Genomic DNA, 227398 nt, shown 5'->3' with positions numbered 1-227398 from the left:
ACGAGCAGCCATTGATGCAGAACGTGCTGGCTGACCTGGCCCTGGAAAGCGAGGCGGCATTGGCTTTGAGCCTGCGCATGGGGCAGGCGCTGGAACAGCCGGACGACCCGCAGCAGGCGCATTTCGCCCGCCTGGTCACGGCGGTGGGCAAGTACTGGATCTGCAAACGTGCGCCGGCCATGATCAACGAGGCCGCCGAGTGCCTGGGCGGCGCGGGGTATGTGGAAGACAGCATCCTGCCACGGTTGTACCGCGAGGCGCCGGTCAACTCGACCTGGGAAGGCTCGGGCAATGTGCAGTGCCTGGATGTGCTGCGTGCGTTGTCCAAGGAACCGGGTGTGCTCGATGCGTTGTTCGCCGAATTGGGCGATGGGCACGGCGACCCGCGTCTGGCAGCGCATATCGGCAACCTCAAGGGCGCGTTTGCCGACACCGGCGACCTGCAGTACCGCGCGCGGCAACTGACCGAGGACATTGCCCTGGCCCTGCAGGCCAAGCTGTTGCTTGAGGCAGGCAATGCGCTGGTGAGTGATGCGTTCATCGACAGCCGGCTGACGGGTGGTGGCCGGGTTTACGGGGCCTTGCCGCGGGGGGTAGATGTGCAGGCTCTGGTGATGCGGGCCACGCCAGTCTGGAGCAACTGAGCTGGGGTGGCCCGCTGCAACAGGTCTTGCGCTGCCTCCAAACCATGCACAGAACGTGTAGGAGCGGCCTTGTGTCGCGATGGGCTGCAAGGCAGCCCCGGCATTTGGTGCACCGGCGCTGAACCCCGGGGCTGCTTTGCAGCCCATCGCGACACAAGGCCGCTCCTGCAAGGAACAGCGCTGGCCTGCTGATCAACACCGATCAATGGGGGTGTATTTACCCACGAAGGCAGGCAAGATGGTTCACATGCATGTCCAGACAGGAAGCACAGTGTGAGCCAAGCGTTTGTAGTCGTTGATACTCCCGAACAGGCCGTCGACCGTCTGGCGGCCTTGCATGACCAGGCCACCGGGGCCCTCAGCCAGGCCCTCAAGCGTTACCTGAAGGACCGTACCGAGCCGGACGCCGAAGCGCGCGACCTGTTTCGCTACCCCGCGCTGCGCCTGACCTACTACAGCCACGGTGAAGTCGCCGCCACCACGCGCGCCTATGCCAAGGTGCAGGTGGCCGGCACCTACAGTGTCACCATCACCCAGCCAGCCGCATTCCGTGCCTATCTGCTCGAGCAGCTGCGCCCGCTGATGCACGATTACACGGTGACGGTAGAGGTCGGCGTCAGCGAGCAGAACATCCCTTACCCCTACGTGGTCGACCAGGGCGACGAGCTGGCCGGCAGCGGCATTACCGCCGCCCAGCTGGCGCGGGTGTTCCCCAGCACCGACTTGTCCGCGGCCACCGACAATATTGCCGATGGCCTGTACGACTGGGGTGGCGCCGAAACCCTGCCGCTGGCGCTGTTCGATGCCGCGCGGGTCGACTTCTCGCTGCGCCGCCTGGTGCACTACACCGGTAGCGACTGGCGCCACGTGCAGCCGTGGATCCTGCTGACCAACTACCACCGCTATGTCGACCAGTTCATCAGCCACGGGCTCGACCAGCTGCGTGACGACCCGCGCTTCGTGCGCATGGTCCTGCCGGGCAACGTGGTGATCGAAAAGGGCATGGACCACGGTGAAACCCAGGCCCTGGTGGCCAGTGTGGTCTGGCACCGCTACCAGATGCCGGCCTACCACCTGATCGCCGCCGACGGCGACGGCGTTACCCTGGTCAACATTGGCGTCGGCCCGTCCAATGCCAAGAACATCACCGACCACCTGGCCGTGCTGCGCCCGCACTGCTGGTTGATGATCGGCCACTGCGGCGGCCTGCGGCAGTCGCAGACCATCGGCGACTACGTGCTGGCACACGCCTACATGCGCCGTGACGGCATCCTCGACCGGGTGGTGCCGCCGAACATCCCGATTCCGGCGTTGGCCGAAGTGCAACTGGCCTTGCAGGAAGCCGCCGCGCAGGTCACCGGCGAGCGTGGCGAACAGCTGAAGAAGCGCTTGCGCACCGGCACCGTGCTGACCTACGACGACCGCAACTGGGAGCTGCGCTGGGCTCAGGAGCGGCCGCTGATCAACCTGTCGCGTGCCGTGGCGGTAGACATGGAAAGCGGCACCATTGCCGCCCAGGGTTACCGCTTGCGCGTGCCATACGGCACCTTGCTGTGTGTTTCCGACAAGCCGTTGCACAGCGAAATCAAGCTGCCGGGTTCGGCCAACGCGTTCTACAACCGGGCGGTCAGCCAGCACCTGAAGATCGGCATTGCCGCGCTCGACCTGCTGCGTACCGAGCTCAACTCGCTGCACTCGCGTAAACTGCGCAGTTTCGATGAGCCGCCGTTCCGCTGAGGCCCCATGTCACTGCCCCCCCGTTCCAAGCCGCGCCGCCCCCAGGCGCGGCCTGCCACCGGCCCGCGTCGCCAGCCCAAGGCGCCCCCCGCCGAGCCACGCCTGATCCTGTTCAACAAGCCGTTCGACGTACTGACCCAGTTCAGCGACGGCGACGGGCGGGCGACGCTCAAGGACTATATCGACATCCCCGGCGTGTACCCGGCCGGGCGCCTGGACCGCGACAGCGAGGGCTTGTTGCTGCTGACCAACGACGGTGGCTTGCAGGCGCGCATCGCCGATCCGAAGCACAAGCTGGCGAAAACCTATTGGGTGCAGGTGGAAGGGCAGCCGAGCGAGGAGCAGTTGCAGTGCTTGCGCGATGGCGTGGCGCTGAACGATGGGCCGACCTTGCCGGCCGAGGCGCGGCGCCTGGAAGAGCCCGAGCTGTGGCCGCGCAACCCGCCGGTACGTTTTCGCAAGAGCGTGCCGACCAGCTGGCTGGAGCTGGTGATTCGCGAAGGACGTAACCGTCAGGTGCGGCGGATGACGGCGGCGGTGGGGTTGCCAACCTTGCGCCTGGTGCGGGTGCGGATCGGCGATTGGGCGCTGGATGGGCTGGAGCAGGGCTGCTGGCGTGAGGTACCGGCGAAGTTGCAGCGCTAGCAGGGGGTCGCTTTGCGGCCCATCGCGACACAAAGGCCGCTCCTACAGCTGAAGCGCAAGCTCAGGCATTGTGCGATCCCTGTAGGAGCGGCCTTGTGTCGCGAAAGGAGCGCACAGCGCTCCCGGCTTTCTCGAGCCCTACACCCCTTCGAGAAACCCCACCACCACGCTCTTGATGATAAAGGCCAACACCCCCAGCCCCAGCACGAAGAACAGGATCAACGTACCAAACTTGCCTGCCTTGGACTTTTTCGCCAGGTCCCAGACGATAAAGCCCATGAAACCGATCAGCACGGTGACCAGGATGATCATCATCCACTCTTCAAATACGGCGGGATCCATCAGTGTTCTCCAGGCAGGCTGAGCAGCCGATTATACGCCGGCTGGCGTGAGCGTTCAGCGCAGGTGGGTCAATGGCAGCTCGGTGCTGGCCAGCACCTGGTTGAGCACGAAGCTCGAGCGCACGCTGGTGACGCCTTCGATACGGGTCAGGCTGCCCAGCAGCAGCTTCTGATAGTGGTCCATGTCTGGCACCACCACCTTCAGCTGATAGTCGGCATCCATTCCGGTCACCAGGCTGCATTCGAGTACCTGGGGCAGGTTGCGGATGGCCGCCTCGAAGGTTTCGAAGCGCTCCGGGGTGTGGCGGTCCATGCCGATCAGCACGTAGGCGGTCAGGCTCAGGCCGAGCTTCTTGCGGTCGAGCAGGGCCACCTGGCGCGAGATGTAGCCATCATCCTCCAGTTGCTTGACCCGACGCGAGCATGGCGAAGGCGACAGGCCAATGCGTTCGGCCAGTTCCTGGTTGGAAATGCGCGCATCGCGCTGCAATTCGGCGAGGATGCTCAGGTCGTAGCGGTCAAGTTTGCTCATGGTTTATGCCTTTTCTGTTCCGATTGCGGCGAATTATCAATCCGGGGCGAAAAATTGCGCAAGTGCTATTTATCCGAGCAATCTTCGCAATCCGCTGCCGCACCCTGTCCGGTATCTTTATCCACAGAATCACTGCCCGGACATCAGTCCACGGCGACGTGCCCCAGGCGGGCGGTCGCGGCCAGCCATCCAACAGGATGCGCCAGGCCCCCGGGCTACACACCTTCCAGAAGACGGTGTGAGGTGAGCCGGCGCCACAAGTGCCGAGCACGGACGACAAATTTCTGAAGGGAGGCCCTGCGGCCTCCCTTTTTTCATGCCCGTGAAAATTCCTTGGCCCGTGTGATAGGCGCGGTAGACTGCTTGCCAGCGCCGTTTTTTCTACCGAGAGGAATACCATGAAGTCGCGCATCTGGCAGTTGGCAGGTGTTGGTGTGTTGGGGGCGGGCATCAGCTTCGCGGTGATGGCCGAAGGGCCTGGCGAGGCGCCCGCTCGCGCACTCAACTCGCGCGACGAAGTGCAACAGACGCAGCCGCCACGCCAAGGCTACTACCAGGACATTCCGCGTCGCCATGGCGAACACCGCTACTGGCAAGCCGGCGGCCCGGGGCAACGGCCCGGCGGCGACTGGCAGGGGCGCCCGGATGGGCATGGCGATGGCTGGGGCCCAGGGCCGCAGTATCGCCCTGGGCACACCCTCGATCAGTTCCCGGACCGTTACTGGAAACTGCCCTACCGTGGCGATGACTATTTCTACTCCGGTGGCTACTGGTTCCGCCCGCACGCGGGCAGGTATGTCGTGGTTACCCCGCCCTACGGTATGCGTGTCGAATACCTGCCGCCCTATGCGCGGGAAGTCTGGTTGGGTGGGGCGCTGTTCTTCGTGGTGGCCGATACCTATTACCAGTACCTGGCCGACAGCCGCGAGTACGTGGTGGTCAACCCGCCTGTTGCCGCGCCGCCCCCAGTAAACGGTGGTTACGATGTAGTGGCTTACCCGATGCATGGGCAGGGGCCGGAGCAGCAGGAACAGGACCGTTACCAGTGCCACCGCTGGGCGGTGAGCCAGTCTGGGTTCGACCCGGCGACTGCGGCGTATGCGCCGCCGGCCAATGTGGCCGATAACTATCGGCGGGCGCTGGGGGCCTGCTTCAGTGGCCGAGGCTACAGCATCAACTGACGCGTGGGAGCGGGCTTGCCAGCGACAGGGCCCTGGCAGGTTCACACCGGGTCGGCATGCACCATTACATCGGCCTGCGGATAGCGCTGACGGATGACTTCCGAGGCCTTGACGCACAGGCCATGCGCTTCATCCAGCGGCAACATCCCCGGCAGTTCCAGGTGCAACTGCACGAACCACTGGTTGCCTGACACCCGCGTGCGCAGGTCGTGCACGCCTTTCACGCCGGGTATGGCCAGTACCAGCGTGGCCATGTCCTCGCCGACATCGCCGGGCAGTTCCTTGTCCATCAGGATGGCCGTGCTCTCCCTGGCAATCTGCAGCGCGCTCCACAGGATGTAGGCAGCGATGCCCAGGCCGAACAGTGCGTCCAGCTGCGGCCAGCCAAAGCGTGCCAGCAGCAACGCCAGGAGGATGCTGCCATTGAGCAGCAGGTCCGAGCGGTAGTGCAGGGAGTCGGCGCGCACCGCCGTGGAGCCGGTCAGGCGGATGACCTTGTACTGCAAAGCCAGCAGGGCGAGCGTCAACACCAGCGACAGCACCATCACCGCGATGCCGATGTCGGTATCGCCCAACGGCTTCGGGCTATGCAGGCGCTCGGCCGCCTGCACGCCGATCAGCACTGCACTGACCCCGATGAACAACGCCTGCGCCATGCCGGCCAGGGCTTCGGCCTTGCCGTGGCCGTAACGGTGATCGTCGTCGGCCGGGCGCAGCGCATAGTGCACGGCGAGCAGGTTGAGGAACGAGGCAACGGCATCCAGTGCCGAATCGGTCAGCCCGGCCAGCAGGCTGACCGAGCCGCTCAGCCACCAGGCCACGGCCTTGCTCAGGACCAGGATGCCGGCTACTGCCAATGAAGCGCGCGTGGCCAGGCGCAGCAGGCGCTGGTGTTCAGCCGGGGTGGTGGTCATCCTTGGGCAGTGTCCTTACGGTTCAGGCCGACGGTACCAGGTCCAGGGTGGCAAGTTGTTCGATGCTGCCGCGATGCTGGATCAGCCGTGGGTCGTTCAACGGCAGGCGTTGGCCCAGTTCGCTCTCGAGGATGGCTTGTAGCTTCAGGTTGTCGACCTTGCCATCGGGGCTGACCGCCTCGCGCAGCTTGACCGGGTCGACCTGGGCGCTGCGCCCGCCTGAGTAGTAGATGGCGCCCGTGGCGAAGTCGATGCCGAAGGCGATCAGCCCCGGAATCACATAGAACAGGATGCCGATGGCATCCATTGCAGCAACCACAGGGTCGATCTTGCCGCCGATCTGGCCGCGACGTTCCGGGTAGAGAATGGTGCCGCAGGCGGTCAGTTGGGCCAGCAGGGTGACGATGAGGGCGCTACCGATGACGCGGGTTGGGATGCGCATGTGAATCTCCGAAAAGGTGTTCAGCAGGGCAAGCGAAGCGCCTGCACCTGAAGCTAAGACCATGATAGAGCAGGCTGGGTTCGCCGTTATACTCGCGGGATTGTTCGAGGACCACCATGATTTCATTACCGATCGATGTTGTCTTGCCCGCCTTGCGCGAAGCCCTGCAAAACCGTGACGAAGCGGTGCTCAAGGCGCCGCCCGGCGCCGGCAAGACCACCCGCGTACCGCTGGCGCTGCTCAGCGAGCCCTGGCTGGCCGGGCAGAGCATTCTGATGCTCGAGCCACGGCGCCTGGCGGCCCGGGCTGCAGCCGAGCGCCTGGCCAGCGAGCTGGGCGAAAAGGTTGGCGAAACGGTGGGCTACCGCATTCGGCTGGACAGCAAGGTTGGGCCGAACACCCGCATCGAAGTGGTGACCGAAGGCATCCTCACCCGCCGCCTGCAGGCCGACCCGGCGCTGGAGGGGGTTGGGTTGCTGATCTTCGACGAGTTTCACGAGCGCAGCCTTGACGCCGACCTGGCCCTGGCGCTGAGCCTGAATGGTCGCGAATTGCTGCGGGATGACCCGCCACTGAAGATCCTGCTGATGTCTGCGACTCTGGAAGGGGAGCGCCTGTCGCGCTTGCTGGACGAGGCCCCGGTGGTCAGCAGCCAAGGCCGCATGCACCCTGTGGATATCCGCTGGGGACGCCCCTTCCAGCCGGGCGAGTTCATCGAGCCACGGGTAGTGGACAGCGTGTTGCAGGCGTTGGCCGAGCAAGCCGGTAGTGTGCTGGTGTTCCTGCCTGGCCAGGCCGAGATCCGCCGGGTGCACCAGAGCCTGCAGGAAGCGCTGGGAGAACGGCGCGAAATCCTCCTGTGTCCGCTGCATGGCGAACTCGACCTCGATGCCCAGCGCGCGGCCATCGACCCGGCGCCCAAGGGCCTGCGCAAGGTGGTGCTGGCCACCAATATTGCCGAGACCAGCCTGACCATCGACGGTGTGCGGGTGGTGATCGATGCCGGCCTGGCACGGGTACCGCGCTTCGATCCTGGCAGTGGCATGACCCGCCTGGACACCCAGCGCATCTCGCGTGCCAGTGCTACCCAGCGCGCCGGCCGTGCCGGCCGCCTGGAGCCCGGCGTATGCTATCGGTTGTGGTCTGAGGCTCAGCATGAGCAACTGGCCGCCCATGGCAGTGCCGAAATCCTCCAGGCCGACCTGGCCGGCCTGGCCTTGCAACTGGCACGCTGGGGCGTGACGCCCGAGCAGTTGCGTTGGCTCGACCAGCCACCGGCTGCCGCGTTCGCCCAGGCCCAGGACCTGCTGGCACGGCTCAACGCCTACAAACCCGGCAGCCGCGACAGCCTCAGCGAACATGGCCAGGCCATGGCCGAGCTGCCGGCACACCCCCGTATCGCGCATTTGCTACTGCGCGGCCAGGACCTGGGCTTGGCACAGATGGCCTGTGACGTCGCTGCGCTACTGGGCGAGCGGGATATTCAGCGGGGCGGTGGTGCCGACCTGCATAGCCGGTTGGCGCTGGTCAGTGGCGAAAGCAAGGCCGCCCGTGGCAGCCACGGCGGCGTGCAGCGGGCCCGCCAGCTGGCGCGCCAGTACCGTGGTTTGCTGCGCGGCAAGCCGCGGGCGCCGGTGGCCGACCCGGATCACCCACGCTGGCTGGGCGCCCTGCTGGCGTTGGCCTACCCAGACCGCATCGCCCAGCAGCGCCGCGAGGGTGGTGCGGAGTACCGGCTGGCCAATGGCCGTGCGGCGCTGTTTGCCGAGGTCGATGGACTGATGAAGTGCCCCTGGTTGGTGATTGCCGATCTGGGCAGCCGCCAGGGCCAGCGTGAAGAACGCATCTACCTGGCGGCGGAATTCGACCCGGCACTGCTCGATGGCGTACTCGCCGAGCAGGTGGAGCGGGTTGATCTGCTCGACTGGGATGTGCGCGAGCAGGTGTTGCGTGCCGAGCGACAAGTCAAGGTTGGCGAGCTGATCCTCAGCCGCCAACCGTTGCCCGGCCTGGACGACGAGGCGCGGGCCCGGGCGCTGCTGGGGCTGGTCCGGCGCAAGGGGCTGAACCTCTTGAGCTGGACCCCAGAGCTGCGCCAATGGCAGGCACGTGTAGCGTTGTTGCGCCAGCTCGACCTGGCCAAGGAGGGCCACAGCGAATGGCCCGACCTCAGCGACGAGGCCCTGCTCGCCAGCCTGGAAGACTGGTTGCAGCCGTACCTGGGCAAAGTCTCGCGCCTCAGCCATTTCGCCGCGCTGGACCTGCCGTCGATGCTGCGCAACCTGTTGCCCTGGCCGTTGCCGCAGCGCCTGGAAGAACAGGCCCCCGCGCACCTGGCAGTACCGTCCGGCTCCAATATCCGCCTGGATTACAGCGAAAACCCGCCGATCCTGGCGGTGCGCCTGCAAGAACTGTTCGGTCTGGCCGACACACCACGCATTGCCAATGGTCGCCAGCAGGTCAAGCTGCACCTGTTGTCACCGGCACGCAGGCCGGTGCAGGTGACCCAGGACCTGGCCAACTTCTGGCGTACCACCTATGCCGAAGTGAAGAAGGACCTGAAAGGACGCTACCCGAAGCATTACTGGCCGGACGACCCATTGGTGGCCGAAGCTACCGCACGAGCGAAGCCGCGCGGTACCTGAAGCGAGCGGACAATTCAGTCTGGCAGGCTACGTTCGATTACAAACTCGTGTAGCCGCCCTTCGCCTACGGTGAGATAGGCCCGATCGTCGTAACCAGACGTTTCCGTGGCCTTGGCCTTGACCTGATGTCCCAAGTGGTCGCGCCAGCGGCACCGAATGAACCGTTCTGTGACTTCCAAGGGTTCGAGCTTGAAGTAGTCGCCTTGTGTAATTGGCAGGTAAAGGCCCAGGTAACCGTTATCGCTGGTCATCAGCTGTCGTTTCACGGCGTAATGGGTGCTGAAGATATGATGATGCAATCGGTCTTTGGTCCTGGAATGAAACCTGAAGCTGAATTTTGTCGCTTTATCGCCCCCAGACTCCAACCAATCGTTGGCGATCAGGCTTGCCACCGGGATATCGGTTGCTTTGCTGAGGTGGATCGGGATCTTGCGATCCTCATGAATCATGTATATACGGCCAAGGAAACTGCGTGCCGGCCAGGAAGTGTCACTGGAAGTATTTTCCATCGTAGGGCCCACCCGTGAGGTTCAGTTTGTCGGTTTCAGCAGGAAGGTCACGATTTGACCCTCGTCGACGTTCAGCAGGTACACCTTGTTGCCGCTATGGTGGGGGGCATCGGGTATGGCTCCCACCCTGTGTCCGCGGTGGTCGCGCAGATGGCAGAGCAGCCCTTCGGCGCTCAGGTGCAGCGGCTCGATCTTCCAGAAGTCGGTGACTTCGGCATACCAGTAGAAGCCCAGGTAGCCGTTGCGGCTGACACCGAGTTTCTTCGTTTCCGGATTGCCTGGAATGCTGATGTGGTAATGCAGGCGGTTCTCGCCGCGTGATTCGAAGTGAAAGTCCATCACCAGCGAGTCCTGCTGGCCACCTGCCTGCAACCAGTCATCTTCTGGGGTGAAGCCCCAGGAAAATTTGTCGTCGCTTCGGCTCAGGCGCAGCGGGATGTGCGAGCCCAAGGCATGCATGTACAACTTGCCGCGAAACGGCCTGGCGTAGCCCGCGAGAACGTGTTCGTCCATGGTGTGCTCCTGTGTAGGCATTCAAGGTTCATCACCTTAATGCCAGGGCTGGGCACCTACGCAGAACGAAGACTTTCCTTCATGCCCTCACCGCGAGCTTCGCCTTCCAGCAACATGAACAGGTGGTACAGCACCACGGTGCTGAACAGCTGCAAGAAGCCGCTGAGGCTGTCCATGGCCAGCTTCATGGCGGGCATTACCCGAAGCATTGTTGGCCGGATGGCCGAGGCGACGGCACGTGCCAAACCCCGAGCAACATGAGCAGAGCTGTGGCACTCAAGGCAGTGGGGCGCATCGCATAGCGCGGGTTATGTGGCGTTTGGAGGGATGTCCGGCATGGGAGGCTACCGAACGGGAAACCTTTCGTGCTGCTGTTGGGCCCAGCAATGAAAAGAATGGAGTGAGGCAGTGTCCGCTGCCTTTCTTCCCCTTCTTTGAGGCTCTACACGATGAATCTCAGCGATATCTCCAGCCATGATCCGATGTCCTTCGAGGCACTGAAACTTTTCGACTGCACCATTCATGCGCTTCACCAGGGAGTCGCCTATCCGATAGTGCTCAGCGTAGAGGAGGACTATGCCAAATCCCTCGTCCCTGGGCGTTGGGACTGGCTGATCAAAGGCGACCCTGGCCAAGCGTATGACGATGACCGTCGTATCTTCAAATTCCATTTCCGCTCAAAAACCAGTGATCGGTTGCACTACCTGATTGGTGGTACTTCAAGCCGCAACGGGCGCCGGCTGGCCTGTAGCCATAACGGCTATGTGGGTATGTATACAGCTGCTGATGCGATCGACATCTTCAAGCTCCAACCGCTTGCGTGGGATGGACAGCAGCTTCGTTGCCGGTGGCGAGACCACCTTGGGCACACTGTGGAAATAGGCGACAACCCGAGTGATGGTAGAAGTTACGATCGGCAAGGTGGTTATATCGATCATCTGAACGTCAATATCACCGGTACTACCGAGTTCCTGATAACACCAATCGGGTGAGCCTGCTGCAGGTCAACGGCCAGGCAGGGCTTCCAGCAGCATGAACAGCCGATACAGCACTACCGTGCTGAACAGCTGCAGGAACCCGCTCAGGCTATCCAAGGCCAATTCAACCCCTGGTGCTGGCTCGGGGAAGGCCATCAGCAGCAGCCCGTCGATCAGCCAGATCGGTGCCAGCACGCCGACCACGCAAATCATGATGCGCATGAAATGCCCGGTGGTCATGCTGGCGCTTTCGCGCATTGCCTGCACCACCGGCCGGCCGCGCAATACCAGCAGGTACTCGGCGAATACCAGGTTGATCATGATCCACACGCCCGGGAAGATGAATAGCGCAAGGCCCGCCATGATCAGCAGCGAACTGATCAGTATCAGCAGTGCGAGTTGCGGCCACAGTTGCACGGCACGCGCGAACAGGTCGCGCTTGGGTGTTTCCTGGCCATTGCTGCGGGTATCGAGGTACAGGATCAGCGCGGCGCTGTACAGCGGGTAGAACAGCAGGCTGACCAGCATGCCGTAGGCCGGCGATGCCTGGTCGCCCATCTGCCGGTACAGCAGCTGGGTGAGCAGGGCTTCCAGCACTACCAGCGGCAGGCACAGCTGGAGGATGTTCGGCAGGTGGCGGCGGAAGAAGTACAGGGAGTCGCGCAGGACGCTCAGCGGATTCATCGGTCAACATCGCATGGCAGTAAAAACAGGGAGTCAACTTTAGCCCAAAGCAGGCTTGTGGCTGTCATTTGCTGAAAAAAGTTTCACGCCGCCGTAATTGAATCCCCCGCTTGCAGACCTCATCTTTGACGCTATCCGTTGTCCTGCTACCCCACGAGGTCGCCCCATGAATACTGAAGAACAAACCCTGATCGACGGCCTGTTCAGCCGTATCAAGCAAGCCGAGGACCCGAGCCAGCCACGTGATGCTCAGGCTCAGGCCCGTATCGAGGAGCACCTGCGCCAGCAGCCGGCGGCACCTTACTACATGGCCCAGGCGATCCTGGTCCAGGAGGCTGCGCTCAAGCGTCTCGACGAGCAGAACAAGCAACTCGAAGCCGAGCTGAAGCAGGCGCGTGCCCAGGCTGAAGCCGCACGCGCCAGTAGCGCGCCAAGCAGTGGTGGCGGTGGTTTCCTTACCAGCATTTTTGGTTCGGGCGGCCGCAATACAGCTCCGGCGGTGCAACCGCAACCAGTCGCTGCCGCCCCGGCGCCATCGACTGGCGGCTGGCGCGAACCGGCGGCCCCCGGCTATTCCCAACCACAAATGCAGCAGCCCGGTTTTGCCGCCGCGCCGGCGCGCAGTGGTGCCAGCAGTTTCCTGGGTGGGGCGATGCAGACTGCAGCCGGCGTGGCCGGCGGTGTCTTGCTGGCGCAGGGCATCAGCAGCCTGTTCCATCATGATGCGCAGCCGCAGGAGGTGGTCGAAGTGATCAAGGAAGAGCCGGCACCTGCCAGTGACAGCGGTGGCTGGAACGACTCGGGCGCACAGCAGCACGTAGCCGACAACGGTGGTTGGGGCAGTGACCAGGGTGGTTATGCCGATACTGATTATGGCAGCGATGATGGCGGGTTCTTCGCGGACGACGATTCGTACGTCTGACAGGTCTGGCATACTGCTGGCATTTCCGGGGGCGCTTGGCGCCCCTTTCGCGACACAAGGCCGTTCCTACCGCAGGAGCGGCCTTGCGTCGTGAAAGGGCTGCAACGCAGCCCCCGGATCCCCAGACCGGAGATGAGGCACCAGGGTGAAAAAGATCGCGCTGTTCGCCGATGTGCAGAACCTCTACTACACCGTGCGCCAGGCCTACGGTTGCCATTTCAACTACACCGCGTTGTGGAACGCTGTCAGCCGCGAAGGCCAGATCGTCGAAGCCGTGGCCTATGCCATCGACCGTGGCGACAGCAAGCAGCAACAGTTCCAGCAGATCTTGCGCAACCTCGGTTTCGACGTGCGGCTCAAGCCCTTCATCCAGCGCAGCGACGGCTCGGCCAAAGGTGACTGGGATGTCGGCATTACCCTGGACGTGATGGATGCCGCCAGCCGCGTCGACCAGGTGGTGCTGGCCTCTGGCGACGGCGATTTCGACCTCCTGCTGGAGCGGGTGATCCAGCGGCATGGCACCGAGGCAGTGGTGTATGGTGTGCCCGGGCTAACGGCACTGTCGCTGATCCGTGCCGCCACCCATTATGTGCCCATCGAGGGTGCGCTGTTGCTCAAACACTGAGGCCCTTGCATGGAACGTATCGCTGTCATCGACTTTGAAACCACCGGCATCAGCCCCGGCGCCGGCTGCCGCGCCACCGAAGTGGCGGTGGTAATGCTGGAGCGCGGGCGCATCGTCGAGCGCTACCAGAGCCTGATGAACGCAGGTGTTCCAGTGCCAGCTTTCGTTGCCGGGCTGACCGGCATCACCACCGCCATGCTGCGCAGTGCGCCGCCGGTAGACCAGGTGATGAACGAAGTGGCTGAGTTCGTCGGCGGCACCCCGCTGCTGGCGCACAACGCTGCGTTCGACCAGAAGTTCTGGGACTATGAACTGAGCCGCATCGGCCGTAGCCGTAGCCAGGCCTTTGCCTGTTCGCTGTTGTTGTCCCGGCGCCTGCTGCCGGCGGCACCGAACCACAAGCTGGGTACCTTGACCCGCTGGGCCGGGCTGCCGCATACGGGGACCGCGCACCGGGCCATGGCCGATGCCGAAATGGCCGCCAACCTGTTGCAGCACCTGGCCGGCGTGCTGCGCCAGAGCCACGGTGTGCAGCAGCTGTCCCACGAACTGCTCTGCCGCCTGCAGAAAACCCCGGCGGCGAAGGTTCGCGAAACCCTGGCCAGGTACAACTAGGGCTTCTTCTCCAGCTGCGCCAGCGGCACTCGCCGTTCCACGGCGCTGGAAAGAATGATCGAGGTTTTGCTGAAGCCGAACTGCGCGACCCGGTTGATCAGCTCTTCCAGCTCGGGCATCGAGCCCACCGCCGCCTGCATGATCACGCAGGGGTCACCGGTGACCCGGTGGCATTCGGTCAGCTGGGGGATCTGGGTCAATGCTTCATAGGCCTGCTGGTTACCGTGGCTGGCCAGGCGTAGCTCGATCACGCACTGGATCGGCAGGCCGATCTTGCTCATGTCGACCTTGGCCTGGTAGCCGGTGATGACCCCGCTGGCCTCCAGCTTGGCCACCCGTTCGGCCACCGCTGGCGCCGACAGGTTCACCTGGCGCGCCAGTTGCGCGAAGGTGGCACGGCCATTGTCGAGCAGGGCGGCGAGCAGCATGCGGTCGTATTTGTCCATGGGTTGTTCCTGCCTGGTTTCGATTCGCTGGAAAAGTGCCCGAATTACCATGTAATAAAAAGTGTTCTGGCGATTTAAAGCGGTTTTGTAACTTAAGTTTACACCGCAGCCTTTCTAAACTAAGCCACCCGTAAACGGATTTCGAGTGTGCCCCATGCCTGCCTCCCGTCGCTTCCCGTTGTTGCTCATCGGCGCTTTCCTGGCCTTGTACCTGGTCTGGGGGTCTACCTACCTGTTCATCCGTATCGGCGTCGAAAGCTGGCCGCCGATGCTCATGGCCGGGGTACGCTTCCTGATTGCCGGCGGCTTGCTGTATGGCTTCCTGCGCTGGCGCGGTGTGCCGGCGCCGACCTGGCCGCAGTGGCGGGCGGCGGGGGCGATCGGTTTCCTGCTGCTCAGTTGCGGCAACGGCGGCGTGACCGTGGCCGAGCATGCCGGGGTGGCCTCGGGTGTGGCGGCGCTGGCAGTCGCGACGGTGCCGCTGTTTACCTTGCTGTTCGGCCTGCTGTTCGGGCACCGCAACTCCTGGCTGGAGTGGGCGGGCATCGCCCTTGGGCTGGTGGGGATTGGCCTGCTGAACCTGGGCTCCAACCTGCAGGCCAGCCCGATTGGCGCGGCGCTGATCATTTTTGCCGCAGCGTCCTGGGCATTCGGCTCGGTGTGGAGCAAGACCCTGCCGTTACCCCAGGGGCCGATGGCCAGTGCTGCGGAAATGCTGGTCGGTGGTGCCGTGCTGTTGCTGGGCAGCGTGCTGTCTGGCGAACGCATGACGCAGATGCCTAGCGCCGCCGGCTGGGGGGCGTTGGCCTACCTGGTGCTGTTCGGCTCGATCCTGGCCTTCAGTGCCTACATGTACCTGCTCAAGCATGTGCGCCCGGCGGCCGCCACCAGCTATGCCTACGTCAACCCGGCGGTGGCGGTGCTGCTGGGCATTGTCTTCGCCGGTGAGCAGATCGGTGCCGAAGAGTGCGTGGCGATGGCGGTGATCATTGGCGCGGTGGTGTTGATCGGCCTGCCGCAGTGGCGCAGGGCGCCCGAACCGGCGCAGCCGCTGAAAGGTGAAATCTGCAAGTAGACAGGGGCGATGCGGTAAACTTGCCGCCTTCGCTGAACCCCCTGACGGTATTGCCATGAATTTCGCCAAACTCGGCCTGATCGAACCGCTGCTGCGCACCTTGCAGCAGCTGGACTACACCACCCCGACCCCGGTGCAGGCCAAAGCCATCCCCGCCGTGCTGGCTGGCCGTGACCTGATGGCCGCAGCCCAGACCGGCACCGGCAAGACTGCCGGCTTTGCCTTGCCCGTGCTGCAGCGCCTGGCACTGGAAGGCGAGAAGGTGGCCAGCAACTCGATCCGCGCGCTGGTGCTGGTGCCTACCCGTGAACTGGCCGAGCAGGTGCACAACAACGTGCGCGAATACGCCGAGAACCTGCCGCTGAGCACCTACGCGGTGTACGGCGGGGTCAGCATCAACCCGCAGATGATGCGCCTGCGTCGCGGTGTCGACCTGCTGGTGGCTACCCCGGGGCGTCTGCTCGACCTGTTCCGCCAGAACGCGGTGAAGTTCAACCAGGTGCAGACCCTGGTACTCGACGAAGCCGACCGCATGCTCGACCTGGGCTTTGCCGAAGAGCTGCAGTCGGTGTACGCCGCACTGCCACGCAAGCGCCAGACGCTGCTGTTCTCGGCCACCTTCTCCGAGCAGATCCGCATGCTGGCGGGGTTGGCCCTGAATGACCCGCTGAGCATCGAAGTCAGCCCGCGCAATGCCACGGCCAGCAGCGTCAAGCAGTGGCTGGTGCCGGTGGACAAGAAACGCAAGGTCGACCTGTTCTGCCACCTGCTGCGCAAGCAGCGCTGGAAGCAGGTACTGGTGTTCGCCAAGACCCGCAACGGCGTCGACCAGCTGGTGGAGCGCTTGCTGGCCGAAGGGGTGAATGCCGACGGCATCCACGGTGACCGCCCGCAAGCCACCCGCCAGCGCGCGCTGGACAGCTTCAAGGCCCGCGAAATCCAGGTACTGGTGGCCACCGACGTGGCGGCCCGCGGCCTGGATATCGATGACTTGCCACTGGTGGTCAACCTCGACCTGCCGATCGTTGCCGAGGACTACGTGCACCGCATCGGGCGTACCGGGCGTGCCGGCAACAAGGGCGAGGCGATTTCGCTGGTGTGTGCCGATGAAGTGCAGTTGCTGGCGGCAATCGAAGTGCTGACCCGGCAGACCCTGCCGCGGCATGAGGAGCCGGATTTCATCCCCGACCACCGGGTACCGATGACCGATGCCAGCGGCCAGGTGATCAAGAAGCCGAAGAAGCCCAAGAAACCGAAGGAAAACAGCGCCAAGCGCGGCCTGGGGCGCTGGATGGACAGTGCCGAGGCGGGCAGTGCAGCGCCGGCGGTGAAGGCGGTGCGCAAGGTGCCAAGTTTCAATGGTGGGCCGCGCAAGCGTAAGCCTTGAGGTTTTGGGGCCGCTTTGCGGCCCATCGCGACACAAGGCCGCTCCTACAAGGACAGCGCAAACCCTCGGCAATGTGCCGTTTTTCGGGCCCGGCCGGGTGTCGCGAAAGGGCTGCGAAGCAGCCCGGCAATCTGTCAGGAAAGCCGCGTCACCCAATCCGCCGCCGCTCGCCCGGCGCGCAAGCCGCTGGCAAAGCACGCGGTCAGCAGATAGCCCCCGGTCGGTGCTTCCCAGTCCAGCATCTCGCCAGCGCAGAACACCCCCGGCATGCTCTGCAGCATCAGGCCTTCATCCAGGGCCTCGAAACGCACCCCACCCGCGCTGCTGATCGCTTCATCCAGCGGCCGGGTGCGTACCAGCGTGATCGGCAATGCCTTGATCGCCTTCGCCAGCGCTTCAGGGTCGGCAAAGGTCGCCTGATCGGTCAGTTCGCGCAACAGCGCCGCCTTGACCCCATCGATACCCAGCTGGCTGTGCAGGTGCTTGGCCATGGAGCGCGAGCCCCGTGGCCTGGCCAACGCCTGGGCGACTTTTTCCACCGGCTTGTCCGGCAACAGGTCAAGCAGCAACTGCCCTTGGCCGGTACGGTTGATGGCTTCGCGCACCGGCGCTGACCAGGCATACACCAGGCTGCCTTCCACACCCTGGGCCGTAAGAATGAACTCACCTTTGCGCGGCGCGCTACCAGGGACGCTCAAGGCAATGTTCTTTAGCGGCGCACCGGCGAACTTTTCCTTGAGCAGCGCGCTCCAGCCGGCCACTTCGAAACCACAGTTGCTCGGCTGCAGCGGTGAGATATCCACACCCCGTTCGGCCAGCAGCGCTTGCCAGCTGCCGTCGGAACCCAGTCGCGCCCAACTGCCGCCGCCCAGTGCCAATACCACTACGGCAGGGGTAAGCAACCGTTCACCCTGTGGATAAGCCATCCGCAACGCCCCTTCGGCATTCCAGCCCAACCAGCGGTGACGGGTGTGGATAACCACCCCGCTGTCGCGCAGGCGCTTGAGCCAGGCGCGCAGCAGTGGCGCGGCTTTCATGTCGGTGGGGAACACCCGGCCCGAGGTGCCGACAAAGGTCTCGATGCCCAGGTCATGAATCCACTGGCGCAAGGCCTCGGCGTCGAAGTCGCGCAGCAGGGCGTCGATGCTGTCCTGGCGCTCGGCATAACGGCCGACGAAGGCCGGGTAAGGCTCGGAATGGGTGATGTTCATGCCGCCGACACCCGCCAGCAGGAACTTGCGGCCGACCGAGGGCATGGCATCGAACACTTCCACCGTCAGGCCCGCCTGGGCCAGTGCTTCTGCAGCCATCAGGCCGGCGGGGCCAGCGCCGATGACGGCAGCAAGGGAAGGGGCGGCGGGTTTCAGATCGGGCATGGTGGGCAGCAGGCTGTGGAAAAGAGGCGCATTCTAGCGCAGCGTGGCCCATGGAAGCACTGGTCAAAAAATGATCAGGCGCTTGCAGGCCTCGGCCATCAAGGGCTGCAGCGCCTTTCCCGCAGGTTATCCACAAGCGGCTCCACAGTCATTGTGAACAACCGATGACACGCGCCGCACTGTGGTGGAGGATGCCATGACGCTTGGCCAGCGCTAGCCGGTCCTTGCTGTAACCGCCGCCGATCACCCCCACCACCGGGATGTCGCGGCCCAAGCAGTGGCGCAGCACCGCTTCGTCACGCGCGGCAACGCCTGCGTCGGTCAGTTGCAGGTAGCCCAGGGCGTCGTCCTTGTGCACATCGACACCGGCGTCATACAGCACCAGGTCGGGACGATACAGCGGCAGCAGGTAGTTCAGGGCATCGTCGACCACCTTCAGGTAGGCCGCGTCACCCATGCCGCGTGGCAAGGGGATGTCCCAGTCGCTCTGCGCCTTGCGGGCCGGGAAGTTCTGTTCGCAGTGCAGCGATACGGTGATGGCGTCTGGCGTGTCGTGCAGGATGCGCGCGGTGCCGTCGCCCTGGTGCACATCGCAGTCGAAGATCAGCACCCGATGAACCCGGCCGGCCTCCAGCAGGTAGCGGCTGATCACCGCCAGGTCGTTGAAGATGCAGAAGCCGGCAGGGTGATCGTAATGGGCATGGTGGGTGCCACCGGCAAGGTGGCAGGCAATGCCATGCTGCAGTGCCATCTCGGCGCTCAGCAACGAGCCACCTACGGCGCGGACGGTGCGTCGGGCCAGGGCTTCGCTCCAGGGCAGGCCGAGGCGCCGCTGGTCCTCACGGGACAGGTCGCCGTTCAGGTAGCGCTCGATGTAGCTGCGGTCGTGAGCCAGGGCGAGGATGTCGTTGGGGCAGATGTCCGGGCGCAGCAGGGCCTGGTCGGTGGTCAGCCCGCTGTCGACCAGGTGGTCGTGCAGCAGGCGGAACTTGTCCATCGGGAAGCGGTGTTCGGCAGGGAACTCCGGGCTGTAGTCTTCGTGGTAGATCAGCGGCAGCGGCATGGCGGTTTCGCAATCGGGGACAGCGCTGATCTTGCCAGTTCCGGGGTTGTGGTTGCTATCGCAATGCGAGCCGTGTAGGAGCGGCCTTGTGTCGCGAAAGGGCTGCACAGCAGCCCCGTCACGTTGTGCCTGTGCGCCAGCACCTTGGGGCTGCTGCGCAGCCCTTTCGCGACACAAGGCCGCTCCTGCAAGGGCGCAGTGTTAATTCGCGGTACCAGGCCGGGCACAACAAAGGGCGCAGTATTATTTCGCGATGCTGGCCAGTACCCGCTGCCAGTCGGGTTCGTTCAAGCGCCCGAGGATGCGTGCCTTGCCATTGCCATCCACCGAGACGAACAGCGCGCTGGCGTACCCACTTTCACGCTCGCCACCCACCACCTTTTGCTGGCGGGCAAAATGGTCGATGCAACCATTGTGGGTCACCAGTATCAGGTTATGCCCAGGCCGCTTGCGCGCCATCGCTTCCCGAGCGAACTGGCTGTCACACCCTTCCAGCCAGTCCTCACTGGCCACCGCCTGGCCAAGAATGAAGTGCGCAGTCTGCCGCGTGCGCAGTTTCGGGCTGCTGAGCATGTCGGCGTTGGCCAGGCCCAACTGCTGCAGCCCCTGGCCAACCCGGCTGGCGGCCTGACTGCCGGCCACGGTGATACCGGTGGGGTCGTCCAGGCATGGCCCGGGGGCGCTGTCGCAGCGCTCGGCGTGACGAATCATCACGATCACCGCACCGTCGGCCCAGTCCTGCAACAGGCCGCTATCGCTCAGTTGCTGCCCGTTGCCAAGGTCCACGATATGCGTCCTCGTCGCCAGCCAGGTGGTCAACGCCGCCACGACCATGCACAGGCCAAGTGCGGCGCCGAGGGTTTTGCGGGTCAGGCGTCGCTTGCGCCGGGCGTGGATGGCAGGGTGCCCCAGGGTGTTGCTCGATAGCATGCATGGCTCCGTTGGCATGGCCGCGCCTGGCGCGGCGGTGAATGGCGGCATCCTCTCAGGCCGCCTGTCGGGGGGCAGTGAAGGCCATGTGAAAATTGCATTCGGGTGCGCACTGGCTAGGTGAAAGCCACGCCCGCGCCTACGCTGTAAACTGCAAGACAGTAAAACCGGAGCACGCCTCATGACCCCCATCCTGCAACTGGAAAGCGCACGCCTGGTGCTGCGCCAATGGCGCGACGAAGACCTGCGCGAGTTCGCCGCGATGTGCGCCGACCCGCAGGTGATGCGCTACTTCCCGGCGCCGCTGACACGCCTGGAGGCGGCTGCGTTGATCGGCCGCGTGCGCGGGCATTTCAACGAATACGGCTTCGGCCTGTGGGCGCTGGAGCGCAAGGACAGCGGTGCGTTCATTGGCATGACCGGGCTGTTGCACGTGGGCTTCGATGCCCATTTCGCGCCTGCGGTGGAAATCGGCTGGCGCCTGGCACGCCGCCACTGGGGCCTGGGTTTCGCCAGCGAAGCGGCGTGGACCTGCCTGCGTTGTGCTTTCGCCCAATTGCGCCTGGAAGAGGTGGTGTCGTTCACTAGCGAGAGCAACCTGCCGTCACAGAAGGTCATGCAGGCCATCGGCATGCAGCAGGACCTGCACGGCAGTTTCCTGCACCCCCGCCTGCCTGTGGGCGACCCGCTGCGCCCGCATGTGCTGTACCGCATCGACCGTGCACACTGGGAGCGTACCCTGCGCGCCTGAATACAGGCCCATGCCCGGCGCGAATGACAAACCCTGTATCATTTGCCCTCATAACAGTGCTGTAGAGACGTGTTGCCTTGCTAGGAGAACCCCCGATGAGTCATGTGTTGGACGACCTGGTCGACCTGTTGAGCCTCGAGTCCATCGAGGAGAACCTGTTCCGTGGACGCAGCCAGGACCTGGGCTTCCGCCAGTTGTATGGCGGGCAAGTGCTGGGCCAGTCGTTGTCGGCCGCCAGCCAGACGGTCGAAGACGCACGCCATGTCCACTCGTTGCACGGGTACTTCCTGCGCCCTGGCGATGCCAGCCTGCCGGTGGTGTATTCGGTGGACCGCGTGCGCGATGGCGGCAGCTTCAGCACCCGACGGGTGACGGCGATCCAGAAGGGCCAGACCATCTTCACCTGCAGCGCCTCGTTCCAGTACGACGAGGACGGTTTCCAGCACCAGGCACCGATGCCCGAAGTGGTCGGCCCGGAGAACCTGCCCAGTGAAGTCGAACTGGCCCGGGCCATGGCCGAGCAACTGCCCGAGCGCATCCGCGACAAGGTGCTGTGTGCCAAACCGATCGAGATCCGCCCGGTCACCGAGCGCGACCCGTTCAACCCCAAGCCCGGCGACCCGGTGAAGTACGCCTGGTTCCGCGCCGACGGCAACCTGCCTGACATTCCGGCCCTGCACAAGTACCTGCTGGCCTATGCTTCGGACTTCGGCCTGTTGACCACTGCGTTGCTGCCGCATGGCAAGTCGGTGTGGCAACGCGACATGCAGATCGCCAGCCTCGACCATTCGCTGTGGTTCCACGGCAACCTGCGTGCCGATGAATGGCTGCTGTACGCCACCGACAGTCCCTGGGCGGGCAACGCCCGTGGCTTCTGCCGTGGCAACATCTTCAACCAGGCCGGGCAACTGGTGGCGTCGTCGTGCCAGGAAGGCCTGATCCGCCATCGCAAGGATTGGGCATGAGCCTGGGCGAGGTCCGCAACTGGGTGTTCGACATGGACGGCACCCTGACCGTGGCCGTGCACGACTTTGCCGCCATCCGCGTGGCGCTGGACATCCCGGCCGAGCACGACATCCTCACCCACCTGGCGGCCCTGCCAGCCGACGAGGCGGCGGCCAAGCATGCCTGGCTGCTGGAGCACGAGCGCGACCTGGCGGTTGCCTCCAGGGCGGCGACCGGGGCGGTGGAGCTGGTGCGCGAGCTGGCCGAGCGGGGTTGCCGATTGGGCATTCTGACCCGCAATGCCCGCGAGCTTGCGCATGTGACGCTGGAGGCCATCGGCCTGGCCGACTGCTTCCCGGTCGAGCACATTCTCGGGCGCGACGAAGCAGCGCCCAAGCCGAGCCCGGACGGGTTGCTGAAGATCGCCAGTGCCTGGGGTGTGGCACCCCATGAGCTGGTGATGGTGGGGGATTATCGGTTCGACCTGGACTGTGGGCGTGCAGCAGGGGCGCGCACGGTGCTGGTGAACTTGCCGGACAACCCATGGCCGGAACTGGTGGACTGGCATGCGGCCGATTGCCGGGCATTGAAGGTGATGCTGGGCTGAGTTTTTTTGTTGGCAGTGCTGGCCCTATCGCGGCCAAGCCCGCTGCCACTGGTAATGCACAACTCCCAGGTCCGATGGCGCCCTTGTGGGCGCTGGCTTGCCGGCGACAGGGCCGGACCTGTCTATGCTGAAGCTCATTCTTTTTCCTGCACGGAGACCCTACCCATGACCAGCAAGGCCATCTACGTACAACCCGGCGGCGGCTACGACAAGGTCGAAGTCGGCACCAGCGAGGCCCCCGCACCCCAGGCCGGCGAGATCACCGTTCGCCTGCACGCCAGCTCCCTCAACTACCACGACTTCGCCGTGGTCAGCGGCATGTGGGGGCCGAGCGAGCGGCGCATTCCCATGGCCGATGGCGCAGGCGAAGTGGTCGCGGTGGGGAGCGGTGTCAGTGAATTCCAGGTCGGCGACAATGTGGTCAGCACCTTCTTCCCCGACTGGCTGGATGGCCAGGCCAATGTCGAGGGTTTCGCCAAGGTGCCTGGCGATGGTATCGATGGTTATGCCCGCGAACAGGTCACCGCCCGTGCCAGCGCCTTCACCCTGGCGCCCAAGGGCTTCAGCCACGCCGAAGCCGCCACCCTGACCACCGCCGGCCTCACTGCCTGGCGCGCGCTGATGAGCGATGACCACCTCAAGCCCGGCGATACGGTGCTGGTGCAAGGTACCGGCGGCGTGTCGATCTTCGCCCTGCAGTTCGCCAAGCTCGCCGGCGCCACGGTGATCGCCACCTCGTCCAGCGACGCCAAGCTCGAACGTTTGAAGGCCCTGGGGGCCGATCACCTGATCAACTACAAGAGCACCCCGGCCTGGGGTGAGAAAGCGCGCGAGCTGACCGGCAACCGCGGCGTCGATCATGTGATCGAAGTGGGCGGCCCGGCGACGTTGGAGCAGTCGATGATTGCCGCGCGCATCGGTGGGCATGTGTCGTTGATCGGTATCCTCACCGGCGTGGCCGGGCAGTTGCCGCTGGTGCAGGCGCTGGTGCGGCAGATTCGCCTGCAGGGCGTGCTGGTGGGCAGCCGCGCCCAGCAGCAGGCCATGGTGCGGGCAATCGATGCCAATGGCTTGCGGCCGGTAGTGGACAAACATTTCGAGCTGGAGCAGATCGTCGAGGCGTTCCGCTACCAGGAGAGCAACCGGCATTTCGGCAAGATCTGCCTGACCTGGTAACTACGCCTGCAAGGGCTTCGTGTAGGAGCGGCCTTGCGTCGCGATGGGCTGCGTAGCAGCCCCTCCTCGGCTTGCGCACAGAAGCTGAAAACCGGTGGCCGCTTTGCGGCCCTGTCGCGACGCAAGGCCGCGTCTACCGGAGAGGGTGTCATGCCTGTTCAGGCAGCAGGCGATCGCGGCTATTGGACAGGTGCAGGCAGATAGCCGCCCGTGCCGCGTCCGGGTCTCGCCGGCGAATGGCATTGAGGATCGCCTCATGCTCGAGGTTGGCCAGGTACGCCTGCCGCGCCAGCTTCGCCCCGCTGCGCTCAGCCAGCGCCATGCGGTTGCGCGGGATCAGGCCATTGCCCAGTTGCAGCAGCATCTCGGTGAAATACAGGTTGCCGGTGGCCTCGGCAATCAACAGGTGAAAGCGCCGGTCGGCCTCGATGCAGCTGTCGCCCGCGGCGGCCAGGTCCTGGTAGTCATCCAGCGCCTGGCGCATGCGTGCCAGGTGCCCATCATCACGGCGCAGCGCGGCCAGGGCGGCCGCCTGGCCTTCCAGGCCAATGCGCAGCTCCAGCAGGTCGCGCACATTCGCCGCGCTTTCCGCAGCGATGCGCAGGCCAGCCTGGGCCTGGCGCTCCATCACGAAGGTACCGATGCCGTGGCGTGGTTCCACCAGCCCCGATGCCTGCAGTTTCGACAAGGCTTCGCGGACCACGGTGCGGCTTACCCCGTGCTCGCGTACCAGCGTGTTCTCCGAGGGCAGTTTGTCGCCGGGCTTGAAGGTGCCCAGCAAGATCTGCTGGGTCAGGCTGGAGACCAGGTCGTGAGCACGGCTGTGGCCATGTTTGCGCAGGCGTTCGGGTTCCATGATGTGATCCGTTGCTGTCAGTGCTTGTATGACAAGTTAATCGATAGAAATATTTTTTGCTGATTTTTGCCACGCTCCAGGCGTTCCATAGCGTGGCTATTCCTGCACGTTTTCGACAATCTTCTATTTTGACAGCTTGTATTTTGCAATTTTGACGACATTCTTGAGCTTGTCGTACAACTGCGCCGCGCATATGCTCCCTCCCACTGTCATGTCAGACAACTCCGCCCCGCACAAAAACAATTAGTGGGAGATCCGCAAGTGAACGATACCCTCGCTCCGTCGACCCGGAATGAAGGCGACGCCCTGGCTTGTGCCGTGGCCAAGGTCAAGCGCCACGTCCTGCCGCTGTTCGTCATCATGTTCATCGTCAACTACCTCGATCGCGTCAACATCGGCTTTGTCCGCCCGCATCTGGAAAGCGACCTGGGCATCAGTGCCGCGGCGTACGGCTTTGGCGCCGGGTTGTTCTTCATCGGTTATGCGTTGTTCGAGGTGCCTTCGAACATGCTGCTGCAAAAGGTTGGCGCGCGCCTGTGGCTGACCCGCATCATGTTCACCTGGGGGCTGGTGGCCACGGCCATGGCCTTCGTGCAGAACGAAACCCAGTTCTACGTGCTGCGCTTTCTGCTCGGCGTGGCCGAAGCGGGCTTCTTCCCAGGGGTGATCTACTACTTCACCCGCTGGCTGCCTGCCGCCGAGCGCGGCAAGGCAATTGCCATCTTCCTCAGCGGTTCGGCGCTGGCCTCGCTGATTTCCGGGCCGCTGGCCGGGGCGCTGATGCAGCTTCAGGGCCTGGGCATGCATGGCTGGCAATGGATGCTGTTCATCGAAGGCATGGCCTCGGTGGTGCTGTGCTTCTTCGTGTTCTTCTGGCTCGATTCCAGGCCGCAGGATGCCAAGTGGCTGAGCCAGGCCGAGCAGGACGCGCTGGTGACCACCATCGATCGCGAGCAGCGTGAGCGTGAAGCCGTCGCAGCGGACAAGCCATCGGCCTGGAGCCTGCTCAAGGACCGCCAGATCCTGCTGTTCTGCCTGATCTACTTCTGCATCCAGCTGACCATCTACGCCGCCACCTTCTGGCTGCCCAGCATCATCAAGCGCATGGGCGACCTCAGCGATCTGCAGGTCGGCTTGTTCAACTCGATCCCCTGGCTGATCTCGATCCTGGCCATGTATGCCTTCGCCGCCGGCTCCGCGCGCTGGAAGTTCCAGCAGGCCTGGGTAGCCGGGGCGCTGGTGGTCGCGGCCATCGGCATGTTCATGTCCACCACCGGCGGGCCGGTGTTCGCCTTTGTTGCAGTGTGCTTCGCGGCGATCGGTTTCAAGTCGGCGTCTTCGCTGTTCTGGCCGATCCCGCAGGGTTACCTGGATGCACGCATTGCCGCAGCGGTGATCGCCCTGATCAACTCGGTCGGCAACCTCGGTGGCTTCGTCGCACCCACCACCTTCGGCCTGCTGGAACAGCAGACCGGGTCGATCCAGGGCGGCTTGTACGGCCTGGCGGTGACCTCGGTGCTGGCCGCGATTGCCGTGTTCTTCGTACGCACGCGCCCGAAGGGCGCCCCTTCTGACGACCTCAAGGCCCCTTCGGCCCTGGGCCAGAGCCACTGATGACTGCGAGACAACAACCATGAACCTGCAGACAACCCCCGCTATCCACACCGGCACCCCGGTAGTCACCGACCTGCGCGTCGTCCCCGTCGCCGGCCATGACAGCATGCTGCTCAACCTCAGTGGTGCGCATGGCCCGTTCTTCACCCGTAATGTGGTGGTGTTGCGCGACAGCGCTGGCAATACCGGGCTGGGCGAAGTACCCGGTGGCGAAAAGATTCGCCAAACCCTGGAGGACGCTCGCAGCCTGGTGCTCGGCCAGCCGATCGGCCATTACCAGCGCGTGCTCAATGCCATGCGCCAGACCTTCGCTGGCCGTGATTCGGCAGGGCGTGGCCTGCAGACCTTCGACCTGCGCATTACCGTGCATGCGGTGACAGCCATGGAGTCGGCGCTGCTCGACCTGCTCGGCCAGCACCTGAACGTGCCGATGGCTGCACTGCTGGGCGAAGGGCAGCAACGCGATGCGGTGAAGATGCTTGGCTACCTGTTCTATATCGGCGACCGCAAGCAGACCGACCTGGCCTACCGCAACGAAGCCGACAGCGACGATGACTGGTTTCGCCTGCGCCACGAAACAGCGCTGAGCCCCGACGCGGTGGTGCGCCTGGCCGAGGCCGCCGAGGCGCGCTACGGCTTCAGCGACTTCAAGCTCAAGGGCGGGGTGCTGCGTGGCGAGGAGGAAATGGAAGCGGTGACGGCCCTGGCCGAACGCTTCCCGCAAGCGCGCATCACCCTCGACCCGAACGGCGCCTGGTCGTTGCAGCAGGCCATTGCCCTGTGCCGTGACAAGCACGCTGTGCTGGCTTACGCCGAGGACCCGTGTGGTGCCGAGGACGGTTATTCGGGCCGTGAGGTGATGGCCGAGTTTCGCCGCGCTACCGGCTTGCCCACGGCGACCAACATGATCGCCACCGACTGGCGGCAGATGGGCCATGCGATCCAGTCGCAGGCGGTCGACATTCCATTGGCCGACCCGCATTTCTGGACCTTGCAGGGCTCGGTGCGGGTGGCGCAGATGTGCAACGACTGGGGGCTGACCTGGGGGTCGCACTCCAACAACCACTTCGATATTTCGCTGGCGATGTTCACTCAGGTGGCGGCGGCGGCGCCGGGCGAGATCACCGCAATCGACACCCACTGGATCTGGCAGGACGGCCAGCGCCTGACCCGCGAGCCGCTGCGCATCGTCGAAGGCCATGTGCGCGTGCCGACCCGGCCAGGGCTGGGGGTGGAGCTGGATGAAGCGCAATTGGCCAAGGCCCATGAGTGCTACCGCAACATGGGCCTGGGCGCGCGCGATGACAGCGTGGCGATGCAGTTCCTGATTCCTGGCTGGCGCTTTGATAACAAGCGGCCGTGCCTGGTGCGCTAAAAGCAGGTGTGGGTGTTACGAATTCAGCCCTGGAACCAGGGCTGTTTTCGAAAGCCGCAGCAGGCCGTACGCATGCGGAACGGCCTATGCCGAGAAGATTACCCGACGTGTTCGGGCTTTAGCAGTTTCAAACCCTGTGCGCAGGTGTAACCGTGGATCTCCTGTACATCCAGGTTTCGCATGAAATCAATGATCGGGGCGGTGACCACTTGGCCTGGCACCATGATCGGGAAGCCGGGCGGGTACGGAATCACGAAATTTGCCGAAACCAGGGGCGGGCCGTTTTCCAGGCGCTGGTCAATCTTGCTGTCGGACAGTTTCAGATACTCGCAGGCTTCATGATCGTAGGCCTTGTAGAAGGCCTTGCGGATGTCGCCTTCGATCGTGCCCTCCAGTGCATCGCTGCGAAACTCCGGATGGAAGCAGCTGAAGTCTGGCAATGCAGGCAAGTCTTCGACAAGGCTGGTGACCCTGCTTCGTAATTGCTGGGCCTGGTTTTCATCGTCTGCGATGCTCTGGTCGATGTCCCGGCATATTTGCACCAGCACTTGTAACAGGTGTGCCACATCGCTGCGAGTATTGTTGATGTTGGTCTGTAACAGCACACTGTTGCGGGACGTCTTGTTCAGTTGGATATTGTATCGCCCGGCCAGCAATTGCTTGAACTGAGTGCCGTCGAAACCGGCGTGTCCGCACGATAATGTCAGGCGCGTTGGGTCAAGGAAGAATTCATCGTCGGTGATCGCCTGGCTGAGCGTACTCCAGTGGGCGCTGTCATTCACATAGCTGGCGATCTTCGATTGGCGCAGCGGTTCGGGAATAAGGTCCGCAACGTCCAGGATCTTGAAATAGCGAGAGATCACAGGGTGATTATTGACCTGTTTACGTATGACGAAGGCCAACTGCGTGGCACGCATCACCAGGTCATAGCCTTCGAGGTTCATCTGCCGCCGCGCGATGTCCAGCGAGGCGATGATCTGCTGGTTGGGGGAAGTAGAAGTGTGGGTGAATACCGCTTCGCGGAAGGCGCCTTCGGTCTGGGCAAAGGCATCGTCGCTAACCAGTATCATCGAGCCTTGCCGCAGGGCTGACATCGACTTGTGTACGGAAGAGGTCTGGTACACGCGCACCTGGGTGCTTTCAGGGTTCATCAGAAGACGGTTGTGCTGCATCTCGTCATCCGTGAATGCCTCTTGGGCAGTGCATTGCTCGACGTATTGCTGGCGATAGCCGGGGCTTCTCAGCCGTTTGCGTAACTCGGCTGCTGCATGCATGGCGGTGCGCTGGCGCAGCAGCGGTGAAAAGCGAGCGAAACCGAACCATGCCTCATCCCAAAGGAAAATCAGATCGGGTTTGATGGCCAGGCATTCTTCCATCACCCGCAGCGGATTGTAGACATGCCCATCGAACGTGCAGTTGGTCAGCACCATCATTTTTGCACGTTCGAGTTTTCCGTCCCGTTTCAGGTTCAATAGCGCCTGCTTCAATGAGGCGAGCGTTACCCCTCCGTACATCGAGTACTCACTCAAAGGATAGGCATCGATATACAGCGGGTAGGCGCCGGTCAGCACGGCGGCGTAGTGGTGCGATTTATGACAGTTGCGGTCGATCAGGACGATGTCACCCGGTGCCAGGAGAGCCTGTTCGACAATTTTGTTTGCCGTCGAGGTCCCGTTGGTTACGAAGAACGCCTGTTGCGCGCCAAAGGTGCTGGCGGCCATCAGCTGGGCCTGCCTTATGTTGCCTGTAGGTTCGAGCAGGCTATCCAGGCCGCCGGTGGTCGCGGAGCTTTCCGCCAGGAAAAGGTTGGCACCGTAGAACGCCCCCATGTCGCGAATCCAGTTGGACTTGAAAATGGACTTTCCGCGGGCGATCGGCAGTGCATGGAAAGTACCGATCGGGCGTTGCGCATAACGTTTGAGGTTGTCGAAGAATGGCGTGCGGTAGCGGTTGGCAACACCTTCGATCACACACAGGTGCACTTCCATGGGCTCTTCGAACTCATAGAAAACGCGGTTGATGAATGCCATCTGCGGGTTGCCGGCAGTCCGTTCGATATTGCGGTCTCTGAGCAGGATTATGTCCAGCTCCGGGCGTAACTGTTTAAGCGCCACCGCCAGTTCCAGCGTGGGGTCTTCATGCGCTTGCGAGCCGACCAGCGACTGATATTGGTCGAGCATTCCGCGCAGCCGGGCCGACAGGTTGGCATCACGCTGGAAACCGTCGTGGATCGCCACGACCTGCACGTCGGGGTTGAGCATCACGGCCAGCAAGGCGTCTTCATAGGTGCCGACGATGATCGGTTGGTAGACGAACGCATCGTCATGTCGCCGCAGGTTGCGGATGTCTTGCTGCATTTGCGCCCAGGTGCCCGAGGCGTCGGAGCTGACGATCAGCAGCTCGAAGTACGGTCGAAACTGGGCAGACGGTTGATTGATGCTGTAGCGCGCGGCGGAAGCGTCGGGCAAGTCGTCAGCCGGCTCCCAGTCGTTGGCATCATGGCGATAGCTCGAATCGAGCAAAGAGCTGCAGATGCGCCGTGCCAGACGCAGTGTACCGACATCGTCATGTTCACCGATCCGTTGCTCGAAAATGGTCATCAGCCGTTGGCCGGGGTAGGCATGGTAACGTTCGAGAGTTTGCAGGTGCTGGCCCATGTGCACCACCTCCCTACGTTTCTGCTCTTTTGCATCGCTGCAGTTTGCCGCAACCCAATCACGGCATCTTTGCAGCAGGTCGCACCACAGGTCCAAGCGTTCATGTCGGGTTGAAAACAGATACTCGGCAGATTGGTCGGGAATATTCGTCAACATGGTTTTGGCTCCTGGCCTGATGGCGTGGCCGGAGAAACTGGCCACTTCGGGAGGGCCGGAGTCTGCCCGGCGAGGCGACGCCGAACACAGCACGACACTTTTCCACCTGACGTGAAGGGGCTTCTGGCAGCACCCATTTTTGGCAGTCATTACCTCAACCGCCGTTCGGCGCGCTCAGAACGGAGCATGCGCGCTGTCGTGATCGAACAGTTCCGGGGCGTTCTCGTGTAATTTCCCACAGCCCTGCGCGGCTTAAATGAACCCCGACCTATGCGGACACCTGCTCTGTGACGCGTGCCAAATATCAACAACAGTGCGCGAGTAATGTGTCGACTTATTGATTTCAAAGGAGATATTTTCGCCTACGCCTGCCCGTCCTTCCTTGTGTCAGCAAAAAGAGAACAACATCAATGAACACCGTGGGATCTGATGGCAACCTTGCCCAAGGTTTCAAGCCTCGTCATGTAACGATGCTGTCCATTGCCGGCATCATCGGCGCCGGACTTTTCGTCGGCTCTGGCCATGCCATCGCGGCAGCCGGACCAGCTACCATACTTTCCTATTTCGTGGCCGGGGCCCTGGTGGTGCTGGTCATGCGCATGCTCGGCGAAATGGCCGTTGCACACCCCGACACCGGTTCGTTTTCAACCTATGCCGACCAGGCCATCGGCCGCTGGGCCGGCTACACCATCGGTTGGCTGTACTGGTGGTTCTGGGTGCTGGTGATTCCCATCGAAGCGCTGGCCGCCGGCCATGTACTGAACGCCTGGTTCCCGCAGGTGGACAGCTGGATCTTCGCCCTGGCCTCGGTGCTGCTGCTGGCCGGCACCAACCTGTTCAGCGTGGCCAAGTACGGCGAGTTCGAGTTCTGGTTCGCGATCCTCAAGGTCACTGCCATTCTCGGTTTCATCGGCCTGGGCTTCGCTGCCCTGATGGGCTGGTTGCCCAACCGCGAAGTCAGCGGCCTGAGCAGCCTGATGGCCGAGCATGGCGGCTTCGCACCGAAGGGTTGGTCGGCGGTGGTTGGCGCGTTCATTACCGTGATGTTCAGCTTCATCGGTACCGAGGCGGTGACCATCGCTGCCTCCGAGTCCAGCGACCCGTCGCGCAACATCGCCAAGGCCACCCGCTCGGTGATCTGGCGCATCAGCACCTTCTACATCCTGTCGATCTTCGTGATCATTTCGGTGGTGCCGTGGAACGACCCGCAACTGGCAGTGGTGGGCTCGTACCAGCGTGCGCTGGAGATCATGAACATCCCCAACGCGGCCTTCATGGTCGACATGGTGGTGCTGGTGGCGGTGACCAGCTGCATGAACTCGTCGATCTACATCGCCTCGCGGATGATGTATTCGCTGGCCAAGCGTGGTGACGCGCCGGCCATGCTCAACAAGACCTCCAAGGTCGGCGTGCCGCGTGCCGCAGTATTCGGCAGCACCCTGATCGGCGCGGCCATCGCTGTCCTCAACTACTTCGCGCCGAAGGGCGTGTTCGAGTTCCTGCTGGCCAGCTCCGGTGCCATCGCCTTGCTGGTGTACATGGTCATCGCCATCTCCCAGCTGCGCATGCGCCGCCGCCTGGAGCGCGAGAACACCGAACTGAAGTTCCGCATGTGGCTGTTCCCGTACCTGACCTGGGCGGTGATCCTGTTCATTGCCGGGGCACTGGCGGTGATGATGTACACGCCTGAACACCGGGCGGAGGTCAGCTCGACGTTGGGCCTGGCGATCATTATTTCCTTCCTGGGGATCGTGACTTCGCGGGGCCACGCGCAACCCGTAGGGGTGCGTTCGATGGGGTGATTGGGTTCACCTGGCGGTAAGGCAAAGGGCACCAGTGGAGGGTGCCCTTTGTTTTTTGCAGGTTTGTCGCCACCAAAAAAGTCTCACCGCAGGCGAGACAATCTTGAAAATAAATGAGGTGATTTCTCATTCTCGTTCGGCATGTAGGGAAGGCCGGAATACAGGCCAGTCTGCCGATCCCTCTACGGAGCGAGAAAATGAGTTCGACCCCGGTTCCACAGCGCCATCCCTTGAGCCGCGCTTTGCACGGTGTTTTCCTGGGCCTGGTTGTCAGCAATTGTGCGCTACCTGCGCTGGCGCAATCTGCAACGTCCGAGCCCGACAGCCAGCTACAGCAGTGGAATATCCCTGCTGGCCCGCTGGCGCCAGCGCTTGACCGCTTTGCCCGCCAGGCAGGTGTCAGCCTGTCCTTCGATGCACAAGCCGTGGCCAACCGCAGCACTGCTGGGGTGCAGGGGGCGCTGGGCACCTCGGCTGCACTCTCGTCACTGCTACAGGGCACCCAGCTTCAGGCGGAGCAACAAGGGCCGGATGCCTACTTCGTGGCGCCACAACCCGCGCCTGCCGGCCCGCTGGAGCTTGGCGCCAGCGAGGACTACCGCCTGGCACCGGTCATCATCAACGCCAAGGTAAAGGCCAGCGCCGATGATGACAGCAACTCGGTGGTCGCCAAGGAGCTGTGGGTGGGGGGCAAGGTGGCCACCAGCATCCTCAATACGCCCGCTTCCGTGTCTGTGGTGACCAGCAAGGAAATGCAACAGCGCAGCGTCAGCACCACGGAAGAAGCGCTGCAATATACGCCGGGGGTGGTCAGCGACTACTACGGTTCGGACGACCGCAACGACTACTTCCTGATCCGTGGCTTCCAGGCCACCACCTACCGTGACGGCCTGACCTTGAGTTCGATGCGGGGTGTGCGGGAAGACCCTTACGCTTACGAGCGCATCGAGGTATTGCGCGGCGCCAACTCCACCTTGTTTGGCCCGGCAGACCCGGGCGGCTCGGTCAACTTCGTGAGCAAGCAGCCGCGTTTCGAGCAGTTTGGCCAGGGCTACGTGACGTACGGTTCGTTCGACCATGCCGAAACCGGCATCGATGTCGGCGATGCGCTGAACGAGGAAAAGACCTTGGCCGGCCGCTTCACCGCCAAGATGCAGAACAGCGACCGTGAGTATGACCACTCCCAGGACGACAACCGCTTCGTCATGGGCGGCCTGACCTGGGCGCCTACCGACTACACCTCGGCCACGATGATCGCGGACTACCTGAAAACCAACAGTTCGCCGAACAGCGGTGGCTATCCGCTGGACAAGCAATACGACCGCAGCGATTTCTATGGTGAGCCAGGCTACAACTTCCATGACGTGGAGCGCACCAGCCTCAGCGGCAACATCACCCACGACTTCGACAATGGCTTTGTGCTGCGCAGCAACCTGCGCTACAGCGAGTTGACCGATGACTTCGGCTACGCCTACTTGAGCGACAACCCCACGCGGGTCGGCACCGTCATCCCGCGTTACGTGTTCGGCACCGACAGCGACGCCGACCAGCTCAACGGTAACCTGATGCTGCAATACGATGCGCAGTTCGAGCATGTCGACAGCAGCACGTTGGTCGGAGTGGAGTACCTCGATTCGACTACCAGACAAAGCTCGATCTACGGCCTGGCGCCCTCCATCGACATTGCCAACCCGGTATTCACCGGCGTACCGGGCGGCCTCACGCCCTATACCCGGCAGAAGAACGATGCCACTACCAAGGCGGTTTTCCTGCAGCAGAACCTGTCGTTCTACGACCGCGTGATCGCCACTGCCGGCGTGCGCAATGACTCGATGGAGCTGTCGAGCAAGGAATACGTCGGCGGTGTCCAGGAAGAGAAGGACAACTTCTCGGAAACCTCCTACCGGGCTGCGTTGACCTACATCGTCAACGACGAGGTTTCCACCTATGTGAGCATGGTGGAATCCGTATCGCCGCCCCAGGTTGGCGTTACACCGCAAACGGGCAAGCAGTACGAAGTGGGCGTGAAGTATTCGCCGATGGGGATGGACGCGTTGTTCTCGGCGGCGGTGTATGACCTCACCCAGGAGAACGTCACCATCGCCGTGGTACTACCCAGCGGCATCATCGAGCAACAGACGGTGGGCGAGTCGCGCGTGCGCGGCCTGGACCTGGAAGCCAAGGCGCAGATTACCCAGGACTTCAGCGTGATTGGCGCCTACTCGTACATGCAATCCGAGGTGCTGCGCGGGGCGTTGTACGACGGGTCTTCGCTCAAGGGCAATGAATTCGCCACGGCGCCGAAGCACTCGGGTTCCCTGTGGGGCTACTACAGCATTCCGGGCACCGACGTGAGCGTTGGCCTCGGAGCGCGCTATGTGGGGGCTTATTACATGGATGCGGCTAACACCAAGAAGAGCGATGGCACTACGTTGTTCGACGCTGCGCTGAATTACCAGATCGCCAAGGGGACTGACCTGGCGCTTAACGTCAGCAACCTGTTTGACGAGCAGCATGTGGTGGGCTCGGGGACAGCGAACTACTACAACCCGGGGCGGGAGGTGACGGCCAAGCTGAGTTATAGCTGGTAAGGCTGAGGGCGCCGCACCCCGGCCTGACGCCGGGATGCCGGGCGTGCGCAAGTGAAATTTCGGAATACCGCACCGATGGGGGAGCGGTGAGATAACTTTGCAACAGGGTTGCCAGCAGCGCCGGTACGCTGGAGACCACCGCTTCATAGTGGCGGACCGACTCGGTTGAGGCTGTCTCCGAGGATGGCCCTGCACCCCTAGCAGGGGCCGTGCGGTGTTCAGCGCATCATGCCCAGTTCGGCATCATCCAGCAGCGCCTTGCCCAAGGCGCACAGGTAATGCGCGGCCCAGATCAGCTTCGGTTTGTCTTCCATCAAACCCTCGATTGTCAGGTCCCGCGCATAGCCCATCAGTTCCGAGGCTTGCTCGCGGGCGTTCTGGCAGGGGATGCCGGGCTCGATGCGGAACAGTGGGTGGGTCTGGTTTTCACCTTGGTAGAAGATGGTTTTACCGACGGTGCATTTGTTGTCTTCGGTAGCCATTGAGCGATTTCCCTGGTGTGGTAGATGCCTGGGCTGGCGCTATCGCCGGCAAGCCGGGCCCCACGCGTTTGGCGCCAGCCAGCCTGTTGGCTGATCAGTGCACTTGCTGCGGGTGCGCTGGCTTTTGGATCTGCGCCAGCGCTGAATCGAGCAGTTTGCGCAAGGCTTCAAGCTCGTGCATCGATGCCGTGATCAATAGCGATACCGGCGATCGCGGCTGCATCAGTACCGCCTGCTGGGCTACCGCTTCTGCGCAGAGCGCGTAGTCCGAGGCCAGCATGAGGGTGTCTTCCAGGGAGTGGAGGAAATGGGGCGGATCGGGGACGATCTTCAGCATGGTGTGGCTCCTGTCGTAGTGAAGCGACCACCCGCAGCGGCTAAACAGTAGGGTGGCAGCTGTACGCGGGTTAGCCGACCGGGACGTCAGGCACCCGGCGCACCCGAAGGTGCCCCACGCACAGCCGCCATAAGGCGCCAATGCCGATTGCTCGGAATTGCACGGCTGTGGTGTCTGACGATGTCGGGCGGCTAAACCCGGTCGTTGAAGGGCAACGACACGCCGAGACTAGAACTCGCATCTAGCATGCGCAACGGAAAACAGGCGCTGGGAGTATCTTTGGGAAACGGCCTACAAGGAAGGGGATAAATCCGATTTTTCCGCGTGCATGGGCAGAGATCCGGGCAAAAAAAAGACGCCCTAGGGCGTCTTCTTCTCTGGAATTTGGTGGAGCCGGGGGGATTTGAACCCCCGTCCGCCAGTACTCCGCTGTCGGTACTACATGCTTAGCCGTGTCTACTGATTTAATCCGCAGCCGCCCGACGGGCAGGGTGCTTTGGATGAGTTGTGTAAGTTTTAGTCACTTCGCCCACAACGTGCTACGCGACGATCCTGTTCTGTATGACAATCAGTTCGGGTTTACAGGCATCCCCTAGTGATTGCTGGAGCCGAAGCTACCAGAAGCAACGGGTCAAGAGACCGCATTAAGCGGCCAGCTTGTACTCCGCGCCGTAGTTTTCGTCATTGGCAACTATAAAAGTTGCAACAGTGGATTTACGAGTTCTGTTACCAACTCGGCATGCACCTAGAGTTTCGCTACCGGCGTCGAATCCTAATCGGCCCCACACTAGCTCTAAGCTAACGCACCTTACGGTACGTGAGGCGGAGTATACGCCATTGTGCGGGCGACGTCGACAGCAGGTCCCGTCGCCCGCGCTCGGCGTCACGAGCCGCTGCCGCTGCTGCTGCCGCTGCCTTTCTCGGTTTTTTCCAGGCGCTCCAGCACCTTGCTGGTGATGGCGATGCATTCCTTGGTGTCACCTGAGGCCTGGGCAGCCTTGGCCTTGTCGACGTGCTCGGTGATGGCCTTGTCCAGGCCCTCGGAAGTGGCGCCGGCGGTGGCCATGCTGTCGTCGATCTTCTGCAGGTTGGTGGCGCAGAGGTCTTCGGCGGCAAACACCGGTGAAGCCAGCAGGGTGGCGGCCGCGAACAGGGCCGAAAGCGCGGTACCTTTCATGGGAGTCTCCTCTGGGGCCTCTGGAAGGTGGGCCTGTAAGGTGGACTGCGGGGGATTGGTGAGGGTTCCGTCGGGATGGTGGCGGGGTGAAATGAAGGGGATGGCACCGGCTTTGCCGGTGTTCGCGGGTGAACCCGCTCCCACAGGTACAGCGTGGGCCCAAAGCCGGAGCAATATCTGTGGGAGCGGGCGTGCCCGCGAAACAGACACCGCGGTGTATGGCACCGGCTACGCCGGTGTTCGCGGGCATGCCCGCTCCCACACAGATTGCAGCGGCCGCTGGATTGCGTAAACGCTCAGATACGGCGCGGGCGGGTGACGCGGTCTACCAGGTAGACCAGGCCGTGGTAGTCGATGCCGCTGTGGCTGGACAGCCCGATCTCGCAGGTGCGGCTGGTGGAGATGCCTTCGCTGCAATACTGCACCGCGTCCTTGAGGCTGCGCAGCGAGTGGGCGTTGAGCTCGGGGGTGGTGAAGCCTTTGTCACCGGCAAAGCCGCAGCAATGAATGCCTTCGGGGATCACTACCTGCTTGCTGCAACGCCGCGCCAGGTCGATCAGCGCCTGGCTTTCCCCCAGGTGCTGGGTACTGCAGGTCACGTGCACGGCCACGGGCTCGTCCTGAGGGGTGAACTCCAGGCGGTCGAGCAGGTGGGTGCGGATGAAACGCACCGGGTCGTACAGGTCCAGCCGGCTTTCACCCAGGTCCTGGACCAGGCGCAGGGTGCACGGGCTGGTGTCGCAGTAGATTGGGTCGAGGCCTCCGCGGCTGGCGTGCAACAGGGCATTGATCAGCTCCTGGCGCTTGTGTTCGGCCTGCTCGGGGTAGCCCTTGGAGGCGAACGGCTGGCCGCAGCACAGACTGTCGGCGTTGTCGGGAAACACCACCTGGTAGCCGGCCTTTTCCAGCAGCGCGCGGGTCTTGTCCAGCAGCGAACTTTGCTCGCGGTCGGCATAGGCCGGGCCCATCACCCGTGAAACGCACGCCGCCAGGTACACCACGCGCGGGCGGGCGTCGTGACTGGCCGGGCCGACGGGCAGCGGGCGCAGGGGTTGCGGCATGGCCGGGGTCCACTGTGGCAGGCGGCCCTTGCTGGCCTTGCTCAACGTGGCGCTCAGGCGACCCAGGCGCGGGGCCCCCAGCAGTTTGCGCGCGGTGTTGGTAGCGCTCAGGGTCAGGCGTGCGCCGCCAAGGGCGGTGTGGAAGTTGTCGGCCAGCCAGTCGGCGGTCTTGGTGTGGTCAGCGGCCTGGCTGCGCAGTTTCTTCACCAGTTCGCCGGTGTTGATGCCCACCGGGCAGCGCTGGGCGCACAGGCCGGTGGCGGCGCAGGTGTCGATGCCCTGGTACTGGTAGGCCTGGCGCAGCTCCCGGGTGTCGATGCCGGCGCGTTGCTTGGCCTGGATGTCACGCCACATGACGATGCGTTGGCGCGGGCTGAGCGTCAGGCCCTTGGAGGGGCACACCGGCTCGCAGAAACCGCACTCGATGCACTTGTCGACGATCTCGTCGGCGGCGGGCAGCGGCTTGAGGTTCTTCAGGTGGATGTCCGGGTCTTCGCTCAGCACCACGTCGGGGTTGAGGATGCCGTTGGGGTCGAGCAGGCGCTTGAGTTTCCACATCAGCTGGTAGGCGTCGCTGCCCCATTCCAGCTCGACGAACGGCGCCATGTTGCGCCCGGTGCCATGCTCGGCCTTGAGCGAGCCACCGAACTCCACCGCCACCAGCTGTGCCACGTCGTCCATGAACGCCTGGTAACGGGCGACTTCTGCGGCGCTGTTGAAGCCTTGGGTGAAAACGAAGTGCAGGTTGCCTTCCAGCGCGTGGCCGAAAATGATCGCTTCGTCATAGCGGTGCTTGTCGAACAGCTGGATCAGGCGGTTGACGCCTTCGGCCAGCTGCTCGACCGGGAAGGTGACGTCTTCGATGATCACCGTGGTGCCGGTCTGGCGCACGGCGCCGACGGCGGGGAAGGTGTCCTTGCGGATTTTCCACAGCTGGTTGTACACGGCCGGGTCTTCGCTGAAGTCGACCTGCTGTTCCAGTGGGAAGTCGGCGATCGCGGCCATTACCTGTTGAAGCTGTTCGTGCAGCAGGCTGTGGCTGGCGGCGCGGGATTCGATCAGCAGGGCGCAGGCGTTGTCCGACAGGCCTTTTACCCACAGCGGCATGCCGGGCATGTTCTGCACCGAGCGCAGGCTGCGGCGGTCGAGCAGCTCTACCGCCGAAACCGGTTGCTGCTTGAGCACGGTCACCGCGCGGCAGCAGCTTTCGGCGCTGGGGAACACCAGCAGGGCGCTGGCCTTGTGCGGGTGGTCGGGCACGGTGTTGTAGGTGACTGCGCTGATGAAGCCGAGGGTGCCTTCGGAGCCGACCAGCAGGTGTTGCAGGATGTCCAGCGGTTGGTCGTAGTCGACCAGTGCATTCAGCGACAGGCCGGTGGTGTTCTTCAGCCGGTACTTGTGCCGGATGCGCTCGGCCAGCGCGGTGTTGGCACGGGTCTCGCGGCCCAGGCGCGCCAGTGCTTCCAGCAGCTCGGCGTGGCTGGCTTCGAAGGCGGCGACACTGGCCGGGTCTTCGCTGTCCAGGCGCGTGCCATCGGCCAGCACCAGGCGCAGGCCGGCCAGGGTGTGGTAGCTGTTCTGCGCGGTGCCGCAGCACATGCCACTGGCATTGTTGGCGACGATACCGCCGATCTTGCAGGCGTTGATCGAGGCCGGGTCGGGGCCGATCTTGCGCCCGAACGGGGCCAGCCAGGCGTTGGCCTGGGCGCCGATGACCCCCGGCTGCAGGCGGATCTGCTCGCCCTGGCCGCGGATTTCACGGCCGTTCCAGTTGTCGCCTAGCACGATCAGCACAGAGTCGCTGATGGCTTGGCCGGACAGGCTGGTGCCGGCGGCGCGGAAGGTGACCGGCACCCGCTCGCGCTGAGCCAGTTTGATCAGGCCGACCACTTCGTCTTCGGACTCGACGCGTACCACCAGCTTGGGGATCAGCCGGTAGAAGCTGGCATCAGTGCCGAAGGCCAGGGTGGCGGTGGGGTCGTCGAAGCGGCGTTCGGCGGGGATCAGGCGCTCGGCATCACGCAGGAACGCGGCAGGCAGGCTCATGCAGTCTCCTCGCGGGGCTGTGGCATCTGTGCACCACATGCCCCGGGTCAATCAGGCGGTCGTTCTTGCAGGCGTCAGGCGCCCAGTTCGCGTACCAGCGAGTCGCGGGTGATCTCGCTGATCGACTTGGCACCAGTCAGCACCATGGCCACGCGCATTTCCTTCTCGAACAGCTCCAGCAGGTTCTTCACCCCGGCCTGGCCGTGTACGGCCAAGGCGTAGAGGAAGGCGCGGCCGATCAGCACGGTGTCGGCGCCCAGGGCGATCATGCGCACCACGTCGAGGCCGCTGCGGATGCCCGAGTCAGCCAGGATCTTCAGCTCACCCTTGACCGCGTCGGCAATCGCCGGCAAGGCACGGGCGCTGGACAGCACGCCGTCGAGCTGACGGCCGCCATGGTTGGACACGACAATACCGTCGGCACCGAACCTGACCGCATCGCGGGCATCATCGGCATCGAGGATGCCCTTGATGATCATCGGGCCGTCCCAGAAGTCGCGGATCCATTCCAGGTCTTTCCACGAAATCGACGGGTCGAAGTTGTTGGCCAGCCAGCCGATGTAGTCGGCCAGGCCGGTAGGGTTGCCACGGTAGGCGGAAATATTGCCCAGGTCGTGCGGGCGGCCCATCACGCCGACATCCCACGCCCACTCGGGGTGGGTCATGGCCTGCAGCACGCGGCGCAGTGGGCCGTGCTTGCCGCTCATGCCGGAATGCGCGTCGCGGTAGCGGGCGCCGGGGGTGGGCATGTCGACGGTGAACACCAGGGTCTTGACCCCGGCAGCCTTGGCCCGCTCCAGGGCGTTGCGCATGAAGCCGCGGTCCTTGAGCACGTACAGCTGGAACCACATCGGCCGGTCGATGGCCGGCGCTACTTCTTCGATCGGGCACACCGACACCGTGGACATGGTGAACGGAATGCCATGCGCCGCCGCCGCGCGCGCCGCCTGCACTTCGCCACGGCGGGCGTACATGCCGGTGAGGCCGACCGGGGCCAGGGCCACCGGCATGCTGAGGGTTTCGTCGAACAGGCGGGTCTCGAGGCTGAGCTCGGACATGTTCTTCAGCACGCGCTGGCGCAGGGCGATGCCGGCCAGGTCGGAGACATTGTGGCGCAGGGTGTGCTCGGCGTAGGCACCGCCGTCGGCATAGTGGAACAGGAAAGGAGGCAGCTTGCGTTGGGCCGCGGCGCGATAGTCGGTAGAGGCGGAAATGATCATGGATTCTCGCAGCGTTGCTTGTGGGGATTGCCGGGCGCACCAGGGCGCCCGGCCCCTTTCACTTTAGTGATGGACCAGCATGCCGGTCAGCCAGTAGGCCTGGATCAGGGTGATCAGGCCGACGATGGTGGCGAAGAACAGGCTGTGCTTGACGGTGAAGCGGAACAGGTCGGATTCCTTGCCGACCAGGCCAGTGGCGGCGCAGGCCACGGCGATCGATTGCGGCGAGATCATCTTGCCGGTTACCCCGCCGCTGGTGTTGGCTGCAACCAGCAAGGTGTCGTTGACCCCGATCTGGTGCGCGGTGGTGGCCTGCAGCGAGCTGAACAAGGCGTTGGACGAGGTGTCCGAGCCGGTCAGGAACACCCCCAGCCAGCCGAGGAACGGCGAGAAGAACGGGAACGCCGCGCCGGTACCGGCCAGCACCAGGGCCATGGTCGAGGACATGCCCGAGTAGTTGGTGACGAAGGCGAACGCCAGCACCATGCCGATCGACAGGATCGGCCAGCGCAGTTCCCAGAAGGTTTCCTTGAAAGTGGTCAGACCAGTTTTGAAGTTGATCTTCAGCACCGCCATGGAAATCAGCGCCGAGAGGAAGATCGCGGTGCCGGTGGCAGAGATCGGGTCAAGCTTGAACACCGCAGGCATGGCGGTTGGCGCAGCCACGATCGGTGCGGCCTTGATCACCAGCTGGTCGAGGTGCGGGATGGCGAAGTTGAACACGAAGTTGTACATCGAGCCGCCTGCCGCGAAGGCCGCCTTGAACGGCTTCAGGGTCCAGATGGTGACCAGTACGGTGAGGATCAGGAACGGCGACCAGGCCTTGAAGATCTGGCCAAGGCTGTAGGGGCTTGGCTGGCTGCCACTTGGCTGCACCACGGCGGCGCCCACGCTGCCTTTGGCTTCGGCGAACGAGCGCTTGGGCTGCCAGACTTTCAGGAACAGGGTCAGGGCGATCAGGCTGGCCAGGGCCGAGGTGATGTCGGGCAGCTCCGGGCCGATGAAGTTCGAGGTGAAGTACTGGGTAACGGCGAAGCTCAGGCCGGCAACCAGGGCGGCAGGCCAGGTTTCCTTCACGCCGCGCAGGCCGTCCATCATGAATACCAGCCAGAACGGCACGAACAGCGACAGCAGCGGCAGCTGGCGACCGGTCATGGCGCCGATGTGGAAGGCGTCGATGCCAGTGACCTGGCCGGCCACGATGATCGGGATGCCCAGCGCGCCGAAGGCCACTGGCGCGGTGTTGGCGATCAGGCACAGGCCGGCGGCATACAGCGGGTTGAAGCCCAGGCCCACCAGCAGCGCGGCAGTGATTGCCACCGGTGCGCCAAAGCCCGCCGCACCTTCCAGGAAGGCACCGAAGCAGAAGCCGATCAGCAGCACTTGCAGGCGCTGGTCGTCGGTAATCGACAGCACCGAGCTGCGGATCACTTCGAACTGGCCGCTCTTGACCGTGAGTTTGTACAGGAACACCGCGGCAACGATGATCCAGGCGATTGGCCAGAGGCCATAGAGGAAGCCGTACCCTGCGGCGGCGAACGCCATTTCGACAGGCATCTGGAAGGCAAAGATTGCCACCAGGATCGACAACGCCAGGGTAATGCTGCCGGCCACGTGGCCTTTGAGGCGGAACACGGCCAGGGCAAGGAAGAAGAACACGATGGGGATGACCGCCGCCAGTGCGGACAGGCCGAGACTACCAAGCGGGCTATAGAATTGTTGCCAGGTTTGCATATGGGGTGGCCCCTAATTGTTGTTGGTCAGGCACTGGCATTGGATAATTGGTAAGACCAATTTACAATGACTGGTCGCTAGGTTAAAAGCGCTGTCGTGGGTGTGTCAATTTGTCCCGTGCAAAACTTTGGTCGTGTGCCGATGAGTGGGCGCCTGATGGGCAGGGAAAAACGTCACCTGATGGTGTTTGCACGGCCCTGGATCGGCGAGAATAGGCACCCCCGGAAATCTGCCGGGGGTTTGTGGAGAGCATGTGATGGTTTTTGATCAGGTCCGCCAACGGCGCCTGTCCGATGACATCGTCGATCGGTTGGAAGGGATGATTCTGGAAGGCACGCTGACCTCCGGGCAGCGGCTGCCGGCCGAGCGCGTCCTGGCCGAGCAGTTCGGCGTGTCCCGCCCGTCACTGCGTGAGGCGATCCAGAAGCTGGTGGCCAAGGGGTTGTTGGTCAGCCGCCAGGGTGGGGGCAATTTCGTTGCCGAGTCGCTGGGCTCGACCTTCAGCGACCCATTGTTGCAGTTGCTCGAACACAGCGCCGAGGCGCAACGTGACCTGCTTGAGTTTCGCCATACCCTGGAAGCTTCCTGCGCCTATTACGCCGCCCAGCGTGCCACCGAGCCAGACCGGGCGCGGCTGAAGGCGGCCTTCGATGCGCTGCAGGACTGCTATGCCCGGGCCGATGAAGTGACCCGGGTGGAAGAGGGCGCAGCCGATGCGCGCTTCCACCTGGCGATTGCCGAGGCCAGCCATAACGCCGTGCTGCTGCACACCATTCGGGGGCTGTTCGACCTGCTCAAGCGCAACGTGGTGACCAACATCGGTGGCATGTACCAGCAACGGGCCGAGACCCGCGACATGCTGATCAGCCAGCACCGGGAGCTGTACCTGGCCATTGTCGAGGGCAGGGCGGACGATGCGCGGGAGGTGTCCAGCCGGCACATTCTGTATGTGCAGGAGGTGCTGGAGGAGGCGCAGGAAGAAGCGCAACGGGTGGCGCGGGCGGAGCGGCGTAGCGGGCGCTGAGATTGGTGTTGGATTCTTCGCGGGCTTGCCCGCTCCCACAGGATATGCGCCGAGCCTGAAGGTGGCGCGATACCTGTGGGAGCGGGCGAGCCCGCGAAGAGGCCGGAACAGGCTAAGGAGTTATTACTCTTCTTTGCCCTTGTTGCGCACGGCCCGCTGCAGCTCGCGGTTGGAATCGCGCTCGCGCATGGTGTCGCGCTTGTCGAATTCCTTCTTGCCCTTGCCCAGTGCGATCTCGCACTTGATCAGGTGCTTGCTCCAGTACAGCGCCAAGGCCACGCAGGTGTAGCCTTTTTGCGCCACGGCCGCTTCCAGGCGTTCGAGCTCACGCTTGTTCAGCAGCAGCTTGCGCGTACGGATGGGGTCGGCGATGACGTGGGTGCTGGCCGTGGTCAGCGGGGTGATGTGGCTGCCGAACAGCCAGGCTTCACCATCCTTCAGCAGCACGTAGCTGTCAGTCAGGTGGGCCTTGCCGGCTCGCAGGCTTTTTACTTCCCAGCCAGACAGGACCAGCCCGGCCTCGAACTTGTGTTCGATGAAGTAATCGTGTCGCGCCTTCTTGTTTTGCGCGATGGTCCCGGTCGGATGTTTTTTTTGCTTAGCCATAGGGGCGGCATTATAGGCAAGTCGGAGCGTCGTCCGCTATGGGATTTCGGTGTGCTTGAGCCACCGGAATGAATACCGGACAATACGGACGCTGTCATAGCTACACAAACTGTTTTCGGCACGCTGCGAAGCACCGCCACCCAGCCCTGGAAGTGACGCCTGGATGACTACCCATATTCAACGCTCCGCCCTGCTGCCATACCCCGCCAAGGCGCTCTACGACCTGGTCAACGATGTCGCCAGCTACCCGGAATTCTTGCCTTGGTGCTCTGACTCCACGGTGCTCGAAGCCAGCGACACGCAAATGCGCGCCAAGCTTGAAGTGGCCAAGGGTGGCATGAGCCAGCAGTTCGTTACGCGTAACGTGCTGGTGCCGGGGCAGTCCATCGAGATGAACCTTGAGGAAGGGCCATTTACCCAGCTGCATGGCCTGTGGGTGTTCAAGCCGCTGGGGGAAAAGGCCTGCAAGATCAGCCTCGACCTGTCCTTTGATTACGCCGGGCCGATCGTGCGTGCCACGCTGGGCCCGCTGTTCAACCAGGCGGCCAATACCCTGGTCGATGCGTTCTGCCAGCGTGCCAAGCAACTGAACAGCTGACTGCAAAAGCGGCAGTAAAAAAGCCCGGAACTAGTCCGGGCTTTTTTGTACCTGCTCGCCGCTTACTGAGGCGAGGTTTCCAGCGGTGCGGGGGTTGGCACCGGGGTGGTCTCGATGGTGTCGATCTCGCGCTGGATGGACTCTTCCATCGAACCTGGCTTGGCCGGTTTCTCTTCTGGCTGCGCGTTAGGCTGCCCTGGTTGAGTGGCCGGGCTGACCGTGGTGTCGCCGCTGCCACCGAGGATTTCCTGGTCGCGGCTGACGCCTGGCATGAAGTCGCCGGACAGGCTCACCAGCTGGTCGCTTTCGTTGAAGAACACGCTCATGCGTTCCTGCTGACGTTTGCCGCCGCCTGGCTGGATGCTGTACAGGTAATCCCAGCGATTGGTGTGGAAGGTGTCCTGGATCAGCGGGTTACCCATGATAAACCTTACTTGCCGACGGGTCATTCCGGGGCGCAATTGGTCTATCATGTCTTGTGTAACGACATTGCCCTGCTGGATGTCGATTTTGTAAACCCCGGGAAACGAGCAACCGGCGAGTGCGAGCAGTCCCACTAGGGTGAGGCTGGTTAGCAAGAGCTTGGTGTTTTGCATCGGTGGGCGACTTCCACTATCTTGGCTGGACAACGTAAACCCCGATCATACCCGTATTAAGAGAAGCTGCGAAGCAGCATCGGCGAGAAAGCTGACCATGGTTGAAAATAGCGAATTGCGCAAAGCCGGTCTCAAGGTGACCCTGCCTCGAGTCAAGATCCTACAGATGCTCGACTCGACCGAGCAGCGTCACATGAGCGCCGAGGATGTCTACAAGGCGCTGATGGAGGCTGGCGAAGACGTGGGCCTGGCCACCGTCTATCGCGTACTGACCCAGTTCGAAGCGGCGGGTCTGGTGGTTCGCCACAACTTCGACGGCGGTCACGCAGTATTCGAACTGGCTGACGGTGGCCACCACGACCATATGGTCAACGTGGATACCAGCGAAGTCATCGAGTTCATGGATGCCGAGATCGAGAAGCGTCAGCGCGAAATCGTGGCCGAGCATGGCTATGAGCTGGTGGACCACAACCTGGTCCTTTACGTGCGTAAGAAGAAGTAACGATTTAATCGTTATGGATAGCAAAGGCGACCTTCGGGTCGCCTTTGTGCTTTCTGCGTTCTTGAAGTGTTGCGGGCTTCTGTAGGAGCGGTCTTGTGTCGCGAAGGGCTGCAGAGCAGCCCCGGCAAATCGATGCATCGATACCGAAATCCTGGGGCCGCGTTGCGGCCCTATCGCGACGCAAGGCCGCTCCTACACGAAGCGCGCCATCAGGCCTTGCCGCTTACCACCATCTTGCGCGCATGCGCCAGCGATTCCTTGGTCAGGTCGATGCCACCGAGCATCCGTGCCACTTCCTCGACTCGCTCGCGCTTGCCCAGGCTGGTCACGGCAGTGTGGGTGGTGTCGCTGTTACGCACCTTGTGCACGAACAGGTGATGATGCCCTTGTGCGGCAACCTGCGGCAGGTGAGTCACGGTCAGCACCTGGCCGCGTTCGCCCAGGCGGCGCAACAGCTGGCCGACGATTTCCGCTGTCGGCCCACCGATACCGACGTCGACTTCATCGAACACCAGGGTGGGAATGCGCGAGGTCTGCGCGGTGATGACCTGGATCGCCAGGCTGATGCGCGACAGCTCGCCACCTGACGCGACCTTGGCCAGGCCCTTCAGCGGCTGCCCGGGGTTGGCGCTGACCAGCAGTTCGATCTGCTCCAGGCCATGCGGTGACAGGTCGCTGCCCTCGTTTGGCGTCAGGGCGATGCAGAAGCGCCCGCCGGGCATGCCCAGGCGCTGGATCTCCTGTTCTACAGCTACCGCCAGCTGTTGCGCGGCCTGCTGGCGCAGGGCGCTGAGCTCGCGGGCCTTCTCTTTATAGTGCTGGGCGAAGGCAGCCAGCTCCTCACCCAGCCGCTCGATCGATTCGTCACTGGCGTTCAGGCTTTCCAACTCTTCCATCAGCTGCTGCTGCAGGTGGGGCAGTTCGGTGGGGTGCACGCGGTGCTTGCGCGCCAGCGTATAGATGGTGTCGAGGCGTTCTTCCAGGGCCTGCAGGCGCATGGGGTCGGCGTCGAAGTTGTCGAGGAAGCGGTTGAGCTCGCCGACGGCTTCCTCGACCTGGATCTGTGCGCTGGCGATCAGGTTGGCCGCCTCGCTCAGTGCCTTGGGCGCGTGGGTGGCGGCACCCAGCCGGTTGAGGCTGGCGGTGAGGGCGCTGAGCACGTTGCCCGAATCGCTTTCGCTGCATTGGTCGATGACCTGGCGGCAGATGCCGAACAGGGCTTCGGCGCTGGTCAGTTGCTTGTGTTCCTGCTCCAGTTGCTCCAGTTCGTGCTCGCCGAGGCCGAGGTTGTCCAGCTCTTCCAGCTGATAGCTGAGCAACTGGTGGCGGGCGCGTTGCTCGTCGCCGGAATTGGACAGGCGCTCCAGCTCCAGGCGGGTCTGGTTCCAGCGCTTGGCGGCCAGCTGCACCTGGCGGGCCAGGTCGACGGCGCCGGCGTACTCGTCGAGCAGGCGACGGTGGGTGTCGGTCTTCAGCAGCGACTGGTGCTCATGCTGGCTGTGGATGTCGATCAGCAGCTCGCCCAGCGCCTTGAGGTCGCCGAGCGGGCAGGGCGTGCCGTTGATGTAGCCGCGGCTGCGGCCCTCGGCGGTGATCACCCGGCGCAGGATGCACAGGCCGTCGTTGTCCAGGTCTCGCTCGGCCAGCCAGGCATGGGCCTCGGGGATGTCCACCAGGTCGAAGGTGGCGAGGATGTCTGCCTTGTCCGTGCCGGGGCGCACCACGCCGCTGTCGGCCCGGTCGCCCAGGGCCAGGCCGAGGGCATCGAGCATGATCGATTTGCCGGCGCCGGTTTCGCCGGTGATGACGGACATGCCGCGGGCGATTTCGAGGTCGAGGTGTTCGACGATGGCGTAGTTGTGAATGGACAGGTGCACCAGCATGAGGGCAGCTCCCGAAAGTCAGGTCTGGTTATTTATACAGTACTTTTTTCAGGCCTGCCAATGCCCTTTGCCGGATTGTGTTGCCGGGCGGAAAACCACCTTGCCCCCTTGAAGCTGGTTTTTCCGGCCCCATATAGCCGTCATCCAAGGCGAGCGTGGCTCGCAGTCCACAAATTTGCGCAGGAGAGACCCCATGGCTGATGAGCAGCTGAACGAGAAAGACCTTAACGTGGAAGAAGCCGGTGCAGGCAATGCTGCTGACGCCCGTGTTCTGGAACTCGAGGAACAGCTGGCCGCAGCCAAGGATCAGGCGCTGCGCGCCGTTGCCGACGTGCAGAATGCGCGTCGCCGTGCCGAGCAGGATGTCGAGAAGGCCCACAAGTTCGCCCTGGAGAAGTTCTCCGGCGACCTGCTGCCGGTGATCGACAGCCTGGAACTGGCCCTGGCCCACTCCAGTGCCGATGACGAGAACGTCAAGCAGATCCGCGAAGGTGTGGAACTGACCCTGAAGATGTTCCAGGACACCCTCAAGCGCTACAACCTCGAAGCCATCGACCCGCACGGCCAGCCGTTCAACCCTGAGCATCACCAGGCCATGGCCATGCAGGAAAACGCCGAGGTCGAGCCGAACAGCGTGCTCAACGTGTTCCAGAAGGGTTACCTGCTCAATGGCCGTCTGCTGCGCCCCGCCATGGTGGTGGTCAGCAAGGCGCCGAGCGCGCCGCAACCCTCTATCGATGAAAAGGCTTGAAATCCTTCCGGGCATCCCCATCTAGGTGTCAAGCCTTCAAGTATTACCGCAGTTGGCCAAAGTAGTCGCTGCTACCAAATTCAAGTTTCGGGAGAGTTAACATGGGCAAAATCATCGGTATCGACCTGGGGACCACCAACTCGTGCGTCTCCGTTCTGGAAAACGGTAACGTCAAGGTCATCGAAAACGCCGAAGGCGCGCGTACCACCCCTTCGATCGTGGCCTACGCCAACGACGGCGAAATCCTGGTAGGTCAGTCGGCCAAGCGCCAGGCTGTGACCAACCCGCACAACACCCTGTTCGCAGTGAAGCGCCTGATCGGCCGCCGCTTCGAAGAAGACGTCGTGCAGAAAGATATCAAGCTGGTGCCGTACAAGATCGTCAAGGCCAGCAACGGCGACGCCTGGGTACAGGCCAGTGGCAAGGACATGGCACCGCCGCAGATCAGCGCCGAAGTGCTGAAGAAGATGAAGAAAACCGCCGAAGACTACCTCGGCGAGCCCGTCACCGAAGCGGTCATCACCGTTCCGGCCTACTTCAACGACAGCCAGCGCCAGGCCACCAAGGACGCCGGTCGCATCGCCGGCCTGGACGTGAAGCGCATCATCAACGAACCGACCGCCGCTGCGCTGGCCTATGGCATGGACAAGGCCAAGGGCGACCACACCGTCATCGTCTATGACCTGGGTGGTGGTACCTTCGACGTATCGGTCATCGAAATCGCCGAAGTCGACGGTGAGCACCAGTTCGAAGTACTGGCCACCAACGGTGACACCTTCCTCGGTGGTGAAGACTTCGACATGCGCCTGATCGACTACCTCGTCGACGAGTTCAAGAAAGAGTCCGGCATGGACCTGAAGAACGATCCGCTGGCTCTGCAGCGCCTGAAGGAAGCTGCCGAGAAGGCCAAGATCGAGCTGTCGTCCTCGCAGTCGACCGACGTCAACCTGCCGTACATCACCGCTGATGCTACCGGTCCGAAGCACCTGAACGTGAAGATCTCCCGCGCCAAGCTGGAGTCGCTGGTCGAAGACCTGGTTCAGCGCACCATCGAGCCGTGCCGCATCGCCCTGAAAGACGCTGGTATCGATGTCGCCAAGATCGACGACGTGATCCTGGTCGGCGGCCAGACCCGTATGCCGATGGTACAGAAGGCCGTTGCCGACTTCTTCGGCAAGGAAGCTCGCAAGGACGTCAACCCGGACGAAGCCGTGGCCATGGGTGCTGCCATCCAGGGCGCCGTACTGGCCGGTGACGTCAAGGACGTACTGCTGCTGGACGTCAGCCCGCTGACCCTGGGTATCGAAACCATGGGTGGCGTGATGACTTCGCTGATCGAGAAGAACACCACCATTCCGACCAAGAAGTCGCAGGTGTTCTCGACTGCCGACGACAACCAGGCTGCCGTGACCATTCACGTGCTGCAAGGTGAGCGCAAGCAGGCTGCGCAGAACAAGTCGCTGGGCAAGTTCGACCTGGCTGACATCCCGCCGGCTCCGCGTGGCGTACCGCAGATCGAAGTGACCTTCGACATCGACGCCAACGGCATCCTGCACGTCAGCGCGAAAGACAAGGCCACCGGCAAGTCGCAGTCGATCGTGATCAAGGCAAACTCCGGCCTGTCGGACGAAGAAATCGAGCGCATGGTGCGTGACGCCGAGGCCAACGCCGAGGAAGACCGCAAGTTCGAAGAGCTGGCCGCTGCCCGTAACCAGGGTGACGCGCTGGTTCACTCGACCCGCAAGATGGTCGCTGACGCTGGTGACAAGGTTACCGCCGAAGAAAAAACCGCCATCGAGGCTGCCGTGGTTGCCCTGGAAGCCGCTGTCAAAGGCGACGACAAGGCTGCCATCGACGCCAAGGTCGAAGAGCTGTCCAAGGTTTCGGCACCGGTTGCCCAGAAGATGTACGCCGAGCAGTCGGCCGAACAGCCTCAGGGTGGCGCGCAGCACGCCGAGCCGGAAGCCAAGCACGATGACGTGGTTGACGCCGAGTTCGAAGAAGTGAAAGACAACAACAAGCAGTAATCCCTGCATGTTGTCGGCCAGTTCACCGTCGTTTGCCGGTGAGCTGGTAGGATGTCGCCGCGCGGGGGCTTGCTCCCGCGTTGGCGTATCTGGAATTCGAGAATCTTTACAGCATCTGTCAGCGGCCCCGGTGGGCAAACGGCAGGTGCTGATGGCGTGGCGCAGATGCCAGACGCCCAACAAGGTGCAAATGACCTATGTCCAAGCGTGATTATTATGAGGTCCTGGGTGTCGAGCGCGGCGCCAGCGAAGCTGACCTCAAGAAGGCTTATCGCCGTCTGGCGATGAAGTACCACCCTGACCGCAACCCCGGCGACAAAGAGTCGGAAGACAAGTTCAAGGAGGCCAACGAGGCCTACGAAGTACTGTCTGACGCGAGCAAGCGCGCGGCGTTCGACCAGTATGGTCATGCTGGCGTGGACCCGAGCATGGGTGGCGGTGGTGCCGGTTTCGGCGGTGCCAACTTCTCCGACATCTTTGGCGATGTGTTCAGCGACTTCTTCGGTGGTGGCCGCGGTGGTGGACGTGGCGGTGCCCAGCGTGGCAGTGACCTGCGCTACACCCTGGAACTGAACCTGGAAGAAGCGGTGCGTGGCACCACGGTCAGTATCCGTGTGCCCACCCTGGTCAACTGCCAGCCCTGCGATGGCTCCGGTGCCAAGAAGGGCTCCACGCCGTCGACCTGCCCGACCTGTGGCGGTATCGGCCAGGTACGCATGCAGCAGGGCTTCTTCTCGGTGCAGCAGACCTGCCCGCGTTGCCATGGCCAGGGCAAGATCATCACCGACCCGTGCACCTCGTGCCACGGCGAAGGGCGTGTCGAGGAATACAAGACACTGTCGGTCAAGGTGCCGGCCGGTGTCGATACCGGCGACCGTATCCGCCTGTCGGGCGAGGGCGAGGCGGGTACCCATGGTGGCCCGACCGGCGACCTGTACGTGGTGATCAACGTGCGTGAGCACGAGATCTTCCAGCGTGATGGCAAGCACCTGTACTGCGAAGTGCCGATCAGCTTCACTGATGCCGCCCTGGGTGGCGAACTGGAAGTGCCCACCCTCGATGGCCGGGTAAAGCTGAAGATCCCCGAAGGCACCCAGACCGGCAAACAGTTCCGCCTGCGCGGCAAGGGCGTTGCCCCGGTGCGCGGTGGTGGTGCCGGTGACCTGCTGTGCCGGGTGGCGGTGGAAACCCCGGTCAACCTCAGCCGCCGCCAGCGCGAGCTGCTGGAAGAGCTGCGTGATTCACTGGAAGGCGACAGCTCCCACTCGCCCAAGGCCAGTGGCTGGTTCGATGGCGTGAAGCGCTTCTTCGGCGACCTCTGACAAGGAAATGGCTATGCGACGTATTGCAGTGATGGGCGCGGCAGGGCGAATGGGCAAGACCCTCGTCGAGGCCGTGCAGCAACAGGCGCCACAGGCTGGCCTGACCGCGGCGATCGATCGCCCGGACAGTACGCTGGTGGGGGCTGATGCCGGTGAGCTGGCGGCCCTGGGTCGTATCGGCGTGCCAATTTCCGACGACCTGGCCAAGGTGGTCGACGAGTTCGACGTGCTGATCGACTTCACCCACCCCTCGGTCACCCTGAAAAACCTGGCGTTCTGCCGCAAGGCGGGCAAGGCCATGGTCATCGGTACTACGGGCTTCACGCCGGAAGAGAAGCAGCAGCTGGTCGACGCCGGCAAGGAAATCCCGATCGTCTTCGCGGCCAACTTCAGCGTTGGCGTCAACCTGTGCCTGAAGCTGCTGGATACCGCAGCGCGCGTGCTGGGTGACGATGTGGATATCGAAATCCTCGAGGCGCATCACCGGCACAAGGTCGATGCACCGTCGGGTACTGCGCTGCGCATGGGCGAAGTGGTTGCCCAGGCGCTGGGCCGTAACCTCCAGGAAGTGGCCGTGTACGGTCGTGAAGGGCAGACCGGTGCGCGTGAGCGCCAGACCATCGGCTTCGCTACCGTGCGTGCCGGTGACGTGGTGGGTGACCACACCGTGCTGTTCGCCGCCGAAGGTGAGCGGGTGGAGATCACCCACAAGGCCTCCAGCCGCATGACTTTCGCCAAGGGTGCCGTGCGTGCGGCGCTGTGGCTGGACGGGCGCGAGCCTGGCCTGTACGACATGCAGGATGTGCTCGAGCTGCGTTAAGCAGTTCGAGCGGTGCTGGCTTCTTTGCGGGCTTGCCCGCTCCCACACGGATTGTGAAGCTCCTGTGGGAGCGGGCAAGCCCGCGAAGAAGCCAGCGCCGATGTCAGCCTGTCGCATTGATAGGTTTTAGAGACACATCTGCGGTAGACCGAAAACGCACTTTTCTGTAAGCTACAGCTTTAGTGTGTCCACTAAAAGCGCGCAGCGAATTGAATTCAGCACATGAAAGCGGGGTGACGTGTCCATACGTCACTCCGCTTTTTTGCAACCTGCGATCGCCCTTTCATGCTTGATTAACGGGAGGTCTTCTTGACAAAGCCAGCCATACTCGCCCTTGCCGACGGCAGTATTTTCCGCGGTGAAGCCATCGGTGCCGACGGTCAGACCGTTGGTGAGGTGGTCTTCAACACCGCTATGACCGGCTACCAGGAAATCCTTACAGACCCTTCCTATGCGCAGCAAATCGTTACCCTGACCTACCCGCACATCGGCAACACCGGCACTACCCCGGAAGACGCCGAGTCCAACCGTGTCTGGTCTGCTGGCCTGGTCATCCGTGACCTGCCGCTGCTGGCCAGCAACTGGCGTAACACCCAGTCGCTGCCGGAGTACCTCAAGGCCAACAATGTCGTCGCCATCGCCGGCATCGACACCCGTCGCCTGACCCGAATCCTGCGTGAAAAGGGCGCTCAGAACGGTTGCATCCTCGCCGGTGACAACATCAGCGAAGAAGCCGCCATCGCCGCTGCCCGTGCCTTCCCGGGCCTGAAGGGCATGGACCTGGCCAAGGTCGTTTCCACCAAGGAACGCTACGAGTGGCGCTCCAGCGTGTGGGAGCTGAAGACCGACAGTCACCCGACCATCGAAGCCGCCGACCTGCCGTACCACGTGGTCGCCTTCGACTACGGCGTCAAGCTGAACATCCTGCGCATGCTGGTCGCCCGTGGCTGCCGCGTGACCGTGGTGCCGGCCCAGACCCCGGCCAGCGAAGTGCTGGCACTCAACCCGGACGGCGTGTTCCTGTCCAACGGCCCTGGCGACCCCGAGCCGTGCGACTACGCCATCCAGGCGATCAAGGAAATCCTCGAGACCGAGATCCCGGTGTTCGGCATCTGCCTCGGCCACCAGCTGCTGGCCCTGGCCTCCGGCGCCAAGACCGTGAAGATGGGCCATGGCCACCACGGTGCCAACCACCCGGTGCAGGACCTGGATACCGGCGTGGTCATGATCACCAGCCAGAACCACGGCTTTGCCGTTGACGAGGCCACCCTGCCGGGCAACGTCCGCGCCATCCACAAGTCGCTGTTCGACGGCACCCTGCAGGGTATCGAGCGCACCGACAAGAGCGCGTTCAGCTTCCAGGGTCACCCTGAAGCGAGCCCTGGCCCGACCGATGTCGCGCCTCTGTTCGATCGTTTCATCGATGCCATGGCCAAGCGCCGCTGAGCATCCTGCTGCAAGGCCCCGGGCCGGCTCGCGCCGCGCCCGGAAGCGCCTGACCCAGATTGTTCAAGGCGGCTTGCCGACTGACCCCGGATTTGAGTGACAACCATGCCAAAACGTACAGACATCAAAAGCATCCTGATTCTCGGCGCCGGCCCGATCGTGATCGGCCAGGCCTGCGAGTTCGACTACTCCGGCGCCCAGGCCTGTAAAGCCCTGCGCGAGGAAGGTTTCCGCGTCATCCTGGTGAACTCCAACCCGGCCACCATCATGACCGACCCGGCCATGGCCGACGCCACCTACATCGAGCCGATCAAGTGGCAGTCGGTGGCCAAGATCATCGAGAAAGAGCGCCCTGACGCGCTGCTGCCGACCATGGGTGGCCAGACTGCCCTGAACTGCGCCCTGGACCTGGAGCGCCACGGCGTTCTGGAAAAGTTCGGCGTGGAAATGATCGGTGCCAACGCCGATACCATCGACAAGGCCGAAGACCGCTCGCGCTTCGACAAGGCGATGAAGGACATCGGCCTGGAGTGCCCGCGCTCCGGTATCGCCCACAGCATGGAAGAAGCCAACGCAGTGCTCGAGCGCCTGGGCTTCCCGTGCATCATCCGTCCGTCGTTCACCATGGGCGGCACCGGTGGCGGCATCGCCTACAACCGTGAAGAGTTCGAAGAAATCTGCGCCCGTGGTCTGGACCTGTCGCCGACCAAGGAACTGCTGATCGACGAATCGCTGATCGGCTGGAAGGAATACGAGATGGAGGTGGTCCGCGACAAGAAGGACAACTGCATCATCGTCTGCTCGATCGAGAACTTCGACCCGATGGGCGTGCACACCGGCGACTCGATCACCGTTGCCCCGGCACAGACCCTGACCGACAAGGAATACCAGATCATGCGCAACGCCTCGCTGGCGGTGCTGCGTGAGATCGGTGTGGAAACCGGCGGTTCCAACGTGCAGTTCGGTATCTGCCCGAACACCGGCCGCATGGTCGTGATCGAGATGAACCCGCGTGTGTCGCGTTCCTCGGCACTGGCCTCCAAGGCCACCGGCTTCCCGATCGCCAAGATCGCTGCCAAGCTGGCGGTCGGCTACACCCTCGACGAGCTGCAGAACGACATCACCGGCGGCCGCACTCCGGCATCCTTCGAGCCGTCGATCGACTACGTCGTCACCAAGCTGCCACGCTTCGCCTTCGAGAAGTTCCCGAAAGCCGACGCCCGCCTGACCACCCAGATGAAATCCGTGGGTGAAGTGATGGCCATCGGCCGTACCTTCCAGGAATCCCTGCAGAAAGCCCTGCGCGGCCTGGAAGTTGGCGCCTGCGGCCTCGACCCGAAAGTCGACCTGGCCAACCCGGAAGCCTCCAGCATCCTCAAGCGCGAGCTGACCGTACCGGGCGCCGAGCGTATCTGGTATGTGGCCGATGCCATGCGCGCCGGCATGACCTGCGAGCAGATCTTCGACCTGACCGGCATCGACATGTGGTTCCTGGTGCAGATGGAAGACCTGATCAAGGAAGAAGAGAAGGTCAAGACCCTGGCCCTGTCGTCGATCGACAAGGACTACATGCTGCGCCTCAAGCGCAAGGGCTTCTCTGACCAGCGCCTGGCCAAGCTGTTGGGTATCACCGACAAGAACCTGCGCCGTCACCGCCACAAGCTGGAAGTGTTCCCGGTGTACAAGCGCGTCGACACCTGCGCTGCCGAGTTCGCCACCGACACCGCCTACCTGTACTCCACCTACGAGGAAGAGTGCGAGGCCAACCCGTCGACCCGCGACAAGATCATGATCCTGGGTGGTGGCCCCAACCGTATCGGCCAGGGTATCGAGTTCGACTACTGCTGCGTACACGCCGCGCTGGCGCTGCGTGAAGATGGTTACGAGACCATCATGGTCAACTGCAACCCGGAAACCGTCTCCACCGACTACGACACCTCCGACCGCCTGTACTTCGAGCCGCTGACCCTCGAGGACGTGCTGGAAGTGTGCCGTGTCGAGAAGCCGAAAGGCGTGATCGTCCACTACGGCGGCCAGACTCCGCTGAAACTGGCCCGCGCCCTGGAAGAAGCCGGCGTACCGATCATCGGCACCAGCCCGGATGCCATCGACCGTGCCGAAGACCGTGAGCGCTTCCAGCAGATGGTGCAGCGCCTGAACCTGCTGCAGCCGCCAAACGCTACCGTGCGCAGCGAAGAAGAAGCCATCAGCGCTGCTGGCGGCATCGGCTACCCGCTGGTGGTGCGCCCGTCCTACGTGCTGGGTGGTCGCGCCATGGAAATCGTCTACGAACTGGACGAGCTCAAGCGCTACCTGCGTGAAGCCGTACAGGTGTCGAACGACAGCCCGGTACTGCTCGACCACTTCCTCAACTGCGCCATCGAGATGGACGTGGATGCGGTGTGCGACGGTACCGACGTGGTGATCGGCGCCATCATGCAGCACATCGAGCAGGCCGGCGTGCACTCCGGTGACTCGGCATGCTCGCTGCCACCTTACTCGCTGAGCAAGGAAGTGCAGGACGAAGTCCGCGTACAGGTCAAGAAAATGGCCCTGGAGCTGGGCGTGGTCGGCCTGATGAACGTGCAGCTGGCCCTGCAGGGCGACAAGATCTACGTGATCGAAGTCAACCCGCGCGCCTCGCGTACCGTGCCGTTCGTGTCCAAGTGCATCGGCACCTCCCTGGCGATGATCGCAGCTCGCGTCATGGCCGGCAAAACCCTGAAAGAGCTGGGCTTCACCCAGGAAATCATCCCCAACTTCTACAGCGTCAAGGAAGCCGTCTTCCCGTTCGCCAAGTTCCCAGGGGTTGACCCGATCCTCGGCCCTGAGATGAAATCGACCGGTGAAGTCATGGGTGTCGGTGACAGCTTCGGTGAAGCCTTCGCCAAGGCCCAGATGGGTGCCAGCGAAGTGCTGCCGACCGGCGGTACCGCATTCATCAGCGTGCGCGACGACGACAAGCCGCAAGTGGCTGGCGTTGCCCGCGACCTGATCGCCCTTGGCTTCGAAGTGGTCGCTACTGCCGGCACCGCCAAGGTTATCGAGGCGGCTGGCCTGAAAGTGCGCCGTGTGAACAAGGTGACCGAAGGCCGTCCGCACGTGGTCGACATGATCAAGAACGACGAGGTGTCGCTGATCATCAACACCACCGAAGGCCGCCAGTCGATCGCCGATTCCTACTCGATTCGTCGCAATGCGCTGCAGCACAAGATTTACTGCACCACCACCATTGCGGCCGGTGAAGCCATCTGCGAGGCGCTGAAATTCGGTCCGGAAAAGACCGTTCGTCGCCTGCAGGATCTGCACGCAGGATTGAAAGCATGAGCATTACCAAGTACCCGATGACCGTCCAGGGCGCTCGCGCCCTGGAAGAGGAACTGCTGTTCCTGAGCAAGACCGAGCGCCCGCGCCTGAGCCAGGCCATTGGCGAAGCGCGCGAGCTGGGTGACCTCAAGGAAAACGCCGAATACCACGCCGCTCGTGAAGAGCAGGGCATGGTCGAGGCGCGTATCCGCGATATCGAAGGTCGCCTGCAGAACTCGGTGGTGATCGACGTGACCACCATTGCTCACACCGGCAAGGTGATTTTCGGCACTACCGTGGTGCTGGCCAACACCGAAACCGATGATGAAGTGACCTACCAGATCGTTGGTGAAGATGAAGCCGACGTGAAGAAAGGCAAGCTGTCGAACAGCGCCCCGATCGCCCGTGCCATCATCGGCAAGGAAGAAGGGGATACCGTTGTCGTGAAGACGCCGAACGGTACGGTCGAGTACGAGATTGTCGAAGTCAAGCACATCTGATCGGCGCCTGCGGGCGCCATCCCTCGAGGGGATCCTCTGGCAACTGGCCCAGGTTTTCTGGGTCGGTGGCCTGTGGGTGTTCCACGTCGGGTTGGTGCCTGCGCTCAAGGTCAGTGGCCTGGCGCCGCTGCTGGTGCAGGACATCGCCGGGCAGATCGACCGCTGGTTGATCGGTGTGGCGATGCTTGGCCTGCTGATCCAGTTGGCCGTGCTGGCCAGAGTGGACGGCCTGGCGGCCTGGTGGCGGCAGTTCCGGGGCCAGATGCTGTTGCTCGGCCTTGGCGCCTGCGTGGGGTATTACACCTTGCGCTACGGTATTTCCGTGGGCGAGCGCTGGCAGATGTTCTGCTTCCTGGTGCTGGGCTTTTCCGGGATTGTGCTGGTGGCCCAGCCGGTTCCGGTCAAAGTGCGCCGCTAGCCCAGGCTGTCACGGGCGTTGTAGGAGCGGCCTTGTGTCGCGATGGGCTGCGAAGCAGCCCCCTGCGGTATCTGCGGCGAAGCTGGTATCCAGGGGGCTGCTTCGCAGCCCATCGCGACACAAGGCCGCTCCTACAGGTAGCCCGCCGATCCGGGCGCCAAGCCGTTACTTGTAACGGTGGATGTTGGACAGCTGCTTGTTCGGCTGCGGGTTCTTGCGGTAGATCAGGGCTTTCTTGCCGATGGTCTGCACCAGCTCGGCGCGGCCGGCCTTGCACAGCTCGGCAATGGTCTCGGCGCGTTCTTCGCGGTCTTCCGAACGAATCTCGACCTTGATCAGCTCGTGGTCGACCAGGGCGCGCTCCAGTTCGGCAATGACGCCTTCATTCAAACCGTTGCCAGCAACGATCAGGACCGGCTTCAGGTCGTGACCAATGGACTTGTATTGCTTCTTCTGCTCGTTATTGAGCGGCATAATCTGACCCTTTCCGTCTGATTCTGTAAAATTGACCGGCATTTTACCCGAGGGCCACCGGCTCCGCCCAGTCAATCACGACGCATATCATCGAGGTGCCCCGTGGTACAACGTTCCAAAAGCAGCGCCAACTGGCTGCGAGAACACTTCAACGATCCTTTTGTGAAACAGGCGCAAAAGGACGGCTACCGCTCGCGTGCGAGCTACAAACTGCTGGAGATCCAGGAAAAGGACCGGCTGATCCGCCCAGGCATGAGCGTGATCGACCTCGGCGCCGCCCCCGGCGGCTGGTCGCAGGTGACCAGTCGTCTGATTGGTGGCCAGGGACGACTGATCGCTTCCGACATCCTGGAGATGGACTCGATCCCCGACGTGACCTTCATCCAGGGCGATTTCACCCAGGACGAAGTGCTGCAGCGCATCCTCGAGGCGGTCGGCGATTCGCACGTAGACCTTGTGATTTCCGACATGGCCCCCAATATGAGTGGTACGCCCGCGGTGGACATGCCGCGTGCCATGTTCCTCTGCGAGCTGGCCCTCGATCTGGCAACCCGCGTGCTGAAGCCCGGCGGCGATTTCCTGATCAAGATCTTCCAGGGCGAAGGCTTTGACGTATACCTCAAGGACGTGCGCAGCAAGTTCGACAAGGTGCAGATGCGCAAGCCGTCGTCTTCGCGGGACCGTTCCCGCGAGCAGTACCTGCTGGGCCGGGGTTTCAAAGGGGCATGAAAGGTTTCAAGCGGGGTGGCCGATAGTTATTTCCAATCGGCCGCCGCGTCAGGATCGTCCGAACTTCGTGTAGTCTAGCTTTCACAAAGGGTTACAGACGGTGCCTGCGTCTGCGTAGGTAATGTAGTAAGTTAGGGCGATGAATTTCATGCGAGGAACGGCTGCGTCGTGCGCCGACCTCAGAGGGTAGCGAATTGAACGACATGGCAAAGAATCTGATCCTGTGGTTGATCATCGCAGCTGTCCTGGTGACGGTGATGAACAACTTCTCCAGCCCTAACGAGCCGCAGACCCTCAACTATTCCGACTTCATCCAGCAGGTCAAGGATGGCAAGGTCGAGCGCGTGACCGTCGACGGCTACATCATTACCGGCAAGCGCGCCGACGGCGACAACTTCAAGACTGTGCGCCCGGCCATTACCGACAACGGCCTGATCGGTGACCTGGTGGACAACCACGTCATCATCGAAGGCAAGCAGCCCGAGCAGCAGAGCATCTGGACCCAGCTGCTGGTGGCCAGCTTCCCGATCCTGGTGATCATCGCCGTGTTCATGTTCTTCATGCGCCAGATGCAAGGCGGTGCGGGCGGCAAGGGCGGGCCGATGAGCTTCGGCAAGAGCAAGGCGCGCCTGCTGTCCGAAGACCAGGTCAAGACCACCTTGGCAGACGTTGCAGGGTGTGACGAAGCCAAGGAAGAGGTGGGCGAGCTGGTCGAATTCCTGCGCGACCCGGGCAAGTTCCAGCGCCTGGGTGGCCGTATCCCCCGTGGTGTGCTGATGGTCGGCCCACCCGGTACCGGCAAGACCCTGCTGGCCAAGGCCATCGCCGGCGAGGCGAAGGTGCCGTTCTTCACCATTTCCGGTTCCGACTTCGTGGAAATGTTCGTGGGTGTCGGTGCCAGCCGTGTGCGCGACATGTTCGAGCAGGCCAAGAAGCACGCCCCCTGCATCATCTTCATCGACGAGATCGACGCCGTTGGTCGCCACCGTGGCGCCGGCATGGGCGGTGGTCACGACGAGCGTGAGCAAACCCTCAACCAGCTGCTGGTGGAGATGGACGGCTTCGAAATGAACGATGGCATCATCGTCATTGCCGCCACCAACCGTCCGGACGTGCTCGACCCGGCGCTGCTGCGCCCGGGCCGTTTCGACCGCCAGGTGGTGGTCGGCCTGCCGGACATCCGCGGCCGCGAACAGATCCTCAAGGTGCACATGCGCAAGGTGCCGGTCGGCGAGAACGTCAACCCGGCGGTCATTGCCCGTGGTACCCCTGGCTTCTCCGGCGCCGACCTGGCCAACCTGGTCAACGAGGCCTCGCTGTTTGCCGCGCGTGCCAACAAGCGCCTGGTCGAAATGAAAGAGTTCGAGCTGGCCAAGGACAAGATCATGATGGGCGCCGAGCGCAAGACCATGGTCATGTCCGAGAAAGAGAAGCAGAACACCGCCTACCACGAAGCTGGCCATGCCATCGTTGGCCGCCTGGTGCCTGAACACGATCCGGTCTACAAGGTGTCGATCATTCCGCGTGGCCGTGCCTTGGGCGTGACCATGTTCCTGCCGGAAGAAGACCGCTACAGCCTGTCCAAGCGCGCACTGATCAGCCAGATCTGCTCGTTGTACGGCGGCCGTATCGCCGAGGAAATGACCTTGGGCTTCGACGGGGTTACCACTGGTGCGTCCAACGACATCATGCGGGCCAGCCAGATTGCCCGAAACATGGTGACCAAGTGGGGCCTGTCCGAAAAACTCGGCCCGCTGATGTACGCCGAGGAAGAAGGCGAGGTGTTCCTGGGCCGCAGTGCTGCCAGCCAGCATGCCAGCGTTTCCGGCGAAACCGCCAAGCTGATCGACTCGGAAGTTCGCAGCATCATCGACCAGTGCTATGCCACGGCCAAGCAGTTGCTCACCGACAACCGCGACAAGCTCGACGCCATGGCCGAAGCGCTGATGAAGTACGAGACCATCGACGCCGAGCAGATTGACGATATCATGGCCGGCCGTACCCCTCGCGAACCGCGCGATTGGGATGATGACTCTGCTTCGGGCAAGCCTGCTACCCAGGGCGATCGCCCGGAATCGCCGATCGGCGGTCCGGCGGCTCAACACTAAGGGCGTCTATGAGCTCAGTGCAGTACCCGACCCGGTTGCCTTGCGGCAACCGGGTTCTTGATTTGTCGCGTACCCATGTCATGGGTATTCTCAACGTCACCCCCGATTCCTTCTCCGACGGTGGCCGCTTCAACCAGCGCGACGAAGCGTTGCGCCATGCCGAAGCGATGGTTGCCGCTGGCGCCACGCTGATCGACATCGGCGGAGAGTCCACGCGGCCAGGCGCGCGCGCGGTATCGGTGACCGAGGAACTGGAACGGGTGGCGCCCATGGTCGAGGCCATCAACAGCCGCCTCGACGTGGTCATCTCGGTCGATACCTCCACGCCAGCGGTCATGCGAGAAGCGGCGCGCCTCGGTGCCGGGCTGATCAACGACGTACGGGCCCTGGAGCGCGATGGCGCCCTGGACGCTGCTGCAGATACTGGCCTGCCGGTGTGCCTCATGCACATGCGTGGCGAGCCGGGGAACATGCAGGACAACCCCCAGTACCAGGATGTGACCGCCGACGTTGCGCGTTATCTTGAACAGCGGATGGCCGCCTGCGCTGCGGCGGGTATCGACGCTGACCGAATCATCCTTGACCCGGGCTTTGGTTTCGCCAAGACACTGGCGCACAACCTGAGCCTGTTCAAGCACATGGAAGCGCTCTATCGCCTTGGGCGCCCGCTGCTGGTGGGTGTTTCACGCAAGAGCATGATCGGCCTGACGCTGGAACGTCCGGTCGGCGAGCGGTTGTACGGCAGCCTGGCGCTGGCGGCATTGGCCATGACCAAGGGGGCGAGCATCCTGCGTGTCCACGACGTGGCCGAAACCGTTGATGTGGTGCGCATGATCGCTGCGGTGCAGAACGCCGAATAAGAACATTGGAGTCCCTATGAGCAGAAAATACTTTGGTACCGACGGCATCCGTGGCCGTGTCGGCGAATACCCGATCACGCCTGACTTCATGCTGAAGCTCGGCTGGGCCGCCGGCATGGCGTTCCGCAAGCAGGGCCATTGCCGGGTGCTGGTGGGCAAGGACACGCGTATCTCCGGCTACATGTTCGAGTCCGCACTCGAGGCCGGCTTGTCTGCGGCGGGTGCCGACGTGATGCTGCTCGGGCCGATGCCGACGCCGGCCATCGCCTACCTGACGCGTACCTTCCACGCCGAAGCCGGTATCGTCATCAGCGCCTCGCACAACCCGCACGATGACAACGGCATCAAGTTCTTCTCGGGCCAGGGGACCAAGCTGCCCGACGAAGTCGAGCTGATGATCGAAGAGTTGCTCGACCAGCCGATGACCGTGGTCGAGTCGGGCAAACTGGGCAAGGTGTCGCGCATCAACGATGCTGCAGGCCGCTACATCGAGTTCTGCAAGAGCAGCGTGCCCAGCAGCACCAGCTTCGATGGACTCAAGCTGGTGGTCGATTGTGCCCATGGCGCCACCTACAAGGTTGCGCCAAGCGTGTTCCGCGAGCTGGGTGCCGAGGTGACTGTGCTGCACGCGCAGCCGGACGGGCTGAACATCAATGAAAACTGCGGTTCGACCCATATCGAATCGCTGCAGGCCGCTGTGCTGGTAGGGCATGCCGACCTGGGTATCGCTTTCGATGGTGACGGCGACCGGGTACTGATGGTCGACCACACCGGTGCCATCGTCGACGGTGACGAGTTGCTGTTCATCATTGCCCGCGACTTGCAGGACCGTGGCAAGCTGCAGGGCGGTGTGGTAGGTACGCTGATGAGCAACCTGGGCCTGGAGCTTGCGCTGAAGGACCTGGAAATTCCGTTCGTGCGAGCCAAGGTCGGCGACCGTTACGTCATGGCCGAATTGCTGGAGCGTGAGTGGCTGGTCGGTGGTGAAAACTCTGGTCACGTCGTTTGCTGCAACCACACCACTACGGGTGATGCGATCATTGCCGCATTGCAGGTGCTGATGGCGCTCAAACGCCGTGGCGAAACCCTGGCCCAGGCCCGTCAGGCTTTGCGCAAGTGCCCACAGGTGCTGATCAACGTGCGGTATGGCGCCAGCAAGGTCGACCCGCTGCAGCACCCGTCGGTCAAGGAAGCCAGTGCCAAGGTGACCGAAGCGTTGGCTGGCCGTGGTCGCGTGCTGCTGCGCAAATCCGGTACCGAGCCTCTGGTGCGGGTCATGGTCGAGGGTGAGGACGAAAGCCAGGTGCGTGCCCATGCCGAAGCGCTGGCCAAACTGGTCGGCGAAGTTTGTGTCTGAAGGCGCTTGCCAGCGCAGATAGGGTTGGGTACTATCTGCGCCCACTTTGACCGACGAGGTAAAGCATGCGTCGCCCCATGGTAGCTGGTAACTGGAAGATGCACGGTACCCGCGCTAGCGTCGCTGAGCTGACCGAAGGCTTGAGAAATCTGGCCTTGCCGAGCGGAGTGGAAGTCGCGGTGTTCCCGCCGGCCTTGTTCATCAATCAAGTGATCGATGGTCTGGCAGACAAGGGAATCATCGTCGGCGCACAGAATTCTGCAATACAGCCCGAACAGGGCGCGCTGACCGGGGAAGTTGCTCCGGAACAGCTGGTTGAAGCAGGTTGCAAGTTGGTCTTGATTGGTCATTCGGAGCGTCGCCAGATTATTGGTGAGACCGACGAAGTGCTCAATCGCAAGTTTGCAGCTGCCCAGGCCAAAGGTTTGAAGCCAGTGCTTTGCATCGGGGAAACCCTGGAAGAGCGCGAGGCCGGCAAAACGCTCGAAGTTGTCGGGCGTCAACTAAGCAGTATCATCGAAACATTCGGTGTTAAGGCTTTTGCCAGTGCAGTAATTGCCTATGAGCCTGTATGGGCCATCGGCACCGGCCTTACGGCCACGCCACAGCAGGCTCAGGATGTGCACGCAGCCATCCGCAGCCAGCTGGCGGCAGAAGATGCTGAAGTGGCTGCGAAGGTGCAGCTGCTCTACGGCGGCAGCGTGAAGGCGGCCAATGCGGCCGAACTGTTCGGCATGCCGGATATCGATGGGGGGCTCATTGGTGGGGCTTCCCTGAACGCAGACGAATTCGGTGCAATTTGTCGCGCCGCAGGAAACTGAACAAATGCTGGAAACAGTCATCGTTGTTTTTCATCTGTTGGCAGCGCTGTCGCTTGTAGTGCTGGTTCTGTTGCAACAGGGTAAGGGTGCGGAAGCAGGTGCATCTTTCGGCGCGGGTGCTTCAAATACCGTGTTCGGGAGCCAGGGTTCTGCAACGTTCCTGAGTAAATTAACTGCTGTACTCGCTGCCACTTTCTTTTTGACAGCACTTGGGTTAGGATACTTCGCGAAGCAACAAGCTCACCAGCTTAGCCAAGCAGGTCTTCCAGATCCAGCAGTGCTAGAAGTGAAAGAGCCGCAGAAACCGGCAGTTAATGATGATGTACCGGTGCTCCAGCAGCAGAAGAGCGAAACCACCACTAACACTGGTGATGTACCTCCTCCGGCACAAGAGCAGAAGTAACGGGTTTCAAGTAGTAGTATTGCCGAGGTGGTGGAATTGGTAGACACGCAACCTTGAGGTGGTTGTGCCCATAGGGTGTAGGGGTTCGAGTCCCCTTCTCGGTACCAATTAAAGCTTGAGAGCCCGCTTTAGCGGGCTTTCTTGCAGGTGAAGGTTCGGATTTGACCCTCGAGAGGGTTCGGTCTTATACTTTTGCCCCAGCTTTGTCGCGGGGTGGAGCAGCTTGGTAGCTCGTCGGGCTCATAACCCGAAGGTCGTTGGTTCAAATCCAGCCCCCGCAACCAGCTTCAGCGGAGCCCCTTTTCAGGGGCTTTTTGCTAACCGAACAGTTTTCGGCGTCGTTGTCCAACGGCGCTTTCAGGGATGGGCGCTTCGCCCATTTTTTATTTGCACAGCATGCACGAGGGGGTTCAGGTGTCGAGCAAGCTAGAACAGTTGCAGGCCTTGTTGGCCCCGGTTGTCGAGGGTCTGGGCTATCAATGCTGGGGGATCGAATACGTTTCCCAGGGTAAGCATTCGGTACTGCGCATCTACATCGACAAGGAAGGCGGTATCCTGGTGGACGACTGCGAAGCGGTCAGCCGTCAGGCCAGCGCAATCCTCGATGTAGAAGATCCGATCAGCAGTGAGTACACCCTCGAGGTGTCTTCTCCAGGCATGGATCGCCCACTGTTCACTCTGGAACAGTTTGCCTCGCATGCCGGCGAACAAGTGAAGATCAAGCTGCGCTCACCCTTCGAGGGTCGTCGTAACTTCCAGGGCCTTCTCCGTGGTGTGGAGGAGCAGGATGTGGTGGTCCAGGTGGACAATCAGGAATTCCTGTTGCCGATCGACTCGATCGACAAGGCCAATATTATTCCCAGTTTTGACTGAGACGTGCCGGGCCCGGCGGATTATCCGGGCCCAATGGCTTGCGCAAGGCGAGGCGTACGATGAGCAAAGAAGTACTGCTGGTTGTTGAATCGGTATCCAACGAAAAAGGTGTACCGCCCGGCGTCATTTTCGAAGCGCTGGAAGTGGCCCTGGCCACTGCAACCAAAAAACGTTTTGAAGACGAAGTCGACCTGCGTGTGGAAATCAACCGCCACACCGGTAGCTACGAGACCTTCCGTCGCTGGACCGTGGTCGACGAAGCCGATCTTGATGATCCGGCGATCGAGACCTGGCTGGACAAGATCAAGGACACCCACCCTGAAGCCAAGGTCGGTGACGTGATCGAAGAGAAGATCGAGTCGATCGAGTTCGGTCGTATCGCCGCCCAGACCGCCAAGCAGGTCATCGTGCAGAAGGTCCGTGAGGCCGAGCGTGCCCAGGTGGTGGATGCCTACCGCGAGCGCGTTGGCGAGATCATCTCCGGCACCGTCAAGAAGGTTACCCGCGACAACGTCATCGTTGACCTGGGCAACAACGCCGAGGCCCTGCTGGCCCGCGAAGACATCATTCCGCGTGAAACCTTCCGTGTTGGCGTGCGCCTGCGTGCGCTGCTCAAGGAAATTCGCACCGAAAACCGTGGCCCACAGCTGATCCTGTCGCGCACCGCGCCGCAGATGCTGATCGAGCTTTTCCGCATTGAAGTGCCGGAAATTGCCGAGGGCCTGATCGAAGTCATGGCTGCTTCCCGTGATCCGGGTTCGCGAGCCAAGATCGCCGTCCGCTCCAAGGACAAGCGCATCGACCCGCAAGGTGCCTGTATCGGCATGCGTGGTTCGCGCGTCCAGGCCGTATCCGGGGAGCTGGGTGGTGAGCGTGTGGATATCGTCCTGTGGGACGATAACCCGGCGCAGTTCGTCATCAACGCCATGTCGCCGGCTGAAGTCGCGGCGATCATCGTTGATGAAGATGCCCATGCCATGGACATCGCCGTCGCCGAGGACAACCTGGCCCAGGCCATTGGCCGTGGCGGTCAGAACGTTCGCCTGGCCAGTCAGCTGACCGGCTGGACCCTGAACGTGATGACCGAGAAGGACATCCAGGCCAAGCAGCAGGCCGAAACCGGTGACATCCTGCGCAATTTCATCGATGAACTGGAAGTCGACGAGGAGCTGGCCCAAGTGCTGGTCGACGAAGGCTTCACCAGCCTCGAAGAAATTGCCTACGTACCGTTGGAAGAAATGCTCAACATCGATGGCTTTGACGAAGAGATCGTCAACGAGCTCCGCGCTCGAGCCAAGGACCGTTTGTTGACCAAGGCCATCGCTACCGAAGAAAAACTGGCAGATGCCCACCCAGCCGAAGACCTGCTCTCCCTCGAGGGCATGGACAAGGACCTGGCGGCGGAACTGGCGGTGCGCGGCGTGGTTAACCGCGAAGACCTGGCCGAGCAGTCGATTGACGATCTGCTCGACATCGACGGCATCGACGAAGAGCGTGCCGGCAAGTTGATCATGGCCGCCCGAGCCCACTGGTTCGAGTAATTAGGCGCGGCCTGAGGAGAGAAGTGCATGACGCAAGTCACGGTGAAAGAACTGGCCCAAGAGGTCGAGGCACCGGTAGAGCGCCTGCTGCAGCAGATGCGTGAGGCAGGTCTGCCGCACACCGACGCCGGTCAGGTAGTGACCGACAATGAGAAGCAGACCCTGCTGACTCATTTGAAGAGCAGCCACAAGAGCAAGGCGGAAGAGCCGCGCAAGATTACCTTGCAGCGCAAAACCACCAGCACCCTGCGTGTCGCCGGTAGCAAGAGCATCAGCGTAGAAGTACGCAAGAAGAAAGTATTCGTGCAGCGCAGCCCGGAAGAAATCCAGGCTGAGCAGAAGCGTGAGCTGGAAGAGCGTCGCGCGGCCGAAAACGCCGCTCGCGAGAAGGTCGAGGCCGAAGTTCGCCAGCGCAACGAAGAGCAGGCTCGCCGTCAGGCTGCCGAAACCGCTGCTGCCGCACCTGCACCTGCTGCCAAGCCAGAGCCGGCACCTGCCGCTGCCCCGGCCCCGGTAGTTGCCGACGCCCCGGCCTCCGAAGACGCCGCAGCCCGTGCTGCCGAGCGCAAGAAGGACGAAGCCCGTCGCAACGAAGGTCGCACCCGTGACGAAGACCGTCGTGGTGGCGAGCGTCGTGGCGAGGCCCCGCGCGTGTCGATCAAGGTCAAGGTCAAGGAGAAGGAAAAGGCTCCGACGCCTCGTGCCGCGCCGCGCACCACCGATGAAGAGAGCGATGGCGTACGCCGTGGCCGCGGTGGCAAGAGCAAGCTGAAGAAGCGCAACCAGCACGGCTTCCAGAACCCGACCGGTCCGGTCATTCGTGACGTGACCATCGGCGAGACCATCACCGTCTCGGAACTGGCCCAGCAGATGTCGGTCAAGGCCGCTGAAGTGGTCAAGTTCATGTTCAAGCTGGGTACCCCGGTCACCATCAACCAGGTGCTCGACCAGGAAACCGCTCAGCTGGTCGCCGAAGAACTGGGCCACAAGGTGACCCTGGTCAGCGATACCGCCCTGGAAGACTCCCTGGCCGAATCGCTGAAGTTCGAAGGCGAAGTCGAATCGCGTGCACCGGTCGTTACCGTCATGGGTCACGTTGACCACGGTAAGACCTCGCTGCTCGACTACATCCGTCGTGCCAAGGTTGCCGCAGGCGAAGCCGGTGGTATTACCCAGCACATCGGTGCCTACCACGTGGAAACCGACCGCGGCATGGTCACCTTCCTCGACACCCCGGGCCACGCTGCGTTCACCGCAATGCGTGCCCGTGGTGCCAAGGCCACCGACATCGTCATCCTGGTGGTGGCAGCGGACGACGGCGTGATGCCGCAAACGCGCGAAGCCGTTCAGCATGCCAAGGCAGCTGGCGTTCCGCTGGTGGTCGCGGTGAACAAGATCGACAAGCCGGGTGCCGATATCGACCGCATCCGTAACGAGCTGGCCGTCGAAGGCGTGACCTCCGAGGACTGGGGTGGTGACACGCCGTTCGTCAAGGTTTCGGCGAAGATGGGTACCGGTGTCGACGAGCTGCTCGAAGCCGTCCTGCTGCAGGCCGAGATCCTCGAGCTGACCGCAACCCCGACCGCTCCAGGTCGTGGCGTGGTCGTCGAATCGCGCCTGGACAAGGGCCGTGGTCCGGTGGCTACCATCCTGGTTCAGGACGGTACCCTGCGTCAGGGCGACATGGTCCTGTGCGGTTCCAACTATGGCCGCGTGCGTGCCATGCTCGACGAGAACGGCAAGCCTGTGAAGGAAGCCGGCCCGTCGATCCCGGTCGAGATTCTCGGCCTGGACGGTACCCCGGAAGCCGGTGACGAGCTGTCGGTGGTCGCCGACGAGAAGAAGGCCCGTGAAGTGGCCCTGTTCCGTCAAGGCAAGTACCGCGAGGTCAAGCTGGCCCGTGCTCACGCCGGCAAGCTGGAAAACATCTTCGAGACCATGGGTCAGGAAGAGAAGAAGACCCTCAACATCGTCCTCAAGACCGACGTGCGTGGTTCCCTGGAAGCACTGCAGGGTTCGCTGTCGGGCCTGGGCAACGACGAAGTTCAGGTGCGCGTGATCGGTGGCGGCGTCGGTGGTATCACCGAAAGCGATGCCAACCTGGCGCTGGCTTCGAATGCAGTACTGTTCGGCTTCAACGTGCGTGCCGATGCCGGCGCGCGCAAGATCGTCGAGCAGGAAGGTCTGGATATGCGTTACTACAACGTGATCTACGACATCATCGAAGACGTCAAGAAGGCCCTGACCGGCATGCTCGGCAGCGATGTTCGCGAGAACATCCTGGGTGTCGCCGAAGTGCGTGACGTGTTCCGTTCGCCGAAGTTCGGCGCCATCGCTGGCTGTATGGTCATCGAGGGTACCGTGTACCGCAACCGTCCGATCCGCGTACTGCGCGAAGACGTTGTGATCTTCGAAGGCGAGCTGGAATCGCTGCGTCGCTTCAAGGATGACGCCTCCGAAGTCCGTTCGGGCATGGAGTGCGGTATTGGCGTGAAGAGCTACAACGACGTCAAGGTCGGCGACAAGATCGAAGTCTTCGAGAAAGTCCAGGTGGCTCGTACCCTGTAAGGGGCGAGCGTGGTGCAGGCCCCGCCCCAGGGCGGCTGGCAGCACCTCTGAAGGTAGCGCCCGGTCAGGCTTCAGCCTGACCGGGCGTTTGCCGCTTTAAGTTACAGGTAGCAAGAATGGCAAAAGAATATAGCCGTACCCAACGCATCGGCGACCAGATGCAGCGCGAGCTGTCGGAGCTGATCCGCCGTGAAGTCAAAGACCCACGCGTCGGCCTGGTGACCATCACGGCCGTCGACGTCAGCCGCGACCTTGGCCACGCCAAGGTGTTCATCACCGTTATGGGCGCGGACGGCAGCGACGCCGTACCGCAGACCCTCAAGGCCCTGACCAGCGCCGCAAGCTTCCTGCGCCTGCACCTGGGCCGGGTAATGCAACTGCGCAGCGTGCCGCAACTGCATTTCCACTTCGACGAAAGCGTCAGCCGTGGTGCCCACCTGTCGGCACTGATCGAGCGCGCGGTCGCCGAAGACCGTCAGCACAAGGATGCCGACCAGCCGGACACCGAGGAGTAAGCGGTGGCCCAGGTCAAACGTATCCGCCGCAACGTCAGCGGCATCATCCTGCTCGACAAGCCGCTGGGCTTCACTTCCAACGCTGCGCTGCAAAAGGTGCGCTGGCTGCTCAATGCGGAGAAGGCCGGCCACACCGGCAGCCTCGACCCGTTGGCCACCGGCGTGCTGCCGCTGTGCTTTGGCGAGGCGACCAAGTTTTCGCAGTACCTGCTCGATTCGGACAAGGGCTACGAAACGGTCATGCAGATGGGGCAGACGACCAACACCGGCGATGCCGAAGGTGAAGTGCTGCAGACCCGCGAAGTGACCGTTGGTCGTGCCGACATCGAGGCACTGCTGCCGCGTTTTCGCGGCCAGATCAGCCAGATACCGCCGATGTACTCGGCGCTCAAGCGTGACGGCCAGCCACTGTACAAGCTGGCACGTGCAGGAGAGGTAGTGGAGCGCGAGGCGCGTTCTGTTACTATTGGCCGCTTGGAGTTGCTCGAGTGCGAAGGCACCCGTGCACGGCTGAGCGTAGGATGCAGCAAAGGCACCTATATCCGCACCCTGGTGGAGGATATCGGCGAAGCCCTTGGCTGCGGCGCCTATGTCGCCGAGCTGCGCAGGACCCAGGCCGGGCCCTTCGTGCTGGCACAGACGGTCACCCTCGAGGAACTCGAACAGGCCCACGCCGAAGGTGGTAACGAAGCGCTCGACCGCTTCCTGATGCCTTCGGACAGCGGCCTGCAGGACTGGCCACTGGTGTGCCTGTCCGAGCACAGTGCCTTCTACTGGCTGCATGGCCAGGCGGTACGCGCGCCGGACGCACCCCAATTTGGCATGGTCCGGGTACAGGATCACAATGCACGCTTCATCGGTATCGGTGAAGTGAGCGAAGACGGGCGCATTGCGCCGCGTCGGCTGATTCGGTCGGAATGACCGAAACCGTAGGGCCAGGCAACCGCCAAACCCCACGGCAACAAGGGTGGCTGTCAGTAGGCACGGTCACACCTTTTTTATTAATACAGGGATTTGTCCCTGGCCTATTGGACCCCGCGTGCGGGATCCGTTATCAGGAGAAGCCACATGGCCCTCAGCGTTGAAGAAAAAGCTCAGATCGTTGCCGAATACCAGCAAGCCGCCGGCGATACCGGTAGCCCGGAAGTGCAGGTTGCTCTGCTGACCGCCAACATCAACAAGCTGCAAGGCCACTTCAAGGCCAACGACAAAGACCACCACTCCCGTCGTGGTCTGATCCGTATGGTCAACCAGCGTCGTAAGCTGCTGGATTACCTGAAGGGCAAAGACACCACTCGTTACAGCGCCCTGATCGGTCGCCTGGGTCTGCGTCGCTAATAGCGGCCTGGCCAGTGGTGTGCATGGCGTGTCGCAGGCTTCGGCAGGGCTGTTTTGCAGTGCTGCCGTTGGACACGCCACGCGTATCTCCGAGGTTGGCAGCCTGGCAATGCTGAGCGGATCTTCCGTTTGGTGCCAGGCTCCCAGCCTCGTGTTGTATCTGGACGGTCAATGGGGCCGATTCCCCGTTCTGCCCAAGAATTCGCAAGAAACCAGTTCCCCCAGAGCCACTGAAAAAAGGTAGGAAACCGTGAACCCGGTAATCAAGAAATTCCAGTTCGGTCAATCGACCGTTACTCTCGAAACGGGCCGCATTGCCCGTCAGGCAACCGGCGCCGTGCTGGTTACCGTCGACAACGACGTCACCGTGCTGGTGACCGTGGTCGGTGCCAAACAGGCCGATCCAGGCAAGGGCTTCTTCCCGCTGTCGGTCCACTACCAGGAAAAGACCTACGCCGCCGGCAAGATCCCGGGTGGCTTCTTCAAGCGTGAAGGCCGTCCTTCCGAGAAAGAGACGCTGACCTCGCGCCTGATCGACCGTCCGATCCGCCCGCTGTTCCCAGAAGGCTTCATGAACGAAGTGCAGGTCGTCTGCACCGTGGTTTCCACCAGCAAGAAGACCGACCCGGACATCGCCGCGATGATCGGTACCTCGGCTGCCCTGGCCATTTCCGGCATTCCGTTCGAAGGCCCGATCGGCGCCGCCCGCGTTGCCTTCCACGAAAGCACCGGCTACCTGCTGAACCCGACCTACGAGCAACTGGCTGCCTCGAGCCTGGACATGGTCGTTGCCGGTACCGAGTCGGCAGTACTGATGGTTGAATCGGAAGCCAAGGAGCTGACCGAAGACCAGATGCTGGGCGCCGTGCTGTTCGCCCACGACGAATTCCAAGCCGTGATCCAGGCCGTCAAGGAACTGGCCGCCGAAGCCGGCAAGCCAACCTGGGACTGGCAGCCAGCCCCGGCCAACACCGAGCTGATGAACCTGGTGCGTGCCGAGTTCGGCGAAGCCGTTTCGCAGGCCTACACCATCACCCAGAAGGCCGACCGCTACAACCGCCTGGGCCAGCTGCGCGACGAGGCCGTTGCCCGTCTGAGCAACGAAGAGACCGGCCCGTCCGCCGGTGCCATCAAAGAGATCTTCGGCGAGCTGGAATACCGCACCGTCCGCGAGAACATCGTCAACGGCAAGCCGCGTATCGACGGCCGTGACACTCGCACCGTGCGCCCGCTGAACATCGAAGTCGGCGTTCTGCCGAAAACCCACGGTTCGGCACTGTTCACCCGTGGCGAGACCCAGGCCCTGGTCGTCGCGACCCTGGGTACTGCCCGTGACGCGCAGTTGCTGGACACCCTGGAAGGCGAGAAGAAAGACGCCTTCATGCTGCACTACAACTTCCCACCGTTCTCGGTAGGTGAGTGCGGCCGCATGGGCGGCGCTGGCCGTCGTGAAATCGGCCACGGCCGCCTGGCCCGTCGTGGCGTGCAGGCCATGCTGCCGAGCGACAGCGAGTTCCCGTACACCATCCGCGTGGTTTCGGAAATCACCGAATCCAACGGTTCCAGCTCCATGGCTTCGGTGTGTGGTGCTTCCCTGGCCCTGATGGACGCCGGCGTGCCGATGAAGGCGCCGGTTGCCGGTATCGCCATGGGCCTGGTCAAGGAAGGTGACAAGTTCGCCGTCCTGACCGACATCCTGGGTGACGAAGACCACCTGGGCGACATGGACTTCAAGGTAGCCGGTACCGCCAAAGGCGTCACCGCGCTGCAGATGGACATCAAGATCAACGGCATCACCGAAGAGATCATGGAAATCGCCCTGGGCCAGGCCCTGGAAGCGCGCCTGAACATCCTCGGCCAGATGAACCAGATCATCGCCCAGTCGCGCAGCGAGCTGTCGGCCAACGCCCCGACCATGATCGCGATGAAGATCGACACCGACAAGATTCGTGACGTCATCGGCAAGGGCGGCGCCACCATCCGCGCCATCTGCGAAGAGACCAAGGCTTCGATTGATATCGAAGACGACGGCTCGATCAAGATCTTCGGCGAAACCAAGGAAGCGGCAGATGCTGCCAAGCAGCGCATCCTGGGCATCACCGCCGAGGCCGAGATCGGCAAGATCTACGTCGGCAAGGTCGAGCGCATCGTCGACTTCGGCGCCTTCGTCAACATCCTGCCGGGCAAGGACGGCCTGGTGCACATCTCCATGCTGAGCGATGCTCGCGTCGAGAAAGTCACCGACGTGCTCAAGGAAGGCCAGGAAGTCGAAGTACTGGTACTGGACGTGGATAACCGCGGCCGTATCAAGCTGTCGATCAAGGACGTTGCCGCGGCCAAGGCCTCGGGCGTCTAAGCGACTGCCAAGCAATGGAAAAGGGCCCTTCGGGGCCCTTTTTTCATGGCCGCAAGGGGACCTTTTGCGGACTTGCATCTTGCATGCAGGTTTACCGTGCAGATTGCAAAATGCACGACCCCGAGCGCTTTCTGATGTTTGTAACTCATTGATTTGTAAAGGAACAAGCGAAACGGTAAAGCTGGCATAGCGCATGCAACTACTCTTGTACCTGTCGCCAGGACCTACGGCGCAGACCTTTCGAAAAACAGGAGTGACCCACATGAAGAAGTTCGCCATTGCTGCCGCTACTGCTACCGCTCTGACCCTGACCATGGCTAACGCGGCATTCGCCCAGCAATCCACCCAAGCCCCGATGACGCTGGCGGCCGGTGAGGTGACCAAAACCAAGGAAGCGGCCTCCGACACCTGGATCACCACCAAGGTGAAAGCTGACCTGATGACCGAGAAAGGTGTGCCTGGAAGCGATATCAAGGTCGAAACCAACAAAGGCGTCGTGTCGCTGTCCTCTGACACGCCGGTGACCTCTGCACAGAAAGAGATGGCGATTTCCATCGCCAAGAAGATCAAAGGCGTACAGGCTGTTTCGGCTGATGGTCTGAAAGCCGAATAAGGAATGTCCCGTCGGCCAAAGGGACTTGGCCACCTCTTTCGGAAGGGGCCGCTGTGCGGCCCCTTTTCAATTACAGCATCGGGTTGCGTGACAGCACATCGCTTTCGAAGCATTCCTGCTCGATGATCAATGGCTCCACCAACGGGCGGCTGTCGCGAAAATGCGCCGTGCGGGTATGCGCTTCATAGGCAGCGTCGTCACGGTAGATCTCGTACAGGTAGATCACCTCCGGGTCGACCCGGTCCTGTGCCACATCGAAGACCAGACAACCGGGCTCGGTAGCAACGGAAGCCTCGGCATTGGCTTTGATCGCGGCCAGGAAGGCCTCCACGCAACCGCGTTTCACGCGGGTCTTGATGAACAGGCTATACACAAGGCGTTCCTTTTGTTTTAAATTCGTTTTCGAATTGTATACAAAAAAGGAGCCCTGCCAATGTCCGAATTGCCTGCCCGTCCTGGTCGCTTGAACGGCCTGCGCCACATTGCCTTGCTGGTACCCAACCTGGAGGAGTGCGAGCGCTTCTACGTCGATGTGCTGGGCATGGAAGTGCTGAATCGCGCCAACGAGGACCTGGTGTACCTGACCTGTGGTAACGACAACCTGTCGCTGGGGCGTGGGGCAGGGGCGGCCAATGGCTTGCAGACCCTCGACCACTATGGGTTCATCGTCGACAGCGTGGAGGAGCTGGAGGCTTGGTACCAGTACTTCAAGGCGCGTGGCGTGACCTTGCTCGACAAGCCGTTCAACCACGGTGACGGCGCGCGCAGCTTCCACCTGTTGGACCCGGCCGGGAACAAGGTGCAGCCGCTGTATCACCCGGCGGTGTCGGGGCAGCGGTTGGTCCAATAGCTTATTACGCGGGCATTGTAGGAGCGGCCTTGTGTCGCGAAAGGGCCGCTAAGCGGCCCCCGGTCCCTAGCACTGACGCAATGGCTGAGGCCGCTTCGCAGCCCTTTCGCGACGCAAGGCCGCTCCTACAGATCCGCGGCCAGGCTGCTATCTACTCAGCATCCAGGTGCATCGGCGTTACCACCCGCCCATCACTCTCGGCCTGCCCCAGGTTGGTATCGATGAAATACACCCGGTCATCTTCCAGCTGGCCTTTGTCGACCAGGTAATCCTTGATGCTGCTGGCCCGTTCCTGGCCCAGCGTGCGTAGCAGCGCAGTGCTCTCGGCCCACGACTTGATCACGGCCTCGCGCAACTTGGCAGTGCGCTCTTCGCGGCCCAGTTGCTCCCATTCGGCAGGTGGTTGCTGCTTCAGGCGGTTGCGGTAGATACCTTCGAGCATCGCCGGTTTGTCACTCTCATCGACCACCAGCATGGACGCATTGGCCGGCACCTTGTCACCCCGGCGTTGCAGGATCTTGTACCAGGTAGCCTGGTATTCGCGTTCCAGCCGTTGCTGGGCGATCAGCGGGCCGTCGCTGGCCTGGGCGCTGGTGCCTTCGATTTCCAGGCGCAGCTCCGGGCGTTCCTTCAGCGCCGAAGCCAGCTTGTCCAGCGAGGCCTGGGCGTCCTGGCCTAGCTCGCTGGAGCCCGGGGCGAAGGCCACGCTGCCCAGGTCCTCAGAGCCACCGCCGCTCACCAGCCCGCCAATGAACTTGAATGGCGCCTGTGCTGCGCGCAGCACCAGGTTGCGCAGGGTCTGCCAGACGATCGGCATTATGCTGAACTGCGGGTTGTTGAGGTCGCCGGACACCGGCAGCTCGATCGAGATCTTGCCCTCGGTATCCTTCAGCAGCGCCACCGCCAGACGGATCGGCAGGTCCACTGCATCCGGGCTGTCGACCTTCTCGCCCAACTGCAGCTGTTCTACCACCACCTTGTTCTCGGCCTTGAGCTGGCCATTGGTGATCAGGTAGTGCAAGTCGAGGTTGAGCCGGCCCTTGCGGATGCGGAAACCGGCGAACTTGCCAGAATAAGGCGTCAGGGTGGTCAGCTCGACGCGCCTGAAACTGGTGGCGATGTCCAGGCTGGCCAGCGGGTTGAACGGGTTGAGTGCACCTTTGATGGTGACCGGTGCGTAGCGATCGACCTTACCCTTCACATCGACCTTGGCCGGTACCGGCTTGCGGTTGTCGATGGTGCCGATCCGGCCGTTGAGCTGCTGGATGGCGGTGGCGAAGTTGGGTGTGAGGGACAGGTCGGCGAAGTTGGCCGAACCGTCGTTGATGTCGATCTGGCCGATGTGGATGCCCAACGGCTTGTCGCCGCTGGCAGTGGCCGGCTTGGCCGAGGCCGGTGCCGAACTCGGGGCGCCGGCCGGCTGCGGGATCAGCAAGTCGTTGATGTTGGTGGTGCGGTCTTCGTTGATGATGAAGCGCGCATAGGGCTGCAGCAGGGTGACCTTGTCGATCGACAGCGCGTCGCCATGGACATAGGACAGACCGTCGACATTCACCTGCTGCCATTTGACGAAATCGCGGCTCTTGATGGTATCGAGGGTGTGCAGCTGGCTCACCTGTGCCTTGCCGGTGACGCTGAAGGCCAGCGGTGCGGTGGTCTTCAGGTCGACACTGAGGTCGCTGGAAAGCATGCCGCTGCGCAGTTCCAGCAGGATGAACGGGCTGATATAGGCCTGCGCCACGCGCAGGTCGATGTCGCGGGTGCTGACGTCCAGCTTGGCCCAGATCGGCGCCAGGTTGACCTGGCCGGTTGCCTGCAGCTTGCCTTGTCTTCCCACGCCGGTGTCGAGCTTGAGCCTGAAGGGGGACTGGTTGAGGCTGTCGAAGCCTTGCAGGTCAGCGTTGAGCGGGCCCACGTCGAGGGCCACCGGCTCTTTCTGCGTACGGTCTGCCAGGTGCACCAGGTAATTGCGCAGCTGTACGTCCTTGAGCAGTACCTGCCAGGGCTTGCTCGGCGCTTTCGCCGCTTGTTCCTTGGGGGTGGGCTCGGCGGCGGCCGGTTCGGCCTTTTCCTTCGGCGTGGCCTTGGCCGGCTGGCTGGCGAACAGCTTCTGCCAGTCGAGCTGGCCGTCCTTTTCCAGCGCCGCCCAGGTCTCCAGTTTTTCGCTGCGGATCTTGCCCACGGTGACCAGCTGCTTGACCAGGTCGACCGAGGTTTCGCTCACCTCCAGGCTGGCCAGGCGAGCCAGCGGGCGGCCATCCGGCGCCTTGATGGCGAACGGTGCGATACGTAGCGAGGCGTTGTCCAGCAGCAGTTCGGTCTGCTTGGCGAGGTTGAGTTTGTAATGGGTATCGAGGCTGACCACACCCTCTTCCAGCACCAGTGGCACGGCATCGCGTACATAGGGCCAGAACGCCTTCATCTTGCCTTCGGTGATTTTCAGCGTGCCCTCGGAGGCGATCGGCGCCAGGCTCAGTGTGCCTTTCCAGTCGATGCGCCCGCCATTGGGGCCATTCGCCACCAGGGTCATGTCGGCATTGTCGTTGGGCAAGGTGCTGAGGTTTTTCAGCTCCAGGTTCATGTTGTCGTAGAGGAATTCGATCGGCTCGCTCCGGCGCAGGTCTTCGAAGTGCAGGTAGCCTTCGCTGAGCTTGATGCTGGCGATGCGCAGCGGGAACGGGTCGCTGGGCGGCTCGTCGGGCTTGGCCTGGCTGGCGGGTAGCTTGAACAGGCGAGTCAGGTTGAGCGTACCGTCCTTGGCGAACAGCACTTCGTTGCGCGGCTTGACCAGTTCCACTGCCTCCAGATGCAGTGCGCCGCTCCACAGGCTGTCGAGCGAGAGGTTGGCATACAGCCGGTCGAAGCCGACCTGCTCCTTGCCAGGCTCGCCGATCTGCAGGCCCCAGACAGTCAGTTCGAGGCTGAAGGGGTTGAGCTCGATTCGTTCGAGGTGGGCAGGCACGGTCGCGTACTGAGCCAACTGCTGGTTGGCGATGCGCAGCGCGACACCGGGAAGGACGAGAAAGCCAAGAAGGCTGTAGAGGGCTACCAGGGCCAGCAGTGCGCCTGCGGCGCGAGTCAATCCTTTGTACATGTGTCGCTTCGTCTGTCTAAGCAGGAGAGCTTGGAGTATGGCACGTTAAATCAGTTCCGCTGAGGCGACCATTTGTCCTTATTCGATGCCCATGCGCCGTTTCGCCCGCTGCGCCGAGCCGTTACGCATTGCCCAGCGCAGCAGCGGCGCGGTGCGTCGCAGGCCCAGGCGGATCATGCGCCGCTGCAGCGGGCCGTGCTGCAGGCCGAGCATGGCCTGGGCCCAAGCAGGTAGCAGGTCGAGGCCAGCGTGCAGCATCAGCTTGCCCACCGGCTGTGCCAGGCGGCTGGGGGCGGGGGCGTCGAGCAGGATATCGAGCACCTGGAGGCTGCGGGCATCGCAAAGCAACTGCGGGCGCATACGCAGCAGGTAATCCTCGACCTGCTGGCGCGAGCGCGGCACGTTGCGCGCACCCAGGCGCTCGGCAATCAGCGCGATCTCTGCGTAATAGGCGTCCTGTTCGGCATCTGCAAGGTGCGGGTTGCAGTAACGCAGGTGGGCACTCAGGAAGCTGCTGACTTCGGCCACATGCACCCAGGTCAGCAAGTCCGGGTCGCTGGCCGCATAAGGGCGGCCGTCCGGCGCGGTACCGGTTACCTGCAGGTGGATGGTGCGGACCTTGTCGATCAGCCATTCGGCATCGCCGGTGGCGCCGAAGGTGGTGCCGGAAATGAACTGGCTGGTACGGCGCAGGCGCCCGAGCAGGTCTTCACGGAAATTGGAGTGGTCCCACACCCCGGCCAGGGCCAGCGGGTGCAGGAGCTGCAGCATGAGGGCGCTGATGCCACCGACCAGCATGCTCGGGAAGTCGCCATGTACCCGCCAGCTGATGCTGTGCGGGCCGAACAGGCCAGGGTCGCCCTTGGGGGATTCCAGGTCGAGCTGGCCGAGGGCCAGCCCGGTAAGGCTCATGACCTGGGTTTCGATGCGGCGGCGAAGGGCTTCCATGGCGACCTGCGAGGCAGGGCGGCCACGCACAGCGGCCGCCGGTTACTGGTTGAGGCGTTTGTCGATCAGGCCCTGCACCACGCTGGGGTCGGCCAGGGTCGAGGTATCGCCCAGGTTGTCCAGCTCGTTGCAGGCGATCTTGCGCAGTATACGCCGCATGATCTTGCCTGAGCGTGTCTTGGGCAGTGCCGGGGCCCACTGGATCAGCTCGGGTTTGGCGAAACTGCCGATTTCCTTGCTGACCAAAGCCAGTAGCTCGGCCTTGAGTGCCTCGTCCGGTGTTACCCCGTTCATCGTCGTGACGAAGGCGTACACCCCCTGGCCCTTGAGGTCGTGGGGGTAACCAACCACGGCCGCTTCGGCAACGCTGTCATGCAGCACCAATGCGCTTTCCACCTCGGCGGTACCGATGCGGTGCCCGGATACATTGATCACGTCGTCGATGCGCCCGGTGATCCAGTAGTCGCCATCGGCATCGCGGCGAGCGCCATCGCCGGTGAAGTAGTAGCCGGGCATGGGCTTGAAGTAGGTGTCGACCATGCGCTGGTGGTCGCCATAGACACTGCGGATCTGCCCTGGCCAGCTGGCCTTGATGACCAGCAAGCCGGCACCCGGGCCTTCGATCAGCTTGCCCTTGTCATCCAGCAGCACCGGTTGCACGCCGAACATGGGCTGGCTGGCGCAGCCGGGCTTGAGTACCTGCGAGCCGGGCAGCGGGGTAATCATGATGCCGCCGGTTTCGGTTTGCCACCAGGTATCGACGATGGGGCAGCGCTTCTGGCCAACGGCTTCGAAATACCATTCCCAGGCTTCCGGGTTGATCGGCTCGCCGACGCTGCCGAGCAGGCGCAGGCTCTGGCGTGAGGTGCCCTGCAGCGGCCCGTCGCCTTCGCGCATCAGGGCGCGCAAGGCGGTTGGGGCGGTGTAGAAGATGTTCACCTTGTGCTTGTCCACCACCTGCCAGAAGCGCGAGGTGTCGGGGTAGTTGGGCACCCCTTCGAACATCAGCGAGATCGCGCCATTGGCCAGCGGGCCATAGACGATGTAGCTGTGGCCGGTGACCCAGCCGACGTCGGCAGTGCACCAGAACACCTCGCCATCACGGTAGTCGAACACCACCTTGAAAGTAAGGGTGGCCTGCAGCAGGTAGCCGCCAGTGGTATGCAGCACGCCCTTGGGTTTGCCGGTGCTGCCGGAGGTATACAGGATGAACAGTGGGTCTTCGGCCTCCATCGGCTCGACAGGGCAATCGTCGCCGGCCTTTTCCGTCGCCTCGTGATACCAGAGATCGCGGCCTTCGGCCCAGGCGACATCAGCGCCAGTGCGGCGTACCACGAACACGCTGCCGACTGCAGGGCAACTGGCCAGGGCCTTGTCGACATTGTGTTTCAGCGGGATGCGCTTGCCGCCGCGCACGCCTTCATCAGCGGTAATCACGGTGCGGCAGTCGGCATCGAGAATGCGGTCGCGCAGCGCATCGGGCGAGAAGCCCCCGAACACCACCGAGTGGATGGCGCCGATGCGGGTGCAGGCGAGCATGGCGAAGGCGGCCTCGGGGATCATCGGCATGTAGATGCACACCCGGTCGCCTTTCTTCACCCCTCGCGCCTTGAGGGCATTGGCCAGGCGGCAGACCTGACGGTGCAGTTCGCGGTAGGTGATGGCCTTGGCATCCTTGGGGTCGTCACCTTCCCACAGCAACGCGGTCTGGTCGCCGCGCCGGGCCAGGTGGCGGTCGATGCAGTTGTAGCTGACATTCAGCTGGCCGCCGTCGAACCAGCGCGCCTGGCCGGTCTTCAGGTCGCATTGCTGCACACTCGACCAGGGCTTGATCCAGTCCAGGCGCCGGGCTTGTTCGGCCCAGAAGGCGTCGGGGTCGTCGACCGACTGGCGGTAGAGGCGGCGGTAGTCGTCGGGGGAAAGTGCGGCGGACCGGCTGACAGCCAGGGCCTGCGGGTAGTTGCGGATATCGAACATGGCGGGTGGTCCTGCTCTTGTAAGGGGCGATGGACTGCAACGGCTATTCGATAGGACAGTGTAGCTACAGGTGGTGTTCCTGAGGACGGGCCTGGTCCCTGTAAGAGCGGCCTTGTGTCGCGATGGGCCGCGAAGCGGCCCCGACAATTGGCGCACCAGGGCTGAAATCCCGGGGCCGCTTCGCGCCCCATCGCGACACAAGGCCGCTCCTGCACGGAGCGACCGAGTGGCGTTGGGATCAACCGCGGTGACGGCCGCGGAAGTAGTTGATCAGGCCCTGGGTGGAGCCGTCCTCGGCGCTGTCTTCCAGGCTGCCGACCAAGCGCTGGTAAACGCCCTTGCCCAGCTCCTTGCCCAGTTCCACGCCCCACTGGTCGAAGGCGTTGATCCCCCAGATCACGCTCTGTACGAACACCTTGTGTTCGTACATCGCCACCAGGGCGCCCAGACGGCGTGGGCTGATGCGCTCCACCACCAGGGTGTTGCTCGGGCGGTTGCCCGGGATCACCTTGTGCGGTGCCAGCTTCTCGATGTCCGCTTCATTCAGGCCCTTGGCGCGCAGCTCGGCCTCGGCTTCCTCGCGGGTCTTGCCCAGCATCAGCGCCTGGCTCTGCGACAGGCAGTTGGCGTACAGCCACTGATGATGGTCGGCGACCGGGTTGAAGCTCACCACCGGCACGATGAAGTCGGCCGGAATCAGCTGGGTGCCCTGGTGCAGCAGCTGGTGGTAGGCGTGCTGGCCGTTGCAGCCGACGCCGCCCCAGATCACCGGGCCGGTATCGGTCTTCACCGGGGTGCCATCCTGCAGCACGCTCTTGCCGTTGGACTCCATGTCCAGCTGTTGCAGGTGCTTGGTGATGTTGCGCAGGTAATGGTCGTACGGCAGGATCGCGTGGCTGTTCGCGCCCCAGAAGTTGCCATACCAGACGCCCAGCAGGGCCAGCAGCACTGGCATGTTCTTTTCGAACGGTGCGGTCTGGAAGTGCTGGTCCATGGTGTAGGCACCAGACAGCAGTTCCTTGAAGTTGGCCATGCCGATGGCCAGGGCAATCGGCAGGCCGATAGCCGACCACAGCGAGTAGCGCCCGCCTACCCAATCCCACATCGGGAAGATGTTCTCTTCGCGGATGCCGAAGGCCACGGCAGCGGCCTTGTTGCTGGAAACGGCAATGAAGTGGCGGTACAGCTCGGCCTCCGAGCCGCCCTGGGCCAGGTACCAGGTGCGTGCAGCCATGGCGTTCTTCAGGGTCTCGAGGGTGTTGAACGACTTCGACGAGACGATGAACAGGGTGGTTTCAGCACGCAGGTTGGCCGACAGCTCGTGGAATTCGCTGCCGTCGATGTTCGCCAGGTAGTGGCAGCGCACGCCGCGTTGGGCATAGGGCAGCAGCGCTTCGGAGACCAGTTCGGGGCCGAGGAACGAACCACCGATGCCGATGTTGACCACGTCGGTGATCGGCTTCTCGCTGTAGCCGCGCCATAGGCCGTCATGGATGCGGCCGACCAGTTCGGTGATCTGGTTGAGCACCTTGTGCACTTCCGGCATGACGTTCACGCCGTTGACGCTGAGCTTGTCGCCCACCGGGCGGCGCAGGGCAGTGTGCAGCACCGGGCGGCCTTCGGAGGCGTTGATGATTTCGCCGCTGAACATCGACTTGATGGCATCTTGCAGGCCGACCTGGTCGGCCAGGTTCACCAGCAGGTCACGGGTCTGTTCGGTGATCAGGTTCTTCGAGTAGTCGAGGAACAGGCCACAGGAACTCAGGGAGAACTGGTCGAAACGTTTGGCATCGGCGGCGAAGGCTTCGCGCATGCTGAAGCCTTGCATGGCGTCGCGGTGTTGCTGGAGCGCCTGCCAGGCGGGCAGGGCCGTCACATCGTGGGGTGTACGGTAATACGCCATTGCGCGGGGTTCCCTTGGTGCGTGGTGATGCCTTGGACACGGCAGTCATTGCCGGGTTCAGGCTGGCATCATTATAGGCAAAGGCCACTGGCGGGGAATGGGTATGGCAGAGGTAATTTGGGGCGTTTTGCGCCCCTGCAGGAGCTGGCTTGCCTGTGAACGGGCTGCAAGGCAGCCCATGCCGTTACGCGGTCTTCTCTTCCACATGCAAGTACAGGTTGTCGATCAACCGCGTGTTGCCCAGGTAAGCCGCCGCGATCACCACCAGGTCGCGGTCATCGATCATTGCCGGACGCAGGCTCACGGCATGGCGCACTTCCAGGTAGTCCGGGCGGAACCCCGCGGCAGTCAGTTGCGCCTGACCTTCGGCAACCAGCGCCGCGAAATCACGCTGGCCCCGGCCAATGGCCGCAGCGATATGCTGCAAGGTGCGGTACAACGCCGGTGCCGCAGCCCGCTGCTCAGGTGTCAGGTAACCGTTGCGCGACGACAGCGCCAGGCCATCTTCGGCACGCACGGTAGGCTCGCCGATGACCTGGATCGGCATGTTCAGGTCGCGCACCATGGCGCGTATCACCGCCAGCTGCTGGAAGTCCTTTTCGCCGAACACGGCAAGGTCGGGCTGGACCATGTTGAACAGCTTGGTGACCACGGTAGCCACGCCTTCGAAATGCCCGGGCCGGCTGGCGCCGCACAGGCCTTCGGAAAGCTGGGGAACGCTGACGCGGGTTTGCACGCTCATGCCGTCGGGGTACATTTCGTCGACGGTGGGCGCGAACAACAGGTTGCAGCCGGCCTGCAACAGGCGCTCCTGGTCGGCGGCCAGGGTGCGCGGGTATTTGTCGAGGTCTTCGTTGGCGCCGAACTGCAGCGGGTTGACGAAGATGCTGGCGACCACGAAATCGGCCCGCTGCGCGGCCTTGGTTACCAGGGCCGCGTGGCCGCTGTGCAGGTTGCCCATGGTCGGCACGAAGCCGATGCGCTTGCCTTCACTCCGGGCGCGGGCAACGGCGGCACGCAATTCGCGGACGGTCTTGACTGTATTCATGCACTGAACCCGTGTTCGCTGCCAGGGAAGCTGACCTGCTTGACTGCCTCGACGTAGGCGACGAGGGCGCTGTGGATATCCGGCTGGCCTTGCATGAAGTTCTTCACGAACTTCGGTACGCGACCGCTCAGCGACAGGCCGAGCATGTCGTGCAGGACCAGCACCTGGCCATCGGTGCCGCTGCCGGCACCAATACCGATTACCGGAATACCGACGGCACTGGTGATTTCCGCCGCCAGTTCGCTGGGCACGCATTCGAGCAGCAGCATGGCCGCACCAGCCTGCTCCAGGGCAATGGCGTCGGCACGCATCTGCCGGGCCTGGGCTTCCTGGCGGCCCTGGACCTTGTAGCCGCCCAGGACGTTGACGGTTTGCGGGGTCAAGCCCATGTGCGCGCATACCGGCACGCCACGCTCGGCCAGCAGGCGGATGGTCTCGGCCAGCCAGGCAGCCCCTTCGATCTTGACCATGTGGGCGCCGGCCTGCATCAGCGTGGCACTGTTGGCAAAGGCCTGTTCCGGGGTGGCATGCGCCATGAACGGCAGGTCGGTGAGGATCAGCGCGCCGTCATTGCCGCGTTTGACGCTGGCGGTGTGGTAGGCCATGTCCGCGGTCGTTACCGGTAGGGTGCTGTCGTGGCCTTGCAGGACCATCCCCAGCGAGTCACCCACCAGCAACACTTCGACACCGGCCTGGCTGGCGGCCTTGGCGAAGGTCGCGTCGTAGCAGGTCAGCATGGTGATTTTTTCACCCTTGGCCTTGAGGCCATTGAGGGTGGTCAGGGTTACTTCAGGCATGTAGGAAATTCCTCGTTCAGGCGCTGTAAAAAACGACTGCATTCAACGCGTAGTCATCTTCCGGAGCGGCACATCATCGCGCGTGATGTTCGGGCACAGGTCCGTCCGGGCCTAAATACGGGTAGCGGCACTTCGGTGCCACACGGGACGCCTATAGTCGTGAGCGAGGTGGGGGAAGTCAATCACCCTGTTACCGCATTGTTACGTTCAGGGTGTTACTGGCGTTACCGCGCCGCTGTACACGGCTGGAACGCCCGGTCTACAGGCGTTCGAGGCCGACGAACGGACACTCTTCGAGCAATTGCGCCAGGGCGCGGCCGTCGGCCAGACGGAAATCGCCCGGTACCAGTTCGGCCAGCGGATACAGTACGAAAGGCCGGGCATGCATGTGGTAATGCGGCACCTTCAGGCGCGGTTCATCCAGCACCTGGTCGCCGAACAGCAGAATGTCCAGGTCCAGTGTGCGCGGGCCCCAGCGCTCCAAGCGCACACGGCCCTGGTCATTTTCGATGGCTTGCAGCGCATCGAGCAGGGCCAAGGGCGGCAGGGCGGTGTCCAGAGCGGCGACGGCATTGGTGTAGCGCGGTTGCCCTGGCAGCAGCGAGTCACTGGTGTAGAGGGCCGAGGCCGCCACCAGGCGCGTGCCTTCTACCTGGTCCAGTGCCTGCAGGGCATTGCGCAGCTGCTCGGCAGGTGCGTCCAGGTTGCTGCCCAGGCCGATATAGGCGCGGGTGGTCACTCGAATGCCTCGTCGCCGCCGCGCTTGCGCTTGCCGCCGCTGCGCTTGCGTTTACGTGGGCCGGCGCCGGTGCCTTCGTCACGGCTGCCCAGCTCGCGGATCATCTCGCGGCGCTCGCTGTCGTTGGCATCCTGGTAGTCGGTCCACCACTGGCCGAGTTCGTCGGTTTCTTCCCCGGCGCTTTCGCGCAGCAGCAGGAAGTCGTAACCGGCGCGGAAGCGCGGGTTGTCCAGCAAGACATCGGCGCGCTTGCCGCTGCGCCGTGGCAGACGTTCCTGCATGTCCCAGATCTCGCGGATCGGCAGGGTGAAGCGCTTGGGGATGGCGATGCGTGCGCATTGCTCGGCGATCAGGTCGTGGGCTGCACCGTTCATGGCCGGGATGGGCGGTACGCCCTGCGCTTGCAGGTGCAGCACGCGGGCCGGCAGGGCTGGCCACAGCAGCGCGGCGAAGAGGAACGCCGGGGTTACCGGTTTGCCTTGCTTCACGCGCAGGTCGGTGTTGTGCAGCGCCTGGCTGATCAGGGTATGGGTGTAGGTCGGGCGCTCGTCCAGGGCATGTGCACTGGCCGGGAACAGCGGTTCGAACAGCTGCAGGTCGACCAGCATTTCGAAGGCGATGGCGCCCTGGCCGGAGAGGAACAGCTTGAGGCTCTCCTCGAACAGGCGCGCCGGCGGAATCTCGCGCAGCAGCGGTGCCAGTTCGCGCACCGGCTGGACAGTGTGCTTTTCGATACCGAAGTCGAGCTTGGCGGCAAAGCGCACCGCGCGCAGCATGCGCACCGGGTCTTCCTGGTAGCGATGGGTCGGGTCACCGATCAGGCGCAGCAGGCGGTTACGGATATCGTGCACGCCATTGGCATAGTCGAGGATGCGCTCGCTGACTGGGTCGTAGTACAGGGCATTGATGGTGAAGTCGCGGCGTTGCGCGTCCTCTTCCAGGGTGCCGTACACGTTGTCACGCAGGATACGGCCGCTGGCATTGTGCGACGAGCGGTGGCTGTCACCCTGGTCGTCTTCCGAATGGTGGGCGCGGAAGGTGGCGACTTCGATGATCTCACGGCCGAAATGCACGTGGACCAGCTTGAAGCGGCGACCGATGATGCGCGCGTTGCGGAATTCGGCACGGACCTGTTCGGGGGTAGCGCTGGTGGCGACATCGAAGTCCTTGGGGGTGATGCCAAGCATCAGGTCGCGGACACAGCCACCGACCAGGTAAGCCTGGTAGCCGGCGCTCTGCAGGCGTTCCACGATGTTCACCGCATGGCGGCTGAACTGGTGGCGCTGCAGCGAATGCTGGCTCTTGTTGATCACCTCAGGTGTGGTACGCCTGTGATGCGGGCCCGGTACGGGCGGGCGGAACGACTGGAACAGCTTCTTCAGCATGGGATGCACTGTTTGAAGGAATGTTCGGCCAAGAATGGGAGAATGGCCGCATGATGGGCGGGGATTCTAGCATTTACTCAAGGAATGGTGTAGGCGGGTAGCAGGATGCCTGCCGGAACGGTAGAAACGACAAGGGGAGCCTAAGCTCCCCAAGAAGTCGTTGCGTGCTCTTATTGTTTTTTTGCTGGGCTTCTTGTTTTTGTTGAGCGCCCTGTCCACAAATCTCGAAGCTTGTGGACGACCCCCAAAGCCAGGGGTTAAGAGCAAACGGATTGCTTTGGCCGCTGATGTCACGTTGATCGGTTGATCCAACCAGTTCAGGCGCTGCTTTGAGTGCAGTTTTTGTTGTTCTCTGCCTGGTTGTGGGGCAAGCCCCAAACACGCATCCTCTCCAAAAGAATCAGTTAGCTGCGCCTCCGCCGTCTTGTTTTTATTGTGCGTGAGCCGTTTCGTCTTGTTCTTATTCTGAGTTGCAGTGCTTGTTATTGTTCTTGTACCAGACATATAGCAGGTGCCGTGCCAACTTTTGAAAACACAGCAAAATCAAGGGCTTGAGGCGTTCGTGGGAAATTTCGCAGGCTGAAAATGTCGAAATTTCGTTACCGTATGCCTCGGCAACTGTTACGGCGGTCAAGGCCGGGTAACAGATTTCCGTGGGGGCTGATGTGTTACCTGGGCTGGGTGCGCTGGTTTTGCCGGCCCTTTCGCGGGCACGCCCGCTCCCACAGGAGTTGCCACCCTCTAGGGCAGTGAAATTCCTGTGGGAGCGGGCGTGCCCGCGAAGAGGCCGGAGAGGTTGTAGACAGGGGCAGGAGGAACCTCCCGCCCCGGTAGATCGGTTATTCGCTGGTAGCGTTGCTCTTGCGCCGCGGAATGCCCAGGCGCTGGCGGCGTTCCCACAGGCACTTGCGGCTGACCCCGAGCTTGCGGGCCAGCTCGGTTTCGGTCATGTGGTCCTGGTGCTCGAGCACGAAGTGCTGGAAGTAGTCTTCCAGCGACAGGTCCTCGGTCGGTTCGTGGCTGGCGTTGGCCGCACTCGACACAGCCAGGGCGTTGTCGAGGATCTCGTCCTCCTCCAGGTCGCTCAGCTCGATATCGATGCCCAGCAGGTCGGCGGAAATTTCTGCACTCTCGCTGAGGATTACCGCGCGCTCGACGGCGTTTTCCAGCTCCCGCACGTTACCCGGCCAGCTGTAGTGACGAATGGCCTGCTCGGCTTCGGCCGAGAAATGCAGGTCGTCACGGCCGATACGCGCACTCTGGCGGGCCAGGAAGGCACTGGCAATCTCGTTGACGTCACTGCCGCGCTCGCGCAGGGCCGGCAGTTTCAAGGCGATCACGTGCAGGCGGTAATACAGGTCTTCACGGAACTGGCCGGCCTTGGCCAGGTTCTTCAGGTCGCGGTGGGTTGCGGCGATCAGGCGCACATCGACCTTCTGCGACTGCACCGAACCGACCCGGCGAATTTCGCCTTCCTGCAATACACGCAACAGGCGGGCCTGGGCTTCCAGCGGCAGTTCGCCGATTTCGTCGAGGAACAGGGTACCGCCGTCGGCGGCTTCCACCAGGCCCGCCCGCCCGGCACTGGCGCCGGTGAACGCGCCTTTCTCGTGGCCGAACAGTTCGGACTCGATCAGCGTTTCCGGGATGGCTGCGCAGTTCACCGAGATCATCGGCGCCTTGGCCCGGCGCGACAGGTTGTGCAGGGCGCGGGCCACCAGCTCCTTGCCGGTACCCGACTCGCCCTGGATCAGCACGTTGGAGTCGGTCGGCGCGACCTTGCGGATCTTGCTGTACATATCCTGCATCGGTGGGCAGGAACCGATGATGCCGATTTCGCCATTGGCCGGGGCGCTGCCCTTGTCGGCCGGGGCCGCCTTGCCATTGCTGGCGCGCGGCTCGGCAACCGGTGCGCTGGCCGGGGCGTTCTGCCGGTCGCGCAGGATGCGCGCCACGGCCTGGAGCATCTCGTCATGGTCGAAGGGCTTGGCGATATAGTCCACCGCGCCCATTTTCATCGAGTCGACCGCCGAGCGCAGGCTGGCATAGCTGGTCATGATCAGTACCGGGGTACCTTGGCCGAGCTTGATCAGTTCGGTGCCGGGTGCGCCTGGCAGGCGCAGGTCGCTGACGATCAGGTCGAAGGTGGCAATGCTGAAGCGTTCCTGGGCTTCCTGCACCGAGCCGGCTTCGCTGACCTGGTACTGGTTCCGTTCGAGCAGGCGACGCAAGGCCGAGCGGATGATGGTTTCGTCTTCGACGATCAGAATGTGCGGCATTGATTCAATTCTCTCGACGGTCTCGAATTTCAGGGGACGTCGCTACGACATGCCGGGGCAGGGTCACGCGGATCCGGGTGCCACGTTGCCGTTCGATATCGGCAGGGCTGTCGATGGTGATTTGCCCATAATGCTCTTCCACGATGGAATAGACCAGCGCGAGCCCCAGTCCGGTTCCTTCACCCGGGTCCTTGGTGGTGAAGAAGGGTTCGAACAGGCGGTCCATGATGTTCTTCGGGATCCCGCTGCCTTCGTCCTCGACGATCAGGTCGACGGTATGCTCGTTGACCTCGCTGCGCACGCGCACGGCACTGCCGGGCGGCGAGGCGTCGCGGGCGTTGGACAGCAGGTTGATCAGCACCTGGGCCAGGCGCTGCGGGTCCCCCTCGACCCAGTGGTCCGGGTCGCAGAGGTTGAAGAACTGTACTTCGAAATTACGCCGGTTCAACGCCAGCAGACCAATGGCGTCCTGCGCCACTTCGGCCAGGCACACCGGCTCTTCGCTGTTCTGGTGGCTGCCGCCGGCATGAGCGAAGCTCATCAGCGACTGCACGATGCGCGAAACCCGCTTGGTCTGTTCCAGAATCTGACTGGACAGCTCGATGATTTCACCGTCGCCCTCGCGTTCCTCGCGCAGGTTCTGTGCCAGGCAGGCGATGCCGGTGATCGGGTTGCCAATCTCGTGGGCCACGCCAGCCGCCAGGCGGCCGATGCTGGCCAGGCGTTCGGAGTGTACCAGCTTGTCCTCCAGCGCCTGGGTTTCGGTGAGGTCCTCCACCAGCAGCACCAGGCCGCTGTTGCCGGGTGCCAGCGGCTCGTCGATCGCCGCCTTGTGCAGGTTCAGCCAGCGCGGCTGGCCATCCAGCGCCAGGCGCTGCTTGTGCAGGTGTTCGTCGGGCACGTTGATGAACCCTTGCAGCAGGCCGCGCCAGGGCTCGTCGATGGTGACCAGGCGCGAGCCGACCACGTGCTTGGCGGCGATGCCGGTGAGCTCCTCCATGGCCTTGTTCCACATCAGGATTTCCTGGTCCTTGGCCAGCGAGCAGACGCCCATTGGCAGCTCTTGCAGGGTCTGGCGGTGGTAGCGGCGCAGGGCGTCGAGTTCGGCGGCCAGGCCGGTCAGGCGCGAGTGGTAGTCTTCCAGGCGGCTTTCGATGAAGTGGATGTCCTCGGTCACGTAGTTTTCGTTACCAGACTTGTACGGCAGGAAGGTCTCGACCATGTCCTGCGCCACACTCGGCCCCATCAGGCCGGACAGGTTGGCCTCGATACGGTCGCGCAGGCGGCGCAAGGCATAGGGGCGGCGCTCATCGAACGGCAGATAGAGGTCGCGCAGGGCCTGTTCCACTTCCTTTTGTGCGGCCTTGGCGCCCAGTGGCTTGGCCAGCTGGGTGGCGAACTCCTGCGGCGAGGCGGCGTGCAGCTCGCGGCGCTGCGGGCGGCGCACGTTGTCCACTGCGCAGGCTTCGGCTGCGCTGACTTCTTCATTGCTGGCGTTGGTGAACAGCGAGATCAGGGTGAACAGCAGCACGTTGGCCGCCAGCGAGGCGATCGCCGCCATGTGCCAGCTGGTGTCGTCCAGCACGTAGATCATGTCCAGCAGCGGGATGTAGAAGCCCTGCAGGTTGCCCAGCAGTGGCAGCAGCATGGTCACCATCCACACCAGGGTACCGGCCAGCAGGCCGGCGATGAAGCCGCGGCGGTTGGCGGTGGGCCAGTACAGCACCGACAGCACGCCGGGCAGGAACTGCAAGGTGGCGACGAAGGCGACGATGCCCAGGTTGGCCAGGCTCTGGTGGTTGTTCTGGGTCAGGTAGAACATGAAGCCGGCGGTGATGATGGCGACGATCAGCGCGCGGCGGGTCCACTTCAGCCAGCGGTAGATATTGCCTTCGGCCGGCGGCTGGTACAGCGGCAGCACCAGGTGGTTGAGGGCCATGCCGGACAGCGCCAGGGTGGTGACGATGATCAGCCCGCTGGCAGCCGACAGGCCGCCGATATAGGCCAGCAGCGCCAGTGCCTGGTTGTTGGCGGCAATCCCCAGGCCCAGGGTGAAATACTCGGGGTTGGTGCTGGCGCCCAGGCGCAGGCCGGCCCACAGCACCAGCGGTACGGCCAGGCTCATCAGCAGCAGGAACAGCGGCAGGCCCCAGCTGGCACTGACCAGCGAGCGCGGGTTGAGGTTTTCGGTGAAGGCCATGTGGTACATGTGCGGCATGACGATGGCCGAGGCGAAGAACACCAGCAGCAAGGTGCGCCATGGCCCCTCCTGCAGCGGGGTATGCAAGGCCGCCAGGGCGGTCTGGTTCTGCAGCAGCCACACCTCCAGCTGGTGCGGGCCGCCGAACACGCCATACAGGGCATACAGGCCGATGCCGCCCAGCGCCAGCAGCTTGATCACCGACTCGAAGGCAATGGCGAATACCAGCCCTTCGTGTTTTTCGCGGGTGGCGATGTGCCGCGAACCGAAGAAGATGGTGAACAGGATGATCAAGGTACAGAAGGCGAAGGCCACCCGCGCCTTGACTGGTTCGCCGGTGAGGATGCTGATCGAATCGGCCACTGCCTGGATCTGCAGGGCCAGCAAGGGCAGCACGCCGATCAGCATGAAAATGGTAGTCAGCGCGCCGGCCCAGGTACTGCGGAAGCGGAACGCCAGCAGGTCGGCCAGCGATGACAGCTGGTAGGTGCGAGTGATCTTGAGGATCGGGTAGAGCAGCACCGGTGCCAGCAGGAACGCGCCGGACACCCCCAGGTAACAGGCGAGGAAGCCGTAGCCGTACTGGTAGGCCAGGCCGACCGAGCCATAGAAGGCCCAGGCACTGGCGTACACGCCCAGCGACAGGGTGTAGGTCAGCGGATGGCGAATGATCGAACGTGGGATCAGGCCCCGTTCGCTGATCCAGGCCACGCCGAACAGCACCATCAGGTACGCGGCGCTGATCAGGATCATCTGGGTCAGGCTAAAGCTCATCGGCATCTCGTTGGCTCTGCAGGATGAAGGTGACGACGATCAGGATCAGCCAGAGCAGGTAAGGGCGGTACCAGGCTCCGGTCGGTTCGATCCACCAGTCCATGATGGCCGGGGAGAACAGGTAGATCCCCACGACCAGAAGCAGGACCAAACGATAGATGTACATGCTGGCCTCGATGGTTGGGCGCTGCGGGCTTGGACTTATTATTGGCGCAAATGGCTGGGGGGATGCTAGCGGGAATCCATGGGGTTAGCCAAGGGGTTGAATTTATTGGGCTTTTGTTTTTGCGGGGTGGGTTGCCTGTGCCGCCCTCTTCGCGGGCGCGCCCGCTCCCACAGGTAAACCACAAATCTTGAAGGTGGTGTAGTTCCTGTGGGAGCGGGCGTGCCCGCGAAGAGGCCGGTAATACCTCAGCGCAAATCAGCCTCTGGCACCGTGGTGCGCTGTGCAATCGCCTCGGGCTTCCACTGTTTGCGGGCCACTGCCAGCACTTCGGCCGGTGTCGCCAGCAACAGCTCGGGGTCGGTCTCCTGGCCCAGCGCCCGCAATGCCCGCAGCAACAGCGGCGTGGCATGCTCCGCCTGCAGCGGCGGCGAACGGTACGATTTGCCCAGTTTGTGTCCATCCGGCTGGACGATCAGCGGTATATGCAGGTAGCGCGGTTGCGAAAAGCCCAGCAACTCTTGCAGGTACAGCTGGCGCGGGGTGTTGTCGAGCAGGTCGGCGCCGCGCACGATATCGGTAACACCTTGCCAGGCATCATCCAGTACCACCGCCAGCTGGTAGGCATACAGCCCGTCGCGGCGCTGGATGACGAAATCCCCTACCTCACGCCCCAGGTGTTGCTGGAACTCGCCCTGCACCCGGTCGGTAAAGCGATAGATCAGTTCCGGTACCCGCAAGCGGATCGCCGCGCCTTCACGCGCATGCCCGGCGTTGCGACAAAAACCGGGGTAGATGCCGTTGTAACCCTCCAGCTGCTTGCGCGAGCAGGTACAGGCATAAGCCAGGCCCATGTTGAACAGGTGATCGACCACTGCGGCGTAGGCGTCGTGCCGCTGGCTCTGGAACACCACTTCGCCATCCCATTCCAGGCCATAGCGCTCCAGCGTTTGCAGGATGGCATCGCGGGCACCGGGCATTTCCCGCGGCGGGTCGGTATCCTCCATGCGCAGCAGCCAGCGGCCGTTGACGGCGCGGGCATCGAGCCAGGAGGCAAGGGCGGCGACCAGCGAGCCGAAGTGCAGGAAGCCGCTGGGAGTGGGGGCGAAACGCCCGATGTAACGGGTATCGGTCATGGTCAGGCTGGGCATGAAATGAAACGGGGCGCATGATGCGCCCCGTCCGGATGGAAGAAGGATCAGCCTTTGCCGACCGTCTTTTCCTTTTTCTCGGCGATTTCCTTGCAGTCGAAGCACAGGTCCGCAGTAGGACGGGCTTCCAGGCGACGCAGGCCGATCTCGATGCCGCACGATTCGCACCAGCCGTACTCGTCGGCCTTGATCTTTTCGAGGGTCTTGTCGATCTTCTTGATCAGCTTGCGCTCGCGATCGCGGTTGCGCAGCTCCAGGGCGAATTCTTCTTCCTGGCTGGCGCGGTCGGCCGGGTCGGGGAAGTTGGCTGCCTCGTCCTTCATGTGGTCCACAGTGCGGTCGACACTTTCCATCAAGTCTCGCTTCCAGGCGCCGAGAAGCTTGGTGAAGTGCTGTTTCATGGGCTCGCCCATGTACTCTTCACCCTTGGTTTCTACGTAGGGCTCGACACCGTACATGGTCTGGGCTTTTTGCTTTTCTACGGTGGACATGAATAGACCGCCTCTCACTCATCTGATCCAATGCGCAGGCTGCTCCATCTCCGGCACCCGCCGGCCCTGCGACTGCGAGCCGCCGAACTTACCAGATAGATCGGGGGTGCGCTACCCCGCCCGATCTTGCTGATTGACACCGGCCTGAGCGGTACGTTCGATCGCTCGCAGAGGTAGAATCTCCAGTTTAGACCCTATTGAGAGAAGGTCATGGCCCACCCTTACAGCGCGCGCAGCCGCGCCATCGAACCCTTCCATGTCATGGCGCTGCTGGCCCGGGCCAACGAGCTGCAGGCGGCCGGGCACGACGTGATCCACCTGGAAATCGGCGAGCCGGACTTCACCACCGCTGCGCCGATCGTCGCCGCTGGCCAGGCGGCACTCGCCGCCGGGCACACCCGGTATACCGCCGCTCGCGGCCTGCCGGCGTTGCGCGAAGCGATTGCCGGTTTCTACGGCCAGCGCTATGGCCTGACTGTCGACCCTGAACGCATCCTGATTACCCCGGGTGGCTCCGGGGCACTGCTGCTGGCCAGCAGCTTGCTGGTCGACCCCGGCAAGCACTGGCTGCTGGCCGACCCGGGTTACCCGTGCAACCGCCACTTCCTGCGCCTGGTCGAAGGCGGCGCGCAACTGGTGCCGGTCGGCCCGGAGGTCAACTACCAGCTGACCGCTGACCTGGTGCAGCGCCATTGGGACAAGGACACCGTTGGTGCCCTGGTTGCCTCGCCAGCCAACCCCACCGGCACCGTGCTGGGCCGGGACGAGCTGGCCAGCCTGTCCACAGCCACCCGGGAGCGCCACGGCCACCTGGTGGTGGACGAGATCTACCATGGCCTGACCTACGGCATGGACGCGCCCAGTGTGCTGGAAGTGGATGACTCGGCGTTTGTGCTGAATAGTTTTTCCAAGTATTTCGGCATGACCGGTTGGCGCCTCGGCTGGCTGGTAGCGCCGCCCGGCGCCGTGGCAGACCTGGAAAAGCTGGCACAAAACCTGTACATCAGCGCGCCAAGCATGGCCCAGCATGCCGCGCTGGCGTGCTTCCAGCCCGAGACCCTGGCCATTTTCGAAGAGCGCCGCGCCGAGTTCGCCCGCCGTCGCGACTATCTGTTGCCCGCCCTGCGCGAGCTTGGCTTCCGCATTGCCGTCGAACCGCAGGGGGCCTTCTATCTGTATGCCGACATCAGTGCCTTTGGTGGTGATGCGTTCGCCTTTTGCCGGCATTTCCTGGAAACCGAGCACCTGGCCTTTACCCCGGGCCTGGATTTCGGCCGGCACCTGGCCGGCCATCATGTGCGTTTCGCCTATACCCAGAGCCTGCCGCGCCTGGAGCAGGCGGTGCAGCGGATTGCCCGCGGGCTGCGGAGCTGGCAGGGCTGATGCAGTTCTTTCCTCCACTCGAACAGGGTCGCCTGCTGCGCCGCTACAAGCGTTTTCTGGCAGACATCGAACTGGCCAGCGGCGAACAGCTGACCATCCACTGCCCGAATACTGGCTCCATGCTCAACTGCATGCGCGAAGGCGGGCAGGTGTGGTTCAGCCGCTCCAGCGACCCCAAGCGCAAGCTGCCGGGCACCTGGGAAATCAGTGAAACCCCACAGGGGCGGCTGGCCTGCGTGAATACCGGGCGGGCCAACGGGCTGGTCGAAGAAGCCCTGCGTGCCGGGGTCATCGCCGAACTGGCCGGTTTCACCGCGCTCAAGCGTGAAGTGGCCTATGGCGAGGAAGGCAGCCGCATCGACTTTCGCCTGGATTTCGACGGCGCCCCGGCCTATGTCGAAGTCAAGAGCGTGACCCTCGGCTACCCCGACAGCCTGGTTGCAGCGTTCCCTGATGCGGTAACCCAACGCGGTGCCAAGCACCTGCGCGAGCTGGCCAAGCTGGCCCGGCAGGGGGTACGCGCCGTGCAGTTGTATTGTGTGAACCTGACCGGCATCGACGCCGTGCGCCCAGCCGCGGAAATCGATGCAGCCTATAGCCAGGCCCTGCATAGCGCAGTGGCCGACGGCGTGGAAGTGCTGGCCTATGGCACGCGCCTGGACGCCGCAGGTATCGTCATCGATCGCCGTCTGCCGGTGCTGCTTGGCCCTTGAGCCAGATTCCCTGGCGGTCTTCATGGCAGCTCAGGGCCTGCAACTGCTTGCCCTCGCAGGGCCCGGCCACGCATTCGCCGCTTTCGATCAGGAACAGCGCGCCATGATGGGCGCAGTGGATCAGGCTGGCGCTGTCGTCGAGAAATTCATCCTCGGCCCAGTTCAGCGGTATGCCGCGGTGCGGGCACAGGTTGCGGTACAGATGCACCTGGCCCTGGCGACGCACGCCGAACAGTTCGATGCCGTCTACGCTGAAGGCGCGGCTCTGGCCTTCGGCCAGGCCTTGGGAGGTACACAGGAAATGCATGGCAGGGATGGCCCGTGAAAGCAATGGTAGCCTGACGCACCAAGGCGAGTGATTGTTCAATCGCCCGCATGGGTTGCGCCTGGTTGCCTATGGTGCGCAGTTCCGCCGCCCGCTACAAGGCGCGCGGCCAGCCAGGGGAAGGAAAGCTGAGCGGGTTTGCCCGCGACAGTTGTGCAGCCACAGCGCTGCAGGCAAGTGCATGTGCATGCCAATGAACAAGAGGTACACCCATGCGTCATCCGCTGCTCTCCGGTTTCTTGCTGTGCCTGGTGCTGGCCCTGGGTGGCTGCCAGGCCAGCCTGCCGCCGCTGCCCGCCTGGCAGAGCAGTGAAGGGCGCAGCCATGCCGAACTGGGGCATATCGTCGAGCTTGCCAGCGGCCAGTTGATCAGCCCTGAGCAATTGCTGCAGCGGTTGTCTGCCGCCCCACGGGTGCTGGTTGGTGAAAAGCACGACAACCCCGACCACCATGCGCTGCAACTGTGGCTGTTGCGCGCCCTGCAAGGCCAGCGGACGCAAGGCAGCCTGTTGCTGGAAGTGCTGCAGCCCGAGCAACAACCGTTGGTGGACAAGCTTGCCGGGCAACCGGTGCCGGCAGACCTGCCCCAGGCCCTGGCCTGGCAGGACGGTTGGGATTGGCAGTTGTATGGGCCGATCATCACCGAAGCCCTGCGACAACACGTGCCTTTGCTGGCAGCCAACCTTTCAACCGCCGAGATGCGCCAGGCTTATCGGCAGCCGGCTTCGTTGCTCGGTGAGCGTTCCAACGCGCCTGCGGTCCAGGCTGCCCTGCTGGAGCATGTGCGTGCCGGGCATTGCGGGATGCTGCCGGAAAGCCAGTTGCCGGCGATGCTGGCCGTGCAACAGCAGCGTGACCGGCGCATGGCCGAGCGCTTGCTGGCGGCGCCGCAGCCGGCGCTGCTGTTTGCCGGGGCCTATCACGTGCGCAAGGATTTGGGCGTGCCGTTGCACCTGGCTGACCTGGGCGCGCAAGGAGAAAGCACGGTGCTGGTGTTGGCGGAGGTGGGCGACCGGGTCGAGGCGACCGAGGCCGACTATGCGTGGTATACGGCGGCGACACCGGAGCAGGACTATTGCGCGCAGATGCGGCGCTAGCCCAGGTAAAAGACACTGGCAAAAAAAGACCCGGCAAACTGCCGGGTCAATAACCGTGATTAGCCTGATGAGGAGATAATCTGAGAGTCCGAACCAGGGGCTCTTAGTTTATCCAACCAGTCTCGCGACCAGTTGTGATAATCATAACGATTCTCATTTCGAGGTCAATCCCTTTACCACGATTATTTCGGATTTTTTTGCGGCGGGCATTTTGCGTCCAGCTGCTGGTTGAGCGCTTCTTTGCGTTCTAGCGGCAAATCGTTCCAGTGCATGTCCAGAAGCGCGCCTTCAATGGCATACAGCAGCACCTTCGATGCGCGGAACCCTCGCGTCTTCACGGCCTGGTACGCACCCACCGCGCCCAGTCGTCGCAGATCCGATGCACTGTGGATGCCCGCTGCATGCAGCCACTGCGCAGAGGTCTTGCCAAGGTTCTTCAGATGCTGCAATTCATCGTTCATCGAGCCTCCTTGCGATGGCTGAACGGGTCATGGGGAGATAAATCGCGAGCAGGTCAGAGAGGAGTGTAGCGGGGGTTGGGAAATGCGCGGCCTTTTGCCATTGGGTGCGACGAGATGACCCGGGGGGCCTCTTCGCGGGCTTGCCCGCTCCCACAGGTGCGGCACAGCTTTCAAGGCCTGTGCTGTACCTGTGGGAGCGGGCAAGCCCGCGAAGAGGCCCCCACGGGAAAGCGCTGAACTTACAGCCCAGGCAAGCGCTGACGAACCTGTTCGATCACCTGGTCCATGCTGGCGGCGTCCTGGGTATCGACGCGTTTGCTCTGGGCCAGTTCCTGGGCATCCAGTGGCTCCCGGTTGGCCTGCTGGGCCTTGATCACGTCCAGCGTGGCATCCGATGGATCGTTGCTTTCGGCCTGGCGCTGCTCCAGCCAGCTGGCAATGACCGCGTCCGGTGCATGGCAGTCGAGAATCAGGAACGGCACACCGGTCTGGCTGGCCACATCGGCTGCCGCCTGGCGCTGCTCACGCTTGAGGTAGGTGGCATCCAGCACTACCGGGAAGCCGGCACGCAGCACGGTTGCTGCGACTTCGTGCAGGCGCTGGTATGTCGCGGTACTGGCGTCCTGGGCATAGATGCCACTGCTCAGCTGGCCCGCGTCGGCCTGCTGCTGCTCGCCAAACAGGCGCTTGCGCTCGACGTCCGAACGCACGCGGACGGCGCCCAGGGCCTCGACCATCCGCATGGCCACGTGGCTTTTGCCCACCGCCGAAACGCCGTGGGTAATGGCCAGCAGGCGCGACGGGATGGCGCTGTAGCTTTCTGCCAGGTTGGCGTAGTTGCGGTAGGTGCGCAGGGTGGTTGCACGCTGCACGCCATCGGCGTTGGCCGGCATGCTGAACAATGCCACCTTGGCGCGTACCAGCGCGCGGTAGGCCTTGTAGAAGTTGAGCAACTCGAGGCCCTGGTAGTCACCGGTCAGTTCCAGGTACTGGCTGATGAAGCGCCGGGCCAGGCATTTCAGGCCGCGGTCTTCCAGGTCCATGGCCAGGAAAGCGGTGTCGGCGTAGACGTCGGTCAGGCGGAACGGTTCGTTGAACTCGATGCAGTCGAAGATCACCACCTGGCCATCGATCAGGGTGGCATTGCCGAGGTGGATGTCACCGTGGCATTCGCGGATGAAACCGTTGGCCTTGCGCTGTTCCAGCAGGCCATGCAGGCGCTCGAAGCTGCTGCGTGCCCAAGCCGCGAGGGCGTCGAGCTGTTGCAGGTCGGCCTTGTCGCTGAGGAACGGGCGAATCTGCTCGAAGTTCTGTTCCACCGGTGCCATCACGCTTTCCGGCGTGCCCAGGGGGTGCTCTACCGGCACGCGGGGCGCCTGCAGGTGGAACTCGGCGATCTGCCGGGCCATCTGGTCGATGTGCGCGGCGTTCAGTTCGCCATTGGCCTGCAAGGTGTTGAGCATCTGCCCCTGGGGGAACTGGCGCATCTTCAGCACGTACTCGATGGCTTCGCCTTCACCACCGATCTGCGGCGCCTCGACGCTGCCGGTAATTGGCAACACTTCCAGGTACAGGCCGTCGGTCAGGCGCTGGTTCAGGCGCAACTCTTCGTTACAGAAATGCCGGCGCTGGTCCAGGCTGGTGAAATCGAGGAAGCCGAAGTTCATCGGCTTCTTGATCTTGTAGGCATACTCGCCGGTGAGCAGAACCCAGGAGATATGCGTCTCGATCAGCTGGAACCCCTCCACGGGGTGAGGGTACAGGGCAGGGTTCTGCAGCGCGGTGATAAGGGCTTGGCTCACGGGAAATCCTTCCGGGGCAGGGAATTCGAATGCGCCATTATGGTCAATGGTGCCGCCCCTGCCTACCGCCGGGCCGTCTGCCCAGCCTTTATAAAGTGCGTATAATCCGCCGCCATGACTCGAACCCGAAATCCCCGTACCCCTCAGAAACGCCCGACCGGCCGCTCTCGCGCCTGGCTGGGCTGGGCCTTGAAGCTCAGCCTGGTCGGCCTGGTGATCGTTGCCGGCTTCGCGGTTTACCTCGATGCCGTTGTCCAGGAAAAGTTTTCTGGCAAGCGCTGGACCATCCCGGCCAAGGTGTATGCCCGGCCGCTGGAGCTGTTCACCGGGCAGAAGCTGAGCAAGGACGACTTCCTCACCGAGCTGGATGCGCTCGGCTATCGGCGTGAAAGCGCAGTCAACGGCCCCGGTGCGGCATCGGTCAATGGCAATACGGTCGACCTCAACACCCGTGGCTTCCAGTTCTACGAGGGCATGGAGCCGGCACAGTTCGTGCGGGTGCGCTTCTCGGGCGACTACGTGGCGGGCCTTTCCGGGGCCAACGGCAAGGCGCTCGATGTGGTGCGCCTGGAGCCGCTGATGATCGGCGGCATCTACCCGAAAAACCTCGAAGACCGCATCCTGATCAAGATCGACCAGGTGCCCAAGTACCTGCTCGAAACCCTGGTGGCTACCGAAGACCGTGATTTCTACAGCCACTTCGGCGTATCGCCCAAGTCCATCGCCCGCGCCGTGTGGGTCAACACCTCGGCCGGCTCGATGCGTCAGGGTGGCAGTACCCTGACCCAGCAGCTGGTGAAGAACTTCTACCTGACCAGCGAGCGCAGCCTCAGCCGCAAGCTGACCGAGGCCATGATGGCCGTGCTGCTGGAGCTGCACTACGACAAGCGCGAGATCCTCGAGGCCTACCTCAACGAAGTGTTCGTCGGCCAGGACGGCCAGCGTGCGGTGCACGGCTTCGGCCTGGCCAGCCAGTTCTTCTTCAGCCAGCCGCTGTCGGAGCTGAAACTGCACCAGATCGCCTTGCTGGTGGGCATGGTCAAAGGCCCGTCCTACTACAACCCGCGGCGCTACCCCGAGCGCGCCCTCGCGCGCCGCAACCTGGTGCTCGACCTGGTGGCCGAACAGGGTGTGGCCAGCCAGGCGGAAGTGGATGCAGCGAAGAAGATGCCGCTGGGCGTGACCAAGCGCGGCAGCCTGGCTGACAGCTCGTTCCCGGCATTCCTCGACCTGGTCAAGCGTCAGCTGCGCCAGGACTACCGCGATGAAGACTTGACCGAAGAAGGCCTGCGCATCTTCACCAGTTTCGACCCGATCCTGCAGATGAAGGCCGAAGCCTCGATGAGCGAGACCTTCAAGCGCCTGGCGGGCCGCAAGGGGGCTGACGATGTCGAGTCGGCGATGGTCGTGACCAACCCGGAAACCGGTGAAGTGCAGGCGCTGATCGGCAGCCGCCAGGCCGGTTTCGCTGGCTTCAACCGCGCCATCGATGCGGTGCGCCCGATCGGCTCGCTGGTCAAGCCGGCGGTTTACCTGACCGCGCTGGAGCAACCGACCAAGTACACCCTGACCAGCTGGGTGCAGGACGAGCCGTTCTCGGTCAAAGGCGCCGACGGCCAGGTCTGGCGGCCGCAGAACTACGACCGCCGCCCGCACGGCACCATCTACCTGTACCAGGGGCTGGCCAACTCCTACAACCTGTCGACCGCCAAGATCGGCCTGGAAGTGGGCGTGCCCAACGTGATCAAGACCATTGGCCGGTTGGGCGTGAACGTTGACTGGCCAGCCTTCCCGGCCATGCTGCTGGGTGCCGGCGGCATGTCGCCGATGCAGGTGGCGACCATGTACCAGACCATCGCCAACGGCGGCTTCAATACGCCAATGCGAGGTATCCGCAGCGTGCTCACCGCCGAAGGCGAGCCGCTCAAGCGCTACCCGTTCCAGATCCAGCAGACCTTCGACCCGGGGGCCATCTACCTGGTGCAGAACGCCATGCAGCGGGTAATGCGCGAAGGTACCGGCCGCTCGGTATACAACACCTTGCCGCGCACGCTGACCCTGGCGGGCAAGACCGGTACCAGCAACGACTCGCGTGACAGCTGGTTCTCCGGTTTCAGCCAGGACCTGCTGGCCGTGGTGTGGATGGGCCGAGACGACAACGGCAAGACGCCGTTTACCGGCGCGACCGGTGCCCTGCAGGTGTGGACCAGCTTCATGAAGAAGGCCGACCCGCTGCCGTTGGACATGCCGCAACCGGATAACGTGGTACAGGCGTGGATTGACCCCTACAGTGGCCATGGGTCTGATGGCAGCTGTCCGGGAGCGGTGCAGATGCCGTATATTCGCGGGAGTGAACCGCCCGCCGGTGCGACCTGTGGCGGCGAGCAGGATCCAGTTGAATCGGTCATGGACTGGGTCAAGGGCTGGATGAATTAAGCACAGGCTGCATTGATGAGGTGTGACGTGAACAAGTGGCTGTTTCCTGCCGTGACGGCGCTGGCTGTGCTCCAGGGGTGTGCCAGTGTGCCGCGCGGCAATATTCCGGTGGTCGACTCGAGCACCCGTGTGTCCAATAGCGAGCGCATGACGGCCAAGCGCACGGCGGCTGGCTACAACGCGGGCACCGCACAGGCGCAAACGCTGCCCGAGGACTCCGGCGTCACCGTGATGATCCCGCAGGGTGCGGGTGCCTCCGGCATCCAGACATTCCCGGCCAACGGCTCGGCACCGATCAGCACCTCGCCGATCACGCCGGGGCCGATCACAACCGGCCCGGTCAGTTCGGCACCGATGACCACCAATCCAAACCCGATCGCCGACGAACCGTTCGATATCGCCGCCATGAACAGCGCTTCGCAAAGCACCAGCGCCCCAACCGGTATCCCGCGTAGCGGTGCCGCTGCAGGCGGGCTGTCGGCAGATGAGCAGCTGGACGGTCCGGTACTGGCGTTGCTGACCACTGCGCAGTCGCAACAGGGCAGTGGTGACTTCAACGGCGCTGCTTCCAGCCTGGAGCGTGCCCAGCGCATTGCCCCGCGCGAGCCGCAGGTGCTGTACCGTCTGGCCCAGGTGCGCCTGTCGCAAGGTGATGCGCCGCAGGCCGAGCAGCTGGCGCGTCGCGCCCTTACCTATGCCAATGGCCGCCCGAGCCTGCAGGCGGAGCTGTGGAACACCATCGCCCAGGCCCGCGAAAAGCAGGGTGACAGCGCTGGTGCTGCGCTGGCCCGGCAAAAGGCTCGGGTCAACTTGTGATGATCGAGCAACGCATTCTGGATATTGCCGACCACCTGATGCTGATCGAGCGTGAGTTGCAGGTACAGGGCTGGTGGGATGCCGAGGCGCCAAGCGACGAGGCACTGGCCAGCACCGTGCCGTTCGCCGTCGATACCCTCAGCTTCGAGCAATGGCTGCAATGGATCTTCCTGCCGCGCATGAAGATCATCATCGAACTGGGCCACCCGCTGCCCAGTGCCTCGGGCATCCTGGTCATGGCCGAAACCGTATTTACCGACCGCCCGGAACAAAGCCGCGAGCTTCGCCGCCTGTTGGCAGCTTTCGATCAATTGATTGCTCCTTCCGCCTGATTTCTTCAGTTTTTCCTTCCAGGGCCGCAGATTGTGGCCCTTTTTTATGGAAATCTTATTAATTCTGCTGCTGAAGCGATTTTTAGTGGTGGCAGGAATTCATCTTGGCGAAAAATTGGCAATAATTTTTCTTGACTTGTTGGCGCCGAATCAGAAGAATCCAATCTCCGCTGTAGAGGGACTGCCAGAAGCAGACCCGCTAAGCAGATCATGAGGCGCACACCCGCGCCGACCTGTTACACCCCGCAACGCGTTACCTCGCGCTGGGTGGGAAAACCCCGCAACACTCTGGGGCGCTCCCAATACTTGCTCAGTCAGTGCTGACGTTCGCTCATGCTCTGCTTGGCAGTAAACCTATTAAGACCCGTCCAGTGAGGGCGGTATTCTGGCGTTTTAGAGGTGAACAACGTGGAGCTTTTATCTGGCGCTGAGATGGTCGTCCGCTTCTTGCGTGACGAAGGCGTTAAGCACATCTACGGGTACCCTGGTGGTGCTCTCCTGCATGTTTACGACGCGCTGTTCAAGGAACCGGAAGTCGAGCACATCCTGGTTCGTCATGAGCAGGCGGCTACCCATATGGCGGACGGCTACGCCCGTGCCACCGGCAAGGCCGGCGTGGTACTGGTAACTTCCGGGCCTGGTGCGACCAATGCCATTACCGGTATTGCCACTGCCTACATGGACTCGATCCCGATGGTCATCCTGTCTGGCCAGGTGCCTAGCACCATGGTCGGTACCGATGCCTTCCAGGAAACCGACATGATCGGTATTTCGCGGCCGATCGTGAAGCACAGCTTCATGATCAAACATGCCAGTGAAATCCCGGAAGTTCTGAAAAAAGCATTCTACCTGGCGCAATCCGGTCGCCCAGGTCCGGTCGTGGTCGACATTCCAAAAGACATGACCAACCCGGCCGAGAAGTTCGAATACGTCTACCCGAAAAAGGTCAAGCTGCGTTCCTACAGCCCGGCCGTTCGTGGCCATTCCGGGCAGATCCGCAAGGCTGCGGAGATGCTGCTGGCGGCCAAGCGCCCGGTGGTGTACTCCGGTGGCGGCGTGATTCTCGGCGGTGGCTCCGAGGCCCTGACCGAAATCGCCAAGTCGCTGAACCTGCCGGTCACCAATACCCTGATGGGCCTCGGTGGCTTCCCGGGTACTGATCGCCAGTTCCTCGGCATGCTCGGCATGCACGGCAGCTTCACTGCCAACATGGCCATGCACCATGCCGACGTCATCTTTGCCGTCGGCGCCCGCTTCGACGACCGTGTGGTGAACGGCCCGGCCAAGTTCTGCCCGAACGCCAAGATCATTCACATCGACATCGACCCGGCGTCGATCTCCAAGATGATCAAGGCCGACGTGCCGATCGTCGGCCCGGTCGACAGCGTCCTCAGCGAGATGCTCGGCATCCTCAAGGAAATCGGCGAGCAGCCTGACAAGGCGGCGCTGGATGCCTGGTGGAAGCAGATCGATGAATGGCGTGGCAATGGCGAGCTGTTCCCCTACGACAAGGGCGACGGCAACGTCATCAAGCCGCAGAAGGTCATCGAGACCCTGTGCGAAGTGACCCATGGCGACGCCTTCGTCACTTCCGACGTTGGCCAGCACCAGATGTTCGCGGCGCAGTACTACCGTTTCAACAAGCCGAACCGCTGGATCAACTCCGGTGGCCTGGGCACGATGGGCTTCGGCTTCCCGGCGGCGATGGGCGTCAAGCTCAACTTCCCCGACCAGGACGTGGCCTGCGTGACTGGCGAAGGCAGCATCCAGATGAACATCCAGGAGCTGTCCACCTGCATGCAGTACGGCCTGCCGGTGAAGATCGTCAACCTGAACAACGGTGTGCTGGGCATGGTCCGCCAGTGGCAGGACATGTCCTACAACGGTCGTCACTCGCATTCGTATGTCGAGTCGCTGCCTGACTTCATCAAGCTGGCCGAGGCCTATGGCCATGTGGGTATCCGCATCACCAGCCTGAAGGACCTCAAGCCGAAGCTGGAAGAAGCGTTTGCGATGAAAGACCGCCTGGTATTCATCGACATCGCGGTTGACCGCAGCGAGCACGTCTATCCGATGCAGATCAAGGATGGCTCGATGCGTGACATGTGGCTGAGCAAGACGGAGCGTACCTGATATGCGGCACATCATTTCCCTGCTGCTGGAAAACGAACCAGGTGCGTTGTCCCGTGTGGTCGGCCTGTTCTCCCAGCGTAACTACAACATTGAAAGCCTGACCGTGGCGCCGACCGAAGACCCGACCCTGTCGCGTCTGACGCTGACTACCGTTGGCCATGACGAAGTGATCGAGCAGATCACCAAGAACCTGAACAAGCTGGTCGAAGTGGTCAAGCTTGTCGACCTGTCGGAAAGCGCTCACATCGAGCGTGAACTGATGCTGGTCAAGGTCAAGGCTACCGGTGCCCAGCGCGCCGAGATCAAGCGCACCACGGATATCTTCCGTGGCCAGATCGTCGACGTCACCGCCAGCGTGTACACCGTGCAGCTGAGCGGCACCAGCGACAAACTGGACAGCTTCATCCAGGCGATCGGCACTGCATCGATTCTCGAAACCGTGCGCAGCGGCGTTACCGGCATTGCCCGTGGCGACAAAGTGCTCAGCATCTGAATTCCACAAATTAGCGATGGCTCCGCAGGGGCCGAGATATAACCAGGGGTATTTTCATGAAAGTTTTCTACGATAAAGACTGCGACCTTTCCATCATCCAGGGTAAGAAAGTCGCCATCATCGGTTACGGTTCCCAGGGCCACGCTCAGGCGTGCAACCTGAAGGACTCCGGTGTAGATGTCACCATCGGTCTGCGTAAAGGTTCGGCCACCGTTGCCAAGGCAGAAGCCCACGGCCTGAAAGTGACCGACGTTGCCTCCGCCGTCGCTGCTGCCGACCTGGTCATGATCCTGACCCCGGACGAATTCCAGGGCCAGCTGTACAAGCAGGAAATCGAGCCGAACATCAAGAAGGGCGCTACCCTGGCCTTCTCCCACGGCTTCTCGATCCACTACAACCAGGTGGTTCCGCGTGCCGACCTCGACGTGATCATGATCGCGCCGAAAGCCCCTGGGCACACCGTTCGCTCCGAGTTCGTCAAAGGCGGTGGCATCCCTGACCTGATCGCTATCTACCAGGACGCTTCGGGCAACGCCAAGAACGTCGCCCTGTCCTACGCCTCGGGCGTGGGTGGCGGCCGTACCGGCATCATCGAAACCACCTTCAAGGACGAGACCGAAACCGACCTGTTCGGCGAGCAGGCTGTTCTGTGCGGTGGTACCGTCGAACTGGTCAAAGCCGGTTTCGAAACCCTGGTCGAAGCTGGCTACGCGCCGGAAATGGCCTACTTCGAGTGCCTGCACGAGCTGAAGCTGATCGTTGACCTCATGTACGAAGGCGGCATCGCCAACATGAACTACTCGATCTCCAACAACGCCGAGTACGGTGAGTACGTTACCGGTCCGGAAGTCATCAACGAAGAATCCCGCAAGGCCATGCGCAACGCCCTGAAGCGCATCCAGGACGGCGAGTACGCGAAGATGTTCATCTCCGAAGGTGCTACCAACTACCCATCGATGACCGCCAAGCGCCGCAACAACGCCGCTCACGGCATCGAAATCATCGGCGAGCAGCTGCGTTCGATGATGCCGTGGATCTCGGCCAACAAAATCGTTGACAAGACCAAGAACTAACGCTGTCGAAAGATGAAAAACGCGGCTTCGGCCGCGTTTTTTCGTTCTGGCAGCCGGCTTCTGGTATAAAGCAGACCAGTGGCTTGCTGTTAGAACCTGTCTTGCGGGCCCGTGTCGAACATTTTCCATCCTGTTGCAAGGTACCCTCCATGAGCGAACGTCCCGAAGAGCCGAACAAGCCCTCCGACGCCGAAAGCCTGCTACCTGTCGATGAGCACGTTGAAGAAGGGCATGATGCCGAAGGGCGCAAGGTGCGCCACCGTGGCATCTATCTGCTGCCCAACCTGTTTACCACCGCCAACCTGTTTGCCGGTTTCTACTCCATCATCAGCTCGATGAGCGCGCAGAGCGCCCTGAGTGCCGGTGACCCGCGCGAGGCGAGCAAGTACTTCGCCTTCGCTGCCATCGCCATCTTCGTGGCCATGGTGCTCGATGGCCTTGATGGCCGTGTCGCGCGCATGACCAACACCCAGAGCGCCTTCGGTGCCGAGTACGATTCGCTGTCGGACATGGTCGCCTTTGGTGTGGCCCCGGCCTTGCTGGCCTTCGGCTGGGCGCTGGGCGACATGGGCAAGGTCGGCTGGATGGTCGCCTTCATCTATGTGGCCGGTGCGGCGTTGCGCCTGGCACGTTTCAATACCCAGGTCGGTACAGCCGACAAGCGCTATTTCATCGGCCTGGCCAGCCCGGCCGCTGCGGGCGTGGTGGCGGGTACCGTATGGGCGTTCAGCGACTACGGCATCCAGGGTTCCAAGCTGTCGTTCCTGGTGGCGCTGCTGGTGGCTGCTGCCGGCATGCTGATGGTCAGCAACATCAAGTACAACAGCTTCAAGGAGCTGGACCTCAAGGGCCGCGTGCCGTTTGTAGCGATCCTGGCCGTGGTGCTGGTATTTGCCGTGGTGTTCAGCGACCCGCCGCGCATCCTGCTGCTGATCTTCCTTGCCTATGCGGCTTCGGGGCCGATCCAGTTCCTGCTGAAGGGGCGTCGGCGTAAAGCCTGACAGCCCGTTAATGTTGGAATAACCCTCCGGCTCCATAGTCTTACTGGTACATCCGCTATCCAGTGCTATGGAGCCGCCCATGCTCATCAAGCTATCCAGGTCTTCCGAATGCAAGGCATCGGAGATCACCGCAGAAAGCCTCTATCTTTCCCGGCGCGCCCTGATGGGCGGTTCCCTGGCGGCCCTGGCCCTGGGGGCACTGCCGGGCCGGGTGGGCGCGGCTGAGGTTTCGCGTTATGCCGACGTACAGGCCGGGCGTGCGCCGGCCTGGTTTGCCGACAAGCTTGCGGCCACGCAGTGGCAGGCGGTAACGGTCAAGAACGAGGCGATCACGCCGTTCAAGGATGCGACCCATTACAACAACTTCTATGAGTTCGGGCCAGACAAGGGCGACCCGGCGGCCAATGGCGACAGCCTGAAAACCGAACCGTGGAGCGTTGTGGTCGATGGCGAAGTGGGTAAGCCCGGGCGCTATGCGCTGGAAGACTTCGTCAAACCGTACCAGCTTGAGGAGCGCATCTACCGGCTGCGTTGTGTAGAGGCATGGTCGATGGTCATTCCATGGCTGGGCTTTCCGTTGGCGCAGGTACTCAAGCAGGTCGAGCCGACTTCCAGGGCTCGCTATGTTCGCTTCGAGACCTTGAAGGATCCGGAGCACATGCCCGGGCAGCGTTCGGGTTTCGCCTTGATCGACTGGCCCTACAGGGAAGGCTTGCGCCTGGATGAGGCGATGCACCCCTTGGCGATCCTGGCGGTGGGCATGTATGGCCGCGAACTGCCCAACCAGAATGGTGCGCCGTTGCGCCTGGTAGTACCGTGGAAGTACGGTTTCAAGAGTATCAAGTCGATCGTGCGTATCAGCCTGGTGGCCGAGCAGCCTGGTACTACCTGGCAAGGCCTGGCGCCGGACGAGTACGGCTTTTATGCCAATGTGAACCCGACGGTCGACCATCCACGTTGGAGCCAGGCGCGTGAGCGGCGGCTGCCCAGCGGGCTGTTCAGCCCCAATGTGCGGGAAACCCAGATGTTCAATGGCTATGCCGATGAAGTGGCATCGCTGTATACCGGGCTCGACCTGCGGAAGAACTATTGATGCGTTACCCCTGGTTTCGTCTGGGCATCTTCATCGTGGGGTGCCTGTTCCCGGTGTGGTGGCTGTATGAGGCTGCGCTGAATCTGCTGGGGCCGGACCCTGGCAAGATCCTGATGGACCGCCTCGGGCTTGGGGCGCTGACCTTCCTCCTGGTCACCTTGGGCATGACGCCGCTGCAGAAGCTGACGGGTTGGCCGGGTTGGGTCGTGGTGCGCCGGCAGCTGGGGTTGTGGGTGTTTGCCTATATCGTGCTGCATATCCTGGCGTATCTGTTCTTTATCCTCGGGCTGGATTGGGGGCAGTTGGCGGTGGAGTTGCGCAAGCGGCCCTACATTATTGTGGGCGCGCTGGGTTTCCTTGGGTTGCTGGCCTTGGCGGTCACCTCGAACCGGTATAGTCAGCGGCGCTTGGGGGCTCGCTGGAAGAAGCTGCACAGGTTGGTGTATGGGGTGCTTGGGTTGGGGTTGCTGCATTTCCTGTGGATCGTTCGGTCGGATCTGCGGGAGTGGGTGATCTATGCGTTTATTGGTGTTGTGTTGATGGTGTTACGGGTGCCTGTGGTTTCGCGGGTGTTGCCCAGGATTGCCCGGAGGCAGGGGAGGGCGGTTTGAGGGTTGGGGGGCTGGGTTGGTTTTCAGAAGTGCCCGCCACAACCCTTGCAGCGCCTACAAAATCGAGCGCCGCCCGCGCGGCGCATCGCGGATGAAATCCGCTCCTACATTTGTTGCAACGTGGCCACGCCTGTGAGGCCATGGTTGTCAGCGGGTTTGCAAGGCTCAAGTCATGCGCCAGGGCTGGCAACCATGGCCTCACAGGTTCGGCACGTTGCAACAAATGTAGGAGCGGATTTCATCCGCGATGCGCCGCGCGGGCGGCGCTCGATCTCACAGGCGCTGAATGTGTCGCGGCGAGCACTTGGCAGCCGTGATACGGTCTTTTTCGCGTACATTTCAATTTCTTGAAATTAACCCTTGACCCCTCTCCGAATCCCCTTATAATGCGCCCCACTTCCAGCGACATCGGAACGAAAAACTCCTTGTTCATCAATGAGTTAAGTAGTGATGAAGAAGCTGAAAGGGCTACGATCGAATGATCGGCGGCGGTCGAGATGAAGGTTGACAGCGTTTCAAAACGCTGTATGATTCGCCTCCCGCTACGAGAGATCGCAGCGAGTCAAGTGTTTGAAGCTAAACGAGTTTCTCGCAAAAAACTTCAAAATAAACGCTTGACAGCAAATGAGGAAAGCGTAGAATGCGCGCCTCGGTTGAGACGAAACGCTCTTAACCAAACGCTCTTTAACAAATCGAATCAAGCAATTCGTGTGGGTGCTTGTGAGTACGGACTGATAGTCACAAAGATTATCAGCATCACAAGTGGCCATGCGAGAAATCACATAGTCATTTGAGATTGCTGAGCCAAGTTTAGGGTTTCTTAAAAACCCAAGCAGTATTGAACTGAAGAGTTTGATCATGGCTCAGATTGAACGCTGGCGGCAGGCCTAACACATGCAAGTCGAGCGGATGACGGGAGCTTGCTCCTTGATTCAGCGGCGGACGGGTGAGTAATGCCTAGGAATCTGCCTGGTAGTGGGGGACAACGTTTCGAAAGGAACGCTAATACCGCATACGTCCTACGGGAGAAAGTGGGGGATCTTCGGACCTCACGCTATCAGATGAGCCTAGGTCGGATTAGCTAGTTGGTGAGGTAATGGCTCACCAAGGCGACGATCCGTAACTGGTCTGAGAGGATGATCAGTCACACTGGAACTGAGACACGGTCCAGACTCCTACGGGAGGCAGCAGTGGGGAATATTGGACAATGGGCGAAAGCCTGATCCAGCCATGCCGCGTGTGTGAAGAAGGTCTTCGGATTGTAAAGCACTTTAAGTTGGGAGGAAGGGCAGTAAGTTAATACCTTGCTGTTTTGACGTTACCGACAGAATAAGCACCGGCTAACTCTGTGCCAGCAGCCGCGGTAATACAGAGGGTGCAAGCGTTAATCGGAATTACTGGGCGTAAAGCGCGCGTAGGTGGTTCGTTAAGTTGGATGTGAAAGCCCCGGGCTCAACCTGGGAACTGCATCCAAAACTGGCGAGCTAGAGTACGGTAGAGGGTGGTGGAATTTCCTGTGTAGCGGTGAAATGCGTAGATATAGGAAGGAACACCAGTGGCGAAGGCGACCACCTGGACTGATACTGACACTGAGGTGCGAAAGCGTGGGGAGCAAACAGGATTAGATACCCTGGTAGTCCACGCCGTAAACGATGTCAACTAGCCGTTGGAATCCTTGAGATTTTAGTGGCGCAGCTAACGCATTAAGTTGACCGCCTGGGGAGTACGGCCGCAAGGTTAAAACTCAAATGAATTGACGGGGGCCCGCACAAGCGGTGGAGCATGTGGTTTAATTCGAAGCAACGCGAAGAACCTTACCAGGCCTTGACATGCAGAGAACTTTCCAGAGATGGATTGGTGCCTTCGGGAACTCTGACACAGGTGCTGCATGGCTGTCGTCAGCTCGTGTCGTGAGATGTTGGGTTAAGTCCCGTAACGAGCGCAACCCTTGTCCTTAGTTACCAGCACGTTATGGTGGGCACTCTAAGGAGACTGCCGGTGACAAACCGGAGGAAGGTGGGGATGACGTCAAGTCATCATGGCCCTTACGGCCTGGGCTACACACGTGCTACAATGGTCGGTACAGAGGGTTGCCAAGCCGCGAGGTGGAGCTAATCTCACAAAACCGATCGTAGTCCGGATCGCAGTCTGCAACTCGACTGCGTGAAGTCGGAATCGCTAGTAATCGCGAATCAGAATGTCGCGGTGAATACGTTCCCGGGCCTTGTACACACCGCCCGTCACACCATGGGAGTGGGTTGCACCAGAAGTAGCTAGTCTAACCTTCGGGAGGACGGTTACCACGGTGTGATTCATGACTGGGGTGAAGTCGTAACAAGGTAGCCGTAGGGGAACCTGCGGCTGGATCACCTCCTTAATCGACGACATCAGCCTGCTGATGAGCTCCCACACGAATTGCTTGATTCATTGTAAAAGACGATGCTGTAACGCGACCCTGTTATAGGTCTGTAGCTCAGTTGGTTAGAGCGCACCCCTGATAAGGGTGAGGTCGGCAGTTCAAATCTGCCCAGACCTACCAATTACTTGGTGCGGCCTAGAATACACGGGGCCATAGCTCAGCTGGGAGAGCGCCTGCCTTGCACGCAGGAGGTCAGCGGTTCGATCCCGCTTGGCTCCACCACTCTTTCAGGTTTCGCAGCACTGCTCAGAAATTAGAAATGAGCATTCCAATGTGAATGTTGATTTCTGGCTTTTGTCAGATCGTTCTTTAAAAATTCGGATATGTGATAGATATAGACTGATGACCAGTTTCACTGCTGGTTAATCAGGCTAAGGTAAAATTTGTGAGTTCTGCTCGAAAGAGCAACATGCGAATTTTCGGCGAATGTCGTCTTCACAGTATAACCAGATTGCTTGGGGTTATATGGTCAAGTGAAGAAGCGCATACGGTGGATGCCTTGGCAGTCAGAGGCGATGAAAGACGTGGTAGCCTGCGATAAGCTTTGGGGAGTCGGCAAACAGACTGTGATCCAGAGATCTCTGAATGGGGGAACCCACTCAGCATAAGCTGAGTATCTTGTACTGAATACATAGGTGCAAGAGGCGAACCAGGGGAACTGAAACATCTAAGTACCCTGAGGAAAAGAAATCAACCGAGATTCCCTTAGTAGTGGCGAGCGAACGGGGACCAGCCCTTAAGTTGATTTGAGATTAGTGGAACGCTCTGGAAAGTGCGGCCATAGTGGGTGATAGCCCCGTACACGAAAATCTCTTGTCAATGAAATCGAGTAGGACGGAGCACGAGAAACTTTGTCTGAACATGGGGGGACCATCCTCCAAGGCTAAATACTACTGACTGACCGATAGTGAACCAGTACCGTGAGGGAAAGGCGAAAAGAACCCCGGAGAGGGGAGTGAAATAGAACCTGAAACCGTATGCGTACAAGCAGTGGGAGCCTACTTTGTTAGGTGACTGCGTACCTTTTGTATAATGGGTCAGCGACTTATATTCAGTGGCGAGCTTAACCGAATAGGGGAGGCGTAGCGAAAGCGAGTCTTAATAGGGCGTTTAGTCGCTGGGTATAGACCCGAAACCGGGCGATCTATCCATGGGCAGGTTGAAGGTTAGGTAACACTGACTGGAGGACCGAACCGACTACCGTTGAAAAGTTAGCGGATGACCTGTGGATCGGAGTGAAAGGCTAATCAAGCTCGGAGATAGCTGGTTCTCCTCGAAAGCTATTTAGGTAGCGCCTCATGTATCACTCCAGGGGGTAGAGCACTGTTTCGGCTAGGGGGTCATCCCGACTTACCAAACCGATGCAAACTCCGAATACCTGGAAGTGCCGAGCATGGGAGACACACGGCGGGTGCTAACGTCCGTCGTGAAAAGGGAAACAACCCAGACCGTCAGCTAAGGTCCCAAAGTCATGGTTAAGTGGGAAACGATGTGGGAAGGCTTAGACAGCTAGGAGGTTGGCTTAGAAGCAGCCACCCTTTAAAGAAAGCGTAATAGCTCACTAGTCGAGTCGGCCTGCGCGGAAGATGTAACGGGGCTCAAACCATGCACCGAAGCTACGGGTGTCATCTTTGATGACGCGGTAGAGGAGCGTTCTGTAAGCCTGTGAAGGTGAGTTGAGAAGCTTGCTGGAGGTATCAGAAGTGCGAATGCTGACATGAGTAACGACAATGCGAGTGAAAAACTCGCACGCCGAAAGACCAAGGTTTCCTGCGCAACGTTAATCGACGCAGGGTTAGTCGGTCCCTAAGGCGAGGCTGAAAAGCGTAGTCGATGGAAAACAGGTTAATATTCCTGTACTTCCAGTTATTGCGATGGAGGGACGGAGAAGGTTAGGCCAGCCTGGCGTTGGTTGTCCAGGTTTAAGGTGGTAGGCTGGAATCTTAGGCAAATCCGGGATTTCAAGGCCGAGAGCTGATGACGAGTTGCCTCTAGGCGACGAAGTGGTTGATACCATGCTTCCAAGAAAAGCTCCTAAGCTTCAGATAACTGGGAACCGTACCCCAAACCGACACAGGTGGTTAGGTAGAGAATACCAAGGCGCTTGAGAGAACTCGGGTGAAGGAACTAGGCAAAATGGCACCGTAACTTCGGGAGAAGGTGCGCCGGCGAGGGTGAAGGACTTGCTCCGTAAGCCCATGCCGGTCGAAGATACCAGGCCGCTGCGACTGTTTATTAAAAACACAGCACTCTGCAAACACGAAAGTGGACGTATAGGGTGTGACGCCTGCCCGGTGCCGGAAGGTTAATTGATGGGGTTAGCGCAAGCGAAGCTCTTGATCGAAGCCCCGGTAAACGGCGGCCGTAACTATAACGGTCCTAAGGTAGCGAAATTCCTTGTCGGGTAAGTTCCGACCTGCACGAATGGCGTAACGATGGCGGCGCTGTCTCCACCCGAGACTCAGTGAAATTGAAATCGCTGTGAAGATGCAGTGTATCCGCGGCTAGACGGAAAGACCCCGTGAACCTTTACTATAGCTTTGCACTGGACTTTGAATTTGCTTGTGTAGGATAGGTGGGAGGCTTTGAAGTGGGGACGCCAGTTCTCATGGAGCCATCCTTGAAATACCACCCTGGCAACTTTGAGGTTCTAACTCAGGTCCGTTATCCGGATCGAGGACAGTGTATGGTGGGTAGTTTGACTGGGGCGGTCTCCTCCCAAAGAGTAACGGAGGAGTACGAAGGTGCGCTCAGACCGGTCGGAAATCGGTCGTAGAGTATAAAGGCAAAAGCGCGCTTGACTGCGAGACAAACACGTCGAGCAGGTACGAAAGTAGGTCTTAGTGATCCGGTGGTTCTGTATGGAAGGGCCATCGCTCAACGGATAAAAGGTACTCCGGGGATAACAGGCTGATACCGCCCAAGAGTTCATATCGACGGCGGTGTTTGGCACCTCGATGTCGGCTCATCACATCCTGGGGCTGAAGCCGGTCCCAAGGGTATGGCTGTTCGCCATTTAAAGTGGTACGCGAGCTGGGTTTAGAACGTCGTGAGACAGTTCGGTCCCTATCTGCCGTGGACGTTTGAGATTTGAGAGGGGCTGCTCCTAGTACGAGAGGACCGGAGTGGACGAACCTCTGGTGTTCCGGTTGTCACGCCAGTGGCATTGCCGGGTAGCTATGTTCGGAAGAGATAACCGCTGAAAGCATCTAAGCGGGAAACTTGCCTCAAGATGAGATCTCACTGGAACCTTGAGTTCCCTGAAGGGCCGTCGAAGACTACGACGTTGATAGGTTGGGTGTGTAAGCGCTGTGAGGCGTTGAGCTAACCAATACTAATTGCCCGTGAGGCTTGACCATATAACACCCAAGCAATTTGCTGACGCAGATTGCGGTGGTGAAGATGATACGAACCGAAAGTTCGCAACGAACCACACATATCGCATATCCGAATTCGCTGGAGTGTCTACCAAGACCTTCTGGCAACAGAATTTCTTGACGACCATAGAGCATTGGAACCACCTGATCCCATCCCGAACTCAGTAGTGAAACGATGCATCGCCGATGGTAGTGTGGGGCTTCCCCATGTGAGAGTAGGTCATCGTCAAGATTCATTTCGCAAAACCCCTATCTGCGCATGCAGGTAGGGGTTTTGTCTTTGCGCCGGCAAAACCAGCGCGACCTTGTAGGAGCGGCCTTGCGTCGCGATCGGCCGCACAGCGGCCGCCACCCTGCACCCCCGATCTACCTGGCAAACCGCGTCGCCGGTTTCGCGGCTAAAGCCGCTCCTACACTGTTCGCGTGATATCGTTCCCCCTCAGCCACCAGCGCCTAGCAGAGACCTGTCGATGCCCAGCACCACCCACCTTCACCCCGGCTTCATGATCGTCCATGGCAACCGCCTCGACGACCTGCGCAGCCTGGTGGTGAGTTGGATGCGTCGTTATCCCCTGGCGCCGCTGGAAAACGAAATCGCCCTGGTACAAAGCAATGGCATCGCCCAATGGCTCAAACTGGCCCTGGCTGAAGACCCACTGGAAGATGACCTTGGCGGCTGCGGCATCGCTGCTGCCATCGACGTGCAACTACCAGGCAGCTTCATGTGGCAGCTGTACCGGAGCGTGCTGGGGCGCGACGAAATTCCCCAGGTTTCCCTGCTCGACAAGGCACCATTGACCTGGCGCCTGATGCGCCTGCTCCCGGCGTTGATCGAGCGCCCGCATTTCGAGCCGTTGCGGCGCTTCCTTACCGACGACAGTGACCTGCGCAAGCGCTATCAGCTCGCCGAGCGCCTGGCCGACCTGTTCGACCAATACCAGGTGTACCGCGCTGACTGGCTCAAGGACTGGGCTGGCGGTGAGCACATCCTCAACACCGCCCGTGGTGAGCGCAAACCACTGCCCCCGGGGAACCGCTGGCAAGCCGAGTTATGGCGGGCATTGCTGGAAGATGTCGGCGAGCAGGGCATGGCGCAGAGCCGTGCCGGCGTCCATCAGCGTTTCATCGAACGCATCAACAGCCTGGAACAGGCACCGCCTGGGCTACCGCCCCGGGTCATCGTGTTCGGCATTTCCTCGTTGCCAGCCCAGGCCCTGGAAGCACTCGCCGGCCTGGCACGCTTCAGCCAAGTGTTGCTGTGCGTGCACAACCCATGTCGCCACCACTGGGCCGATATCGTTGCCGACAAGGACCTGCTGCGGCATCAGTACAAGCGCCAGCAGCGCAAGCAAGGCATGCCCCTGCAACTGGACGACCAGTCGCTGCATCAACATGCCCACCCGCTGCTGGCTGCCTGGGGCAAACAAGGCCGCGACTACATCAACCTGCTCGACAGTTACGATGACCCTGCCAGTTACCAAGGCGTGTTCAGCGATGGCCGCATCGACCTGTTCAGCGACGGCTCGCCTGCCACGTTGCTCAACCAGTTGCAGGACGACATCCTCGAACTGCGTCCGCTCGCCGAAACCCGCGAGCTGTGGCCGGCAGTTGACCCGACGCAGGATCGCTCGATCCGCTTCCACATTGCCCACAGCCCGCAGCGTGAAGTGGAGATACTCCATGACCAGTTGCTGGCCCGCTTCAGTGCCGACCCCACCCTGCGCCCTCGTGACGTCATCGTCATGCTGCCGGCCATCGATACCTACGCACCGCATATCCGCGCCGTTTTCGGCCAGTTGCAGCGCAACGACCCGCGCTACATCCCGTTCACCCTGACCGACCAGGGCCAGCGCGGCCGCGAGCCCTTGCTGATTGCCCTCGAACACCTGCTCAAGCTGCCGGACAGCCGCTTCGCGGTCAGTGAAGTGCTCGACCTGCTGGACGTGCCGGCAGTCCGCGCCCGTTTCGGTATCCGCGAAAGCGACCTGCCCACGCTGCACCGCTGGATCGAGGGCGCCGGCATCCGCTGGGGCCTCGATGCCGAGCAGCGGGCCAGCCTGGGTTTGCCAGCAGGCCTGGAACAGAACAGCTGGCGGTTCGGCCTGCGGCGGATGTTGTTGGGTTATGCAGTGGGTGTGGGAGCAGCCTGCGACGACATCGAACCCTACGATGAAATCGGTGGGCTGGATGCAGCACTGATAGGCCCGCTGGCCGCCTTGCTCGAGGCCCTCGACGTGGCCTGCCAGGCCTTGTCCGAACCTGCCACGGTCAGTCAGTGGGGGGAGCGCCTGCATGCCTTGTTGCAGGTATTCTTCCTGGCCGAGGGCGAGCGTGACGAGTTTCTGCTGATGCAATTGCAGGATCTGCGCGACGGCTGGCTTGAGGTATGCGAGGCCGTTGGCCTGCAAGACCCGCTGCCGTTGACCGTCGTACGCGAAGCCTGGCTGTCGGGCCTTGACCAGGGCAAGTTGTCCCAGCGCTTTCTCGCCGGCTCGGTGAACTTCTGCACCCTGATGCCGATGCGCGCCATCCCGTTCCGGGTGGTCTGCCTGTTGGGCATGAACGATGGCGACTACCCCCGCGCCCAGCAACCGCTGGACTTCGACCTGATGGCCAGTGACTACCGCCCGGGTGACCGTTCGCGCCGCGAGGATGACCGCTACCTGCTCCTGGAGGCGTTACTGTCGGCACGCGACCAGCTTTATGTCAGCTGGGTCGGGCGTAGCATCCGCGACAACAGCGAACGCCCGGCCTCGGTACTGATCGGCCAGCTGCGTGACCACCTTGCGGCCGGCTGGCTACTGGCAAATGCACAGCCAGGGCAGCCTGCCGAACCCGGCGAACAGCTGCTGCATGCGCTTACCCAGGAGCACCCGTTGCAGCCGTTCAGCCCGCGTTACTTCCAGCAAGGCAGCCCGCTGTTCAGCTTTGCCCATGAGTGGCAGGTGCTGCACCAGCAGGGGCTGGATGACGAGCAAGGTGACTTTGGCCTGCCACCCTATCAGAATGACGAAGCCCTGAGCCTGACCCTGTTGGGTGACTTTCTGCGCCACCCGGTGCGGCACTTCTTCAGCCAGCGCCTGAAAGTGTACTTCGAAGCCTTGGAGGCACCGACCCCGGACGAAGAGCCCTTCGTTCTCGATGCCCTGCAACGCTACGGTGCCAGCGAAAGCCTGCTCGGTGCCGCGCTGGCCGAGCCGGACAATCCCGAACAGGCCCTGCAGGCGCAGGCCCGGCGCCTGCAGGCCTGTGGCCTGCTGCCACTGGCGGGGTTCGGCGAGTTGCTGCAGCGCGAGCTGATCGAGCCGCTGCCAGACCTGCTGCAACGCCACCGCCAGTTGTTGCAACGCTGGCCACACCTGGTCGAGGGCGCGTTACCGGTGCATTTCGAACATGGCCAGCATCGCCTCGAAGGCTGGCTGGGCCGGGTGTTCCAGGCCGATGACCAGAGCCTGCTGAGCATCTCGACCGTGCCCAACACCATCAGTGCGGGGCGCAATGCCCTCAAGTGGCACCGCCTGATCGTGCCCTGGGTCACCCACCTGGCAGCGTGCGCGGCGGGCTATCCCTATCACAGCGCACTGGTGGCCAGTGACCTGACCCTGCTGCTTGCGCCATTGCCGCAGGTGCAGGCGGCGCAACTGCTGGGTGACTTGCTGGTGGCCCGTCAGGCGGCGATGAACGCGCCGTTGCCGGTCGCGGCCAAGACCGCGTTCGCCTGGCTGGCCCAGGACGACAGCGACAAAGCCCTGGCCGCCGCAACCCGCGCCTATGAAGGCGACGGGCGCACCAGCTTCGGCGAGCGCAGTGAAAGCGTCGCCCTGGCCCGCCAGTTCCGTGACTTTGCCGCGCTCACCGCCGATGAAACCTTCGAAGGCTGGTGCGAAACGTTGTACCGCCCGCTGTTCGACGCCCCTTGGCAGACCCTGGGCAACCCGGAGAAAGGCGCATGACCCAGGACCGTCCCCTGGCACTGAGTTTCCCCCTGCATGGCAGCCAGCTGATCGAGGCCAGTGCCGGCACGGGCAAGACTTTTACCATTTCTGCGCTGTACCTGCGCCTGATCCTCGGCCATGGCGGCGAGCAGGGCTTCGATCGCGAGCTGCTGCCACCGCAAATCCTGGTGGTGACCTTCACTGACGCCGCGACCAAAGAGCTGCGCGAGCGCATCCGCGCCCGCCTGGCGGAAGCCGCGCGGTTCTTCCGCGGTGAACTGCAAGCCGCTGATCCGCTGTTGCATCAACTGCGTGGTGACTACCCGGAAGAGGCCTGGCCGCGCTGTGCCGGGCGCCTGGAAATCGCCGTGCAATGGATGGACGAGGCCGCCGTGTCGACCATCCACGGCTGGTGCCAACGCATGCTGCGCGAGCATGCCTTCGACAGCGGCAGCCTGTTCACCCAGACCCTGGAAACCGACCACAGCGACTTGTTGGCGCAAGTGGTGCGCGATTACTGGCGGCGCTTCTGCTATGGCATGCAGGGCGATGCGCTGGCTTGGGTGCGCAACCACTGGGGCAGCCCCGACGCCTTGCTGCCGCGCATCCGCCCGCTGTTCGGCCGGGTGCGCGCCCAGCAGGAAGGGCTGGAACCGGCGGCGCTGATCCAGGCGTCGCTGCAACAGCGTGGCGAGCAATTGGCCCGGCTCAAGGCGCCATGGGCGCAATGGGCGGAGGAGCTGCGGCAGATCTGCCATGCTGCGGTGGCCGCCAAGCAGGTCGATGGCCGCAAGATGCGCGCACAGTATTTTGATTCCTGGTGCGACAAGCTGTGCGCCTGGGCTGCTGACGAGCAGCTGGTCGAGCTGGAGCTGGGCAGCGGCTTCAGCCGCCTGACGCCGGCGGGCATGCTTGACGCGTGGAAGTCCGGTGCGCCACCCGTCCACCCGGCCCTCGATGCCATGCAGGCCCTGCAGCAACAGTTGCAAGCCCTGGACAGCCCGGAGGCGCCCTTGCTCGAGCACGCCGCCAGTTGGGTATCGGCACGTTTCGAAGTGGAAAAACGGCGGCGTGCGGAAATGGGCTTCGACGATATGCTCCTACGCCTGCAACACGCTCTGGCCAGCGAGGCCGGCGAACGCCTGGCCGGGCTGATCCGCGAACAGTTCCCGGTCGCCCTGATCGACGAATTCCAGGACACCGACCCGGTGCAGTACGGCATCTTCGAGCGTATCTACCGGATCAGCGAGAACCGCGCGCAGACCGGGCTGTTCATGATTGGCGACCCCAAGCAGGCGATCTACGCCTTCCGTGGCGCCGACATCTACACCTACCTTGCTGCGCGCCGCGCCACCAGCGGCCGCCTGCACAGCCTGGATACCAACTACCGCTCCAGCAAGGCCATGGTCGCAGCGGTGAACCAGCTGTTCCTGCAGGCCGAGGCGCGTGAAGCCGGGCGCGGGGCGTTCCTGTTCCGCGAGGCCGATGACAACCCGCTGCCGTTCATCGAGGTTCGTGCCAAAGGCCGGGACGAGCAATTGCTGATCGACGGTGAACCCTGTGCCGCCCTGCAATGCTGGCAGCTGGAAAGCGAGGAGCCGGTCTCCGGCAGCGTCTACCGCCAGCAACTGGCCGCCAGTTGCGCCAGCCATATCGTTGCCTTGCTCAATGGTGGCCAGCAAGGCAGTGCAGGTTTCCGCAATGCCGAGGGCGAATTGCGCCCGTGCCTGCCCTCCGATATCGCCATCCTGGTGCGTGATGGGCACGAGGCGCAAATGGTCCGTGCCGAGCTGGCCGCGCGCGAGGTGCGCAGCGTCTATTTGTCCGACAAGGACTCGGTATTCGCCGCCCAGGAAGCGCACGACCTGCTGGCCTGGCTGAAGGCCTGTGCCGAACCCGACTCGGAGCGCCTGCTCAAGGCCGCCCTGGCCAGCCTGACCCTCAATCTGTCGCTGGCGGCGCTGGACCGGCTGAACCAGGACGAGCGCGTCTGGGAAGACTGGGTCATGCGTTTTCGCCGTTACCGCGATATCTGGCAGCGCCAGGGCGTGCTGCCAATGCTGCGGCACCTGCTGCATGACTTCCAGCTGCCGCGCACGCTGATCCGCCGCAGTGATGGCGAGCGGGTGCTGACCAACCTGCTGCATCTGGCCGAGCTGCTGCAGCAGGCCGCTGGCGAACTGGACGGCGAACAGGCGCTGATTCGGCATCTGGCCGAGCACCTGGCCAGTTCCGGGCAGGCCGGCGAGGAGCAGATCCTGCGCCTGGAGAGCGACGAGCAACTGGTCAAGGTGGTGACCATTCACAAGTCCAAGGGCCTGGAATACCCGTTGGTCTACCTGCCGTTCATCTGCACCAGCAAACCGGTCGACGGCAGCCGTCTGCCGCTGGCCTGGCATGACAGCCTGGGTAACGCTCATCTCACCCTCACGCCGGACCCGGAACAGATCGCGCGCGCCGATGACGAGCGCCTGGCCGAGGACCTGCGCCTGCTCTACGTGGCCCTGACCCGGGCCCAGCATGCCTGCTGGCTGGGCGTTGCCGACCTCAAGCGCGGTAATCAGAGAAGCTCCCAGTTGCACCGTTCGGCGTTCGGCTACCTGCTTGGTGGCGGCCTCGCCTTGCCGGGCTCGGAGCAACTGGGGAGCTGGTTGCAGGCCCTGGCGGCAACCAGCCCGCACATCAGCTGCCCAGGCCTGCCGCAGGCGGATCAGCAGCTGTACCGCATGCCACATGCCGCGCGGGAGCTGCTGCCGGCCCGCAAGCCGCGCCGCGCGGCGGCCGAGCACTGGTGGATCGCCTCGTACAGCGCCCTGCGCATTGGCGAGCAAGCGCTCGGCGCCGACAGCTCGCAGGCACAGCAATTGTTCGACGACGAAAGGGCCGATGCGCAGATGTTGCGCGAGGTACCGGCCGACAGTGGCGATATCCACCGCTTCCCGCGTGGGCCCAACCCTGGCACGTTCCTCCACGGCTTGCTGGAGTGGGCGGGCCGTGAGGGCTTCAGCCAGGTGAGTGGCAACCCGCAGCTGATCCAGGAAACCGTCGGCCAGCGCTGCAACCGGCGTGACTGGACCGGCTGGATCACCACCCTAAGCCAATGGCTGCAACGCCTGCTAGGCGAGGCGTTGCCGTTGGCAGGCAAAGGCTTGAGCGTGACCCTTGGGCAGTTGCGCCACTATCAGGTCGAAATGGAGTTCTGGTTCGCCAGCCGTCAGGTCGATGCCGAACAGCTCGACCGCCTGGTGGCTCGCCATACCCACCCCGGGCTGGCGCGCCCGGCGGCGCAACCGACCTTGCTCAACGGCATGTTCAAAGGCTTCATCGACCTGGCGTTCGAGCTGGACGGGCGCTACTACGTGGCCGATTACAAGTCCAACTGGCTGGGCCCGGACATCCAGGCCTACGATGGCCTGGCCATGGAGAAGGCCATTCTCGAACACCGCTACGACCTGCAGTACGTGTTGTACGTGCTGGCCCTGCATCGCCAGCTGCGCGCGCGCCTGCCCGATTATGACTACGACCGCCATGTCGGCGGCGCCCTGTTCATCTTCCTGCGCGGTGCCAGCAGCAGCGGCCACGGCGTGTATCACACCAAGCCGTCGCGTGAGCTGATCGAAAGCCTCGATGCGCTGTTCCGCGGCGAGCACCCGCCCATGCAACAGGACCTGTTTGCCGGAGCCATGATATGAGCCGAAGCCTCGTCGACCTGTTGCCCACCCCGCTGCAGGCCGGGCACTTGCTTGCCCTGAAGCCACAGCACGACAGCGCTGACCTGCTGCAACTGCTCGACCGTTGGGTGGAGCGCGGCTGGTTGCGGGCCCTGGACCGCGCGTTCGTGTCGTTCCTGGAAGAACGCTCCCCCGGCAGCGATCCCTTGCTGTTGCTGGCTGCCGCCCTGGCCAGCCACCAGCTGGGCCATGGCCATGTCTGCCTCGACCTGCAGCAAACCCTGGCAGAGCCTGACTTTGCGCTGTCGTTGCCGCCCGAAGGCGATGCCTTGACCGGCCCCTTGCTGCTGCCCTCGCAATTGTTGGCCAACCTCGACCTGCACGCCTGGCGCCAACGGATTGCCGCCAGCGCGCTGGTGGCTGCCGGCGATACCCCAGGGCAGCAAGCGCGACCGCTGGTGCTCAGCGGCGAGCGCCTGTACCTGCGCCGCTACTGGAACTACGAGCGGCGCATCGACCATATCCTGCGCCAGCGCCTGACCCAGGCTGAAGCAGCACCGGCCGACCTGCCCGGCCGCCTGGCGCAACTGTTCGATGGGGGCGCGCCGGCAGGCCAGGTCGACTGGCAGAAACTCGCCTGCGCCCTGGCCACCCGCGCCGGCTTCAGCATCATCACCGGCGGCCCCGGTACCGGCAAGACGACCACGGTGGTACGCCTGTTGGCCTTGCTGCAGGCGCCAGCGGTGGAGCAGGGCAGGCCACTGCGCATTCGCCTGGCCGCCCCCACCGGCAAGGCGGCCGCGCGCCTGACCGAATCCATCGGCCAGCAAGTCGAGCGCCTGCAGGTCAGCGCCGAAGTGCGCGGGCAAATCCCTACCGAGGTCAGCACCGTGCACCGCCTGCTCGGCAGCCGACCAGGCTCGCGACACTTCCGTCACCATGCCGGCAACCCGTTGCCGTTGGACGTGCTGGTGGTCGACGAAGCCTCGATGATCGACCTGGAAATGATGGCCAACCTGCTCGATGCCCTGCCGCCACGGGCGCGCCTGGTGCTGCTGGGTGACAAGGACCAACTGGCCTCGGTCGAGGCCGGCGCGGTACTCGGCGACCTGTGCCGTGACGCCGAAGACGGCTGTTACTCGCCGGCGACCCAGGCATGGCTGGAGCAGGTCGGTGGCGAGTCGCTGGCCGGCAGCGGCCTCAAGAGCGGTGACGAGCAGCGCCATCCGCTGGCCCAGCAGGTGGTGATGTTGCGCTTCTCGCGGCGTTTCGGCGAGGGCAGCGGCATTGGTCAGCTGGCGCGGCTGGTAAACCGCCAGGAGGCGTACGCGGCGCGTAACCTGCTGGCCATGCCGCCACCCGACGTGCACAGCCTGGCCTTGAAACAAGAGCACGACCGCGCCTTCGATCGCCTGCTGCTCGACGGCCTCGACCGTGGCAGCGATGGCCCGCAAGGTTACCGCAGCTACCTGCGCACCCTCGGGCGCTACCGTCCGGCGCTGGATACCGCCTTCGATGACCCAGCATGGGAGCAATGGGCAGGCCGAGTGCTGCACAGCTTCGAGGACTTCCAGCTACTGTGCGCGGTACGCCGCGGGGCTTGGGGTGTCGAAGGCCTCAACGAGCGGGTGGCGCGGGTGCTGCACAATGCCGGGTTGATCGACAGCCAGCAGCCCTGGTACGAAGGGCGCCCGGTGCTGGTGACGCGCAACGATTACGGCCTGGGCCTGATGAACGGTGACATCGGTATTGCGCTGCGCCTGCCCGACGAGCGTGGCGAGCCCCTGCTGCGCGTGGCCTTCCCGCGTAACGACGGCAGTGGCGGGGTGCGCTTCGTCCTGCCCAGCCGGTTGAACGAAGTGGAAACGGTATTCGCCATGACCGTGCACAAGTCGCAGGGCTCGGAGTTCGGTCATACCGCCCTGGTGCTGCCGGATGCGCTGAACCCGGTGCTGACCAAGGAGCTGGTATACACCGGTATCACCCGTGCCAAGCACTGCTTCAGCCTGGTCGAACCCCGCCAGGGCATTTTCGAAGAAGCGGTGGCGCGCAAGGTACGGCGTATTTCCGGGTTGATGCTGGAACAGGTCTGAAACCGTACGCGTTCCCCTGTAGGAGCGGCCTCGTGTCGCGAAAGGGCCGCAAAGCGGCCCCCGCTTTCGGCAACGCCACAGCTATCGCGGGGGCGGCTTTGCCGCCCTTTCGCGACACAAGGCCGCTCCTACACAGGATGCGGCCATATGCTATCGTTGCGCCGTAATCCGATAGGATCTTGAGAGATTTCCCGCATGAAGCTGGCCGCAAGGCGAGTGACAAGCTGTGTGCTTTCGCTATTGCTGGCCGCCCTGTTCCTTGCAGCAGGTCCTGCCCGGGCGGACGCCGCCACAACCGTCGCCCAGGCGCAGCAACGCGCCAAAGCCGTCACCCAGGTAGTGCTCGGCATCTTCAGCTATGCCCGCTGGCCCGTGGAGCCGTCACCCTTGCGGCTATGCCTGGTCGGCCCGACCGAGTACGCCGATGACCTGATCAAAGGCCACGTCCAGGAGTCCGGCCAGCCGCTGCAGGTGCGGCGCCTGCTGGCGACGGACAGCCAGGTTGCCCAGGCCTGCGATGCCATCTATATCGGCAAGCTCGACCAGGGCCAGCGTGACCGGCTGTTCGAGCGCGTCAGTGGCCACCCGGTACTGAGCATCAGCGAAGCGGACGACCCGTGCACGGTCGGCAGCCTGTTCTGCCTGCGGGTCAGCGACCGACAAGTCGCCTTCGAGGTCAACCTCGACTCGGTGGCACGCTCCGGTGTGCGCATTCACCCCAGCGTGCTGCAGTTGTCGCAGCGCCGGGCGGTGCAGCCATGAAGCCGGCGCACAAGCGCGGCGCCCGCCCGACCCTGCGCTCGGTGCTCGGCCGTGGCCACCTGAGCGTCGCCTTGCTCGCCGTCGGCCTGGCTGGTGTTTCGCTGACCCTGCTGGGCGTGCTCGCCCTGCGTGTTTACGCCAACCATAACCTGCACCTGATCGCCCGTTCGATCAGCTACACCGTGGAAGCGGCCGTGGTGTTCGATGACAGCGCTGCGGCCAACGAAGCGCTGGCGCTGATCGCCAGCGCCGAGGAAGTGGCCGAAGCCAGGGTATTCGACAACGAAGGCCAGCAACTGGCGCATTGGCAGCGCAGTGACAGTGGCCTGCTTGCGCGGTTGGAAGGGCAGGTTGCCAGCGCCTTGCTGGATGAACCGGTCAACCTGCCGATCACCCACCAGCAGCGGCAGGTCGGGCGCATCGAGCTGGTCGGCCAGGGGCGTAGCCTGTTGTTGTTCCTGCTCAGTGGGTTGGCCGGCATCCTGTTCTGTACGCTGCTCAGCGCCTTGGTTGCGCAACACCTGTCGCGGCGTTTGCTCGGTGATATCGTCCGCCCGCTGCGCGGCCTGGCCAGTGTCGCCCATGCCGCCCGCCGGGAGCGCAGCTTCGATCGGCGTGTACCGGAGGCAGCGATTGCCGAGCTCAATGAACTGGGCAATGACTTCAACGCCCTGCTCGACGAACTGGAGGTGTGGCACAGCCACCTGCAGAACGAAAACCAGACGCTGGCCCACCAGGCCAGCCATGACAGCTTGACCGGCCTGCCCAACCGCGCCTTTTTCGAGGGGCGCCTGACCCGCAGCCTGCGCAATGCCGAGCGGCAGCAGGAGCACCTGGCGCTGCTGTTTCTCGACAGTGATCACTTCAAGCAGATCAACGATACCCTCGGCCATGCCGTGGGCGATGAAGTGCTGATCAGCGTGGCTGACCGTGTGCGCGCCCAGCTGCGTGAGCACGACCTGGTGGCACGCCTGGGCGGCGACGAGTTCGCCGTGCTGCTGACGCCTTTGCATTCGCGCCAGGATGCCGAGCGCCTTGCCGAGAAGATCGTTGCCAGCATGAAACTGCCGGTGCAACTGGACAGTGGCCGCAGTATCGCCACCTCGTTGAGTGTCGGTATCGCCTACTACCCGGATGACGGCAGCGATCCCGCCAGCCTTTTGAATGCCGCTGACGCGGCGATGTACCAGGCCAAGCGCAATCGCCGCGGGCACTGGCAAGTAGCACAGATGGAAATCAACAACAGGAGTTGAACCCGTGAAGCAGGTTTTGCGTTTCCCCCTATGGGCCTTGTTGCTGGCGCTGCTGGCCTTGGCTGGCTGCCAGAGCGCGCCGCCCAAAGGCCTGAGCGCCGAACAGATCGCCGTGCTCAAGCGCGAAGGCTTTACCCCGACCGATGAAGGGTGGGCCTATGATTTGTCGGGCAAGGTGCTGTTCGGCAGCGACCTGGACAGCCTCAACAGCCAGAGCCAGGCGATTGTCGAACGTATCGGCAAGGCATTGCTCGGCGTTGGCATCCAGGGCGTGCGGGTGGACGGGCATGCCGACGCGTCGGGCAAGGCGGCATACAACCAGCAGTTGTCCGAGCGGCGTGCGCAAAGCGTGGCCCAAGCGTTGGTCGCGGTAGGCATGCCGGCGCAGAATATCCACAGCCGTGGCCTGGGCAGCAGCCAGCCGGTGGCGGACAACCGCACCAGCGCCGGGCGTACCGAGAACCGGCGGGTGTCTATCGTCGTGGCTTCCTACTGATTCCCGCCCTGCGGTCACAGACCGACTTGCGAGAGCGGGCTACAGGGTGCCTGGCACCGGCTCCGCCGATGTTCGCGGGCAAGCCCGCTCCCACACTATCGATGATGCGCCCAAGCATGCTCACTCCTGAGCAAAGCGCATCTCGCGCGTCTCGCCCATCAACAACGGCGCATTCGCCTCGGTCACCCCGCGGATGTAATCCCACAGCAGGGTAATCCGCTTCAACTTGCGCAAATCTTCCCGGCAGTACATCCAGAATTGCCGTGTCACCTCGATTTCTTCCGGCAGTACCGTCACCAGTCGTGGATCCTGCGCGGCCAGGAAGCAGGGCAATATCGCCAGCCCTCGCCCTTGCAGCGCCGCCGTGTACTGGGCAATCACGCTGGTACTGCGTAAATGCGCGCTGGCGCTGGGGATCAGGTTGGCCAGGTACAGCAGCTCCGAACTGAACGCCAGGTCGTCCACGTAGCTGATGAACGGGTGCCTGGCCAGGTCCGCGATCTGGCGGATGGGGGCGTGGTTATCGAGGTATTCACGGGTGGCGTACAACCGCAAGCGGTAGTCGCACAGCTTGCAGCACACGTACGGCCCATGCTCCGGTCGCTCCAGGGCGATGACGATGTCCGCCTCGCGCTTGGACAGGCTGATGAAGTGCGGCAGCGGCAGTATGTCCACCGAGATTGCCGGGTAGGCATCGACGAAGTGGCTCAGCTGCGGGGTGACGAAGAAACTGCCGAAACCTTCGGTGCAGCCCATGCGCACATGCCCGGACAACGCCACGCCCGACCCGGATACCTGTTCGCAGGCCATGTGCAGCGTGCTCTCGATCGACTCGGCATAGCCCAGCAGGCGCTGGCCTTCGGCGGTAAGGACAAAGCCGTTGGTCCGCGACTTCTCGAACAGCAGGGTGCCGAGTGCCCCCTCCAGCGAGCTGATGCGCCGCGACACCGTGGTGTAGTCGACGCTCAGGCGCTTGGCGGCGCTACTGGCCTTGCGGGTACGGGCCACTTCGAGGAAGAACTTCAGGTCGTCCCAGTTGAGCGCGCTCAGGGATGTGAGGTCTTTTTGCATGATGATCCGGTTTTTTTGTGCGTTCTTGTTGGATGTTTGCACATCTATACTCGAAACAAGCCTCAGGACGCCACCTCGCGTTTGCTCGGCGCTGGCGATCTCGTCCCGACAATAATTCCAAGGAGAACGCAGATGAACGCACCGCAATCCCCTAACCAGACCAAAATCGACCAGGTCAAGCTGCTGATCGACGGCCAGTGGGTCGAGTCCAAGACCTCTGAATGGCGCGATATCGTCAACCCGGCCACCCAGGAAGTGCTGGCGCGCGTACCGTTCGCCACCGCCGAGGAAGTGGACGCCGCCGTGGCCGCTGCCCAGCGTGCCTTCAAGACCTGGCGCGATACCCCGATTGGCGCACGCATGCGCATCATGCTCAAGCTGCAGGCGCTGATCCGCGAACACACCAAGCGTATCGCCCAGGTGCTCAGTGCCGAACAAGGCAAGACCCTGGCCGATGCCGAAGGCGATATCTTCCGCGGCCTGGAAGTGGTCGAGCATGCCGCCTCGATCGGTACCCTGCAGATGGGCGAATTTGCCGAAAACGTCGCCGGTGGCGTCGATACCTATACCTTGCGCCAGCCCATCGGTGTATGCGCCGGTATCACCCCGTTCAACTTCCCGGCCATGATCCCGCTGTGGATGTTCCCGATGGCCATCGTCTGCGGCAACACCTTTGTGCTCAAGCCGTCCGAGCAGGACCCGCTGTCGACCATGCTGCTGGTCGAGCTGGCGCTGGAAGCCGGCGTACCGGCTGGCGTGCTCAACGTGGTGCACGGTGGCAAGCAAGTGGTGGATGCCATCTGCACCCACCCGGACATCAAGGCGATTTCCTTCGTCGGCTCCACCGAAGTGGGCACCCACGTGTACAACCTGGGCAGCCAGCACGGCAAGCGCGTGCAGTCGATGATGGGCGCCAAGAACCACGCGGTGGTGCTGCCCGATGCCAACCGCACCCAAACCATCAACGCCCTGGTCGGTGCCGCCTTCGGCGCGGCAGGCCAGCGCTGCATGGCCACCTCGGTGGCGGTCCTGGTAGGCAAGGCGCGCGAATGGCTGCCGGACATCAAGGAAGCGGCCAGCAAGCTCAAGGTCAATGCCGGTTGCGAGCCAGGCACCGATGTCGGCCCGGTGGTTTCCAAACGTGCCAAGGAGCGTGTGCTGGGCCTGATCGAAAGCGGCATCAAGGAAGGTGCCAAGCTGGAACTCGACGGCCGGGGCGTCAAGGTGCCGGGTTATGAGCAAGGCAACTTCGTCGGCCCGACCCTGTTCTCTGGGGTGAAGACCGACATGCAGATCTACACCCAGGAAATCTTCGGCCCGGTACTGGTGACCCTGGAGGTCGACACCCTCGACGAGGCCATCGCCCTGGTCAACGCCAACCCGTTCGGCAACGGCACCGGCCTGTTCACCCAGAGCGGCGCAGCCGCGCGCAAGTTCCAGAGCGAAATCGACATTGGCCAGGTAGGTATCAACATTCCAATCCCGGTACCGGTGCCGTTCTTCAGCTTCACCGGCTCCCGTGGCTCCAAGCTCGGCGACCTCGGCCCGTACGGCAAGCAAGTGGTGCAGTTCTACACTCAGACCAAGACCGTCACCGCCCGCTGGTTCGATGACGACAGCGTCAACGACGGTGTGAACACCACCATCAGCCTGCGCTAAGCCATCAGCCTGCGTTAAGGAGAGAGTCATGCGTATCGCATTCATCGGCCTCGGCAACATGGGCGCACCGATGGCCCGCAACCTGATCAAGGCTGGCCACCAACTGAACCTGTTCGACCTGAACAAGGCCGTGCTGGCCGAGCTCGCCGAACTGGGCGGGCAGGTCAGCCCTTCGCCCAAGGACGCGGCGGCCAATAGCGAGCTGGTGATCACCATGCTACCGGCCGCTGCCCATGTACGCAGCGTGTACCTGAACGAAGACGGCGTGCTGGCCGGTATTCGTCCTGGCACGCCAACCGTGGACTGCAGCACCATCGACCCGCAAACCGCGCGCGATGTCTCCAAGGCGGCTGTAGCCAAGGGCGTGGACATGGGCGATGCGCCGGTATCCGGCGGCACCGGTGGCGCGGCGGCAGGTACCCTGACCTTCATGGTCGGTGCCAGTGCCGAGCTGTTCGCCACCCTCAAGCCAGTACTGGAGCAGATGGGCCGCAACATCGTGCATTGCGGTGAAGTCGGCACCGGGCAGATCGCCAAGATCTGCAACAACCTGCTGCTGGGCATCTCGATGGTCGGTGTGTCCGAAGCCATGGCGCTGGGCAATGCGCTGGGCATCGACACCAAGGTACTGGCCGGCATCATCAACAGTTCGACCGGGCGTTGCTGGAGCTCGGACACTTACAACCCATGGCCCGGCATCATCGAAACCGCGCCGGCATCGCGGGGCTATACCGGTGGATTTGGCGCCGAGCTGATGCTCAAGGACCTGGGGCTGGCCACCGAAGCGGCGCGCCAGGCGCACCAGCCAGTGATCCTCGGGGCCGTGGCCCAGCAGCTGTATCAGGCCATGAGCCTGCGCGGTGAAGGGGGCAAGGATTTCTCGGCCATCGTCGAGAGTTACCGCAAGAAAGATTGACCAGCGAGGTGGACTTCATCGCGGGCCAGGTGGCCTTCCCTCTGTAACTGCGCACCAGAGGGAAGGGCGCCTGATCCGCGATTTTTTTTGCCTGTCCCGGCCCAATCGCCGGCTTGCGGCGGTTGGGCCGGGACAGTTTACGAATCAGGCGAAGACGAAATACTTGCGCACGGTTTCGACCACTTCCCAGGTGCCTTTCATCCCCGGTTCGATCACGAACACGTCACCTGCCTTGAGGTGCTTCGGCTCTTCGCCTTCCGGGGTGATGATGCAGTAGCCGTCGAGGAAGTGGCAGAACTCCCATTTCTCGTAATTGACCTCGAACTTGCCCGGGGTGCAGATCCAGGTGCCCATGATCTTGCTGCCGTCGGCCGACAGGTAGGCGTTGAGGTTGACGGTGTGCGGATCGCCGCCGATGCGCTTCCACTTGGTGGCGTCCACGACCGGTGTCGGGCAGGTTTCGCGCAGGACGGTGATGAAATCGGACATGGCACAACTCCTGGTGACTGGCTGAATGACTCGTCACCATAGGGCCATCGGCCGAGCCGCAGTTGCCTGGGCTCGACGTCCAGCTGTCTGGTCGCGCTATGCCAGGCGGTTGACCTCGACGGTGACATGCGCCAGTTCCTCGTGCACGCCCAAGGCTTGGCGCACGCTGTCGGCGCTGAGTTCGCAAGCTGCGGCGAGGCCGAGGATGCAGGCGTACTGTTCCTTGCCGACCCGCCACACGTGCAGGTCGGTAATGCTGGCCGGCACCGGCAGCTGTGCCACCACTTCGCGTATTTCCGCCACCACCGGTGCGTCCATCTCCGCGTCCAGCAGTACCCGGCTGGTGTCGCGCAGCAACCCCCGGGCCCACAGCGCCACCAGCAACGCACCCACCAGGCCCATGACCGGGTCGAGCCAGCCGGCGCCCCAGAACTTGCCGGCCAGCAGGGCGACGATGGCCAGCACCGAGGTGGCGGCATCGGCGATCACATGCAGGTAGGCCGAGCGCAGGTTCAGGTCGTGGTGATGATGACCGTGGTCGTGCTGATGATCATGGCCATGGTGATGATCATGATGATGATGGTGATCGTCCCGCAGCAGCCAGGCGCAGATCAGGTTGACCGCCAGGCCCACGGCGGCGATGAAGATCGCCTGGTCATAGTGGATCGGCCCCGGTGCCAGCAGGCGCTCGACCGACTGGAAGGCCATCAGCCCCGCCACCCCGAGCAGCAGCAGGGCACTGGAGTAGCCGCCGAGAATCTCGATTTTCCAGGTACCGAAGGCAAAGCGCCGATCGCCGGCATAGCGCCGGGCAGCGGCGTAGGCCAGCAGTGACAAGCCCAGGGCCAGCGCATGGGAACTCATGTGCCAACCGTCGGCCAGCAGCGCCATGGAGTTGAAGAACCAGCCGCCGGCAATTTCCGCCACCATCATCACGGCGGTCAGCCACACCGCCAGGCGGGTCTTGCGCTCGGCACCGAGGTTGCTGGTATGGAACTGGTGGCTGTGCTGCCAACGGTCTGATGTTTGTGTCGCCATGGTTTATCATGCTTCCGGAATGTCGAGAAATATACTATACCCCAGTATACCTAGCATGGTGTGAAACCCTGTGGCACATACCCTGAAGAGCAAGAAGCAACTGCTGACCCGGGTGCGCAAGATCAAAGGCCAGGCCGCCGCCCTGGAGACGGCGCTGGAGCAGGACAAGGACTGCCTGGCGATCCTGCAGCAGATCGCCGCCGTGCGCGGTGCGGTGAACGGGCTGATGGCCGAAGTGATGGAAGGGCATATCCGCGAACACCTGGTGGCGGACGGGCTGAGCACCGAGGCGCGGCAGGACGAGGCCGACAAGGTGGCGGCGTTGTTGCGTTCGTACCTGAAGTGACTACGCCGGCGTGGCACGACCCTTTGTAGGAGATCTATGGTTTTTCAACAAGCCGGGTTGACGCCGTGCTTGTAGGAGCGGCTTCAGCCGCGATCACCGGCAAGGCCGGTGCCATCCACCGCGTTGCCTGCATCGCGGATAAATCCGCTCCTACAAGATTGCATATACCCCTGGGGGGTATGGTCATGCCCACCAATAGCGCACAAAGTGGAAGAACACCGGCGCGGCAAAGCACACCGAGTCCATGCGGTCGAGCATGCCACCGTGGCCTTCGATCATGTGCCCCCAGTCTTTCACCCCGCGGTCGCGCTTGATCGCCGACATCACCAGCCCGCCGAAGAAGCCCATGGCGTTCACGGCCAGCGCCATCAGCGCGGCCTGCCAGAAAGTGAACGGTGTGATCCAGCACAGCAGGGCACCGGTCAGGGTAGCCAGCGCCACGCCACCGGCCAGGCCCTCGACAGTTTTCGACGGCGACAGGTTGGGCGCCACCTTGTGCTTGCCGAACAGCTTGCCGCACACGTACTGCAGCACGTCGCTGATCTGTACCACCAGGATCAGCCAGGCGATCAGCAGCAGGTTGCGGCCTTCGTAGCCGGGGATGTCGAGGGTCATCAGTGCCGGCACCGACGACACGCAGTAGACCGCGATCATCAGCCCCCACTGCACCTTCGAGGCACGCTCGAGAAAGCGTGTGGTGTCGCCACCGAAGCTGGCCAGGATCGGCAACAACAGGAACAGGTACACCGGGATGAAGATACTGAACAGCCCGTACCAGTCCATGGCGATCAGCACGTACTGCACCGGCAGCGCCACGTAGAATGCCGCCACCAGCGCCGGGTAGTCGCTGCGCCGGGTCGGGGTGAGGGTCATGAACTCACGCAGGGCATAGAACGACACGCCATAGAACAGCACGATCACCCCGTACTTGCCGAACAGGAAGGCGATGCCGATCACCAGCACCATGACCCACCAGGCATTGATGCGGGCGTTGAGGTTGTCGATCACCGCGTGTGGTGCCGGGCCGGCGCGCCATTTCAGCAGGCGGCCGATCACACTGGCGAGCAGCAGCAGGGCGCCGATGCCGGCGAACAGCGAAAGGGTGTTGTGGTCCATGTCAGGCATCCTTGGGGGCCAGGTTCAGCAGGGCCTTGCTGGCCCGTTCGAGGAACGCCTGTTTGCTTTCATCAGCCTCCAGGTGCAGCGGTTCGCCAAAGCTCAGCGTGCACAGCAACGGCAGAGGCAAGGCGCGGCCCTTGGGCATCACCCGGTTGAGGTTGGCGATCCATACCGGTACCAGCTCGACGTCGGGATTCGCCGCAGCCAGATGGTACAGCCCACTCCTGAACGGCATCAGCGGCTCATCGCCAAGGTTGCGCGTGCCCTCCGGGAAGAAGATCAGCGAGTCGCCCTGGGCCACGGCTTCGAGAATCGGCTGCAGTGGGCTGCCCTGGCCTTCACTGCGTTGCCGGTTGATCAGCACGCCATTGAACACCTTGCGAATGAGGAAGTCGCGGATACCTGGCCTGGCCCAGTAGTCGGCGCCGGCCACCGGGCGGGTGTGCTTGCGTAGCGGTGCTGGCAATGAGGCCCACAGCAACACGAAATCGCCATGGCTGCTGTGGTTGGCGAAATACAGGCGCTGCACCGGCAGCGGTGTGCAGCCCAACCACAGGGCGCGGGCGCCAGTGATCAGGCGGGCGGCAGAGGTAATGAGGTAGGCGGTCAGGCTGGCGAGCATGGGGTTGTCGTTATCCCTTCAAAGGCAGTGTCAGCAGGGTAGCCAAGGCCAGTGCCAACTGCAGGCCCAGGCATACGGCCTGGCGGCGCAGCAGGGCCAGTGCAGCCTGGCTGCGGGCAGGCCAGGCGCGCGAGTCGGCGGCGTGCGGTTTGAGTTTCAGTTCGAACAAGGCGCGGTCCAGGGCCTGGGTGTCTGCCGGCAGGTCGGAGCTCTTGGCCAGGTGGGCAAACAGGTCGGCATCTACCGCCACGCGGATGGCCCAGTACTTGTGAAGTACGCCCAGTACCAACAGCACGCTGCACAGCAGGCTGGCCAGTGGTGGCAACGGCGCATTCAGCAATGGCGCCAAGCCGTAGGCGAGCGCCAGCAAGGTGAGGCCGTCGGACAGCCGCTCCAGCTGTTTGCCACGGCCCAGCAGGCTGGCCACCAGCAGCAGGTTCATGGTTGTGCTCCCAGTTGTTGCAGGGCCTGGTGGTGTGCGCGGCGCAAGACTATCCCTGGGCGAGCTTTGCCGATCAGCGCTGCGGCCTGCCGAGCGTCGCTGCAGCGGCCGCTGACCACCAGCCAGGCGGCTACGGCGCTGGCGCTGCGCGAGTAACCCAGGGCACAACAGACCAGCACCGGGCCTTGGGCGCGCAGGCGTTCGATGGCGACGGCGGCCTGGTGCAGCAATGGGCTTTGCGGGGCGATCAGGTCCAGGGTAGGAAAACAGACGTAGTCAACGGCGGACGCGACCTTTGTAGGAGCGGCCTTGTGTCGCGAAAGGGCCGCGAAGCGGCCCCAGGTTTTCAGCTTCGCAGCAGATATTGCCGGGGCCGCTTCGCAGCCCTTTCGCGACACAAGGCCGCTCCTGCAAGAGGCCGCGCTGTCCTGGACATGACACGGTAGCTCCGCGCATAAATCGACCACCGCAGCGAACTGCGCGCCACGCCCGGGAATCCGCCCCAGATAAACCCCATCACACACTTCATCCGCCTGCGGATGCCGCCAGGTCCACAGCCGCGAATTGGCCCAGGCCCCCAGCAGATAAGGCGCCAGCAGCCAGCGGGCAGCATTCGACAAGCGCCCATCGGCACCTTTCTGAAACCCGTCAGCGCCGAACAGGCCGTAATTCAACGCCACCAGCGCCAACGATACGGCCGGCCAGGCCAGCCACAGCCAGGCGCCCCCCAAACCCATGGCAAACACGGCGCACAACAGCGCACCCGCGGCATAGCTCAAGGCCAACCGCCAGCGCTTGGCATCCTGCGCAAGGTGGGCCTGCTGCCAGGGCAGCCGGCCCTGGTGTGGCCACAGCCAGACACACAAGAACCCCGCCAACGCGCCGGTCGGTACGTCGATGAAATGGTGCTGCCAGGTGGTCAGCACCGACACCCCGATCAGCGCCATCCAGCCATGCATCAGCCAACGCCAGGGCTGGCGCTGCACATGCCGGGCAAACATCGTCCAGATGATCACCAGCAAAGCGATATGCAGCGATGGCGCCTGGTTGAACGGCTTGTCGAACCCCATCAGTACATCGAACATCCAGCCGTACACGCCACCCAGTTCCGGCCGCGCGAAGGTGAAGCGCAGCGGCCAGAGCAGGAAGCAGCTGACGCTGATCACCTGTGCTGTCAGCAGGGCCAGGGCATGCCGGTCCATTTCCTGGCGCGTGCGCGGCAGCAGGAAGGACAGCCCGTAGAGCAGGTCGATCGACCAGTACGGGATGATCGTCCACGGCCACAACGGCATGCGGCTTTCCCAGCCGAACACCAGGCTGCCGACATCATTGCGCCCAACCGTGTGGCTGTTGGCCAGCCCATAGCTGAGGAAAAACAGCGGCCCCAGCAGCAATAGCCAGAATACGCCCCGGCGGACCAGCCCGGGCTCGCGCGATGGGTTCATTCAGCGCACCCGTTGGGCCAGGCTGACACTGAAAATACCCCATTCATCGATGCGCTGGGCCAGCTTGCGGAAGCCCGCTGCCTCGACCAACTGGTCCATCTCGGCCTGGCTGCGCCGGCGCATCACCCAGGCCTCGCCGCCGCGGTGGCTGGTGAGGGCGCGGGCGATCATCTCCAGTTGCGGGTGCCACGGTTGGCCGGTGTAGACCAGGTAGCCGCCATCCTCCACCGCGTCGGCCAGGCCGGCCAGCGAGTTGCCCACCAGCTGGTTGCTGGCGAACAGTTCGTACAGGCCGGAGACCACGGCCAAGGTCGGCGGCTGTTCCAGCGCAGCCAGGCTCTGGCGGTCGAAGGCATCGCCCTGGACGAAGCGGGCGATGTCAGCCAGGCCTTTTTCCGCGATCAGCGCGCTGCCTTGCTGCACGTTCAGCTCGCTGTAATCGCGTAGCAGGATCGAGTCCGGGAGTTGCTCCAGCTCCTGCAGGGCTTCGAGGATGTAGCGGCCATGGCCGGCAGCGATATCGACGATGTGCACCGGCCGTTGCTGTTCGCGCAGGCGGGCGATGGCCAGGCGCAGCAACTCTTCGACGTGCAGCTTGCGTTGGCGGATGCCACGCCAGCCGATGGCATCGAGATAGTTGCGATCGACCAGGCGGCCCAGCTTGCCCTTGCCGGTCGGCTGGTTGCGGTACACGTAGTCAAGGGTACTGCCCGAGTCGAAACCGGTGTCGAACCCTAGCTTCACGCCTTCCGAAAGCCCCTTGCCCAGGCGCAGCCCGGCGCGGGTGGCGCGCCAGTAGAGGTCGCGGGGCGAGTTGTGCGGTAACGGCGCGGCCAGGCTTTCGGCCTCGGCGCAACTGGCGCCGACCTTGTCGGCATCGAGCAGCGACGGCAGCGGCGCAGGGCTGGCGAAGCAGTGCTCGACGAACCGCTCGATGCGCCGCAGGGCATGGGCCCGGTCACGCTCGCCCAGGGTGTCGTGGAAGAACCCCGGCAGGATGTGCATTTCCTTGCGCGCACTGCCCAGGCGCTCGAAGAAGCGTTGCTGCGGCTGGCGCTCGACCACGAAGTCGGCACCGGATACCAGCAGCTGGGTCGGCACCTGGATGGCCTGGGCATCCGCCACCACGCGGTCGGCGGCTTCGTACAGGCCTAGCAACATGGTCACCGAAATCGGCCGGCTGATCAGCGGGTCGGCCACGTACGACATGACCCGTTCGGGGTCGTGGGTGAGCAGGCGTGGCTTGACGTAGCTGTTGACGAAGAAGTTGCCGCGCAAGGCCTTCAGCAGTTTCAGGCCGGGGCGGGCGAAGGGTACATACAGCTTGACCTTGAACGCCGGCGACGCCAGCACCAGGCAGCGCACCTTGGGGGCATAGTCGTGGGCCCAGGTGGCGACCAGCACGGCACCGACACTCTGCGCCAGCACCACCAGGTCCTGCTCGGCGATACCGTGGCGGGCCTGGATATGCTCGATGAAGGTCTGCACATCGCGCACGCTGGTGGCGAACCCCGGGCTGTCGCCGCGTGCTCCCGGGGACTCGCCGTGGCCACGGGCATCCCAGGCGAAGAAGTCATAGCCCGGCATGTCCAGCTCATCGGCCAGGTGGGCCATGCGCCCGCCATGCTCATGGCCGCGGTGGAACATCACCACAGCCCGGCGGGGCTGGTGTTCGTTACGGGTGGCGGGCCAGTGACGGTAATGCAGCTCGACGCCGTCATGGGTACTGAAGTGCAGTGCTTGCGCTTGGCGCATGGTCAACATCCTTTTACGACGGCAGGAGGCTCAACGGGTTTCGGCCAGCCCCTGGCGGACCCGGTTGTAGAGGGTATAGAGCGAGAGTGCGAGGATCACCAGCAACAAGCCGTTGATCCAGGCCCCGGCCAACAGGCCGAAGGCCACGCCGGTGCCCAGTACGCCGAAGGCAAAGGCCCGGTCGCTCTTGCCCATGGGCCCGTCGTAGCGCCGCGAGGCACCGGCCAGCGGGCCCATGACCCCGGCGTACTCACTGAAGGTGGCGCTGAGCACCACGAGCACGACCAAGGCTGGCGATACCCCTGGCAGCAGGGCGAAGGGCAGGTACAGGGCGGCGTCGGCGATCACGTCGCAGAGTTCGTTGAGGTAGGCGCCGAGGGTGGATTGCTGGCCGAACTCCCGGGCAAGCATGCCGTCGATGGCGTTCAGGGCCATGCGCAGCAGCATCCATACCGGTAGGAGGATGAACAGCCAGGCGGAATGATGCCGGGTAACCAGCAGCAGGCCCAGCAGCACTGATACCAGGGCAGCTGCGAGCGTGACCTGGTTGGCGGTGACCCCCCGCTCGTGAAGGCGCTGCACCATGGGGCGGAGCAGGGCCTGGAAGCGCGGTTTGAGCTGGTAGATCGAGGCCACCGTGAAGTCCTTTTCGTTGGGCATTGGGGCGCTATTTTGTGTGAGTCTGCGTTGCGGGTAAAGCCGGAAGCCTGGTAGTCCGGTATTGCTCTGATGAAAATGTGGGAAGCCACTGATTCAGGGCTTTCGGCATCTATAGCTTTTCCCCGGGTGGCAGGTTTTCAGCCCTCGCCATCGGGCCAGGCGCTCCAGGATGAGCGTCGGTCCTGGGGGAGGGGGCAGGCAGGCTCTGCCGGCTTGGTGGCGCCGCTCTGCGCGATTCTGGCCGCGTGAGCGGGTGGGCTGGCAGGAGCGAAATCAGTACAATGGCTGGCGGATCTGGGGAAGTTTTGTATAAGGCTCAATACCCTGCAATGGCAGCGAGCAAGCCCGCCGCATACCCCGGCAATGCCGCAAAATCCCGCGCGCACACCAGCAACCTCCGGTTGGCCCATGGCTCCGCCAGCGCCACCCAGTGCAAGGGCAACATACCCTGCCAGCGCCGCACCGCTGCCAGCGGCACCACCCCCACCCCGGCACCGCCGGCGACCATGCGAATCACCCCGTCGAACCCCTCGGCCCGCACGCGTACCTGCATCCGCCGCCCCTCGCGCAAGGCTTGCTCTTCAAGGTACAAGGCCAACGCACTGCCGGCCCCAAGGCCGACATAGCCGTGCGCCAGGCTATCGCTGAAGCTGGGCGCGAGCGCACTGGCCAGCGGGTGGCCCGGCGGCATCACCAGCACCAGCGGGTCGTCGCGAAAGGGGCGGGTCTGCAGGTGCTCGCAAGGGGCTGCGGTCGAAACGATGCCGAGGTCGGCCATGCCCTAGGTAATTGCCTGTACGATGCGCAGGCTCGGCAGTTCCTGCACATCGACGCTGATTCCGGGGTTTTCAGCCAGGTAGCTGGCCAGCAGTTCCGGCAGGTATTCGGTGAGCGCCGCCGTGTTGCACAGCAGGCGCACCTGGCCTTGCTGCCCTTGCGCATACTGGCCGAGGTCGAACTGCAGGCGTTCGACCTGCTGCGCTATCAGCCGGGCATGCCGCAGCAGGGCCTGGCCGGCCGGCGTCGGCTGCACGCCACGGCGGTTGCGTTCCAGCAGGGGGATGCCCAACGATGCCTCCATGGCGCGGATGCGCGCACTGGCTGCTGGCAGCGACAGGTGGCTGCGGCTGGCGCCAGCGGTGATGTTGCCGCACTCCAGGGTGTGCTGGAACAGCCTGAGGTCGATCAGGTCGAAATGCATCTGGCTATGTCCTGGCAAGAGTCTGCCTGAGTATATGACAGATTTTCAGCCAGGCCGGCGCACGCCATGATCGGCCCATGAATACCTTGCTCGCTTTCTACCAGGACATTGGCCTGGCCTTGTCATTGCTGGTGACTCTGACCTTTCTCCTGGCCGGAACGGTAAAAGGGGTGATTGGCCTCGGCTTGCCGACCATTGCCATGGGCCTGTTGGGCCTGGCTATGCCTCCGGCGCAGGCTGCTGCGTTGCTGATCGTGCCTTCGACCCTCACCAACCTTTGGCAACTGGCCAATGGCGGGCATCTGCGCGCGTTGCTGGTACGTCTGGGGCCGATGCTGGCAATGCTCTTCATCGGTACCTTGCTGGGCAGCGCCTGGTTGGGGATCAACAGCGGCCCGTGGGCCAAACATGCACTGGGCGCGGCCCTGCTGGCCTATGCGCTGTACGGGTTGGTCGGGGCGGGCCTGTGCCTGGCGCCAAGCCGCGAGCGTTGGCTGGGGCCGGCCTGCGGCCTGGTAACCGGCGTGGTAACCGCAGCGACAGGGGTATTCGTGATACCGGCCGTACCCTACCTGCAGAGCCTGGCCTTGAACCGTGAGCAGATGGTCCAGGCCCTGGGCCTGTCGTTCACGGTGTCCACCCTGGCCCTGGCCGTCGGCCTGGCCGGGCAGGATGCCCTGGGTGGCCAGGCCCTGGGGGCCTCGTTGCTGATGCTGGCGCCGGCCTTGCTCGGCATGCTGGCCGGGCAATGGCTGCGCCAGCGCATCAGCGCGCTGCTGTTCAAGCGCTGCTTCTTCTTCGGCCTGGCCGCACTTGGCGGCCATTTGCTCATCAGCGGCTAGCGGACGAGGCGCTGAGCATGTCGATCATCTGGATGTCGAAATCGCGCTCCAGGTAGTCCATGCGCTTGTCGAAGAACGCGGTCATGTGCGGCAGCGCCGAGTGCACATCCAGCGCGGCCTTGTCGGCCCAGACCTCGAAGAACACGAACAGGCTCGGGTCCTGCTTGTCGCGCAGCATGTGGTACTCGATGCAGCCCGGTTCCTGGCGGCTTGGCTCGACGTAGGCGCGGAACAGGGTTTCGAATGCCTCGGCCATTTCCGGACGGGTCTTGGCTTTGAGGATGAAGGCGTACTGCTCAGTCATGGGTCGCTACTCGTTGACGGGAGATGAAGCGATTCTACGGCAATAATGTGCCAGCCATTCGTGACTTGTGGTCAATTGTATTTTGCCCCTGCGCCACTGTATCCCCTGCCCGCGAGCCCCTAACCTGCCGACCTGAATTTTTCGCGAGGCTCACATGAAAAAGATCCTTTTGCTCAACGGCGGCAAACAGTTCGCTCACTCCGATGGCCGTCTCAACACCACCCTGCACGAAGCGGCCGTGGCTCACCTGGACCGCGCCGGTTTCGATGTGCGCCAGACCTTCATCGATGGCGGTTATGACGTTCAGGAAGAGGTGCAGAAATTCCTCTGGGCCGATGTGGTGATCTACCAGATGCCAGGCTGGTGGATGGGCGCGCCATGGACCGTGAAGAAATACATCGACGAGGTGTTTACCGCAGGCCATGGCAGCCTGTATGCCAACGATGGCCGTACCCGTTCCGACCACTCGCAGAAGTACGGCAGTGGTGGCCTGGTACACGGCAAGCAGTACATGCTGTCGTTGACTTGGAATGCACCGCAGCAGGCATTCGACGACCCCAGCGATTTCTTCGAGGGCAAGGGTGTGGATGCGGTGTACTTCCCGTTCCACAAGGCCAACCAGTTCCTCGGCATGACTGGCTTGCCGACCTTCCTGGCGGTGGATGTGATGAAGCGCCCGGATGTGCCGGCGGCGCTGGCGGCCTATACGGCACACCTGGACAAGGTGTTTGGCAAGGCGCAATAAGTGTTCGACCTGCCTGCCTCTTCGCGGGCTTGCCCGCTCCCACAGGTACTCCACAAGCTTTCAGGCCTGTCTGATCCCTGTGGGAGCGGGCGAGCCCGCGAAAGGGCCGGTATAGGCAGCGCTGGACTTGGCCGCGACAAGCGGCTATCTAGTCCCTGCAGAGAGCAACCACAGGCCCCGATGTGAAAACCCGATCCGAAGAGCTCCAGGTATTCGTCACCGTCATCGACTGCGGCTCGATTTCCGCTGCTGCCGAGCAGATGGGCCAGACCCCGTCTGCCGTCAGCCGCACCCTGTCACGCCTGGAAGGCAAACTGGGCACCACCTTGGTCAACCGCACCACCCGGCGCATGGACCTGACTGAAGAGGGCCGCTTTTTCCTCGAACGCTCGCGCCTGATCCTGGAGCAGATGGACGAGATGGAAGAGCGCCTGTCGATGAACCGCCAGACCCCTACCGGGCGTCTGCGCATCAACGCCGCTGCGCCGTTCATGCTGCATGCCATCCTGCCGTGGATCGGCGAGTTCCGCCGCCAGTACCCCGGCATCGAACTGGAACTCAACACCGATGACCTGATCATCGACCTGCTCGAGCAGAGTACCGACGTGGCCATCCGCATCGGCGAACTGGCCGACTCCAGCCTGCACGCGCGCAGCCTGGGCTGCAGCCCGGTGCAGGTGCTGGCCAGCCCGGCGTACCTCGAACAGCATGGTACGCCGCAGCGGGTCGAGGACCTGGCCAACCACTGCCTGCTCGGCTTCAGCCAGCCCGAGTCGCTCAACCATTGGCCACTGCGCCATGCCCAGGGGGATCGCTGGAGCATCCGCCCGGCGCTGATCGCCTCCAGCGGCGAGACCTTGCGCCAGCTGGCGCTGGCGGGCGAGGGCATCGTCAGCCTGTCGCACTTCATGACCCACGAAGACATCCGCAGCGGGCGCCTGCAAGTGTTGCTCAGCGAAGCCAACAACGGCTATCGCCAGCCGATCCATGCGGTGTACTACCGCAATACCCAGCTGGCGCTGCGTATCCAGTGCTTCCTTGATTTCATCCAGCGCAAGCTGGCGATGTACGCCTGCTGAGTTGCCTGGACGCGACATATTCTGTCTACAGGCGGCGAAACTTCCTACGATTGTTTGCGCAGTGGAAACGCTTCGGCCTTACTGACTGCTCAACAAAAACAACACCAAGGAAGTGTCATGCGTATGGTTCCGTTCCAGTACCTGGTTGTTGCAGCCGCGATCCTGAGCTGTTCCTCGGTTCATGCCGCCACCCTGGAGGGCGGCGCAGTGGCCGCGCCCGATCAATATGGTGCACAGGTGGCCGCCGATATCCTCAAGAAGGGCGGCAACGCGGTGGATGCGGCAGTGGCCACGGCGTTCACCCTGGCGGTGACTTACCCCGAGGCGGGCAACATCGGCGGCGGCGGGTTCATGACCCTGTTCGTCGACGGCAAACCCTATTTCCTCGACTACCGTGAAGTCGCGCCCAAGGCCGCTACGCGCAACATGTACCTGGACGACAAGGGCGAGGTCATCGAGAACCTCAGCCTGGTCGGGGCCCGCGCAGCTGGCGTACCCGGCACGGTAATGGGCTTGTGGGAGGCGCACCAGAAATTCGGCAAGCTGCCCTGGAGCGAGCTGCTGACTCCGGCCATCGGTTATGCGAAAAACGGTTTCAAGGTGGCAGAAAAGCAGTACCAGTACCGCAACGATGCCCAGGGCATGTTCAAGACCGCGACCAATTTCAACGACTACTTCGGCAACATGAAAGTCGGCCAGCTGTTCAAGCAGCCAGAGATGGCGCAGACCCTGGAGCGCATCGCCGACAAGGGCGTGAGCGAGTTCTACCAGGGCAAGACCGCCGACCTGCTGGTGGCGCAGATGCAGGCCGACAAGGGCCTGATCACCAAGCAGGACCTGCAGGACTACAAGGCGGTATGGCGTGAACCGATGGCTGTCAGCTGGCGTGGCAATGTGGTCTACACCGCGCCTCCGCCAAGCTCCGGCGGCGTCGCCCTGGCCCAGCTGCTGGGCATCAAGGAAGACCGCGCCGCGGACTTCAAGGGCGTGGCACACAACTCGGCGCAGTACATCCACCTGCTGGCCGAGATCGAAAAGCGGGTGTTCGCCGACCGCGCCGACTACCTCGGCGACCCAGCCTTCACCCAGGTGCCAGTGGCGCAGCTGGTGGCCAAGGACTACCTGGCCAAGCGTGCCGCGCAGGTCAACCCGAAGGCCATTTCCGCGACCGACAAGGTCAAGCCGGGCCTGGAGCCGCACCAGACCACGCACTTCTCGATCGTCGACAAGCAGGGCAATGCGGTCAGCAATACCTACACCCTGAACCTTGATTACGGCAGTGGCGTGGTGGTGAAAGGTGCCGGCTTCCTGTTGAACGACGAAATGGATGACTTCAGTGCCAAGCCGGGGGCGGCCAACGCGTTCGGCGTGGTAGGCGGGGATGCCAATGCCATCGCACCGGGCAAGCGCATGCTGTCGTCGATGAGCCCCAGCCTGATGACCCGCGATGGCAAGGTCGAGCTGGTCATTGGTACGCCAGGCGGCTCGCGGATCTTCACCTCGATCTTCCAGGTCATGAACAACCTGTACGACTACGGCATGCCGCTGGACAAGGCGGTGGCGGCGCAGCGTGTGCACCATCAGTTGCTGCCCAAGGACACCATCTACTTTGACAGCTACGCGCCGTTGACCGGGCCGGTGGCTGACGAGCTGAAGAAGATGGGCTATGTGCTGGAAGACCAGGGCTGGGAGATGGGCGACATCCAGGCGATCCGGGTGAACGGTGCGAAGCTGGAGACTGCTTCGGACCCACGTGGGCGTGGGGTCGGGATGATCGTCAAGTAATACCTGTTCCATCGCCGGGAGGGCTTTGCCCTCCATCGCGACACGAGGCCGCTCCTACAGGAGATTGAGGAGCGGCCTTGTGTCGCGACGGGCCGCAAAGCGGCCCCGAATTCCAGGGTCAGACGCGGAACTGGCTGACCAACGTCTGCAATTGCCCGCCCAACCGCGCCAGCTCCACGCTGGACGCTGCCGTCTCGTCACTGGCCGCCGCCGTCTGCTCGGACACATCGCGCACATTGAGGATGCTGCGGCTGATCTCCTCCGCCACCGCACTCTGCTGCTCCGCTGCCGCGGCAATCTGCTGGTTCATCGACTGGATGCTCGACACCGTGCTGGTGATGTTTTCCAGCGAGGCCCCGGCCTTGCGTGCCAGCTCGACGCTGCTGTCGGTCAGGGTACGGCTACCGTGCATGGCCGCGGCCACTTGCTGGGTACCGTGCTGCAGGCTGGCGATCAGTTCCTCGATCTCTTCGGTGGATTTTTGCGTGCGCTGGGCCAGCCCGCGCACTTCGTCGGCAACCACGGCAAAGCCACGCCCGGCCTCGCCGGCACGCGCTGCTTCGATCGCAGCGTTCAGCGCCAGCAGGTTGGTCTGTTCGGCCACCGACTTGATCACGTCCATCACGCTGCCGATCTTCTGGCTTTCCTGCTGCAGCAGGTTCATGGCCTCGGTGGAGCGGTGCATGTCTTCGGCCAGGCGCTCGATCTGGCCAATCGCCTCGCCCACCACGCGGTCGCCGGCACGGGCTTCGTCATCGGCACCCGTGGCGGCATGCGATGCCTGTTCGGCGTTGCGCGCCACTTCCTGAACGGTGGCTGCCATTTCGTGCATGGCGGTAGCCACCTGGTCGGTCTCGACCTTCTGGCTGTTGGCGCCGGCGCTGGTCTGTTCGGTCACCGCCGACAGCTCCTCGGCGGCGCTGGCGATCTGGGTGACACCGTCGCGGATGCCGCTGATCAGCTCACGCAGGGTGCTGCCCATGCGCGCGATGCCCTGCTGCAGTACGCCCAGTTCGTCGCGGCGAGTAACCCGCAGTTGCTGGGTGAGGTCGCCGCTGGCGATTTTTTCCACCGCCGTCAGGGTGTCACGCAATGGGCGGGTGATCTGCCGCGTGATCAGCACTGCCGCCAGCACGCCGACCAGCAGCGCCAGCAGGGTGGCGATAGCCTGCAGGCTACGGGCCTGGCTGCTCTCGATGTCGCGGCGTTCCAGCTGGATCTGGTACAGCGCGTCGCTGCGCTTGACGATGTCGGCACCTTGCACGGTCATTTCGGCGCGTGCAGTGGTGATGTTGGCGACGGCGTCGCGGAACTGGCGCACAGCGTCACGGTAGGCCAGCACCGAGCCTTCGAACTGTTGCAGGCGCGAGTCTTCGCCGGGCAACTGGCGCTTGAGGCTGTCGATGCCGGCCAGGGCAGCATCCAGCTGGCGCAGGGCGGCCTGTTCGTTGGTAGCGCTGTTGTCGGCGATGTAGCCGCGGACGTCGATGCGTACCTGCAGCAGTTGCTGACGCGCCTTGCTGATCAACTGGTACTGGGCCAGGCGCACGCTGTCGGCTTCAGCGCGGGCGGTGACTTCCTGGCTGAGTGCGTCCATGGCCTGGTCGGCCTTGCTGGCCGAGCTTTCCATGGCCGCGCGCGCGGTGCGGGTGGCGTCGTAGCCCTGGCGCATCTTGTTCAGCGAGACCTTGTAGGCGCTGATGGTTTCGCCCAGCTCATTCAGCAGCTTGACGTTCTCGGGGCTCTTGAACGTGCTGGCCAGGTACGCCTGCTGCTTGCTGAAGGCGTCCAGCTTGGCCTGGGTGTTGGCGGCGGCGGCATCATCACCGTTGGCGATCATGTACTGCAGGCGCGCAATGCGCAGGTCGGTCAGGTCCTTGTTCAGCTGGCCGATATCGCCCATCCAGTTGCTGCGGTCGATCAGGCTGCCCAGGCTGGTCCAGCCAGTCAGGGCCAGCAGGCCGGTGAGAATCAGTACCAGGCCGAAGCCCAGGCCCAGTTTGAGGTTGACGCTGATGTTGGCGAACCAGCTGTTCATGCACGCTCTCCAGAAGTTGTTTTCGCTCGATTTGTCTTCGATCGCCAGGCGTTGTTGTTCTGGATGCCTGCTGATTCGTGCAGGGGTTATCGGCCGTGATGGGAGAAGCTGAAACGCTTTTTCAGCAAAAGATGTACAAGCGCTTTTGGGGTAGGAGCGGCTTCAGCCGCGATCACCGGCACAGCCGGTGCCATCCACCGCGTCGCCAGCATCGCGGATAAATCCGCTCCTACAATGTTCGCGCCAGCCTGGTGGGGGGCGTCAGAGATTGCGGGCGCTGAAGGTATCGCAACTGTTCACTTCACCCTCGGCGAACCCAGCCTTGAACCAGCGTACCCGCTGTGCCGAAGTGCCGTGGGTGAACGAGTCCGGCACTACCCGCCCGCGGCCCTGCTGCTGCAAGCGGTCATCGCCAATCGCATTGGCGGCGTTCAGGGCTTCCTCGACGTCACCCGGCTCCAGCCAGTTCAGGCGCTTTTGCGCCTGGTAGGCCCACACCCCGGCCAGGCAGTCGGCCTGCAGCTCCTGGCGCACCAGCAAGCCGTTGTCACCTTCCAGGCGTTGGCCGCTGCGGCGTGCGGCGTCGACCTTGGCCGACACACCCAACAGGGTTTGCACGTGGTGGCCGATTTCATGAGCGATCACGTAGGCCTGGGCAAAGTCGCCGGCGGCCGCGAAGCGGGTTTCCATCTCGCGGAAGAACGACATGTCCAGGTACACCCGCTGGTCGGCGGGGCAGTAGAACGGCCCCACTGCCGCAGAAGCAAAGCCACAGGCCGAATTGACCTGGCCGCTGAACAACACCAGCTTGGGGTCGCGGTATTGCTTGCCAGCCTCGGCGAACAGGGCTTTCCAGGTGTCTTCGGTGTCACCCAGGATCGAGGCGACGAACTCGGCCTGCTGGTCGTCGGCCGGCGGCGCCTTGCCGCCCACGCTGCTGGGCGCTTGCCGTTGCTGCTGCTCCATCTGGCCAGTGAGCTGGCCAAGAATCTGCAATGGGTCCTGCCCGGTGAGCCAGCCGATACCGACAATCAGCAGTACCGCGCCAAGCCCCAGCCCCTTGCCGCCGCCGAACCGCATGCCGCCGCCACCGCCACCTTCGCCTCGGGCATCGACCACATTGTCGCTGCGTCGGCCTTTTCGCCATTCCATGAAATGCTCTCCGGAGCGTGAAACAAGAAGACAAAGATTAGTTCACCACTGCGGCCGGTGTCAGGCCAACGTGTTCACTCATAACCATCTGGTTATGTCTCAGGCGGCTGATTTCAATATTCACCGTGCGCAGCTTGTCCGAAACTGCAAGTCCGCCTGCCACGCCCAGGCGTTCACATAATTCCAAGAGAGGAAACTGGCATGCCCGCCCAGGACACCAGCCGCTTCGTGATCCGTGATCGCAACTGGCACCCGAAAGCCCTTACGCCTGACTACAAGACCTCCATTGCCCGTTCGCCGCGCCAGGCACTGGTCAGCATTCCGCAGTCGATCAGCGAAACCACCGGCCCGGACTTTTCCCACCTGGGCTTCGGTGCCCACGACCATGACCTGCTGCTGAATTTCAACAACGGTGGCCTGCCGATCGGTGAGCGCATCATCGTCGCCGGGCGCGTCGTCGACCAGTACGGCAAGCCTGTGCCGAATACCCTGGTGGAAATGTGGCAGGCCAATGCCGGCGGCCGCTACCGGCACAAGAACGACCGTTACCTGGCACCGCTGGACCCGAACTTCGGGGGTGTCGGTCGCTGCCTGACCGACCGTGACGGCTACTACAGCTTCCGCACCATCAAGCCGGGCCCGTACCCCTGGCGCAACGGGCCGAACGACTGGCGTCCGGCGCACATCCACTTCGCCATCAGCGGCCCTTCGATCGCCACCAAGCTGATCACCCAGTTGTACTTCGAGGGTGATCCGCTGATTCCGATGTGCCCGATCGTCAAGTCGATCGCCAACCCGCAAGCGGTGCAGCAACTGATCGCCAAGCTCGACATGAGCAACGCCAACCCGATGGATTGCCTGGCCTACCGCTTCGACATCGTGCTGCGCGGCCAGTGCAAGACCCACTTCGAAAACTGCTGAGGACCCCGCCATGCCAATCGAACTGCTGCCGGAAACCCCTTCGCAGACTGCCGGCCCCTACGTGCACATCGGCCTGGCCCTGGAAGCGGCCGGCAACCCGACCCGCGACCAGGAGATCTGGAACCGCCTGGCCAAGCCTGATGCGCCCGGCGAGCATATCCTGCTGCTCGGCCATGTGTATGACGGCAATGGCCACCTGGTGCGGGACTCGTTCCTGGAACTGTGGCAAGCCGATGCCAATGGTGAATACCAGGATGCCTACAACCTGGAAAACGCCTTCAACAGCTTTGGCCGCACGGCTACCACCTTCGACGCTGGCGAGTGGACGGCACATACGGTGAAGCCAGGCGTGGTGAAAAACGCTGCCGGTGTGCCAATGGCACCGCACATCAACATCAGCCTGTTTGCCCGGGGGATCAACATCCACCTGCACACGCGCCTGTATTTCGATGATGAAGCGCAGGCCAATGCCAAGTGCCCGGTGCTCAACCTGATCGAGCAGCCGCAGCGGCGCGAGACCCTGGTGGCCAAGCGCTGCGAGGTGGACGGGAAAACGGCGTATCGCTTCGATATCCGCATTCAGGGGGAAGGGGAGACGGTGTTCTTCGACTTCTGAGTGAGGCCTGGGGCCGCTTTGCGGCCCATCGCGACGCAAGGCCGCCCTACAGGGAATTTGAGCTGCGCCGCAGATGCTGGACATCTGCCCACCATCTGCGGCGCAGCTCAAATAGCGTTCCCCGGTAGGAGCGGCCTTGCGTCGCGATGGGCTGCAAAGCAGCCCCGGCTATCTGCAGGTCAGCGCCGAACCAGCAGAACCCCACTCTCCATGTGGTGGGTATACGGGAACTGATCAAACAACGCACAACGCTCGATGCGGTGGGTGTCGTGCAACTGGGCAATGTTCGCCGCCAGCGTCTCCGGGTTGCAGGAGATGTACAGGATCCGCTCGAAACGCCGGGTCAGCTCGCAGGTGTCCGGGTCCATCCCCGCGCGCGGCGGGTCGACGAACACCGTGCCGAAGTCATAGCTCTTCAGGTCGATGCCTTCCAGCCGGCGGAACGGCCGCACGTCATTCAGTGCCTGGGTCAGTTCTTCCGCCGACAGGCGCACCAGCCGCACGTTATCCACAGCGTTCTCGTCGAGGTTGCTCAGGGCGGCATTGACCGAGGTCTTGCTGATTTCAGTGGCCAGCACCTGGCGCACGCGGGTGGCCAGCGGCAGGGTGAAGTTGCCGTTGCCGCAATACAGTTCCAGCAGGTCGTCTTCGCGCTCGCCGAGCGCCTCGAAGGCCCAGCTCAGCATTTTCTGGTTCACCGCGCCGTTCGGTTGGGTGAATGCGCCTTCCGGCTGGCGATAGCTGAACACGCGGCCTGCCACGTCGAGTTTTTCCACCGCGTAGTCGCGGCCGATCACCAGGCGTTTGCCCTTGGAACGGCCGATCACGCTTACCCCCAGTTCGCCAGCCAGCTGCCGTGCAGCCACTTCCCAGGCCTCATCCAGCGGGCGGTGATAGCACAGGGTGACCATGGCGTCGCCCGCCAGGGTGGTGAGGAACTCTACCTGGAACAGCCGGTTGCCGAGTTCTTCGCTGGCCTGCCAGGCCGCCTTGAGGCGCGGCATCAGCTCGTTGATTCGCTGGCTGGCAATCGGGAAGTCGTCGATCAGGATCGCCTTGTGCTTCTCGCCCGGGGCGAACATGGCGTAGTGACGCTGGCCGTCTTCGCGCCACAGGCGGAATTCGGCGCGCAGGCGGTAGTTCTCGCGCGGCGAGTCGAAGACAGCCGGCTCCGGCGCAGCGAACGGCGCCAGCAGCTCGCGCAGCCGGGCCACCTTGGCCTCCAGCTGGGTGGCGTAGGAAGAGGGGTCGAAAGCAGCACTCATGCGTTGAACCAGCCCAGCTTGATGACGAACAGGATGGAAAGGATCACCAAAGCCGGGTTCAGGTCGCGCTGGCGACCGGAGATCAGCTTGACGGCGGTCCAGGAGATGAAGCCGAAGGCGATGCCGTTGGCGATCGAGTAGGTCAGCGGCATGGCCAGGGCGGTCACCACCACCGGCGCGGCCTCGGTGACGTCGTCCCAGTTTATTTCCGCCAGGCCCGAAGCCATCAGCACCGCGACGAACAGCAGCGCCGGGGCGGTGGCGAAGGCCGGCACGCTACCGGCCAGCGGAGCGAAGAACAGCGCCAGCAGGAACAGCACGGCGACCACGATCGCGGTCAGGCCGGTGCGGCCACCGGCGCTCACGCCGGCGGCGGATTCGATGTAGCTGGTGGTGGTCGAGGTGCCCAGCAACGAACCGGCCATGGCTGCGGTACTGTCGGCAATCAGCGCACGGCCCATCTTCGGCATGTGCCCATCCTTGCCCATCAGCCCGGCGCGCTTGGCCACGCCGATCAGGGTGCCGGAGTTGTCGAACAGGTCGACGAACAGGAAGGCGAAGATCACGCTGACCAGGCCCACGTCCAGCGCACCGGCGATGTCCAGCTGGAGGAAGGTCGGGGCCAGCGACGGCGGCATGGAAACGATGCCACCGAAGGGCGTCACGCCCATCACGATCGAGGCGATGGTCACGGCAAGAATGCCGATCAGCACCGCGCCGCGCACTTTCAGCGATTCCAGGCCGACAATCAGGAAGAAGCCCAGGGTAGCGAGGATCGGTGCCGGCTGCTTGAGGTCGCCCAGGCCCACCAGAGTGGCCGGGTTATCGACGACGATGCCGGCGTTATGCAGGGCGATCAGCGCCAGGAACAGGCCGATACCCGCGGCGATGGCCGAACGCAGTGGCAGCGGGATGCTGTTCACGATCCATTCGCGGATGCGGAAGATCGACAATAGGAAGAACATCACCGCCGACAGGAACACCGCGCCCAGTGCCACCTGCCAGGTGTGGCCCATGTGCAGCACCACGGTGTAGGTGAAGAATGCGTTCAGGCCCATGCCCGGTGCCAGGGCGATCGGGTAGTTGGCGATCAGGCCCATGGTCACCGAACCGATGGCCGCGGCCAGGCAGGTGGCGACGAACACCGCGCCCTTGTCCATGCCGGTCTCGCCGAGGATGCTCGGGTTGACGAACAGGATGTAGGCCATGGCCAGGAAGGTGGTGACGCCCGCGAGAATCTCGGTGCGCACATTGGTGTTGTGTGCTCTTAGTTGAAACAGCCTTTCCAGCATGCCCGCTCCCCGAGGCGCCCCAGGCGCCATCAATCTATCGACCCCAACAGCAAAGCACAGACCGTACCGGTTGCCGTGGTTTTGTGCGGGGCGGAAAAAAGCCGCGCATCATACCAGCATGCTCGGCGGGGGCCTATGGCTGTTGGGGAATGGGTGCTGTATGGCCTGTACCGGCGCCTTCGCGGGCACAGGCTGTGTCTCAACCGTTATGCAACCGATCCCGCTTGGCCAGTGTCGGGAACAGTCTTATCCACACCCCGGTCACCACCAGGGTGCCAATACCACCCATCACCACCGCCGGCACTGTGCCAAACCAGTGCGCCGTCACCCCCGATTCGAACTCGCCGAGCTGGTTCGAGGCACCAATGAACAGGCCATTCACCGCGCTGACCCGGCCGCGCATTTCATCCGGTGTTTCCAGCTGCACGAAGGCGCCGCGGATGACCATGCTGATCATGTCCGCTGCACCCAGCACCACCAGTACCGCGAGCGAGAACCAGAACGAGGTCGACAGGCCGAAGGCAATGGTCGCCACGCCGAATACGCCCACTGCCGTGAACATGGTTCGCCCCACGTTGCGCTCGAACGGGAAACGCGCCAGCCACAGCGACATCAGCAACGCCCCCACCGCCGGCGCCGAGCGCAGCAGGCCCAGGCCCAGCGGCCCTGTCAACAGGATGTCCTTGGCGAACACCGGCAGCAGCGCGGTGGCCCCACCGAGCAATACGGCAAACAGGTCGAGCGAGATGGCGCCGAGGATGTCCGGCCGGCTGCGGATGAAGCGGATGCCGGCCAGCAGCGATTCGATGCTGGCGCGCCCTCGCTGGGCGACCTGGCCGCGTGCCTGCAGGCTCAGGGTCAATATGCAGGCGATGGCGTACAGGGCCACGGTAGGGCCGTACACCCAGATGCTGCCGAAGGCATACAGGAATCCGCCCAAGGCGGGCGCCACGATGGTTGCCGACTGGGTAGCCGACGCCGATGCTGCCACCGCGCGTGGGAACAGCCCGGCCGGCACCACGTTGGGCAGCAACGCCTGGGTCGCCGGCATCTCGAAGGAGCGCGTGGCGCCGAGCAGGAAGGCCAGGGCGAAGATCAGTTCGCGGGTGACGTTGTCGGTGGCGCTGCCCACTGCCAGTGCCAGGGCGATCAGGCCCTGCAGGCTCTGGCACAGGGCGGCGACCTTGCGCCGGTCATAGCGGTCGGCGACATGCCCGGTGTGCAGCATGAACAATACACGCGGGGCGAATTCGACCAGGCCGACCAGGCCCAGGTCGAGCACATTGCCGGTCAACTGGTAAAGGTGCCAGCCAATGGCCACGGTGAGCATCTGGAAGCCGCTGGCAGTGAACACGCGGGCCAGCCAGAAAGCCAGGAAAGGTCGGTGGTGACGCAGCAACTGCGGAGCGGAATCGGACATCGGAAACCTGGAGCGTCGGCACGGTAGAGGGGCTCGCAGCGTATCATCTGTTTGTAACAATTGGTTGCTGTTTGCCCGTATCGGCACTTTTCCAGGCCTTTTTGAAGAGGGTGGGGCAACCGGTCACGCGGCAATCAACCGCACGGCCCGGCGCGCCATTCAGGACTATGCTTCCTAGCATTCGTTGATCTGGATCAATCGTTGCTTTTGCAACGGCTGGCCGACGACGTGGCCCTCTGGGCCGGAATCCCTGCGATCGAACAGAACAATTCCAACACGCCACACTCGATAACCGTGGGGGCAGTGGGCGACAGGGCCAGCAGCCCGGACGCCGGATTATCTGAAGAGGAAGCACCATGTTCGGAATAGAGGCCCTAGAGCTCGCCCGAATGCAGTTTGCCTTTACCGTTTCGTTCCACATCCTGTTCCCGGCCATTACCATCGGCCTGGCCAGCTACCTGGCAGTCCTCGAAGGCCTCTGGTTGCGGACTGACAACCAGGTCTACCGTGACCTCTACCATTTCTGGTCGAAGATCTTTGCCGTCAACTTCGGCATGGGCGTAGTCTCCGGCCTGGTGATGGCCTACCAGTTCGGCACCAACTGGAGCCGCTTCTCCGACTTCGCCGGCGCCATCACCGGCCCCTTGCTCACCTACGAGGTGCTGACCGCATTCTTCCTCGAAGCAGGCTTCCTCGGCGTCATGCTGTTCGGCTGGAACCGCGTCGGCCGCGGCCTGCATTTCTTTTCCACGGTGATGGTAGCGCTCGGCACGCTGGTCTCGACCTTCTGGATCCTCGCCTCCAACAGCTGGATGCAAACCCCGCAAGGCCACGAGATCATCGATGGCCGGGTGGTGCCGGTGGACTGGCTGGCGGTGGTATTCAACCCTTCGTTCCCCTACCGCCTGATGCATATGGCCACCGCCGCGTTCGTTGCCACGGCGTTCTTCGTCGGTGCCTCGGCGGCCTGGCACCTGCTGCGCGGGCGTGACAACCCGGCGGTGCGCAAGATGCTGTCGATGGCCATGTGGATGGCGCTGATCGTGGCACCGATCCAGGCAGTGATCGGTGACTTCCACGGCCTCAACACGCTCAAGCACCAGCCGGTGAAGATCGCCGCGATCGAAGGCCACTGGGAAAACGTGCCCGGCGAGCCGACCCCGCTGATCCTGTTCGGCATCCCCGACATGCAGGCCGAGACCACCCGCTTCAAGCTGGAGATCCCGGCGCTCGGCAGCCTGATCCTGACCCACAGCCTGGACAAGCAGGTGCCGGCGATGAAGGAATTCCCGGCGGAAGACCGGCCCAACTCGACCATCGTCTTCTGGTCGTTCCGGATCATGGTCGGACTGGGGCTGTTGATGATTTTCGTTGGCCTGTGGAGCCTCTGGCTGCGCAAGCGCGGCACGCTCTATACCTCGCGTCCGTTCCTGCATCTGGCCTTGTGGATGGGCCCGTCGGGGCTGATCGCCTTGCTGGCCGGCTGGTTCACCACCGAAATCGGCCGCCAGCCGTGGGTGGTGTACGGCCTGATGCGCACGGCGGACGGTGTGTCCAACCACAGCTACGCCCAGCTCGGCTTCACCCTGGTGGCCTTCGTGGTGGTGTATTTCGCCCTGTTCGGTACCGGCCTTGGCTACATGATGCGCCTGGTGCGCAAAGGCCCGCAGACCGGCGAAGGCGGCGAGCACAGCAGCGGTGGCCCCGGCACCAAACGCACGCCGGCGCGGCCGCTGTCCGCCGCCGATGATGGCCGTGAGGCCAACTCCGCCAGCCTGAGCAAGGAAAACTGAGCCATGGGTATCGACCTTTCGCTGATCTGGGCCGTGATCATCATCTTCGGCGTGATGATGTACGTGGTGATGGATGGTTTCGACCTGGGAATCGGCATGCTCTTCCCGTTCGTCAAGGGCGAGCGTGACCGTGATGTGATGATGAACACCGTCGCCCCCGTCTGGGACGGTAACGAAACCTGGCTGGTACTCGGTGGTGCCGGGCTGTTCGGCGCGTTCCCGATGGCCTACTCGGTGGTGCTGGAGGCGCTGTACCTGCCGTTGATCCTGATGCTGATCGGCCTGATCTTCCGCGGCGTGGCCTTCGAGTTCCGCTTCAAGGCCAAGGACGACAAGCGCCATATCTGGGACAAGGCATTCATCTGGGGCTCGCTGGTGGCCACTTTCTTCCAGGGCGTGGCCCTGGGCGCGTTCCTGGAGGGCTTCAAGGTGGTCGACCGGCATTTCGCCGGTGGTACGCTCGACTGGCTCACCCCGTTCAGCCTGTTCTGTGGCCTGGGGCTGATTGTTGCCTACACCCTGTTGGGCTGCACCTGGCTGATCATGAAGACCGAAGGCGCGCTACAGCAGAAGATGCACGACATTGCCCGCCCTCTGGCGCTGGTGTTGTTGGCGGTGATCGGCATTGTCAGCCTGTGGACACCAATCGCCTACCCACAGATCGCCGACCGCTGGTTCAGCATGCCTAACCTGGTCTGGTTCATGCCGGTGCCAATCCTGGTGCTGGTCACCTTCTACGGCTTGCTCAAGGCGGTGGCGCGCAATGCCCACTACACGCCGTTCCTGCTCACCCTGGTGCTGATATTCCTCGGCTACAGCGGCCTGGGCATCAGCCTGTGGCCGAACATCATCCCGCCGTCGATCTCGATCTGGGATGCTGCGGCGCCGCCGCAGAGCCAGGGCTTCATGCTGGTGGGCACCCTGTTCATCCTGCCGTTCATCCTCATGTACACCTTCTGGAGCTATTACGTGTTCCGCGGCAAGGTTACCCACGAAGACGGCTATCACTAGGAGGGCCGCATGATGACCGGCAAGCATGGCTTGGAAGAGAAAAAGCCCCTGTGGCAGCGGCTGGGCTGGCTGCTGCTGATCTGGGCGATGAGCGTGGCAGCGCTGGGTGTGGCGGCCTGGGTCATGCGCCTGTTCATGGGGGCAGCGGGGTTGACCACCCATTGAACCAATGGGGGCGCTGTGCGCCCCTTTCGCGACACAAGGCCGTTTCTGCAGAGATGCGCGACTATCTGAATGATCGCGATCCCTGTAGGAGCGGCCTTGTGTCGCGATGGGCTGCAAAGCAGCCCCAAAGGCCTACTTACGGGCCTTCAGGATGACGAACTTGGGCGTAGCCGCGACCTGCTCCACGCCCCGGAACAACCGCGCCAGCTTGCTGTGATAACCCAGGTGCCGGTTGCCCACGATATACAGCGCGCCGCCCACCACCAATGCCTCACGCGCCTGCTGGAACATGCGCCAGGCAAGGAAATCGCCCACTACCTGCTGCTGGTGGAACGGCGGGTTGCAGAGCACCACGTCCAGTGATTGTTTTTCTACCCCGGCCAACCCGTCGGCTGCTTCGAACCGCGCCGGGCGCTCGCCCAGCGCGGCCTGCCAGTTTTCCTGCGCCGACTGCACTGCCATGTACGACTCGTCAACCAGCGTGTACTCGGCCTCGGGATTGGCCAGGGCGCTGGCAATCGCCAGCACACCGTTGCCGCAGCCCAGGTCCGCCACCCGGGCACGGCCGAGGTCGCGTGGCAGGTGCGGCAGGAAGGCGCGGGTGCCGATGTCCAGGCCTTCACGGCAGAACACGTTGGCGTGGTTGACCAGCTCCAGCGCTGGCGTGTCGAGGCGGTAGCGGCTGGGGTAGGGCGAACGCGCGGCAGGCCGGGTGGCCACTGTCGCGGTCAGCAAGCGGGCCTTCTTCTGCGCCAGCGAGGCCTGCACCGGGCCGATGTATTTCTCCATCAGGTCACCGGCAGCCCTGGGCAGATGCTTGATCATCGCCCCGGCAATCACCTGTGCCCCGGGCGCCAGGTGGCCTTGCAGGCGGATCAGTTGCTCTTCGAGCAGGGCCAGGGTCTTGGGCACCCGCAGCAGCACTCGATCGAACGCGCCTTGCCAGTGTTCGCTGGCCGGTACGAAGGGCACGCTGTCGAACGGCAGGCCATTGCGTGCCAGGTTTTTCTCCAGGGCCAGATGTGCCAGGTGCGAATCGCCACTACTCACGACCTGGAGTTTGCCCGCCAGGCTGGCCGCCAGGGCGCCGAAGCTGTCATTGAGCACCAGCACCCGGCAATCGGCCGCCGGAGCCTGTTCGTGCAACTGCGCAAGCAGGTATTCGTCGGCTGCATCGAAAGCCTGCAAGGGGTCGTTGGCCTGTTCCGGCTGGCGGATCAGGTCGAGTTCGGCGTAGGGGGTGGTCAACAGGGGCATGGCGTCTGGCTCGGCAACGAATCTGCCCGTTGCGGTTCGCCGCGGGCTTTGCCGGGCGATTCTACAGGGCTTTGCCCGAGGTCGCAGGTTTGCCGTTCAGATCCAGCCGCGCAGGGCAGCAATGGCGATGGCGCCGGCCTTGTTGGCGGCGTTGGTCTTGGTGATCACGCTGCGGATATGGAAATTCACCGTGCTTTGCGACAGCGACAGGATGCAGGCGACGTCGGCAGCAGTCTTGCCGGCGGCTGACCATTTCAGTACTTCCAGCTCCCGCTCGCTCATCTTCGGCTGCTGCGGGCACAGTGCATTCAGGTGATGTTCGCCAAGCACCGCATGCAGGGTGTGGCACAGCCACTGGACACTACCGGCCTTGCCATACAGTTCGGCCGTGTCGATGCTACCGGTGGGCCTGGCCACGCTGATCTGGCTTTCATTGTGCTGCAAGTCGTGCAGTGACTGTGTCCAGCCATGGCGCAGCCCACACCGGCTGGCCGCTGCACGAAACTGAGGGGCTTCGCGATACAGTTCGTCGGTCCAGAGCACGGGCATGGTCGAACTGTGGCTTACAGTGGCTGCCGCGTCCTGCTTGTAGAGCTCATCGTGTTGGTACAGTTCGATCCATTCGTTCGGGTAATTGCTGTAGAGGTACAGCCGTGGCGTTTGCGTAGCGATCTGGATACGGATGTTCAGCCCCAGGTAGACCATGCCCAGGTCCTGGGCCAGGTGCACTGCGATATCAAACAGTTTTTGCGGGCTGCGCTCACTGACGAACGCCTGAAGATGTTCGGGTTTCCAGGGAAGCATCTGAAACACTCCTTGATGTCGCAGTATCCAATCCGTTTGAGCACCCGGTTGATTGTAGGAAAAGACCTAGCGAAGCGTTGGGATTTTTTTGTTATAGCGAGCAGGATTTTCCGTAACTTCGTCATCATCGTGCTTGATGAGGCCCTACAAAGCAGTGGTTTTTATCCGCGCCACTTTGCGCGACACTGTGCACACGCCAACCCTGGAGCCCGATATGACCGCTAGCGCCGAAAAGTTCACCCGCCAGACCCTGCTCGATGTTCAGCCGCTCACGCCGAACCTCTTCAGCCTGCGGGTTACGCGCGATGCGGGGTTTCGCTTCCGTTCCGGCCAGTTCGCCCGCCTGGGTGTGACCAAGGCTGATGGCAGTGTGGTCTGGCGCGCCTATTCGATGGTCAGTGCCCCTCATGACGAGTACCTCGATTTCTTCTCCATCGTGGTGCCCGGGGGCGAATTCACCAGCGAGCTGAGCCGGCTGGAGGCGGGCGATAGCTTGTTGATCGACCGCCAGGCCTTCGGTTTCCTGACCCTCGACCGCTTCGTCGGTGGCCGCGACTTGTGGTTGCTGGCCACCGGTACCGGCATTGCGCCGTTCATGTCGATCCTGCAGGACTTCGAGGCCTGGGAGCGTTTCGACAACATCAAGCTGGTGTACTCGGTGCGGGAAGCGAAAGAGCTGGCCTATGTGGAGGAAATCGCCGGGCTGGAGCAGCGCGACTACCTGGCCGAATTCGCCGGCAAGTTGCAGTTCATTCCGGTGGTGACCCGCGAGCAGCACCCGGGGGCCCTGAATGCGCGCATCACCACGCTGATCGAGAATGGCCAGTTGGAGAAGGCAGCGGGGCTGGAGCTGTCAGCGGAACATTCGCGGGTAATGCTGTGTGGTAACCCGGAGATGGTCGACGAAACCCGCAAGGTGCTGAAGGCGCGGGACTTGCAGCTGAGCCTGAGCAAGCGGCCGGGGCAGGTGGCGGTGGAAGCCTACTGGTAAGGCGATTGGGGCTGCAAGGCAGCCCCCGGCGATCTCAGGGCAGGCGGTTCTGGTTCTGCGTCTTGAGCAGATCGCGAATTTCGGTCAGCAGGGTCTCTTCGGCACTCGGTACTGGTGGTGCAGTCGGCGCCACGGCCTCTTCACGCTTGAGCCGGTTGATTGCCTTCACCCCCATGAAGATGGCAAACGCCACGATCAGGAAGTCGATCACGGTCTGGATGAACTTGCCATAGGCCAGCACCACAGCCGGTGCATCACCTTCGGCGGCCTTCAGGGTAATGGCCAGGTCGCTGAAGTCGACACCACCGATCAACAGGCCCAGTGGCGGCATGACCACGTCACCAACGAAGGACGAGACGATCTTGCCGAAGGCTGCGCCGATGATGATACCGACCGCCATGTCGACGACATTGCCTTTGACCGCGAAGGCCTTGAACTCACTGATCATGCCCATGTCTGGTTCCTTGTAACAAAAGGTAAGGTTTACGCAGTGTAAGCCACTTAAACGCTTCATGCGTTATGTTCAGGGCTTGCGACTGCGGTTAGAACGAATAGTTTTGTCGCATCTCGAGGCGTTCGAGACACGTCCAGCTCGGCTATCATGGCGGTTTTTTCCAGGAGACCCCAGCCATGGCCAAGGCCAAGCGCTTGTATGGCTGCACCGAGTGCGGTGCGACCTTCCCCAAATGGGCCGGCCAGTGTGGCGAATGCGGGGCCTGGAACACCCTGGTCGAAACCATGATCGAAAGCGCCGGTGCCGCCGCGCCCGGCAACGGCCGCACTGGCTGGGCCGGGCAGCAGGCGCAGATCAAGACCCTGGCCGAAGTCAGCGTCGAGGAAATCCCGCGTTTCACCACCAGCAGCACGGAACTCGACCGCGTGCTGGGCGGCGGCCTGGTGGATGGCTCGGTGGTGCTGATCGGTGGCGACCCCGGTATCGGCAAGTCGACCATCCTGTTGCAGACCCTGTGCAACATCGCCGTCGGCATGCCGGCACTGTACGTGACCGGCGAGGAATCGCAGCAGCAGGTGGCGATGCGCTCGCGGCGCCTGGGCCTGCCGCAGGACCAGCTCAAGGTGATGACCGAAACCTGCATCGAAACCATCATCGCCACGGCGCGTCAGGAGAAGCCGCGGGTGATGGTCATCGACTCGATCCAGACCATTTTCACCGAGCAGCTGCAATCGGCACCTGGCGGCGTGGCCCAGGTGCGCGAAAGTACGGCGTTGCTGGTGCGCTATGCCAAGCAGAGTGGTACGGCAATCTTCCTGGTCGGCCACGTGACCAAGGAAGGCTCGCTGGCCGGGCCACGGGTTCTCGAGCACATGGTCGACACCGTGCTGTATTTCGAAGGCGAGTCCGATGGCCGCCTGCGCCTGCTGCGGGCTGTGAAGAACCGCTTCGGTGCTGTCAACGAACTGGGCGTGTTCGGCATGACCGACCGCGGCCTGAAAGAAGTATCCAACCCGTCGGCGATCTTCCTCAACCGCGCCCAGGAAGAAGTGCCGGGTAGCGTGGTGATGGCGACCTGGGAAGGCACCCGGCCGATGCTGGTGGAAGTGCAGGCGCTGGTCGATGACAGCCACCTGGCCAACCCACGACGGGTGACCCTGGGCCTGGACCAGAACCGCCTGGCCATGTTGCTGGCGGTGTTGCACCGGCATGGTGGCATTCCAACCCATGACCAGGACGTGTTCCTCAACGTGGTGGGCGGGGTGAAGGTGCTGGAAACCGCCTCCGACCTGGCGTTGCTGGCGGCGGTGATGTCGAGCCTGCGCAACCGGCCACTGGCCCATGGCTTGCTGGTGTTTGGCGAGATCGGCCTGTCCGGCGAAGTGCGGCCGGTACCCAGTGGCCAGGAACGCTTGAAGGAAGCGGCCAAGCATGGCTTCAAGCGGGCCATCGTGCCCAAGGGCAACGCGCCGAAAGAGCCCCCGGCGGGGCTGCAGGTGATCGCCGTTACCCGGCTGGAGCAGGCCCTGGATGCGCTGTTCGAGTAACCCGTAGCCGGTCCTGGCGACAGGGCCGCGGCAGGCAAACAAAAAAGGGGCCGACGATGCGCATCGGCCCCCCCCACCTCACCGCTCAGTCAGCGGTCAATGTTCGGCGACCGGCGTGCGCCTGACCGTCTCATTGCCATGCTCATCCAGCTCCAGCATCGGCACTTCATTACCCTCGGCATCGAACAGCTTGCCATCCTTGAAGTAATCGCCATCACGCAGCGCTGAAATGTCCGAGTACTGGATGGTGCGCTCGTAGGCTGCCGCGAACACCGACTGGTTTTCCGAGTTGCCGGCGGTGAAGTGGTTGAAGATCAGGTTCAGCAGGATGGCCATGATTGCCGCCGAGCTGATACCGGAGTGGAAAATGGTCTCGAACCAGTTCGGGAAGTGGTGGTAGAAGGTCGGTGCGGCAATCGGGATCATGCCGAAGCCCAGCGAGGCGGCGACGATGATCAGGTTGACGTTGTTCTTGTAGTTGACCTTGGACAGGGTGCGGATACCGCTGGCTGCCACGGTGCCGAACAGCACGATGCCGGCGCCCCCCAGTACCGGCGTCGGCACGGCAGCAATCACCCGGCCCATGATCGGCAGCAGGCCGAGTACCACCAGGATTACGCCACCGGTGGCCACCACGTAGCGGCTCTTGACCCCGGTCACCGCCACCAGGCCCACGTTCTGGGCGAACGCGCTCTGGGTGAACGAGCCGAAGATCGGCGCCAGGATGCTCGACGCCATGTCGGCGCGCAGGCCGTTGCCCAGGCGCTTGGAGTCGACCTTGGTGTCGATGATCTCACCCACGGCGAGGATGTCGGCCGAGGTTTCCACCAGGGTCACCATGATCACGATGCACATCGACAGGATCGCGGCAATGTGGAATTCCGGCATGCCGAAGTGGAACGGCGTGGGGAAGGCGAACACCGGGCCCTCGGTGACCTTGCTGAAGTCGGTCATGCCCAGTGCCCAGGCAATCAGGGTGCCGACCACCATCGCCAGCAGGATCGACAGGCGCGAGATGGTCGCACTGCCGAGCTTGCTCAGCAGCAGCACGATGGCGAAGGTCAGCGCCGCCAGGCCGATGTTGGCCACGCTGCCGAACTCTGGCGAGGCGCTATTGCCGCCCATCACCCAGCGGGCGGCCACCGGCATCAGGGTCAGGCCGATGGTGGTGATGACGATACCGGTCACCAGCGGCGGAAAGAACTTGGTAATGCGCGAGAACACCGGGGTAATGAGAAAGCCGATCAGCGACGCGGCCATGACTGCGCCGAGTACGCCTGGCAGGCCACCGCCGCCTTCGCTGCTGAGGATCGCCCCCATGGTCGCCACGCCAGCGAACGACACGCCCTGCACCAGCGGTAGCTGGCAACCGAAGAATGGCAGGCCCAGTGTCTGCAGCAGGGTGGCCAGGCCACCGGCAAACAGCGAAGCGGCGATCAGCATGCCGATTTCGGCGCCGTTCAGGCCCGCGGCCTGCCCCAGGATCAGGGGTACCGCGACGATCCCCCCATACATGGTCAGCACATGCTGCAGACCATAAGCCAGGTTGGCCCCAAGGCCGAGGTTTTCGTCCTCGGGGCGCTTGGCGGGAGACGTGCTAGGGGACGTAGTCATGGAGCAGGCTCTCTGTTTATTGTTGTGTCGCTACTGTAGACATTTCCGACAAATGAATGCCACAAGAATTGTATACAATTTTTTGATCCGAGCGCGCACAAGGGCGCTGGCGCTAGGCACCAGAGCCCAATGCAGGAGGCGTACCATGTTGGAAAAGGCTGGGTTAGAGGGGTGTGTACAATACGTCGCGACCCAGGCTTAAAGCTGTCTGGGTAGACAGGAAACACGAGGTGCGGATTTTCTTAGCTAGCTAAGAGATCCCATTATTCGATCAGTTCACGCAGTTCGCGCATCATTTCGGTGCTGTCGGCCAGGTTCAGTTCCACAAGACGGTGCAAGTGGGACATCGACTCGACGTCGATGTACAGGCAGATGAAGCCCAGGCGGGTGGGCTCCTCATGGCGCAGTTCCACCTGCATCTGCACCCGCACATCGCGGTCCAGGTGGATGACCGCATCGAAGTCCTGGGTAAGGTCGGCATCCCACGGCTCGGGGCGCTTGACCAGCAGGCCCTTCAGCGACACATCCAGCAGTTTTACCGGCCAGCGGCGGTCGCCCTGGCGCAGTTCGGTGGGGGCATCGAAGTCGATGCGGCGGAAGCGCCGACGCTCGTCGTGATCGCTCATGGGAAGGCCCTCGGATGACATCCTGACTATAGTGAGTTTGATCTGTGCATCAGGTACCGCAATCTGGCCGCAGAGGCTCTAGGCCAAAGCAAGTGTGGCAATGCGCGATGACACGCCCTAGACTCGATGGGCGGTCTTTTCCAATCCACCAGCTGGAAGCAAACCATGAACAACAATAATAGCCTGCTACGCCACATTCCGTGGCTGGCGCTGGCAGTCATAGGAGCCTGCGCGCTGGGTGTGGTCGCCCTGCGTCGCGGCGAGGCGATCAATGCCTTGTGGATCGTGGTCGCGGCAGTGGCCATCTACCTGGTCGCCTATCGTTACTACAGCCTGTTCATCGCCACCAAGGTGATGCAACTCGACCCGCGCCGTGCCACCCCGGCGGTGCTCAACAACGACGGCCTGGACTACGTTCCGACCAACAAACACATCCTCTTCGGTCACCACTTCGCCGCTATCGCCGGTGCAGGCCCGTTGGTCGGGCCGGTACTCGCCGCGCAGATGGGTTACCTGCCCGGCACGCTGTGGCTGATCGCCGGCGTGGTGCTGGCCGGTGCGGTGCAGGACTTCATGGTCCTGTTCCTGTCCACCCGCCGCAACGGCCGCTCGCTGGGCGACATGGTGCGCGAGGAGATGGGCCGCATTCCCGGCACCATCGCCCTGTTCGGCTGCTTCCTGATCATGATCATCATCCTTGCGGTGCTGGCGCTGATCGTGGTCAAGGCCCTGGCCGAGAGCCCATGGGGCATGTTCACGGTGATGGCGACCATCCCGATCGCGATGTTCATGGGCGTCTACATGCGCTACATCCGCCCGGGCCGCATCGGCGAAATCTCGGTGGTCGGCGTGGTCCTGCTGCTGGCCTCGATTTGGCTGGGGGGCCAGATTGCCGCAGATCCGGTGTGGGGCCCGGCGTTCACCTTCACTGGTGTGCAGATCACCTGGATGCTGGTGGGCTACGGCTTCGTCGCCGCCGTGCTGCCGGTATGGCTGGTGCTGGCGCCGCGTGACTACCTGTCGACCTTCCTCAAGATCGGCACCATCGTCGGCCTGGCCATCGGTATCCTGATCATCGCGCCCGAGCTGAAAATGCCGGCGCTGACCCAGTTCACCGACGGTACCGGGCCGGTGTGGAAGGGCACCCTGTTCCCGTTCCTGTTCATCACCATTGCCTGTGGTGCGGTGTCCGGCTTCCATGCGCTGATCTCTTCGGGGACCACGCCCAAGCTGCTCGACAACGAAACCAACGCCCGCTACATCGGCTACGGCGGCATGCTGATGGAATCGTTCGTCGCCATCATGGCCATGGTCGCCGCCTCGGTGATCGAGCCTGGCGTGTACTTCGCCATGAACAGCCCGGCCGCCGTGGTCGGTGCCGACGTGGCATCGGTGGCGCAAACGGTCAGCAGCTGGGGCTTCCTGATCACCCCGGAACAGCTCGAGGCCACGGCCCGCGACATCGGCGAGCATACCGTCCTGGCGCGTGCCGGTGGTGCACCGACCCTGGCGGTGGGGATCGCGCAGATCCTCCACCAGGTGCTGCCGGGTGAGAACACCATGGCCTTCTGGTACCACTTCGCGATCCTGTTCGAGGCGCTGTTCATCCTTACCGCGGTCGACGCCGGTACCCGTGCCGGGCGCTTCATGCTGCAGGACCTGCTGGGCAGCTTCGTGCCGGCGCTCAAGCGCACCGAGTCGTGGACTGCCAACCTGATCGGCACCGCCGGCTGCGTGGCGCTGTGGGGCTACCTGCTGTACCAGGGGGTGATCGACCCGCTGGGTGGCATCAACACGCTGTGGCCGCTGTTTGGTATCTCCAACCAGATGCTGGCCGGTATCGCCCTGATGCTCGGCACCGTGGTGCTGATCAAGATGAAGCGCCAGCGCTATGTCTGGGTCACGCTGCTGCCGGCCGTGTGGCTGCTGATCTGCACCACCACCGCAGGCCTGATCAAGCTGTTCGACCCGAACCCGGCGGTGGGCTTCCTGGCCCTGGCCAAGAAGTACAGCACCGCGCTGGAAGCCGGCCAGGTACTGGCCCCGGCCAAGGATATCGGGCAGATGCAGCACGTGATCTTCAACGCCTACACCAACGCCGGCCTGACCGTGCTGTTCCTGGTGGTGGTGTTCAGTGTGCTGTTCTTTGCCGTCAAGGTCGGTTTCGCCGCCCTCGGCCGCAAGGAGCGTACCGACAAGGAAACCCCGTTCCAGGCCCTGCCTGACGCTTGAGAGGACTGCTGCGATGTTCAACGACCTGGGTCGACTGGGTAAATACCTGGGGCAGGCAGCCCGCCTGATGGTCGGCATGCCCGACTATGACAACTATGTCGAGCACATGCAGAAGACGCACCCGGACCAGCCGGTGATGAGCTACGAGGCGTTCTTCCGTGAACGCCAGGAAGCGCGTTATGGTGGCAAGTCCGGGCCCAAGTGCTGCTAAGTCCAGGCTAGCGCAGTACTGTGCAGGAGCGGCCTTGTGCCGCGATCGGGCCGCAACGTGGCCCCGGCAATTTTGGCTGCGAAGCTGAAAATCCGGGGCCGCGTTGCGGCCCGATCGCGACACAAGGCCGCTCCTGCAGGGCTCGCGCTCCCCCCGTCCATTCCACTGCACAGGAGATGTTCTGCGTGCAGACGCCTATTCCCGTAACCGTACTCACCGGCTTCCTCGGCGCTGGCAAGACCACCCTGCTCAAGTACATGCTCAAGGCCGAGCATGGCTTGAAGATCGCCGTGATCGAGAACGAATTCAGCGAGGCCGGCATCGACAGCCAGCTGCTCGGCGACGAGCCGGTGCAAGTGATGACCCTGGCCAACGGCTGCGTGTGCTGCAGCATCCATGGCGACCTGACTCGCGCCCTGTACCTGCTGCTCGAACGCCTGGATGCAGGCGAGATCGCCTTCGACCGCCTGGTGATCGAATGCACCGGCCTGGCCGACCCGGCGCCGGTGGCGCAAACCTTCTTCATCGATGAAGAACTGCGTGAGCGCTATATCCTCGACGGCATCATCACCCTGGTCGATGCCGCGCATGCCGAGCTGCACCTGACCCAGGCCATTGCCCAGGCCCAGGTCGGCTTTGCCGATCGCCTGCTGCTGAGCAAGACCGACCTGGTCGAGCCGGCTGTGGTCGAGGCGCTGGGCGAACGCCTGGCCCGCATCAATGGCCGTGCGGCGATCCGCGTGGTCGAGCATGGCCGCATCGACCTGACGGAACTGCTGGATGTGCGTGGGTTCAACCTCAACCCCGACCTGGGCGCGAACCTGAAGCCAGCGCTGCGCCCGCTGTTCAAGCCCGCTACCCCGGACCGCATCGCCACCTTGGTGCTGCGCACGCAAACCGCTTTGGACATCGACCGCCTCAGCGACTTCATGAACGAGCTGCTGGAAACCCACGGCAAGCAGCTGTTGCGCTACAAGGGTGTGCTGAACATTGCCGGCGAGGCGCGCAAGCTGGTATTCCAGGGCGTGCTCAAGCTCTACGGCTTCGATTGGGATGTCGAATGGGCCGAAGGTGAAACCCGCGAAAGCGTGCTGGTGTTCATCGCCGACGAACTGCCCGAAGCTACGATTCGGGCTGGGTTCGAGGCGTTGGCTGCGGGCTGAGCTGGCGCGGCGTCTGCGCCTGAAACCATTGCGGCCACGAGCTGCGGTGGCGGGTCTCGACCTCGATGCACGGGATCAGGCGCTCGCTCAGCACCGCCGTCTGCCGTACCGCTTTGGCCGTGCGGTACTTGACGCTGTGAATGCACTCGCGATCGCCAAACTCGCAACGGTTCAGCGCAGTACCGCCGCAAGGGCCGTTGGCCAGGCCCTTGGGGCAGGTTTCCGGGCAGATGTACAGGGTGTCTTCCAGGCGGCAACGGCCGCAGGTATCACAGCCTACCAGCGGCTGCTTCACCGCGCGTTCCACCGTGTGCAGTACCTGCGCGCCAAGGCGCGTGGCCCACAACGGCTGGCGCACCGCCCAGCCAAATGCCTTGCTCAGGGCATTGCGGCGGCTGAACAACAGCGCATGCATGCCATGCATCAGGTGATAGTGCGCCTTCTCCGCAAATGAGGCAGCGACCCGTGATTCGCCCTGGCGCCAACCAGCCTGTGGCGGGTGGAAACTGACCGCCGGCAGGCCAGGCATCTGCCAACTGGCGTGCCAGGCCGGCGCCCAGTGTTCCAGCGTTTCGATTTGCGCTTGCCAATGCTCGAGGCGTGCTTCCAGCGCCAACAACTGCTTGAGTTCATGAATCCCTGACAGGTGCACACCGGCATAGCCCATCAGCTTGACGCCGATGATCTGCAGCGCCAGGCGGTCGACGCTACGTGCCTGGGCAAAGGCCTTGGACTGGGCCGCTTCAGCTTCGAGCAGGTCGCGCATGGACGGCGTGACGGTCACCCCGGCGACATGGTCGAGCATCGCCGCGCGCCCATGGGTAAGGCTCATGAGGCAGGCCAGCATCGGCCTGGGCGTGGCCTGGCGGCTCATCCAGTGCATGGCTTCCTGATGCTTGTCGGCATCGAAGCCCAGTTGCAGGGTGAAAAAATCGGCGCCTGCCGCCAGCTTTTTCTCGGCCTTGAAGTACTGGGCGCCGCCTTCTTCCTCACAGTACTTGAACGGGTTGAGGGCCGCGCCAAGCAGCCAGTGCGGGCAGGCCTGGCGGGCAATCTGCAGGGCAGCGACCGACTCCAGGTAGCGCACCGGGCGTTGGCCAGGCTGGTGGCCGGGCAGGCGGTCGCCGGTCAGTAGCAGCAACTGGTCGAGGCCGGCCGCATCCATGCGTTGCAGTTGGGCGAGCAAGTGATGGCGTTCGCGGTCCTTGCCGGAGAAGTGCGGCAGGGCCGGTACCGGGTTGCTGAACGAGGCGAGAGCATCCAGCGGTGACATGTCCAGCGGGCTGCCGACGCGGTCGCCGATGGCCACCGTCATTGGCCAGCCGCACAGATGCGCGCGGGCCAGGATTGCCTCCATGGCAGCGAAACGTTCTGCCGAGGGCTTGGGGACGAATTCCATGACGCAGACGAAGGTGTTTTCGCGCAGCGCGGTTTTCAGCAGGCTCATGGGGCCGGGTACCTGGTGTGGTCAGGGTGGCATTGTGCGGCAGAAGGCGGGTGGGGTCATGCTCTGAATGAGACATGTGTGTGCCTGTGCCGGCCTCTTCGCGGGCGCGCCCGCTCCCACAGGTGTTGCATGAACCTGGACGCATGTGGGAGCGGGCATGCCCGCGATGGGGCCAGTACAGACAGCACAAATTCAGGATCATGAGAAATTCTTGAGTTCATCTCAAATTTAATGAGTTTGTCTCAAGATGCCAGCGCCTGGAAAATCCCCTCATTCATTTCTGCATGCTGAGGGACAAGACATGGCACTGGCACACAACCTGGGCTTTCCACGCATCGGCCGCGACCGCGAGCTGAAAAAGGCCCAGGAAGCCTACTGGAAGGGTGAACTCGACGAAGCCGGCCTGCGCGCCGTCGGCCGCGAGCTGCGTGCCCGCCACTGGCAAGTGCAGAAAGACGCCGGAATCGAACTGCTGCCGGTCGGCGATTTCGCCTGGTACGACCAAGTGCTGACCCACTCGCTGACCTTCGGCGTGATCCCGCAGCGCTTTCGCAGCCGTGACGGCGCCAGGCCAACCCTGCAAACCCTGTTCGCCATGGCCCGTGGTGCCGTTGGAGACAGCTGCTGTGGCGGCGCCCACGCCCAGGAAATGACCAAGTGGTTCGACACCAACTACCACTATCTGGTCCCCGAATTCACCGCCGACCAGCAGTTCGCCCTCAGCTGGGAGCAGCTGTTCGAAGAAGTGGACGAAGCCCAGGCCCTGGGCCATACGGTCAAGCCGGTGGTGATCGGCCCGTTGACCTATTTGTGGCTGGGCAAGGCCAAGGGCGGCGATTTCGACAAGCTGGAGCTGCTCGACGGTCTGTTGCCGCTGTATGACCAGATCCTCAACCGCCTGGCTGCCCAAGGCGTGGAGTGGGTGCAGCTGGACGAGCCGATCCTGGCCCTGGACCTGCCCCAGGACTGGAAGAACGCCTACGAGCGCGTCTACAACATCATCCAGCGTGCGCCGCTGAAGAAGCTGATCGCCACCTACTTCGGCGGCCTGGAGGACAACCTTGGCCTGGCCGCCAACCTGCCGGTCGATGGCCTGCACATCGACCTGGTGCGGGCGCCCGAGCAGTACCCGACCATCCTCGACCGCCTGCCGGCCTACAAGGTGCTGTCGCTGGGCCTGGTCAACGGCCGCAATGTCTGGCGCTGCGACCTGGAACAGGCGCTGGAGGTACTGCGCCATGCCCATGAACGCCTCGGCGAGCGGCTGTGGGTAGCACCGTCCTGCTCGCTGCTGCACAGCCCGGTGGATCTGGACCGTGAAGACCAGCTGGATGCCGAGCTGCAAAGCTGGCTGGCCTTTGCCGTGCAGAAGTGCCAGGAGGTGGCGCTGCTGGCCAAGGCCATCGATGACCCGCAGGCCGCGGAGGTTACCGCTGCCCTGGCGCAGAGCCAGGCCGTACAGGCCAGCCGCGCGGCTTCACCGCGCATTCACAAACCCGCCGTGCAAGCCCGCCTGGCCGCCATCAAGCCTGGCGACAGCCAGCGCCAGTCGGCGTTTGCCCAGCGTATCGGCAAGCAGCGTGCGCGGCTTGGCCTGCCAGCGTTCCCGACCACAACCATTGGTTCGTTCCCGCAGACATCGGCGATTCGCCTGGCACGCCAGGCCTACCGGCAAGGCAAGCTGAGCGAGGCCGACTATGTCGAGGCCATGCACAGCGAGATCCGCCATGCGGTGAAAATCCAGGAAGACCTGGGCCTGGATGTGCTGGTGCACGGCGAGGCCGAGCGCAACGACATGGTCGAATACTTCGCCGAGCAGCTCGATGGTTATGCCTTCACCCGCTTTGGCTGGGTACAGAGCTATGGCTCGCGCTGCGTGAAGCCGGCGGTGATCGTTGGCGACCTGAGCCGGCCGAAGGCCATGACCGTGGACTGGATCACCTATGCCCAGGGCCTGACCGGCAAGCTGATGAAGGGCATGCTGACCGGCCCGGTGACCATGCTGATGTGGTCGTTCCCGCGCGAGGACGTCAGCCGCGAGGTGCAGGCGCGGCAGCTGGCACTGGCGATCCGCGACGAAGTGCTCGACCTGGAGGCGGCGGGGATCCGGATCGTACAGATCGACGAAGCAGCCTTCCGCGAAGGCTTGCCGCTGCGCCATGGTGCCTGGGCCCATTACCTGGAGTGGGCTACCGAGGCGTTCCGCCTGTGTGCTTCGGGCGTGCTCGACGAAACCCAGATTCACACCCACATGTGCTATAGCGAGTTCAATGACGTGATCGAGTCGATCGCGGCAATGGATGCCGACGTGATCACCATCGAGACCTCGCGTTCGGACATGGAACTGCTGGCGGCGTTCGAGCGGTTTGCCTACCCCAACGAGATCGGCCCGGGGGTATATGACATTCACTCGCCGCGGGTGCCGAGCCGCGAGGACATGGTCAAGCTGTTGCGCAAGGCTGCCCGGCGTATTCCCGCCGAGCGCCTGTGGGTCAACCCGGATTGCGGGCTGAAGACCCGTGGCTGGCCGGAGACCGAGGCAGCGTTGATCAATATGGTTGCCGCTGCCCGCGAGCTGCGTACCAGTGCCTGATCTGCTGTAGCCTGTGCCGGCCTCTTCGCGGGGTTAACCGCGAAGAGGCCGAGCCTGCGCATAACAACCTGTAATCAGCGCTCGATCGCCAACGCCACGCCTTGCCCACCACCGATGCACAGGGTAGCCAGGCCTTTTTTGCCATCGCGCTTGATCATTTCGTGCAGCAGGGTCACCAGCACCCGGCATCCGGACGCCCCGATCGGATGGCCGAGGGCAATTGCCCCGCCATTCACGTTGACCCGCGCAGCATCCCACTCCAGCGCCTTGCCCACTGCCAACGCCTGCGCGGCGAAGGCCTCGTTGGCTTCGATCAGGTCCAGTTCGGCCAGTTGCCAACCGGCTTTGTCCAGGCAACGCTGGGTCGCCGAAACCGGGCCGATACCCATGATCGCCGGGTCTACGCCAGCGCTGGCATAGGCTGCGATCCTGGCCAGCACCGGCAAGCCCAGGGCCTTGGCCTTGGCGGCGCTCATCAACATCACGGCGGCGGCGCCATCGTTCAGGCTGGAAGCATTGCCGGCGGTGACGCTGCCATCCTTCTTGAACGCCGGGCGCAGTTTGCCCAGGGATTCGACGGTGGTGTCCTGGCGTGGTTGTTCGTCTCGCGCGAAGACCTTGGGCTCGCCCTTCTTCTGCGGCAGCACGATCGGCGTGATCTCGGCATCGAAGCGGCCCGCCTCGATCGCCGCCACCGCCTTGCGCTGCGACTCGGCGGCAAAGGCGTCCTGCTGTTCCCGGCTGAGGCCGTACTTGTCCACCAGGTTTTCCGCAGTGATACCCATGTGATAGTCGTTGAACGCATCCCACAGGCCGTCGCTGATCATGCTGTCGACCAGTTGGCCGTGGCCCATGCGCTGGCCGGTACGGGCCGAGGGCATCACGTAGGGAGCGAGGCTCATGTTCTCCTGGCCACCGGCGATGACCACCTCGGCATCACCGCAGCGGATGGCCTGGGCCGCCAGGTGCAGGGCCTTGAGGCCCGAACCGCAGACCTTGTTCAGGGTCAGGGCCGGTACGCTGTAGGGCAGGCCGGCCTTGATCGCCGCCTGGCGTGCCGGGTTCTGCCCGGCTCCGGCGGTTAGCACCTGGCCGAGGATCACTTCATCGACCTGCGCCGGCTCCAGCCCGGTCTGTTCCAGCAGGCGCTTGATCACGGCGGCACCGAGGTCTACCGCAGGGACTGTGGCGAGGGCGCCCTGGAAACTGCCGATGGCGGTACGGGTTGCAGCGACGATAACCACGTCGTTCATGTTGTTGTTCTCCGTGCGAGGGGCGTAATGCCTCAAGCATCGGTGGCTTTGGCTTATTTGTTAAGTTTGTTTTTCTTTGCGATTGATGTGGAAAACCAATGAATAGGCGCAAAGCCGATGCGCAACGGGGTCACGCCCGCGCATACCGGCCGTGGCGCGCCGAACCGCCGCGAAACGGCCAGCACCGGCAAAGCTCGGTTTTGCATCCCCCTGATCAGCCCGTAATATGTGTCGGATAACCAGCGAGGGTAGTCTCACCCTCTGATCAATTCATTCGGAAACGCCCGATGGTGGCGCTTCCCCGGCATAAACCTGACGAGGTACAGACATTGGCCATCATTCATCCTAAGGTTCGCGGTTTCATCTGCACCACGACTCACCCGAAGGGCTGCGAGCTCAACGTCCGTGACCAGATCGAAGCCACCCGCAAGCTGGGCGTGCGCGAGGATGGCCCGAAGAAGGTCCTGGTCATCGGCGCTTCCAGTGGCTACGGCCTGGCAGCCCGTATCACCGCGGCGTTCGGCTTCAAGGCCGACACCCTGGGTGTGTTCTTCGAAAAACCAGGCACCGAGACCAAGGCCGGCACCGCTGGCTGGTACAACGCTGCCGCCTTCGACAAGTTTGCCAAGGCCGAAGGCCTGTACAGCAAGTCGATCAACGGTGATGCCTTCTCCGACGAAGCGCGCGCCAAGGTCATCGAGCTGATCAAGAACGAAATGGGTGGCAAGGTCGACCTGGTCATCTACTCGCTGGCCTCGCCGGTGCGCAAGCTGCCGCAGACGGGTGAAGTGGTGCGTTCGGCGCTGAAACCGATCGGCCAGCCATACAAGTCGACCGCCATCGACACCAACAAGGACACCATCATCGAGGCCAGCATCGAGCCGGCCACCGAGCAGGAAATCCAAGACACCGTTACCGTCATGGGCGGCCAGGACTGGCAGCTGTGGATCGATGCCCTGGCGGGCGCCAACGTGCTGGCCGAAGGCGCCCGCACCGTGGCCTTCAGCTACATCGGCACCGAAATCACCTGGCCGATCTACTGGCACGGTGCGCTGGGCCAGGCCAAGCAGGACCTGGACGAAACCGCCCTGCGCCTGGACCAGAAACTGGCCGCTGACATCAACGGCGGTGCCAACGTGGCGGTGCTGAAGTCGGTGGTTACCCAGGCCAGTTCGGCCATCCCGGTGATGCCGCTGTACCTGTCGATGGTGTTCAAGATCATGCAGGAAAAGGGTGTTCACGAAGGTACCCAGGACCAGCTGGACCGCATGTTCCGCGACCGCATGTACCGCGCCGACGGTGCGCCGGCCGAGGTCGACGAAAAGGGCCGCCTGCGCCTGGACGACTGGGAACTGCGTGACGACGTGCAGGATGCCTGCAAGGCCATGTGGCCACAGGTGACCACCGAGAACCTGTTCGAGCTGACCGACTATGCCGGTTACAAGAAGCAGTTCCTCAACCTGTTCGGCTTCGAGCGTGCTGACGTCAACTACGACGAAGACGTGGCTACCGATGTGAAGTTCGACTGCGTCGAGCTGTAAGCTGAAACTGCGCTGGCCTCATCGCCGGCCAGCTCCCACCGAGTGTCCCCAGGCCTTTGGGCTTGTGCAATAGTTGTGGGAGCCGGCTTGCCGGCGATAAGGCCAGCACAGGCTGACGATTTTTTGCTAGCTTTGGCGCACCAGAACAGGGAATGTGCCATGAGCAGCCTTGCCCAACCTGCCACCGCCTTTCGCCATACCGCAGCCGACGGCTACAGCCTCGGCGGCTTCTGCTGGCGCCACGCCCACCCTGACAGCCAGCGGCCGCTGGTGATCATCAATGCTGCCACTTCGGTACGCTGCCGCTATTACTCGCGCTTTGCCGACTACCTGTTCGCCCAGGGCTGCGATGTGCTGACCTACGACTACCGTGGTATCGGCGAATCCCGCCCACCATCGCTGCGCGGCTTCCAGGCCTCCTGGAGCGACTGGGGCCGGCTGGATTTCGAAGCCATGCTTGCGTACGCCGCAGAACATTTCCCCGGCCAGCCGGTGGACGTGGTGGGCCACAGCTTTGGCGGCTGCGCGGTGGGCCTGGCGCCGTCTGCGGGGCAGGTACGCCGGGTGGTGATGGTTGGCGCGCAATTCGCCTACTGGCGCGATTACGCGGCCGAGCAGCGCTGGCAGCTGTTCGGCAAGTGGCACGTGGTGATGCCGTTGCTCACCCGGCTATTCGGTTATTTCCCTGGCAAGCGCCTGGGCTGGCTGGAGGACACGCCATCCGGCGTGGTGCATGACTGGGCCACACGTACCCCGCGTTATGAGCAACGCCCCAGTGGGCGGGCGCTGGCGACGCTCCCGTTCGCCCAGGTGCGGGCGGCGACGCTGGCGATCAGCCTGACCGATGACCCCTTTGGTACCGTGGCGGCGACGGAGCGTCTGCTGGGCTACCTGCAGGGTGCTGAACGCTGCCACTTGCGCATTGCGCCTGGGGATATCTCGGTCGGGGAAATTGGCCATTTCGCGTTCTTCCATGCTCGGTTCCGCGAGAACTTGTGGCCGGTTGCAGTGCAGTGGCTACAGCGGGGTGGGTTGGCAGCTGGCGTGCCGGGAATAATCGTCAGTTGAGGTAATACGGCTTTCTTGGGCCGCTTTGCGGCCCATCGCGATACAAAGCCGCGCCGGCAAGGGAACTGGCCTGTGTAGGAGCGGCCTTGTGTCGCGATGGGCTGCAAAGCAGCCCCGGCAATCTCACGCCTTGCGCGAAAGCGGCTGGCCGGCAAACTTCACACCGGCCAGGCCATGCTTGATCAGCGCGCGGATGTTGCCGTGGTCGCTGCCGTCGGGCGTGGCCAGCACGTCACGGTAGTGCTCGCCAAAGGCCAGCAGCGCTTCCTGGTCGCTCAGCCCTTCCAGCAGCGCCAGGCCCAGGGTCTTGCACGAGCCTTCGTTCTGCCCGGCCGCATTCGCCACGCCGCCGTTGTCGAAGGCTTGTGGCTGGTAGCTGTAATGGTCGGCAATGAACGCCAGGGTGTCGGCAAAGAGGTGTTTGCCGCTGGCCAGGCTGGCGCGCAGGGTGTCGAGGTCAGTCACGAGGTTTTCCTTTTTCGAACGCCGCTTGCTGCTCGGCGCTGGCTTCTTTCTGGTATTGGGCTTTCCACTCGGCATAAGGCATGCCGTACACCGCTTCGCGGGCATCATCCAGGCTCACCTCGAGCTGGCGCTCGTCGGCCGCCGCCTTGTACCACTTGGACAGGCAGTTGCGGCAAAAGCCGGACAGGTTCATCAGGTCGATGTTTTGCACGTCGCTGCGCTTTTGCAGGTGTTCGACCAGGCGCCGGAACGCGGCGGCCTCGAGTTCGAGCTGTTGCTGTGGGGTCATGGGCTTCTCTCAGGTCATGCGGTTCTTCAGGTGGCGGCCACCGTTGATGACCACCTGGCTGCCGGTGCTGTACTGGCTGGCGAGCAGGTACTTGACCGTCTCGATCAGCGGGCCGGCGCCTGGTTCGAACTCCAGCAAGGCCTTCTTCAGGGTTTGCTGGCGGTAGGCTTCGTCACCTCCTTCCTTGAGGATCAGCAGCCCGGGAAGAATACCGTTCACACGCACCTTGGGCGCATATTTTTCGGCGAACGACAGCACCATGTTCTGCAACGCCGCCTTGGTTGCGGCATAACCGATATGGCTTTTGCTGCCGCGCGAAGAGGTTTCGTCGCAAATGTGGATGATGTCGGCCTTTTCCTCCCTGGCCAGCAGGTCGCCCAGTGCCAGGTTGAGGTGGTAGGGTGCTTCGACATGCAGGCGGAACATGGTTTCGAGGTTGTCGAGGCCATCGTCCAGCCACAGCGAGGCGTTATGGATGATTGCGCGCAGGCCGTCGTAATGGCTGTGCAGGTAGTCGATCAGGGCCTGGCGGTCGGCCGCCTGGCACAGGTCGGCCTGGAACTGCACGATGTTCGGGTGGGTCGCCCCTGGCTGGGCGCTACGGCTGGCACTGACCACCGTGTGGCCGGCCTGGGCCAGTTCAAGGGCCAGGGCCAGCCCGACACGCTGGCTGGCTCCGGTTACGAGAATTGGGCTGTTCATGTTCGGGCGGTCAACTTGTCTGGTCTGTCGTTGCCGCCCAGCATACCTCAAGAATTTTCCTCTTGTACCGCTGCGCTCAGCGGCTGCGCAGTACTGCTCCACCGCGCGGCGCGGCCTGTAGCCAGCCGGCCAGCAGGCGGGTGGACAGCGGGATGAACAGGTAGACCATCACAGGCGTCAGGGCCAGGGTGCTGAGCAGTACCCGAGGCACCAGGACCAGCGCTGCCAGCCAGTGGCCGAACACCAGGTTGAATACCAGCGACACCGGGAAAAACGCCAGCCAGATGGCCACGGCCTGCTTCCAGCGCGGTGGTTTTTGCACCATGTTGGTGCCAAACCAGTCATCAATGCCGCTTACGCGCGCTTCTCTGGGGCGTTCAAACAGACCATTGCCACGTTGCAACCAGGCCCGGCGCGACGCGGAGTGCTCCCAGGCATGCAGTGTGGGTTCGTCACTGAAGCGGAAGATGATCTGGAACTCATCGCCATCGCTGGGTGGGGCGAGGATGCCGGAGCCGAGGTAGCCGGGAAAGTCGGTAGCCAACTGCTCGCCTTCATGCAGCCAGGCCAGCAGGTCCTGGTAGCGGCCATGGGCGGCGCGGCGCGACACCATCAGGGTGACGGGTGGGGTAGACATCGTGTATCTCCTGGCAACAGGGCTGGCGGGTAGCTGGCCCTTCTGGCTGAAGCGCCCGGGGTGGTGGGCGACACAGGCGTGCATGCAAGAATCGGGCGCGGATTATCGCGTATCGGCGGGCATCGGCAACTGTCAGCCGGCAAACGGTCGATCCCTGTGGCCGTCGACGTCGTAGTAGACTACTGCTCGACTTCCGCCCACAGGGTACTCCGTGAAGATGAACGAACAGGGACGTAATCCAATGATTGATGCGGGCCTGATGCAGCAGGACCTGTTTCCGATCCGTGAGGTTTCCCGCCTGACCGGCGTCAATGCCGTAACCTTGCGCGCCTGGGAACGCCGCTATGGCCTGATCCAGCCAACCCGCACCGACAGTGGCCATCGCCTGTATTCGCAGGCCGACATCGATGACGTGCGGCGCATCCTTGGCTGGCTGGAGCGCGGCGTGGCGGTGAGCAAGGTCGCCAGCATTCTCGCGCGCGACCATGCCCTGGCCGGGCCGACAGGCGGGGTGACGGACGCCTGGGCGCGTTGGCAACAGCAGATTCGCCAGGCGCTGCAACGGTTTGACGCGGCGGGCCTGGACCGTTTGTTCAACGAGGTCTTCGCGGCAGCTACCCTGGACCAGGTATTCAGCGAAGTGTTCATGCCGGTGTGGCATGACCTTGCGGTCGGGCAGGGCAGTTACGGGCAGGCCAGCGAGTGGCTGTTCCTTGACCAGTTCCTGCGTGGGCGGGTGTTCGCCCGCTTGCAGCTTGCCCAGGCACCGCGCCGGCGCACGGTGCTGCTGGCGCCGCTTCCGGGGCAATGTCACGAGCTGGAATTGCTGGTGACCAGCCTGATGCTGGGCAGCGACGAAATGGGGGTTACCCTGTTGCCCAGCGGCCAACCGCTGGCGGAGCTGGCGCTGGTCTGCGAGCGCCTGAAACCGGATGCCCTGGTGTTGTTCTCCCACCAGTCGCTTACCACAGAACTCGGTCGCCGCCTGGCGCGCCTGGTGGCTGGGCTGGAGTGCCCGTTGCTACTGGCTGGTGAAGCGGCGGAGCTGGCTCAGGACAGCCTGGCAGGTAGCCCGATAGCCTGCCTGGGTGCGCAGGGCAGTGTGATGCGCCAGCGATTGCGGCAATTTCTGGCCGGTCAGCTCGATACTTGAGTGTGCAGCTCGGGGTGAGCCCGGCGGTGGGCTTGCAGAATGTAGTCGCGCAGGCGTTCGATCTCTTCTGCCGAGCTTTGGCTGAGGTCGTAGGCAGCCAGGTCCGGGCCGATGCGCCGGCTCAACACACCCAGCAGTTCGATGGGGTTGATACCTTCGGGGGCGAAGCGTAGTTCGAAACGGGCGGGCGCGGCAGGCAGGCCACGGATTTCCAGCAGCGTACCTTTGAACGAGATGTCACGAACCCACAGGCCGCTGTCCTGGCCTTGGGCATCGAGCAACGCGCTCGGCTGCTCCATCGACAGGCGCCATGGGCGCAAGCTGGGGCCGTCTTCGTAGATTTCCGGCGAGCCCAGTTGCAGGTGCAGGGCGTGGAATTCGTCTTCCACCAGTTGCAGCGGGAAGCTGATCTGCTGGTTGTTGAACTGGGCCTGCAAGGTGACTTGTTCGTTGGCTACCAGACGGGTGAGCAAACTCTGGATTCGGCGGTCGCCATTGACCAGCAGGCTCGACATGGGGTCGGCCAGGTTCAGTTGCGGCGAATGCTGCATGCTCTGTATGAAGTCCAGCTCGTCCTGAGTCAGGAGCGCTTCTGCTTGCATGATCGAACTCGAGGGTGACAATTTCTTCAACGGGATTGACCGCGAGTGTCGCGCTTGGTTCAGCTGCGTTCGTCGGGTTTCGGACGAGCGCGCATTTCGGCCAGCTCGCGTTCCAGTTCGACCTGGCGGCTGACGTCTTTCTGGATACCGATGAAGTAGGTGCGCTGTTCGGCGTCGTGCCTGACCGGGGTGATCGACAGTTCATTCCAGAAGGCGCTGCCATCCTTGCGGTAGTTGCGCAGCACTTCGCGGCACGGGCGGCCTTCGGCCAGCGCCTTGCGAATGCGGGCGCGGCCAAGCTGGTCGCGGTCATCGGCCTGCAGGAAGCGACAGTCCTGATAAAGGATCTCGTCACGGCTATAACCGGTCAGGCGTTCGAAGGCAGCGTTCACGTAGATGAGGATGGTGTCGTCGCCTTCCTGTTCGGCGACCACGATCCCGTCATTGGACGCATCGACCATGGATTGCAGTAGTTGCGCGTTGATCATGTTCGGGCCATTGGCGAAGAAGGGCTGAAGATGGCGACTAGAGTAGAGGCGGCCTTTTGCCAGCGCTGAATGCTAGTATCCTACGTTTTCACTCAGTTTCGGAATCCTCTACTTGATGAAAGTCGCCATTATTTCCGGATCGGTCTACGGCACCGCCGAAGAAGTCGCCCGTCACGCAGAAGCACTGCTCAAGGCCGCAGGCCTGGAGGCCTGGCATGCGGCGCGCGCCACCTTGCAGGACCTCGAAGGTTTCGCCCCCGATGCCCTGTTGGCTGTCACCTCGACCACCGGCATGGGCGAACTGCCGGACAGCCTCATGCCGTTGTACTCCAGCATCCGCGATACGCTGCCAGCGGCCTGGCGCGGCCTGCCGGGTGCGGTGATCGCGCTGGGCGACTCCAGCTATGGCGATACCTATTGCGGTGGCGGTGAGCAAATGCGCGAGCTGTTCGCCGAGCTGGGCGTGCGGGAAGTACAGCCGATGCTGCGCCTGGACGCCAGTGAGACGGTAACCCCGGAAGCGGATGCCGAGCCGTGGCTGGCCGAGTTGGCTGCTGCACTGCAAGCCTGACGTTTTCTGTCGCCTGTACCGGCCTTTTCGCGGGTGAACCCGCTCCTGCAGGACCGTCAAAGCCGGTGAAAACCGTGCGGTAGCTGTGAGGGCGGTTTTACCCGCGAAGCGGCCAGCAAGGGCCACTCATTGCTGGCGGTCGAGCGCTGGCCGCTCGTTCACCAATGCCAACCACGCCTGCGCTGCCCGTGACAGGTACGCCCCGCGGCGCCAGATGAAGGCGATGTCCCAGCGCAGATCCTGCGGCGAGCGTAGCGGCAAACGCACTACCCCAGGGCGTTGCAGCGCTTTTGCCACCACACGGGGCAGCAGGACCACACCCTGGCCCGCCGCCACCAGCGCGGCAAGGAAGTCTGCCTGGCCACTGCGACCGCCTTCCTTGGGGGTGAAGCCTTGTTGCTGGCACGCCTTCAGCAACCGGTCATTGAGCACGAAGCTGCGCTGGTAAAGCAGAAACGGCGTGTCGGCCAACTGCTGCAGGTCTACTCCGTCCTGGCCCGCCAGTGCGTGGCTGGCCGGTAGCAGGGCATCCAGTGGCTCATTGCAGAAAGGCTGGTAGTCGAACGCCTCGTCAGCAGGTGTCAGGCTGCCGCCCAGCTCCAGCTCGCCACTTCTGACTGCCTGCTCGACACTGCGGCTACCGCCCTCGAGCAGTTGGATGGCGATGTTCGGGTGACGACGCCGATATTCGGCGAACAACCCGGCAAACAGCGCGTCGCTGCCCAGCATCGGCAAGCCCAGGCGCAGTTCGCCGCGGCCCATCTGGCTGAGGTCGTCCAGTTCGCCCAGCAGTGCCTGGCGTTGGCGCAGCAAGGCTTCGCCACGCTCGAGCACGATGCGCCCGGCCGCCGTCAGGTGCAGTTGTGAAGCCTGGCGCTCCAGTAATGGCTGGCCCAGATCTTGCTCCAGCTGGGCAACTTGCTTGCTCACGGCCGACTGGCTGATGTGCAGGGTTTGCGCCGCCTGGGTGAAACCACCGCGATGGACGACTTCGATAAAGCTGCGCAGCTGTTTGAATTCCATGATCGCAATTCCATTCCGGAATGGCTTGTAGTCTAACAATTCGCTTCTGGCCTAGGCAGCCGAATCTTAAAATGAGGGCCTGTCGAGGACTCCCCCATGAAACCCGCGTTACTGAAAAAAGCCCTGCGCCTGCTGCTCGAGCTGGCGATCCTTTGTTCCCTGTTCCTGTTCGGCGGCCAGCTTGCCGCCTGGCTGGGCTGGCCGATACCGGGCGGTGTGATGGGCCTGGCATTGCTGCTGTTGCTGTTCGCTTCAGGTGTGCTCAAGCCGGCCATGCTGCAATTGGGAGCAGGCTGGCTGATGGCCGAAATGCTGCTGTTTTTCATTCCGGCGCTGATGAGCCTGCTCGATTACGGCGCCCTGATCCGTGACGAAGGCTGGCGCATCTTGTTGGTGATTGCCGTGAGCACTTTGATGGTGATGGTGGTGACCGCATTGACGGTGGAGCTGGTGTGCCGCTGGAGGTTGCGCCATGAGCCTTGAACCCATGCCGCTGTTCTGGCTCGCCCTGACCTTGCTGGCCTATCTGGGCAGCCGCTGGTTGTACCGGCGCAGTGGCCGCTACCTGCTGTCGCCGCTGATCCTGGTGCCGGTCCTGCTGCTGGCGGTTGCGGTGCCGCTGCACACCGCCTATGCCGAATATGCCCGCAATACCCATTGGCTGATGAGTGTGCTCGGCCCGGTGACCGTGGCCTTCGCGGTGCCGATCTGGCAGCAGCGGGCCATGCTCGCGCGCCACTGGCCGGCACTGATGATGGGCATGGTTGCCGGCAGCAGTGCCTCGATCGCCAGTTCCTGGGGGCTGGCTCATCTGCTCGCGCTGGACAGTGCGACCAGCCTGTCATTGGTGCCGCGCTCGATCACCACGCCTTTTGCCATGCCGCTGGCGCATGACCTCGGTGGCGTACCGGAGCTGACTGCGGTATTCGTGATGTTCACCGGCGTGCTCGGGGCCATGTTCGGCGGCGTTCTGCTGCGCTGGTTGCCGTTGCGTACGCCGCTGGCGCGGGGGGCGCTGTTCGGTGTCGGTGCCCATGGCGCGGGAGTCAGCCGGGCGCACGAGGTGGGCAGCGAGGAGGGTTCGGTGGCGGGCCTGGTAATGGTCCTGACCGGCCTGCTGAACCTGTTCGCGGCACCGCTGCTGGCCATGTTGCTCTGACCGTTCGTGCCACTGACTCGCTCAGTCATCAAGCTGGCTGGCAACGCAAGTTCAAGGCCCTGGGCTGCTGGCTAGACTCAGCCTCGACTCAGAGAGCACATGTAAGTGCCGAGGTGACATGCAATGAGCGCAGCCTTGCCTTGTTCAGCCAACTCTACTTCACCGGGACCTTTCTGATGCCCATTGCCGAGATTCCACTGTGCGTCTGGCGTACCCGGGGACAGAGTTTCACCTACCGGGGCCAGAGCATCCGCTACTGGACCGCAGGGCAAGGAGAGCCCTTGCTGCTGTTGCACGGTTTCCCCACCGCCAGCTGGGATTGGCATTACTTGTGGGGGCCTTTGGCCCAACGCTTCCGGGTGATCGCCTGCGACATGCTCGGCTTTGGCGATTCGGCCAAACCCGTCGATCACGTCTACAGCCTGATGGAGCAGGCCGACCTGCAACAGGCCTTGCTCGCCGAGCTGCAGGTCGACCAGCCGCTGCACCTGCTGGCCCACGACTACGGCGGCAGCGTGGCCCAGGAACTGTTGGCACGGCATTACGAGCAACGCGCCTGCATCGCCAGCTGCGTATTCCTCAACAGCGGGCTGTTTCCGGAAAGTTGCCGCATGCTGCTGATCCAGAAACTCCTGCTCAGCCCTGTGGGCTGGCTGGTAGGGCGCTCGTTCGGGCGCGACGACCTGGTGCACAACCTTATGCAGGTCTATGGCCCTTGCACCCATCCCAGCGAAAGCGTACTGGATGATTTCTGGAGCCTGATCACCGCCAACCATGGCACGCGCGTGCTGCACAAACTGGTTGGCTATATGCCAGAGCGCCGATTGCACCGCGAGCGCTGGGTTGGGGCGTTGCAACGCGAAGGCGTGCCGCTGCGCTTGATCAATGGCATGGTCGACCCGCTGTCCGGCGCGCACATGGTCGAGCGCTACCGGCAACTGGTGCCGGCGCCGGACACCGTTCAGTTGCAAGGTATCGGCCACTATCCGCATACCGAGGCGCCAGTCCAGGTGCTACGTCATTACCTCGTGTTTCGCGAACGACCGCTGCGCAGCTACCCGCAGAAGATGGCCTGGTCCTGAGCAGGCCTGCCGCCCATCGCGTTGCGTTATTGCCTGGCATTCAGCCGGCAGGCGCTTGATTGTCCGTTCGCCCTCGGCGGCGGACACTCGGCGGACCTGAACCTGCCTGGAGCCATGAGCATGAGCGAGCCTGTCCGTCTGCAAGATCGCGTGGTGATCGTCACCGGAGCCGGCGGCGGCCTGGGCCGTGCCCATGCGCTGCTGTTCGCCGCGCGTGGCGCCCGGGTGGTGGTCAACGACCTCGGTGGCTCCACCCATGGCGAAGGTGCCAGCGCCTGCGCCGCTGACCGGGTGGTCGAGGAGATCCGCGCCGCTGGCGGCAGCGCCATTGCCAGCCATGAGTCGGTCGGCCAGGGTGCGCGCATCGTCGAGCAGGCCCTGGACAGCTTCGGCCGGGTCGACGTGCTGGTGAACAACGCGGGCATCCTGCGTGACAAGACCTTCCACAAGATGGAAGACAGCGACTGGGAGCAGGTCTACCAGGTGCATGTCGAAGGGGCCTACAAGGTCACCCGCGCCGCCTGGCCGCACCTGCGCGAGCAGAACTGGGGACGCGTGATCTTCACCGCGTCCACGTCCGGTATCTATGGCAACTTTGGCCAGTCCAACTACGGCATGGCCAAGCTGGGCCTGTACGGCTTGACCCGCACCCTGGCGATCGAGGGGCGCAAGCATGGCATCCTGGTCAACGCCATTGCCCCTACCGGTGGCACGCGCATGACCGAAGGGCTGATCCCGCCCCAGGTGTTCGAGCGGCTCAAGCCTGAACTGGTCAGCCCGCTGGTGGTGTACCTGGGCAGCGAGCAGTGCCAGGGCAGCGGAGACTTGTTCGAAGTGGGCGGCGGCTGGGTGGGCAAGGTGCGGTGGGAGCGTAGCCTGGGCGTGGGTTTCGATCCGCGTGAAGGCTTTACCCCGGAGCAGGTGGCGGAGAACTGGGCCCGTATCGGCGATTTCGAAGGGGCGGTGCACCCGCAGGACAGCTTGCAGGCCTTGCAGCAGATGATGGCCAACCTGCAAAAATACCCCTTGGGCTGAAACCTTCGCTGGCTGTGCCGGCCTCTTCGCGGGCACAGGTGAAGATTATTTTCAGGGCAGATAAAAAAGGCCGCTGCAAGCCGCAGCGGCCAATCGAGACGTCAGATCAAGGAGCTTCAAAATCTACGTCGGTGAACCTCGCAGGCTTGAAAGGCGGGGGGGAGAGCCCTTCATGCCGGCCAGTGAGTTAAGAATAAGCGCTTGATCCTGTAGGAAAAATAGCGGCTTATGACATTCACCTTTACGCATCGGGCAATAGTGCCGCAGGCGTATAGCCCATGCGCCAGCTGGTTTCCCGTGCGGCCGCCAGCAGCCGTTGCGCCGCCGGGCCGTGCTCGTCGGCATGGAAGATCGAGGTTGGCCCGACCACGGTCATCACCGCGGCGATCCGCCCCATGGCATTGAACACTGGGGCCGACAGCGCATCCACGCCCGGCATCAGCAGCCCGTGCACATGATGCAGGCCACGTGCGCGGATGCCGGCCAGGACTGCCTGGTAATCGGCGGCACTGTGCTGCAGCGCAGCCAGTTCCTGGTCCCGCAATTCCACGGTTTCGCGCTCGGGCAGGTAGGCGGCGAACACCAGCCCGGTGGATGAGCTGAGCAGTGGCAGTACCGAACCGATCTGGGTGACCACGGTGACCGCGCGTACTGCCGGCTCGATGCTGACCACGGTCGCGCCCTGGTTGCCCCATACGGCAATGAAGCAGCTCTCGTTCAGTTCATCACGCAGTTGCGACAGCGGCAACGCGGCAACCTTCAGCACATCGATGCTGCCCAGCGCCGCCAGCCCCACCCGCAGCGCCTCGCGTCCCAGGCCGTAATGGTTGGTGGCCGCATCCTGCTCGGCAAAGCCGCTGGCAATCAGCGCCTGCAGGTAACGGTGCACCTTGCTCGCCGGCATCTGCACATGCTCTGCCAGGCGCGACAGCGAGGTGGAGGGGGAGAGTTGCGCCAGGGCCTTGAGGATGTCGGTACCGACCTCTGCCGAGCGGACTTTCTGCTTGCCGTTGTCGGCGGGGGAGCTGGCTTTGGCCATGGACGTCTGCTTCCGGATTCTTCGCGTGGCGCCTTTATAGCTTGACGCATTGCCCGGAGCAAATTACGTTATTCGTAATCTGATTACGATAAAAACAATGCAGACGTGCTGCCGACCCGAGCGGGACCGGCAGCCAGCTGCCAGCAACGGCTCGGCCAGAGCCCGGAGGCATCGATGAATCGCGATACGTCACCCGACCTTCACTACCTCAGCGGCTTTGGCAACGAATTTGCCAGCGAAGCCCTGCCAGGTGCCTTGCCGGTCGGGCAGAACTCGCCGCAAAAGGCCCCTTACGGGCTGTATGCCGAGCTGCTCTCGGGCACGGCGTTCACCATGGCCCGCAGCGAGCTGCGCCGCACCTGGCTATACCGCATTCGCCCGTCTGCGCTACATCCGCGTTTCCAGCGCCTGGCCCGCCAGCCGCTGAGCGGCCCGCTGGGGGCCATCACCCCCAACCGCCTGCGCTGGAACCCCCAGCCGATCCCCAGCGAACCGACCGACTTCATCGACGGCTGGCTACCCATGGTGGCCAACTCGGCAGCAGAGAAACCGGCCGGTGTCAGCATCTACATCTACCGCGCCAACCGCTCGATGGAACGGGTGTTCTTCAACGCCGACGGTGAGCTGCTGCTGGTGCCGGAACAGGGCCGCCTGCGCATCGCCACCGAGCTGGGGGTAATGCAGGTCGAACCGCTGGAAATCGCGGTGATCCCGCGCGGCATGAAGTTCCGCGTCGAGCTGCTCGACGGCCAGGCGCGTGGCTACATTGCCGAAAACCACGGCGCACCGCTGCGTATCCCGGACCTGGGCCCGATCGGCAGCAACGGCCTGGCCAACCCGCGCGACTTCCTCACCCCGGTGGCGCATTACGAAGAGGCCGCAGGCCCGGTGCAACTGGTGCAGAAGTTCCTTGGCGAACACTGGGCCTGCGAACTGCAGCACTCGCCGCTGGACGTGGTCGCCTGGCACGGCAGCAACGTGCCGTACAAGTACGACCTGCGGCGCTTCAACACCATCGGCACGGTCAGCTTCGACCACCCGGACCCGTCGATCTTCACGGTCCTGACTTCGCCGACCAGCGTACACGGCATGGCCAACATGGACTTCGTGATCTTCCCGCCACGCTGGATGGTGGCCGAGAACACCTTCCGTCCACCATGGTTCCACCGCAACCTGATGAACGAGTTCATGGGCCTGATCAACGGTGCCTACGACGCCAAGGCCGAAGGTTTCCTGCCCGGCGGTGCCTCGCTGCACGGGGTGATGAGCGCCCACGGCCCCGATGCCGAAACCTGCGAAAAGGCCATTGCCGCCGACCTGGCGCCGCACAAGATCGACAACACCATGGCCTTCATGTTCGAGACCAGCCAGGTGCTGCGCCCGAGCGTGCAGGCCCTCGAATGCCCGCAATTGCAGGCCGACTACGATAGTTGCTGGGCCACCTTGCCGAGCACCTTCAACCCGAACCGGAGATAACCGATGAACCAGACCGCCATTGCCCGTAGCTGGGTGGAGCACGCCAACGGGCACCGCGACTTCCCGCTGCAGAACCTGCCGTTGGGCATTTTCAGCCGGCCCGGTGAAGCCAGACGCTGTGGCGTGGCCATTGGTGATGCGATCCTCGACCTCGAGGCAGTGCTGGCCGCCGGCCTGTTCGACGGCGCCGCCAAGGCCGCTGTCGAGGCCACCCGCGGTGGTGCCCTGAACGCATTCTTCGCCCTTGGTCGCGGCGCGCGCGTGGCCTTGCGCGAACGCCTGCTGGTGCTGCTGGGCGAGCACAGCGAGCACCAGGCGGCGCTGCAGCCTGCCTTGTATCCGGCCAGCGCCTGCCAATTGCATGTCCCGGCGCAGATCGGTGACTACACCGACTTCTACGTGGGCATCGAACACGCCAAGAACGTCGGCAAGCTGTTCCGCCCCGACAACCCGCTGCTGCCCAACTACAAGTACGTGCCGATCGGTTATCACGGCCGCGCCTCGACCATTCGCCCGTCCGGCACCGACGTGCGCCGCCCCAAGGGCCAGACCCTGCCGGCCGGGCACAGCGAACCGAGCTTCGGCCCCTGTGCGCGCCTGGACTACGAGCTGGAACTGGGCATCTGGATCGGCCAGGGCAATGACATGGGCCAGGCGATCCCGATCGGCGATGCCGCCGAGCACGTGGCCGGCCTGTGCCTGCTCAACGACTGGTCGGCCCGGGATATCCAGGCCTGGGAATACCAGCCGCTGGGCCCGTTCCTGTCGAAGAGTTTCGTGACCAGCATCTCACCGTGGGTAGTCACTGCCGAAGCGCTGGAGCCGTTCCGTTGCGCCCAGCCAGCACGCCCGCAAGGCGACCCGCAGCCACTGTCGTACCTGCTGGACAAGCGCGACCAGGCCGCCGGTGCATTCGATATCGAACTCGAGGTGCTGCTGCTGACCGAGCGCATGCGCGAGCAGGGCATGGCCCCGCATCGCCTGACCCTGAGCAACACCCGCAGCATGTACTGGACCGTGGCGCAGTTGGTGGCCCACCACAGTGTCAATGGCTGCCAGCTGCAGCCGGGCGACCTGTTCGGTTCGGGCACGCTGTCGGGGGCCACGCCGGGTTCGTTCGGCAGCCTGCTGGAGATCACCGAAGGCGGCAAGCACCCGGTGGAGCTGGCCAGTGGCGAGGTACGCAAGTTCCTCGAGGACGGTGACGAGATCATCCTGCGTGGCCGTTGCGTGCGGGATGGCGTGGCCAGCATCGGCTTCGGCGAATGCCGCGGCACGGTCATCGCAGCCAACTGAGGAGGCAGGGGCATGGAGCTGTACAGCTATTACCGTTCCACCTCGTCCTATCGGGTGCGCATTGCCCTGGCGTTGAAGGGGTTGGCCTACCAGTCCCTGCCGGTCAACCTGCTGCAGGGTGAGCAACGCGGTGCTGGCTATATCGCCGTCAACCCGCAGGGCCGTGTGCCAGCCTTGCGCACCGACGGCGGTGAGCTGCTGGTGCAGTCACCGGCGATCATCGAGTACCTGGAAGAGGTTTATCCACAGCCCGCGCTGCTGCCTGCCACGCCGGAGGCGCGCGCCAAGGTGCGCGGTGTGGCAGCGATCATCGGCTGCGACATCCATCCGTTGCACAATGTCAGCGTGCTCAACCGGCTGCGCCAGGCCGGGCATGACGAGACCCAGGTCAACCAGTGGATTGGCCACTGGATCAGCCAGGGGCTGGTGGCGGTGGAGCAACTGATCGGCGACCACGGCTTCTGTTTCGGCGATGAGCCAGGCCTGGCGGATGTCTACCTGATCCCGCAGTTGTATGCGGCCGAACGGTTCAACATCGACCTCGATGGCTTCCCGCGCATCCTGCGGGTGGCCGCCCTGGCCGCCGGGCACCCGGCGTTCGCCAAGGCACACCCCGCCCAGCAGCCGGACTGCCCGGCTCAGTGAATGGACCGGTTCGCCGCCGGAAGCTTGCCGATACGTTCGGACAGCTTCAGGCGCTGGACCGGATCTTCCGTCAGCAGCAAGGCATGTTCCAGGTCGAAGCGCTCGGCCTGCGGGCAATCCAGATGCTGGTAGAGCGAGGCGCGGGTCACATAGTCGCCGACTTGCGCCGGCCCCAGTTGCATGACCCGTTCGGCATCGATCAGCGCCGCCAGGTGGTCGTCATTGCTGATGTGCAACTGGCGCAGGTTGCGTGACAGGCGCTGCAGTATCTGTGCGGGGCTGGCACTGCGCATGTGCTCGGCAGTCAGTGCTACCTGCGGGCCAAACTGACGTGCCAGCAGTTCGCGGCAATCGTTGGGGTACAGGCGACGGCCGCCGCAGGGATCGAGCAGGTGGTCGGCTCCCGGCACGCGCAGCAGGAAGTGGCCGGGGAAGCCCACGCCCTCAAGCGGGATGGACAGGCGCCGGGCCAGTTCCAGGGCGAGGATGGCCAGGGTCAGTGGTTGGCCACGACGGCGCTGCAGCACCTTGTCCATCAGCGCGGCATGTGGGCGCAGGGGGTGGTACTCATCCTGCTGGAAGCCCAGGGCATTGAGCTGGCGCAGGAGTGGCTGGGCCAGCTCGCACAGCGGCAGCATCGGCAGGTTGGCACTGATCTCGCGTTGCAGGTCATGCAGTATGGCCAGGCTGGCCGCAGGCTCGACGCTGCGGTCATGCTCGGCAGCAATCCACAATGCGGCTTCCAGCAGGGCGACGGGCTCGCGTTCCAGGCAGGCCAGGCAGGCTTGACGTGGCTTCATGGGGCTTCTCCACACACGCTTGAGTATTAGCCGCGGCGCGCGGTTTCGTCCAGTGGTCCGGCGGCGGCGTCGGCTCAAGGGCCAAGCCTATACTGGAATGAGCACCTCTCAGGGGAGCCGGTCGATGTTCGCACTGATGCAAAGCACCCGTACCCAGTCGCTGCACCTGTTCACCGACCCGCCCACCGGCCTCAAGGCCGTGGTGGCGATCCACAGTGAACAGTTGGGGCCGGCCATGGGCGGTTGCCGCTACTTGCCGTATGCCGACGACGAAAGCGCCATGACCGACGCCATTCGCCTGGCCCAGGGCATGAGTTACAAGGCTGCGCTGGCCGGCCTGCCACTGGGCGGCGGCAAGGCGGTGATCATGCGCAACCCGCATGTGGAAAACCGCGCGGCACTGTTCGAGGCCTTTGGCCGCTTCGTCGATACGTTGCAAGGGCGCTTCATCATTGCCGTGGACAGCGGCACCTCGACCCTGGACATGGACTGCATTGCCCAGAGTACTCCCCATGTGACCAGCACCACGGCCTGCGGCGATCCATCCCCGCATGCGGCGATGGGGGTGTTCGCCGGTATTCGGGCGACCACGTCGTTTCGGCTTGGCAGTGATGACCTGCAAGGGTTACGGGTTTCGGTGCAAGGGTTGGGCAATGTCGGTTATGCGCTGGCCGAGCAACTGCATGCGGCGGGGGCCGACTTGCTGGTGAGCGACCTGGACCCAGGGCGGGTGCGGCTGGCGGTCGAGCAATTCGATGCCAAGCCGGTCACCAACGACGCATTGATCAGCACCCCTTGCGACATCTTCGCGCCCTGCGGCGTGGGGCCGGTGCTGAACGGACAGAGCGTGATGCAACTGCGTTGCGCGGCGGTGGCGGGGGCGGCGAACAACCAGTTGACCACCTTGCAGGTGGCCGACCAGCTGGAATCGCGCGGGATCCTGTATGCGCCTGACTACGTGATCAATGCCGGTGGGTTGATCTATGTGGCGCTTACCCATCGTGGCGAGGACCTGGGTACCATCACCGCGCACCTGGCGCGCATACCCACGCGGCTGACCGAAGTGTTTGGCCATGCGCAGGCGGAGAAACGCTCGCCGGCGCGGGTGGCGCAGATGCTGGCGGAGCGGTTGCTCTACGGCTGACGGTCGAGAGCGTGTAGAAGCAGCCTTGTGTCGCGACAGGGCTGCGAAGCTGCCCTGGATTTCAGCGCAGGTGCCACGAATTGCTGGGGCTGCTGTGCAGCCCTGTCGCGACGCAAGGCCGCTCCTACCAAGACCAACGCAGCTATTACTCGGCTGCGGGCGCCTCGAGCAACTCGGCCAACGCATCCGGCTGGCTCTTGAACGCCCGGGCGAACACATCTCGGTTCTTGGCCATGTAGATACCGGCTTCCTCGACCTGCTGCTCGGTCAGCGAAGGCACTGCGTTGTGCAGCACTTCGGCCAGGCGCTCGGCCAGTTCGAGCATCTTGTCGTGACGGTCTGCTTCGGCCTTATCCATGAACAAGCGCTCCGGGTCGCGGCTGCTGCGGTACACCACTTCGACGGCCATTCATCACCTCTGTGCCTTTTTGCTGATTGATACTGTATCCATATACAGTAATGGCAATGTTGGTTGCTTCGCAAGCAGAAATTGTAGCGTGGCCTGAATCAAGCGCCGCGCGGGCGTCTCTGCAAGGGATACCGGGCTCGATGCGGAACAGTGGGTGGGGCCGTTTTCACCTTGGTAGGAGGTGGTCTTGCCGACGGTGAAGTGGATGTCGTCGGTAGTCGTTGTTGAATTCCCTGATAATTCTCGACTCTCGGCGCCGGCCCTTTCGCGGGCTTGCCCGCGAAGAGGCCGGCCCAGAAAACACATCACTAATGCCTGGTGCAAAGTTCTGGGCTCTGTAGGCATCCAGTGCCGTCTACAGCAGCGCCCGCGGCATCTCCAGCTCATGCATCGAGGTCATCATCAGAATCGTGCCAGTGACCTGGGCGGCAGCAGTTTTTTCTGCCGCACCCCGCCCGTTCTGAAACGTGTCGCCTCAACGTGCCTTGCGGCAATCGGTCGCCTTCCAAGGCAAGGGCCTGGCCCTTTAACTGCATGGCACAAGCGTCACACCGGTGGCGCATCATCCTTCAAGACGTATCGGGGAATGGAACATCGTGAACATCAAATGGGCAGAAAAGCTGCGCAAGGGCCTGCACGGCTCGGCCGACTCGCTGGGCAACCTGTGCGTCGAGGCATTCCATTACCTGGCGCTGTTCGGCATTGGCGCGATCACCGCCTATGCGGCGGTGATGACCTTCCTGGACATGCTCGGCAAGGGCGGGGTCAGCGTCGATGACATTCTGCTGCTGTTCATCTACCTGGAGCTGGGGGCGATGGTCGGGATCTACTTCAAGACCAACCACATGCCGATCCGCTTCCTGCTGTACGTGGCCATCACTGCACTGACCCGCCTGCTGATCGGCGATGTCTCGCACCACAAGGCGCCGGACGCAGGGCTGCTGTACCTGTGCGGCGGCATCCTGTTGCTGGCGTTCTCGATCCTGGTGGTGCGCTATGCCTCGTACCGCTACCCCTCGACCAAGGCACTGGACGCCAATGGCAAGGAAGTGGAAGAGGGCAAGTAGCCCTCAGTTGGCCATGAAATGGCGCGGCTCGCGCTGAGCATCGCGGGTCAGGGCGGCCAGCACCTGCAAGGGGTTCTGGTTGAGTTCGATGGCCAGGCCCAGGCGGATGCTGTCGATCACCCGTTGCAGGCGCACCGGGTCATTGCGCTGGGCCTGGGTGATAAGGCGCTTGGCGACCACGCCGGTATCGTCGGACAGGGTCAGCATGATGCTGCCGTCAAGGTTGGCGATGCTCAGGTTGACCCGGTATTCGTGGGCGAATGCAGCACTGATTCGTTCGAATGGGTTGTTCATGGTCGTGCTTCTGCAGTGAATGACTGCTGGGGTTGACCGACGTGATCGGCAGTTGGTTCAGCGCCATTGATCGACATGAACGAAAACGCCCGGCACGAGGCCGGGCGTTTCTTGCAGTGCCGATCAGGCGTCAGGGTCATTCAGTTCCAGGGCGCCGCGCTTGCTGCGCAGCTTGCCGTAGAAGTGTTCCAGCGCGTGGTTCAGCTTGGTGGCGGCACCATCGACTGCCTGGTCCAGCGAAGTGGCAGTGTGGGTCACGGAAATCGGTTGATGGCCTTTGGGGCGAGCCTCCATCTGGCAGCGTTTGTCATGCGGTCCGGGCTTGGCGCCGTTCTCGTCGCGCAGGTGGACCTCGATGCGGGTGAGGTCGTCTTCGTAACGTTCCAGCGAGTTCTGCAGGGTGCTGCGGACCCACTGGTCGAGCCGGGCGTTGCCTTCGAAATGGTTGCTGCTGTTGACCTGGATTTGCATGATTCAATCCTTATTCAGCTTGCTCGCATGGAGACGCGCCTAGGCCTTTGAGACCCTTGGAATTTCTGCGCCTCTTGACTCTAAGGTCAGGCAACGGCGAAACGAATTCAAGCCCTTTTTGAAAATAAATTTGTTGTTGCATGAACGGCGGCGGTCGGCGGCACGTCGCCTGGCCTTTGCTTATGAGAATTGAAATCATTAGTATTGCATTCCCGCAAACGCCAGACATTCGCCATGATGCGCAAAACCGCCGGTCTCTCGCTCAGCTATCGCCTGGCCGTGGCTTCACGCAGCCTGGCCGCGTTGCTCGGCGGCTACTTGCTGGCGTCCCTGGCCAGCGTGTGCATTGCGCTGCTGGCGCCGCTGCCACAGGTCGATGCCACGCTTACCGGCCTGCTGCTGTCATTCGTTTTCTACCTGCTGGCCTTCATCTGGTGCTTCGCCTGCCGTAGCGCCTGGCGCGCCTGGCTGGGCGTGCTGGCGCCAAGCGTGCTGCTGGGTGTGACCAGCCTGCTGGCCTACCGGATGCAAACCTTATGAAAGAAGGCTTCCGCCAGGCCATGGCCTGGCTGCACACCTGGACCGGGCTGGTCTTCGGCTGGCTGTTGTTCGCCATCTTCCTCACCGGCACGCTGTCGTACTTCAAGGAAGAGATCACCCACTGGTCCCAGCCTGAAGTGCGTAGTCAGGCACTGGATCCGGCCCATGGCCTGGACGTGGCCCAGCGTTACCTGGTGGAAAACGCAGGTCATTCGGGAAGCTGGTTCATCCGCCTGCCCAACGCACGTGAAGCTGGCCTGAATGTGGGCTATCGCGACGCCGATGGCGGGCCACGTGGCTTTGTCAGCCAGGTCCTCGATACCCACACCGGTCAGCCGCTGCAGGCACGCGATAGCCGCGGTGGCGAATTCTTCTACCGCTTCCATTTCCAGCTGCAGATGCCGCACCCTTATGGCCGCTGGCTGTCGACGTTCTGCGCATTCATCATGTTGCTGGGGCTGGTGACCGGCATCATCACCCACAAGAAGTTGTTCAAGGAATTCTTCACCTTCCGCCCCGGCAAGGGCCAGCGCTCCTGGCTGGATGGCCACAACGCCATCGGCGTGCTGGTGCTGCCGTTCCATCTGATGATCAGCTACAGCAGCCTGGTGCTGTTCATGTACATGGTCATGCCGGCGGGCATCATGGCCAGCTACGGCAAGGACACCGGCAAGTACTTCAACGACCTGTTCGGCCGCAACGAGGCGCCCGCGGCGGCCCAACTGGCCGCACCGCTGGTGCCGTTGGCAGGCTTGTACGCCAAGGTACAGGCGCTGCAACCGGGCGCGCATATTGGCGATATCCAGGTGCAGAACCCGGGCGATCGCAATGCCCGGGTAACCTTCACCCAAGCGTCAGCCGACCACGTCGCCTACCGGCGCAGCGCCAACTGGACATTCGATGGCAGCACGGGGGCGCTGCTGAGCCAGGGCAAGCCGGAGAGTGGGGTGATGATGACCGCGTTCAGCTTTGCCGGCCTGCACATGGGCAATTTCGCCGGGCCTTGGTTGCGCTGGTTGTATTTCCTGTTTGGCCTGGCGGGTACAGCGGTGATCGGCACCGGGCTGGTGATGTGGCTGGGCAAACGCCAGCTCAAGCATGCCGGTGGCGAACGCCTGCCGGGCGAGCTGCGCCTGGTCGAGGTACTCAACATCGCCAGCATCGGCGGCCTGCTGCTGGCCGTTGCCGGTTTCTTCTGGGCCAACCGCCTGATCCCCTTGGGGGTGGAAGGCCGGGCCGACTGGGAGGTCGACGCTTTCTTCATCACCTGGGGGCTGGCGCTGGTGCACGCAATGCTGCGCAAGGGGCGCCGGGCCTGGGCCGAGCAACTGGCCCTGGGCGCACTGGCTTTTGCCCTGCTGCCGCTGCTCAATGGCCTGACCACCGGCCAGGGCCTGAACCATTCGCTGCCAGCAGGGGACTGGGCCATGGCCGGCGTCGACCTGACGGCACTGGTTACCGGCCTGCTCCTCGCCTGGCTTGCCGGCAAGCTGTTGCGTGGGCCCAAGGCGGCTGCCAGGCGCGCCCCGCGAGCGGCACGGACGCCGCCTGCGGAAATGGCGGAGGCAAGCTGATGGCGGGCATCGCCCTGATCACATTCGCAGGCTTCGTTGCCCTGTGCCTGGCCATGCAAAAGCACTTTGCCGAGCTGCTCGGGTGCAAGCCGCGCCCAGGCCAGCTGCGCCTGTTGCGCGGCGCCGGCTGGTTGCTGCTGCTGGCTTCACTGGCACTCAGCGTGCACCTGCGTGGCTGGGCGCATGGCCTGGTGGAATGGGTTGCGCTGCTGATGGCCGGGGCGACCGTGTGGGTCTTCGGCTTGCCCTACCAGCCCCGCCTGCTGCTGGGCCTGGCCGCCACCAGCGTGGTGCTGGGGCCGTTGCTGGCGGTATGCGCCGGGTGAGCCGATGAGCGAACAGGGCAGCATGCGCGAGCCGGACGCCGACAACGGCGCTGGACGTGCGCGTTTCGTCGAGGTGTTCCAGGCCCAGCGCGCGCGCATGGAGGCACTGGTCAGTCGCCGGGTCGGTTGCCGGGCCACGGCATCGGACCTGGTCCAGGAGCTGTTCCTGCGTTTCTGGCGCCGCCCCGAGGTCAAGGTCGAGGCGCTGGACACCTACCTGCTGCGTTGCGCCGGCAACCTGGCCATCGACCACTTGCGCAGTGAAGGCAGCCGCGAACGTGTGGTCGAAGCCGCGTTGTCGGTAGATGAAGCCCAGGCACCGGAGCAGGCGGTGGAGGTCGACCACGATCTGCAACGCATCGAAGCTGCCCTGCGCGCCTTGCCTGAACGCACCCGGCAGATCTTTTTGCTCAATCGCATCCATGGCTGCAAGTACGGCGAGATCGCCAAGGCCATGCAGCTGTCCCAGAGCGCTGTGGAAAAGCATATGATGCGCGCCCTCGAGGCGTGCAAGGCGAGTGTTGCCGAGCCCGCGTCCATCCCACGCCGGCCAGGGAGTGCCCGTCGATGAGCTGTCCACCGCCGATTACCGAGGCACAGTCCCAGGCTGCACTGCAATGGCTCAGCCGCATCAACGAGCAGCCCGCGCAAGCCGAGGGGGCCGCGTTCAAGCGCTGGCTGCTGAGCGACCCCGCGCACCGTGCCGCCTACGCCCAGGCGCAGGCGTTGTGGCAGGCCAGCGGCACCGCTGCAGCGCGCCTAGCTGGCGAAGAGCAGCAAGGCCTGCAGCGTTATCTGGACGCCATGGCCCAGCCAGCGGCCCGGTCGCCTTGGCGGCAGCGGCTCGCGGCACTGGCGCTGGCGGCCTGCCTGGTCCTGGCCGTGGGCATTGCCGGGGGGTGGCAGCCTGGCCTGTGGTTGCAGGAGCTGCAGGCCGACTACAGCAGCGCCGGGCAGCTGCGCCAGGTGACACTGGCCGACCAGTCGCGGGTGACGCTGGATGCGCGGAGCGCGATTGCCGTGGAGTTTGTCCGTGGCGAGCGCCGCGTGCGATTGCTGCATGGCGCGGCGTTCTTCGAGGTCACGCATACCGGCGAACCATTCCTGGTCGAAGCAGCAGGTGGCGAGGTGCGGGTGCTCGGCACCCAGTTCGAAGTCCGTGAGCGGGGCGAAGGCGCCCAGGTCACGGTGCGTAGCGGGCGGGTGGCAGTAAGCCCGGCGCCGGGCGCTGCAAAGCGCGAACTCATAGCCAACCAGCAGGTGGCCTACGCTACAGGCCGGCTGGGCGACCTTGGGCCGGTGGACAGCGACAACCGCCTGGCCTGGCGCCAGGGTTGGCTGAACTACTATCAGGTCCCGTTGGCGCAGGTGCTCGAAGACCTGGGGCGCTATTACCCGGGGCGCATCCTGTTGCTCGACGACCAATTGGGGCAGCGCAAGGTCAGCGGCAGTTTCCCAGTGGCAGAGCCGTTGCTGGCGCTGGATTCGCTGGGCAAGGTGATGGGCTTTTCGCGGCAGACCGTGCTGGGGCGGTTGACGGTTATCCGATAGTCGCCTGCGGTCGACCTCGCGGGTTTACCCGCGAAGAGGCCGGCACAGGTAAAAATATTTCAGCTAGCGGGTGAGGTAACAGGACGTGGCATCCGTGTAATGAGTGGAAGTGCGATTCATTCGCAGTCATAACCCTCTCACAGGTCAGCGTCCATGAAGTTCACCCCGCGTTGCGTCCCTCTCTTGCTCGGCCTGTGCGCGCTGCCGGCCCTCGTTTTCGCTCCACTGGCTGGCGCCGTCGAACAACAGCAGGCGTACGCCTTCGCCCAGCCGGCGCAACCGCTGGCACAGGCGCTCAACGCCTTCAGCCGCACCACTGGCCAGAGCGTGGTCTACACCCTAGAGCTGCCAGGCGTGCAGGCCCCGGAGCTGAATGGCCGGTTCAGCGCCGAGCAGGCCCTGCAGCAACTGCTGGGCAGCAGCGGGTTGGCCTGGCGTCGCGTCGACGCACGCACCTTCACCCTGGAAGCGCTGGACTCCTCCGGCGCCCTCAACCTGCAGGCCACCACGATAAGCTCGGAACTGGACGACTACAGCTACCAGCCCCCGGCCAGCGCCTCGATCATGCGCGGGCAGGGCCCGAGCCAGGACATTCCCCAGGCGATCAACGTGGTGCCGGCCCAGGTCATTCGCGACCAGGCCCCGCGCAACCTCGACGACGCCCTGGCCAATGTCAGCGGCATCACCCAGGGCAACAACTTCGGCGGCACTTCCGACACGGTGATGAAGCGTGGCTTCGGTGATAACCGCGACGGTTCGATCATGCGCGATGGTATGCCGGTGGTGCAGGGCCGCAACCTCAATGCCAGCACCGAGCGGGTCGAAGTGCTCAAGGGCCCGGCGTCGCTGCTGTACGGCATCCAGGACCCAGGCGGGGTGATCAACGTGGTCAGCAAGCGGCCACAACTGCAACAGTACAACGCCCTGAACGTGCGCGGCTCGACCTACGGCAGTGGCAAGAATGGCAGCGGCGGCGGCTTCGACAGTACCGGCGCGCTGGGCGACAGCAATTTCGCCTACCGTTTGATCGTCGACCACGAGGACGAGGACTACTGGCGCAACTACGGTGTGCGCCGCGAATCGCTGGTGGCGCCGTCGCTGGCCTGGCTGGGTGAGGACACCCAGGTGGTACTGGCCTACGAGCACCGCGAGTTTCTCTCGCCGTTCGATCGGGGCACGGCGTTCGGCAACAATGGCCACCCGCTGGACATCCCGGCCACGCGGCGCCTGGATGAGCCATTCAACGACATGGAAGGGCGTTCCGACCTGTACCGCCTGGAGCTCGATCACCAGCTGGCCGATGACTGGAAGCTGCACTTTGGCTACAGCTTCAACCGCGAAACCTACGACGCCAGCCAGGTGCGGGTGACCAAGGTCATTGAGAAAAGCGGCACGCTGTCGCGCAGCATCGACGGCACGCACGACGCCATGAGCCGGGACCAGTTCGCCACCCTGAGCCTGGCCGGCACTGTGCAACTGGCCGGGCTGCAGAACGACCTGCTGTTCGGCGTCGACCATGAGGACCGCAAGATCTTCCGCGGTGACCTGATCCGGCAGAAGGCCCGATCGACCTTCAGCTATGTCAACCCGGTCTATGGTCAGGAAGTGGAAGGCACCACGGTCGGTGCCAAGGAAAGCGACCAGACCGACAAGCTGCGCACCGATGCGCTGTTCGCACAGGACGCGCTGCACCTGGATGAGCACTGGATCTTGGTGGCCGGTGCGCGCTTCCAGCAATACGACCAGTACGCTGGCCGCGGGCGCCCGTTCCAGGTCAACACCGACAGCAACGGCCAGACCTGGGTACCGCATGCGGGCGTGGTGTACAAGCTCGATGAGCAGCTGTCGTTCTATGCCAGCTACAGCGAATCGTTCAAGCCCAACTCGACCATTGCGCCGCTGGTCGGCAACGTGGTGCTGGACGGTTCGGTGGCGCCGGAGGAGGGCAAATCGTGGGAACTGGGGGCCAAGCTCGATATGCCGGGGCGCCTCACCGGTACCCTGGCGCTGTTCGATATCACCAAGCGCAACGTGCTGGTCTCCAGCCTAGACCAGCGCACGGGCGAGACGCTGTACAGCAATGCCGGTGAAGTCGGTTCGCGGGGTGTCGAACTGGACCTGACCGGCCAGCTGAGCGAGCGCTGGAGCCTGATCGGCAGCTACGCGTTCACCGATGCCGAAGTGACCAAGGACCCTGAACTCAAGGGCAACCGCCTGCAGAACGTAGCCCGCCACAGTGGCTCACTGTCGGCGGTGTACGACTACGGCAGCCTGTTCGGCGGCGACCGGCTGCGCCTGGGTGCCGGGGCGCGCTACGTGGGCGAGCGGGCGGGTGATTCGACCAACACCTTCGACTTGCCTTCCTATACCGTCGCCGATGCCTTTGCCAGCTATGAAACCCGGCTTGACGAGCACAAGGTGCTGTTGCAACTGAACGTCAAGAACCTGTTCGACAAGGTCTATTACAGCTCGGCGGTGAACCAGTATTTCGTCGCTATCGGCGATGCGCGGCAAGTGAGCTTGTCCAGCACCTTCGAGTTCTAGGCCAGCCTGTGCCGGCCTCTTCGCGGCTGAAGCCGCTCCTACAGGTACTGTGCAGGCCTTTAGGGTAGTGCAATCCCTGTAGCAACGGCTTTAGCCGCGAACGGCCGAACGGTATTCGCCCGGTGTCGCACCGATCGCCTGGCGAAAGCGGTTGCTGAAATGGCTGGCACTGGCAAACCCGCAGAGCAAGGCAATTTCCCCCAGCGGCATCACCCCCAGCCGCAGTAGTTGGCAGGCCCGGTGCAGGCGCCGGGCCAGCAGGTACTGGTGCGGCGGCAACCCGAAGCTGGCGCGGAACATGCGCGCGAAATGGTATTCGGACAGGTTGCAGTGCACGGCCAGTTCACCCAGGGTGATGGGCTGGTCAAGGTGTGCTTCGATGTAATCGACCATCTGCCGGCGCAGCTTCGGTGCCAGCCCGCCTTTCAGGCGCAGGCCCTGGCGCAGCCCGACCTGGTTGAGCAATGCATGGTCGACGATTTCGTGAGCCAGGCTGCTGGCCAACAAGCGCTCGCCGGGTTCGTCCCAGTCCAGGGTGATCAGCTGGCGAAAGCGCGCGGCCTGCTGCGGGTCGTCGAGAAAGGTCGCTTCCTGCAGTTGCAGCTCACGCGGTTCGCGATCGAGCAGGCGCACGCAGCCCAGGGCAAACTGCGCTTCGCTGATGTACAGGTGCGCCAGGCGGATCGCGCCATTGACCACCCAGTTCGATTCCTGCCCGGCCGGCATCACGCACAGCTTGTTCGGCGCGCCCTTGTCAGCCGGGCGCTGGCGGCGGAAGGTGCCGGTGCCGTCGGCGATGTAGCACGACAGGGTGTGGTGGTTGGGGGCCTGGTAGTCGCGGGCATCGTCGCGGTTGTTCCACAACGCCGCCGCCAGCCCGTCACCCAGGTGCGCGCTCAGCTCCAGCCGGGCGTGGGGCGAGGCATGCATGGCGTTGAATACTTGCAGTTGGCTGAATGGCGTCATGGGTTGTTCCTCTTGCAGCCATCCTACTGCGCCTTGGGCAGGCTTTCAGCTACCCGCAGGACAAATGCGCAAGTTTGTGCAAGCGCATGGTTGCCCGAACGGAGAACACTGGGACGCCTCGGCGAGGGCTGTGCCTTCGATTCGCGGCTGAAGCCGCGAAGCGCCGGGCACCGATCTTGAAAGGCCCAAGGAACCGCCACCATGAACTTGTCACTCTATCTACTGACCGTGCTGATCTGGGGTACTACCTGGATCGCCCTCAAACTCCAGCTGGGCGTGGTCGCCATCCCGGTCTCGATCGTCTACCGCTTCGCCCTGGCCGGGCTGATCCTGTTCGCCTTCCTGCTGCTCAGCCGCCGCCTGCAGCCGATGAACCGGCGTGGCCACCTGATCTGCCTGGCGCAGGGATTCTGCCTGTTCTGCGTCAACTTCATGTGCTTCCTCACCGCCAGCCAATGGATCGCCAGCGGCCTGATCGCCGTGGTGTTCTCCACCGCCACGTTGTGGAATGCCCTGAACGCGCGGATCTTCTTCGGCCAGAAGATCGCCAGCAATGTCCTCGGTGGTGGTGCGCTGGGCTTGCTCGGCCTGGGCCTGTTGTTCTGGCCCGAGCTTTCGCATCACACGGCCAGTCGCGAAACCCTCTACGGCCTGGGCCTGGCACTGCTCGGCACGCTGTGCTTCTCGGCCGGCAACATGCTCTCCAGCATGCAGCAGAAGGCCGGGCTCAGGCCCATGACCACCAATGCCTGGGGCATGCTCTATGGTGCCGGCATGCTGGCGGTGTATTGCCTGTTCAGCGGCATCCCGTTCGGGATGGACTGGAGCACCCAGTATCTCGGCTCGTTGCTGTATCTGGTCATTCCCGGGTCGGTGATCGGTTTCACCGCCTACCTGACCCTGGTCGGACGCATGGGGCCGGAACGCGCGGCCTATTGCACAGTGCTGTTCCCGCTGGTGGCGTTGAACGTGTCCGCCTATGCCGAGGGCTACCAGTGGACGCCCCCGGCGCTGCTGGGCTTGTTGGCGGTGATGGCCGGCAATGTGCTGGTGTTCCGCAAACCCAGGCAGCCTGCGCCGGTGCTTGGTATACAGCGATGAGCCCTGCGCGCAACTGGTAGAACTGCCAGGTGCGCGCCAGGGCGAGGTAGGGGAGACTGGGCAGCATTCACGCTGCTTGGAGCCGAATGGATGCAAGTACCCCAGCCAGTAGGCAAGGCGTTGTCGCAGAACCAGCTCTGGCTGGTGTTTCTGTTGGCTTTGAGTGTGCATGTGCTGCCGCTGGTGCTGGCCGACTTCCTGTACCTGGACGACATCTGGCGTTCGATGCTGGCAGGCAAGGTCAATGGCCAGGCCGATTCATGGGCCGCCCAGGGGCGCGTGTTGGTCGACTGGTTGTATGCGGCATTGGGCGGTGTAGCGGCGGCACCGGACTTGTTCCCGCTGCCTCTGCTATTGTCCGTGGTCGTCGTTTCCAAAGCCTTTGCAAGCCTGACAGCAAGCTATTTCGAGCGCCCGCGCCTTGCCGACGTGCTGGTGGTGCTGCCGCTCTGGTTCAACCCATTCTTCCTGCAGAACCTCAGCTATCAATACGATGGGCCTGCCATGGGGCTTGCCTTGGCCGTCTGCGTCTGGGCAATCACCATGGGTGTTGCGGCCTTCGGCCGCTGGCTGGGAGGCAGCCTGCTGATATGCGTCGCGCTGAGCCTGTACCAGCCCGCAATCAACGTCTTCGCCATCCTCTGTTGCGTCGAGATCCTGCACCAGGCCAACCAGAGGGCTGAATTCAGGCAGCTCGCCAAGCGCCTCGGCTTGCGCCTTGGACAGCTGGCGATAGGCTGCCTGGTGTATCGCCTGACAGCCTATCGCTTGATCACTGTCCCACGTACCGCGTTGCTGCCTATCGACGGCCATTGGCCCGCAGAGATGCTCGCTCGGCTGGATCTGGTGGTGCAGGACCTGGCCTTGCTGGTGACCCCGGATAACGCATGGTTGGCCCTCGGTATCCTGGTGCTCGCCGCGATAGGTCTCCAGCTGGTATTGCTCCAGGTGCAGGCCACGCCCGCCAGTCTTCTGGAAAAATGCGGGCTGGGGCTACTGGTGCTGCTGTCGCTGCCCAGCGCCTTCATCCTGATATCCGGAATGGCACTGCTGCTCGCCCAGTTCCAGCACGCCGCGCGCCTGCTCATGGGCGCTGGTGCGGCGATGGTGCTGTTGGCATGGCTGGCGCGGCAAGCATTGATCCGCATCCATTCGCGGTTGGGCTGGGTGTTGCTGCTGCCCATGCTGATCATGTTGTCGATGTCGTTCGCCTACGGCCGAGTGCTGATCGCACAGAAAGAACTGCATCGGGCATTTGTCTACACCCTGGCCAATACGCTCGAAACCCACCCCGAGCTACACGACGCCGACCGCATCTACCTGTATGACTGGGACAGTAAGGGGGCTTGGCTACCTGCCGCAGCCGGCACCTTCGAAGCCATGCCGGTGTTGCGCTACAACCTCAACATCGGCTTCTGGACATTGACCGAGACGATGCCACGGGTCGGTTTGATGAACGTGACCAGTGCACCGAAGAGCATGGTCGTGCGGGCAAAGGAACTTGACGCTCGGCCGCTGCTCGATACCCGGTACTTTTCGATCCACCGGGTTGATGGCGCAATACTGGTCATGATGAAAGCCCCCCGGGACCCGGAACAGCCGGTTCCATGGTGACGACGGTGCGGCAGCTGTAGTGAAAAGGCATGCTTCAGCGCGCCTTCCACACCTGCGGGTTCACCAGGTCCCGTGGCCGCTCACCCAGCAGCGCCGCGCGCAGGTTGTCGATTGCCCGGTTGGCCATGGCCTCGCGGGTTTCGGCAGTGGCCGAACCGATGTGCGGCAAGGTCAGCGCATTGGGCAGCTTGAACAGCGGCGAATCGCTCAGCGGCTCTTTCTCGTACACGTCCAGGCCTGCACCGCGAATGGTACCGTTGTGCAGCGCCTCGATCAGCGCGGCTTCGTCCACCACTGGCCCGCGGGCGATGTTGATCAGGAACGCGCTGGGCTTCATCAGTTGCAGCTCGCGGGTGCTGATCAGCTTGCGGGTGGCATCGGACAGCGGCACCACGATGCATACGAAATCCGCTTCGGCCAGCAGCTGCTCCAGGCTGCGGAACTGTGCACCCAGCTCTTGCTCCAGCGCGGCCTTGCGGCTGTTGCCGCTGTACAGGATCGGCATGTTGAAACCGAAGTGGCCCCGGCGCGCCACGGCTGCGCCGATGTTGCCCAGGCCGACGATGCCCAGGGTCTTGCCATGCACGTCACTGCCGAAGTGCGCCGGGCCCACGGTGGCCTGCCAGTTGCCGGCCTTGGTCCAGGCATCCAGTTCGGCGGTGCGGCGGGCACAGCCCATGATCAGCGAGAAACCCAGGTCGGCGGTGCTTTCGGTCAGCACATCCGGGGTGTTGGTCAGGGCGATGCCACGTTCATTGAGGTAGTCCAGGTCGTAGTTGTCGTAGCCGACCGAAACGCTGGACACCACTTCCAGCCTGGCCGCGCCTTCGAGCTGTGCCCGGCCCAGCTTGCGGCCGACGCCGATCAGGCCGTGGGCCTCGGGCAGGGCTTCGTTGAACTGGGCATTGATGTCGCCCAGCTTGGGGTTGGGCAGGATCACGTTGAAATCTTGCTGCAGGCGCTCGGCCATGGCCGGGGTAATGCGGCTGAAGGCCAGGACGGTCTTTTTCATCGGGCTACTTCTCTGCAAGGCGGGGGGCGGTTGGGCGTATTCGCGAGCAGGCCCGCTGCCACAGGTCCCGCACAGATTGCAGACCTGTGCATTTCCTGCAGGAACGGGCGTGCCCGCGAAGGGCCGACATTGGTTAGCAACCTACCATTGTCCGCCCCCGCAATGCAGCAGCTTTTTAATTGGCGATCAGCACCTGATGGGTTTTCAGGTCGGCCTCGTGCGCCGCGAGGATTTCTGGCAGCGAATTGCGCAGGTACTCGACCCAGGTCTTGATCTTGGCGTCCAGGTACTGCCGCGACGGGTAGATCGCATACAGGTTCAACTCCTGCAGGCGGTACTCGGGCAGCACCCGCACCAGGCTGCCGTCACGCAGGCCGTCGATGGCCGAATAGATCGGCAGCACGCCCACCCCCATGCCGCTGCGAATCGCGGTCTTCATGGCATCGGCGGTATTCACCATGAACGGCGAGCTGGTGATGTTGACCATTTCCTGGCCTTCCGGGCCGTCGAACAGCCATTTTTCCAGCGGGATCACCGGGCTGACCATGCGCAGGCAGGCATGCTTGAGCAGGTCGGCGGGCTTGTGCGGCACGCCGTGGCGGGCAATGTAGGCGGGCGAGGCGCAGACGATGCTGTAAGTGATGCCCAGGCGCTGCGACACGAACCCGGAGTCGGGCAGTTCGGTGGCCAGCACGATGGACACGTCATAGCCCTCGTCGAGCAGGTCGGGCACGCGATTGGCCATGGTCAGGTCGAAGGTCACGTCCGGGTGCGACTCGCGGTAGCGGGCAATGGCATCGACCACGAAGTGCTGGCCGACCCCGGTCATCGAGTGCACCTTCAATTGCCCGGCGGGGCGCGCATGGGCGTCGCTGGCCTCGGCCTCGGCTTCTTCCACATAGGTAAGAATCTGTTCGCAACGCATCAGGTAGCGCTTGCCGGCTTCGGTCAGCGCAATGCGCCGAGTGGTGCGGTTGAGCAGCCTTGTTTGCAGATGGGCTTCCAGGTTGGAGACTGCCCGCGACACGTTCGCGGTGGTCGTATCCAGCTGCCCGGCGGCAGCGGTAAAGCTGCCCAGTTGGGCTACGCAACTGAAAGCACGCATGTTTTGCAGGGTGTCCATGGGTCACTCTCGATGTAGAGGACAAAATTGTGTCACGAAGTAACGAAAAAAAGATGAAAAGTTGCCTTCGACCAAAGGCGGATTATCGCTGTTTTGGTAACAAAGATTCGCAGGAATCCACGCTTATCGCCAGTGCTGGCGCCCCCTAGAATTGCCCGGCCCTATCACCTCTTCCTCGGGAAATCGCAGCTGTGCCGCGTCGCATCATCAGAACGCTCAATGCGTTCAGTGCCTGTGCCCTTGCCCTCACCTTGAGCGGCTGTATCGGAACCTGGGGCATAGCCCCGCAAAGCAAGACGCTGCAAGCCAATACCCTGACCACCGACGCGGCCATACGCGAAGCCGCCAGCGACGCCCACTGGCCTGACCAGCAGTGGTGGCATGCCTACGGCGACCCCCAGCTGGACCGCTGGGTTGCCCTGGCCGTGGCCGGCAGCCCGAGCCTGGCCATGGCGGCAGCGCGGGTGCGCGAAGCCAAGGCCATGGCTGGTGTGGTCGAGTCGGCAGAGAAGCTCCAGGCCAACGGCCAGGCCACGCTCAAGCGCCACAACTGGCCTGAGGACCAGTTCTACGGCCCTGGTGCGCTGTCCGGGGCCAACACCTGGGACAACAACGCCGCCATCGGCTTCAGCTACGCCCTCGACCTCTGGGGCCGCGAACGCAATGCCAGCGAGCAGGCCGTGGACCAGGCGCACATGAGTGTGGCCGAAGCCCGCCAGGCACAGCTGGAGCTGCAGAACAACGTAGTGCGCGCCTATATCCAGCTGAGCCTGCACTTCGCCCAGCAGGATATCGTCAAGGCCGAACTGCAGCAGCAGGAGCAGATCCTGGCCCTGGCCAAGCGCCGCCTGGATGCCGGCATCGGCACCCACTTCGAAGTCAGCCAGGCCGAAGCGCCGCTGCCGGAAACCCACCGCCAGCTGGATAGCCTCAGTGAACAAATTGCCCTGACCCGCAACCAGCTGGCCGCCCTGGCCGGCAAGGGCCCGGGCTTGGGGGAGCAATTGCAGCGCCCGACCCTGGCCTTGGCCGCGCCAGTGAAACTGCCGTCGAACCTGCCGGCCGAGCTGATCGGCCAGCGCCCCGACGTGGTCGCCAGCCGCTGGCAGGTGGCGGCCCAGGCGCGTGGCATCGATGTCGCCCACGCCGGCTTCTTCCCCAACGTCGACCTGGTCGGCAGCCTGGGCTTCATGGCCACTGGCGGTGGCCCGCTGGAGTTCCTCACCGGGCGCAAGTTCAACTACAACGTCGGCCCGGCCATCAGCCTGCCGATCTTCGACGGTGGCCGCCTGCGCTCGCAGTTGGGCGTGGCCTCGGCAGGCTACGACGTGGCCGTGGCGCGCTACAACCAGACCGTGGTCGGTGCGCTGAAGGACATCTCCGACCAGCTGATCCGCCGCGAGTCGATGCAGCAGCAGTCGCACTTTGCCGCCGAGTCGGTCGCTGCCGCGCAAAAAACCTACGACATCGCCATGATCGCCTTCCAGCGCGGGCTCACCGACTACCTCAACGTGCTCAACGCGCAAACCTTGCTGTTCCGCCAGCAGCAGGTGCAGCAGCAGGTGCAGGCCGCTCGCCTGATCGCCCATGCCGAGCTGGTCACCGCCCTGGGTGGTGGCTTGCAGGCTGGCCAGGACGTGCCGCAGGAAGAGCGCCAGGCGGCACCGAAAACCCCCGCCACCCTGGCGATTTTCGACAAGCAGCCGGATAACGCCGAATGAGCACCTTCAGTTTGCCCATGCGCTGGCTGCAGAGCCTGGAATGGCGCCGGGGCTTCTTTGCCTGGGCGCGCACCGACGGTGTGACCTGGGTGTACATCTTCAAGGTGCTGGCCGCTGCGTTCATCACCCTGTGGCTGGCCATGCGCCTGGAACTGCCGCAACCGCGCACAGCGATGATCACCGTGTTCATCGTGATGCAGCCGCAAAGCGGGCATGTGTTCGCCAAGAGCTTCTACCGGGTGCTGGGCACCTTGGCCGGCTCGGCGATGATGGTGGCGCTGATCGCCATCTTTCCACAGAACACCGAGCTGTTTCTGCCCAGCCTGGCCGTGTGGGTAGGCTTGTGCTCGGCCGGTGCCATGCGCTACCGCACCTTCCGCGCCTATGGTTTCGTGCTGGCCGGCTACACCGCAGCGATGATCGGCCTGCCGGTGCTGCAACACCCTGACCAGGCATTCATGGCAGCGGTATGGCGGGTGCTGGAAATCGCCCTGGGCATCCTGGTGTCGACCTTCGTCAGCGCGGCGATCCTGCCGCAATCGGCCAGTGCCGCCATGCGCAACGCCCTGTACCAGCGCTTTGGCGTATTTGCCGGGGTAGTGGTCGAAGCCTTGCGCGGCGACAGCCAGCGCGACCGCTTCGAGAGCAGCAACGTGCGCTTCGTCGCCGAGGCCGTGGGCCTCGAGAGCCTGCGCAACGTGACCGCATTCGAAGACCCGCACATGCGCCGACGCTCTGGCCGGCTGGTGCGCATGAACAGCGAATTCATGGCCATCACCACCCGCTTCAATGCCCTGCACCGGTTGCTGGAGCGCCTGCGTGCGCGTGGCCCGCTGCAGATCGTCAGCGCCATCGAGCCCGGCCTGGACACCCTGGTGGAGTTGCTGCAACCCTACGTCGGCCGGGCGCTGACCGATGCCGACGCGTTGCGCCTGACGTTGGAACTGGCGGCCTACAAGGAAGGCCTGCAGGCGCAGGTGCGCAGCCTGCGCGCCGAGTACCTGGCGACCGAGCCGAGCGAGGCCGACCTGCTGGATTTCCACACGGCCTTCGAGCTGCTCTACCGCTTCGTCGATGAGATGTACAGCTACGCCGAGACGCACGCCTCGCTGGCCGCGCACCGGCACCAACGCGAACAATGGGACGAGCCCTATGTGGCGCAGACCAGTTGGCTGGTGTCGTTGGCCGCCGGCCTGCGTGCCTCTGCGGTGCTGTTGCTGCTGGGCAGTTACTGGCTGCTCAGCGACTGGCCCAGCGGGGCCATGATGACCCTGATCGCCACGGTCACCGTGGGCCTGTCGGCGGCTTCGCCCAACCCCAAGCGCATGTCGTTCCAGATGGCCTGCGGTACGGCGATCGGCGCTTTCGTCGGCTTCTTCGAAACCTTCTTCGTGTTCCCCTGGATCGACGGTTTCCCGCTGTTGTGCATGGTGCTGGCGCCGGTATTCGTGCTGGGCGCCTTCCTCTCGTCACGCCCGGCCTATGCCGGCTATGGCATCGGCCTGCTGGTGTTCTTCGCCATCGGCTCGGTGCCGAACAACCTCACCGTGTATGACCCGTACAGCTTCATCAACGACTACATCGGCATGGTCATCGGCATGTTCGTCTGCGCTGCGGCCGGGGCGATCATCCTGCCGCCCAACAGCCGCTGGCTGTGGAGCCGCCTGGAGCAGGAGCTGCGCGAGCAGGTGCTGTTCGCCATCAGTGGTCGCCTGCGCGGCCTGGGCTCGGCCTTCGAAAGCCGCACTCGCGACCTGCTGCACCAGGCGTATGGCCTGGCTGCCGGCAAGCCGCAGGTACAAAGCCAGTTGATGGGCTGGATGTTCAGCGTGCTGGAAATCGGCCACGCGGTCATCGAGCTGCGCAAGGAGCAGGCCCGCGCGCCGGTGCACCCGGCCTACGCCGAGTCGCAACCCTGGCGCCAGGCTATCCGGGTCATGGGCCGCGCACTGGCACGGTTGTTCCTGCAGCCCAGCGCCAGCAACCACGAACGCGCCCTGGTGGCGGTGGACCATGCCATTGCCCGCGTACAGGCCACCGACGAGCCGTTCGCCCGGCACTTCGACACCTCGGTACTGCGCCGCGCGCAAAGCTACCTGCACTTCATCCGTTCATCCCTGCTCGACCCACAGTCGCCACTGGCACCGGCGAAAGGACTGCACCGTGCTCCGTGAAATCATGCCCCGCGAAATCGCCTTCCATGGCGTGTACTTGCCCACCATGACCTTGATGTTCCTGTTCGCCCTGGGCCTGGCCTGGGGCCTGGACCGGTTCATCGCCAGCCATGATGGCTACCGCTTCTTCTGGCACCCGGCGCTGCTGCGCCTGAGTCTGTTCGTCTGTCTGTTCGGCGCCCTGGCGCTGTCGCTCTACTGGTGAGAAACCTTCGATGAAAAAGTTCTTCAGCCTGATCGCCACCCTGCTGGTGCTGACCGCTGCCGTGGTGATCGGTCGCCAGTTGTGGCTGCATTACATGACCACGCCATGGACCCGTGATGGCCGCGTGCGCGCCGACATCATCAACGTCGCCGCCGACGTGCCCGGCTATGTGGTGGACGTGCCGGTCAAGGACAACCAGCGGGTGAAGAAGGGCGACCTGCTGATCCAGATCGACCCCGAGCACTACCAGCTGGCAGTCGACCAGGCCAAGGCCCTGGTCGCTTCGCGCAAGGCCACCTGGGAAATGCGCAAGGTCAACGCCAAGCGCCGCGCCGACATGGACAACCTGGTGATCTCCAAGGAAAACCGCGACGACGCCAGCAACATCGCCAACGCGGCCCAGGCCGACTACCAGCAAGCCCTCGCCGAGCTGGCAGCAGCCGAGCTGAACCTGAAGCGCACGCAGATCGTGGCCACGGTGGACGGCTACGTGACCAACCTGAATATCCACAAGGGTGACTATGCGCGCACCGGTGAAGCGGTGATGGCAGTGGTCGACGAGCACTCGTTCTGGGTGTACGGGTTCTTCGAAGAGACCAAGCTGCCGCATGTGCAGGTGGGTGACCAGGCCGAGCTGCAGATGATGAGCGGCGAGCGCATCAAGGGCCATGTAGAGAGCATCGCCCGTGGCATCTACGACCGTGACAACCCGCAAAGCCGCGAGCTGATCGCCGATGTGAACCCGACCTTCAACTGGGTACGCCTGGCGCAGCGGGTGCCGGTGCGTATTCACATTGACGAGGTGCCGGAAGGGTTCCTGCTGGCGGCGGGGACGACCTGTACGGTGGTGGTGAAGCCGAGTTCGCCTTGAGTGGTGTGGCGTCTGTGAGATCGAGCGCCGCCCGCGCGGCGTATCGCGGATAAATCCGCTCCTACGGCCGTGCAAACCGGCTGACAACCACGGCCGGACAGGCATGGCTGTAGGAGCGGATTTATCCGCGATGCGCCGCGCGGGCGGCGCTCGATCCCACAGGCGATACACTTCTCAAGTCATCCCCCCGCAGCCCCCACCAACACCGGCACCTCAACCCGGTCGATCACCTTCGCGCTGATCGACGGGTCCAGCAACCGCCCCAGCCGCGACAGGTGGCGGTGGCCCATGATGATCAGCTCGCAGTTCAGCTCCTGTGCCTTGCTGACAATTGCCTCGACCGGCTGCCCGGCAACCATGCAGCCCTGGCTGTCGAAGCCGGCCTGTTGCAATAGCGCCACCGCTTCGGCCACGGCGCGCTCACCCAGGCGTTGTTCCTCGCAGGCAGCGGGGTATTCCTCCAGTTCCTCGGTGGTGTAAGGCGCGGGTTGGTCGTGCACGGCGAAAGTCGAGTCGATGGCCAGCAGCACATGCAATTCATGATCGCCTGGGTGGCAATAGCGGCGGGCGAGGGTGAGCAGGGTGGTGGAGGCGGGGGAGGCGTCGATGGCGATCAGGACGGGGCTGGGCATGCGGGATCCTTGGCTGAGGCTGGCTGATGTGCCAATGCCTCATTTATGGCCGAACACGGCCAGCTAATAAATGCCCCGCCACGCACGAGCGCATTGCGCCTGGTGCAATCCGCCAACCTGCTACCATCGCCATTCCCACAGCTGTCACGGAAAACGGCCATGCAACTCCCGGACATGAACCTGCTCGTCGCCCTCGATGCCCTGCTCGACGAAGGCAGTGTGGTCGGCGCGGCGCAGCGCATGAACCTGAGCCCGGCGGCGATGAGCCGAACCCTCGGGCGTATCCGTGATGCCCTGGGCGACCCGATCCTGGTGCGTGCCGGCCGTGGCCTGGTGCCGACGCCGCGGGCACTGGCCCTGCGTGAGCAGGTGGCAACCCTGGTGGAGCAGGCCGGCGAGGTGTTCCGCAGTGCCGACGAGGTTGACCTGCCCAAGCTCGACCGGGCCTTCAATATCCGCACCAACGACCTGTTCATTGCCCTGTACGGCGCCCAGCTGCTACGGCGCATGCACGAACAGGCGCCGCGCACGGTGCTGCGCTTCGTGCCGGAAAGCCCCGGCGGTGATGATGACAGCGTGCTGCGCGACGGGCGTACCGACCTGATCATCAGTTCGACCATGGAGCTGGGCCCGGAGATCAAGGTGCAGAGCCTGTTCCAGACTTACTATGTGGGCCTGGCCAGGCGCGATCACCCGATTTTCCAGCAGCCGATCACGCCCACCAGTTTCGCCAGTTATCCACAGATCAGCGTGTCTCGCCGTGGTCGTGCCAACGGCCCGATCGATGTCGAGCTGGCCAACTGCAAGGTGCAGCGGCGGGTGGCGTTGATTACCCCGAGCTTTCACTCGGCGCTGTTTTCCCTACCGGATTCCGACCTGATCCTGCCGATGCCGGCGAATATTCTCAACAGCGTGCACAAGCTTGGGCTACCGCTGCGTTCATTCGAGATCCCGGTGCCGTTGGAGCGGGTGACCGTGCTGCAGGCATGGCATCCCCGCTTCCACAATGACCCGGCGCATCGCTGGTTGCGGCAGATCTTGAAGGCTTGCTGCAGTGTCGACCCTTGATCGCGGGTTGGCTGCTTCGCCGGCATACCCGGGAAGCAGTGCTGATATGGATTGCGCCTGACGCAACTTAAACCTACCGATAAGTCAGTTTTCGTCAGCATTCGACCTTCTTAGACTTGCTCCAGTCGCAAATTTGTTGCCGGAGATGTCTACCCATGAGTTCCCTGTCCGCCCCGTCTGCCGCGCTCGCCGCGCCTGCGCCGGCAGCCCCTGCGCAGGCCGCGTTCGGCCTGCAGGTAGTGGTCGGGCTGTTCGGCGTATTGCTGGCCGTGTTGTGCGCAGGGCTCAACGAATCGGTGACCAAGATCTCCCTGGCCGATATCCGCGGCGCCATGGGTATCGGTGCCGACGAAGGCGCCTGGCTGCTGGCGGTGTACAGCGCTGCCTCGGTGTCGGCCATGGCCTTCGCGCCCTGGCTGGCCACCACCTTCTCGTTACGGCGTTTCACCCTGTACGCCATTGGCTTGTTCGCGTTGCTCGGCCTGCTGCAACCGTTCGCCCCCAACCTGCACAGCCTGATGCTGCTGCGTGTGCTCCAGGGCTTCGCCTCGGGCGCGCTGCCGCCAATGCTGATGAGCGTGGCCCTGCGCTTCCTGCCGCCGGGCATCAAGGTCTATGGCCTGGCCTGCTATGCGCTCACCGCCACCTTTGGGCCCAACCTCGGCACGCCGCTGGCGGGGCTGTGGACCGAATACGTCGGCTGGCGCTGGGCGTTCTGGCAGATCATCCTGCCCTCGGCAGTGGCCATGGTCTGTGTCGGCTGGGGCCTGCCGCAGGACCCGCTACGCCTGGAGCGCTTCCGGCAGTTCGACTGGCGTGGCGTGCTGCTCGGCCTGCCTGCCATCAGCTGTATCGTGCTGGGCTTGTCGCTGGGCGACCGCTGGGGCTGGTTCGATTCGCCGCTGATCTGCTGGCTGCTTGGCGGTGGCCTGCTGTTGCTGGTGCTGTTCATGTACAACGAATGGTCCGAGCCGCTGCCGTTCTTCCAGCTGCGCATGCTGTCGCGGCGCAACCTGAGTTTCGCCCTGGTCACCCTGGCCGGGGTGCTGATCGTGCTCTCCGGTGTGGGCAGCATCCCTTCGGCCTACCTCGCGCAGCTGCAGGGCTATCGCCCGGCGCAGACCAGCCCGTTGATGCTGCTGGTGGCGATGCCGCAACTGGTAGCCCTGCCACTGACGGCGGCGCTGTGCAACATCCGCGCAGTGGACTGCCGCTGGGTGCTGGGCGTCGGCCTGGCGTTGCTGGCGGTGTCCTGCCTTGGCAGCAGCCTGCTGACCGCCGAGTGGATCCGTGGCGACTTCTATCCGTTCTACCTGCTGCAGGTGTTTGGCCAACCGATGGCCGTGCTGCCGCTGCTGATGCTGTCCACCAATGGCATGTCCCCGCAGGAAGGCCCCTTCGCTTCCAGCTGGTTCAACACCGTGAAGGGCCTGGCAGCGGTGGTTGCCGGTGGCCTGCTGGACGCCCTGGGCACCATACGCCGGCACTTTCATTCCAACCACCTGGTAGACAGCCTGGGCAACGCCCCGTTGGTCGACGACAACGCCGTGGGCCTGGCCAAGCGTATCCACGAACAGGCGTTGGTGCTGACGTCGGCCGACCTCTACCTGGTCATGGCCGGCATTGCCACGGCCTTGATCTGCCTGATTCCTTTCGTGCCTACCCGGGTCTACCCACCGCGCGCGGTGGCTTGAACCCGGGGTGAATTCGAGAACTGCTGAAATGACCAACAACCGTAAGACCCTGATCATCGGCTCGGTGCTTGCCGTGGCCGTCCTGGCCGGCATCGTCGGCCCCTGGCTGTTCGGCAGCGACCACCGCCAGAGCACCAATGATGCCTATGTGGTCGCCGACTACACCGTGGTCGCGCCGAAGGTCGCCGGCTTCATCAAGGAGGTGCTGGTGGAAGACAACCAGCAGGTCAAGGCCGGCCAGCTACTGGCGACCATCGATGCCCGCGACTACCAGGCTGCGCTGGATGCCGCGCAGGCGCAGCTGTTGGTGGCCAAGGCGCAGAGCGCCGACGCCAGGGCCACTTTGGAGCGCCAGGCCGCACTGATTGCCCAGGCCGAGGCCGAGGTGAAAGCCGCCCAGGCCGAAGCCGCATTCGCCGACCATGAAGTGAACCGCTACAGCCGCCTGGCCGAGCAGGGGGCCGGTACCGTGCAGAATGCCCAGCAGGCGCGCAGCAGGGTCGACCAGGCGCGTGCACGCCTGGCCAATGCCCAGGCGGCGTTGCTGGCAGCGCGCAAACAGGTGGACATCCTCGGTGCCCAGGTGGCCAGTGCCGATGGCCAGCTCAAGCGTGCCGAGGCGGGGCTGGAAAAGGCCCAGCTCGACTTGTCCTACACCCGCATCACGGCGCCGGTGGACGGCATGGTCGGTGAGCGCGCCCTGCGCGTCGGCGCCTACGTCAACCCGGGCGCCCGCCTGCTGTCGGTGGTGCCGTTGCAGCAGGCCTACGTGGTCGGCAACTTCCAGGAAACCCAGCTGACCCATGTGCAGCCTGGCCAGGCGGTGAGCATCAGTGTCGACACCTTCGCTGGCGAGCGGCTGCACGGCCATGTGGAAAGCATCGCCCCGGCCACCGGGGTGACCTTCGCCGCGGTCAAGCCGGACAACGCCACTGGCAACTTCACCAAGGTGGTGCAGCGCATTCCGGTGAAGATCGTCTTCGATGACGGTCAGCCGCTGTTAACCCGCCTGCGCGTGGGCATGTCGGTGGAAGCGACCATCGATACCCGTGGCGACACGCTGCATGGCAAAGAGGTGAGCACGCGATGAAACCGGCATTACGCTTGAGCCCGTTGCTGCTGGCCGTGTGGCTGGCCGGCTGCACCTTGGGCCCGGATTTCCAGCGCCCCGACAGCCAGGCACCGCAACAGTGGGCGCCGCTGCAAGGCGAGGCGGCGGCCAGCCAGGCGCAGGCCGAACCGCTGGAACTGCGCTGGTGGGAGAGCTTTCATGACGCCCGCCTGAGTGCCTTGATCCAGCGCGTTGCCGAGCGCAACCTGGACCTGCAGATGGCCAGCGCCCGGCTGCTGCAAAGCCGGGCCCTGCGCAGCAGTGTCGCTGCCGATGAGGTACCGTCGGTGGAGGTGAACGCCGGCTATAGCCGCGCGCGCAACAGTGCCGATGGCCTGAGCGACCCGTCCGGCAAGGCGGGCAAGGCAGCCTTCAACCTCTGGCAGGGCGACCTGGTGGCCGGCTGGGAGCTGGACCTGTGGGGCCGCGTGCGGCGCCAGGTCGAAGCAGCCGATGCTACTGTCGAAGTGGCCGAAAACGACCGTCGCGGCGTGCTCCTGGCACTGCTTGCGGAAACCGCCGGCAACTACATCCAGCTGCGCGCCGTGCAGCACACCATCGATGTCACCCAGGACAACCTCAAGGTCGCCCGGCACAGCCTGAAGCTCTCCGAGGCCCGCCAGGCCGAAGGCGTCGCCACCCGGCTTGACGTGGCCCAGGCCAGTGCCCAGGTGGCTTCGATCGAGTCGCGCCTGCCAAGCCTCGAGGCCCGCCGCGACGACCTGGTCAACGCCCTCAGCCTGCTCGCCGCCGAACCGCCGCGCAGCTTGCAGGCTGAACTGCTCAAGGGCGGCGAACTGCCTATGCCGCAGCAGAACTTTGCCATCGGCCTGCCGTCCGAACTGGCCGAGCGCCGTCCGGACATTCGCCAGGCCGAGGCTCGCCTGCATGCTGCGACTGCCAGCATTGGCGTGGCCAAGGCCGATTTCTACCCGAGTATCCGGCTGTCGGGCAGCGTCGGTTTGCAGGCCATGCAGCTGTCCGATCTGGGTGGCTGGGACTCACGACGCTTCGCCTTCGGCCCTCAACTGTCGTTGCCGATCTTCGAGGGTGGCCGGCTCAAGGGCACCTTGGAACTGCGCGAGGCACAGCAGCAGGAAGCGGCGCTGAACTATCGCAAGGTGGTGCTCGGCGCCTGGCATGAAATCGACGATGTGCTACGCCTGTACAACGCCAGCCAGTTGCGCCGTGACCACCTGGCAGAGGCGGTGCGGCAGAACCGCATCGCCCTGGAAACTGCCCAGCGCCAGTATGTGGAAGGGGCGGTGGACTTCCTCAATGTGCTGACGGTGCAGGGCGCATTGCTGGCCAGTGAGGAGCAGTGGATCGACAGCTCGGCGGCGGTGTCGCAGGCGCTGGTGGGGCTGTACAAGGCTTTGGGTGGTGGCTGGCAGGCATTCGATCAGCCGCTGGCCAACAAGGTGTGAGTTTCGGGGGCCGCTTGGCGGCCCATCGCGACGCAAGGCCGCTCCTACCGGCGGACACGAATCCCTGTAGGAGCGGCCTTGCGTCGCGATGGGCTGCAAGGCAGCCCCGGCAATTGTCCTGATTACCGAGGAGGCACAAATGCACATTACCCTGAACGGCAAGCGCGCCATCGTCAGCGGCTCCACCGCCGGCATTGGCCTGGCCATCGCCATCGGCCTGGCCGAGGCGGGCGCCGAAGTGGTCCTCAACGGTCGCACCCAGGCCCGGGTCGACGAAGCCCTGAGAGGCGTGCGCGAGCGCCTGCCACAAGCCCGCATCATCGGCATCGCCGCCGACCTCGGCACCCAGGCCGGTGCGCAGACATTGTTCGACCAGGTGCCGCACACCGATATCCTGGTCAACAATCTCGGCATCTTCGAGCCCAAGCCGTTCTTCGAGATTGACGATGCCGACTGGCAGCGCTTCTTCGACGTCAACGTGCTCAGCGCCGTGCGCCTGTCGCGCCATTACGCCCAGGGCATGGCGGAGCGCAATTGGGGGCGGGTGATCTTCCTGTCCAGTGAATCGGCACTGCAGATCCCGACCGAGATGATCCACTACGGTATGACCAAGACCGCGTTGCTGGCGGTGTCGCGTGGGTTGGCCGAGACCCTGGCCGGGACTGGCGTGACGGTGAATTCGGTGTTGCCAGGGCCCACGCGCTCGGAGGGAGTGGGGGACTTCTTCGCCAAGCTGGCCGCGGAGCAAGGGGTGTCGACTGAAACGCTGGAGGCGAACTTCCTCGCCGAACACCGACCGACCTCGCTGATCAAGCGGCTGGCGACGGTGGAGGAGGTGGCGAACATGGTGGTGTACCTGGCTTCGATGCAGGCCAGTGCCACCACCGGGGCGGCCTTGCGGGTGGATGGGGGCGTACTGCGTTCAATAGCCTGATTGCTTGTGGCGGGTGCGGTGGATGGCACCGGCCTTGCCGGTGATCGCGGCTGAAGCCGCTCCTACAGGTACGGCGTCAACCCGAAGCCGGCGCGTTCACACCTGTAGGAGCGGATTTATCCGCGATGCAGGCGACGCGGTAGCTGGCCACCGGCTGTGCCGGTGATCGCGGCTGAAGCCGCTCCTACAGGTACGGCGTCAACCCGAAGCCGGCGCGGCTCACACAGGTAGGAGCGGATTTTATCCGCGATGCAGGCGACGCGGTGGCTGGCACCGGCTTCGCCTACAGGTACGGCGTCAACCCGAAGCCGGCGCGGCTCACACAGGTAGGAGCGGATTTATCCGCGATGCAGGCGACGCGGTGGCTGGCACCGGCTGTGCCGGTGATCGCGGCTGAAGCCGCTCCTACAGCCGGCGCAGGCGGCCGAACATTCAGAGCGGGCGCAGCAGGCCAAAGCGCTTGCGCAGCGCCCAGTCCAGCAACCGCCGCGGCAGCAGCCGGGCCATCAGCGGCAAGGCCGTGCTGCCATTGCCCAGGCGCACCATTGCCGGCACCGGCGACTTGCCGACCGCTGCCAATACGCCCTGGGCAAACACCGCCGCCGAAGTCGGTTTGTCCTGCGACGCACGTGCCCGAGCCTGCACCTGCTCACGCAACGGCCACCACGCCGAATCCGCCGCCAGCACCTGCTCGGCCTGGCGCTGGGCATTGCTGGCGAACTGCGAGGCAATCGCCCCCGGCTGCACTTCCATCACCCGCACGCCGAACGGTGCCAGCTCCAGGCGCAAGGCATCGCTCAGCGCATGCACGGCGGCTTTCGAGGCGCAGTAGGCACCGGCGAAGGGGGTGACCAGCACGCCGGAAACGCTGCCGATGTTCACCACCAGGCCGCGCGTACGGCGTAGCAGCGGGAACAGCGCGCGGGTGACGCCGACCACGGCGAAGACGTTGGTTTCGAACTGCTGGCGCAGGGCGTCCACACCGCCATCGAGCAACGGGCCCATGGCACCGTATCCGGCGTTGTTGATCAGGATGTCGAGGGTTTCCAGCTCTTCGGCCAGGCGGGCCAGGGCTGCGCTGTCATTCACGTCCAGTAGCCGGGCGGTGAAACCGGCGGCGTTCAGTTGCTCGACATCTTCCGGTTTGCGGGCAGTGGCCCAGACATGGTGGCCGGCATCGCGGAAGGCGTCGGCCAGGGCGCGGCCGATGCCGCTGGAACAACCGGTGATCAGGACGGTGGGCATGGTTGGGACCTGTTGTCTGGGAAGTTTGTGTTGCCTGTGCCGGCCTGTTCGGGAGTGAACCCGCTTCCACCGGGATAGCGCCGCTGTTGAGCGCAACGCTGCTGCTGTGGCAGCGGTTCAGCCGCGAACAGGGCGGCACAGGCAAACGATCAATTGGCAAATGTACCTTGCAGGTGCTCTGCCCGGAACTCCAGGGTTTGCGGCCGGTAGCCGGAACGCAGGGGTGGCAGCGGCAGGCAGTCTTTCCATTCTGCCCCCGGTTGCAGCTCGCCCGGCCCACGGTAGCGTGGGGCGTTGTAGGTGTTCTCGGCCAGGTTCACGGTATCGCCCGGCGCATACGCCGCCACCCGCCAGCGCAGTTCGGTCAACGGGACGTCGTTGCCATTCTTCATGTGTACCTGCAGGGCACGGTCGGCGGGGCAGTGTTCGGGGGCGTAGGTCAGGCGCAGGTCCAGGCGGGCCAACCGCGAGGTTTCGCGGGCATCCTGCCAGACAACGAACAGGGCAACCAGGCCCAGGCCGCACACGGCCGCCAGCGAGATCGGCAGGGCCTTGGCCGGGTAGCGCAACAGCAGCACCAGCCAGGTAAGAATGAGGAAGGCACCGATGATCATGATGGGCTGATTCCGACCGGGGACTCAGACATCTTGGAGCGCCAAGCGGCAAGCTGCAAGCCACAAGAAAAAAGCGGGACGGTGGTGAACCCGCGCTCGCAGATTCACCTCCGTCCCGCTTTTTTCTTGCAGCTTGCAGTTTTACTGCGCGATGGTCTTCACCGAAACGCCACGCTCGATCGGCGTGGAAGTGCGCCCATACACGTCTTCGAAGCGCTCGATGTCGTCCTCGCCCAGGTAGCTGCCGGATTGTACCTCGATGATCTCCAGCGGGATCTTGCCCGGGTTGCGCAGGCGGTGCACCGAGGCGATCGGGATGTAGGTCGACTGGTTCTCGGTCAGCAGGAACACGTTCTCGTCACAGGTTACCTCGGCAGTGCCGGACACCACGATCCAGTGCTCGGCGCGGTGGTGGTGCATCTGCAGCGACAGGCTGGCGCCCGGCTTGACGGTAATGTGCTTGACCTGGAAGCGGCCGCCCATGTCCACCGAGTCGTACGAACCCCACGGGCGGTACACTTCCAGGTGGTTCTGGGTTTCGCTGCGGCCCTGCTCGTCGAGGGTCTTGACCATCTGCTTGACGCCCTGGACCTTGTCCTTGTGGGCAATCATCATGGCGTCCTTGGTCTCGACCACCACGATGTTTTCCAGGCCGATCACCGATACCAGCTTGCCGTTGCCGTGGATCATGCAGTTGTGGCTGTCCTGTACCACCACGTCGCCCTTGGTGACGTTGCCGTTGTCGTCCTTCTCGTGCACTTCCCACAGCGACGACCAGCAGCCCACGTCGCTCCAGCCGGCCGACATCGGCACCACGCAGGCGCGCTGGGTCTTTTCCATCACCGCGTAGTCGATGGAGTTGTCCGGGCAGCAGGCGAAGGTGGCTTCGTCGATGGTCAGCACATCGCCGTCTTCACGGCTGCGCTCCAGGGCCAGCACGCAGGTGTCGTAGATGTCGCCGTCGTGCTTCTTCAGCTCTTCGAGGAAGCGGCTGGCACGGAACAGGAACATGCCGCTGTTCCAGAAGTAGCCACCGGCCTGGACGAATTCGGCAGCGCGTTTCTCGTCGGGCTTCTCGACGAACTGGGCAACGCGGGCCACGCCTTCCGGCAGCAGGGCATCCTGGCTGGAGCGGATGTAGCCATAGCCGGTTTCCGGCTTGGTCGCCGGTACGCCGAACAGCACCATCTCGCCACGCTCGGCGGCCACGGTGGCCAGGGCCAGGGCACGTTGCAGGGCCTTCTGGTCATCGATCACGTGGTCGGCGGGCAGCACCAGCATCAGCTCGTCGCGGCCTTCGTTGACCAGTTTCATCGCCGCCATGGCCACCGCCGGGGCAGTGTTGCGGCCGAACGGCTCCATCAGGATGCCTTGGGTTTCCAGCTTCAACGCGGCCAGTTGCTCCTGGACGATGAACTTGTGGTCCTTGTTGCAGACCACGATTGGGGTGTCCATGCCTTCGAACACCAGGCGTTCCAGGGTTTGCTGGAACAGGGTGTGCTCACCGGTCAGGGCCAGGAACTGCTTGGGGAACTGCTTGCGCGACAGAGGCCACAGACGGGAACCGCTACCACCAGAAAGAATTACCGGGATCATCATGTTTCTCCAATAGTCGTTTAGAGGCAGGGAAATCAGTTGTTAGCCACGGGGCGAGTTACCCACACCGGCGACAAGGCGTTGCCGGAACCCGTTACGTACAGCACTGCGGCTTCGCCGCGCTCCAGGGCGACCGGTTTGACGTCACCCACTTTCTTGTCTCCTTGGTACAGCGCCAGGTTGACCTTGACCGGGTTGATCTCACGCTCGCCACGGCCGTTGGCGGCCACTGGCTTGACCACTTCGGTCTTGCCGTCGGCAGTCTTCAGGGTCAGTTGCTGGTCGCTCAGGTTCTGCACGCGAACCAGGGCTTTCTGCTTGTTCTTGAACGGCGGCTCTTCGATCAGCTTCGGGCTGCCGTTGGCGCTGTTGACCAGGGTGTAGTACTTGTCCGAGGCCAGCTTGACCGGCACGCTCTTGCCGCCGACCTGGGCGGTATAGTCACCGCCTGGCAGGAAGCTGAAGTCGCTGCTGGCCTGGGCGCCAACCTGCTTGATCTGGGTATTGCCGACCGAGGCTGCGGTCGGGGTGCTGGAAGCGTTGTACAGGCGCACGAAGGTCGAACCTTTTGGTGCAGTCGGGCCGTACAGCGCGGCGTCGGCACCGGCGAATGCCTGCATCGAGGCCAGGGACAGGCCGGCCGCGAGGGTGAGGGCTTTGGCAATGGAAGTCTTGGTAGTCATTGGCGTGTTCCTCTCTATCAGTGGTTCGTCCGGGTGGACGACAAGGCCAGGTTTTCTTCGGATTTACGGGAGTTCTTCAGCTGCGCGATCCACTGTGGGTCGAAGCTGCTGAGGTCGTTCTTCATTGGCAGATAACGTTCGGGGAATTCCCACACCACCACTTGCGGTGCGGCGTTCTTGAAGGCATCGCTTTGCAGGTACTTGAGCATCGGCAGCAGCGGGCCGTGGCCGTCTTCGGCGTAGTTGGCCACGTCGCTGCGCAGCGCCTGCTGCAGCGCACCGAGGAAGTTCCAGTGCGGGTTGGCGCTGTAGCTGGTGCCTACCAGGGCTACCGGGATCTGCTTGTCGGCGAACAGTGCGTCACCGCCTTCACCTTCGGCCTCGACCGGGCGGGTGGTGCGTTTCTGCAGGTTGTCCGGGGCTGGCAGCAGGTTGCTGAACAGCGGGTCCAGTGGCAGGAAATTGGTCAGGTCGCCCTTGTACGGTGCGGTGCTGCCGGCTTCGGTGATGAACGCCTGTGGCTCACCGTTGAGCAGGCTTTGCCGGCCGACGGCTTCGGCCAGTGCCTGGGCCGCCACCTCGGCGCCCATCGGCGTCCAGTGGGTATCGGTGCGCAGGAACACCTGGCCGCGGGCCTTGGCCTGCTCCAGCGGTGCCATCAGGTCCGGGGCGAACACGTTGGCCTGGCGCGCCTGGGCATGGAACTGGTTGTACAGGTCGTCATGCAGGCTGGTCGGCAGTTCCTTGCCCAGGTATTCGGCGTACACCCGCGCCTTGGCCGGCACGATCGCCAGCACCAGCTGGCTGCCGTGCTGCTGCAGGGTGTCGCGTACACCACGGATCAGCGCCAGGTTTTCCGCCATCAGTTGCTCGGCCCCGGCGGTTGGCTTGAATTCTTCGTCGCTGAACAGCCACTGGTCGCGGCCCAGTACCACGCCGGGGCGGCCTTCATTGAACAGCTTGAAATCCATCGCCGCCCACAGGTTGGTGCCCAACCGCTTGATCGGGAAGTGCTCGTCGTAGTGGGTCTCGGCGGCCTTGGCCAGCTTGCCGTTGAGCAGGGTCATCTGCTCGGTGCGCTGGAAGCTTTGCAGGCCACCGGTCGACCACACGCCCATGCCTACCAGCAGGCCGAGGAACGACAGTGAATAGGTGATGCGTAAGGTGCGGGTCATGTCATCCACCTCAGAACTGGAAGTAGAGGAACGGCGAGTAGCTCTGCGCCGAAAGCTTGAGGATCGAGGCCACGAACAGCAGCAGCACCAGGGCGCGGGTCATCACCCGGGTCCAGTCCAGGCCGATCGAGCCGTCGGCGTTGACCGCCACCGGGGTGGCCTTGGGCGTCGGCTTGGCATTGCGATAGAAGTCACGCAGGCCGAAGAACGCCAGGGTGATGTAGGCAACCACCAGGGTGGCGACCTGCAGGCCGGTGAGCTGGGCGCGGTTGAGTTCCGACAGCTGCCAGTCGCCGAAGCTGAACATGGCGCCGTACATGCGGCCGGCCACTTCCAGGTTTTCGGCGCGGAAGATCACCCAGCCGACCACCACCAGCAGGAAGGTGAAGGCCCACTTCACCGGGTTGAAGCGCTGCGGGTTGGTGTCGATGCCCAGCGCGCGCTCGATGGCCAGCCACATGCCATGCCACGCGCCCCAGATGATGTAGGTGAAGTTGGCGCCGTGCCACAGGCCGCCCAGCAGCATGGTCAGGAACAGGTTGCGGTAGGTGTTGAAGGTGCCTTTGCGGTTACCGCCCAGGGTGATGTACAGGTAGTCGCGCAGCCAGGTCGACAGGCTGATGTGCCAGCGCCGCCAGAACTCGGTGATCGACTGGCTGATGTACGGCTGCTTGAAGTTCTCCATGAAGCGGAAGCCCATCATCAAGCCCAGGCCGATGGCCATGTCGCTGTAGCCGCTGAAGTCGAAGTACAGCTGCGCGGTATAGGCCAGGGCACCGAGCCAGGCATCGCCAGTGGTCGGGTTTTGCAGGGCGAAGCAGTGGTCGGCCACCACTGCCAGGGTGTCGGCGATGAACACTTTCTTGATGAAGCCCTGCATGAAGCGGGTGCAGCCTTCGGAGAACTTGTCCAGGGTGTGGGTGCGGTTGTTGAACTGGTCGACCAGGTCCTTGAAGCGCAGCACAGGGCCGGCGATCAGGTGCGGGAAGATCGCCACGAACGCGGCAAAGTCGATCAGGTTGCGGGTGGCCGGGGTGTCGCCGCGATACACGTCGATGATGTAGCTGATCGACTCGAAGATGTAGAACGAGATACCGATCGGCAGCAGCACGTGGGTGAGGATGAACGGCTCCAGGCCGAACGAGGTGATGATCGCGTTCAGGCTGTCGACACCGAAATTGGCGTACTTGAAGTAGCCGAGGATCGCCAGGTCGACACCCACGCCGAGCAGCAGCCAGCGCTGGGCGGGCTTGGTGCGGACCCCGGCGGCGCCGACTTTCAGGCCGATCCAGTAGTTCCACAGGGTGACCCCGGCGAACAGGGCCAGGAAGTCCACTCGCCACCAGGCGTAGAAGATGTAGCTGGCGACCAGCAGCAACAGGTTGCGATAACGTTGCCCGCTCAAGTAATACAAGCCGAGGAAGATCGGCAAGAACAGGAACAGGAACACGTTGGACGAGAAGACCATCCCGGTTCTCCTTTTTGTTCACAGCATCCGGGGCACAGCGCCCCCCAAACCCCCCACTGAAAAAGTGGGGGAAGCCTTGGTACCTGTGGGAGCGGGCATGCCCGCGAACAAGGGCGAAGCCCTTGCCATGCACCGCGGTGCATTCTTCGCGGGCATGCCCGCTCCCACAGGTTCCGACCCCCAAAGGGGTTCAACTCATTTCTTGCTCTCTGCGCTCGGGTCGTAGACCCGGGTCAGGTCGCCGCCCAGCCGGAAGCTGTTGAACGGCTGCATGCCGCGCTTGCGTTGCAGGGTGTCGCCGTTGCACGCATACAGGCTGCAGTAGGGCTCCATCCACGAGTACTTGCTGTCGATCTTCAGGTCTTGCATGTCCTGCTTCTCGCCATTGCGGGCTTTGAACACGCTGGGGTCCTTCACGCCGGCCAGCACCCGCTGCGCCAGGCGCTGCAGGGCGTTGTCGTTCTCGCTGCGCACATCCACGCCGTTGACCTGGGCAAAACTGGCGATCATCGCCAGCGGCGGCAGGGCGTAGTTGTGGTAGGCCAGGGCGCGTTGCTTGCGCTTCAGCTCGTTGGGCAGGAAGCCCTGCGCATCGACCTGGTTGGCACCAATCCGGTATTCCTTCACGGCCCAGTCGAACAGGTCGCGACGGTCGGTGGCCACGGCGGTGGCCATCACCGCCCAGGCTGCCCAGTAGCTGTGGTTGTTGATCTTCTCCAGGGGCAGGTCGCTCCAGTCGCGCACGGTCTGCTCGGCGAGGCGGGCGAACCATTTCTCGATCAGCTCGGCCTCGGCCTGGTGCGCGGCCAGCGGCTGCGAGTTGGAGAACTTCAGGCGCAGCCACGAACCGCTCATGCTGCCCAGCGCCCATTTGCGCATCGACTTGCCGGTGTGGTTGTAGTCGGTGGACATCAACGCATCGGCACGTGCCCAGCTGCCCAGCCAGGCCAGGGCGCATTCGAGCTGCGCCGGGCGGCCGTCACGCATGTACTGGCCGATCATCTTGCTCACGCCTTTTTCAAGGGTGGTGATGTCTTCGGTGGACTTGCGAAAGGCCTTTTCCGAATTGACGTTGAGGGTGGCCCGCGCCTTGTCCGAACCTTCGTACTTGCTGCGGAACTGCAAGGCGCCGGTGTACGGCTTGGGCACGGCTTCGCAGCGGAAGTTACCGTCGTTGGTCTTGAGCTTCTCGATCCCTTCGTAGTACCCCTGTGGCGGCACCAGCGCGGCATGCGCGGCACCACCGAACAAGGCCAGGGCGAGCAGGGCAGGGCGGAAAATTCGCTTGAACGCAGTCATGGTCGCCTCACTGGCCGGCCTGCGCGGTCTGCGCGGGCACGGCGAAGTTGTTGCGTTTGCAGAGCTTGGCCTCGACTTTCTGGGTGCCGCTTTCCGGGCCCTGTACCTCGAAGGCCAGCAGGCTCTGGCTGGCCCAGTCCTCGTCTTCGCGCATCTGGAAGACGAAACGGCCATCGGTATCGGCGGTTTCCGGTTTTTCCAGCTTGATGTCCTCGTGGCGGCCGTTGAGGTACCACAGGGTGGCCTGCAGGACTTTCACCGACGGGTCCTCGAACTTCACGTCCATCTGGATGTTGCGGTTGACCAGGTCTTTGATCACGCCGCCCTTGCCGTTCACCATCAACTCGTTCTTGCCCGGCTTGAGGGTGGTGCTGGCGCTCATCAGCGCCGGGCGGTTATCGCAGCCGTCATCGAGCAGGCCAAGGATCTGCCGCCAGATGGTTTCCTGGTCCAGGCGGTACAGCGGGGAGAATTCCCAGATCAGGATCTTCGGCGGGTTCTTCTTGAATTCCTCGCTGCCCAGGTACTGGATCATCGAGCCTTCCAGGCCGCCACCGGGGAAGGCGACGTTG

Annotated in this window: 198 protein-coding genes, 4 tRNA genes, 3 rRNA genes, 1 other RNA gene and 1 pseudogene (2 of these 207 cut by a window edge); 118 read left to right on the top strand and 89 right to left on the bottom strand. The window is 63.4% G+C overall.

Features of this window, described 5'->3' with window-relative positions; all coding sequences use genetic code 11:
* The 3 genes from HG549_RS22350 to HG549_RS22340 form a co-directional block, all read left to right on the top strand.
* A protein-coding gene (locus tag HG549_RS22350) for an acyl-CoA dehydrogenase family protein (RefSeq protein WP_170032839.1) crosses the window boundary here: on the top strand, nucleotides 1-644 show its 3' portion. The gene continues 1009 nt to the left of window position 1, outside the view; 644 of the gene's 1653 nt are visible here — the last part of the coding sequence; the start codon falls outside the window, past its left edge; it ends in the stop codon at nucleotides 642-644.
* A 273-nt stretch (nucleotides 645-917) separates the two neighbouring features.
* Nucleotides 918-2381 carry an AMP nucleosidase gene (gene amn, locus HG549_RS22345; protein ID WP_170032837.1) on the top strand — a complete coding sequence of 488 codons (1464 nt, stop codon included), beginning with the start codon at nucleotides 918-920 and terminating at the stop codon, nucleotides 2379-2381.
* A gap of 6 nt (nucleotides 2382-2387) precedes the next feature.
* Nucleotides 2388-3026: a pseudouridine synthase gene (locus HG549_RS22340; protein WP_234454555.1), complete on the top strand. Its 639-nt coding sequence runs from the start codon at nucleotides 2388-2390 to the stop codon at nucleotides 3024-3026.
* A 138-nt stretch (nucleotides 3027-3164) separates the two neighbouring features.
* Here the strand turns inward: HG549_RS22340 and HG549_RS22335 are convergent, their stop codons facing one another.
* Complete coding sequence (locus HG549_RS22335; RefSeq protein WP_003249787.1) at nucleotides 3165-3368, bottom strand: DUF2788 domain-containing protein; 204 nt, start codon at nucleotides 3366-3368, stop codon at nucleotides 3165-3167.
* 54 nt (nucleotides 3369-3422) lie between these two features.
* A complete protein-coding gene (locus tag HG549_RS22330; protein WP_003249795.1) occupies nucleotides 3423-3899 on the bottom strand; it encodes an Lrp/AsnC family transcriptional regulator in 477 nt (158 codons plus the stop codon).
* A 398-nt stretch (nucleotides 3900-4297) separates the two neighbouring features.
* On the opposite strand from HG549_RS22330, the gene HG549_RS22325 reads away from it, so the two are divergent.
* Nucleotides 4298-5080 carry a DUF6515 family protein gene (locus tag HG549_RS22325; RefSeq protein WP_170032835.1) on the top strand — a complete coding sequence of 261 codons (783 nt, stop codon included), beginning with the start codon at nucleotides 4298-4300 and terminating at the stop codon, nucleotides 5078-5080.
* A 41-nt stretch (nucleotides 5081-5121) separates the two neighbouring features.
* Here HG549_RS22325 and HG549_RS22320 read toward each other — a convergent pair whose 3' ends face one another.
* Nucleotides 5122-5994: a cation diffusion facilitator family transporter gene (locus HG549_RS22320; protein ID WP_170032833.1), complete on the bottom strand. Its 873-nt coding sequence runs from the start codon at nucleotides 5992-5994 to the stop codon at nucleotides 5122-5124.
* 22 nt (nucleotides 5995-6016) lie between these two features.
* Complete coding sequence (locus tag HG549_RS22315; RefSeq protein WP_170032831.1) at nucleotides 6017-6436, bottom strand: polyribonucleotide nucleotidyltransferase; 420 nt, start codon at nucleotides 6434-6436, stop codon at nucleotides 6017-6019.
* A gap of 116 nt (nucleotides 6437-6552) precedes the next feature.
* Here HG549_RS22315 and hrpB point away from each other — a divergent pair, with 116 nt between their 5' ends.
* Nucleotides 6553-9081, top strand: coding sequence for an ATP-dependent helicase HrpB (hrpB, locus tag HG549_RS22310; protein WP_170032829.1), 2529 nt, complete (start codon nucleotides 6553-6555; stop codon nucleotides 9079-9081).
* A gap of 14 nt (nucleotides 9082-9095) precedes the next feature.
* On the opposite strand, the gene HG549_RS22305 is transcribed toward hrpB, so the two are convergent.
* From HG549_RS22305 to HG549_RS25905, 3 genes are read right to left on the bottom strand one after another with little or no spacing between them, the layout of a single operon-like run.
* Nucleotides 9096-9590, bottom strand: coding sequence for a hypothetical protein (locus tag HG549_RS22305; RefSeq protein ID WP_170032827.1), 495 nt, complete (start codon nucleotides 9588-9590; stop codon nucleotides 9096-9098).
* A gap of 21 nt (nucleotides 9591-9611) precedes the next feature.
* Nucleotides 9612-10103: a hypothetical protein gene (locus HG549_RS22300; protein ID WP_170032825.1), complete on the bottom strand. Its 492-nt coding sequence runs from the start codon at nucleotides 10101-10103 to the stop codon at nucleotides 9612-9614.
* 56 nt (nucleotides 10104-10159) lie between these two features.
* Nucleotides 10160-10300 (bottom strand): hypothetical protein, encoded by a 141-nt coding sequence (locus HG549_RS25905; RefSeq protein ID WP_218576037.1) that lies wholly within the window; start codon nucleotides 10298-10300, stop codon nucleotides 10160-10162.
* Nucleotides 10301-10552: 252 nt separating this feature from the next.
* Here HG549_RS25905 and HG549_RS22295 point away from each other — a divergent pair, with 252 nt between their 5' ends.
* Nucleotides 10553-11095, top strand: a complete 543-nt coding sequence (locus HG549_RS22295) for a hypothetical protein (protein WP_170032823.1) — start codon at nucleotides 10553-10555, stop codon at nucleotides 11093-11095.
* 12 nt (nucleotides 11096-11107) lie between these two features.
* On the opposite strand, the gene HG549_RS22290 is transcribed toward HG549_RS22295, so the two are convergent.
* The gene (locus HG549_RS22290; protein WP_170032821.1) at nucleotides 11108-11764 is read right to left on the bottom strand and encodes a YciC family protein; all 657 of its coding nucleotides are present in this window, start codon (nucleotides 11762-11764) and stop codon (nucleotides 11108-11110) included.
* Nucleotides 11765-11930: 166 nt separating this feature from the next.
* On the opposite strand from HG549_RS22290, the gene HG549_RS22285 reads away from it, so the two are divergent.
* The 3 genes from HG549_RS22285 to HG549_RS22275 all read left to right on the top strand — a co-directional run bounded on the left by HG549_RS22285 (nucleotide 11931) and on the right by HG549_RS22275 (nucleotide 13926).
* Complete coding sequence (locus HG549_RS22285) at nucleotides 11931-12686, top strand: DUF2076 domain-containing protein (protein WP_170032819.1); 756 nt, start codon at nucleotides 11931-11933, stop codon at nucleotides 12684-12686.
* A 145-nt stretch (nucleotides 12687-12831) separates the two neighbouring features.
* Nucleotides 12832-13311 (top strand): NYN domain-containing protein, encoded by a 480-nt coding sequence (locus tag HG549_RS22280; protein WP_170032818.1) that lies wholly within the window; start codon nucleotides 12832-12834, stop codon nucleotides 13309-13311.
* Nucleotides 13312-13320: 9 nt separating this feature from the next.
* Nucleotides 13321-13926, top strand: coding sequence for a PolC-type DNA polymerase III (locus HG549_RS22275; RefSeq protein WP_170032816.1), 606 nt, complete (start codon nucleotides 13321-13323; stop codon nucleotides 13924-13926).
* Here HG549_RS22275 and HG549_RS22270 read toward each other — a convergent pair.
* Complete coding sequence (locus HG549_RS22270) at nucleotides 13923-14372, bottom strand: Lrp/AsnC family transcriptional regulator (RefSeq protein ID WP_015271918.1); 450 nt, start codon at nucleotides 14370-14372, stop codon at nucleotides 13923-13925. The two genes, HG549_RS22275 and HG549_RS22270, sit on opposite strands and share 4 nt — an antisense overlap.
* A 154-nt stretch (nucleotides 14373-14526) precedes the next feature.
* On the opposite strand from HG549_RS22270, the gene yedA reads away from it, so the two are divergent.
* Together yedA and HG549_RS22260 are read left to right on the top strand one after the other, a co-directional pair.
* Nucleotides 14527-15447, top strand: a complete 921-nt coding sequence (gene yedA / locus HG549_RS22265) for a drug/metabolite exporter YedA (protein WP_170032814.1) — start codon at nucleotides 14527-14529, stop codon at nucleotides 15445-15447.
* Between the two features lie 55 nt (nucleotides 15448-15502).
* Nucleotides 15503-16834, top strand: coding sequence for a DEAD/DEAH box helicase (locus tag HG549_RS22260; RefSeq protein WP_170032812.1), 1332 nt, complete (start codon nucleotides 15503-15505; stop codon nucleotides 16832-16834).
* A gap of 134 nt (nucleotides 16835-16968) precedes the next feature.
* Here HG549_RS22260 and HG549_RS22255 read toward each other — a convergent pair whose 3' ends face one another.
* The 3 genes from HG549_RS22255 to HG549_RS22245 form a co-directional block, all read right to left on the bottom strand.
* Nucleotides 16969-18210 carry a TIGR03862 family flavoprotein gene (locus tag HG549_RS22255; RefSeq protein ID WP_170032810.1) on the bottom strand — a complete coding sequence of 414 codons (1242 nt, stop codon included), beginning with the start codon at nucleotides 18208-18210 and terminating at the stop codon, nucleotides 16969-16971.
* Between the two features lie 148 nt (nucleotides 18211-18358).
* Nucleotides 18359-19273, bottom strand: a complete 915-nt coding sequence (locus HG549_RS22250; RefSeq protein ID WP_170032808.1) for a histone deacetylase — start codon at nucleotides 19271-19273, stop codon at nucleotides 18359-18361.
* A gap of 243 nt (nucleotides 19274-19516) precedes the next feature.
* Nucleotides 19517-20203: a histidine phosphatase family protein gene (locus tag HG549_RS22245; protein ID WP_170032806.1), complete on the bottom strand. Its 687-nt coding sequence runs from the start codon at nucleotides 20201-20203 to the stop codon at nucleotides 19517-19519.
* Between the two features lie 181 nt (nucleotides 20204-20384).
* Here HG549_RS22245 and HG549_RS22240 point away from each other — a divergent pair, with 181 nt between their 5' ends.
* From HG549_RS22240 to HG549_RS22225, 4 genes are all read left to right on the top strand, one after another.
* Nucleotides 20385-20954, top strand: coding sequence for a GNAT family N-acetyltransferase (locus HG549_RS22240; RefSeq protein ID WP_170032804.1), 570 nt, complete (start codon nucleotides 20385-20387; stop codon nucleotides 20952-20954).
* Nucleotides 20955-21049: 95 nt separating this feature from the next.
* Nucleotides 21050-21919 carry an acyl-CoA thioesterase II gene (tesB, locus tag HG549_RS22235; protein ID WP_170032802.1) on the top strand — a complete coding sequence of 290 codons (870 nt, stop codon included), beginning with the start codon at nucleotides 21050-21052 and terminating at the stop codon, nucleotides 21917-21919.
* Nucleotides 21916-22506 (top strand): HAD family hydrolase, encoded by a 591-nt coding sequence (locus HG549_RS22230; protein ID WP_170032800.1) that lies wholly within the window; start codon nucleotides 21916-21918, stop codon nucleotides 22504-22506. The genes tesB and HG549_RS22230 overlap by 4 nt, the downstream gene beginning before the upstream one ends.
* 165 nt (nucleotides 22507-22671) lie before the next feature.
* Nucleotides 22672-23682 (top strand): NAD(P)-dependent alcohol dehydrogenase, encoded by a 1011-nt coding sequence (locus HG549_RS22225; RefSeq protein WP_170032798.1) that lies wholly within the window; start codon nucleotides 22672-22674, stop codon nucleotides 23680-23682.
* Nucleotides 23683-23830: 148 nt separating this feature from the next.
* Here HG549_RS22225 and HG549_RS22220 read toward each other — a convergent pair whose 3' ends face one another.
* On the bottom strand, nucleotides 23831-24538 hold the full coding sequence (locus HG549_RS22220) for a FadR/GntR family transcriptional regulator (protein WP_170032796.1): 708 nt from the start codon (nucleotides 24536-24538) through the stop codon (nucleotides 23831-23833).
* A 261-nt stretch (nucleotides 24539-24799) separates the two neighbouring features.
* Here HG549_RS22220 and HG549_RS22215 point away from each other — a divergent pair, with 261 nt between their 5' ends.
* Together HG549_RS22215 and gudD are read left to right on the top strand one after the other, a co-directional pair.
* Complete coding sequence (locus HG549_RS22215; RefSeq protein ID WP_170032794.1) at nucleotides 24800-26152, top strand: MFS transporter; 1353 nt, start codon at nucleotides 24800-24802, stop codon at nucleotides 26150-26152.
* Between the two features lie 19 nt (nucleotides 26153-26171).
* The gene (gene gudD / locus HG549_RS22210) at nucleotides 26172-27527 is read left to right on the top strand and encodes a glucarate dehydratase (protein WP_170032792.1); all 1356 of its coding nucleotides are present in this window, start codon (nucleotides 26172-26174) and stop codon (nucleotides 27525-27527) included.
* A 98-nt stretch (nucleotides 27528-27625) separates the two neighbouring features.
* Here the strand turns inward: gudD and HG549_RS22205 are convergent, their stop codons facing one another.
* A complete protein-coding gene (locus HG549_RS22205) occupies nucleotides 27626-30340 on the bottom strand; it encodes an ornithine decarboxylase (protein WP_218576018.1) in 2715 nt (904 codons plus the stop codon).
* A 410-nt stretch (nucleotides 30341-30750) separates the two neighbouring features.
* On the opposite strand from HG549_RS22205, the gene gabP reads away from it, so the two are divergent.
* Complete coding sequence (gene gabP / locus HG549_RS22200) at nucleotides 30751-32142, top strand: GABA permease (protein WP_170032790.1); 1392 nt, start codon at nucleotides 30751-30753, stop codon at nucleotides 32140-32142.
* Nucleotides 32143-32339: 197 nt separating this feature from the next.
* Nucleotides 32340-34733, top strand: coding sequence for a TonB-dependent siderophore receptor (locus HG549_RS22195; protein WP_170032788.1), 2394 nt, complete (start codon nucleotides 32340-32342; stop codon nucleotides 34731-34733).
* Nucleotides 34734-34951: 218 nt separating this feature from the next.
* Here the strand turns inward: HG549_RS22195 and HG549_RS22190 are convergent, their stop codons facing one another.
* The 7 genes from HG549_RS22190 to HG549_RS22160 all read right to left on the bottom strand — a co-directional run bounded on the left by HG549_RS22190 (nucleotide 34952) and on the right by HG549_RS22160 (nucleotide 42790).
* Nucleotides 34952-35215 (bottom strand): DUF3077 domain-containing protein, encoded by a 264-nt coding sequence (locus HG549_RS22190; protein ID WP_170032786.1) that lies wholly within the window; start codon nucleotides 35213-35215, stop codon nucleotides 34952-34954.
* Between the two features lie 94 nt (nucleotides 35216-35309).
* The gene (locus HG549_RS22185) at nucleotides 35310-35552 is read right to left on the bottom strand and encodes a hypothetical protein (RefSeq protein ID WP_170032784.1); all 243 of its coding nucleotides are present in this window, start codon (nucleotides 35550-35552) and stop codon (nucleotides 35310-35312) included.
* A 385-nt stretch (nucleotides 35553-35937) separates the two neighbouring features.
* Nucleotides 35938-36336, bottom strand: a transfer-messenger RNA (tmRNA) gene (gene ssrA / locus HG549_RS22180).
* A 99-nt stretch (nucleotides 36337-36435) separates the two neighbouring features.
* Nucleotides 36436-36729, bottom strand: coding sequence for a hypothetical protein (locus HG549_RS22175; protein WP_170032782.1), 294 nt, complete (start codon nucleotides 36727-36729; stop codon nucleotides 36436-36438).
* A gap of 296 nt (nucleotides 36730-37025) precedes the next feature.
* Nucleotides 37026-39836 carry an FAD-binding and (Fe-S)-binding domain-containing protein gene (locus tag HG549_RS22170; RefSeq protein WP_170032780.1) on the bottom strand — a complete coding sequence of 937 codons (2811 nt, stop codon included), beginning with the start codon at nucleotides 39834-39836 and terminating at the stop codon, nucleotides 37026-37028.
* 74 nt (nucleotides 39837-39910) lie between these two features.
* A complete protein-coding gene (lldD, locus tag HG549_RS22165; RefSeq protein ID WP_170032778.1) occupies nucleotides 39911-41056 on the bottom strand; it encodes an FMN-dependent L-lactate dehydrogenase LldD in 1146 nt (381 codons plus the stop codon).
* A 63-nt stretch (nucleotides 41057-41119) separates the two neighbouring features.
* A complete protein-coding gene (locus HG549_RS22160; protein ID WP_170032776.1) occupies nucleotides 41120-42790 on the bottom strand; it encodes a lactate permease LctP family transporter in 1671 nt (556 codons plus the stop codon).
* Between the two features lie 256 nt (nucleotides 42791-43046).
* Between HG549_RS22160 and HG549_RS22155 the strand changes: the two genes are divergently transcribed.
* A complete protein-coding gene (locus HG549_RS22155; RefSeq protein WP_170032774.1) occupies nucleotides 43047-43814 on the top strand; it encodes an FCD domain-containing protein in 768 nt (255 codons plus the stop codon).
* A 123-nt stretch (nucleotides 43815-43937) separates the two neighbouring features.
* Here HG549_RS22155 and smpB read toward each other — a convergent pair whose 3' ends face one another.
* Nucleotides 43938-44420, bottom strand: coding sequence for an SsrA-binding protein SmpB (smpB, locus tag HG549_RS22150; RefSeq protein WP_013974300.1), 483 nt, complete (start codon nucleotides 44418-44420; stop codon nucleotides 43938-43940).
* Between the two features lie 163 nt (nucleotides 44421-44583).
* Here smpB and HG549_RS22145 point away from each other — a divergent pair, with 163 nt between their 5' ends.
* Nucleotides 44584-45018 carry a type II toxin-antitoxin system RatA family toxin gene (locus HG549_RS22145; RefSeq protein WP_170032772.1) on the top strand — a complete coding sequence of 145 codons (435 nt, stop codon included), beginning with the start codon at nucleotides 44584-44586 and terminating at the stop codon, nucleotides 45016-45018.
* A gap of 62 nt (nucleotides 45019-45080) precedes the next feature.
* On the opposite strand, the gene HG549_RS22140 is transcribed toward HG549_RS22145, so the two are convergent.
* On the bottom strand, nucleotides 45081-45614 hold the full coding sequence (locus tag HG549_RS22140; protein ID WP_170032770.1) for an outer membrane protein assembly factor BamE: 534 nt from the start codon (nucleotides 45612-45614) through the stop codon (nucleotides 45081-45083).
* Between the two features lie 97 nt (nucleotides 45615-45711).
* On the opposite strand from HG549_RS22140, the gene fur reads away from it, so the two are divergent.
* The gene (gene fur / locus HG549_RS22135; RefSeq protein WP_012274258.1) at nucleotides 45712-46116 is read left to right on the top strand and encodes a ferric iron uptake transcriptional regulator; all 405 of its coding nucleotides are present in this window, start codon (nucleotides 45712-45714) and stop codon (nucleotides 46114-46116) included.
* A 209-nt stretch (nucleotides 46117-46325) separates the two neighbouring features.
* Here fur and recN read toward each other — a convergent pair whose 3' ends face one another.
* Nucleotides 46326-47999 carry a DNA repair protein RecN gene (recN, locus tag HG549_RS22130; RefSeq protein WP_170032768.1) on the bottom strand — a complete coding sequence of 558 codons (1674 nt, stop codon included), beginning with the start codon at nucleotides 47997-47999 and terminating at the stop codon, nucleotides 46326-46328.
* 193 nt (nucleotides 48000-48192) lie between these two features.
* Here recN and grpE point away from each other — a divergent pair, with 193 nt between their 5' ends.
* From grpE to HG549_RS22090, 8 genes are all read left to right on the top strand, one after another.
* The gene (grpE, locus tag HG549_RS22125) at nucleotides 48193-48750 is read left to right on the top strand and encodes a nucleotide exchange factor GrpE (protein WP_170032766.1); all 558 of its coding nucleotides are present in this window, start codon (nucleotides 48193-48195) and stop codon (nucleotides 48748-48750) included.
* Between the two features lie 101 nt (nucleotides 48751-48851).
* On the top strand, nucleotides 48852-50777 hold the full coding sequence (dnaK, locus tag HG549_RS22120) for a molecular chaperone DnaK (RefSeq protein ID WP_170032764.1): 1926 nt from the start codon (nucleotides 48852-48854) through the stop codon (nucleotides 50775-50777).
* A 197-nt stretch (nucleotides 50778-50974) separates the two neighbouring features.
* Nucleotides 50975-52099 carry a molecular chaperone DnaJ gene (gene dnaJ, locus HG549_RS22115; RefSeq protein WP_170032762.1) on the top strand — a complete coding sequence of 375 codons (1125 nt, stop codon included), beginning with the start codon at nucleotides 50975-50977 and terminating at the stop codon, nucleotides 52097-52099.
* Nucleotides 52100-52112: 13 nt separating this feature from the next.
* The gene (dapB, locus tag HG549_RS22110) at nucleotides 52113-52919 is read left to right on the top strand and encodes a 4-hydroxy-tetrahydrodipicolinate reductase (protein ID WP_170032760.1); all 807 of its coding nucleotides are present in this window, start codon (nucleotides 52113-52115) and stop codon (nucleotides 52917-52919) included.
* Between the two features lie 309 nt (nucleotides 52920-53228).
* Nucleotides 53229-54365, top strand: coding sequence for a glutamine-hydrolyzing carbamoyl-phosphate synthase small subunit (gene carA, locus HG549_RS22105; RefSeq protein ID WP_013974294.1), 1137 nt, complete (start codon nucleotides 53229-53231; stop codon nucleotides 54363-54365).
* A 105-nt stretch (nucleotides 54366-54470) separates the two neighbouring features.
* The gene (gene carB / locus HG549_RS22100) at nucleotides 54471-57692 is read left to right on the top strand and encodes a carbamoyl-phosphate synthase large subunit (protein WP_015271865.1); all 3222 of its coding nucleotides are present in this window, start codon (nucleotides 54471-54473) and stop codon (nucleotides 57690-57692) included.
* Nucleotides 57689-58171: a transcription elongation factor GreA gene (gene greA / locus HG549_RS22095; protein WP_046613135.1), complete on the top strand. Its 483-nt coding sequence runs from the start codon at nucleotides 57689-57691 to the stop codon at nucleotides 58169-58171. Before carB ends, greA begins: the two co-directional genes overlap by 4 nt.
* Entirely contained in the window at nucleotides 58149-58589 is a 441-nt protein-coding gene (locus HG549_RS22090; RefSeq protein WP_170032758.1) for an MFS transporter, read from the top strand. Before greA ends, HG549_RS22090 begins: the two co-directional genes overlap by 23 nt.
* A 165-nt stretch (nucleotides 58590-58754) precedes the next feature.
* On the opposite strand, the gene yhbY is transcribed toward HG549_RS22090, so the two are convergent.
* A complete protein-coding gene (gene yhbY / locus HG549_RS22085; RefSeq protein ID WP_003249945.1) occupies nucleotides 58755-59063 on the bottom strand; it encodes a ribosome assembly RNA-binding protein YhbY in 309 nt (102 codons plus the stop codon).
* A 102-nt stretch (nucleotides 59064-59165) separates the two neighbouring features.
* Here yhbY and rlmE point away from each other — a divergent pair, with 102 nt between their 5' ends.
* The 16 genes from rlmE (at nucleotide 59166) to HG549_RS22005 (ending at nucleotide 75145) form a co-directional block, all read left to right on the top strand.
* Entirely contained in the window at nucleotides 59166-59792 is a 627-nt protein-coding gene (gene rlmE / locus HG549_RS22080) for a 23S rRNA (uridine(2552)-2'-O)-methyltransferase RlmE (protein ID WP_015271862.1), read from the top strand.
* A 203-nt stretch (nucleotides 59793-59995) separates the two neighbouring features.
* Nucleotides 59996-61900 carry an ATP-dependent zinc metalloprotease FtsH gene (gene ftsH / locus HG549_RS22075; protein WP_170032756.1) on the top strand — a complete coding sequence of 635 codons (1905 nt, stop codon included), beginning with the start codon at nucleotides 59996-59998 and terminating at the stop codon, nucleotides 61898-61900.
* 8 nt (nucleotides 61901-61908) lie between these two features.
* Nucleotides 61909-62760 carry a dihydropteroate synthase gene (gene folP, locus HG549_RS22070; RefSeq protein WP_170032754.1) on the top strand — a complete coding sequence of 284 codons (852 nt, stop codon included), beginning with the start codon at nucleotides 61909-61911 and terminating at the stop codon, nucleotides 62758-62760.
* A 16-nt stretch (nucleotides 62761-62776) separates the two neighbouring features.
* Nucleotides 62777-64117 carry a phosphoglucosamine mutase gene (gene glmM / locus HG549_RS22065; protein ID WP_170032752.1) on the top strand — a complete coding sequence of 447 codons (1341 nt, stop codon included), beginning with the start codon at nucleotides 62777-62779 and terminating at the stop codon, nucleotides 64115-64117.
* 65 nt (nucleotides 64118-64182) lie between these two features.
* Nucleotides 64183-64938, top strand: a complete 756-nt coding sequence (gene tpiA / locus HG549_RS22060; protein ID WP_170032750.1) for a triose-phosphate isomerase — start codon at nucleotides 64183-64185, stop codon at nucleotides 64936-64938.
* Nucleotides 64939-64942: 4 nt separating this feature from the next.
* Nucleotides 64943-65341 carry a preprotein translocase subunit SecG gene (gene secG / locus HG549_RS22055; protein ID WP_170032748.1) on the top strand — a complete coding sequence of 133 codons (399 nt, stop codon included), beginning with the start codon at nucleotides 64943-64945 and terminating at the stop codon, nucleotides 65339-65341.
* A 21-nt stretch (nucleotides 65342-65362) separates the two neighbouring features.
* Nucleotides 65363-65448: transfer RNA gene (locus HG549_RS22050), tRNA-Leu, on the top strand.
* A 100-nt stretch (nucleotides 65449-65548) separates the two neighbouring features.
* Nucleotides 65549-65625, top strand: a tRNA-Met gene (locus HG549_RS22045).
* Between the two features lie 130 nt (nucleotides 65626-65755).
* Nucleotides 65756-66214, top strand: a complete 459-nt coding sequence (gene rimP, locus HG549_RS22040; protein ID WP_003249960.1) for a ribosome maturation factor RimP — start codon at nucleotides 65756-65758, stop codon at nucleotides 66212-66214.
* Between the two features lie 59 nt (nucleotides 66215-66273).
* Nucleotides 66274-67755 (top strand): transcription termination factor NusA, encoded by a 1482-nt coding sequence (nusA, locus tag HG549_RS22035; RefSeq protein ID WP_170032746.1) that lies wholly within the window; start codon nucleotides 66274-66276, stop codon nucleotides 67753-67755.
* A 27-nt stretch (nucleotides 67756-67782) separates the two neighbouring features.
* Complete coding sequence (infB, locus tag HG549_RS22030) at nucleotides 67783-70323, top strand: translation initiation factor IF-2 (protein WP_170032744.1); 2541 nt, start codon at nucleotides 67783-67785, stop codon at nucleotides 70321-70323.
* Between the two features lie 116 nt (nucleotides 70324-70439).
* Entirely contained in the window at nucleotides 70440-70838 is a 399-nt protein-coding gene (gene rbfA / locus HG549_RS22025; RefSeq protein ID WP_170032742.1) for a 30S ribosome-binding factor RbfA, read from the top strand.
* A 3-nt stretch (nucleotides 70839-70841) separates the two neighbouring features.
* A complete protein-coding gene (truB, locus tag HG549_RS22020) occupies nucleotides 70842-71759 on the top strand; it encodes a tRNA pseudouridine(55) synthase TruB (RefSeq protein ID WP_170032740.1) in 918 nt (305 codons plus the stop codon).
* Between the two features lie 147 nt (nucleotides 71760-71906).
* A complete protein-coding gene (rpsO, locus tag HG549_RS22015; protein WP_003249971.1) occupies nucleotides 71907-72176 on the top strand; it encodes a 30S ribosomal protein S15 in 270 nt (89 codons plus the stop codon).
* A 250-nt stretch (nucleotides 72177-72426) separates the two neighbouring features.
* The gene (gene pnp, locus HG549_RS22010; RefSeq protein WP_170032738.1) at nucleotides 72427-74532 is read left to right on the top strand and encodes a polyribonucleotide nucleotidyltransferase; all 2106 of its coding nucleotides are present in this window, start codon (nucleotides 72427-72429) and stop codon (nucleotides 74530-74532) included.
* Nucleotides 74533-74794: 262 nt separating this feature from the next.
* The gene (locus HG549_RS22005) at nucleotides 74795-75145 is read left to right on the top strand and encodes a BON domain-containing protein (protein WP_170032736.1); all 351 of its coding nucleotides are present in this window, start codon (nucleotides 74795-74797) and stop codon (nucleotides 75143-75145) included.
* A gap of 70 nt (nucleotides 75146-75215) precedes the next feature.
* On the opposite strand, the gene HG549_RS22000 is transcribed toward HG549_RS22005, so the two are convergent.
* A complete protein-coding gene (locus HG549_RS22000; RefSeq protein ID WP_170032734.1) occupies nucleotides 75216-75518 on the bottom strand; it encodes a putative quinol monooxygenase in 303 nt (100 codons plus the stop codon).
* A gap of 60 nt (nucleotides 75519-75578) precedes the next feature.
* On the opposite strand from HG549_RS22000, the gene HG549_RS21995 reads away from it, so the two are divergent.
* Nucleotides 75579-75995: a VOC family protein gene (locus tag HG549_RS21995; protein ID WP_170032732.1), complete on the top strand. Its 417-nt coding sequence runs from the start codon at nucleotides 75579-75581 to the stop codon at nucleotides 75993-75995.
* Between the two features lie 151 nt (nucleotides 75996-76146).
* On the opposite strand, the gene HG549_RS21990 is transcribed toward HG549_RS21995, so the two are convergent.
* The 13 genes from HG549_RS21990 to dksA all read right to left on the bottom strand — a co-directional run bounded on the left by HG549_RS21990 (nucleotide 76147) and on the right by dksA (nucleotide 94944).
* Nucleotides 76147-79089 carry a DUF748 domain-containing protein gene (locus HG549_RS21990; RefSeq protein ID WP_170032730.1) on the bottom strand — a complete coding sequence of 981 codons (2943 nt, stop codon included), beginning with the start codon at nucleotides 79087-79089 and terminating at the stop codon, nucleotides 76147-76149.
* Nucleotides 79090-79167: 78 nt separating this feature from the next.
* Nucleotides 79168-80037, bottom strand: a complete 870-nt coding sequence (locus HG549_RS21985) for an oxygenase MpaB family protein (RefSeq protein ID WP_170032728.1) — start codon at nucleotides 80035-80037, stop codon at nucleotides 79168-79170.
* A gap of 42 nt (nucleotides 80038-80079) precedes the next feature.
* Entirely contained in the window at nucleotides 80080-82014 is a 1935-nt protein-coding gene (acs, locus tag HG549_RS21980) for an acetate--CoA ligase (RefSeq protein ID WP_170032726.1), read from the bottom strand.
* A gap of 238 nt (nucleotides 82015-82252) precedes the next feature.
* On the bottom strand, nucleotides 82253-83917 hold the full coding sequence (gene pgi, locus HG549_RS21975; RefSeq protein ID WP_170032724.1) for a glucose-6-phosphate isomerase: 1665 nt from the start codon (nucleotides 83915-83917) through the stop codon (nucleotides 82253-82255).
* Between the two features lie 184 nt (nucleotides 83918-84101).
* Entirely contained in the window at nucleotides 84102-84965 is an 864-nt protein-coding gene (panC, locus tag HG549_RS21970; protein WP_170032723.1) for a pantoate--beta-alanine ligase, read from the bottom strand.
* Nucleotides 84962-85762 carry a 3-methyl-2-oxobutanoate hydroxymethyltransferase gene (panB, locus tag HG549_RS21965; RefSeq protein ID WP_170032721.1) on the bottom strand — a complete coding sequence of 267 codons (801 nt, stop codon included), beginning with the start codon at nucleotides 85760-85762 and terminating at the stop codon, nucleotides 84962-84964. Before panB ends, panC begins: the two co-directional genes overlap by 4 nt.
* 259 nt (nucleotides 85763-86021) lie before the next feature.
* Nucleotides 86022-86501 (bottom strand): 2-amino-4-hydroxy-6-hydroxymethyldihydropteridine diphosphokinase, encoded by a 480-nt coding sequence (gene folK, locus HG549_RS21960; protein WP_170032719.1) that lies wholly within the window; start codon nucleotides 86499-86501, stop codon nucleotides 86022-86024.
* Nucleotides 86498-87886 (bottom strand): polynucleotide adenylyltransferase PcnB, encoded by a 1389-nt coding sequence (locus HG549_RS21955; RefSeq protein WP_170032717.1) that lies wholly within the window; start codon nucleotides 87884-87886, stop codon nucleotides 86498-86500. The genes folK and HG549_RS21955 overlap by 4 nt, the downstream gene beginning before the upstream one ends.
* A gap of 839 nt (nucleotides 87887-88725) precedes the next feature.
* Entirely contained in the window at nucleotides 88726-90165 is a 1440-nt protein-coding gene (locus HG549_RS21950) for a sigma-54 dependent transcriptional regulator (RefSeq protein WP_170032715.1), read from the bottom strand.
* A gap of 4 nt (nucleotides 90166-90169) precedes the next feature.
* Entirely contained in the window at nucleotides 90170-93145 is a 2976-nt protein-coding gene (locus HG549_RS21945) for a sensor histidine kinase (protein WP_170032713.1), read from the bottom strand.
* Nucleotides 93129-93305, bottom strand: a complete 177-nt coding sequence (locus HG549_RS21940) for a hypothetical protein (RefSeq protein ID WP_003250005.1) — start codon at nucleotides 93303-93305, stop codon at nucleotides 93129-93131. Before HG549_RS21940 ends, HG549_RS21945 begins: the two co-directional genes overlap by 17 nt.
* A 245-nt stretch (nucleotides 93306-93550) precedes the next feature.
* Nucleotides 93551-94438 (bottom strand): tRNA glutamyl-Q(34) synthetase GluQRS, encoded by an 888-nt coding sequence (gene gluQRS, locus HG549_RS21935; protein ID WP_170034291.1) that lies wholly within the window; start codon nucleotides 94436-94438, stop codon nucleotides 93551-93553.
* A gap of 62 nt (nucleotides 94439-94500) precedes the next feature.
* Nucleotides 94501-94944 (bottom strand): RNA polymerase-binding protein DksA, encoded by a 444-nt coding sequence (gene dksA, locus HG549_RS21930; protein WP_046613112.1) that lies wholly within the window; start codon nucleotides 94942-94944, stop codon nucleotides 94501-94503.
* 210 nt (nucleotides 94945-95154) lie between these two features.
* Between dksA and HG549_RS21925 the strand changes: the two genes are divergently transcribed.
* On the top strand, nucleotides 95155-96327 hold the full coding sequence (locus tag HG549_RS21925) for a pyridoxal phosphate-dependent aminotransferase (RefSeq protein WP_170032711.1): 1173 nt from the start codon (nucleotides 95155-95157) through the stop codon (nucleotides 96325-96327).
* On the top strand, nucleotides 96327-97040 hold the full coding sequence (gene sfsA / locus HG549_RS21920) for a DNA/RNA nuclease SfsA (protein WP_170032709.1): 714 nt from the start codon (nucleotides 96327-96329) through the stop codon (nucleotides 97038-97040). Before HG549_RS21925 ends, sfsA begins: the two co-directional genes overlap by 1 nt.
* Here the strand turns inward: sfsA and HG549_RS21915 are convergent.
* Nucleotides 97003-97347 (bottom strand): Rieske (2Fe-2S) protein, encoded by a 345-nt coding sequence (locus HG549_RS21915; RefSeq protein WP_170032707.1) that lies wholly within the window; start codon nucleotides 97345-97347, stop codon nucleotides 97003-97005. The two genes, sfsA and HG549_RS21915, sit on opposite strands and share 38 nt — an antisense overlap.
* A gap of 230 nt (nucleotides 97348-97577) precedes the next feature.
* Between HG549_RS21915 and HG549_RS21910 the strand changes: the two genes are divergently transcribed.
* Nucleotides 97578-98462 (top strand): ChaN family lipoprotein, encoded by an 885-nt coding sequence (locus tag HG549_RS21910; RefSeq protein ID WP_170032704.1) that lies wholly within the window; start codon nucleotides 97578-97580, stop codon nucleotides 98460-98462.
* Between the two features lie 182 nt (nucleotides 98463-98644).
* Here the strand turns inward: HG549_RS21910 and HG549_RS21905 are convergent, their stop codons facing one another.
* Together HG549_RS21905 and HG549_RS21900 are read right to left on the bottom strand one after the other, a co-directional pair.
* Nucleotides 98645-98923 (bottom strand): TfoX/Sxy family protein, encoded by a 279-nt coding sequence (locus HG549_RS21905; protein ID WP_170032702.1) that lies wholly within the window; start codon nucleotides 98921-98923, stop codon nucleotides 98645-98647.
* A 239-nt stretch (nucleotides 98924-99162) separates the two neighbouring features.
* Nucleotides 99163-100725, bottom strand: coding sequence for a bifunctional aminoglycoside phosphotransferase/ATP-binding protein (locus tag HG549_RS21900; RefSeq protein ID WP_170032700.1), 1563 nt, complete (start codon nucleotides 100723-100725; stop codon nucleotides 99163-99165).
* 114 nt (nucleotides 100726-100839) lie between these two features.
* On the opposite strand from HG549_RS21900, the gene mrcB reads away from it, so the two are divergent.
* The 20 genes from mrcB (at nucleotide 100840) to HG549_RS21800 (ending at nucleotide 128719) form a co-directional block, all read left to right on the top strand.
* Entirely contained in the window at nucleotides 100840-103161 is a 2322-nt protein-coding gene (mrcB, locus tag HG549_RS21895) for a penicillin-binding protein 1B (protein WP_170032698.1), read from the top strand.
* Nucleotides 103162-103176: 15 nt separating this feature from the next.
* Nucleotides 103177-103977: a tetratricopeptide repeat protein gene (locus HG549_RS21890; protein WP_170032696.1), complete on the top strand. Its 801-nt coding sequence runs from the start codon at nucleotides 103177-103179 to the stop codon at nucleotides 103975-103977.
* A complete protein-coding gene (locus HG549_RS21885) occupies nucleotides 103977-104309 on the top strand; it encodes a YqcC family protein (RefSeq protein ID WP_170032694.1) in 333 nt (110 codons plus the stop codon). Before HG549_RS21890 ends, HG549_RS21885 begins: the two co-directional genes overlap by 1 nt.
* A gap of 408 nt (nucleotides 104310-104717) precedes the next feature.
* Complete coding sequence (locus tag HG549_RS21880) at nucleotides 104718-106442, top strand: acetolactate synthase 3 large subunit (RefSeq protein ID WP_170032692.1); 1725 nt, start codon at nucleotides 104718-104720, stop codon at nucleotides 106440-106442.
* Nucleotide 106443: 1 nt separating this feature from the next.
* Nucleotides 106444-106935, top strand: coding sequence for an acetolactate synthase small subunit (ilvN, locus tag HG549_RS21875; RefSeq protein ID WP_003250040.1), 492 nt, complete (start codon nucleotides 106444-106446; stop codon nucleotides 106933-106935).
* A gap of 56 nt (nucleotides 106936-106991) precedes the next feature.
* Complete coding sequence (gene ilvC / locus HG549_RS21870) at nucleotides 106992-108008, top strand: ketol-acid reductoisomerase (protein WP_013974255.1); 1017 nt, start codon at nucleotides 106992-106994, stop codon at nucleotides 108006-108008.
* Nucleotides 108009-108157: 149 nt separating this feature from the next.
* Nucleotides 108158-109009, top strand: a complete 852-nt coding sequence (pssA, locus tag HG549_RS21865; protein ID WP_170032690.1) for a CDP-diacylglycerol--serine O-phosphatidyltransferase — start codon at nucleotides 108158-108160, stop codon at nucleotides 109007-109009.
* Nucleotides 109010-109088: 79 nt separating this feature from the next.
* Entirely contained in the window at nucleotides 109089-110102 is a 1014-nt protein-coding gene (gene msrP, locus HG549_RS21860; protein WP_170032688.1) for a protein-methionine-sulfoxide reductase catalytic subunit MsrP, read from the top strand.
* Nucleotides 110102-110713, top strand: a complete 612-nt coding sequence (gene msrQ, locus HG549_RS21855) for a protein-methionine-sulfoxide reductase heme-binding subunit MsrQ (protein WP_170032686.1) — start codon at nucleotides 110102-110104, stop codon at nucleotides 110711-110713. The genes msrP and msrQ overlap by 1 nt, the downstream gene beginning before the upstream one ends.
* Before the next feature lie 840 nt (nucleotides 110714-111553).
* Nucleotides 111554-113090, top strand: a 16S ribosomal RNA gene (locus HG549_RS21850).
* A gap of 85 nt (nucleotides 113091-113175) precedes the next feature.
* Nucleotides 113176-113252 (top strand) — tRNA-Ile (locus HG549_RS21845).
* Nucleotides 113253-113278: 26 nt separating this feature from the next.
* Nucleotides 113279-113354: transfer RNA gene (locus HG549_RS21840), tRNA-Ala, on the top strand.
* A gap of 245 nt (nucleotides 113355-113599) precedes the next feature.
* A 23S ribosomal RNA gene (locus HG549_RS21835) occupies nucleotides 113600-116491 on the top strand.
* Nucleotides 116492-116625: 134 nt separating this feature from the next.
* A 5S ribosomal RNA gene (gene rrf / locus HG549_RS21830) occupies nucleotides 116626-116741 on the top strand.
* The 16S, 23S and 5S rRNA genes sit together here with 2 tRNA genes alongside, the layout of an rRNA operon.
* A gap of 238 nt (nucleotides 116742-116979) precedes the next feature.
* Nucleotides 116980-120462: an exodeoxyribonuclease V subunit gamma gene (gene recC, locus HG549_RS21825; protein WP_170032684.1), complete on the top strand. Its 3483-nt coding sequence runs from the start codon at nucleotides 116980-116982 to the stop codon at nucleotides 120460-120462.
* On the top strand, nucleotides 120459-124136 hold the full coding sequence (recB, locus tag HG549_RS21820) for an exodeoxyribonuclease V subunit beta (protein WP_170032682.1): 3678 nt from the start codon (nucleotides 120459-120461) through the stop codon (nucleotides 124134-124136). Before recC ends, recB begins: the two co-directional genes overlap by 4 nt.
* Nucleotides 124133-126208 carry an exodeoxyribonuclease V subunit alpha gene (gene recD, locus HG549_RS21815; protein WP_170032680.1) on the top strand — a complete coding sequence of 692 codons (2076 nt, stop codon included), beginning with the start codon at nucleotides 124133-124135 and terminating at the stop codon, nucleotides 126206-126208. Before recB ends, recD begins: the two co-directional genes overlap by 4 nt.
* Nucleotides 126209-126403: 195 nt before the next feature.
* Complete coding sequence (locus HG549_RS21810; RefSeq protein ID WP_170032678.1) at nucleotides 126404-126970, top strand: YfiR family protein; 567 nt, start codon at nucleotides 126404-126406, stop codon at nucleotides 126968-126970.
* Nucleotides 126967-128223 (top strand): diguanylate cyclase domain-containing protein, encoded by a 1257-nt coding sequence (locus tag HG549_RS21805; protein ID WP_170032677.1) that lies wholly within the window; start codon nucleotides 126967-126969, stop codon nucleotides 128221-128223. Before HG549_RS21810 ends, HG549_RS21805 begins: the two co-directional genes overlap by 4 nt.
* Before the next feature lie 4 nt (nucleotides 128224-128227).
* Nucleotides 128228-128719, top strand: coding sequence for an OmpA family protein (locus HG549_RS21800; RefSeq protein ID WP_170032675.1), 492 nt, complete (start codon nucleotides 128228-128230; stop codon nucleotides 128717-128719).
* A 120-nt stretch (nucleotides 128720-128839) separates the two neighbouring features.
* Here HG549_RS21800 and HG549_RS21795 read toward each other — a convergent pair whose 3' ends face one another.
* Nucleotides 128840-129790: a LysR family transcriptional regulator gene (locus HG549_RS21795; RefSeq protein WP_170032673.1), complete on the bottom strand. Its 951-nt coding sequence runs from the start codon at nucleotides 129788-129790 to the stop codon at nucleotides 128840-128842.
* A 132-nt stretch (nucleotides 129791-129922) separates the two neighbouring features.
* On the opposite strand from HG549_RS21795, the gene HG549_RS21790 reads away from it, so the two are divergent.
* Nucleotides 129923-131449, top strand: a complete 1527-nt coding sequence (locus HG549_RS21790) for a CoA-acylating methylmalonate-semialdehyde dehydrogenase (RefSeq protein WP_170032671.1) — start codon at nucleotides 129923-129925, stop codon at nucleotides 131447-131449.
* A 28-nt stretch (nucleotides 131450-131477) separates the two neighbouring features.
* The gene (gene mmsB, locus HG549_RS21785; RefSeq protein WP_170032669.1) at nucleotides 131478-132365 is read left to right on the top strand and encodes a 3-hydroxyisobutyrate dehydrogenase; all 888 of its coding nucleotides are present in this window, start codon (nucleotides 131478-131480) and stop codon (nucleotides 132363-132365) included.
* Between the two features lie 144 nt (nucleotides 132366-132509).
* On the opposite strand, the gene HG549_RS21780 is transcribed toward mmsB, so the two are convergent.
* Together HG549_RS21780 and dmeF are read right to left on the bottom strand one after the other, a co-directional pair.
* Nucleotides 132510-132854, bottom strand: a complete 345-nt coding sequence (locus tag HG549_RS21780; protein WP_003258412.1) for a cupin domain-containing protein — start codon at nucleotides 132852-132854, stop codon at nucleotides 132510-132512.
* A 96-nt stretch (nucleotides 132855-132950) separates the two neighbouring features.
* Nucleotides 132951-133892: a CDF family Co(II)/Ni(II) efflux transporter DmeF gene (gene dmeF, locus HG549_RS21775; protein WP_170032667.1), complete on the bottom strand. Its 942-nt coding sequence runs from the start codon at nucleotides 133890-133892 to the stop codon at nucleotides 132951-132953.
* A 70-nt stretch (nucleotides 133893-133962) separates the two neighbouring features.
* Here dmeF and HG549_RS21770 point away from each other — a divergent pair, with 70 nt between their 5' ends.
* Nucleotides 133963-134238: a metal/formaldehyde-sensitive transcriptional repressor gene (locus HG549_RS21770; RefSeq protein ID WP_170032665.1), complete on the top strand. Its 276-nt coding sequence runs from the start codon at nucleotides 133963-133965 to the stop codon at nucleotides 134236-134238.
* A 183-nt stretch (nucleotides 134239-134421) separates the two neighbouring features.
* Here the strand turns inward: HG549_RS21770 and HG549_RS21765 are convergent, their stop codons facing one another.
* The 7 genes and pseudogenes from HG549_RS21765 to HG549_RS21735 all read right to left on the bottom strand — a co-directional run bounded on the left by HG549_RS21765 (nucleotide 134422) and on the right by HG549_RS21735 (nucleotide 141482).
* Complete coding sequence (locus tag HG549_RS21765) at nucleotides 134422-135354, bottom strand: phosphatidate cytidylyltransferase (protein ID WP_170032663.1); 933 nt, start codon at nucleotides 135352-135354, stop codon at nucleotides 134422-134424.
* Between the two features lies 1 nt (nucleotide 135355).
* On the bottom strand, nucleotides 135356-135979 hold the full coding sequence (locus tag HG549_RS21760; protein ID WP_170032661.1) for a lysophospholipid acyltransferase family protein: 624 nt from the start codon (nucleotides 135977-135979) through the stop codon (nucleotides 135356-135358).
* Between the two features lie 10 nt (nucleotides 135980-135989).
* On the bottom strand, nucleotides 135990-136421 hold the full coding sequence (locus HG549_RS21755; protein ID WP_170032659.1) for a hypothetical protein: 432 nt from the start codon (nucleotides 136419-136421) through the stop codon (nucleotides 135990-135992).
* A complete protein-coding gene (locus tag HG549_RS21750) occupies nucleotides 136418-137866 on the bottom strand; it encodes a phosphatase PAP2/dual specificity phosphatase family protein (protein ID WP_170032657.1) in 1449 nt (482 codons plus the stop codon). The genes HG549_RS21755 and HG549_RS21750 overlap by 4 nt, the downstream gene beginning before the upstream one ends.
* Complete coding sequence (locus HG549_RS21745) at nucleotides 137867-139621, bottom strand: bifunctional alpha/beta hydrolase/class I SAM-dependent methyltransferase (RefSeq protein ID WP_170032655.1); 1755 nt, start codon at nucleotides 139619-139621, stop codon at nucleotides 137867-137869.
* Between the two features lie 30 nt (nucleotides 139622-139651).
* Entirely contained in the window at nucleotides 139652-140257 is a 606-nt protein-coding gene (locus HG549_RS21740; protein WP_170034289.1) for a CDP-alcohol phosphatidyltransferase family protein, read from the bottom strand.
* Between the two features lie 340 nt (nucleotides 140258-140597).
* Nucleotides 140598-141482: pseudogene (locus tag HG549_RS21735) on the bottom strand (LysR family transcriptional regulator).
* A gap of 77 nt (nucleotides 141483-141559) precedes the next feature.
* Here HG549_RS21735 and HG549_RS21730 point away from each other — a divergent pair.
* A complete protein-coding gene (locus HG549_RS21730) occupies nucleotides 141560-142324 on the top strand; it encodes a sulfite exporter TauE/SafE family protein (RefSeq protein ID WP_170032653.1) in 765 nt (254 codons plus the stop codon).
* Here HG549_RS21730 and HG549_RS21725 read toward each other — a convergent pair.
* Nucleotides 142314-142628, bottom strand: a complete 315-nt coding sequence (locus HG549_RS21725; RefSeq protein ID WP_170032652.1) for a putative quinol monooxygenase — start codon at nucleotides 142626-142628, stop codon at nucleotides 142314-142316. The two genes, HG549_RS21730 and HG549_RS21725, sit on opposite strands and share 11 nt — an antisense overlap.
* A 154-nt stretch (nucleotides 142629-142782) precedes the next feature.
* On the opposite strand from HG549_RS21725, the gene HG549_RS21720 reads away from it, so the two are divergent.
* The 3 genes from HG549_RS21720 (at nucleotide 142783) to ggt (ending at nucleotide 146237) form a co-directional block, all read left to right on the top strand.
* On the top strand, nucleotides 142783-143373 hold the full coding sequence (locus HG549_RS21720) for an NAD(P)H-dependent oxidoreductase (RefSeq protein WP_170032650.1): 591 nt from the start codon (nucleotides 142783-142785) through the stop codon (nucleotides 143371-143373).
* A 182-nt stretch (nucleotides 143374-143555) separates the two neighbouring features.
* Nucleotides 143556-144452: a LysR family transcriptional regulator gene (locus HG549_RS21715; RefSeq protein WP_170032648.1), complete on the top strand. Its 897-nt coding sequence runs from the start codon at nucleotides 143556-143558 to the stop codon at nucleotides 144450-144452.
* 117 nt (nucleotides 144453-144569) lie between these two features.
* Nucleotides 144570-146237, top strand: coding sequence for a gamma-glutamyltransferase (gene ggt / locus HG549_RS21710; protein WP_170032646.1), 1668 nt, complete (start codon nucleotides 144570-144572; stop codon nucleotides 146235-146237).
* A 118-nt stretch (nucleotides 146238-146355) separates the two neighbouring features.
* Here the strand turns inward: ggt and HG549_RS21705 are convergent, their stop codons facing one another.
* Together HG549_RS21705 and HG549_RS21700 are read right to left on the bottom strand one after the other, a co-directional pair.
* Complete coding sequence (locus HG549_RS21705) at nucleotides 146356-148275, bottom strand: methyl-accepting chemotaxis protein (protein ID WP_170032644.1); 1920 nt, start codon at nucleotides 148273-148275, stop codon at nucleotides 146356-146358.
* Between the two features lie 261 nt (nucleotides 148276-148536).
* Nucleotides 148537-149427, bottom strand: coding sequence for a neutral zinc metallopeptidase (locus HG549_RS21700; RefSeq protein ID WP_170032642.1), 891 nt, complete (start codon nucleotides 149425-149427; stop codon nucleotides 148537-148539).
* 201 nt (nucleotides 149428-149628) lie between these two features.
* Here HG549_RS21700 and pcaH point away from each other — a divergent pair, with 201 nt between their 5' ends.
* Both pcaH and pcaG read left to right on the top strand, forming a co-directional pair.
* Nucleotides 149629-150348 (top strand): protocatechuate 3,4-dioxygenase subunit beta, encoded by a 720-nt coding sequence (gene pcaH, locus HG549_RS21695; RefSeq protein ID WP_170032640.1) that lies wholly within the window; start codon nucleotides 149629-149631, stop codon nucleotides 150346-150348.
* Nucleotides 150349-150358: 10 nt separating this feature from the next.
* Nucleotides 150359-150964 (top strand): protocatechuate 3,4-dioxygenase subunit alpha, encoded by a 606-nt coding sequence (gene pcaG, locus HG549_RS21690; protein ID WP_170032638.1) that lies wholly within the window; start codon nucleotides 150359-150361, stop codon nucleotides 150962-150964.
* Between the two features lie 179 nt (nucleotides 150965-151143).
* On the opposite strand, the gene trmA is transcribed toward pcaG, so the two are convergent.
* The 3 genes from trmA to HG549_RS21675 all read right to left on the bottom strand — a co-directional run bounded on the left by trmA (nucleotide 151144) and on the right by HG549_RS21675 (nucleotide 154941).
* Nucleotides 151144-152229, bottom strand: a complete 1086-nt coding sequence (trmA, locus tag HG549_RS21685; RefSeq protein ID WP_170032636.1) for a tRNA (uridine(54)-C5)-methyltransferase TrmA — start codon at nucleotides 152227-152229, stop codon at nucleotides 151144-151146.
* Nucleotides 152226-153521 carry an NCS2 family permease gene (locus HG549_RS21680; RefSeq protein WP_170032634.1) on the bottom strand — a complete coding sequence of 432 codons (1296 nt, stop codon included), beginning with the start codon at nucleotides 153519-153521 and terminating at the stop codon, nucleotides 152226-152228. Before HG549_RS21680 ends, trmA begins: the two co-directional genes overlap by 4 nt.
* Before the next feature lie 199 nt (nucleotides 153522-153720).
* On the bottom strand, nucleotides 153721-154941 hold the full coding sequence (locus tag HG549_RS21675) for an MFS transporter (RefSeq protein WP_170032633.1): 1221 nt from the start codon (nucleotides 154939-154941) through the stop codon (nucleotides 153721-153723).
* Nucleotides 154942-155297: 356 nt separating this feature from the next.
* Here HG549_RS21675 and HG549_RS21670 point away from each other — a divergent pair, with 356 nt between their 5' ends.
* The 3 genes from HG549_RS21670 to HG549_RS21660 are packed head-to-tail and all read left to right on the top strand — an operon-like array spanning nucleotide 155298 to nucleotide 157910.
* Nucleotides 155298-156734 (top strand): cytochrome ubiquinol oxidase subunit I, encoded by a 1437-nt coding sequence (locus HG549_RS21670; protein WP_170032631.1) that lies wholly within the window; start codon nucleotides 155298-155300, stop codon nucleotides 156732-156734.
* Nucleotides 156735-156737: 3 nt separating this feature from the next.
* Nucleotides 156738-157745, top strand: coding sequence for a cytochrome d ubiquinol oxidase subunit II (gene cydB, locus HG549_RS21665; RefSeq protein ID WP_170032629.1), 1008 nt, complete (start codon nucleotides 156738-156740; stop codon nucleotides 157743-157745).
* 9 nt (nucleotides 157746-157754) lie between these two features.
* The gene (locus HG549_RS21660) at nucleotides 157755-157910 is read left to right on the top strand and encodes a DUF2474 domain-containing protein (RefSeq protein ID WP_016713451.1); all 156 of its coding nucleotides are present in this window, start codon (nucleotides 157755-157757) and stop codon (nucleotides 157908-157910) included.
* 132 nt (nucleotides 157911-158042) lie between these two features.
* Here the strand turns inward: HG549_RS21660 and HG549_RS21655 are convergent, their stop codons facing one another.
* Both HG549_RS21655 and HG549_RS21650 read right to left on the bottom strand, forming a co-directional pair.
* Nucleotides 158043-159167: a methyltransferase gene (locus HG549_RS21655; RefSeq protein ID WP_170032627.1), complete on the bottom strand. Its 1125-nt coding sequence runs from the start codon at nucleotides 159165-159167 to the stop codon at nucleotides 158043-158045.
* 96 nt (nucleotides 159168-159263) lie between these two features.
* Complete coding sequence (locus HG549_RS21650) at nucleotides 159264-159971, bottom strand: autoinducer binding domain-containing protein (protein WP_170032625.1); 708 nt, start codon at nucleotides 159969-159971, stop codon at nucleotides 159264-159266.
* A gap of 214 nt (nucleotides 159972-160185) precedes the next feature.
* Here HG549_RS21650 and HG549_RS21645 point away from each other — a divergent pair, with 214 nt between their 5' ends.
* Nucleotides 160186-160962 (top strand): ferredoxin--NADP reductase, encoded by a 777-nt coding sequence (locus HG549_RS21645; RefSeq protein ID WP_170032623.1) that lies wholly within the window; start codon nucleotides 160186-160188, stop codon nucleotides 160960-160962.
* Between the two features lie 34 nt (nucleotides 160963-160996).
* Here the strand turns inward: HG549_RS21645 and mscL are convergent, their stop codons facing one another.
* Nucleotides 160997-161416 (bottom strand): large-conductance mechanosensitive channel protein MscL, encoded by a 420-nt coding sequence (gene mscL, locus HG549_RS21640; protein ID WP_170032621.1) that lies wholly within the window; start codon nucleotides 161414-161416, stop codon nucleotides 160997-160999.
* 176 nt (nucleotides 161417-161592) lie between these two features.
* Here mscL and radA point away from each other — a divergent pair, with 176 nt between their 5' ends.
* Complete coding sequence (gene radA / locus HG549_RS21635) at nucleotides 161593-162963, top strand: DNA repair protein RadA (protein ID WP_170032619.1); 1371 nt, start codon at nucleotides 161593-161595, stop codon at nucleotides 162961-162963.
* A gap of 96 nt (nucleotides 162964-163059) precedes the next feature.
* On the opposite strand, the gene HG549_RS21630 is transcribed toward radA, so the two are convergent.
* Both HG549_RS21630 and HG549_RS21625 read right to left on the bottom strand, forming a co-directional pair.
* Complete coding sequence (locus tag HG549_RS21630; RefSeq protein ID WP_170032618.1) at nucleotides 163060-164577, bottom strand: nucleobase:cation symporter-2 family protein; 1518 nt, start codon at nucleotides 164575-164577, stop codon at nucleotides 163060-163062.
* A 263-nt stretch (nucleotides 164578-164840) separates the two neighbouring features.
* Nucleotides 164841-165203 carry a PilZ domain-containing protein gene (locus HG549_RS21625; protein ID WP_170032616.1) on the bottom strand — a complete coding sequence of 121 codons (363 nt, stop codon included), beginning with the start codon at nucleotides 165201-165203 and terminating at the stop codon, nucleotides 164841-164843.
* Nucleotides 165204-165368: 165 nt separating this feature from the next.
* On the opposite strand from HG549_RS21625, the gene HG549_RS21620 reads away from it, so the two are divergent.
* From HG549_RS21620 to yjiA, 3 genes are all read left to right on the top strand, one after another.
* Complete coding sequence (locus HG549_RS21620) at nucleotides 165369-167435, top strand: carbon starvation CstA family protein (RefSeq protein WP_170032614.1); 2067 nt, start codon at nucleotides 165369-165371, stop codon at nucleotides 167433-167435.
* 13 nt (nucleotides 167436-167448) lie between these two features.
* Nucleotides 167449-167646 carry a YbdD/YjiX family protein gene (locus HG549_RS21615; RefSeq protein WP_029614786.1) on the top strand — a complete coding sequence of 66 codons (198 nt, stop codon included), beginning with the start codon at nucleotides 167449-167451 and terminating at the stop codon, nucleotides 167644-167646.
* A 185-nt stretch (nucleotides 167647-167831) separates the two neighbouring features.
* The gene (gene yjiA / locus HG549_RS21610) at nucleotides 167832-168809 is read left to right on the top strand and encodes a GTPase (RefSeq protein ID WP_170032612.1); all 978 of its coding nucleotides are present in this window, start codon (nucleotides 167832-167834) and stop codon (nucleotides 168807-168809) included.
* On the opposite strand, the gene HG549_RS21605 is transcribed toward yjiA, so the two are convergent.
* On the bottom strand, nucleotides 168769-170256 hold the full coding sequence (locus HG549_RS21605; RefSeq protein WP_170032610.1) for a methylenetetrahydrofolate reductase C-terminal domain-containing protein: 1488 nt from the start codon (nucleotides 170254-170256) through the stop codon (nucleotides 168769-168771). The genes yjiA and HG549_RS21605 overlap by 41 nt on opposite strands.
* Nucleotides 170257-170557: 301 nt before the next feature.
* On the opposite strand from HG549_RS21605, the gene metE reads away from it, so the two are divergent.
* Nucleotides 170558-172849, top strand: a complete 2292-nt coding sequence (gene metE / locus HG549_RS21600) for a 5-methyltetrahydropteroyltriglutamate--homocysteine S-methyltransferase (RefSeq protein WP_170032608.1) — start codon at nucleotides 170558-170560, stop codon at nucleotides 172847-172849.
* 74 nt (nucleotides 172850-172923) lie between these two features.
* Here metE and HG549_RS21595 read toward each other — a convergent pair whose 3' ends face one another.
* On the bottom strand, nucleotides 172924-174102 hold the full coding sequence (locus HG549_RS21595; RefSeq protein ID WP_170032606.1) for an acetyl-CoA C-acetyltransferase: 1179 nt from the start codon (nucleotides 174100-174102) through the stop codon (nucleotides 172924-172926).
* Between the two features lie 329 nt (nucleotides 174103-174431).
* On the opposite strand from HG549_RS21595, the gene fabV reads away from it, so the two are divergent.
* A complete protein-coding gene (gene fabV, locus HG549_RS21590; RefSeq protein WP_200626876.1) occupies nucleotides 174432-175643 on the top strand; it encodes an enoyl-ACP reductase FabV in 1212 nt (403 codons plus the stop codon).
* Nucleotides 175644-175802: 159 nt separating this feature from the next.
* Nucleotides 175803-176711: an alpha/beta fold hydrolase gene (locus tag HG549_RS21585; RefSeq protein WP_170032602.1), complete on the top strand. Its 909-nt coding sequence runs from the start codon at nucleotides 175803-175805 to the stop codon at nucleotides 176709-176711.
* 123 nt (nucleotides 176712-176834) lie between these two features.
* Here HG549_RS21585 and HG549_RS21580 read toward each other — a convergent pair whose 3' ends face one another.
* From HG549_RS21580 to HG549_RS21565, 4 genes are all read right to left on the bottom strand, one after another.
* A complete protein-coding gene (locus HG549_RS21580) occupies nucleotides 176835-177176 on the bottom strand; it encodes a HopJ type III effector protein (RefSeq protein ID WP_170032600.1) in 342 nt (113 codons plus the stop codon).
* Entirely contained in the window at nucleotides 177169-177465 is a 297-nt protein-coding gene (locus HG549_RS21575) for a DUF1244 domain-containing protein (protein ID WP_170032598.1), read from the bottom strand. Before HG549_RS21575 ends, HG549_RS21580 begins: the two co-directional genes overlap by 8 nt.
* 9 nt (nucleotides 177466-177474) lie before the next feature.
* On the bottom strand, nucleotides 177475-178167 hold the full coding sequence (gene folM, locus HG549_RS21570) for a dihydromonapterin reductase (protein WP_170032596.1): 693 nt from the start codon (nucleotides 178165-178167) through the stop codon (nucleotides 177475-177477).
* A 76-nt stretch (nucleotides 178168-178243) separates the two neighbouring features.
* The gene (locus tag HG549_RS21565) at nucleotides 178244-178804 is read right to left on the bottom strand and encodes an antibiotic biosynthesis monooxygenase (protein WP_170032594.1); all 561 of its coding nucleotides are present in this window, start codon (nucleotides 178802-178804) and stop codon (nucleotides 178244-178246) included.
* Between the two features lie 217 nt (nucleotides 178805-179021).
* Here HG549_RS21565 and HG549_RS21560 point away from each other — a divergent pair, with 217 nt between their 5' ends.
* Entirely contained in the window at nucleotides 179022-179957 is a 936-nt protein-coding gene (locus HG549_RS21560; RefSeq protein WP_170032592.1) for a MerR family transcriptional regulator, read from the top strand.
* Here HG549_RS21560 and HG549_RS21555 read toward each other — a convergent pair.
* Nucleotides 179942-180559 carry a hypothetical protein gene (locus tag HG549_RS21555; protein WP_170032590.1) on the bottom strand — a complete coding sequence of 206 codons (618 nt, stop codon included), beginning with the start codon at nucleotides 180557-180559 and terminating at the stop codon, nucleotides 179942-179944. The two genes, HG549_RS21560 and HG549_RS21555, sit on opposite strands and share 16 nt — an antisense overlap.
* 59 nt (nucleotides 180560-180618) lie before the next feature.
* Complete coding sequence (locus HG549_RS21550) at nucleotides 180619-181047, bottom strand: PAS domain S-box protein (protein ID WP_170032588.1); 429 nt, start codon at nucleotides 181045-181047, stop codon at nucleotides 180619-180621.
* A gap of 115 nt (nucleotides 181048-181162) precedes the next feature.
* Here HG549_RS21550 and HG549_RS21545 point away from each other — a divergent pair, with 115 nt between their 5' ends.
* Nucleotides 181163-181618, top strand: coding sequence for a flavodoxin (locus HG549_RS21545; RefSeq protein ID WP_170032586.1), 456 nt, complete (start codon nucleotides 181163-181165; stop codon nucleotides 181616-181618).
* Nucleotides 181619-181744: 126 nt separating this feature from the next.
* Here HG549_RS21545 and HG549_RS21540 read toward each other — a convergent pair whose 3' ends face one another.
* On the bottom strand, nucleotides 181745-182641 hold the full coding sequence (locus HG549_RS21540; protein ID WP_170032584.1) for a LysR family transcriptional regulator: 897 nt from the start codon (nucleotides 182639-182641) through the stop codon (nucleotides 181745-181747).
* A gap of 96 nt (nucleotides 182642-182737) precedes the next feature.
* Between HG549_RS21540 and HG549_RS21535 the strand changes: the two genes are divergently transcribed.
* The 4 genes from HG549_RS21535 (at nucleotide 182738) to HG549_RS21520 (ending at nucleotide 185917) form a co-directional block, all read left to right on the top strand.
* A complete protein-coding gene (locus HG549_RS21535) occupies nucleotides 182738-183124 on the top strand; it encodes a CidA/LrgA family protein (RefSeq protein WP_170032582.1) in 387 nt (128 codons plus the stop codon).
* Nucleotides 183114-183800 (top strand): LrgB family protein, encoded by a 687-nt coding sequence (locus HG549_RS21530; RefSeq protein ID WP_170032580.1) that lies wholly within the window; start codon nucleotides 183114-183116, stop codon nucleotides 183798-183800. The genes HG549_RS21535 and HG549_RS21530 overlap by 11 nt, the downstream gene beginning before the upstream one ends.
* Before the next feature lie 176 nt (nucleotides 183801-183976).
* Nucleotides 183977-184882 (top strand): alpha/beta fold hydrolase, encoded by a 906-nt coding sequence (locus HG549_RS21525; protein ID WP_170032578.1) that lies wholly within the window; start codon nucleotides 183977-183979, stop codon nucleotides 184880-184882.
* 120 nt (nucleotides 184883-185002) lie between these two features.
* Nucleotides 185003-185917, top strand: coding sequence for an SDR family oxidoreductase (locus HG549_RS21520; protein ID WP_170032576.1), 915 nt, complete (start codon nucleotides 185003-185005; stop codon nucleotides 185915-185917).
* A gap of 241 nt (nucleotides 185918-186158) precedes the next feature.
* On the opposite strand, the gene HG549_RS21515 is transcribed toward HG549_RS21520, so the two are convergent.
* Nucleotides 186159-186956, bottom strand: coding sequence for an IclR family transcriptional regulator (locus HG549_RS21515; protein ID WP_170032574.1), 798 nt, complete (start codon nucleotides 186954-186956; stop codon nucleotides 186159-186161).
* 174 nt (nucleotides 186957-187130) lie between these two features.
* On the opposite strand from HG549_RS21515, the gene hmgA reads away from it, so the two are divergent.
* The 3 genes from hmgA to maiA are packed head-to-tail and all read left to right on the top strand — an operon-like array spanning nucleotide 187131 to nucleotide 190373.
* Nucleotides 187131-188432 carry a homogentisate 1,2-dioxygenase gene (hmgA, locus tag HG549_RS21510; protein WP_170032572.1) on the top strand — a complete coding sequence of 434 codons (1302 nt, stop codon included), beginning with the start codon at nucleotides 187131-187133 and terminating at the stop codon, nucleotides 188430-188432.
* A gap of 3 nt (nucleotides 188433-188435) precedes the next feature.
* The gene (gene fahA, locus HG549_RS21505; protein WP_170032570.1) at nucleotides 188436-189728 is read left to right on the top strand and encodes a fumarylacetoacetase; all 1293 of its coding nucleotides are present in this window, start codon (nucleotides 188436-188438) and stop codon (nucleotides 189726-189728) included.
* Between the two features lie 12 nt (nucleotides 189729-189740).
* A complete protein-coding gene (maiA, locus tag HG549_RS21500) occupies nucleotides 189741-190373 on the top strand; it encodes a maleylacetoacetate isomerase (RefSeq protein WP_170032568.1) in 633 nt (210 codons plus the stop codon).
* Here maiA and HG549_RS21495 read toward each other — a convergent pair.
* Nucleotides 190367-191173 (bottom strand): SirB1 family protein, encoded by an 807-nt coding sequence (locus tag HG549_RS21495; protein ID WP_170032566.1) that lies wholly within the window; start codon nucleotides 191171-191173, stop codon nucleotides 190367-190369. The genes maiA and HG549_RS21495 overlap by 7 nt on opposite strands.
* A 124-nt stretch (nucleotides 191174-191297) precedes the next feature.
* Between HG549_RS21495 and HG549_RS21490 the strand changes: the two genes are divergently transcribed.
* A complete protein-coding gene (locus HG549_RS21490; protein ID WP_170032564.1) occupies nucleotides 191298-192317 on the top strand; it encodes a Glu/Leu/Phe/Val dehydrogenase in 1020 nt (339 codons plus the stop codon).
* Between the two features lie 145 nt (nucleotides 192318-192462).
* On the opposite strand, the gene HG549_RS21485 is transcribed toward HG549_RS21490, so the two are convergent.
* Nucleotides 192463-192726 (bottom strand): YebG family protein, encoded by a 264-nt coding sequence (locus tag HG549_RS21485; RefSeq protein WP_170032562.1) that lies wholly within the window; start codon nucleotides 192724-192726, stop codon nucleotides 192463-192465.
* A gap of 596 nt (nucleotides 192727-193322) precedes the next feature.
* On the opposite strand from HG549_RS21485, the gene HG549_RS21480 reads away from it, so the two are divergent.
* Nucleotides 193323-193793 carry a phosphate-starvation-inducible protein PsiE gene (locus tag HG549_RS21480; RefSeq protein WP_170032560.1) on the top strand — a complete coding sequence of 157 codons (471 nt, stop codon included), beginning with the start codon at nucleotides 193323-193325 and terminating at the stop codon, nucleotides 193791-193793.
* A gap of 3 nt (nucleotides 193794-193796) precedes the next feature.
* On the opposite strand, the gene HG549_RS21475 is transcribed toward HG549_RS21480, so the two are convergent.
* Nucleotides 193797-194087, bottom strand: a complete 291-nt coding sequence (locus HG549_RS21475) for a DUF3509 domain-containing protein (RefSeq protein WP_170032558.1) — start codon at nucleotides 194085-194087, stop codon at nucleotides 193797-193799.
* A gap of 123 nt (nucleotides 194088-194210) precedes the next feature.
* A complete protein-coding gene (locus HG549_RS21470; RefSeq protein ID WP_170032556.1) occupies nucleotides 194211-194558 on the bottom strand; it encodes an HPF/RaiA family ribosome-associated protein in 348 nt (115 codons plus the stop codon).
* Nucleotides 194559-194792: 234 nt separating this feature from the next.
* Here HG549_RS21470 and HG549_RS21465 point away from each other — a divergent pair, with 234 nt between their 5' ends.
* The 6 genes from HG549_RS21465 (at nucleotide 194793) to HG549_RS21440 (ending at nucleotide 201093) form a co-directional block, all read left to right on the top strand.
* Nucleotides 194793-195098, top strand: coding sequence for a DUF3649 domain-containing protein (locus HG549_RS21465; RefSeq protein WP_170032554.1), 306 nt, complete (start codon nucleotides 194793-194795; stop codon nucleotides 195096-195098).
* Entirely contained in the window at nucleotides 195095-196672 is a 1578-nt protein-coding gene (locus HG549_RS21460; protein WP_170032552.1) for a PepSY domain-containing protein, read from the top strand. Before HG549_RS21465 ends, HG549_RS21460 begins: the two co-directional genes overlap by 4 nt.
* Nucleotides 196672-196998 (top strand): DUF3325 domain-containing protein, encoded by a 327-nt coding sequence (locus HG549_RS21455; RefSeq protein WP_170032550.1) that lies wholly within the window; start codon nucleotides 196672-196674, stop codon nucleotides 196996-196998. Before HG549_RS21460 ends, HG549_RS21455 begins: the two co-directional genes overlap by 1 nt.
* A gap of 4 nt (nucleotides 196999-197002) precedes the next feature.
* Nucleotides 197003-197569, top strand: coding sequence for an RNA polymerase sigma factor (locus HG549_RS21450; RefSeq protein ID WP_170032548.1), 567 nt, complete (start codon nucleotides 197003-197005; stop codon nucleotides 197567-197569).
* Entirely contained in the window at nucleotides 197566-198549 is a 984-nt protein-coding gene (locus tag HG549_RS21445; RefSeq protein ID WP_170032547.1) for a FecR domain-containing protein, read from the top strand. Before HG549_RS21450 ends, HG549_RS21445 begins: the two co-directional genes overlap by 4 nt.
* A gap of 153 nt (nucleotides 198550-198702) precedes the next feature.
* Nucleotides 198703-201093 (top strand): TonB-dependent receptor, encoded by a 2391-nt coding sequence (locus HG549_RS21440; protein WP_170032545.1) that lies wholly within the window; start codon nucleotides 198703-198705, stop codon nucleotides 201091-201093.
* Nucleotides 201094-201183: 90 nt separating this feature from the next.
* Here HG549_RS21440 and HG549_RS21435 read toward each other — a convergent pair whose 3' ends face one another.
* Complete coding sequence (locus tag HG549_RS21435) at nucleotides 201184-202059, bottom strand: helix-turn-helix domain-containing protein (RefSeq protein ID WP_170032543.1); 876 nt, start codon at nucleotides 202057-202059, stop codon at nucleotides 201184-201186.
* 201 nt (nucleotides 202060-202260) lie between these two features.
* Here HG549_RS21435 and HG549_RS21430 point away from each other — a divergent pair, with 201 nt between their 5' ends.
* Nucleotides 202261-203160: a DMT family transporter gene (locus HG549_RS21430; protein WP_170032541.1), complete on the top strand. Its 900-nt coding sequence runs from the start codon at nucleotides 202261-202263 to the stop codon at nucleotides 203158-203160.
* Between the two features lie 90 nt (nucleotides 203161-203250).
* Nucleotides 203251-204774 carry a glucosyltransferase domain-containing protein gene (locus HG549_RS21425; protein ID WP_170032539.1) on the top strand — a complete coding sequence of 508 codons (1524 nt, stop codon included), beginning with the start codon at nucleotides 203251-203253 and terminating at the stop codon, nucleotides 204772-204774.
* Nucleotides 204775-204808: 34 nt separating this feature from the next.
* On the opposite strand, the gene HG549_RS21420 is transcribed toward HG549_RS21425, so the two are convergent.
* Both HG549_RS21420 and HG549_RS21415 read right to left on the bottom strand, forming a co-directional pair.
* Complete coding sequence (locus HG549_RS21420) at nucleotides 204809-205786, bottom strand: D-glycerate dehydrogenase (RefSeq protein WP_170032537.1); 978 nt, start codon at nucleotides 205784-205786, stop codon at nucleotides 204809-204811.
* 175 nt (nucleotides 205787-205961) lie between these two features.
* The gene (locus HG549_RS21415; protein ID WP_170032535.1) at nucleotides 205962-206909 is read right to left on the bottom strand and encodes a LysR family transcriptional regulator; all 948 of its coding nucleotides are present in this window, start codon (nucleotides 206907-206909) and stop codon (nucleotides 205962-205964) included.
* A 191-nt stretch (nucleotides 206910-207100) separates the two neighbouring features.
* Between HG549_RS21415 and HG549_RS21410 the strand changes: the two genes are divergently transcribed.
* From HG549_RS21410 to HG549_RS21395, 4 genes are read left to right on the top strand one after another with little or no spacing between them, the layout of a single operon-like run.
* Entirely contained in the window at nucleotides 207101-208630 is a 1530-nt protein-coding gene (locus tag HG549_RS21410; RefSeq protein ID WP_170032533.1) for an efflux transporter outer membrane subunit, read from the top strand.
* Nucleotides 208627-210804 (top strand): FUSC family protein, encoded by a 2178-nt coding sequence (locus HG549_RS21405; protein WP_170032531.1) that lies wholly within the window; start codon nucleotides 208627-208629, stop codon nucleotides 210802-210804. Before HG549_RS21410 ends, HG549_RS21405 begins: the two co-directional genes overlap by 4 nt.
* Before the next feature lie 4 nt (nucleotides 210805-210808).
* On the top strand, nucleotides 210809-211009 hold the full coding sequence (locus HG549_RS21400) for a DUF1656 domain-containing protein (protein WP_103449874.1): 201 nt from the start codon (nucleotides 210809-210811) through the stop codon (nucleotides 211007-211009).
* A gap of 10 nt (nucleotides 211010-211019) precedes the next feature.
* A complete protein-coding gene (locus HG549_RS21395; protein WP_170032529.1) occupies nucleotides 211020-211880 on the top strand; it encodes an HlyD family secretion protein in 861 nt (286 codons plus the stop codon).
* A gap of 179 nt (nucleotides 211881-212059) precedes the next feature.
* Here the strand turns inward: HG549_RS21395 and HG549_RS21390 are convergent, their stop codons facing one another.
* Nucleotides 212060-212512 (bottom strand): universal stress protein, encoded by a 453-nt coding sequence (locus HG549_RS21390; RefSeq protein WP_170032527.1) that lies wholly within the window; start codon nucleotides 212510-212512, stop codon nucleotides 212060-212062.
* 159 nt (nucleotides 212513-212671) lie between these two features.
* Between HG549_RS21390 and HG549_RS21385 the strand changes: the two genes are divergently transcribed.
* The 5 genes from HG549_RS21385 to HG549_RS21365 all read left to right on the top strand — a co-directional run bounded on the left by HG549_RS21385 (nucleotide 212672) and on the right by HG549_RS21365 (nucleotide 218746).
* Entirely contained in the window at nucleotides 212672-213580 is a 909-nt protein-coding gene (locus HG549_RS21385; RefSeq protein ID WP_170032525.1) for a LysR family transcriptional regulator, read from the top strand.
* Nucleotides 213581-213735: 155 nt separating this feature from the next.
* The gene (locus HG549_RS21380) at nucleotides 213736-215274 is read left to right on the top strand and encodes an MFS transporter (RefSeq protein WP_170032523.1); all 1539 of its coding nucleotides are present in this window, start codon (nucleotides 213736-213738) and stop codon (nucleotides 215272-215274) included.
* A 28-nt stretch (nucleotides 215275-215302) separates the two neighbouring features.
* Entirely contained in the window at nucleotides 215303-216364 is a 1062-nt protein-coding gene (locus HG549_RS21375; RefSeq protein ID WP_170032521.1) for an HlyD family secretion protein, read from the top strand.
* On the top strand, nucleotides 216361-217812 hold the full coding sequence (locus tag HG549_RS21370; RefSeq protein ID WP_170032519.1) for an efflux transporter outer membrane subunit: 1452 nt from the start codon (nucleotides 216361-216363) through the stop codon (nucleotides 217810-217812). Before HG549_RS21375 ends, HG549_RS21370 begins: the two co-directional genes overlap by 4 nt.
* A gap of 139 nt (nucleotides 217813-217951) precedes the next feature.
* Nucleotides 217952-218746, top strand: coding sequence for an SDR family NAD(P)-dependent oxidoreductase (locus HG549_RS21365; RefSeq protein WP_170032517.1), 795 nt, complete (start codon nucleotides 217952-217954; stop codon nucleotides 218744-218746).
* A 432-nt stretch (nucleotides 218747-219178) separates the two neighbouring features.
* Here HG549_RS21365 and HG549_RS21360 read toward each other — a convergent pair whose 3' ends face one another.
* From HG549_RS21360 to HG549_RS21325, 8 genes are all read right to left on the bottom strand, one after another.
* The gene (locus HG549_RS21360) at nucleotides 219179-219991 is read right to left on the bottom strand and encodes an SDR family oxidoreductase (protein WP_170032515.1); all 813 of its coding nucleotides are present in this window, start codon (nucleotides 219989-219991) and stop codon (nucleotides 219179-219181) included.
* Nucleotides 219992-220140: 149 nt separating this feature from the next.
* On the bottom strand, nucleotides 220141-220605 hold the full coding sequence (locus HG549_RS21355) for a multidrug transporter (protein ID WP_170032513.1): 465 nt from the start codon (nucleotides 220603-220605) through the stop codon (nucleotides 220141-220143).
* A 141-nt stretch (nucleotides 220606-220746) separates the two neighbouring features.
* Nucleotides 220747-222201, bottom strand: coding sequence for a mannose-1-phosphate guanylyltransferase/mannose-6-phosphate isomerase (locus HG549_RS21350; RefSeq protein WP_170034287.1), 1455 nt, complete (start codon nucleotides 222199-222201; stop codon nucleotides 220747-220749).
* A 35-nt stretch (nucleotides 222202-222236) separates the two neighbouring features.
* Complete coding sequence (locus HG549_RS21345) at nucleotides 222237-222884, bottom strand: alginate O-acetyltransferase AlgF (protein WP_170032511.1); 648 nt, start codon at nucleotides 222882-222884, stop codon at nucleotides 222237-222239.
* Between the two features lie 17 nt (nucleotides 222885-222901).
* Nucleotides 222902-224059 carry an alginate O-acetyltransferase gene (locus HG549_RS21340; RefSeq protein ID WP_170032509.1) on the bottom strand — a complete coding sequence of 386 codons (1158 nt, stop codon included), beginning with the start codon at nucleotides 224057-224059 and terminating at the stop codon, nucleotides 222902-222904.
* Between the two features lie 10 nt (nucleotides 224060-224069).
* Entirely contained in the window at nucleotides 224070-225527 is a 1458-nt protein-coding gene (locus tag HG549_RS21335; RefSeq protein ID WP_170032507.1) for an MBOAT family protein, read from the bottom strand.
* 195 nt (nucleotides 225528-225722) lie between these two features.
* Complete coding sequence (locus HG549_RS21330; RefSeq protein ID WP_170032505.1) at nucleotides 225723-226826, bottom strand: mannuronate-specific alginate lyase; 1104 nt, start codon at nucleotides 226824-226826, stop codon at nucleotides 225723-225725.
* 7 nt (nucleotides 226827-226833) lie between these two features.
* Nucleotides 226834-227398 carry the final stretch of an alginate O-acetyltransferase gene (locus HG549_RS21325; RefSeq protein ID WP_170032503.1) on the bottom strand. The gene runs 878 nt beyond the window's last position, so 565 of the gene's 1443 nt are visible here — the last part of the coding sequence; the start codon falls outside the window, past its right edge; it ends in the stop codon at nucleotides 226834-226836.

Origin of the sequence: Pseudomonas sp. SK (assembly GCF_012975065.1) — a bacterium.
GTDB lineage: Bacteria > Pseudomonadota > Gammaproteobacteria > Pseudomonadales > Pseudomonadaceae > Aquipseudomonas > Aquipseudomonas anuradhapurensis.
The sequence above is the reverse complement of the archived record's forward strand: the minus strand, read 5'-3'. Positions and strand labels throughout refer to the sequence as shown.

What these genes read in the sequence shown, in the direction of transcription:
- HG549_RS22340 (WP_234454555.1), top strand. Translation starts at nt 2,388, where the DNA reads ATGTCACTGCCCCCCCGTTCCAAGCCGCGCCGCCCCCAGGCGCGGCCT.
- HG549_RS22335 (WP_003249787.1), bottom strand. Translation starts at nt 3,368, where the DNA reads ATGGATCCCGCCGTATTTGAAGAGTGGATGATGATCATCCTGGTCACC.
- HG549_RS22330 (WP_003249795.1), bottom strand. Translation starts at nt 3,899, where the DNA reads ATGAGCAAACTTGACCGCTACGACCTGAGCATCCTCGCCGAATTGCAG.
- HG549_RS22325 (WP_170032835.1), top strand. Translation starts at nt 4,298, where the DNA reads ATGAAGTCGCGCATCTGGCAGTTGGCAGGTGTTGGTGTGTTGGGGGCG.
- HG549_RS22320 (WP_170032833.1), bottom strand. Translation starts at nt 5,994, where the DNA reads ATGACCACCACCCCGGCTGAACACCAGCGCCTGCTGCGCCTGGCCACG.
- HG549_RS22315 (WP_170032831.1), bottom strand. Translation starts at nt 6,436, where the DNA reads ATGCGCATCCCAACCCGCGTCATCGGTAGCGCCCTCATCGTCACCCTG.
- hrpB (WP_170032829.1), top strand. Translation starts at nt 6,553, where the DNA reads ATGATTTCATTACCGATCGATGTTGTCTTGCCCGCCTTGCGCGAAGCC.
- HG549_RS22305 (WP_170032827.1), bottom strand. Translation starts at nt 9,590, where the DNA reads ATGGAAAATACTTCCAGTGACACTTCCTGGCCGGCACGCAGTTTCCTT.
- HG549_RS22300 (WP_170032825.1), bottom strand. Translation starts at nt 10,103, where the DNA reads ATGGACGAACACGTTCTCGCGGGCTACGCCAGGCCGTTTCGCGGCAAG.
- HG549_RS25905 (WP_218576037.1), bottom strand. Translation starts at nt 10,300, where the DNA reads ATGCCCGCCATGAAGCTGGCCATGGACAGCCTCAGCGGCTTCTTGCAG.
- HG549_RS22295 (WP_170032823.1), top strand. Translation starts at nt 10,553, where the DNA reads ATGAATCTCAGCGATATCTCCAGCCATGATCCGATGTCCTTCGAGGCA.
- HG549_RS22290 (WP_170032821.1), bottom strand. Translation starts at nt 11,764, where the DNA reads ATGAATCCGCTGAGCGTCCTGCGCGACTCCCTGTACTTCTTCCGCCGC.
- HG549_RS22285 (WP_170032819.1), top strand. Translation starts at nt 11,931, where the DNA reads ATGAATACTGAAGAACAAACCCTGATCGACGGCCTGTTCAGCCGTATC.
- HG549_RS22275 (WP_170032816.1), top strand. Translation starts at nt 13,321, where the DNA reads ATGGAACGTATCGCTGTCATCGACTTTGAAACCACCGGCATCAGCCCC.
- HG549_RS22270 (WP_015271918.1), bottom strand. Translation starts at nt 14,372, where the DNA reads ATGGACAAATACGACCGCATGCTGCTCGCCGCCCTGCTCGACAATGGC.
- yedA (WP_170032814.1), top strand. Translation starts at nt 14,527, where the DNA reads ATGCCTGCCTCCCGTCGCTTCCCGTTGTTGCTCATCGGCGCTTTCCTG.
- HG549_RS22260 (WP_170032812.1), top strand. Translation starts at nt 15,503, where the DNA reads ATGAATTTCGCCAAACTCGGCCTGATCGAACCGCTGCTGCGCACCTTG.
- HG549_RS22255 (WP_170032810.1), bottom strand. Translation starts at nt 18,210, where the DNA reads ATGCCCGATCTGAAACCCGCCGCCCCTTCCCTTGCTGCCGTCATCGGC.
- HG549_RS22250 (WP_170032808.1), bottom strand. Translation starts at nt 19,273, where the DNA reads ATGCCGCTGCCGCTGATCTACCACGAAGACTACAGCCCGGAGTTCCCT.
- HG549_RS22245 (WP_170032806.1), bottom strand. Translation starts at nt 20,203, where the DNA reads ATGCTATCGAGCAACACCCTGGGGCACCCTGCCATCCACGCCCGGCGC.
- HG549_RS22240 (WP_170032804.1), top strand. Translation starts at nt 20,385, where the DNA reads ATGACCCCCATCCTGCAACTGGAAAGCGCACGCCTGGTGCTGCGCCAA.
- tesB (WP_170032802.1), top strand. Translation starts at nt 21,050, where the DNA reads ATGAGTCATGTGTTGGACGACCTGGTCGACCTGTTGAGCCTCGAGTCC.
- HG549_RS22230 (WP_170032800.1), top strand. Translation starts at nt 21,916, where the DNA reads ATGAGCCTGGGCGAGGTCCGCAACTGGGTGTTCGACATGGACGGCACC.
- HG549_RS22225 (WP_170032798.1), top strand. Translation starts at nt 22,672, where the DNA reads ATGACCAGCAAGGCCATCTACGTACAACCCGGCGGCGGCTACGACAAG.
- HG549_RS22220 (WP_170032796.1), bottom strand. Translation starts at nt 24,538, where the DNA reads ATGGAACCCGAACGCCTGCGCAAACATGGCCACAGCCGTGCTCACGAC.
- gudD (WP_170032792.1), top strand. Translation starts at nt 26,172, where the DNA reads ATGAACCTGCAGACAACCCCCGCTATCCACACCGGCACCCCGGTAGTC.
- HG549_RS22205 (WP_218576018.1), bottom strand. Translation starts at nt 30,340, where the DNA reads ATGTTGACGAATATTCCCGACCAATCTGCCGAGTATCTGTTTTCAACC.
- gabP (WP_170032790.1), top strand. Translation starts at nt 30,751, where the DNA reads ATGAACACCGTGGGATCTGATGGCAACCTTGCCCAAGGTTTCAAGCCT.
- HG549_RS22195 (WP_170032788.1), top strand. Translation starts at nt 32,340, where the DNA reads ATGAGTTCGACCCCGGTTCCACAGCGCCATCCCTTGAGCCGCGCTTTG.
- HG549_RS22190 (WP_170032786.1), bottom strand. Translation starts at nt 35,215, where the DNA reads ATGGCTACCGAAGACAACAAATGCACCGTCGGTAAAACCATCTTCTAC.
- HG549_RS22185 (WP_170032784.1), bottom strand. Translation starts at nt 35,552, where the DNA reads ATGCTGAAGATCGTCCCCGATCCGCCCCATTTCCTCCACTCCCTGGAA.
- HG549_RS22175 (WP_170032782.1), bottom strand. Translation starts at nt 36,729, where the DNA reads ATGAAAGGTACCGCGCTTTCGGCCCTGTTCGCGGCCGCCACCCTGCTG.
- HG549_RS22170 (WP_170032780.1), bottom strand. Translation starts at nt 39,836, where the DNA reads ATGAGCCTGCCTGCCGCGTTCCTGCGTGATGCCGAGCGCCTGATCCCC.
- lldD (WP_170032778.1), bottom strand. Translation starts at nt 41,056, where the DNA reads ATGATCATTTCCGCCTCTACCGACTATCGCGCCGCGGCCCAACGCAAG.
- HG549_RS22160 (WP_170032776.1), bottom strand. Translation starts at nt 42,790, where the DNA reads ATGCAAACCTGGCAACAATTCTATAGCCCGCTTGGTAGTCTCGGCCTG.
- HG549_RS22155 (WP_170032774.1), top strand. Translation starts at nt 43,047, where the DNA reads ATGGTTTTTGATCAGGTCCGCCAACGGCGCCTGTCCGATGACATCGTC.
- smpB (WP_013974300.1), bottom strand. Translation starts at nt 44,420, where the DNA reads ATGGCTAAGCAAAAAAAACATCCGACCGGGACCATCGCGCAAAACAAG.
- HG549_RS22145 (WP_170032772.1), top strand. Translation starts at nt 44,584, where the DNA reads ATGACTACCCATATTCAACGCTCCGCCCTGCTGCCATACCCCGCCAAG.
- HG549_RS22140 (WP_170032770.1), bottom strand. Translation starts at nt 45,614, where the DNA reads ATGCAAAACACCAAGCTCTTGCTAACCAGCCTCACCCTAGTGGGACTG.
- fur (WP_012274258.1), top strand. Translation starts at nt 45,712, where the DNA reads ATGGTTGAAAATAGCGAATTGCGCAAAGCCGGTCTCAAGGTGACCCTG.
- recN (WP_170032768.1), bottom strand. Translation starts at nt 47,999, where the DNA reads ATGCTGGTGCACCTGTCCATTCACAACTACGCCATCGTCGAACACCTC.
- grpE (WP_170032766.1), top strand. Translation starts at nt 48,193, where the DNA reads ATGGCTGATGAGCAGCTGAACGAGAAAGACCTTAACGTGGAAGAAGCC.
- dnaK (WP_170032764.1), top strand. Translation starts at nt 48,852, where the DNA reads ATGGGCAAAATCATCGGTATCGACCTGGGGACCACCAACTCGTGCGTC.
- dnaJ (WP_170032762.1), top strand. Translation starts at nt 50,975, where the DNA reads ATGTCCAAGCGTGATTATTATGAGGTCCTGGGTGTCGAGCGCGGCGCC.
- dapB (WP_170032760.1), top strand. Translation starts at nt 52,113, where the DNA reads ATGCGACGTATTGCAGTGATGGGCGCGGCAGGGCGAATGGGCAAGACC.
- carB (WP_015271865.1), top strand. Translation starts at nt 54,471, where the DNA reads ATGCCAAAACGTACAGACATCAAAAGCATCCTGATTCTCGGCGCCGGC.
- greA (WP_046613135.1), top strand. Translation starts at nt 57,689, where the DNA reads ATGAGCATTACCAAGTACCCGATGACCGTCCAGGGCGCTCGCGCCCTG.
- yhbY (WP_003249945.1), bottom strand. Translation starts at nt 59,063, where the DNA reads ATGCCGCTCAATAACGAGCAGAAGAAGCAATACAAGTCCATTGGTCAC.
- ftsH (WP_170032756.1), top strand. Translation starts at nt 59,996, where the DNA reads ATGGCAAAGAATCTGATCCTGTGGTTGATCATCGCAGCTGTCCTGGTG.
- folP (WP_170032754.1), top strand. Translation starts at nt 61,909, where the DNA reads ATGAGCTCAGTGCAGTACCCGACCCGGTTGCCTTGCGGCAACCGGGTT.
- glmM (WP_170032752.1), top strand. Translation starts at nt 62,777, where the DNA reads ATGAGCAGAAAATACTTTGGTACCGACGGCATCCGTGGCCGTGTCGGC.
- tpiA (WP_170032750.1), top strand. Translation starts at nt 64,183, where the DNA reads ATGCGTCGCCCCATGGTAGCTGGTAACTGGAAGATGCACGGTACCCGC.
- secG (WP_170032748.1), top strand. Translation starts at nt 64,943, where the DNA reads ATGCTGGAAACAGTCATCGTTGTTTTTCATCTGTTGGCAGCGCTGTCG.
- nusA (WP_170032746.1), top strand. Translation starts at nt 66,274, where the DNA reads ATGAGCAAAGAAGTACTGCTGGTTGTTGAATCGGTATCCAACGAAAAA.
- infB (WP_170032744.1), top strand. Translation starts at nt 67,783, where the DNA reads ATGACGCAAGTCACGGTGAAAGAACTGGCCCAAGAGGTCGAGGCACCG.
- rbfA (WP_170032742.1), top strand. Translation starts at nt 70,440, where the DNA reads ATGGCAAAAGAATATAGCCGTACCCAACGCATCGGCGACCAGATGCAG.
- rpsO (WP_003249971.1), top strand. Translation starts at nt 71,907, where the DNA reads ATGGCCCTCAGCGTTGAAGAAAAAGCTCAGATCGTTGCCGAATACCAG.
- HG549_RS22005 (WP_170032736.1), top strand. Translation starts at nt 74,795, where the DNA reads ATGAAGAAGTTCGCCATTGCTGCCGCTACTGCTACCGCTCTGACCCTG.
- HG549_RS21995 (WP_170032732.1), top strand. Translation starts at nt 75,579, where the DNA reads ATGTCCGAATTGCCTGCCCGTCCTGGTCGCTTGAACGGCCTGCGCCAC.
- HG549_RS21990 (WP_170032730.1), bottom strand. Translation starts at nt 79,089, where the DNA reads ATGTACAAAGGATTGACTCGCGCCGCAGGCGCACTGCTGGCCCTGGTA.
- HG549_RS21985 (WP_170032728.1), bottom strand. Translation starts at nt 80,037, where the DNA reads ATGGAAGCCCTTCGCCGCCGCATCGAAACCCAGGTCATGAGCCTTACC.
- acs (WP_170032726.1), bottom strand. Translation starts at nt 82,014, where the DNA reads ATGTTCGATATCCGCAACTACCCGCAGGCCCTGGCTGTCAGCCGGTCC.
- pgi (WP_170032724.1), bottom strand. Translation starts at nt 83,917, where the DNA reads ATGGCGTATTACCGTACACCCCACGATGTGACGGCCCTGCCCGCCTGG.
- panC (WP_170032723.1), bottom strand. Translation starts at nt 84,965, where the DNA reads ATGAATACAGTCAAGACCGTCCGCGAATTGCGTGCCGCCGTTGCCCGC.
- panB (WP_170032721.1), bottom strand. Translation starts at nt 85,762, where the DNA reads ATGCCTGAAGTAACCCTGACCACCCTCAATGGCCTCAAGGCCAAGGGT.
- HG549_RS21955 (WP_170032717.1), bottom strand. Translation starts at nt 87,886, where the DNA reads ATGCTGAAGAAGCTGTTCCAGTCGTTCCGCCCGCCCGTACCGGGCCCG.
- HG549_RS21950 (WP_170032715.1), bottom strand. Translation starts at nt 90,165, where the DNA reads ATGCCGCACATTCTGATCGTCGAAGACGAAACCATCATCCGCTCGGCC.
- HG549_RS21945 (WP_170032713.1), bottom strand. Translation starts at nt 93,145, where the DNA reads ATGCCGATGAGCTTTAGCCTGACCCAGATGATCCTGATCAGCGCCGCG.
- HG549_RS21940 (WP_003250005.1), bottom strand. Translation starts at nt 93,305, where the DNA reads ATGTACATCTATCGTTTGGTCCTGCTTCTGGTCGTGGGGATCTACCTG.
- gluQRS (WP_170034291.1), bottom strand. Translation starts at nt 94,438, where the DNA reads ATGACCGATACCCGTTACATCGGGCGTTTCGCCCCCACTCCCAGCGGC.
- dksA (WP_046613112.1), bottom strand. Translation starts at nt 94,944, where the DNA reads ATGTCCACCGTAGAAAAGCAAAAAGCCCAGACCATGTACGGTGTCGAG.
- HG549_RS21925 (WP_170032711.1), top strand. Translation starts at nt 95,155, where the DNA reads ATGGCCCACCCTTACAGCGCGCGCAGCCGCGCCATCGAACCCTTCCAT.
- sfsA (WP_170032709.1), top strand. Translation starts at nt 96,327, where the DNA reads ATGCAGTTCTTTCCTCCACTCGAACAGGGTCGCCTGCTGCGCCGCTAC.
- HG549_RS21915 (WP_170032707.1), bottom strand. Translation starts at nt 97,347, where the DNA reads ATGCATTTCCTGTGTACCTCCCAAGGCCTGGCCGAAGGCCAGAGCCGC.
- HG549_RS21910 (WP_170032704.1), top strand. Translation starts at nt 97,578, where the DNA reads ATGCGTCATCCGCTGCTCTCCGGTTTCTTGCTGTGCCTGGTGCTGGCC.
- HG549_RS21905 (WP_170032702.1), bottom strand. Translation starts at nt 98,923, where the DNA reads ATGAACGATGAATTGCAGCATCTGAAGAACCTTGGCAAGACCTCTGCG.
- mrcB (WP_170032698.1), top strand. Translation starts at nt 100,840, where the DNA reads ATGACTCGAACCCGAAATCCCCGTACCCCTCAGAAACGCCCGACCGGC.
- HG549_RS21890 (WP_170032696.1), top strand. Translation starts at nt 103,177, where the DNA reads ATGAGGTGTGACGTGAACAAGTGGCTGTTTCCTGCCGTGACGGCGCTG.
- HG549_RS21885 (WP_170032694.1), top strand. Translation starts at nt 103,977, where the DNA reads ATGATCGAGCAACGCATTCTGGATATTGCCGACCACCTGATGCTGATC.
- ilvN (WP_003250040.1), top strand. Translation starts at nt 106,444, where the DNA reads ATGCGGCACATCATTTCCCTGCTGCTGGAAAACGAACCAGGTGCGTTG.
- ilvC (WP_013974255.1), top strand. Translation starts at nt 106,992, where the DNA reads ATGAAAGTTTTCTACGATAAAGACTGCGACCTTTCCATCATCCAGGGT.
- pssA (WP_170032690.1), top strand. Translation starts at nt 108,158, where the DNA reads ATGAGCGAACGTCCCGAAGAGCCGAACAAGCCCTCCGACGCCGAAAGC.
- msrP (WP_170032688.1), top strand. Translation starts at nt 109,089, where the DNA reads ATGCTCATCAAGCTATCCAGGTCTTCCGAATGCAAGGCATCGGAGATC.
- msrQ (WP_170032686.1), top strand. Translation starts at nt 110,102, where the DNA reads ATGCGTTACCCCTGGTTTCGTCTGGGCATCTTCATCGTGGGGTGCCTG.
- recC (WP_170032684.1), top strand. Translation starts at nt 116,980, where the DNA reads ATGCCCAGCACCACCCACCTTCACCCCGGCTTCATGATCGTCCATGGC.
- recB (WP_170032682.1), top strand. Translation starts at nt 120,459, where the DNA reads ATGACCCAGGACCGTCCCCTGGCACTGAGTTTCCCCCTGCATGGCAGC.
- recD (WP_170032680.1), top strand. Translation starts at nt 124,133, where the DNA reads ATGAGCCGAAGCCTCGTCGACCTGTTGCCCACCCCGCTGCAGGCCGGG.
- HG549_RS21810 (WP_170032678.1), top strand. Translation starts at nt 126,404, where the DNA reads ATGAAGCTGGCCGCAAGGCGAGTGACAAGCTGTGTGCTTTCGCTATTG.
- HG549_RS21805 (WP_170032677.1), top strand. Translation starts at nt 126,967, where the DNA reads ATGAAGCCGGCGCACAAGCGCGGCGCCCGCCCGACCCTGCGCTCGGTG.
- HG549_RS21795 (WP_170032673.1), bottom strand. Translation starts at nt 129,790, where the DNA reads ATGCAAAAAGACCTCACATCCCTGAGCGCGCTCAACTGGGACGACCTG.
- HG549_RS21790 (WP_170032671.1), top strand. Translation starts at nt 129,923, where the DNA reads ATGAACGCACCGCAATCCCCTAACCAGACCAAAATCGACCAGGTCAAG.
- mmsB (WP_170032669.1), top strand. Translation starts at nt 131,478, where the DNA reads ATGCGTATCGCATTCATCGGCCTCGGCAACATGGGCGCACCGATGGCC.
- HG549_RS21780 (WP_003258412.1), bottom strand. Translation starts at nt 132,854, where the DNA reads ATGTCCGATTTCATCACCGTCCTGCGCGAAACCTGCCCGACACCGGTC.
- dmeF (WP_170032667.1), bottom strand. Translation starts at nt 133,892, where the DNA reads ATGGCGACACAAACATCAGACCGTTGGCAGCACAGCCACCAGTTCCAT.
- HG549_RS21765 (WP_170032663.1), bottom strand. Translation starts at nt 135,354, where the DNA reads ATGGACCACAACACCCTTTCGCTGTTCGCCGGCATCGGCGCCCTGCTG.
- HG549_RS21760 (WP_170032661.1), bottom strand. Translation starts at nt 135,979, where the DNA reads ATGCTCGCCAGCCTGACCGCCTACCTCATTACCTCTGCCGCCCGCCTG.
- HG549_RS21755 (WP_170032659.1), bottom strand. Translation starts at nt 136,421, where the DNA reads ATGAACCTGCTGCTGGTGGCCAGCCTGCTGGGCCGTGGCAAACAGCTG.
- HG549_RS21750 (WP_170032657.1), bottom strand. Translation starts at nt 137,866, where the DNA reads ATGAACCCATCGCGCGAGCCCGGGCTGGTCCGCCGGGGCGTATTCTGG.
- HG549_RS21745 (WP_170032655.1), bottom strand. Translation starts at nt 139,621, where the DNA reads ATGCGCCAAGCGCAAGCACTGCACTTCAGTACCCATGACGGCGTCGAG.
- HG549_RS21730 (WP_170032653.1), top strand. Translation starts at nt 141,560, where the DNA reads ATGAATACCTTGCTCGCTTTCTACCAGGACATTGGCCTGGCCTTGTCA.
- HG549_RS21725 (WP_170032652.1), bottom strand. Translation starts at nt 142,628, where the DNA reads ATGACTGAGCAGTACGCCTTCATCCTCAAAGCCAAGACCCGTCCGGAA.
- HG549_RS21720 (WP_170032650.1), top strand. Translation starts at nt 142,783, where the DNA reads ATGAAAAAGATCCTTTTGCTCAACGGCGGCAAACAGTTCGCTCACTCC.
- ggt (WP_170032646.1), top strand. Translation starts at nt 144,570, where the DNA reads ATGCGTATGGTTCCGTTCCAGTACCTGGTTGTTGCAGCCGCGATCCTG.
- HG549_RS21705 (WP_170032644.1), bottom strand. Translation starts at nt 148,275, where the DNA reads ATGAACAGCTGGTTCGCCAACATCAGCGTCAACCTCAAACTGGGCCTG.
- HG549_RS21700 (WP_170032642.1), bottom strand. Translation starts at nt 149,427, where the DNA reads ATGGAATGGCGAAAAGGCCGACGCAGCGACAATGTGGTCGATGCCCGA.
- pcaH (WP_170032640.1), top strand. Translation starts at nt 149,629, where the DNA reads ATGCCCGCCCAGGACACCAGCCGCTTCGTGATCCGTGATCGCAACTGG.
- pcaG (WP_170032638.1), top strand. Translation starts at nt 150,359, where the DNA reads ATGCCAATCGAACTGCTGCCGGAAACCCCTTCGCAGACTGCCGGCCCC.
- trmA (WP_170032636.1), bottom strand. Translation starts at nt 152,229, where the DNA reads ATGAGTGCTGCTTTCGACCCCTCTTCCTACGCCACCCAGCTGGAGGCC.
- HG549_RS21680 (WP_170032634.1), bottom strand. Translation starts at nt 153,521, where the DNA reads ATGCTGGAAAGGCTGTTTCAACTAAGAGCACACAACACCAATGTGCGC.
- HG549_RS21675 (WP_170032633.1), bottom strand. Translation starts at nt 154,941, where the DNA reads ATGTCCGATTCCGCTCCGCAGTTGCTGCGTCACCACCGACCTTTCCTG.
- HG549_RS21670 (WP_170032631.1), top strand. Translation starts at nt 155,298, where the DNA reads ATGTTCGGAATAGAGGCCCTAGAGCTCGCCCGAATGCAGTTTGCCTTT.
- cydB (WP_170032629.1), top strand. Translation starts at nt 156,738, where the DNA reads ATGGGTATCGACCTTTCGCTGATCTGGGCCGTGATCATCATCTTCGGC.
- HG549_RS21660 (WP_016713451.1), top strand. Translation starts at nt 157,755, where the DNA reads ATGATGACCGGCAAGCATGGCTTGGAAGAGAAAAAGCCCCTGTGGCAG.
- HG549_RS21655 (WP_170032627.1), bottom strand. Translation starts at nt 159,167, where the DNA reads ATGCCCCTGTTGACCACCCCCTACGCCGAACTCGACCTGATCCGCCAG.
- HG549_RS21650 (WP_170032625.1), bottom strand. Translation starts at nt 159,971, where the DNA reads ATGCTTCCCTGGAAACCCGAACATCTTCAGGCGTTCGTCAGTGAGCGC.
- HG549_RS21645 (WP_170032623.1), top strand. Translation starts at nt 160,186, where the DNA reads ATGACCGCTAGCGCCGAAAAGTTCACCCGCCAGACCCTGCTCGATGTT.
- mscL (WP_170032621.1), bottom strand. Translation starts at nt 161,416, where the DNA reads ATGGGCATGATCAGTGAGTTCAAGGCCTTCGCGGTCAAAGGCAATGTC.
- radA (WP_170032619.1), top strand. Translation starts at nt 161,593, where the DNA reads ATGGCCAAGGCCAAGCGCTTGTATGGCTGCACCGAGTGCGGTGCGACC.
- HG549_RS21630 (WP_170032618.1), bottom strand. Translation starts at nt 164,577, where the DNA reads ATGACTACGTCCCCTAGCACGTCTCCCGCCAAGCGCCCCGAGGACGAA.
- HG549_RS21625 (WP_170032616.1), bottom strand. Translation starts at nt 165,203, where the DNA reads ATGAGCGATCACGACGAGCGTCGGCGCTTCCGCCGCATCGACTTCGAT.
- HG549_RS21620 (WP_170032614.1), top strand. Translation starts at nt 165,369, where the DNA reads ATGAACAACAATAATAGCCTGCTACGCCACATTCCGTGGCTGGCGCTG.
- HG549_RS21615 (WP_029614786.1), top strand. Translation starts at nt 167,449, where the DNA reads ATGTTCAACGACCTGGGTCGACTGGGTAAATACCTGGGGCAGGCAGCC.
- HG549_RS21605 (WP_170032610.1), bottom strand. Translation starts at nt 170,256, where the DNA reads ATGAGCCTGCTGAAAACCGCGCTGCGCGAAAACACCTTCGTCTGCGTC.
- metE (WP_170032608.1), top strand. Translation starts at nt 170,558, where the DNA reads ATGGCACTGGCACACAACCTGGGCTTTCCACGCATCGGCCGCGACCGC.
- HG549_RS21595 (WP_170032606.1), bottom strand. Translation starts at nt 174,102, where the DNA reads ATGAACGACGTGGTTATCGTCGCTGCAACCCGTACCGCCATCGGCAGT.
- HG549_RS21585 (WP_170032602.1), top strand. Translation starts at nt 175,803, where the DNA reads ATGAGCAGCCTTGCCCAACCTGCCACCGCCTTTCGCCATACCGCAGCC.
- HG549_RS21575 (WP_170032598.1), bottom strand. Translation starts at nt 177,465, where the DNA reads ATGACCCCACAGCAACAGCTCGAACTCGAGGCCGCCGCGTTCCGGCGC.
- folM (WP_170032596.1), bottom strand. Translation starts at nt 178,167, where the DNA reads ATGAACAGCCCAATTCTCGTAACCGGAGCCAGCCAGCGTGTCGGGCTG.
- HG549_RS21565 (WP_170032594.1), bottom strand. Translation starts at nt 178,804, where the DNA reads ATGTCTACCCCACCCGTCACCCTGATGGTGTCGCGCCGCGCCGCCCAT.
- HG549_RS21560 (WP_170032592.1), top strand. Translation starts at nt 179,022, where the DNA reads ATGAACGAACAGGGACGTAATCCAATGATTGATGCGGGCCTGATGCAG.
- HG549_RS21555 (WP_170032590.1), bottom strand. Translation starts at nt 180,559, where the DNA reads ATGCAAGCAGAAGCGCTCCTGACTCAGGACGAGCTGGACTTCATACAG.
- HG549_RS21550 (WP_170032588.1), bottom strand. Translation starts at nt 181,047, where the DNA reads ATGATCAACGCGCAACTACTGCAATCCATGGTCGATGCGTCCAATGAC.
- HG549_RS21545 (WP_170032586.1), top strand. Translation starts at nt 181,163, where the DNA reads ATGAAAGTCGCCATTATTTCCGGATCGGTCTACGGCACCGCCGAAGAA.
- HG549_RS21540 (WP_170032584.1), bottom strand. Translation starts at nt 182,641, where the DNA reads ATGGAATTCAAACAGCTGCGCAGCTTTATCGAAGTCGTCCATCGCGGT.
- HG549_RS21535 (WP_170032582.1), top strand. Translation starts at nt 182,738, where the DNA reads ATGAAACCCGCGTTACTGAAAAAAGCCCTGCGCCTGCTGCTCGAGCTG.
- HG549_RS21530 (WP_170032580.1), top strand. Translation starts at nt 183,114, where the DNA reads ATGAGCCTTGAACCCATGCCGCTGTTCTGGCTCGCCCTGACCTTGCTG.
- HG549_RS21525 (WP_170032578.1), top strand. Translation starts at nt 183,977, where the DNA reads ATGCCCATTGCCGAGATTCCACTGTGCGTCTGGCGTACCCGGGGACAG.
- HG549_RS21520 (WP_170032576.1), top strand. Translation starts at nt 185,003, where the DNA reads ATGAGCGAGCCTGTCCGTCTGCAAGATCGCGTGGTGATCGTCACCGGA.
- HG549_RS21515 (WP_170032574.1), bottom strand. Translation starts at nt 186,956, where the DNA reads ATGGCCAAAGCCAGCTCCCCCGCCGACAACGGCAAGCAGAAAGTCCGC.
- hmgA (WP_170032572.1), top strand. Translation starts at nt 187,131, where the DNA reads ATGAATCGCGATACGTCACCCGACCTTCACTACCTCAGCGGCTTTGGC.
- fahA (WP_170032570.1), top strand. Translation starts at nt 188,436, where the DNA reads ATGAACCAGACCGCCATTGCCCGTAGCTGGGTGGAGCACGCCAACGGG.
- maiA (WP_170032568.1), top strand. Translation starts at nt 189,741, where the DNA reads ATGGAGCTGTACAGCTATTACCGTTCCACCTCGTCCTATCGGGTGCGC.
- HG549_RS21495 (WP_170032566.1), bottom strand. Translation starts at nt 191,173, where the DNA reads ATGAAGCCACGTCAAGCCTGCCTGGCCTGCCTGGAACGCGAGCCCGTC.
- HG549_RS21490 (WP_170032564.1), top strand. Translation starts at nt 191,298, where the DNA reads ATGTTCGCACTGATGCAAAGCACCCGTACCCAGTCGCTGCACCTGTTC.
- HG549_RS21485 (WP_170032562.1), bottom strand. Translation starts at nt 192,726, where the DNA reads ATGGCCGTCGAAGTGGTGTACCGCAGCAGCCGCGACCCGGAGCGCTTG.
- HG549_RS21475 (WP_170032558.1), bottom strand. Translation starts at nt 194,087, where the DNA reads ATGAACAACCCATTCGAACGAATCAGTGCTGCATTCGCCCACGAATAC.
- HG549_RS21470 (WP_170032556.1), bottom strand. Translation starts at nt 194,558, where the DNA reads ATGCAAATCCAGGTCAACAGCAGCAACCATTTCGAAGGCAACGCCCGG.
- HG549_RS21465 (WP_170032554.1), top strand. Translation starts at nt 194,793, where the DNA reads ATGATGCGCAAAACCGCCGGTCTCTCGCTCAGCTATCGCCTGGCCGTG.
- HG549_RS21460 (WP_170032552.1), top strand. Translation starts at nt 195,095, where the DNA reads ATGAAAGAAGGCTTCCGCCAGGCCATGGCCTGGCTGCACACCTGGACC.
- HG549_RS21455 (WP_170032550.1), top strand. Translation starts at nt 196,672, where the DNA reads ATGGCGGGCATCGCCCTGATCACATTCGCAGGCTTCGTTGCCCTGTGC.
- HG549_RS21450 (WP_170032548.1), top strand. Translation starts at nt 197,003, where the DNA reads ATGAGCGAACAGGGCAGCATGCGCGAGCCGGACGCCGACAACGGCGCT.
- HG549_RS21445 (WP_170032547.1), top strand. Translation starts at nt 197,566, where the DNA reads ATGAGCTGTCCACCGCCGATTACCGAGGCACAGTCCCAGGCTGCACTG.
- HG549_RS21440 (WP_170032545.1), top strand. Translation starts at nt 198,703, where the DNA reads ATGAAGTTCACCCCGCGTTGCGTCCCTCTCTTGCTCGGCCTGTGCGCG.
- HG549_RS21435 (WP_170032543.1), bottom strand. Translation starts at nt 202,059, where the DNA reads ATGACGCCATTCAGCCAACTGCAAGTATTCAACGCCATGCATGCCTCG.
- HG549_RS21430 (WP_170032541.1), top strand. Translation starts at nt 202,261, where the DNA reads ATGAACTTGTCACTCTATCTACTGACCGTGCTGATCTGGGGTACTACC.
- HG549_RS21425 (WP_170032539.1), top strand. Translation starts at nt 203,251, where the DNA reads ATGCAAGTACCCCAGCCAGTAGGCAAGGCGTTGTCGCAGAACCAGCTC.
- HG549_RS21420 (WP_170032537.1), bottom strand. Translation starts at nt 205,786, where the DNA reads ATGAAAAAGACCGTCCTGGCCTTCAGCCGCATTACCCCGGCCATGGCC.
- HG549_RS21415 (WP_170032535.1), bottom strand. Translation starts at nt 206,909, where the DNA reads ATGGACACCCTGCAAAACATGCGTGCTTTCAGTTGCGTAGCCCAACTG.
- HG549_RS21405 (WP_170032531.1), top strand. Translation starts at nt 208,627, where the DNA reads ATGAGCACCTTCAGTTTGCCCATGCGCTGGCTGCAGAGCCTGGAATGG.
- HG549_RS21400 (WP_103449874.1), top strand. Translation starts at nt 210,809, where the DNA reads ATGCCCCGCGAAATCGCCTTCCATGGCGTGTACTTGCCCACCATGACC.
- HG549_RS21395 (WP_170032529.1), top strand. Translation starts at nt 211,020, where the DNA reads ATGAAAAAGTTCTTCAGCCTGATCGCCACCCTGCTGGTGCTGACCGCT.
- HG549_RS21390 (WP_170032527.1), bottom strand. Translation starts at nt 212,512, where the DNA reads ATGCCCAGCCCCGTCCTGATCGCCATCGACGCCTCCCCCGCCTCCACC.
- HG549_RS21385 (WP_170032525.1), top strand. Translation starts at nt 212,672, where the DNA reads ATGCAACTCCCGGACATGAACCTGCTCGTCGCCCTCGATGCCCTGCTC.
- HG549_RS21380 (WP_170032523.1), top strand. Translation starts at nt 213,736, where the DNA reads ATGAGTTCCCTGTCCGCCCCGTCTGCCGCGCTCGCCGCGCCTGCGCCG.
- HG549_RS21375 (WP_170032521.1), top strand. Translation starts at nt 215,303, where the DNA reads ATGACCAACAACCGTAAGACCCTGATCATCGGCTCGGTGCTTGCCGTG.
- HG549_RS21370 (WP_170032519.1), top strand. Translation starts at nt 216,361, where the DNA reads ATGAAACCGGCATTACGCTTGAGCCCGTTGCTGCTGGCCGTGTGGCTG.
- HG549_RS21365 (WP_170032517.1), top strand. Translation starts at nt 217,952, where the DNA reads ATGCACATTACCCTGAACGGCAAGCGCGCCATCGTCAGCGGCTCCACC.
- HG549_RS21360 (WP_170032515.1), bottom strand. Translation starts at nt 219,991, where the DNA reads ATGCCCACCGTCCTGATCACCGGTTGTTCCAGCGGCATCGGCCGCGCC.
- HG549_RS21355 (WP_170032513.1), bottom strand. Translation starts at nt 220,605, where the DNA reads ATGATCATCGGTGCCTTCCTCATTCTTACCTGGCTGGTGCTGCTGTTG.
- HG549_RS21350 (WP_170034287.1), bottom strand. Translation starts at nt 222,201, where the DNA reads ATGATCCCGGTAATTCTTTCTGGTGGTAGCGGTTCCCGTCTGTGGCCT.
- HG549_RS21345 (WP_170032511.1), bottom strand. Translation starts at nt 222,884, where the DNA reads ATGACTACCAAGACTTCCATTGCCAAAGCCCTCACCCTCGCGGCCGGC.
- HG549_RS21340 (WP_170032509.1), bottom strand. Translation starts at nt 224,059, where the DNA reads ATGACCCGCACCTTACGCATCACCTATTCACTGTCGTTCCTCGGCCTG.
- HG549_RS21335 (WP_170032507.1), bottom strand. Translation starts at nt 225,527, where the DNA reads ATGGTCTTCTCGTCCAACGTGTTCCTGTTCCTGTTCTTGCCGATCTTC.
- HG549_RS21330 (WP_170032505.1), bottom strand. Translation starts at nt 226,826, where the DNA reads ATGACTGCGTTCAAGCGAATTTTCCGCCCTGCCCTGCTCGCCCTGGCC.